Raw genomic sequence first — 229509 nt, forward strand, 5'->3', positions numbered from 1 at the left:
CATGGAGACCGCGCGAGGCGACGGGACAGAACACGACGCATCTCGCGGTTTCGTCTGTTCCCGGCAGAAAACTTGGGTGGACCTGAGGGGACTCGAACCCCTGACCCCCTGCATGCCATGCAGGTGCGCTACCAGCTGCGCCACAGGCCCAGGTGCTGTCTTCGGTTTCCCTCGACAACGGATTTACCTTACTACATCGCATCGGGGGCTCACCAAATCCACGGCGTAGAGCGTGCGTCCCGGGAGGGTCGCGCGCAGGCGTCGTGGGTGCCGGAACATCGGGCGTCGCTGGGGCGTTGCACCGTGCCATGGGCATCCTCCAGAGCGTGGTCATCGGGGCAGGACAGGCGGGGCTGTCCACGTCGTACCACCTGACGCGCCGGGGGATCGAGCACATCGTCCTGGACGCCGACGATGCGCCCGGTGGCGCGTGGCGGCACCGGTGGGACGCGTTGACGATGCGCGACGTGCACGGCGTGGCCGAGTTGCCCGGCGAGGAGCCGCCTCCGCGCGATGAAACACGCGCGAACATCGCGGTTCCCGCGTACTTCGCCGCCTACGAGCAGCGGCACGGGCTCCCCGTCGAGCGGCCCGTCGACGTGCGGTCGGTGACGGATGACGCGGGCGTGCTTGTCGTGCGTGCCCGCGATGGCCGGACCTGGCGCACGCGCACCCTCGTGAATGCGACAGGCACATGGACGCAGCCGTTCCTCCCGCACTATCCAGGAATGGAGACCTTCGTCGGCGAGCAGTTCCACACCGTCGACTATCCGGGGCCGGAGCACTTCCGTGGCAAGCGCACCCTGGTCGTGGGCGGCGGCGCCTCGGCGGTGCAGTTCCTCGGCGCTCTCGCTCCGATCACCGAGGCGCTGTGGGTGACGCGACGACCGCCCGTGTGGCGCGAGGATGACTTCGCGGCACCGGAGTCGCGTGCCGCAGCGGTCGCGCTCGTGGAGCGGCGCGTCGCGCAGGGCCTCCCGCCCCAGAGCGTGGTGAGCATCACCGGGCTCGTGCTGCGACCGCAGGAGCACGAGGCCGCTCAGCTCGGCGTCTACGACGCGCGGCGCGAGATGTTCGCCAGGATCGAGCCCGACGGCATTCGGTGGGCGAACGGCGACTTCGAACCAGTCGACGCGATCCTGTGGGCGACGGGATTCCGCCCCGCCATCGCGCACCTCGCTCCGCTGGGGTTGCGCAGTCCGGCCGGCGGCATCCAGCTGGATCGGCAGGGGCGCGGCACGACGGCGGTGAAGGACCCGCGCATCCAGCTCGTGGGATACGGCCCGTCGGCGAGTACGATCGGTGCCAACCGGGCGGGACGCATCGCGGCACGAGGCGTGCAGCGGTGGCTCGACGAGCAGGCGGAGAGCGCGGTGCAGGGCACCCGCTGAGTCCCCGCGAGCCTAGACTCGAGGGACGATCGCGATCCCGAGGAGCCCGTCGATGATCCGCCTCATGGCCGTTGCCGCGGCCCTCAGCGCGTCGATGCTGCTCGTCGGCAGCGCGGCCTCATCCGCGCCCGCTGCGCAGGCCGCGCACGGCACGGCGAGTGTCGACGTGGTCGCCGCTGCGGCTTCATCGGTCGCGGAGGCCGCGAGGGACCGGGTCGAGGCGATGACGGTGCGCGAGCAGGCCGCGGCCGTGGTCATCGGGCACATACCGAGCACCGACCCGGCAGCGTTGGCCGCGTACATGGACACCGGCTACGGCGGCTTCATCCTGATGGGATCGAATGTGCCCGATTCGGAAGACGAGCTTCGCGGCATCGCCGCGGCGATGACGCGTGATCCCTCGCTGCCCCCGCTCCTTGCGATCGATGAGGAGGGCGGCGATGTCACGCGGCTGCCGTGGGATGCCGCACCGGCTGCCGACACGCTGAAGAACGCCCACCCGCAGGCCGTAGAGGCCGCGTTCGCCGTTCGTGGTTCGCTCGTCGCGCGAGGCGGGATCTCGGTGAATTTCGGCGTGATCGCTGACGTCGCCTCCGGCCCGGGCTCGTTCATCTATTCGCGCTCGATGGGTACGGATGCGGCCTCGGCGGCCGAGCGCGTCGCAGCGGCGGTGCGCGGCGAGGCGCCGTTCGTCGTCTCGACGCTCAAGCACTTTCCCGGTCACGGGGCGGCGGAAGGGGACTCGCACCACATGATCCCCTCCACGTCGATGTCGCTGGACGACTGGCGCACGAGCACGGCGCCGCCGTTCGTTTCCGGCGTCGATGCCGGGGCACAGATGCTGATGTTCGGTCATCTCGCGTACACGGCGGTGGATCCGCTTCCCGCGTCGCTCTCGTCGGCCTGGCACGAGATCGCCCGCGACGAGCTCGGCTTCGACGGCGTGATCGTCACCGACGACCTCGGCATGCTCGCGGCCACGGGATCGCCCGAGTACGCGGATCCGGGCGCGGTCGCCGTGCAGGCCCTTGCCGCGGGCAACGACCTGCTGCTCATGGTGCAGGGTTCGGACGGTTCGACGGCAGCGGCGATGGTCGACGCACTGGTGGCCGCGGTGGATGGCGGGGCGCTTTCGGCTCAGCGTCTGCAGGATGCGGCGGTACGGGTCACGGCGATGCGCCTTCAGATCGGCGCAGCGGCACCGGCATGGGCGCCGTGCCTGTCGTGCGATCCGGTCGGCTGAGCGTCCGCAGCGAAGCCTCGCCACGCGTTGAGGATGCGGGCACGCAGCGTGTTGGCGCGCTCGGCGAACCCGCGCTGCTGGCGCACATACTCCGCCTTGCCCTCCGGCGTCTCGATCGGCACGGGCACGACACCCCAGGCGCTGAGGTCGTAGGGGGCTGCGCTCATGTCGAGCCGGCGGATGTCGGCGGCGAGCTCGAACGCGTCGAGCAGCAGTTCGCCCGGCACAAGAGGTCCGAGCTTCATCGCCCACTTGTACACGTCCATCCCCGCGTGCAGGCATCCGGGTTGCTCGAGCGACGGCTGCGACTCGCGGCGGAGCGCGGTGCGGTTCCTGGGCACGGCGTCGGGGGTGAAGAAGCGGAATGCGTCGAAGTGCGTGCAGCGCAGCTCGTGCGCTTCGACGACGGCATCGGTTGCCGCCTGGCCGAGCCGCAACGGCACGGAGTGCCGATGCTCCGGGGTGCGGTACACCATCGCCCACTCGTGCAGGCCGAAGCAGCCGAACTGGCCGGGGCGTGCGGCCGTGCGGCGCAGCATCCGTTCGACGAGGCGGGCGAGTTCGGGCTTGTCGACGTCGAACGCGCGAGCATCGACGACGGCCGAGTCCGGTGCCGCGCCGGCGGAGTACCAGCGCCATCCGCGGCGTTCCGGAGCATCGGCCAGCGTCACCCCGGCTCCGGGATGCCAGCGGCGCAGCTGCGAGGGCCGATACGAGTAGTAGGTGAAGAGGAAGTCCTCGACGGGATGCGTCTCGCGGCGGGAACGGCGCGCACGGTGCCCGGCCGTCAGCGCATTGGCACGCTCGGCGTGCGCCGCGGCGCGGGCGCGCCATTCGGCGGCGTCGAGCACGGGACGGTCGGGCATTCTTCGACGATACGTCAGCGGGTCGAGTCAGTGGTCTGGGTCGGAGCCCGGAACGACACCGACCTCGGTGAGCTTCTCCAGCAGGCCCGCGCCGTCTTCAGCGCTCACCCACGGCACGGCGTCGGCGGAGTGGTCGTCGCCGGCTACGCGACCGCCCGCGAGCACGGCTTCGGCGGGAAGCAGGCGGCGGATCGCGACGGCGGCCACGGCATCCGGATGCTCCGAGAGGAACTGCGTGTAGATCGCCTCGTCGTGCTGACCGTCATCGCCGATCAGCAGCCACCTGATGTCGGGGAACTCCTCGGCGAGCCGGCGGAGATTCGTGAGCTTGTGCTCGCGCCCGCTGCGGAACCAGCGATCGTGCGTGGGCCCCCAGTCGGTGAGCAGGATCGCACCGGCGGGGAAGAGGTGCCGCCCCAGGAAGCGGTTGAGCGTGGGAGCGACGTTCCAAGCGCCCGTCGACAGGTACACCATCGGTGCGCCCGGAGCCGAGCGCATGAGGTTCTCCAGCAGCACCGCCATACCGGGCACGGGGATGCGTGCGTGCTCGTCGACGACGAACGAGTTCCACGCGGCGATCAGCGGGCGAGGAAGAGCCGTGACCATCACGGTGTCGTCGACGTCGGAGACCACGCCGAAATGCACGTCCTCGGCGACGACGAAGACGCGGGCACGCACCGGCTCGCCGCCCTCGACCGACATCGTCACGGTCTGCCATCCCGGCGGAAGATCCACATCGACGCGGGTGTCGATCACGCCGCCGCGATCGGCCACGACGTCGTGATCCTGCCCGCCGACCGACACCGTCACCGTGGCGAAGCTCACGGGGATGCCGACGAAGCTGCGCCACCCGCGCACGCGGGCGTCGTCTCCGTCATCCATCCGCGGCTGCCGTGGCAGCACGAGCACCCGGCCCACCACGCGCACCCAGCCGGCGCCGCCGTAGCCGGGGAACGGCAGGACGGATGCGACGCGGCCGCGGCGCCGGGCACGGCGCTCGCGCCAGGCATGGAAACGGTGCTCCAGACGCGCGAACCAGTGGATCCGCGCCGGACCGTGGGGAGTGGCGGCCATCCGATCAGTCTTTCATGCTCGTCGGGGCATCTTCTGAGGGCGCCCGCATGTGCCGCTCCTCACGCGCGGCGATGACTTTCTTGCCCACGAAGACGACGAGGAGAAAAAGCGCGATCACACCGACGAAGAGGTAACCGGCGAAGTGGATGCGTTCGCTGAGCTCGCGGAAGCTGCCCGCGGCCAGCGACGCCACCGTGACGTACAGCCCCGCCCACAGGATGCACGCCGGCAGCGTCCACGCGAGGAACCGGCGGTAGGCGAATCGGCTCATCCCCACGGTCAGAGGCACGAGCGAGTGCAGCACGGGCAGGAATCGGGAGAGGAAGATCGCGATGCCACCGCGCCTGGCGAGATACCGCTCCGCGCGGATCCACTGCTTCTCGCCGATCTTGCGGCCGATCCACGAATGGCGGATGTGCGGACCGAGCCAGCGGCCGAGCCAAAAACCGATGCTCTCGCCGATCAGCGCGCCGAGCACGAGCACGGCGGCGAGCATGACGCCCTCCCCGATCGAGCCCACGGCGGTGGCGGCGACGATGGCGATGGTGTCGCCCGGGACGATGAGGCCGATGAGGATGCTGGTCTCCAGCATCATGGCGAGACCGGCGAGCGCGGTGCGCAGGGCGGGATCGACGGACTGCACGGTGTCCAGAAGCTGCAGCAGGAAGTCGTCCACCCCACGAGGATACGGGCGAGAACCCTCCGGTCGCCTGGGATAATCTGGAGGTTGCCCGGTTCCGGGCGCGCCCCCGTCTTTCGTCGATTGGCCCTTCCGTTGTCTGAGCACTCGTCTTCCGCCGCCGCAGAGTCCGCCGACGAGCAGTTGTCGGCGCCGGCGCTCCAGGTGAAGTGGCAGAAGTACTGGGCCGAACACGACACCTTCCGCGCCGGTGGGGCCGATGACATGCGTCCGCGCAAGTACGTGCTGGGCATGTTCCCGTACCCCTCGGGCGACATGCACATGGGCCATGCGGAGAACTACGCCTACGTCGACTCCGTCGCGCGCTACTGGCGCCACCGCGGCCACAACGTACTCAACCCGATCGGCTGGGACTCCTTCGGCCTGCCCGCCGAGAACGCCGCCATCAAGCGAGGCGCGGATCCGCGGGAGTGGACGTACCAGAATATCGACCAGCAGAAGGAGAGCCTGAAGCGCTTCGGCACCTCCTATGACTGGTCACGCGTGCTGCACACCTCCGACCCGGAGTACTACCGGTGGAACCAGTGGCTGTTCCTCAAGCTGTACGAGCGGGGCCTGGCCTACCGCAAGAAGAGCCCGGTCAACTGGTGCCCCAACGACCAGACCGTGCTGGCCAACGAGCAGGTCGTCGACGGCCGGTGCGAGCGCTGCGGCGCCGAGGTCGTGAAGAAGAAGCTGACGCAGTGGTACTTCAAGATCACCGACTACGCCGACCGGCTGCTCGACGACCTCAATCAGCTCGAGGGCCGCTGGCCGCACAAGGTGCTGCAGATGCAGCGCAACTGGATCGGCCGTTCCGTGGGCGCCGACGTCGACTTCGAGATCGAGGGTCGCGAGGGCGCCGTCACGGTGTTCTCCACCCGCCCCGACACCCTGCACGGTGCGACGTTCTTCGTCGTGGCGCCCGATGCCGAACTGGCGGCGGAGCTGGCCGAGGGCGCATCCGCCGAGGTGCGCGAGCGTTTCCAGGAGTACCTGTCGGCCGTGCAGAAGACCACCGACATCGACCGCCAGTCCACGGATCGTCCGAAGACCGGGGTGTTCCTGGAGCGCTACGCGATCAATCCGGTCAACGGGGAGCGGTTGCCGATCTGGGCCGCCGACTACGTGCTGGCCGACTACGGCCACGGCGCCGTGATGGCCGTGCCCGCGCATGACCAGCGCGACCTCGACTTCGCCCGTGCGTTCGACCTGCCGGTGAAGGTCGTCGTCGACACGACGGCTCCGATCACCGGCACGATCCCGGTGATCGAGGTCGACGGCGAGGGCGTGCCTGTGGAGCCGGCGGCGACTCTCGACGAGCAGAACCCCGCGGTCACGGGCGTCGCCCTGACCGGTGAGGGCCGCATGGTCAACTCCGGCGAGCTGAACGGCCTCTCCAAGCGCAACGCGATCGCCCGCGCCATCGAGACGCTCACCGCCTCCGGCAAGGGCCGCGCGGCCAAGAACTATCGCCTGCGCGACTGGCTGATCTCCCGTCAGCGCTTCTGGGGCACCCCGATCCCCATCGTGCACACCGAAGACGGCGGCATCACCCCGGTGCCGGAAGACCAGCTTCCCGTGCGCCTGCCGAGCGTGGACGGCCTGGATCTCGCCCCCAAGGGATCCTCGCCGCTGGGCGCGGCCGAGAAGTGGGTGCAGACCACCGACCCGGCCACCGGGGACCCGGCACTGCGCGACCCCGACACGATGGACACGTTCGTCGACAGCTCCTGGTACTTCCTTCGCTTCCTCTCGCCGACCAGCGATGAGGTGGCGTTCGACGTCGACGAGGCACGCCGCTGGGCGCCCGTGGACTCGTACATCGGCGGTGTCGAGCACGCCATCCTGCACCTGCTGTACGCCCGGTTCATCACCAAGGTGCTCTTCGACATGGGGATGATCGATTTCACCGAGCCGTTCTCCACCCTGGTGAACCAGGGGATGGTGCTGCTCGATGGATCGAAGATGTCCAAGAGCAAGGGCAACCTCGTCGAGTTCTCGGCGAGCATGGATGATCCGGGCGCCGACGCGGTGCGCGTGGCGATCGCCTTCGCGGGCCCCGTCGAAGACGACATCAACTGGGAAGACGTCTCCACGACGGGCGCGCAGAAGTTCCTGGCCCGCGCCCAGCGCATCGCCCGCGACGTCGACAGTCCGGTGGACGTCGTGTTCAACAGCGGCGACGCCGCCCTGCGTCGCATCACCCACCGCCTGCTGGCGGATGCTCCGAGCCTGGTCGAGCAGACGAAGTTCAACGTGCTCGTGGCGCGCCTCATGGAGCTGGTGAACACGATCCGCAAGACGATCGACTCGGGGGCGGGAGCCGCGGACCCCGCCGTGCGGGAGGCCGCCGAGACCCTGGCCGTGATGCTCGACATCATCGCTCCGCACACTGCGGAGGAGATGTGGGAGTCGCTGGGCCACGAGCCGTCGGTGGGTCTGGTCGCCTGGCGTCAGGCCGATCCCGCACTTCTCGTGGAGGCGACGGCGACCACGGCCGTGCAGGTCAACGGCAAGGTGCGCACCACGCTCGAAGTTCCGGCCCGGATCGCCGGCGCCGAACTCGAGGCGCTCGCCCGCGCCGATGAGAAGGTGCAGCGCGCGCTGGAAGGCAAGGAGATCGTGCGGGTGATCGTCCGCGCGCCGAAGATCGTCAACTTCGCCGTCAAGGGCTGATCGGCCGCCGTCGCTTGGCGAGGTCTTCCTGCACAGGTCGTCGATTTCGCGAGTTCTGCACCGATCGTGAGAATGGCGCCGCAGAGGCGCACCCGCGCGGCCTAGCGTCGTCGCATGCCCGCCGCTCCGGATGCCGCTGAGGACAGCTCCGCCCCTCGGCTCGCGCCTCCGCGTGTGCGGCTCGGGCTGGGTGCCGCGGTGGTGTTCGCGCTCGTCGTGCTGTCGGTGACGGTGGGCATCGGACTGCTGCAGGGGCAGGCGAACACCGCGGCGGCGCTTCCGACCCCTACGGGAAGTGCGGAGGACGTCGGAGAGCTGCCGGGGGCATCCGTGTACGTGCATGTGCTCGGCGAGGTGGCGAGCCCCGGACTGTACGTGCTGGACGACGGCGATCGTGTGGCCGATGCCCTGGCTGCGGCAGGAGGAACGCTGCCGTCGGCCGATCTGCGCAGCGTGAATCTCGCACGCGCGGTCTCCGACGGCGAACAGATCGTCGTCGCTGTGCAGGGGGCGGTGCCCACGGCCGGGGGATCGTCGGCGGCCACGGGCGGCGACGGCATGATCGACCTCAACACCGCCGACGCCGCCGCGCTCGAGGAGTTGCCGCGCATCGGCCCCGCACTGGCGGAACGGATCGTCGAATGGCGCGAGGCGAACGGCCGTTTCGCGTCGGTCGACGATCTTCTCGCGGTGTCGGGGATCGGCGAGAAGGTGCTCGCGGGATTCCGGGACAAGGTGCGGGTGTGAGCGAGGGGCGCCGGGCCGGGCGTCTCGCCCGAGACCTGAGGATGGTGCCCGTGTGCGCGGCGGCCTGGCCGGTCGCTCTGCTCGCCGTGTGTCTTCCTGCGACGTCGGGCTGGCTCATTCTCGCCGGCGCCGTGTTCGGAGTCGTTGCCGCGATGTGCGCCGTGCGTGCCCCGCGGGGAGTGGGTCGGAGCTTCCTGATGCGGTGGGCGGGTGTGGGCATCGTCATGGCCGCGGTGGTGAGCGGAATCGGCGGTGCGGTGCTGCTGGCCGACGGCGCGCGCAGCGAGGCGGCATCACTCGGCGGGGGTGTCGTGCACGCCGTGCTCACCGTGCAGTCGTCGGCGTCGGTCGGCGCCGACGGACGATTGTGGATGGACGCCCAGACCCAGGTGCTCGGCAGGGGCGATGCTCCGGATGCGCGGTCGGTGCCCGTCCGGGTCGGTGTTCCGCAGGGCGAGGACGGCGTCGACATCGCTCCGGGCACCGTGCTCGAGCTGAGCGCCGAGACTGCCGTGGCCGACGCCGGGGAGCGGGCCGTGCTCGTGCTGTTCGCACTCGGGGAGCCGTCGATCCTCACCCGCGGGCCGCTGATCGCGCGGATCGCGGCGGACGTGCGCTCCGCGTTCATCACCCGCTCGGCGACGCTGCCCGAGCCGGGTGCCCAGCTGCTGCCTGGCCTGGCCGTGGGCGATACGCGCGCCGTGACGCCCGAGCTCGATGCCGCGATGAAGGCGAGCGGTCTGTCTCATCTCACGGCGGTCAGCGGAAGCAATTGCGCGCTGGTCATCGCCGCGGGGTTCGGCCTCGTCGCCCTGCTGGGCGGTGGCAGGGTGCTGCGGGTCGTCGTCGCGGCGCTGGGTCTGGCGGCATTCGTCGTGCTCGTGACGGCCGAGCCGAGCGTCATCCGTGCCGCGGCGATGGCGGCGATCGCGATGCTCTGTCTGCTGCTGGGAAGGCCCCGCGCCGGGCTGCCGATGCTGGCCGCGGCGGTGGCGGTGCTCCTCGTGACCGATCCCTGGCTCAGCATGTCGGCCGGGTTCGCGTTGTCTGCGGCGGCGACCGGGGCGCTCATCCTGCTCGCGCCGCCTCTGGCACGCGGCATGCGGCGGTGGCTTCCGGCACCGCTCGCCCTCGCGCTGGCCGTGCCGCTGTCGGCTCAGCTCGTCTGCGGTCCGATCATCGCGCTGTTCACCGACCAGCAGTCGATCATCGGCGTCGCGGCGAACATCGTGGCCGCCCCTGCCGCCCCGCTGGCCACCGTCCTCGGCCTGCTCGCGTGTCTTGCGATGCCCGTGCCGCCCCTCGCCGATCTGTTCGCCGCGTGCGCGTGGCTGCCCTCGGCGTGGATCGCGCAGACCGCGCTGACCTCGGCCGAAGTCCCGGGCGGCCTCGTGACGGCGCCTGCGGGCGTGGTGAGCGCGCTGGTCATCGCGCTCCTGAGCGCAGCGTTCGCGTGGCTCCTCGCCACGGGCGGCACGAGGAGACACCGCACCGTCACGTGGCTCTCCGGGGTCGTGCTGGCGCTGGCATGCGGTCTCGGGACGGGCACGGCCCTGCTCGACGGCCCGGCGGCGCCACTCACGCGGCCCTCCGACTGGGGGATGGCCGCGTGCGACATCGGGCAGGGCGACGCCCTGCTGCTGCGCAGCGCAGGGCACGTCATGCTCGTCGACACCGGGCCGGATCCGGCGTTGCTTCAGTCCTGCCTCGACAGCGTGGGGATCGGCCGGATCGACGTGCTCGTGCTGACCCATTTCGATCAGGATCATGCCGGAGCGGCGCCCGCTCTGGCGGGCCGGGTCGGCACGGTGATGCACAGTCCTGCCGACGGTGCGAGGGCGCAGCGCACCCTCGACGTGTTGCGCGACGGGGGAGCGCGCCTGGTCGCGGCCGTGGCGGGCCAGCGAGGGCCTTTGGGCACAGCGCAGTGGCGCGTGCTGTGGCCGAGGCGCGACGAGCGGGTGTTCCCTCCCGGCAATGATCTCAGCGTCGTGATCGACATCGGCGGAGGAGGGGTTCCCCGCACCCTGCTGCTCGGCGATCTGTCCGCAGCGTCGCAACGGATGCTGCTCCGGCTCGCGCACCCGTCGGGGTACGACGTGGTCAAGGTGGCGCACCACGGCAGTGCGGATCAGGAGCCGGCGCTATACGCCGGCCTCGGCGCGCGGATCGCGGTGATCTCCGCAGGTCTCGGCAACGACTACGGGCATCCGCGTGCGCCCACACTCGAGGTCCTCGCCGACAACCGGCTGCTGATCGCCCGCACCGATCTTCAGGGCCAGATCCTCATCTCGGGCGAGGGGGATGACCTGCGGATCTGGTCGGAGCACGGCGCCACGCCCGAGCAGCTGCGCGCCCCCGCGGAGCCGGGCCGGTGAGACCCGAGAACGTCCGGGACCGCGGGTAGGCTGGGGGCATGCCGGCCGCACGTTCCTCCGCTCCCCGCGGGGCGTCCCGTGCGAAGAAGGCGACGGCGATCCCGCAGGTCTCGTGGCGTGAGCCGCGGCCCGCACCGATCGTGCTGGTGTCCGGTCCGCAAGAGGTCTGCGCCGAGCGGGCGATCGCCGGCATCCGCGACTACCTGCGGCTGGAAGATCCCTCGCTCGAGGTCAGCGACGTGCGCGCTGACGACTACGAGGCCGGAAGCCTGCTCTCGCTCACGTCTCCGTCGCTGTTCGGCGAGCCCCGTCTCGTCCGCGTCGCGGGCGTCGAAAAGGCGACCGACGCGTTCATCCAGGAGGCCCTCGCCTACCTGGAGCACCCGCAAGAGGGCGCCACGGTCATCCTGCGCCACACCGGCGCATCCGTGCGCGGCAAGAAGCTTCTCGATGCCGTACGGGCGGGCACGGGCGGAGGGATCGAGATTCCGTGCCCGGCGATCAAACGAGACTCCGACCGCTTCGACTTCGCGGCGGGGGAGTTCACAGCCGCAGAGCGACGGATCGCGCCGCAGGCGTTGCGCACGCTCGTCTCAGCCTTCGCCGACGACGTGACCGAGCTCGCCGCCGCCTGTCAGCAGCTCATCGGCGACGTCGAAGGAGACATCACTCCCGACGTCGTGGAGCGCTACTACGGCGGGCGTGTGGAGGTGTCGGCCTTCGTCGTGGCCGACACGGCCATCGCTGGGCGCTTCGGCGAGGCGCTTGTGACTCTGCGGCACGCGCTGGCCTCGGGCGCCGACCCGGTTCCCCTCGTCGCAGCATTCGCCATGAAGCTCCGGGGCATGGCGCGTGTGGCCGGCTCGAGAGAGCCGACGGCCGCCCTGGCATCGCGGCTGGGGATGAAGGACTGGCAGATCGATCGCGCGCGTCGCGACCTGTCGGGGTGGAACGAGCGGTCGCTGGGCTTGGCCATCCAGGCGACGGCGCGGGCGGATGCTGAGGTGAAGGGCGCCGCGCGTGACCCGATCTTCGCGCTGGAGCGCATGGTGACGGTCATCGCGACCCGTCGCCCGTTCGGCGAGTAGCCCCCGCGAGACGACGAAGGCCCGCCCCGGAGGGACGGGCCTGTCGAAGAGCGGGGCTCAGAGAGCGGCGACCTGCTTCGCGATCGCCGACTTGCGGTTCGCGGCCTGGTTCGCGTGGATGACGCCCTTGCTCACGGCCTTGTCGAGCTTCTTCGACGCCGTCTTCAGCGCGGTCTCGGCGGCGGCCTTGTCGCCGGCGGCGATGGCCGTGCGGGTCTGACGCACGACCGTCTTCAGCTCGGTCTTGACGGCCTTGTTGCGCTCGCGCGCCTTCTCGTTGGTCTTGTTGCGCTTGATCTGCGACTTGATGTTTGCCACGGGGGAAACCTTCGTTCGAGTGATGGATGGTCTGCCGCTGACGAGAGAGGGCCGTCGCACGGCGGTCGTGAGGGACGAACCCACACGCAAGCCAATCACCGATTCTATCAGGTCTGCCCTGGAGTGCCGAACCTCCGCCCGCGCGCCGCCGCGTGGCGAGGCCGCGCAGGGTGCATCCTGTGCGGAGGATCGAAGGAGTCGTCCATGCCCGACACAGCACCATCCGCATTTTCCCCGCGCCCGACCTCGGCGCGACCACGGGCGGGAGCGCTCTGGCTGACCCTGTTCACCCTCGCCTGGCTGGCGATCTGGACGGTTCAGCTCACGCCGCTGCAGTTGCTGCTGCCCCTGCAGCTCGACGCGCAGAACTCGTCGGGCGAGTGGGTCTCCGGCGTCGTGTGGGCCGGGATCGTGCTGTCGGTCGGCGGATTGGCGGGCATCGTCGCCGGTCCCGCCGCGGGCGCCCTGTCGGACCGCACCCGCTCGCGCTGGGGTCGTCGGCGACCGTGGGCGATCGGCGGCTCGCTCGTGGCTGCAGCGGGACTGCTGCTCACGGGCATCGCGACGGGCCCTTGGGCGATCGGCGGCGCGTGGATCGTCGTGTCGATCGGCGTGGCGGCCGCGTCGGCGGCGCTCACGGCGATGATCGCCGATCAGCTCACCACCCAGCGCGGGGCGGCATCCGCGGCGGCCAGCTCGGCGCAGGCGGTGGGGATCGTCGTAGGGGTCGGGGCCGTGGTGCTGCTCGGGCTCGGCATCGTCGCCTCGTACGTGATGCTCGCCGCCTTCATCGTCGTCATCGGCGTGGGCACGGCGCTGCTGCTGCCCGATCCGCCCGCCGATCACCTTCCGGCGCGCGTCGACGTCTCCACGCGTCGGAGGCTGTCGTCGTTGCGAGACCGCGACTTCCTGTGGCTACTGATCGGCCGGCTCATCGTCAACATCGGCAACGCGCTCGGCACGTCGCTGCTGCTGTTCTTCCTGCTCTACGGCATCCGTGTCGCGGCGGAGGAGGCCGAGGACGACCTGCTGCTGCTCATCGTCATCTACACGGTGTTCGTGGTGATCGCCTCGATCGTCGTGGGGATGATCTCGGACCGCTGGGGGCATCGGCGCGTGCTCACTGTGCTCGCCGCACTCGTGCAAGCCGTATCGGGCCTGGTGATCCTCGTCAGCCAAGACCTCGGCACGACGTGCATCGCGGCGGCCGTGATGGGGGTCGGGTACGGCGCTTACATGGCCGTGAGCCTCGCGTTCGCCACCGACCTGCTGCGGGATCCCGATGACCACGCCCGCGACCTTGGACTCGTGAACGTGTCGGCGAATCTCGGTCAGCTGCTCGGCCCGCTCATCGGCGCGGGACTCGTGGTGCTGGTCGGAGGCTTCTGGCTGCTGTTCGCGATGGCCGCCGCACTGTCGGTCGCAGGCGCGCTCACGACCCTTGCGGTGCGGAATCCCGCGGTGTCGACTCCAGCGTCGCCAGAGCCAGCTCCAGAACCGCGTTGAACACCCGCGGGCGCATCGCCGTGACCAGATGCGACGTGCGCGGGGCGACGATGAGCTCGGCGTGAGGCACGAGCTCCTGGAAGGTGCGCTCGTGCACGCGCAGCTGGTCGTACTGTCCGTTGACGAACCAGGTGGGCATGCTCAGACGGCGCAGATCCTGCAGCAGATCGAGCACCGACAGGCTGCGCAGTGCCGCATCCTGTGCGGCGAAGGCGAATCCACCGGCGCCGAAGTCGTCGCGGGTCTCGGCGGAAAGGGTTGCCGAGAGCACCCGGTCGGTGACCCACAGGCCGCGATCGGGCAACGAGTTGAACGCGCCGGCCAGCAGACGGTACGCCGCGAGCCCGGCACCGCGGGGGAGCGCCGTGCACGAGGCGCCGATGAAACCGGCCAGCGGCGGGGCATCGTGCGCGCCGGCGTAGGCGACCGAGAGCAGGCCGCCCATCGAGTGCCCCACGAGCAGCACGTCGTCGCCCAAGGCGGATGCGGTGCGCACGGCGTCGTCGGTGGTGCGCATCGCCTCATCGAGGGTGAAGACCTCGTCCATGCGGGAGCCGTGCCCCGGGAGTTCGACGGCGGAGACCGGCGTGCCCCGCTCTTCGAGATAGGCGATCTGTGAGCGCCACATCGTCGCAGAGGTGCGGATGCCGTGCACGAGAACGACCCTCACCGCCATGCTCAGGATCCTACCGAGCGCGTCGACGCGGGAGCGTCGACCGGACGCGAAGAAGCGGGGCCGGTGGCGAACCACCGACCCCGCTTCTGCTCAGCGAGAGCGGACGGGATTACTTCTCCCAGCCCACGTTCTCCACCGGGGTGATGGCGTAGCCGTCGAGGCCCACGTAGGGCTCCGGCGTCAGGTTGGCGAGACCCTTCTTGGCCGTGACGATCCAGGGACCGTTGTAGATCGGGATGATGCCCCAGGTCTCCTTGATGATCTCGGGCTCGAGCTTCATCGACGCCTTGGTCCAGTCCTCGGCCGTCGTCTGCGACTCGACCTGGTCCTTGATCTTCTCGTCGATCTCGGCAGTACCGGTCGCCGACAGGTTGAGACCGCTGTCAGAGCAGTACAGCTGGCAGAACCATAGCGGGCCGAACGGGTCGGAGTCGGTGAACTGCAGTGACACGGTGTCCCAGTTCTTCGAGGTGAAGTCGTTCGAGAAGTCGGACGAGGACCGCTTGTCGATCTTGACCTCGATCCCGATCTCCTTCTCCTGCTGCTGCAGCGACTTGGCGAGGGCCTCGATCGTCGGGTCGTCGCTGAAGACGGGATACGTGACGGACAGCTTCACACCGTCCTTCTCGCGGATGCCATCGGATCCTTCGGTCCACCCGGCGTCGTCGAGCAGCTTCTTGGCCGCATCCACGTCGTGCTTCAGACCGGCCTCGGCGAACGAGTCGTTGTAGCCGTCCTGGAAGCCGTACAGGTTGAGCGAGCCGGCGGGCTCCTCTTCGTATCCGAGGCCGTTCCACGCGATCTGCTGCTGCTGCTCGCGGTTCACGCCCATGAAGAACGCCTGACGAACCTTGATGTCCTCGAACTGCGGCTTGTCCGCGTCGACGAGAAGCACCGTCTTGGACGTGCGCTGGGCGCGGTACGTCACGACGTCTTCCATGTCAGCGACCTGTGCGAGGCGATCCTTGTTGTTGGTCGGAGCCTCGTCGATCTCCCCGTTCTTGAACGCGTTGATCGATGCCGATGCGTCGAGACCGGTGAAGGTCACCTTGTCGAGCAGCGGCTTGTCGCCCCACCAGTTCTCGTTCGGGACGAAGCTGACGGTCTGACCGTTGGCGTCGAAGTTCTCGATCTTGTACGGCCCCGCGCCCCACTCGGGGTGCGGGTTGCTGATGAAGCCTTCGTTGAAGATCTCCGCCGTGTTGACGGCCGGGTGCATGATGCCTCCGAGGAACGGCATCTGCGGCCAGGCGAACTCGCCGTCGAACGTCACGATGACGTCCTTGTCGGTGTCGCCCTTGGTCACCGAGGTGATGGCCTTGTAGCCGTCGGTGGAGTTCGGCGCGTACGCCTCATCGGTGCCGTTGTTGGCCTTCCACGTGGTCTCGAACGCGGTCCAGTCGATCGGTGTGCCGTCGTTCCACACGGCGTCCGGGTTGACCTTGATGGTCACAACCGAGTTTCCGTCGACGACGTCGAGGTTCCAATCGGTGATATACGCCGGGTTCGGAGTGATCTCGCCCGACGGATCCATCAGGAACGGCTGGGGCGTGTACCACGAGGCCAGACGGGTCGTGTCGGCGCTGCCGTCGCTGTTGAACGGGTTCAACTGCGGCGGGATCTCGTTGATCTCGAAGTGGACCTCGCCGCCCTCCTTCAGGTTCTCGCGAGGCTGCGGGTTGTAATCCGCGGTCTTCGTCTCGACGGAGGAGTTTCCGTCATCGTTGCCTCCGTTGTTGCTACCCGACGCACAACCGCTGATGGCGAGTGCGAGGGCGCCGCTGAGGGCGACGACGCCCAACAGCTTGTGGTGCCTTTTCATGGTGCTCCTTCTTTGCCTTTCGGCTCTTTCAGGGGATGTGGGCAGGATAACCCGGGCCTACGGCGCGACTCGGGAATCCCACAGAACCGTTACGGTTCCGAACTATTCGGGAACGCGATCTCGCCCGCCTCGGTACGCGATGTCATCGCCAGTGGCATGCGTTGCCGTGTGCGTCCGTGCCGGTGAGGACGGGCTCCTCCGACTGGCAGCGGCTCTGCTGCTCGGGAGGCAGCGTCTTGTACAGCGGGCAGCGCGAGGTGAACGAACAACCGGACGCGCTCTCGGTCGGGCTTGGCAGGTCGCCCTGCAGCACGATCCGCTCGCGGGTGCGCTCGATGTCGGGGTCGGGAATCGGGATCGCCGAGAGCAGCGCCTGGGTATACGGGTGCTGCGGATCGTCGAACACCGCATCGACGTCCCCTCGTTCCACGAACTCGCCGAGATACATCACCGCGACGCGGTCGGCGATATGCCGTACGACCGAGAGGTCGTGGGCGACGAACAGGTATGACAGACCGAGCTTGACCTTCAGCTCGTCGAGCAGGTTGATCACGCCCGCCTGGATCGACACATCCAGCGCCGAGACAGGCTCATCGAGCACGACCACCTTCGGATTGGTCGCCAGCGCCCTCGCGATGCCAATGCGCTGCCGCTGTCCGCCCGAGAATGCCCCGGGGAAGCGATTGGCGTGGGCGGGGTCGAGCCCGACGAGGTCCATCAGCTCATCGACTCGTGCATCCGTCTCCTGGCGGCCCATCCCGATGGCCCGCAGCGGCTCGGCGATCACGTCGGTGACGGTCATGCGCGGATCCAGGGCGCCCATCGGATCCTGGAAGACGATCTGGATGTCGCGACGGAGTGCGCGCTCGGCGCGTGCGCCGTGCAGCTCGGACACCTTGGTGTCCGCGATGGTGATCTCGCCCTCGTCCTGCCGGACAAAGTCCATGATCTGCAGCAGCGTGGTGGTCTTGCCGCAGCCGGACTCGCCCACGATCGCCATCGTCTCGCCCTCGCGGATGTCGAAGGTGAGGCCCTTGACGGCGTGCACCTCTCCGATCTTGCGCTTCATGATCGCGCCCTTGAGCAGTGGGAAGCTCTTCCGCATGTTGTCCACCGCGAGCGTGACCGGACGCTGTTCGCGGGGAACGGACTCGAACGTGGCGTCGGGCAGTTCCGGAATGGGGAACACAGGAACGCCGCCGATGCGCCCGTCATCGTCGATCTCATCGGCGCGGATGCAGGCCACGCGGTGTTCGCCAGCGCCGCCGGTGGCGATGTCCCGCAGTGGCGGCTCGGAGGTGCGGCATGCGGCGACCGCGATGGGGCAGCGATCGGCGAACGGGCAGGCATCGGGCAGATTGACCAGCAACGGAGGATTGCCCTTGATCGGGATCAGGGGCTCCTTCTCGGCCTTGTCGATGCGGGGGATCGCGCCCAGCAGTCCGATCGAGTAGGGCATCCGCGTCTGGTGGAACAGCTCCCGCACGGGCGCCTGCTCGACGGGGCGGCCGGCATACATCACCAGCACGTCATCGGCCGTCTTAGCGACCACGCCCATGTCGTGGGTGATCATGATCACCGCCGCACCGGTCTCGCGCTGTGCTGTGCCGATGAGGTCGAGGATCTGCGCCTGGATCGTGACGTCGAGCGCGGTCGTCGGCTCGTCGGCGATGATGAGTTTGGGATTGTTCGCCATGGCGATCGCGATCACCACGCGCTGACGCATGCCGCCGGAGAACTCGTGCGGGAAGGACTTCAGGCGTCGTTCGGGGCTGGGGATGCCGACCAGACGCAGCAGTTCGACCGCGCGGGCCTCTGCGTTGGAGCGGGACATGCTCCGATGCACCGTGAGGGCTTCGACGAGCTGGTCCCCGATGGTGTACACCGGGGTGAGCGAGGTCAGCGGATCCTGGAAGATCATCGCGATCCCGTTGCCGCGCAGCGCGGACAACTGCTTGTCTGTCTTGCCGAGCAGTTCTTGCCCGTCGAACGAGATCGATCCGGTGACCTTGGCGTTGTCGTCGAGCAGGCCCATGATCGCGAGCGAAGTGACGGACTTGCCCGAACCGGATTCTCCGACGATACCGAGCGTGCGTCCGGGCTCCAGGTCGAAGGAGACGCCGCGGACGGCATCCACCCGCCCGGCTTCGGAGGCGAAACTGACGTGGAGGTCGCGGACGGAAAGCAGAGAAGCGGTCATGCACGGCCTCCCGCCGCCGAGGTGGGATCGAGGGCGTCGCGCAGGCCGTCGGCGACGAGGGCCATCGAAACCGTCAGTAGCGTCAGCGCGCCGGCGGGGAAATAGAACAGCCAGGGCGCGCTGCTGATGGAGTTCGCGCCGGTACCGATGAGCGAACCCAGGGACACGTCGGGGATCTTCACGCCGAAACCGATGAACGACAGGCCGGTCTCGGCCATCACGGCGCTGACAATGCCGAGCGTGAAGTTGATCACCAGCAGCGAGCCGATATTCGGCAGCAGGTGGCGCAACACGATCTTCATGCCGGGCACACCCATGTACCGGGCGGCGTCGATGTACTCCCGCTCGCGCAATGACAGAGCCATGGTCCAGATGATCCTGGCCGGCAGGAACCACCCGATGAAGATCATCACGAGGGAGATGACCCGCCAGTCCCCGCCCGCGCTGTTGGAGACGAGCGCGAGGATCAGGAAGGTCGGCACGACCATGAGGAAGTGAATGATCAGCAGAGTGGTGCGCTCGAACAACCCCCCGAAGTAGGCGGCGGCGGTACCGACGACCGCCGAGATGATCGTCGTTCCCACGGAGACGGTGACGGCGATCATAAGAGAGCGCTGCGTGCCGATCGCGACCTGGGCGAACAGGTCGTTGCCCGACGCTGTGGTGCCGAGCCAGTGATCTGCCGACGGCGGAGTGCCGAGGTTGAGGAAATCGAGGTAGATGTGGTCGTACTTGGCCACGAGCGGGCCGATGATTGCGAACAGCACGAGCGCAAGGAAAATGAACACACCGACGACGGCGGGCCGGTTGCGCACGAAGCGGCGGTAGTACAGCTCGAACGTCGACATCCGCTTGCGAGGGATGCGGGTGGCCGTCGTGTCTGGCCCGACCGGGGGCTGAATCGTATCGAAGGACATCTCAGCTCACTCTCACGCGCGGGTCGAGCACGACGACGACGATGTCGGCCAGGATGGCCCCGATCGCGGTCAGGACGGCGCCGACCGCCGCGACGGCGACGACTCCGTTCACATCGTTCTTCGTGATCGTGTCGATGAAGTACTTGCCCATGCCGTTCCAGCCGAAGATCGTCTCGGTGAGGATCGCTCCGGTGAAGACCGTCGGGATGGTGAAGGCCAACTGGGTGGCCACCGGGATGAGCGAGGTACGCAGGGCATGCTTGCGGATGGCCTGCGGCTTCGTCAGGCCTTTGGCGCGTGCGGTGCGCACGTAGTCGGCCTTGATGTTGTCAAGCAACAAGGAGCGCTGCAGGAAGTGGTATTGCGCGTAGCTGATGATGACCAGTGCGATGGTCGGCAGGGTCAGATGCTGCAGCTTGTCGACGATGAACCCGAAGAAGCCGTCGACGTCTTTGCCGCCCGCACCGGTCACGTAGAACACCCGGGCGCCGACGAGGTCGTTGAAGGCGATCGCCAGCAGCACGATGCCGAGGGCGGCGACCACGATATTGATGTTCATCGTGATGATCGATGTGGCCTGGCCGATGCGGTCGCCGAGCTTGTACTGACGGGATGCGGTGTACACGCCGAGGGCGATGCCGAGAACCGCCGCGATGACCGTGGCCCCGAGCACCAGTTCGGCTGACACCCAGATGCGGTAGGCGATCTGGTCGTTGACGGACTGGCCGACCGGGCTCACGCCCCAGTTCCAGTGCAAGACGATGTCGGTGAACCAGTTCCACCAGCGCTGGATCAGCGGAACGGTCTCGCTGAGGTTGCGCGGCTCGAGAACTCGAGTGATCTCTTCCGGTGAGAGCGGAGGGCGACGTCCGACGTAGTTGTTGCGCGGGTCGAGGAATGCCCACGCCAGGAAGTACGTGATGTTGGTCGCCACCACGATCATGAGCAGCCAGCCGAGGAACCGGCGGATCAGGTACTTGATCAAGATGGTGTTCTTTCTCTTTCGCAGACGCGCGCGGGATCTCCGACGCAACGCTGGGTCGGATGCCATTCAAGCATCATCCGACCGGAGAGCGAAGCAGGACGCAGCCCCGTCGGATGAGACGGAGCGTTGCCGCAGGTGGAACCCGGTGCCGGGTCCGAGCGACCCGGGGAGACTATCACCGGGGGTATCGTGATGCGGATTAGGCTGGCCTTCCTTCCCTGCTCGGAAGGGCGATCGGACGGGGCGGGCAGGTCGTTGCCCGGGCACTCGCGTAGACTCGTCCGGACCCCTCCGGATCCTTACGTGACCGGTCCGCGATCCACATCCGACAGGCCCATCGACCCGCATGTCACCACGCGCCCACACCCCGCTCCAGCCGGCCGCGACGCCCCCGGCGCAGATCCGCAACTTCTGCATCATCGCGCACATCGACCACGGCAAGTCGACCCTGGCCGACCGCATGCTGCAGATCACCGGGGTCGTCGCCGAGCGCGACATGCGCGCGCAGTACCTCGACCGCATGGACATCGAGCGCGAGCGCGGCATCACCATCAAGAGCCAGGCCGTGCGGATGCCGTGGGAGCGGGACGGGCAGAGCTTCGCGCTCAACATGATCGACACGCCGGGGCACGTCGATTTCACCTACGAGGTCTCGCGTTCGCTCGCGGCCTGCGAGGGAGCGATCCTGCTCGTCGACGCGGCGCAGGGGATCGAGGCGCAGACCCTCGCCAACCTGTACCTGGCGCTGGAGAACGATCTGCACATCATCCCGGTGCTGAACAAGATCGACCTGCCCGCGGCAGATCCCGACCGCTTCGCGAAGGAGCTCGCCGACCTCATCGGCGGCGACCCGGATGACGTGCTGCGGGTGTCGGGGAAGACCGGTGCCGGCGTCGAGGACCTGCTCGACCGCCTCGTCACCGAGGTCCCCGCGCCGACCGGCGACGCCGACGCGCCCGCGCGAGCGATGATCTTCGATTCCGTCTACGACTCGTACCGCGGCGTGGTCACGTACGTGCGCATGGTCGACGGACGGCTGGCGCCGCGCGAACGCATCCAGATGATGTCGACGGGGGCGACGCACGAACTGCTCGAGATCGGCGTCTCCAGCCCCGAACCCACCCCCTCGAAGGGCCTCGGCGTCGGCGAGGTCGGCTACCTCATCACCGGCGTGAAGGATGTGCGTCAGTCGAAGGTGGGCGACACCGTCACCACGGCGCGTAAGCCCGCGACCCAGGCGCTGGCCGGCTACACCGACCCCAAGCCGATGGTGTTCTCCGGCATCTACCCGATCGACGGCAGCGATTACGCCGAGCTGCGCGAGGCGCTCGACAAGCTCAAGCTCTCCGACGCGTCGCTGCAGTACGAGCCCGAGACGTCGGTGGCGCTCGGCTTCGGCTTCCGCTGCGGTTTCCTCGGCCTGCTGCACCTGGAGATCATCACCGAGCGCCTCTCGCGCGAGTTCGGGCTCGACCTCATCACCACGGCACCCAGCGTGATCTACGAGGTGACCACCGACACCGGCGAGAAGGTGACGGTCACCAACCCGAGCGAGTACCCCGACGGGCGGGTCGCCTCGGTGGCCGAGCCCATGGTCAAGACCGCGATCCTGCTGCCCAAGGACTACGTCGGCACCGTGATGGAGCTGTGCCAGTCGCGCCGCGGGTCGCTTCTGGGAATGGAGTACTTCTCGGAGGAGCGCGTCGAGCTGCGCTACAACATGCCGCTCGGCGAGATCGTCTTCGACTTCTTCGATCAGCTGAAATCCAAGACCCAGGGCTACGCGTCGCTCGACTACGAGCCCTCCGGCGAGCAGGAAGCCGACCTCGTCAAGGTCGACATCCTGCTGCAGGGCGACAAGGTCGATGCGTTCAGCTCGATCGTCCACCGCGACAAGGCCTACGCCTACGGCACGATGATGGCCGAGCGGCTGCGCAAGCTCATCCCTCGCCAGCAGTTCGAGGTGCCCATCCAGGCGGCGATCGGCGCGCGGATCATCGCCCGCGAGACCATCCGCGCCATGCGCAAGGACGTGCTCGCCAAGTGCTACGGCGGCGACATCAGCCGCAAGCGCAAGCTGCTCGAGAAGCAGAAGGAGGGCAAGAAGCGCATGAAGATGGTCGGCCGGGTCGAGGTCCCCCAGGAGGCGTTCATCGCTGCGCTGTCGGGTGATGTCGAGGGCAAGGACAAGAAGTAGGGATCGCGCCGGTGGAGTGCCTCCACAGGTACGGCAAGTAGGGTGAAGATCATGCGCCGCGGAACATTCCGAGAAGGCACGGTGGACTATGCCGCCGTCGGAGCCACGCACGCCCCCGACCTCATGCAGTACCCGCCCGAGCGCAGCATTCCCGCTGAGGAGTCGTGGCGGATCGGCAGCGGCGAGGAGCGGTTCCGCACGGCGGGCGATGCCCTGCTGTCGTGGACCGCGCAGCGCGCGGCCGGACTCTCGCTCGAAGACCTCCGCCCGGCATCCGGCCCGAGCTACGCCGGCGTGAGCTTCGATGCCGAGGGTGCCCCGATCGCGCCGAGCAAGAACGAGGTAGAGCAGCGCTTCGATGCGAGCGGCACGCCGTTCGCCGGCCCCGGCATGACCCTGAAGCTGCGCGGTCGCGTCGACGGGATGAGCGCCGATGCCGAGCTGCGCGTGATCTCGGTGACCGAAGAACCCCGCTGCATCGGCTTCGTGCTGGGCACCATGGGCGGATCGGTCGTGAGCGGCGAGGAGTCGTTCCAGATCGACTGGCACGAGGACAGCGATGAGGTGTGGTTCACCGTGCGCGCGTTCGACGCGCCGGTCGCCTTCGTCTACCGCACGATCCCCGCCCTGGTGCGCCGTCGCCGCAAGACGCTGTTCGCCCGCTACCTGCGCGCGATCTCCCCGCTGTACGCGACGCCGGTCTGATGGCGATCCGCTGATGGGCGGGCCTCTGCCGGACGGGGATCCCGCGCCATCCGACGGTGCACTGCCCGCCGATCTTCCCATCGATCCGGAGGCGCCGTTCTCGGCGTATCTGCACGTGCCGTTCTGCCGGGTGCGCTGCGGATACTGCGACTTCAACACGTACACGGCCACCGAGTTGCGGGGGGCGCGGCAGGATGCGTATGCCGACACGCTGCTCGAGGAGGTGGCGCTGAGCCGCACGGTGCTGGCCGAGGCGGATGCGCTCCGACCGCTCGACACGGTGTTCTTCGGCGGAGGAACGCCCACGCTGCTGCCGGCGGGAGACCTCGGCCGGATGCTGCACGGCGTCGTCGACGCGTTCGGCATCCGCCCCGGAGCGGAGGTCACGGTCGAGGCGAACCCCGACACCGTGACACCGGCCGTCGTCACCGAGCTCGCCGCATCCGGGGTGACCCGCATGTCGATCGGCATGCAGTCGGCCGTGCCGCATGTGCTGGCAGCGCTGGACCGGACGCACCGTCCGGAGAACGTGCGCACGGCCGTCGCGGCGGCGCGCGAGGCGGGGCTCGACGTCAGCCTCGATCTCATCTACGGCGCCCCCGGCGAGTCGCTGGCGGACTGGGAGCGCTCGCTCGGTGCCGCGCTCGAGCTGGACCCCGACCACATCTCGGCCTATGCGCTCATCATCGAGGACGGCACCAAGCTCGCCCGTCAGATCCGCCGCGGCGAGGTGCCCGCACCCGACGACGACCTGCAGGCCGACATGTACGAGCTCGCCGATGCGCGGCTCGCCGCTGCCGGGTTCTCCTGGTACGAGGTGAGCAACTGGGCCCGCACTCCCGAGCAGCGCTCGGCGCACAACCGCGCGTACTGGCGCGGCGCGGACTGGTGGGGCTTCGGCCCCGGTGCGCACAGCCACATCGCGGGGCTGCGCTGGTGGAACGTGAAGCATCCCGCCGCCTACGCCCAGCGGCTTGACCGGCGTCTCTCACCGGCCGCAGCGCGAGAGCGCCCGGATGCGGATGCGCGTGATCTGGAACGCATCCTGCTGCGCTCACGCATGGCCGAGGGGCTTCCCGTCGACCTGCTGCGCCCCTCCGTGCGCCCGCGAGTGGCGGGGCTCATCGCCGACGGTCTCGTCGACGGGGCGGCCGCGGTGTCGGGTGCGCTCGTGCTGACGCTGCGCGGGCGACTGCTCGCCGACGCGGTCGTGCGCGCGCTGACCGACTGAGAGCGCGCCGGCCAGGCCGCGCGGCGCTCAGGAAGCACGCGCTAGAATTGGCACTCCCGCAGGACGAGTGCCAATGAGGAGGCGAGATGGTCAGCGAACGGGGCCTTCAGGTGCTCCGAGCGATCGTGGAGGACTACGTCTCCACGAACGAGCCGGTCGGCAGCAAGTCGATCGTCGATCGTCATGCCTTCGGTGTGTCGGCCGCGACGATCCGCAACGACATGGCCCAGCTCGAAGACGAAGAGCTGATCGCCGCACCGCATACGTCCTCCGGCCGCGTGCCCACCGACAAGGGCTACCGCGTCTTCGTGGATCACCTCGCGCGACTCCGCCCGCTCTCCACGGCGCAGCGCAGCGCGATCACGACCCTGTTGTCGGAACCGACAGACCTCGACGACGTCATGGCCCGCACAGTCCGCGTGCTCACCCGTCTCACCGGTCAGGTCGCGCTCGCGCAGTACCCCTCGTTCTCGCGCGCGAGCGTGACGCACGTCGAACTCGTGATGCTCGCGCCCAACCGGCTCCTCATCGTACTGGTGACCGACGGCGGAGGCGTGTCGCAGCGCATCGTCGGCCTGCCGTCAGACATCGATGAGCTCGACCTCTCGACCCTGCGCGCACGTCTGTCGGTACAACTGACCGGACGATCCGTGCGGCACGGACTCGAGGGCATCGGCGCGTTCGTCGATGCGCCCGAAGGATCGGCCATGTCGGGAGTGCAAGGGGCGATATCGCGGGCCATCGCCGAGGAACTGGAGGAGTTCCGTCAGGACAAGCTCGTGATGGCGGGGGCGGCCACGCTCGCGCGACGCGAGCAGGACTTTCGCGGCAGCATCCACCCGTTGCTGGAGGCCATCGAGGAGCAGGTCACGCTGTTGAGGCTCATGACGCAGATGCAGGCGGATGCGCAGGGCTTGGCGACCAGCATCGGCGCCGAGAACGAACCCTTCGGATTGACCGAGGCATCGATCGTGGCCAGTGACTACGTGGCCTCCGGGGGTACGGCGCGCCTGGGCGTGATGGGGCCGACCCGCATGGACTACCCGAGCAACCTCGCTGCCGCGCGGGCCGTGGCCCGCTATCTGTCGCAGTTGCTCGACGACGACGAATCGGCTCGCTGAGCGGGCCGGGAAGGTGAAAGTGGCTGATCACTACGAGGTGCTCGGGGTGTCGCGAGACGCCAGCGAGGACGAGATCAAGAAGGCCTATCGGCGCCTGGCGCGCCAGCTTCATCCGGATGTGAATCCCAGTGAAGACGCGGCCGAGCAGTTCAAGCTCGTGACCCACGCGTACGACGTGCTCAGTGACGCCGACTCGCGCCGTCGCTACGACATGGGCGGCGACGAGGGCGCCGGCGGATTCGGCGGATTCGGCGGGTTCGGCGACATCTTCGAGACATTCTTCGGCGCGGGCGGAGGCGGCCGGGCGGCTCGTCCGCGTTCACGCCGGGAGCGGGGTCAGGATGCGCTCGTGCGCGTGACCCTCGACCTCGGCGAGGTCGTGTTCGGCGTGCACCGCGAGATCGAGGTCGACACGGCGGTGCTGTGCGAGACGTGCCAGGGCTCGTGCTGTCAGGAGGGCACGGCCCCGGTCACCTGCGACATCTGTCAGGGCACCGGTCACGTGCGTCAGCAGGTGCGCAGCCTGCTCGGCAACGTCGTCACCTCGGCGCCGTGCGGATCGTGCGAGGGGTACGGCACGACCATCCCGTATCCGTGCGCCACGTGCAACGGGCAGGGCCGAGTGCGCTCGCGCCGAACCGTGGGGCTCGACATCCCGGCCGGCGTGGAGACCGGGCTGCGTCTGCAGCTGCCCGGCTCCGGCGAGGTGGGGCGCGCGGGGGGCCCGAACGGCGACCTGTACATCGAGGTCACCGTCGCCCCGCACGCCACGTTCAGTCGCGAGGGCGACGACCTGCTCGCCACGTTGGAAGTGGCCATGACCGACGCCATCCTCGGCACGACGACCACGATCGACGGCCTCGACGGGCCGGTCGACCTCGAGGTGCGCCCCGGCGTACAGGCCGGCGACGTGCTCACGATCAGAGGCCGCGGCATCACTCCGCTGCGCGGATCGCAGCGGGGCGACCTGCGCGTGGGAGTGCAGGTGCTCACGCCCACGCGTCTGGACGGCAAGGACCGCGCGCTCGTCGAGGATCTCGCCAAGCGGCTGAAGGCGCCGTCGCCGAAGCTGTCGGAGTTCCACCAGGGCATGTTCTCGAAGCTGCGCGACAAGTTCCGGAACGGCTGATCCGGCCATGGCCCTGCACTTCCTCACCCCGGATGCGGCGACCGCCGAGGTCGGCGGGCTCGTCGCGCTCACCGGTGCCGAGGCCAGGCATGCCGCCGTCGTGCGGCGCCTGCGCACGGGCGAGCGGATCACGCTCGGAGACGGTCGCGGCATCTGGCTGGAGGGCGCCGCCGAATCCGTGGCCCCCGATCTGGTCGAGGTGCGCGTCGATGAGCGTCGCGAGGTCTCGGAGCCTGCGCCGCGCATCCTGCTCGCCCAGGCGCTGGCCAAGGGGGATCGCGACGAGCTCGCGGTGCAGGCGGCGTGCGAGCTGGGCGTCGACGCTGTCGTGCCGTGGCAGGCCGCACGCAGCGTCGTGCGCTGGGAGGGCAAGAAGGCGGCCAAGGGCCGCGAACGCTGGGCGAGCATCGTCCGCGAGGCCGCCAAGCAGGCGCACCGGGCCTGGGTGCCCGAGGTCGCCGAGGCGGAGACGACCGGCCAGCTGGCCCGACGTGCGGCCGAGGCGAGGATGCTCATCCTCGATCCGACCGCCGAGACCCGACTCAGCGCCATCGACGCGGATGAGCGCGACATCGTGCTCGTCGTCGGCCCGGAGGGCGGCATCACGCCGGACGAGCTGGATCGGCTCTCTCAGGCCGGAGCGGAGCGCGTTCGACTGGGCGACACGGTGCTGCGCACCTCCACGGCCGGCCCCGCAGCCATCGCGGTCCTCTCCGCCGCGCTACGCCGTTGGTGAGCGCTGTCGGCGCGCTGCCTGCGGGGAAGATGCGCGGATAGACTGGGCGCATGGCCGAACCCTCGATCTTCACGCGCATCCTCCAGGGCGAGATCCCGGGTGAGATCCTGCTCGAGACCGACCGCGTCTTCGCGATCCGCGACATCGATCCGCAGGCGCCGCTGCACGCGCTCGTCATCCCCAAGACCGAGCGGTACCGCGACGTCACCGAACTCGCGGCGGGTGATCCGGGCCTGCTGGCAGAGGTCGTCGCGGCGGCCAAGACCCTCGCCGACGAGCACGCGAACGGGGAGTACCGGCTCATCTTCAACAACGGCGCGAGCGCCGCGCAGTCCGTCTTCCACGTGCACGCCCATGTGCTCGGCAACATCGAGGAGAACAAGCTCGTTGGCTTCTGACGAATCCGCCCCCGAGGCCACGACGGCTCGCATCGAGGTCGACGGCGTCGCGATGGTCCAGTTGCTGGGTCCGCAGGACCGGCTGCTGCGCATGCTCGAGAAGCAGCATCCAAGCGTGGATGTGCTCGTACGAGGCAACGAGATCACCCTCACCGGGGCTGCCGGCGATGTGCGCGCCGCGGCCGCCCTCGTCGACGAGCTCGTCGCGATGACCCGCGCCGGGCACGCTCTCGGCCCCGCGGACGTCGTGCAGTCGGCGCGCATCCTCGATCACGACGGCCCGCGGCCCAGCGAGGTGCTGGGCGAGGCGATCCTCTCCACCCGTGGCCGGGTCATCCGCCCCAAGACCCTCGGGCAGAAGGCGTACGTCGACGCGATCGAGGAGAACACGATCGTCTTCGGCATCGGACCCGCCGGCACCGGCAAGACCTACCTCGCGATGGCCAAGGCCGTGCAGGCCCTCCAGCGCAAAGAGGTCGAGCGGATCATCCTCACCAGGCCCGCCGTGGAGGCGGGGGAGCGCCTGGGTTTTCTTCCCGGAACCCTCACCGACAAGATCGATCCGTACCTTCGTCCGCTGTACGACGCGCTCAACGAGATGATGGACCCCGAGATCGTGCCCCGGCTGATGGCGTCGGGAACCATCGAGGTCGCGCCCCTGGCGTACATGCGCGGGCGTACGCTCAACGACTCGTTCGTCGTGCTCGATGAGGCGCAGAACACCACGCCCGAGCAGATGAAGATGTTCCTCACCCGGCTCGGCTTCGGCACGAAGATGGTCGTCACGGGCGACATCACTCAAATGGATCTGCCGCAGGGCGCATCCGGGCTGCGGGTCGTCACGCGCGTGCTCGACGACATCGACGACATCCACTTCGCCCGGCTCACGAGCGACGACGTCGTGCGGCACACCCTCGTGGGCCGCATCGTCGACGCGTACAGCGAGTACGACGAGAAGCGCACGGCGGCGCGGGCCGAGCGCGAGGAGGCGGCGGAGTTCGCCAATCGCGCCGAGCGGCGCGCGGGCATGCGGCCGGGGCCGCGCGATCGGATGCCGAGACGAGGACGCTCATGATCGAGATCAACAACGAATCGGCCATCGACGTCGACGAGCAGGTGCTGCTGAGGCTCACCGCGCACAACCTCGCACAGCTCAACGTGAGCCCCGACGCCGAGGTCGCGATCGTGCTCGTCGACGAGGGCGCGATGGAGTCTCTGCACGTGCAGTGGATGGATGAGCCTGGTCCGACCGATGTGCTGAGCTTCCCGATGGACGAGCTGCGGCCGGGAACGGTCGACCGCCCGACTCCGCCCGGACTCCTCGGCGACATCGTGCTGTGCCCGCAGGTGGCTGAGACGCAGGCCGCGGCCGCCGGGCACGCCCTCATCGACGAACTCGTGCTGCTCACCACGCACGGGCTGCTGCACCTGCTCGGGTTCGACCACGCCGAGCCCGACGAGGAGCGCGAGATGTTCGGGCTGCAGCGCGAGCTCATCCTGGCCTTCGCCGACTCCGAGCGCCGCAGAGCTCGATGACGCCGATCCTGCTCCTGGCCGCAGCCGTGCTGCTGGTCGCCTTCGCGGGGCTCGCCGCCGCGATCGACGCCGCGCTGTCGGTGACGTCGCGATCGGATCTCGCGGAGATGGGCTCGGAGGGGCGCAACGGCGAGGCGCTGACGAAGATCTCCGAGGATCCCGACCCGCACGCGAACGCGGTGGCGTTCATCCGCGTGTTCGCCGAGGTGGCCGCCGCGGTGCTCGTGACGGTCGCCTTCGTGCTGCTCATCGACCAGATCTGGTGGGCGATGCTCGCCGCTGCCCTGCTGATGACGGCGATCACCTTCGTGCTCGTGGGTTCGAGCCCGCGATCGTTCGGCCGCCAGCACGCCGGCGCCATGCTGCGGGTGTGCGCTCCGGTGGTGCGAGGGCTGCGGGTGATCATGGGGCCGCTGGCGCAGGGCCTGGTCGTGCTCGGCAGCCGCGTCACCCCCGGCACCGGACGCAGCGGCTTCGCGTCCGAGGAGCAGCTGCTCAGCATGCTCGACGAGGCGGCCTCGAACGACCTCATCGAGGAGGACGACCGCGATCTCATCCACTCGGTGTTCGACTTCACCGATCAGTTCGTGCGTGCCGTGATGGTGCCGCGCACCGACATGGTGTCGGTCGGCGCGGAGGCCACCAGCACCGAGGCGATGACGCTCTTCCTCGACAAAGGCGTCTCGCGCATCCCCGTCGTGGACGACGAGGCCGATGACGTCATCGGGGTGCTGTACCTCAAAGACCTCGTGCAGTTCGCCTTCGGCTCGGAGGAGGACTGGAAGGACGCCTCGGTCCGCACGATCGCGCGGCCCGCGGTGTTCGTGCCCGAATCGATGCGCGCCGAGACGCTGCTGCAGCAGATGAAGCGCGACGCCGTGCACGTGTGCCTCGTCGTCGACGAGCACGGCGGTATCTCGGGCCTGGTCACGATGGAGGATCTCATCGAAGAGCTGGTGGGCGAAATCGCCGACGAGTACGACCAGCAGACCGCCGAAGTGGTCGAGGTGTCGACGGGACGCTACCGCGTCAGCGCCCGGCTGGGGCTCGAAGACATCGGGGAGCTGTTCGGGCTCGACCTCGACGACGACGATGTCGACTCCATCGGCGGGTTGCTCGGTAAGGAACTCGGCAGCGTCCCCCGGCAAGGCTCCACCGTGACGACGCACGGTCTGGTGCTCACCGGCGGCGCCTCACGCGGCCGCGGACGAGGACTCGCGACGGTCTTCGTGGAGCGCGCGCAGCAGCCGGCCGACGACGACGAGCGAGGAGCAGACGATGAGCGTTGAGCAGGAAAAGGCTGCGGAACAGGCACAGGGTTCGGAACAGGCACAGGGTTCTGAACAGGCACAGGGCCGCAGCGGGTTCGTGACCTTCGTCGGCAGACCCAACGTGGGCAAGTCGACGCTGACGAACGCGCTCGTCGGCGAGAAGATCGCCATCACGAGCGCCAAGCCGCAGACGACGCGGCGCGCGATCCGCGGCATCGTCAACCGGCCGGACGGGCAGCTTGTGATCGTGGACACCCCCGGTATCCATCGCCCCAGGACGCTGCTGGGGGAGCGGCTCAACGACCTCGTCGAGCAGGTGCTCGGCGACGTCGACGTCATCGGCTTCTGCGTGCCGGCGACCGAGAAGGTGGGGCCGGGAGATCGCCGCATCGCCGCATCGCTAGATGGATATCCCCGCGCGAAGAAGGTGGCGATCGTGACGAAGGTCGACGCCGCCGAGCGCGACGAGATCACCGAACGGCTCATCGAGGTCGACGCGCTCCGCGAGGACTGGGCCGCGGTGATCCCGCTGTCGGCGCTCACTCGCCTGCAGCTCGACGTGCTCTCGGACGAGCTCATCGCCTTGATGCCCCAAGGCCCGGCGCTCTATCCCGACGACATCGTCACCGATGAGTCGGTCGATGACCGCATCGCCGAGATCATCCGGGAGGCGGCGCTGGAGGGCGTGCGCGACGAGCTGCCCCACTCGATCGCGGTGGTGGTCGACGACATCGCTCAGCGCGAGGACTCGGATCTCACCGACATCCATGCGAGCATCGTGGTGGAGCGCGACAGCCAGAAGGCGATCATCATCGGCCGGAAGGGCGCGCGCCTGCGCGACGTCGGCGCCGCCGCACGCGCGCAGATCGAACCGCTGGTGGGCACGCGCGTGTTCCTCGGCTTGCACGTACGCGTCGCCAAGGAGTGGCAGCGCGATCCGAAGCAGCTCGGAAGATTGGGGTTCTGATGACGGACATTCAGACGGAGTCGCACACGACCTCGCGCCGCTGGGTGGCGCCCGCGCCGGGCGCGCCGGACACATGGGTCCGGGAGGAGCACACGGCCCCCGAGCCGCAGGTGGGAGAGATCCGCGTCCTCGTGCGGGCGGCGGGTGTGAACCCCGCCGATGCCAAGCACGTGCTGCGGGAGCGGCCAGGCACCACGTTCCCCGTGCCGATCGGCTACGAGATCTCGGGCGAGGTGACCGCGGTCGGCCCCGAGACCTCGATCGGCTCAGGCCCCGTCTCCGTCGGAGACGACGTGCTGGCCTTCCGGATCCAGGGCGGCTACGCCGACGAGGTGACGATCCCCGCAGAGAAGGCCTTCCACAAGCCTGACAATCTCAGCCACCCCGAAGCCGCCAATCTGCTGCTGGCGGGCACGACCGCCGCCGAGATGCTGCATGTCGTGGCGGCGACGTCGGGCGAGACGATCCTGTTGCACGCGGCGTCCGGAGCCGTCGGGGTCATCGTGCTCCAGCTCGCGGCGCGCGCGGGCATCCGCGTGATCGGCACGACCGGATCGGCGGGCTCGGCACGCGTGCGTCAGTTCGGCGGGATCCCGGTCGCATACGGTCCGGGGCTCGCCGACCGGGTGCGCGAACTCGCGGATGGCGCACAGATCTCCGCGGCGCTCGACGCGGCCGGCACGGCGGAGGCGACGGAGGTCTCGCTCGAGCTCGTGCGCGACCGAGACCGGATCGTCACGATCGTCGATCCGTCGGCGGCGCAGGAGCACGGCTTCCGTGCGATCGCCGGCTCCAAGCCCGACAGCGCGGCATTCCGCGACGAGGCCCGCCCGATGCTCGTCGATCTCGCGGCGGCCGGCGATCTCATCGTTCCCGTGGCGCAGACGTTCCCCCTCGCCGAGGCCCCGGAGGCGCTCGCCCTCCTCGCGCAGGGCCATCCCGGCGGAAAGCTCGCGCTCATTCCCTGAGGACGGGTGCGCGCAACGATCTCACCGACCGCCGGAGAACCCGCCTCCGCCGCCTCCGCCGGAGAACCCGCCGCCGAACGATCCGCTCGACGACGATGACGAGGAGGTCGCCACCGGCGTCGCGTGCAGCGTGCCGCCCATGTCCGTCAGCGACGACCCGAACGACCCGAGGGCGTAGCCGGTGTACCAGCTCGGCGCGGTGTGCTGCTGTTCGTACTGCAGGTCGAGGACGTCGCCCCATTCCCGCTCCATGCCGAACAGCATGGCGTAGGGCAGAAGCTTCTCGTACAGCACCACGGTGTCGACGCCGCCGTCATGCTGGCGCTCGGCGCCGGAGTACGACTGCAGCATGCGGAGGCGGTCGGCCTCGGCGACGCGGATGAACTCCTTGACGCCCTCGAGATGCTCTGCGCGCTCGGCGCCCGCCGGGGTGAGCAGCGACTGGCGACGCGACAGCACGGCGGTGAGGATGAGGCTCAGGAGGAGGACGATGCACGAGATCACGAACGCGGCGATCGAGGACTCCCGACCGACGATCATCCCGGGGATGGCGAACCCGATGGCCGCCAGGGCGAGCGCGACGCCGACCATGCCCGCGCCGACGGCGAGGCGGGAACGCGCCTTGCGGATCAGACCGCGTTCGATGCCCGCCTGCTCCGCCGTTGTCGTGATGCCCTGCAGCCGGGTGACGACGTTGTTGTCGGCGATGCCGAGATCGAGCCGTTCACCCGGGTTCTGCACCGGGAACAGTGCCTTCAGGGCATAGGCATCGAGCGGCTCGACGGCGGCCGAGGGGTCGTCGAGCACGAGCACGGGCTTGCGCGTCCCATCCTGGATCTGCAGAGCGCCGTGCACGCCGAGATGCACGATCTCCGCGGGAACCGCCGCGCCACGCGCGCGCACAAGGTGCGCGGCGAGGGACGGGGGAAGGTCGGCGGGAACCTCGTACTGCGCCACGACGATTCCCCGGCCTTGTGCCGCAGCCTTGCGCCGCTGCATGCCGCGCGCCGTGAAGCCGAGGGCAGGCACGAGCGCGAGGGCGCCCGCGCCGAGACCGAAGGGGAGCAGGTCGGTCGACGGATCGGCCACCGCCGCTGGCGAGGGCGTGACGGTTCCCGGCGCGAACGCGAACGCCACGGAGACGCCTTCGCCGGCTGCCAGATCGTGGGCCTGCACTCGGTATCCGTGCTCTGCGGACTCCGTATCGGGCGTGAGCTCGCACGAATCGGTGGAGCCGTAGCGTCCCTGATAGCAGCTCATCGCCCCCGTCGCAGCGCGTACGAGCGCGTCGTCGAAGACGATCCGCGCCGAGAACTCGTCGATCGGCTGCGTGCTGTCCAGCGGCAGCAGGTCCCAGTAGAACTCGTCGACATCGGCATCGTCCGGCCGGTGCATGACATCGCGCATCGTGTACTCGATCACATACGTCGTCGGACCGTGCTTGTACGTGTCGTCGTCGATCGACAGGTACAGCACGTCGTCGTCCGAATCCTCCTCGTACGGCACGTCGGCGCCGTTCTCGTCACGGATCGAGAGCACATCCGTCCACAGCGGTGCGCCGAAGTAGCGTTCGGCGAGCCCGCGCACGATGCCGCGGTTCTGGTCGATCTCCGGAAAGTGCGCGACGACGGTCTCGGTCACGTGCAGGCTGGCGCGCCCCTCGTCGTTGAGACCGAGTTCGTACAGGGCATCCCAGGAGTCGTACGAGAAGTCGTCGACTCCGGCGTTCGCCGCAGGGGCGAGGATCAGCGGCGCGGCGATCAGCGTCGACGCGCCGAGGGCGGACAGGAGTGCGTTGCGCAGACGAGCCGACATGACAGCCAGGCTAGCCGAGGGGCGTCAGCGAGTCGTGGGCGCTCCCTGTGCGCCGCGTGCTCAGCGCAACGCGTGCTCGTCGATGAAGGTGCGAAGCGCCGCCTCGTCGTCCTCGAGCTCCGTGACGCGCTGCGGCGCGTCGAGCATGTCGCGAAGCGCGGGGGAGAGCTCGACCTCGAGACCGATCGCCTCCAGGATCGTCTCGGCGAACTTCTGCGGCTTGGCTGTCTCGAGCACGAGCATCGGCACGCCCGCCTCGACGTGGTCGCGCGCGACCCGCACGCCGTCGGCGGTGTGCGGGTCGATGATCTCTCCGGATGCCTCGTGCACCGCGCGGATGGTGGCGAGCCGATCGGCGTGGGTGCTCGTGCCGCTCACGATCCCGAACTCGTCCGCGAAGCGCGGCTGCTCGGCCGAAAGGTCGAAGGCACCCGTCGCGTCGAGCTCGGCCCACAGCGCGCGCAGGCGCTCGGGATCCTGACCGACGAGGTCGTAGATGAAGCGCTCGAGGTTGGAGGCCTTCGAGATGTCCATCGACGGGCTCGAGGTCGCATGGGTCTGTGCGGCGCTGCGGGGCCGGTACACGCCGGTGCGGAAGAACTCGTCGAGCACATTGTTCTCGTTCGTCGCCAGGACGAGCCGACGGATGGGCAGCCCCATGGCGCGGGCATAGTGGCCTGAGAGGATGTTGCCGAAATTGCCGGTGGGCACCGAGAACGAGACCTCGAAGCCGGCACGCTCGTCGGAAGCCACCGCGTCGCTCGCCCGCAGCCAGGCCCAGAAGTAGTACACGCTCTGCGCGGTGATGCGGGCGAGGTTGATCGAGTTGACGGCGCCCAGACTGTGCTCCGCCTTGAACGCGAGGTCGCCCGCGAGCTGTTTGACCAGGTTCTGGCAGTCGTCGAACACTCCGGCGACGGCGATGTTGTGCACGTTGTCGTCCTGCAGTGAGAACATCTGCGCGCGCTGGAACGGGCTCATCCTGCCCTGCGGCGACAGCATGAACACGGACACGCGATCTTTGCCGCGCAGCGCGTGCTCGGCGGCCGATCCGGTGTCGCCCGAGGTCGCTCCCAGCACGTTGAGCACGCCGCCGGTCTTCTCCAGCGCGTACTCCAGGGCCTGGCCGAGGAACTGCATCGCCATGTCCTTGAAGGCCAGCGTCGGCCCCTCGGACAGTCCCACGAGGGTGAGATCACCGTCGACCGGGCGCAGCGGCACCAGCGTGGGGAAAAGGTCGCTCGTGTACGCGGCGGTGCAGAGCCGCGCGAGATCGTCTGCGGGGATGTCTGTCGCGAACAGCCCGAGCACGGCGGCGGCCAGGGCGGGATAGTCCAGGGCGCGCCAGCTCTCGAGCGTCTCCGCCTCGACGCGGGGGAGCTCCTGCGGCACGGCGAGGCCGCCGTCGTCGGCGAGGCCCCGCAGCAGCGTCTCGCTGTACGTGCGCGACGTGCCGCCGCCGCGGGTCGAGATGTACTGCACGGATGCTCCTGAGGTGCTCGTCGGTGGGAGGATGCGACGCGCGTTGCCGGGCGTGCACTTCGATTCTGCCAGGAACCCGGCGGGATCGCGGACGCCCTCCGGTGTGCGCAGACTGCACAGAACACAGCCACCAGGTGCGTGCGGGACCGGGCAGGGTGCTAGCATGGCCGCATGCACGCAGGCGTTCTGCTTCTTCTTAGCCGCCGCGGCGAGTCCCAGATCTAGGGCCCACCTCGTCGCGGTGTTCGCGTTGGCCCGTCACATCCCGCGAGAAGCGACGAGAAGGAAAGCCCATCATGAAGAACGCTCAGACTCCGACGACCATGCCGGTTCACAAGTACCGGCCGTATCACGAGCAGCTCTCGGTCGATCTGCCCGACCGCACCTGGCCCGCCGCGCGCATCACGACAGCCCCGCGGTGGTGCGCGGTCGACCTGCGCGACGGCAATCAGGCCCTCATCGACCCGATGTCGCCCGAGCGCAAGCGCGTCATGTTCGAACTGCTCGTGAGCATGGGCTACAAGGAGATCGAGGTGGGCTTCCCGTCGGCCAGCCAGACCGACTTCGACTTCGTCCGCCAGCTCATCGAGGAGAACCTGATTCCCGACGACGTCACGATCCAGGTGCTGACGCAGTGCCGCGAGCACCTCATCGAGCGCACCTACGAGGCGATCGCCGGGGCGAAACAGGCCATCGTGCACTTCTACAACTCCACCAGCGTGCTGCAGCGCGAGGTCGTGTTCCGCTCCGACCGCGAGGGCGTGAAGCAGATCGCCCTGGAGGGCGCGCGCATGTGCCGCGAGTTCGAGAAGCGCATCCCCGACACCGAGGTGTACTACGAGTACTCGCCCGAGAGCTACACGGGCACCGAGCTGGAGTACGCGGTCGAGGTCTGCAACGCCGTGATCGAGGTGATCCAGCCCACCCCCGACCGCAAGGTGATCATCAACCTCCCCGCCACCGTCGAGATGGCCACGCCCAACGTGTACGCCGACTCGATCGAGTGGATGAGCCGGCACCTCGCGCAGCGCGAGAACGTGATCTTGTCGTTGCATCCGCACAACGACCGCGGCACCGCGGTCGCCGCCGCCGAACTCGGCTACATGGCCGGCGCCGACCGCATCGAGGGATGCCTGTTCGGTAACGGCGAGCGCACCGGCAACGTCGACCTCGTCACGCTGGGCGTCAACCTGTTCACGCAGGGCATCGATCCGCAGATCGACTTCAGCGACATCGACCAGGTCAAGCGCACCGTGGAGTACTGCAACCAGCTGCCCGTGCCCGAGCGCAGCCCGTGGGGCGGCGACCTCGTGTTCACGGCGTTCAGCGGTTCGCACCAGGACGCCATCAAGAAGGGCTTCGAGGCGATGGCGGCCGAGGCTTCGGAGAAGGGCGTGGGCGTCGACGAGATCGAATGGGCCGTGCCGTACCTTCCGATCGACCCGAAGGACCTGGGCCGGTCGTACGAGGCCGTCATCCGAGTCAACTCCCAGTCCGGCAAGGGCGGCGTCGCCTACTTGCTCAAGACCGACCACGCGCTGGATCTGCCCCGCAAGCTGCAGATCGAGTTCTCCGGTGTCGTGCAGGCGAAGACCGATGCTGAGGGGGGCGAGGTCACCAGCGACGAGATCTGGGGCATCTTCACCGACGAGTACCTGCCCGCTCAGGCCGAGCAGGCAAGGTGGGGCCGGTTCGAGCTGCTCGGGACCGAGACACGCAGCGACATGTCGGGCGAGGTCGAGCTCGACGTCGTGCTGCGCGACGACGAGGGCACGGTCAGGACCACCGGGCGCGGCAACGGCCCCGTCGCGGCGTTCGTCGAGGTGCTGCGCGCGCAGGGCTTCGACCTGACCGTCTACGACTACGTCGAGCACGCGCTCAGCTCGGGCGGAGACGCGCAGGCGGCGTCGTACGTGGAGCTCCAGGTCGGGGACCAGCGGCTGTGGGGCGTGGGCATCGACGGCGACATCTCGACGGCGAGCCTCAAGGCGATCGTGTCGGGCGTGAACCGCGCGATCCGCACGCGCGCGGGCGAGCTCGCCGCGGTCTGATTCTCCGGCTCACGGATTCGCTGCGTCGCCCGGGTCGGGAAGGGTGATGGCCGTGGTCTCGACGGCGACCTTGCGCCGGTACAGGCGCCGTTGCTCGGGCAGCGACAGGTCGAAGATCACGGCCAGAACCCGGATCACCGCGGTGACGACGATTCCGATGAGCCCGGCGACGACGAGGCCCACCCCGCACGCGTGCAGGATCACGATCGTCGCGCATCCCACCAGAGCGGCGACGGCGTAGAGCGATCCCACATGCATGATCGCGACGGGCAGCCCCATGATCACGTCGCGCAGGATGCTGCCGCCCACGGCGGCGCACACGCCGATGAAGACCGCGGGCACCTCCGGAACACCCAGACCGAGTGCCTTGCTGGTGCCAAAAGCACCGAACATGCCGATGACGACGGCGTCGAGCCCCACGATGAGCCCGTTCGCCCGATTCAGCAGTCCAGCCAGAAGCATGCCGACGATGGCAGCCCCCGTCGCCGTGAGCAGATACCCGTTGTTCTGCAACGTCGCCGGGGGCTGCCCCAGCAGCAGATCGCGGATGAGTCCGCCGCCCATGCCGATGAGGATGCCGATGATCGCGACCCCGAGCAGATCGAGGCGCCGCTGCCCCTGGAAGCCGGAGGCGAACATCGCCCCCTGCACGCCGCCGAGTCCGACGCCGAGCAGATCGGCCCATAGGGGGATGATGAAGAGCGGTTCGGTCACCCGTCCATTGTCGCCGGTGAGGGGGATAATCGAGGGATGCCGAGCTATCGAGACGAAGCGGTGATCCTGCGCACCCACAAGCTCGGCGAAGCGGACCGCATCCTCACGATGCTCTCGCGCGGACACGGCAAGATCCGGGCGGTGGCAAAGGGCGTCCGGCGCACCTCGTCGAAGTTCGGGGCGCGGCTCGAGCCGTTCATGGTGGCCGATGTGCAGCTGTATCAGGGCCGTTCGCTCGACATCGTGCAGCAGGCGGAGTCGCTCGGATCCTACGGCGCCGACATCGCCGTGCACTACGACCGCTTCACCTCGGCGAGCGCGATGGTCGAGACGGCCGACCGGCTGAGCGACGCCGAGGCGACGCCCGAGCAGTATCTGCTGCTCGTCGGAGGTTTGCGGGCGCTCTCGCGCGGTGATCATGCGCCGCGGAGCATCCTCGATTCGTACCTGCTGCGGGTCATGGCGCTTTCGGGATGGGCGCCGTCGTTCACGGACTGCGCGCGGTGCGGGCGCGCGGGCGCGCATACGACGTTCGTCGCGCAGATGGGCGGTCTCGTCTGCGCCGACTGCGCCCCCGCGGGCAGCGCTCAGGTGCGCGCCGGCACCCTCGACCTGCTGCGCGCCCTCATGGCGGGGGAGTGGACGGTGATCGACGGAGCCTCGGCGGCGGAGACGGCCGCGGCATCCGGTCTCATCGCCGCTTACGCGCAGTGGCATCTGGAGCGGGGGATCCGCTCCCTCGAACACGTGGAAGGATCCCGGTGAGCCCCAAGCCGTACACGCACAAAGACGCTGTGCCGTACCGTCCGGTCGACTGGACCGGTCTGCACCCGCCGGCGTTCCCCGCGGTGCCGCAGCACATCGCCGTCGTCATGGACGGCAACGGGCGATGGGCGAATCGGCGCGGTCTCAGCCGCATCGAGGGGCACAAGGCGGGCGAGGAAGTTCTGCTCGATGTCGTCGCCGGTGCGATTCAGGCCGGCGTCAAACACCTGTCGGTGTATGCGTTCTCGACGGAGAACTGGGCGCGCTCGCCCGAAGAGGTGCGCTTTCTCATGGGCTACAACCGCGACGTGCTGCACCGTCGTCGTGATCAACTCAACGAGTGGGGGGTGCGTGTGCGGTGGGCCGGCCGCAAGCCCCGGCTGTGGGGCTCGGTGGTCAGAGAGCTTCAGTACGCCGAGGAGCTCACTCGGGGCAACGACGTGCTGACCCTGACGATGTGCGTGAACTACGGCGGCCGGGTCGAGCTCGTCGACGCGATGCGCCGGATGGCCGAAGACGTCAAGGCGGGGCGGCTGCGGCCGTCGGCCATCACGGAGAAGCGCATCCGCAGGCACCTGTACGTGCCCGACATGCCCGACGTCGACCTGTTCCTGCGTTCTTCGGGCGAGCAGCGCACCTCGAACTTCCTGCTCTGGCAATCGGCGTACGCCGAGATGGTGTTCCTCGACACGCTCTGGCCCGACTTCTCGCGCATGGAGCTGTGGCGCGCGATCGAGATCTACCTGTCGCGCGATCGCCGCTTCGGCGGTGCGGTGGATGCGCCGGACTCCGCCGGCTGACGAGGGTCAGAGGCGCCGCAGCCAGCGCTCCGTCTCGCGGGGGTGGCGGAGGCGCACGATCGTGAGGTGCGGGTGCCGCTCGATCTTCTCGGGCATCCGCTCCGCCCAGAAGGACCGCATCTTCGTCTGCCAGGCCAGGATGTTCTCGTACGGGTCGCGCGTCGCGAGGAGGCGCCAGAGAGGCTTTTCGACGTTGCCGTTGTACATCTCCGTGCGAAGCACGCTGCGACCGAGCGTGCGACGCAGCAGCCGTCCGCGCACCACTCGCCACGGATAGTCGAGCCAGACCGCGAGCTGGGCGCGCGGAGTGAGGATGTCGTCGGTGCCCTTGCTCGTGTACTGCCATTCGGTCACCCAGCGATCGGTGGCGGCGAAGGCACGCACGTCGTCCAGAAACGAAGGCCGCGGGGTCCAGTTCGGACCGTGGTGCAGGGCATCGATCTCGTGATGCACGAGATTCCACTGCGCGGCGACGCGCCGGGCGAGCGTCGTCTTGCCCGATCCGGTGACCCCCGCGATCAGCACGCGCTCGGGTCGGAAGGGCAGCGGATCGTCGGCGGAGAGCACCCCACGATCCTAGCCGCGGAATGATCCGGGTGCCGTGAGCGTTGCACGCGGTGTGAGCGAACCCATCTCCATCGACATCTGGTCCGACATCGCCTGCCCGTGGTGCTACATCGGCAAGCGCAACCTCGAGGCGGGTCTGGCGGCCACGGCGTCCGACGACGACGCGCCGCAGGTCGAGATCACCTTCCACTCGTTCGAGCTCTCACCCGACACCCCCGTCGACTTCGACGGTGACGAGGTCGACTTCCTCGCCGGGCACAAGGGCATGCCGCGCGACCAGGTCGCCAAGATGCTCGCGAACGTCACGGGCGTGGCCAAGAACGCCGGGCTCGAGTACCGTTTCGACCTGCTCAAGCACACCAACACGGTCAAGGCGCACGAGCTGCTGCACATCGCGAAGGCCCACGGTCTGCAGCACGAGATGGAGGAGCGCCTCATGTCGGCGTACTTCACCGAGGGCAAGCATGTCGGGCGCATCGACGATCTCGTCGAGCTCGCCGTCGAGGTGGGGCTGGACGCCGAGGCCACGCGCACCGCATTGACCGAGGAGACGTACCTGCCTGCCGTGCGACAGGATCAGGCGCAGGCGCAGGCCTACGGCATCCAGGGCGTGCCGTTCTTCGTGATCGACGGCATGTACGGCATCAGCGGCGCGCAGCCGGCGGATGCGTTCGCCGGCGTGCTGCGCGACGTGTGGGCCCAGCGTGGCCAGGAATCAGCCGATGAGGCTGTCGAGTCCGATCAGGAGTCCGCGGCGGTCTGATCCGCCAGCGCCGCCTCGATCGCCGAGACGATCTCGGGGGAGTCGGGGCTCTGGCGCGGGCGGAAGCGCTGGACGGAGCCGTCGGGGCCGATGAGGAACTTCTCGAAATTCCATTCCACCCGTCCCGCCTGGCCGTGCGCGTCGGGCGTCTGCTTCAGCGCCTTATAGAGAGCGGCGGCCTTCTTGCCGTTGACCTTGACCTTGTCGAGCACGGGGAACGTCACGCCGTACGTGGTCGAGCAGAACTCGAGGATCTCATCCATCGTGCCCGGCTCCTGGCCCATGAACTGGTTGCAGGGAAAGCCGATCACCTGCAGTCCGCGATCCGCGTAGGTGCGCTGCAGCTCTTCGAGTCCGCCGTACTGCGGAGTCAGTCCGCAGCGCGAGGCGACGTTGACGACGAGCACGGCCGACGCGTCGTAGTCGTTCAGCGTGCGCTCCTCGCCCGTGGCATCGAGGAAGGGAATGGCACGCAGGTCGACGGCAGTGGTCTCTGTCATCCACCCAGGCTACGACCGGTGGCCGCGGCTGGCGCCGGATCTGGGAGAATGGAGGCGATGACACTCGCCCCCGCCCTCGCACGCCCCCTGCGCATCGGTCCGCTGAGGATCGACGCGCCCGTCGTGCTCGCGCCCATGGCGGGGATCACGAACACGGCCTTCCGTCGACTGTGCCGCGAGTACGGCGCGGGTCTCTATGTGAGCGAGATGATCACCTCTCGCGCGCTCGTGGAGCGCAACGACATCACGATGCGCCTCATCCGGCATCACGAGAGCGAGACGCCCCGCTCGATCCAGCTCTACGGCGTGGACCCGGCGACGATCGCCGAGGCCGTGCGCATCATCGTCGCCGAGGATCGCGCCGATCATGTCGACCTGAACTTCGGCTGCCCCGTGCCCAAGGTGACACGAAAGGGCGGCGGCGCCGCCCTGCCGTGGAAGACGAGCCTGTTCGCCGACATCGTCGGACGCGCCGTGAAGGCGGCGGGCGACGTGCCGCTCACTGTCAAGATGCGCAAGGGCATCGACCGCGACCACCTCACCTTCCTCGACGCGGGTCGTGCGGCGGAGGATGCGGGTGCCGCGGCCGTGGCGCTGCACGCCCGCACGGCGGGGCAATACTACTCGGGCACCGCCGACTGGAGCGCCATCGGCGAGCTGAAGCAGGCGGTCACCTCGATCCCCGTGCTCGGCAACGGCGATATCTGGTCGGCCGACGACGCCGTGCGCATGATGGCAGAGACCGGCTGCGACGGCGTCGTCGTGGGACGAGGGTGCCTGGGTCGCCCGTGGCTGTTCGGCGAGCTCGCCGGCGCTTTCGGCGCCGCGCACACCGAGCCTGTGGATGCGACCCTCGGCTTCGTCTCCGCCGCGTTCCGGCGGCACGCCGAGCTGCTCGTGGAGTTCTTCGAAGACGAAGACCGTGGATGCAAGGACATCCGCAAGCACGTGGCCTGGTACTTCAAGGGATATCCGGTGGGCGGCGACCTGCGCGCGGCGCTGGCGCGCGCGTCGACGCTGCAGGAGATCGACGACCTGCTGGCGACCCTCGGCGACGCACCGTATCCGGGCGCCCCGGCCGAAGGCCAGCGCGGCCGGGCGGGAACGCCCAAGCGCACCGCCCTGCCGGAGGGATGGCTCGACTCGCGCGAGGTGGCATCCGAGACGAGCGACATGATGCGCGGCGCGGAGATCGAGAACAGTGGAGGCTGAGTCGCGGCCGCCCCGGGCCGACGGCTATGACGCCCACGCCTCCGCCCGCTTCTTCGCCGAGACCCATCGCTCTGAGCGCGACGACTTCGCCCGTGACCGCGCCCGCGTGCTGCACTCCGCCGCGCTGCGCCGTCTCGCGGCCAAGACCCAGGTGCTGAGCCCTGCGAGCACCGCCGATTTCGCCCGCAACCGGCTCACCCATTCGCTGGAGGTGGCGCAGGTGGGTCGCGAGCTGGCCATCGAGCTCGGGGTGTCCGGCGACGTCGTCGACACGGCCTGTCTCAGCCATGACCTCGGGCATCCGCCCTTCGGGCACAATGGCGAGCGGGCGCTCAACGACTGGGCTGAGCCCATCGGCGGCTTCGAGGGCAACGCGCAGTCGCTGCGCATCCTCACGCGGCTCGAGGCGAAGGTTCTCGACGCGGACGAGCACTCGGTGGGCCTCAACCTCACGAGGGCGAGCCTGGATGCGACGTGCAAGTACCCGTGGACCGTGGACAATCCGCTGCCCGATCCTGGTGGACGGCTCAAGTTCGGCGTCTATCCGGAGGATGAGGCCGTGTTCGCGTGGATGCGCGAGGGCGCGCCGGGCCGGCTGCGCTGCATCGAGGCCGAGATCATGGATCTCTCCGACGACATCGCGTACTCGGTGCACGACTTCGAAGACGCGATCGTGAACGGCTATCTGGACGTGCAGCGGCTGGCCGATCCGGCTGAGCACGAGGCGCTGCTGGGGCGGATACAGCAGTGGGTGGGTTACGACTACACGCGCGACGACCTCGCCGATGCGCTGTACCGGCTCACCTGCCAGCCGATGTGGCTGACGAGTTTCGACCGCTCGCGTCGCGATCTGGCCCGGTTGAAGAACCTCACGAGCGACCTCATCGGCCGGTTCGCGCGCGCCGCCGTCGGCGCCACGCGCGAGGCGTATCCGGGCCCGTCGCTGGCGCGTTTCTCCGGTCATGTCGTCGTTCCGTCGGTCATCGACGCCGAGATCGCGGTGCTCAAGGGTGTGATGGGGCAGGCGATCGTCACGATCGATGCACGCCGCGGTGTGTACAGAGAACAGCGCCGGGTGCTCACCCGGCTCGCCGATGCGCTGTGGTCGACCGATGCACTGTGGACGGCGGGTGCGGACGTTCTCGAACCCGCCTTCGCCGCCGACTTCGGAGCCGCGGACTCGGACGCCGAGCGGGCGCGTGTGGTCGTGGATCAGATCGCGAGTCTCACGGATCAGACCGCGGTCGACTGGCACAATCGCCTCGTCGGTGACATCGACCCCGCCGAGGTCGGCATCTGGACGCCGCGCCAGTCCACGCCGCGGGCAGCGGTCGCCAAGCGCGCCGCGGCTGAGGTGCGCTGATGCCGCGGATCAGCCAGGCCGACATCGACGAGGTGAAGGCGCGCACGAACATCGCCGACATCGTCGGCGAGCGGGTGTCGCTGAAATCTGCCGGCGTGGGCTCGATGAAGGGCCTGTGCCCCTTCCATGACGAGAAGAGCCCGAGCTTCCACGTGCGTCCCGCGGTGGGCTTCTACCACTGCTTCGGGTGCGGCGCGTCGGGCGACGTGTACTCGTTCCTGCGCGAGATGGACCACCTCAGCTTCACAGAGTCCGTGGAGCGGCTGGCCGGGCGCATCGGATTCGCGCTGCACTATGAAGACGGCGGGGCGGCACCCGAGACCAGCGGACGCTCGCGACTGTATGCGGCCAACGCCGCCGCGGGGGAGTTCTTCCGCGCGCAGCTGCTGAGCGCCGAGGCCGAGTCGGCACGGCGTTTCCTCGGCGAGCGCGGCTTCGACGCGGGGGCGGCCGCGCACTTCGGCGTCGGCTACGCGCCGCGAGGATGGGAGGGGATGCTCAAGGCGCTCACCGCGCAGGGCTTCTCCCGCGACGAGTTGAGCGCGGCGGGGCTCGTCTCGACGGGCCAGCGCGGGGTGTACGACCGGTTCCGCGGGCGACTGGTGTGGCCCATCCGCGATGTGACCGGGCAGACGATCGGCTTCGGCGCCCGAAAGCTCTACGACGACGATCAGGGGCCCAAGTACCTCAACACGCCCGAGACGCCGATCTACAAGAAGGCCCAGGTCCTGTACGGGCTCGATCTCGCCAAGCGCGACATCGCACGGGGAGACCCCCGCCGCGTGATCGTGGTCGAGGGGTACACGGACGTCATGGCCTGTCATCTCGCGGGCCTGACGACCGCGGTGGCCACGTGCGGCACAGCGTTCGGCGCCGAGCACATCAAGGTGCTGCGGCGGATCATGGGCGACGACGACGCGCACGGCGAGGTCGTGTTCACCTTCGATGGCGACGAGGCCGGGCAGAAGGCTGCTCTTCGGGCGTTCGCCGAAGACGACCGGTTCACCGCGCAGACCTTCGTGGCCGTGGCTCCCGACGGGCTCGATCCGTGCGATCTGCGGCTGCAGCGGGGCGATGCCGCCGTGCGCGCGCTCATGGGCGCCAAGGTTCCGATGTTCGAGTTCGTCATCGACCGCAAGATCGAGGGTTACGATCTCGCGACCGTGGAGGGCCGGGTCGGCGCTCTGCGCGCCGCCGCGCCGATCGTCGCCGAGATCCGCGACCGGCTGCTGCGCCCGGAGTACGAGCGCGTGCTCGCCCGTCGCCTGGGCATCGACCCGACCGACGTGCACGCGGAGGTGCGCGCGGCTGCCGGCCGGCGCGACCGTGGCGCGCGTCGCGATGCAGGAGGACGGACCGAGCAGGGCATCCGACCGTCCGGCGCGAATGCTCCGACCGGCGGTCAAGGCAGGCCGGAAGTTCGTGGTCCGCGGCAGGATGCGTCGTATCCGCCCGGCGATGCGCATGAGGCCGCGGAGACCCACGCTTCCGCCCCGGTCACGCTGGCGGCCCTTCCGCGCACGGGAGACGCGCTACTGGAGCGCGACGCCCTCACGGGGATCCTGCAGTACGGGCACCAGCTGGATCAGGAGCTGCTGCACCGGGCGGTGGCGATGCCGTTCCAGACCTCTGCGCTGGATGCTGTGCGAGAGTCGGTCGCGGCGATGCCCGATCGCACGCGCGTGGGGTGGGCGACGCAGGCCGTCGACGCGGTGCGCGAGCCGTATCGCCCGCTCGCCGGCGAACTGCTCATGCGTCCCTTCCCCGCCCGCGACGAGGAGGGAGCGCTGGCCACAGCGGTCGACCTCGTGCGCCGGCTCGTCGTGCGAGGGCTCGGTCGTGAGAAGCAGGAGCTGCTCGGGGCGATCCAGCGGGTGCCGCCCGATTCCGATGGCGGGCGCGCCCTGCGGGTGCGGCTGCGCGATATCGACGCCGAGCGCCAGCGGTTCGCCGAGTCCTGACCGATCTCGGCGTGGCGCAGGGCAGGATGGGTCACATGTCACGACCACGCGCCGACACCTCGACCGCGATCGCCTGCAGCGACCTCGTCATCGACCGCACCGGCCACAGCGCGCCCACACGTGCGATCGATGGCGTGAGCTTCACCCTCGAGATCGGCCGGCTCATGTGCATCGCGGGACCGACGGGATCCGGCAAGTCGACGCTCGTGGGCGCTCTGGCAGGGCTGGTCGATCCGACGATCCGCATCGTGGGCGGCGAGGCGATCGTCTGCGGCATCGCCATCCGGCGACCAGGCCGGCATCATCGCGAACTCACCTATCGCACGGGCTACGTGCCCCAGGGTGCGGGTGCGGGGCTCCCGCCCCAACTGACCGTGCAGGAGATCATCGCCGAGCCGATCCTGCAGCGCGAGCGCCGCGTCAACACCAAGGCCCTCGCGATCCGGGTCGCCACACTGCTGGACGAAGTGCACCTGCCGTTGGGCACGGCGGCGAAGTTTCCCTACGAGCTGAGCGCGGGGATGCGCCAGCGTGTCGCGATCGCCCGCTCGTTCGTGCTCGAGCCGAAGGTGCTCATCGCCGACGAACCGCTGGCGAACCTCGATCTGGAGGTGCGCCACGTCGTCTTCGAGGCGATCGCGCGCCGTGGCAGGGAGAACGGGATGGCGGCGCTGCTCGTGAGCAACGACGCGGCGTTCGCCCGCGAACTCGGGGCCGAGACCCTCATGCTCCGCGACGGCCACGTCGTGGGCCGCGGGGTGGGTGCCGACATCGTCTGGACCCCCGGATCCGAGCCCTCGCGCCACTGAGGCGCAGCCGCTCGAGGATGCTCTGAACGGGCGCGTCGGACGGTCTGCGGTGTCGTTCGCCACGGCAAAGCTTTGCTACGATAGACGGGTTGCCCGCTCCGCGGAGCACGGTCCCCTGTAGCTCAATTGGCAGAGCAGCCGGCTGTTAACCGGCAGGTTGTTGGTTCGAGTCCAACCGGGGGAGCAGCACAGAGAAGCCCCGTTCCTCCGAACGGGGCTTCTCGCGTATCCGGCGGTGCCGGATCGGGTCGGTGCCTACTTGGCGCTGCCCTTCAGGGATCCGGTCGTGGGACCAGACGGGTCGCTGATGATGCACTGGATGACGCGATCGTTCATCTGCTCCCAGGTGTCTTGCGTCGGCGTGATCGGGTAGACCTCGAGCGTGGAGTCCTCGTACGCCACGCCGACGAAGTCGGTGTACGCCTGGCCGACGCACTCGTAGCTGGCTTCATCGATGGCGTCCTCGTCGTAGTCGCCGTCGTCCATGGTCAGCTCGTAGTAAACCTCTTCGTCGTGCGGCTCGTCGCACGGCACGACGTCGGCGTCTTCGATGAGACCGGAGTCGCCCTCCATCTTGCAGTCGCCCACCTTGAGGTTGAAGATGCCGATGTTCGACCCCTCGGTCACCTGCCCGCTCTCGTCATCGCGAGGGGCATCGTTGCCGCCGCCCGTGAGCATGCTGCAACCGCTGAGCCCCGCGGCGATCATGAGTGCGGCACCGCCGACGGCGAGGCGCTTCTGAATCGTGAACATCGGATTTCCCCCTTGCGAAACTATGAAACGGGAGCACACAGCTCCCGCATAAGATCGTACCCTCGCACGCCGGAAGCTCATGTCCGGCTGCGCCGGAGGTCACCCCTCGAGGTCGTCGACGCCGGGCATCCAGCTCGCTCCTGGGCGCCCCCATCCGCGCTTGCGGGTGATCTTCTGCACGGTCTTCGCATCGCCGTCGGAGAGGCGATCCACGTACAGCACGCCGTCGAGGTGATCGAACTCGTGCTGCATGATGCGCGCCCGCCAGCCGTCGACCTCGATGCGCACCTCAGCGCCGTCGAGATCGACGCCGGTCACCCGCACCCGATCGGATCGGCGCAGCGGGAACCGCTCGCCGGGGAACGAGAGACAGCCCTCGGACTCCAGGTCTGGATCGGGGGCGCCCGGTTCGGTCGGTGCCATCCAGAGCTCGGGATTGATGATGACGCCGCGCCAGGGTTCGTCGTCGTCATCGACGTACGCGTAGGTGTAGATGCGCACCCCTACGCCCACCTGGGGAGCGGCCAGACCCACACCCGGCGCGCGATCCATCGTCTCGAACATGTCGGCGACGAGGGTGCGGATCTCGTCGGTGATCTCGCCGACCGGGGAGGCGGGGGAATGCAGGACGGGATCGCCCATGATGCGAATCGGAAGCACAGCCACGCCATAACCCTAGTCGGCGCGTGATCGCCGGTAGGCTCGTCGCGTGAGCGCGCATCTGATGGTCATGCTCGTCGACGAGGTCGGCGACGAGCTCGTCGGTGCATTCAAGAATCCGGGCCTGCTCATGGGCATCCCACTGGCACTCGCGGGCGCGGTCTTCATGTCTCTCGGCGCGCAGTACCAGCATCGCGGCGTCACGAAGGTCGAGACGCTGAGCGGCGCCGACGCGGGCAAGGGCCTGTCGATGTCGCAGCTCAAGCGACTGCTGACCCGGCCGTCGTGGCTGGTCGGCACCCTGATGCTCGGGCTCGCCATCGTGTGCCAGCTCGCAGCGCTCTCCGTGGCACCGCTCATCGTGGTCCAGCCGCTGGGCGCCATCGCCCTGGTGCTCACCACGCTGCTGAATGCACGGGTCTCCGGGCATGCTCCCACCCGCCGCTCGATCGTGTCGATCTGCGCGTGCGTGGGCGGCATCTTCCTGTTCGTCATGGTCGCCGCGCTGTTCGCGACCGAGCCGGAGATCACCGAGCGCCAGCTGTTCACGATCCTCGCGATCCTGCTGGTCGTGATCATCCTGCTCCTCGCCTGCTGGCTGATCCTCCGCCACCGGATGCGCGCGCTCTTCTACGTCACCGGCGCCGGCATCCTCTACGGATTCGTCGCGACGCTGGCGAAGGTGGTCATCGAGAAGGTGCAGGCGGGCGATTTCACCTGGGTCACACTGGTGTGCGTCATCGCGCTCGTCGCCGCAGCGATCGCCGGCGCCTACTTCGTGCAGACCGCCTACGGCTCGGGCCCGCCCGACCTGGTGATCGCCGGGCTCACGGTCGTCGACCCGATGGTCGCCGTGCTCATCGGACTGCTCGTGCTGGGCGAGGCCACGGCGGCACCGGTGTGGGCGCTCATCGCGTTCGCGGTTCTGGGTCTCGTCGCCGCCTGGGGCGTCGTCACGCTCGCCCGCTACCATCCGCAGGTGCTCAGCGAGAGCCAGGAGTTGCCGATCGTGCGCGGCTCTTCGGTTCCGGCCGACGAGCAGTAGTCCGCGCCGGCCAGGAGGACGCGTCGTCAGTAGTCGGCGTCGATGAGGTCCGCAGCGACCTCGGAGGCCGCGGCCGCGTCGACGAAGAACACCGTGCGCTTTCGGCCCTTGGCCCCCGCCGCAGGAACGTTGGCGTAGTTCGCCCCCGCGAGGGCGAGCCCCAGCGCCGATGCCTTCTCGGCGCCCGTGAGCACGAGCCACACGCGCTTGGCCGAGTTGATCACCGGGCGTGTCAGCGAGATGCGCTCCGGCGGGGGCTTGGGGGAGTCGCGCACAGCCACGGCGGCGCGGTCAACGACGTCGATCTCACTGCGGTCGGGGAAGAGCGAGGCGATGTGCCCGTCGGGGCCGACTCCGAGGAAGCACACGGCGAACGACGGCCACGGATGCTCATCGGTGCCGTAGCGGGCAAGCTCCGCCGCATAGGCGACGGCTGCAGCATCGAGATCGATTCCGGCATCGCTCGGTGCCATCTCGTGCACGTTCTCGTCGGGAACGGGAATCGCATCCAGCAGGGCTCGCCTTGCCTGCCCGGCATTGCGGTCGGGATCGTCGGCGGGGACGAAGCGCTCATCGCCCCACCAGAAGTGCACGAGAGACCAGTCGATGCCGACGGAATCAGGGTGCGCGGCGACCTGTTCGAGCACGGAGGATCCCATCGATCCTCCGGTGAGCGCGACATGGGCGATGCGGCCGTCGCCGGTGCGCGCGCGAAGGCGCACGAGGAAGCGTTCCGCGACCACGCGCGCGAGGGCGCCGGGGTCGTCGGCGATGACGACGCGACGGGCGCCGGAGTCCTTGGGCATCTCAGTCTCCCGACTCGGGTGGCGGCAGCCGACGCCACCCGTCTGTGATCACCCGACCGTACAGCACGTCGGGATCCAGCCGGCGCAGCTCCTCCGCGAGGCATTCGCGGACGGTGCGGCGGGGGAGGTGCAGGTCGTGATCGGGTTGCCCGGGCTGGGTGAGCACCGCGGCACCGGGCACGCGGCGCTCCAGCAGGATGTCGCCGCCTGCGCGATGCAGGCGCACCGACTTGATGCCCTCCCGCCACGATTCCGGGTCTTCGTACGACCACCGCACCGGCACGTCGAGCGCGAGCTGAAGCCACGCGGCGAGCAGAGCGGTGGAGGGCGATGCGGCGGCACCGCGGACCTCGACGCCCGTGACCTCTTCGAACGGCGGCTGATCGAGCACGGCGGCCAGCTGTTCGCGCCAGTGGGTCAGCCGCGTCCAGGCGAGATCGGTGTCGCCCGGGGCGTGCGTCTTGCCGCGCAGGTCGAGCCGGGTGCGCACGTCGGGCGTGGCCGCGGCATCCGTGATGCGGCGCTGCGCGATCCGTCCCAGAGGCGAGTCCGCCGGGTCGTCCGGTTCGTCGTCGGGCCACCAGGCCACGACCGGTGCATCCGGAAGAAGCAGACCCGTGACCAGGCTCTCCTCGTTCTCGGCGGCCTCGCCGTAGGCGTTCAGCACCACCACCTCGCTGGCGCCGGCGTCGCCGCCGACCCGGATCTGCGCATTCAGGCGCGCGGCGCCGTCGCCGATCGCGAGCACGATCACGCGCATCGGATGCTCGCGCGAGGCATCGTTGGCGGCCTCGATGGCAGACTCGGCCACACCGTTGCGCGTGGCGATCACCAGAGTGAGTACGCGACCCAGGGCGTTGGCCCCGCCCTCTTCGCGCACCTTGACCAGCTGCTTGGCGATCTGGCTGACGGTGGTGTCGGGAAGGTCGATGATCACGGGCGTCTCCAGACTCGTCCGTCTCGGGACAGCAGTTCATCGGCCGCGGGCGGGCCCCACGATCCCGGCGCGTACTGTTCGAGCGGGCCGCCCTGCGCGGCCCAGTGCTCCTCGAAGGGGTCGAGGATCTTCCACGACAGCTCGACCTCCTCGTGCCGGGGGAACAGCGGCGGGTCGCCGAGGAGCACATCGAGGATCAGGCGCTCGTATGCTTCGGGACTGGCCTCGGTGAAGGCGTGGCCGTATCCGAAATCCATCGTCACGTCGCGCACATTGGCACCGCTTCCGGGAACCTTCGAACCGAACCGGATCGTGACGCCCTCGTCGGGCTGCACGCGGATCACGAGCGCGTTCTGTCCCAGCTCGGCGCTCTGCCCTCCGCCGAACAGATGCTCGGGGGCGCGCTTGAACACGACGGCGATCTCGGTGACCCGCCGCCCCAGCCTTTTTCCGCTGCGCAGGTAGAACGGCACACCCGCCCATCGTCGCGTGTTGATCTCGACCTTGATCGCCGCGTACGTCTCGGTCGTCGACTCGGGGTTCATGCCGTCCTCGTCGAGGAAACCGGTGACCCGTTCGCCACCCTGCCAGCCGCCGGCGTACTGCCCGCGTGCACTGGCCGCGCCCAGGTCGTCCGGCACGCCCACGGCGGCAAGAACCTTCTCCTTCTCGGCGCGCAGATCCGCCGCCGAGAGGCTGATGGGCTCTTCCATGGCGGTGAGCGCCAGCAGCTGCAGCAGGTGGTTCTGGATCACGTCGCGCGCCGCGCCGATGCCGTCGTAGTATCCGGCGCGACCGCCCACCCCGATGTCCTCGGCCATCGTGATCTGCACGTGGTCGACGTAGTTGCGGTTCCAGATCGGCTCGTACAGCTCGTTCGCGAAACGCAGCGCGAGGATGTTCTGCACCGTCTCTTTGCCGAGGTAGTGGTCGATCCGGAAGATCGAGTCGGCGGGGAATGTGCCCTCCAGGGCATCGTTCAGCGCCCGCGCCGATTCGAGGTCGTGCCCGAACGGCTTCTCGATCACCACCCGGCGCCAGCAGTCCTCATCCTGCGAGTCGTCGACGAGACCCGAGTCGCGCAACTGCTTGGCGACGAGCGGGAAGTCCTTGGGAGGGATCGACAGGTAATAGGCGTGATTGCCCATGGTCCCGCGATCGACGTCGAGCTTCTCGACCGTCTCCCGCAGTCGGCGGAAGGCCTCCGGGTCGCCGAACTCGCCGGAGACGAACCGGATGCCCTGCAGCAGCTGCTGCCAGGTCTCCTCGCGGAAGGGGGTGCGGGCGTGCTGCTTCACCGCCTCGTACACGACCTCCGCGAAGTCCTGATCCTCCCAGTCGCGGCGGGCGAAGCCGACCAGGGCGAAGCCGGGCGGGAGCAGGCCGCGATTGGCGAGGTCGTACACGGCGGGCATGAGCTTCTTGCGCGAGAGGTCGCCGGTCACTCCGAAGATCACGAGGGCGCTGGGCCCTGCGATCCGATTCAGGCGACGGTCGTCGGGATCGCGCAGCGGATTGTGCCCGCGACTGATGGGGACGGTCATCGAGAAGGGGTCTCCTACTGGGCGGCTTCGAAGAGATCGAGCACGTCGTCCTGTGCCTCGGTGAGGGTCAGCGTCACGACCGGGCGGCCGTGCTCGGCGAGCACCGCCGCGTCACCGGTCGCCTGTGCCTCGATGAGCTGGCCGTAGGTGAACGGCCGATCGGGGATCTCGAGGTCGACGTCGGTGCGCTCCAGGATCTGCAGATACACGCCCTGCGCCGGCCCTCCCTTGTGGTACTGGCCGGTCGAGTGCAGGAAGCGGGGGCCCCAGCCGAAGGTGGTCGGTCGGCCGGAGTCTGCGGCCACCATCTCGCGCAGGCCCTTGAGCTGCGACATCTCCAGACGGTTCACGTAGGCCTGGATGCTCACGTAGCCGTCATCGGGCAGCTGGGTCCAGAGCGCGTCGAGCACGCCGGCGATCGTGCCGGAGGCGGCGAGCGCCGGATCGGTGACGCGCACCTCGACGCCGTTCTCCTCGAACGCGGCGGCGACCGGCTCTGGGCGCTCGTCGAGCAGGCTGCGCGCAGCGACCTTGGCCGATTCGACGTCGGGCTGGTCGAAGGGGTTGATCCCCAGCAGATAGCCCGCGATCACGGTCGCGTACTCCCACACCATGAACTGGGCGCCGAGCGAACCGCTGAGCAGGATCTCACCGGGGTGGCGCTCGTGCAGATGGAACTCGTCGGCGTCGTCGACCAGGCGCACGATCTGGAGGTCGGCGGGTACGTTCTCGACCTCGGGGGAGACGGGAAGCAGCACGACGGGCAGGATGCCGGTGCCGTCCTTGCCTGTGGACTCGGCCACGAGCTGCTCGATCCAGTCCGGCAGGCCGTCGATGTGGGTGCCGTCGGTGATCAGGCCCAGCTTGTCCTTGCGGGGCTCGGCGCCTGCGATGGCCGCGGCCAGGCGCAGTGCCGGGTTCTCGGCGGAGTCGATCGCGACCTGCAGCAGCGTCGCCTCGGCTTCGTCGAGGAGCTCTGCGATGTCGACGCCCGCGAGGCCCGAGGGCACGAGGCCGAAGGCGGTGAGGGCCGAGTAGCGTCCGCCCACGTTCGGATCGGCGTTGAAGACACGGTGGCCGGCACCGCGGGCCCACTCGTCCATGGGCGATCCGGGGTCGGTGACGATCACGATGCGCTCGAGCGGGTCGATGCCGATGTCGCGGAAGGCCGCCTCGAAGGTGCGCCGCTGCGAGTCGGTCTCCACGGTCGAGCCGGACTTGGACGACACCACGAGCACCGTGCTCTCAAGGCCTGAGTCCAGCGCGGCGAGCACCTGGCCGGGGGCGGTGGAGTCGAGGATGGTGAGCTCGACGCCCGCCGTCTGAGCGATGACCTCGGGAGCCAGCGATGATCCGCCCATCCCGGCGAGGACGACCTTGGTGACGCCCTTGGCCCGCAGGTCGTCGCGGAGGGCGAGGATCTCGGGTACGAGCGGGCGCGAAACGCTCACCGCATCCACCCAGCCGAGGCGCTTTGCCGCCTCGGACTCCGCCGCCTCGCCCCAGATCGTGGAATCTCCCGCCGTGATGCGCGAGGCGACGAGCTCGCCCACCAGGCGCGGGACGACCGTGTCGATCGCCTCGGCGGGGGCGCCCGAGGCGTGGATCTCGAAGCTCATGCCTGGGCCTCCAGGCCCTTCGCGACCTGGGCGAGCAGATCGTGCCACGAGTCGATGAACTTGGCCACGCCCTCGTCTTCGAGCACCTGGGTGACGTCGGCGAAGTCGACCCCCGCCTCGGCGAGGCCGGTGAACACGGAGCGGGCGTCTTCGTACCCGGTCGTGATCGTGTCGCCGACGACGACGCCGTGGTCGAAGGTGGCCTCGAGCGTCTTCTCCGGCATCGTGTTGACGACGTCCTTCGCGACGAGCTCGGTGACGTACAGGGTGTCGGGGAGTGAGGGGTCCTTCACGCCGGTGGATGCCCACAGCGGTCGCTGCGTGTTCCCGCCTGCGGCGAGCAGCGCCGCCGCGCGGTCGCCCGCGAAGGTCTGCTCGTACAGCTCGTAGGCGAGCCGGGCGTTGGCCAGCCCGGCCTTGCCGCGCAGAGCGGCGGCCGCATCGGTGCCGATCGCGTCGAGGCGCTTGTCGGTCTCGGTGTCGACGCGGGAGACGAAGAACGACGCGACCGAGTGGATCGCGGAGATGTCGATCCCCGCATCCTTCGCCTTCTCCAGACCCGACAGATAGGCGTCGATGACCTCGGCGTAGCGCTCGATGCTGAAGATGAGGGTCACATTGACGCTGATGCCCGCGGCGATCGCCTGCTCGATGGCCGGAAGACCCGCTTTCGTGGCCGGGATCTTGACGAGCAGGTTCTCGCGTCCGACCTTCTCCCACAGCTGCTTTGCCTGTGCGACGGTGCCGTCGGTGTCGTGCGCGAGGTCGGGGGAGACCTCGATCGAGACGCGCCCGTCGACGTGGCCGGTGCGCTCCCAGACCGGGCGGAAGACGTCGAGCGCATCCCGCACATCCTGGGTGGTGGCCTCGAAGATCGCCTCTTCGGCGGTGACACCGCGCGAGGCGAGCTCGGCGACCTGCGCGTCGTACGAGGTGTCGTCGGGGTCGGTGATCGCGTTCGCGAAGATCGTCGGGTTCGTGGTCACTCCGACCACGTTGCGGTCCTCGATGAGCTGGGCGAGGTTGCCCGAGGCGATGCGGGTGCGCGAGAGGTCGTCGAGCCAGATGCTGACGCCGGCCGCGGAGAGCTGGGCGGTGGGGGTGGTCATGCGTTCTCCTTGAGAGTCTCGCGCGCCGCCTCGACGACGGCCTCGGCGGTGATGCCGAACTTCTGGAAGAGGGTCTTGTAGTCGGCAGAAGCGCCGAAGTGGTCTATGCCGATCGAACGGCCGCGGTCGCCCACGATGCCGCGCCAGGTGAGCACCGACCCCGCCTCGACCGAGACGCGAGCCGTGATCGCCGCGGGCAGGACAGACTCGCGGTACGCGTCGTCCTGCTCGGCGAACCACTCCAGCGAAGGGGCGGACACGACGCGTGCCTGCACGCCGTCCTCCGCCAGGGTCTCGCGGGCGGCGAGCGCCAGCTGCACCTCGGATCCGGTGGCGATCAGCAGCACCTCGGGGGTGCCGTTGGGCGCCTCGGCGAGCACGTACGCGCCCTTGGCCGCGTTCGATGCCGCCGCCAGTGCGGAGCCGGACGCCTTGCCCTCGCCGCGCTCGAAGACGGGGACGTTCTGCCGCGTCAGCGCAAGACCCGTGGGCCCGCCGTGGCGGCGCAGGGTCTCCAGCCAGGCCACAGCCGTCTCGGCCGCATCGGCTGGACGCACCACGGTGAAGTTCGGGATGGCACGCAGCGCCGCCAGCTGCTCGATCGGCTGGTGGGTCGGACCGTCCTCGCCGAGGGCGATCGAGTCATGGGTCCACACGAAGATGCTCGGGATGTCCATGAGCGCCGCCAGGCGCACGGCCGGGCGCATGTAATCGCTGAAGATGAGGAAGGTCCCGCCGAAGGAGCGGGTCTTGCCGTGCAGCGTGATGCCGTTGAGGATCGCGCCCATGGCGTGCTCGCGGATGCCGAAGTGCAGCACGCGGCCGTCGGGCCCGCCCTGCCAGTCGTGCGTGGACCACTCGGCGGGGATGAAGGACTTCGCCGAGGTGATGGTCGTGTTGTTCGAGCCGGCGAGATCGGCCGAACCGCCCCACAGCTCGGGGAGAGCATCGGCGAGGGCGTTGATGACCTTGCCCGACGCGGCACGGGTCGACAGCTCGGTGCCCGCCTCGAAGGACGGCAGCAGCGCTTCGATGCCGTCGGGCAGCTGTTCGGCCTCGAGGCGGTCCAGCAACTGCTTGCGCTCGGGGTTCGCCCCCGCCCAGGCGTCGAAGTCGGCCTGCCAGGCCGCGCGCGCCTCGGCCGAGCGGGCTTCCAACTCGCGGGTGTGCTCGATCACGGCGTCTTCGATGACGAAGCTCTCGGCGGGGTCGAAGCCGAGCACCTCCTTGGTCGCGGCCACCTCATCCGCACCCAGCGCGTTGCCGTGCACAGACTCGGTGCCCTTCTTGTTCGGAGCAGGCCAGCCGATGATCGTGGTCAGCACGATCAGGGTGGGCTTGCCGGTCTCGGCCTTGCCCGCCTCGATCGCGTCGTACAGCTCTTGCGCATCCTCGACGTACTCGCCGGTGCGGGTCCAGTCGACCTCGAGCACCTGCCAGCCGTATGCGCGGTAGCGGGCGGCGACGTCTTCGGTGAACGCGACGTCGGTGTCGCCCTCGATCGAGATGCGGTTGGAGTCGTAGATCGCGATGAGGTTGCCCAGCTGCTGGTGCCCGGCCAGCGACGAGGCCTCGCTCGTCACACCCTCCTGCAGGTCGCCGTCACCGGCGATCACGTACACGAAGTGATCGAACGGGCTCGTGCCCGGCGCGGCCTCGGGGTCGAAGAGGTCGCGCTCGTACCGCGCGGCGTACGCGAAGCCGACGGCCGAGGCCAGTCCCTGGCCCAGCGGCCCGGTGGTGATCTCCACGCCCCTGGTGTGCCCGTACTCCGGGTGCCCCGGCGTCTTCGAGCCCCAGGTGCGCAGCGACTCGAGGTCTTCGAGCTCGAGTCCGAAGCCGCCCAGGTACAACTGCACGTACTGGGTGAGAGAGGAATGGCCGACCGAGAGGATGAAACGGTCCCTGCCCAGCCAATCGGTGTCGGCGGGGTCGTGGCGCATCACCCGCTGATACAGCAGATAGGCCACGGGGGCGAGGCTCATCGCGGTTCCGGGGTGGCCGTTGCCCACGTTCTGCACGGCGTCCGCCGCGAGCAGTCGGGCAGTGTCCACCGCGCGTCGATCGATCTCTTCCCACTTCAGTTCCGACACGCAAAGGCCCTTTCTGGCGAGGTTGGTGGGCGCCCACGTCACCGAACGCGATCTCCGCGCATACACGGAGAACTGCGGCGACGACACTCGGGCGCGCAGGCGGTTTCAGCTTAGTCATGTCATGCGGGCGTTACGACGGCTGAAACCGCACGGTGGCGGCGAAGATTGCCGACACGCCGGTGCCGTAGACTGAAAGGCGACGCGCGCGGATATCGGAGGAGGCGATCAGCATCTCGACGGTCACTGATCCCGTGAAGGCAGATCGCTCATTGAGGCGGACCATCGGGGCGTACATCGCCCTGACGAAGCCGCGTGTGATGGAGCTTCTGCTCGTCTCCACGATTCCGGTCATGTTCCTCGCGCAGGGCGGGATGCCGAACCCCTGGCTCATCTTCGCCACCGTGTTCGGCGGCGCGATGTCCGCCGGATCGGCGGCCTCGTTCAACATGTACCTCGACCGCGACATCGATGCGCACATGCACCGCACCGAGAACCGTCCGCTCGTGACGGGCGAGATCACGCCCCGTGCGGCCCTCGTCTTCTCCTGGACGCTGGCGGTCGTCTCGACCGTCTGGCTGCTGGCGACGACCAACGTGCTGGCCGCGGGGCTGTCGGCGGGCGCCATCTTCTTCTACGTCGTGATCTACACGATGCTCCTCAAGCGCCGCACCGAGCAGAACATCGTGTGGGGCGGCATCGCCGGGTGCTTCCCCGTGCTCATCGGCTGGGCCGCCGTGACGGGATCGCTCGACTGGCCGCCGCTCATCCTCTTCGTGCTCATCTTCCTCTGGACCCCGCCGCACTACTGGCCGCTGTCGATGAAGTACAAGGACGACTACGAAGACGTCGACGTGCCGATGCTCGGCGTCACGCGCAACGCCGCCCAGGTCGGCCTGCAGGTGATCCTGTACGCCTGGGCGACCCTGGCCTGTTCGCTGCTGCTCATCCCCGTGGCGGGAATGGGGCTCATCTACACGGTCTCGGCGCTCGTGTTCGGCGGCTGGTTCGTGTACGAGTCGCACCGGCTGTACAGCCAGGCCGTGCGAGGCGCGTCCCCGAAGCCGATGCGCGTGTTCCACGCCTCGATCAGCTATCTGACGCTGATCTTCCTCGCCGTCGCGGTCGACCCGCTGCTGCGCATCCTGCCGTTCGGCGCCTGAGCGCCACGAATGCTTCCGCGGCGTGCGGGAGCGGGCTCAGCGCGCGTCGTCGGTTTCGCCGGTCGGGCTCTTCAGTCGCAGCACCACGACCGTGTACACCGCTGCCGAGAGCGCGGCGAGCACCATGTGGATTCCGACCAGCACCTCGGGCAGACCGTTGCGCGCCTGGAGCACGCCCACACCGACCTGCACGGCGATCGCGACGATGAGCACGAGGAGCCACTTCTTCGGGTTCAGCCGCAGCATCCAGGCGGTGATCGCCAAGAGCAGCACGAGCCCCGCGAGGATGTAGCCGGGCCACGAGTGCACGTGGGCCATCACCGTCGCGTCGAAGCCGTGCCGCTTGACATCGGCATCGCCCGAGTGCGGACCGGATCCGGTCGTGAGCACCCCGAACACGATCGTGGCGGCCAGCGCGAGTCCGGTCACGTGGGTGAGGACCGCGAACCACGGCGGTACGACGCGAGTGCGAGCGCCTGCGGGCTGATTCATGCGCACGAGGAACGCCGCCGTCGCGCAGACGAGCAGCAGGGACACCGTGTAATGGAAGCCGACGATGAAGGGATTGAGGCCCGTCAGCACGGTGATGCCGCCGATGATCGCCTGGGGGAGCACTCCGCCGACGAGCACGACGACGGCGAGCACGAACAGGTCGCGCCGCTCGCGCCGGATGCGCCAGACCAGGATGAGCACGGCCAGTGCGAGCAGGCCGACGACGCCGGTCATCGTGCGGTTCCCGAACTCGATGACGCCGTGATAGCCCTGGGCATCGGTGGGCACGAGCGAGTCGGGGGTGCACAGCGGCCACTGCGAGCAGCCCAGGCCCGACCCCGACAGGCGCACCGCGCCGCCGGTGCCGATGATCAGCACCTCGGCGATGAACGAGAGCCACGCGAAGACGCGGATGCGCGTGTCGATCGTCGTCGGCAGCCAGCCGTGGAACCGTGAGCCGAGCGAGCGTGGGCGAACAGGGGCGGTGGTCTCGGGCATGCGGCCTCCGGATCCCCACGGTTGTGGACGCGCACGGCCGGAATGTCGGGGGAACCTGTAGAATCGGGTGTGTTGCGAGACGCACCGCGCCTCGCCAACAGTCTAGGCGCGAAGCCCGCGTCGTGATGAGGGCCCCGTAGCGGCTCCCGAACTCCGCTCACTCGACGGAGATTCGGCACGCCGGGGCGGCTGATACCGCCAGAGCCCAAAAGGAGAGTGTGTATGTCGGATGTGCTGATCGACCGCCCGGAGCTCGATGGTCTGGGGGTGTACGAATTCGGATGGCACGACGCCGATGCCGCCGGAGCCAGCGCGAAGCGCGGCCTGAGCGAAGCCGTCGTCCGTGACATCTCCGCGCTGAAGAGCGAACCGGAATGGATGCTCAAGACCCGTCTCAAAGGTCTGCAGCTCTTCGGCCGCAAGCCGATGCCGACCTGGGGCGCCGACCTCAGCGAGATCGACTTCGACAACATCAAGTACTTCGTGCGATCCACGGAGAAGCAGGCCGGTTCCTGGGAGGAGCTGCCCGAGGACATCCGCGAGACCTATGAGCGCCTCGGCATCCCCGAGGCCGAGCGCCAGCGCCTCGTCGCCGGCGTCGCCGCGCAGTACGAGTCGGAGGTCGTGTACCACCAGATCCGCGAGGACCTCGAGGCTCAGGGCGTCATCTTCATGGACACCGACACGGCGCTGCGCGAGCACCCCGAGTTCTTCGAGGAGTACTTCGGCACCGTGATCCCCGCAGGCGACAACAAGTTCGCCGCGCTGAACACGGCCGTGTGGTCGGGCGGCTCGTTCGTGTACGTACCCAAGGGCGTGCACGTGGAGATCCCGCTGCAGGCGTACTTCCGCATCAACACCGAGAACATGGGCCAGTTCGAGCGGACCCTGATCATCGCCGACGAAGACAGCTATGTGCACTACATCGAAGGCTGCACGGCGCCGATCTACAAGTCGGACTCGCTGCACTCGGCCGTGGTCGAGATCATCGTGAAGAAGAACGCCCGCGTGCGCTACACGACGATCCAGAACTGGTCGAACAACGTCTACAACCTCGTCACCAAGCGCGCCGTCGCCCACGAGGGCGCGACGATGGAGTGGGTCGACGGCAACATCGGCTCCAAGGTGACGATGAAGTACCCGTCGATCTACCTGATGGGCGAGCACGCCAAGGGCGAGACGCTGTCCGTCGCCTTCGCCGGCCCCGGCCAGCATCAGGACGCCGGCGCGAAGATGATCCACATGGCGCCGTACACGCAGTCCTCGATCGTCTCCAAATCGATCGCCCGCGGCGGTGGCCGCGCCGGCTACCGCGGCGAGGTCCGCGTGGATCCTGCCGCGCATCACTCGGCCAACTCCGTGGTCTGCGATGCCCTGCTCGTCGACACCCAGTCGCGTTCCGACACGTATCCGGCGATCGACATCCGCGTGGACGATGTGCAGCTGGGCCACGAGGCCACGGTCTCGAAGGTCAGCGAGGAGCAGCTCTTCTACCTCATGTCGCGCGGTCTCGAGGAGACCGAGGCCATGGCGATGATCGTGCGCGGCTTCATCGAGCCGATCGCACGCGAGCTGCCCATGGAGTACGCGATGGAACTGAACAAGCTCATCGAGATGGGCATGGAAGGATCGGTCGGCTAGATGACCGCCGCGACGACGGCGCCGGAGACGGCGCAGAACACGCATGCCCACGTGGACCCCGCAGCGCAGGTGACCGACGCCTTCGTGCCGGTGCAGACCCGCTCCGAGCGTCCGCACTCGTTCGATCCGGCCGATTTCGGTGCGCCGACCGGCCTCGAGGTCAACTGGAAGCACACCCCGGTGGCCGCGCTCACGCCGCTGTTCGACGTGGCCGGCGCCTCGAAGGGCGTCACGGTCGAGATCAGCGACGAGTCGTTCGTGCGCGCCGGTCTCGGCAGCGCCGACGCGCCGCGCGGCGAGTTCTTCCGCCCGGAGGACGTGATCGCGGCCGTGGCCTGGCAGGGCACGTCCGAGGCGCTGCACCTCGCGATCCCCGCCGGTGAGGAGGTCGCGGAGCCCATCGTCCTCTCGATGACCGGACAGGGAGCCGACCAGCGCGCGGATGCGCACCTCGTGATCGAGGCGGGTTCGAACAGTTCCGCGACCGTGCTGCTGCGTCATCACGGCGCGGCGCAGTTCGCCGAGAACGTCGAGATCCTCGTCCGCGACGGCGCCAAGCTCACGGTCATCTCCGTGCAGCAATGGGACGACGAGGCCGTGCACGCCGCGTCGCACCAGGCGACGGTCGGCCGCGACGCCGCCCTCACTCACATCGTCGTCAGCTTCGGCGGCGGTGTCGTGCGGGTGAACCCCAGCGTCGAGCTCACCGGCGCCGGCGCCGAAGGGCGACTGTACGGCCTCACCTACGCCGATTCCGGCCAGCATCTGGAAAGCCAGGTCTTCCTGCACCACAAGGGCCCGCACACCACGGGCGACGTGCTCTACAAGGGAGCCCTCCAGGGCGAGAAGGCCCACAGCGTGTGGATCGGCGACGTGCTGATCGGCCAGGACGCCACCGGCACCGACTCCTACGAGGCCAACCGCAACCTGGTGCTCACCGAGGGCGCGCGCGCCGACTCGATCCCGAACCTCGAGATCGAGACCGGCGACATCCTCGGCGCAGGCCACGCCAGCGCGACGGGTCGTTTCGACGACGAGCAGCTGTTCTATCTGCAGGCGCGCGGTATCGACGAGGAGCAGGCGCGGCGCCTGGTCGTACTGGGCTTCCTCAGCGACATCGTGCAGCGCATCCGCATCCCCTCGCTGCAGGAGGAGCTGCTGGCCGCGATCGAGGTGGAGCTGGCTGCCACCGAGGCGGCGGCATGACCGCGCAACGGGCCTGCGCCGTCAGCGAGCTGGAGCAGGACACGCCGCTGCGGGTCGTGCTCGACGGCGTGCCGATCGCAGTCGTGCTCGACTCCGACGGCGAGATCCACGCCATCGGCGACACCTGCACGCACGGCGACATCTCGCTGTCCGAGGGCTTCGTCGAAGGCAAGACGCTGGAGTGCTGGGCCCACGGCTCGGCGTTCTCGCTCGACACCGGCAAGCCGCTGAACCTGCCCGCCTACGAACCGGTGCCGGTCTACGTCGTCCAGATCGACGGCGACGACCTCCTCATCGATCCCCAACTCACGAAGGACGTGCCGGTGGCCTGAGAGCCCGGCACCCGTGACGATCATCCGAACCCCCTGACGAAGGAACAATTCATGTCTGTCCTCGAGATCCGCGACCTCCACGTGACGGTCGAGACCGACGCCGGCACGACGCCCATCCTCAACGGCGTCAACCTGACCATGCGCACCGGCGAGACGCACGCCATCATGGGCCCCAACGGCTCGGGCAAGTCGACTCTGGCGTACACGATCGCCGGTCACCCCAAGTACACCGTCACGAGCGGCTCCATCACGCTCGATGGCGAGGACGTCCTGGAGATGAGCGTCGACGAGCGCGCCCGCGCGGGCCTGTTCCTCGCGATGCAGTACCCGGTGGAGATCCCCGGCGTCACGGTCACCAACTTCCTGCGCACGGCCAAGACGGCCCTCGACGGCGAGGCCCCCTCGATCCGTCAGTGGACCAAGGACGTCAAGCAGTCGATGACGAACCTGCGCATGGACCCGAAGTTCGCCCAGCGCAACGTCAACGAGGGCTTCTCGGGCGGCGAGAAGAAGCGTCACGAGATCCTCCAGCTCGAGGTGCTCAAGCCGAAGATCGCCGTGCTCGACGAGACCGACTCGGGTCTCGACGTCGACGCACTGAAGATCGTCTCGGAGGGCGTGAACCGCGCCAAGGCCGACACGAACCTCGGCGTGCTGCTCATCACGCACTACACGCGCATCCTCCGCTACATCCGCCCCGACTTCGTGCACGTGGTGGTCGCGGGCAAGATCGTCGAAGAGGGCGGCGCCGAGCTGGCCGATCGCCTCGAGGACGAGGGCTACGATCGCTTCCTCGACCCCGCGGCTCCCATCGAAGCGTAGGGTGAGGGCATGACCGCGACGCTCACCGAGGAGAAGTACGAGGAGGTCACCGAGGCTCTCAAGGACGTCATGGACCCGGAGCTCGGGATCAACGTCGTCGACCTCGGCCTCATCTACGACCTCGCCTGGGATGACGAGAACGATGCCCTCGTCATCCATATGACGCTCACCAGCGCGGGCTGCCCGCTCACCGACGTGCTCGAGGAGCAGACCGCGCAGGCACTGGACAGCGTCGTGGACCGCTTCCGCATCAACTGGGTGTGGATGCCGCCGTGGGGCCCGGAGCGGATCACGGACGACGGACGCGACATGATGCGCGCTCTCGGTTTCGCCATCTGAGCACGCCTTTCCGCGCGTAGCGTGTCCGCTGCACGGATGCCCTCTTCTGAGGCACCGGGGCCTCTGCGCATCGGTAGGCTCGGAGGGTGACAGCAACGCCCCTCCGCGCCCTCCCCGTCGATCAGCTCCGCCAGCGCTCCAGCACGAAGTGGCGCACCTACCCGGAGGACGTGCTTCCCCTCTTCGTCGCGGAGACGGACTTCCCTCTCGCCGATCCGATCACGGCCCGCCTGCGCACCGCGGTCGAGCTCGGCGACACCGGTTATACGCCGCCGGACCCTGGCATCAAAGCCGCGTTCGCGGCGTATGCCGGGCGGCGCTGGGGATGGAGCGTCGACCCGAAGCGGGTGCGTTCGACCTGCGACGTGATGATGGGGGTCGTGGAGATCCTCCGTGCTGCGCTGCGCCCGGGGGACCGGGTGATCGTCACCCCGCCGGTGTACCCGCCGTTCTACGACTGCGTCGAAGAGGCCGGGGCGGTCATCGAGCGAGTGCCGCTCCTGGGCGGTGTGGAGAGCGGCTGGGAGCTCGACCTCGCCGGGATCGAGGCGGCCTTGAGAGGCGGTGCTCGCGCCGTCCTACTGTGCAATCCGCATAATCCGACGGGCACGGTGCACACGCAGGACTCCCTGGCGCGCCTGGCCGAGCTCGCCGCCGAGCATGGCGCGATCGTCGTGAGTGACGAGATCCACGGGCCGCTCGTGCAGCCGGGCGTCGACTACACGCCGTTCCTCACCGCCTCGCCGGCGGCGGCCGAGGTCGGCTACGCGGTGACGAGTGCGAGCAAGGCGTACAACCTCGCCGGACTCAAGTGCGCGGTGATGGTCACGGCGGGCGACGGGCCCGCCGCCATCGTGCGCGGCCTGCCCGACGAGGTGGAGTGGCGCACGGGTCTCTTCGGTGCGATGGCCGGGGTCGCCGCATGGGACGAAGCCTCGGACGGCTGGCTCGAATCGCTTCTCGCCGCGCTGGATGAGAACCGCCGGCTGCTCGCCGACCTCCTGGCGGAGGCGATCCCCGCGGCCCGATACCGGATGCCGGAGGCGGGCTATCTCGCGTGGGTGGACCTGCGCGGACTGGGCTGGGGGGACGACCCGGCGGGTCGCGTGCTCAAGGAGGCGCGCGTCGCGGTGAACCGCGGCCCGACGTTCGGCACCGAGGGGGCGGGGCATATCCGCATCAACCTCGGCTGCGCGCCGGAGGTCCTCCGGGAGGCGGTGACGCGGATCGCGGCGCTGACCGCGGCGTGACGGCGCCGGAAGAGGCTCCCGACGCCCTGCGCGAGTCCATCTGGAGCCCGCGCTACCTCGCTGTGACGCTCGGGGCGGTCGCCCTGATCTTCCTCGGTGCGCTGGAGGCACTGGCGGTGACGACCGTGATGCCCGTCGTCAGCGCCGATCTGGACGGGCAGTCGCTGTACGCGGTGGCGTTCGCGGGAACGCTCGCGACCGGTGTGGTCGGAATGGTCGCCGTCGGCGCATGGACGGATCGTGCCGCTCCGCGCGCCCCGGTGTACACCGCGACCGCGCTGTTCATCCTGGGACTGCTGATCGCGGGATTGGCGCAGACGATGCCCGTGCTGCTGGCCGGCCGCCTCGTGCAGGGCCTGGGCGCCGGCGGGCAGACGGTGGCGCTGTACGTGGTCGTCGCACGGCTGTATCCGCCGCGGATGCACGGCCGCGTCTTCGCGGTCTTCTCGGCCGCCTGGGTGGTGCCCTCCATGGTCGGTCCGGCGCTGGCGGGAGCCGTCACCGAGCTGCTGGACTGGCGATGGACCTTCCTCGGCGTCGCCGCGCTCGCCATCATCGCCCTCGTGGCCATCATTATCCGGCTGCGAGCCGTCGAGCTCCGCGCCGGAGACGCCTCGGGCTCCCTCGCCCGCGTGGGGGTGCGGATGCTTCTGGCGGTGGTGGTCGCGGTCGCGGCGATCGTCGTCGGTCTCGCCGTGGAGGCGCCGGCGGCGTGGCGCTGGCCGGTGGCGGCCTCGGCCGTCGTCGTGCTGGGTCTCGCGGTGCTCCCGCTCCTGCCCCGGGGCACGCTGCGCTCTGTGCGGGGGTTGCCCAGCGTCATCCTCATGCGCGCACTCATCGCCGGAGCCTTCTTCGCGGCCGAGGCATACATCCCGTACCTGCTGATGGACGAGTTCTCCTTCTCGCCCACGTATGCCGGACTCGTGCTGACGGGGTCCGCGCTCTCCTGGTCGTTCGGATCCTGGGTGCAGGGCCAGTGGGGCGAGCGCCTCGGCAGCGTGCGCTCCTCGGCGATCGGGCTCTCCCTGCTGCTCTCGGCGCTGGCCGTGGTCACGATCGTCGCTCTCGCCGGCGCCTCTCCGCTGCTGGCGATGGCGGGCTGGGCGCTCGCGGGCGGCGGGATGGGCCTGCTGTATCCGATGCTCAACGTGCTCATGCTCGCGTACTCCACTCCGGCCGATGAGGGCTTCAACTCCTCTGCGCTCTCGATCGCGGATGCGACGGGCTCGGCTGTGATCATGGCGGTCGCGGGTCTGGTCTTCGGCGCCGCGGCGGCGGGTGCGGGGGCCTTCGCCGCGGTATACGTCCTCTCGGGCGTGCTCATCCTCGCCGCGGCTGTGCCCGGCCTCCGACTGGGGCGTCCCGCCGTCGGCTGATCCGCACCGCCCGGGCATCTTCCGACCGGCGGGCAGACCTGCGCAACCGCAGGGCGGCAGCGAAGAGGAGCAGTGCCGCTGCGGCGGTCAACGGGGTCGTCCCCGCCGCCAGCAGCAGCACGACGCCCAGGATGCCGAGCACGGTCGCGATCGCGGCGCGCGACGCCTCGGTCGTGCCGAGCGGGAGAGCCGTGTGCTCGATGCGCGTCAGCGGGACGGCGAGCAGTGCGGTGAGCGCGAGGGCGAGGATCAGCCAGGCGGGACGCTCCAGCCACCACGACCCGCTTCCCGGCACGGGAACCGTGATGACGCCCGCCATGCCGAGCAGAGCGCTGGTGCCCGCCAAGGTCAGCAGCACGGGCATGTGCCAGAGGTAGATGGTCATGGTGCGACGAGTCACGAAGGCGGTGAGAGCCGCCGGCAGCGGACGCTCTGCGAGCGCTGCGAGCGGAGGGCGGAGCAGCGACAGGAGGCAGGTGTGCGCCGCGCCGACGAGGAGGAGTGCCGTTGTCGGCGGGTTCAGGTGCGAGACGAGATCGGCGCTCCAGACGCCCGTGAGGCACAGAACGACAAGCAGCGCCGCCGCCAGCGCTCCCGCGCCGATGCGCACACGGCGAGGCAACGCGTCGATCCGGCCGTCGGCGAGGAAGAAGCCGAGCTGCTGCAGTGCGAGCCAGACGAAGGCGAGGTTCAGCATGCCCACGGCGCCGAGACCCGTCACGGCGCGTGCGGCATCCACCGCGACCGCCGCACCGACGAGCACTCCCACGGTGCGCAGGGGCGCTCGCTCGTGCCACCGCACCGCCAGGGGCAGTAGCGCCTGACAGAGCAGGAAGACCCCGAGGAACCATAGCGGCTGCCCGTATCGGAACCCCGCGACGGCGACGAGTTCTGCGGGAACGCCCGCGAGCAGGAGGCCGCACAGGGCGATGCCCACGACCGCGACGACCGCCACGGCCGGCCGCAGCAAACGGTGCAGACGCGAGGTGACGAACCAGACGCCGTCCCGTCCGCGTGAGCGTGCAGCGTCGAAAGCGCGACGGCCCGCGAAGCCCGCGACGACGAAGAAGAGCGGCATCACCTGGAGGGCCCAGCTCAGCGGGACGGCCCACCAGGCGCCCTCGGCGGCGTTCTCGAACACGGGGCCGTCGGGGGTCAGCGCCACCCCGACCATCAGCGCGTGCAGGGAGACGACGCAGAGCACGCAGAACGCACGGACGAGGTCGATCCCGCGATCCCGCGCGGGGTGACCGCTCGTTGTCCGCTCCTCCTCACGTCGCGAGGTCACGGTTGCGGAGCGGGGCGTCGCGGCGATCTGCCGTGGTGTCGGTGCGATGACGGTCATGGGCCCTCCTCGGTGGGTTCACCGGAGGTTATGGAGGGGATGGCGGCGCGCGCATCACACCGGGGTCTCGATGCGCCCCGTACCCGGGCGGGATATCCGCCGGTTCTCAGCCCGCCCCGCGGGATCGAGCGCACCCGCGGGATGGGGAGGATGCCGGACGCTCAGGCGGTTTCGACGAGCCCGCTGTCGTACGCGAGGATCACCGCGTGGATGCGATCGCGCGCGCCGACCTTGGCGAGCACCTTGCCGACATGGGTCTTGACGGTCTGCTCGGCGATGAACAGCGTCGCCGCGATCTCCGCGTTCGACAGGCCGCGGCCGATGAGCACGAGCACCTCCCGCTCGCGCTCGGTGAGGTCGCGGAGCCTTCCGGCGGCTCGCGAGGCACGGGGCTTCTGCGCGGCGAACTGCGTGATCATCCGGCGCGTCACGCTCGGCGACAGCAGGGCGTCGCCCGCTGCGATCACCCGCACCGCCTGCACGAGCTCTTCGGGCAGGGCGTCCTTGAGGAGAAATCCGCTGGCACCGGCCTGCAGCGCGTCGTAAACGTAGTCGTCGAGGTCGAAGGTGGTCAGCATCAGGATGCGGGGCACGCGGGCCGCGGGAAATCCGCTGCCCAGGATGCGTCGGGTCGCCTCGATGCCGTCGACCTCGGGCATCCGCACGTCCATGAGCACGACGTCGGGCTCCAGGCGGGCGGCGAGGCTCACCGCCTGCGCGCCGTCGGAGGCCTGACCGACGACGCGGATGCCCTCCTGCGCGTCCAGGAGTGCGGCGAAGCCGGCCCGCACCATCGCCTGATCATCGGCGATGAGGACTGTCACGCTCATCCGTCCTCCTCGGAGCCGTCCGGACCGCGGTCATAGGGAAGCACCGCGTTCACCGTCCAGCCGCCGCTGTCGTCCGGACCGGTCTCCAGGCTACCGCCGAGCAGGGCCACGCGTTCCCGCATGCCGCGAAGGCCGTGCCCCGCGCCCGTCGAGGACGGGGCCGTGCCCGCTCCGTTGCGGACCTCGATCCGCACCGCATCCGGATCCCTGACGAGCGATACGCGGACCGGCGCGCCCGGAGCGTGCCGCACCGCATTGCTCAGCGCCTCCTGCACGATGCGGAAGGCGCTGATCTGCACGGTCTGGGAGATGTCGGAGGCCTTCGCGTCACCGCGCTGCGCCAGCTCGACGTCGGCGCCGGCCCTGCGCACGGTCTCGACGAGGGCGGGGATGTCGTCGAGCCCCTGCTGCGGGGCGAGCTCGGCGGCCTGGTCCTCCGTGCGGAGCACGCCGAGCAGGCGCCTCATCTCGACCAGCGCGGTGCGCGCCGTGCCCGCGATGTCGTCGAACTCGGCGATCGCCGCGGGGGAGAGGCCCTCGACCCGATAGCGGGCGGTGGATGCCTGCACCTGGATGAGCGACATGCTGTGCGCGACGATGTCGTGCAGGTCGCGGGCGATGCGCGAGCGCTCCTCGACCAGCACGCGGCGGGACTGCTCCTGCGCGGTGTGCGCACGTTCCCGGGTGAGTTCGTCGCCCAGGCGCAGGCGGCCGGCCAGCAGCACGGCGACGAGGTAGACGCCGCCGATGACCGAGGTCGTGACGATGAGCGAATTGCCGCTGGGGATCGACGGCAGCATGATCGCCGCCGTCACGCCTGCGGCGCTGCCGAGACCGAACTGGACGAGCCCGGGACGCCATCCGTGCCGGAAAGTGATGGCCGCCACCACCACCGCGAAGGCGAGCAGCATCGGCACCGACCACGGCCAGGGGGCGCTCGGAGCCGCGGCGCGAGAGATCATCAGCGGGATGAGCACCGCGGATGCCGTGAACAGGATGATCGCGAGGTTCGGATGGCGCACCGAGACGAGAGGGGCGACGACGGCGGCCAGCGCGAGCGCCATCGTCACCGCGACGGGGGAGCCGTAGGCGGTCGTGTGGATCGGCACCAGGACCGAGTACAGCACGACGGCGACGAGGGAGAGGATGAGGATCAGCGCATTCGTGCGGCCTCGAGGCAGGATCCGCCGGATCCGGGAGAGTGTGTGCTGGAGTGCCTTCGTCGGCCGTTCCTTCTCCGGCCCCTCCTTTCGGCTCCGAACCTTCTTCGCCCTCATGCCTGTCATCCTGCCATCGACCTCGCGTGCGGCTGCCTCTCGGCGATGCTCTGCCTCTCGGCGATGCTCTGCCTCTCGGCGATGCCGGAAGCGTCAGCCCGCTGCGGCGCGCTGCGGTGGCGGGAGGCGGCCACTCGGTCGATGACCACGCCGATGACGAGCGCGAAGGCGATGCCGACGACGGCGCTGAGCAGCGGCTGGTCCTCGAGCCAGTGGCCGGCCAGGATGCCGAGGCCGGCGCTGTACGTCGCCCAGGTGACGCCCGCGACCGCGCTGAGGGGGAGGAAGCGTCGCCAGGGGTATCCGAGCGCTCCGGCGGACATGTTGACGGCGACGCGTCCGACCGGGATGTAGCGCGCACCGAGGATGAGGGGCGCGCCGCGCCGGAGGAGCGTGCTCTGGACGCGCTGGAACGACGCGGCCACGCGCGGACGACGCATCCAGCGGAAGCGCGTCGTACCGACGCCGCGCCCGATCGCATAGGCGATGTTGTCGCCGATCGCCGCTCCGATCGCGGCGACGAGGCACAGCAGGACGAGGTTCGTGCCTCCGCCGGAGACGGAGACAGCCGCCGCGGCGACCAGCACGGTCTCGCTCGGGATCGGCGGGAAGAAGCCGTCGATCACTGCGGTGAGGAACATCACGAGAAGCAGCCACGGCGACGCGGCGGCGGCGAGGATGAGGTCGTTGATCGCTTCCACGCTCCGACGCTACGAACCCGGTGCGCAGGGAGGCATCACTCCGCGGTATCGGATGCCTCATCCTGCGGAGTGATTCTGATCACCCCCGTGGGGTGAGACCTCAGCGAGCGGGAAGCGCCACGAGTGCGCGCACGCCGTGATCGAAGATCGCCGCGTCGGAGCGCGCCGATTCGATCCAGCCTCCGTCGACCCCCGCGGCGCCGTGGCTCTCCGCGTGCATCCGCTGCTGCACGACGAGCGTGTGACCGAGGACGAACTGCAGCAGCACGGCGGCCGAGGCATCGACATCGGGAATGCCTGCGCGGCGGAGGGCTCCCGCGAGCACGTCGTACGCGTGGCGGGCGCCCAGGCCGAGCGCATAGGAGCTCATGACGACCTCTGCCCCGTCGCGGTAGGCGAGGAGGGCGTCGCGGATGCTGCGCGCCGCCGCCGGGACTCCGTCGTCCGGGGAGGGAGGCGTCCTGTCGAGGATGCGATCGGCCACGGCGGCGAGTAGCTCCTGCTTGCTCGCCACATGCCAGTACAGGGCGCTGGGCTGCACATCGAGCTCGGCCGCGAGACGCCGCATCGTGAGATCCGGCAAGCCGACGCGGTCGAGCAGTTCGAGCGCCACGTCGACGACGTGACCGCGGTCGTGCCGGGCGGTGCGCGGAGGAGTCATGCTCGCAGTATAGTGAACAGCGTTCAGGTGAACACTGTTCAGGTACGGTGTTCGAGTCTTCAAGGAGAACCATGGCAACGCCCGCCCCCACGACGTCCGACCCGATCTCGCCGTCCGCGGTGGCCACGTCCACCGCGGCGCGACCGCTTGCCGGCGACCTCGCGCGCATTGCGGTCTTCGCTGCTCTGATCATCGCGCTCGGCCTGGTGACGATCCCGCTCGCCGGGGGAGTGCCGCTGACCGGCCAGACCCTGGGCGTGATGCTGGCGGGCCTCGTGCTCGGCTCACGGCGCGCGCCCATGGCCATCCTCACCGTGCTCGCCCTGGCCGCGGCAGGGCTTCCCGTGCTCGCGGGCGGTCGCGGCGGTCTCGGAGTCTTCGTCGGCCCGACGGCGGGCTATCTGCTGGGCTGGATCGTCGGCGTCGTCGTGATCGGCCTCATCGCCCGCTCCGGACGCTTCTCCTGGTGGCGGACGGCTCTGGCCGCGACGATCGGCGGCATCGTGGTCGTCTACGCTTTCGGCGTGCCTGTTCAGGCGCTTGTGACCCAGGTCCCCCTCGGCCCCACGGCGCTGTCGAGTCTGGTATTCCTGCCCGGTGACGCCATCAAGGTCGCCGTGGCGACTCTGCTCGTCGTCGGGCTGCACCGCGCATATCCCCGCGCTTTCGCCGGGGCGGCACGTGCCCGCTGACATCCGCTTCGACGGTGTCTCGCTGCGCTACGGCGACACCGCGGTGCTGGAGGAGATCGATGTGCGCATCGCCGCGCAGCGGACGGCGGTGATCGGTGCGAACGGTTCGGGGAAGTCGAGTTTCGTCCGCATGCTCAACGGACTCGCGGTGCCCTCGACGGGCACAGTGCAGGTGCTTGGCATGGATCCGGCGCGCGAAGCCAAAGCACTGCGCTCTCGCGTCGGCTTCATCTTCGCCAACGCGGATGCGCAGATCCTCATGCCGACGCCGGTCGAAGACGTGGCCCTGTCGCTGCGCGGTCTGCCGCGCGCTGAGGCCAGGGGCCGGGCGCTCGAGGTGCTCGATCGCTTCGGCCTCGGCGCGTTCGCCGAGGCGCCGGCGGCCGAGCTCTCGGGAGGCCAGAAGCAGCTGCTCGCCATCGCATCCATCCTCGCGACCGAACCGGAGCTCGTGGTCGCGGATGAACCGACCACGATGCTGGATCGCCGCAATGCCCGGATGATCGGCGATCTGCTCCTGGAAGGCATCGAGACCCCGGTCGTGTTCGTCACGCACGACCTGGAACTCGCCGCGCGCTGCGACGAGGCCGTCCTCTTCGACGAGGGTCGCGTCGTCTCGCGGGGAAGGCCGGATGCCGTGATCGCCGCATACTGTGGGGCCGTCGGATGAGGCAGTTGTACGTTCCGGGCGACAGCGCCATTCATCGTGCCCCGGCCGGCGGCAAGCTCGCCCTGCTCGCCGCGGCGGCCCTGCTGCTCTCGCTGCTCCCGTGGGGCGTGGTGGGAATGGCCGTCGCGGTGCTCATCGCGAGCGCGGGATACGTGCTCGCCGGCCTTCCGGCGCGGGTTCTCGGCCGGGCCTGGTTGCGGGTGCTGCCGCTGGTCGTCATCCTGGGCGCTGCGCTGTTCTTCTTCGCCGACCCCGCCACCGCGTTCATCGCGGTCGGACGGATCGTCGCCCTCATCCTGCTCGCCGACCTGCTCACCTGCACCACGCGCTTCGGTGCACTGATGGAGGCGCTGCAACGCGCGCTGGGGCCGCTGCGCCGCGTCGGGGTGGATCCGGAGGTCGTGGCGCTGACGCTCTCGCTCGCCATCGCGACGATCCCCGTCATGGCAGGTCTGATCGGGCAGGTGCGCGACGCGCAGCGAGCGCGCGGCCTGCGTACGGGCCCTCGTGCGGGCGTGGCGCTGCTCGTGCTCGTGCTGCGTCATGCCGACGACGTGGGCGAGGCCCTCGCGGCACGCGGGATCGCCGGCTGACGCGGCGCCGTCGCGACGGGCTCGGACGCACCCGTGTGCGCGGAGTTCGTGCTCAGGGGCGCCTCCTATACTGGGAGGCTGGCCACCCGGCCGCATATCCCCCTGTGAAGAACGGACGTCCGCTGTGCTCGCCGTGCACGACCTCGAGATCCGCGTGGGAGCGCGCATGCTCATGTCGAACGTCTCGTTCCGTGTCGCGGACGGCGACAAGATCGGCCTCGTGGGCCGCAACGGCGCGGGCAAGACGACCCTGACGAAGGTTCTCGCCGGTGATGTGCTGCCCTCCGACGGCACGGTCAGCCGTTCGGGTGAGCTGGGGTATCTGCCGCAGGACCCGCGCACGGGCGACCCCGAGATGCTCGCGCGCACCCGCATTCTCGATGCGCGCGGGCTCGGCTCGATCCAGCTCGGCATGGCGAAGGCCGCCGAAGAGATGGCCTCCGACGATGCGGCCGTCGCCGACAAGGCGATGAAGAGGTTCGCGAACGCCACCGAGCGCTTCGAGTCTCTCGGCGGCTATGCGGCCGAGGCGGAGGCCGCATCCATCGCGCACAACCTCTCCCTGCCCGACCGCATTCTCGACCAGCCGCTGAAGACGCTCTCGGGCGGTCAGCGTCGACGCATCGAGCTCGCGCGCATCCTGTTCTCGGATGCGCAGACGATGATCCTCGACGAGCCGACCAACCACCTCGACGCCGACAGCGTCGTGTGGCTGCGCGAGTTCCTCAAGGGCTACAAGGGTGGGCTCATCGTGATCAGTCACGACGTGGAGCTCGTGGGCGAGACGGTGAACCGGGTGTTCTACCTCGACGCGAACCGTCAGGTCATCGACGTCTACAACATGAACTGGAAGAACTACCTGCGCCAGCGCGTCGCCGACGAGGAGCGCCGCAAGAAGGAACGCGCCAACGCGGAGAAGAAGGCCACGCAGCTGCAGCTGCAGGCGGCCCGGTTCGGGGCGAAGGCGAGCAAGGCCGCGGCGGCGCACCAGATGGTGGCGCGCGCGGAGAAGCTGCTATCGGGTCTGGACGAGGTGCGCCAGGTCGATCGGGTTGCCAAGCTGCGCTTCCCCAAGCCCGCCGCCTGCGGCAAGACGCCGATGAAGGCGACGGGGCTGTCGAAGTCGTACGGCTCGCTGGAGATCTTCACGGATGTGGATCTCGCGATCGACCGCGGCTCGAAGGTCGTCGTCCTCGGACTCAACGGTGCGGGAAAGACAACGTTGCTGCGCCTGCTGGCCGGCGTCGACGATCCCGATACCGGACAGCTGGAGCCCGGCCACGGCCTCAAGGTCGGCTACTACGCGCAGGAGCACGAGAACCTCGACGTGCGCCGCTCTGTGCTCGAGAACATGGTGTCGGCGGCGCCGGACCTCACCGAGACCGAGGCACGCAAGGTGCTCGGCTCCTTCCTGTTCACCGGCGACGATGTGCACAAGCCCGCCGGAGTCCTCTCGGGCGGGGAGAAGACGCGGCTCTCGCTGGCGACGCTCGTTGTCTCTTCGGCGAACATGCTCCTGCTCGACGAGCCGACGAACAACCTCGATCCGGCGTCGCGCGAAGAGATCCTCGGCGCGCTTTCGCACTACGAAGGCGCCGTCGTGCTCGTCTCGCACGACCCCGGAGCCGTGGAGTCGCTCAACCCGGAGCGGGTGCTGATCCTGCCCGACGGCGTCGAGGACATCTGGTCGAAGGAGTACCAGGAGCTCATCGAGCTCGCCTGAGCCGTCCGACGGCGCGGCGCTCAGCCGGCTGCGTCGAGCAGCTCGTCCTCGGTGTCGGCGTCGCTGTCCCGACGGCGCGGGCGCTTCGGGACAGCGGGGCGCCCTTCCACTTCTTCGCGGTGCTTCACGACCTCCGTGCGGATGATGTATCCGATGAAGATGAAGCCCATGATGGCGAACAGGATCCATTGGATCGCGTAAGACAGGTGCGGGCCGGGATCCTCCGAAGGCACGTCGAAGGCGTGCGGGCGGGTGGCAGGAGCAGGATTCTCGCTCACCAGCTCGCCGTAGGCGCCGGTGTCGACGCCGGTTGTGCCGATCGCCTCGGCCACGGCGGGCAGATTGATCGTGGGCACCTGACCCTCCGGCGCGCCGCGGCCGGACGGGGGGAGCGGCTCGCCGACGCGCAGGCGCACGACCACGTCGACGATTCCCTCCGGAGGAGCGGGAACCAGATCGGGCAACGCGCCTTCCCCCGGGGGCACCCACCCGCGGTTGACGATGAATACCCGTCCGTCGTCGATGCGGAACGGGACGAGCACCTCGAACGCGCTCGTCCCGCCGTGCGGGCGGTTGCGGGCAAGCAGCGTGTCGTCCACGAGGTACTCGCCGTGCAGCGCGACCGGATGCCATTCGTCGTCTTCGGCGAGCGCCGCACCCGGGGCGAGCAGCTCGTCCAGCGGCACAGGGCCGGCATCGTAATTCTGCTCGACGAGGCGGATCTCGGTCTCGCGGCCCTCGTTGCGCGAGAACTGCCAGTTCGACAGCATGACGCAGACGACGGCGAAGACGATCGCCACCGCCACATAGGCGCTCCAGCGCAGCAGTCGCTGCCTCATGCGACGCCCTCGCGAACCTCGACGGGGAACTCGCGCGCACGCAGGTAGTCGCTGAGGAAATCGACGTGCTCATCGCACGCGAGCCAGATCTTCTCGCGATCGGCGGTATGGATGCGCGGGTTGCGCCAGACGACGCGGTGCGTGGCGGGGGAGAGGCATCCCGCGCGCGAGCACTTGATCACGATGCGGTCTCGGCGCCCGGATGCTCGACGCGCGATGGTGCCGGGGTCTCCTGGATCGTGATCACCGCATCGGAAGCCTTCGCCGCCGATGGCTCCGCGGGACGCGCACCGGTGAGCTCCTGCACGGGGGATTCGACGGGGACCTCGACGGAGTCGTCGCCCGCGTTGGCGAACACCACCGCGATGTACGGGAGGACGGCCGCGGCGATGCCGAACACCCACGTGTACCAGCCGTATGGCTGGATCGTGACCATGAGGATGAAGCAGACGACGCGGATCCCCATCGTGACGATGTAGTGACGCACGCGCGACTGCGCCTCGTCCTGCGGAGCGCGAGGGAGCGAGGTGACGGCGGCGGCGTCGGGAGTCCTTTTCACGATGCGTCCAGCCTACGCCGCTGCACGGTGCACCATCCGATCCGCCGATGCAGGGGGGCGGATCAGGCGTCGTCAGCGCATCGTCGCGGCAAAGGCACCGAGGAACAGCACGCTCACGAGCCAGCCGATCACGATGAACGCGAGCCCGGCCACGCCGACGTAGCCGAGGATCAGGCCGGTGATGGCCATGCCGCGGCCTCCGATGTGCGGGGTCGTCTTCAGGCGGCTGAGTGCCATGTGACCGGTGATGACGGCGGCGATCGAGGCGAGCAGCGGGACGACGATCCAGATGAGGGCGAGGCCGCCGATGCCGCACACGAGCGAGGTGACGGCCAGCCCGCTCGTCGACTGCAATGCGGCGTACGGCGCCGAGGCGTACGGGTAGTGCGGCGCGTACGGCTGCACCGGGGTGGCCGGCGGTGCAGCCGCATACGGCTGCGGTGGGGCATACGGTTGCGCAGCGGGCTGCGGCGGGGCGCCGGGGTACGACGGGGCGCTCGGAGAGGGCTGGGCAGGTGATGACGCGGCGCCGGGGTAGGGCTGCGCAGGCGGATACGGCTGTGCTGCAGGGGGCGCTGGCCGCGGGGCGGGCGCCCCCGGGTAGCCGCCGTACGGCGACGGGTACGGCTGAGTCTCATCCGGCCGCGCGGCCGCGTTGTCGTCGCTCATGGGTTCCTTCCGCTCGTCTTCCAGGCTTCCGGCCCGTCTCGGACTTGTCAATCCTCTCGGTAGGCTTGCACGTCGACACCTCGAGCCTTGGGAGAACCGGATGACTGATCGCGTCGTACTCGTGACCGGTGGCAATCGCGGCATCGGCCGCGCGATCGCGGAGCGCTTCGTCGACGACGGATACCGGGTCGCCGTCACCGCGCGCAGCGGCGAGGGTCCGGAGGGCACGCTCACCGTGCGTGCAGACGTCACCGACTCCGCCGGGTTGGACGCGGCGTTCACCGAGGTGGAGCAGAAGCTCGGGCCCGTCGAGGTCGTCGTCGCGAACGCCGGGATCACGAAGGACACTCTGCTGCTGCGGATGACCGAGGACGACTTCGACAGCGTCGTCGCCACCAACCTGGGCGGCACGTTCCGCGTCGTCAAGCGCGCCTCGAAGGGGATGCTCCGCGCCCGGTTCGGCCGCGTCATCCTCATCTCCAGCGTCGTGGGCCTGCTGGGTTCGGCCGGGCAGATCAACTACTCCGCGTCCAAGAGCGCCCTGGTCGGCTTCGCCCGCTCGCTCACCCGCGAACTCGGATCGCGCGGCATCACCGCGAACGTCGTCGCTCCCGGCTTCATCGAGACCGACATGACCGCCGAGCTTCCCGAAGACACGCAGAAGCAGTACAAGGCGAGCATCCCTGCCGGCCGATTCGCCACGGCCGATGAGGTCGCCGGGGTCGTGACATGGCTGGCATCCGATGACGCCGCCTACATCTCCGGTGCCGTCATCCCGGTCGACGGCGGTCTCGGCATGGGGCACTGAGCCTGAGGGTCAGCGGATCGCGTCGACGATCAGCTCGGCGAGGCGGTCGGGCACGGAGAACTGGGGCCAGTGTCCGGAGCCGATGGTGATGATCTCCGCATCCTTGATGGAACGGTACTCGTCTTCCGCAGAGCCCCACCCCGCGACTTCTTCCTCGAACTCCTGTTCCGACATCCCGCCCATGAGCATCGTCACGGGGATCGCGTAGCGGCGCTCGTCACGGAGAGAGACCGGGTCGGTCGGCACTCGTGCGGGCACGCTGCTCACCAGAGTCTCGGTGCGCCGGCGGATCTCGGCGGTGAGGTCGCTGACGTCCCCGTCGTCGAAGAAGTCCCAGCCGGGAAAGGGGACGACCCCGTCGACGATCTCGAACTCGGAGATCCCGAAACCATCGGCGGGCGGTGCCGTGTCGACGAAGATCACGCGCGCAACGCGGTCCGGGCGCGCGTCGGCGGCGGCCCAGACGACGTTGCCGCCGCCCGAGTGACCCACGAGCACGACCGGCCCCTCGGCGGCGTCGATCCCGGCGACCGTCGCCGCGACCCAGTCGCCGAGGCCGATCCCCGCGGACTCGGCTCCCGACGCGCCGACTCCCGGCATCGTCAAGGCGTGCGGGCGGTGCCCCGCGGACTCGAGGGCGGGGATGATCGGGTTCCACGAGGCGGCGTCGAGCCAGAGTCCCGGTACGAGAATGATGTCCATGCGGCCACGGTAGCCTCGACCGCCGACATGCGGCGGCGAGCTGCCATCCGCCTGCGACAGGGTCAGGGCAGCAGCGGGATCACCTGGGCGAGGTCGACCGCGCCGATGACGAGGTCGGCCCGCTGCCGCACGGCGGGCTTCGCGTTGAAGGCGAGCCCGAGGCCCGCGACCGCCATCATCCGCAGATCGTTCGCCCCGTCGCCGATCGCGATCGTGCGCGTGGCGGGCACCCCGAGCTCATCGGCCCAGGCGAGCAGCGTCGACGCCTTCGCCTCGGCGTCGACGATGTCGCCGTCGACCTCGCCCGCAAGCGCCCCGCCTGCGGTCACGGCGAGCCGGTTGGCGCGCCAGCGGTCGACGCCGAGCGCCGGGGCGATCTCGTCGAGCACCTCGTGGAAGCCGCCGGAGACGACACCGACGACACCGCCCCGCTCGTGCACGGCGGCCGTGAGCTCTCCGACTCCCGCCGTCGCGCGCACCCGCGAGCGCACGTGGTCGAGCGCGCCCAGCGGCACTCCTGTCAGGGCTCTCACCCGTGAGCGCAGGCTCATGGCGAAGTCCACCTCGCCGCGCATGGCGGCCTCGGTCGCCGCCTGCACCTCGGCGCGACGCCCCGCCTCATCGGCGATCAGCTCGATCACCTCGTCCTGCAGCAGGGTGGAGTCGGCATCGAGGACGACGAGGAAGCGCGCGGTGGTCACGCGTCCGAGAGTACCGGTCGGCGGGACGGCGGATTCACCGCTCGATCTGCACGCCCTTGCCCACGACGGTGATGCCGGAGTCGGTCACGGTGAACCCGCGCTCCACGTCGCGCTCGCGATCCACCCCGACGGTCGCGCCGTCGGCGAGCACGACGTTCTTGTCGAGGATCGCATGATGGACGCGGGCGCCCTGACCCACGCGCACACCGTCGAACAGCACGGAATCGGTGATCGTCGACCCGCCCCCCGCCAGCGTCCACGGCCCCACCACGCTGCGCTCCAGGTGCGTGCCGGAGAGCACCGAGCCTAGCGAGACGATCGAGTCGATCGCGTTGCCGATGCGCCCCACGGAGTCACGGACGAACTTCGCGGGCGGCGAGTTGACGGCCTGCGAGTGGATCGGCCACTCCATGTTGTAGAGGTTGAACACGGGCAGCGTCGAGATGAGATCGCGATGCGCGTCGAAGAACGAGTCGATGGTGCCCACATCGCGCCAGTAGGAGCGATCGCGGGGGGAGGAACCGGGCACCTCGTTCTGCTTCATGTCGTAGAAGCCCGCCTCGCCGCGCTCGACGAAGTACGGCACGATGTCGCCGCCCATGTCGTGATTCGAGGTGGGATCCTCTCCGTCGGCCTCGACGGCGGCGATGAGCGCATCCGCGTCGAAGATGTAGTTGCCCATCGAGGCGAGCACCTCGTGTGGCGCATCGGGCAGGCCCGACGGATCGGTGGGCTTCTCGAGGAACTCGTTGATGCGACCCGATCCATCAGCGGCGACGTCGATCACCCCGAACTGCGAGGCCATGGCCAGCGGCTGCCGGATGCCGGCCACCGTCGCCCTGGCGCCCGAGGCGACGTGCGCGTCGAGCATCTGCCGGAAGTCCATCCGGTAGACGTGGTCGGCGCCGATGACGACCACGATGTCGGGCTTCTCGTCGTTGACGAGGTTCAGGCTCTGCAGAATGGCATCCGCCGAGCCCGAGAACCATCGCTTGCCGAGCCGCTGCTGCGCGGGCACCGAGGTGACGTACGAGTCGAGCAGCGCCGACATCCGCCAGGTCTGCGAGATGTGCCGGTCGAGGCTGTGGGACTTGTACTGCGTGAGCACGACGATCTGCTGCAGACCGGAGTTGATGAGGTTCGAGATCGCGAAATCGATCAGTCGGTACTGCCCGCCGAAGGGCACCGCGGGTTTCGCTCGGTCGGCCGTCAGGGGCATCAGACGCTTGCCTTCGCCTCCGGCGAGGATGATCCCGAAGACCTTCTTAGGTGCCGACATGCGTCCACCATAGATCCCCGTCACAGCGTTGCACTACCGTGCAGGTATGCGCGTCGACATCGTTACGAAGGAATACCCGCCGGAGATCTACGGCGGTGCCGGAGTGCATGTCGCGGAGCTCGTCGGAGCCCTGCGACGGAGCATCGATGTGCGGGTGCACGCCTTCGGCGCGGCGCGCGACGAGGCGGGCACCCGGTCGTACCTCGCGCCCGTCGAACTGGCCTCCGCGAACGCCGCTCTGCAGACCCTCGGCACCGACCTGCTCATCGCTCCGGACATCGCCGGAGCCGATGTCGTGCACAGCCACACCTGGTACGCGAACTTCGCCGGTCATCTCGCCTCGCAGCTGCACGGCATCCCGCACGTCGTGACGGCGCACAGCCTCGAGCCGCTGCGGCCGTGGAAGGCCGAGCAGCTGGGCGGCGGATACGCGGTCTCGAGCGGGATCGAGAGGCTCGCTTACGAGAACGCGGCCGCCGTGATCGCCGTCAGCGCGGGCATGCGCGCCGACATCCTGCGCAGCTACCCGGCCGTGGATCCGAGCCGCGTGCACGTGATCCACAACGGAATCGACGTCGATGCATGGCATCCCGTCGACGACGAGGCCTTCGTGCGTGCGCAGGGCATCGACCCTGACCGCCCGTGCGTGATCTTCGTCGGGCGCATCACCAGGCAGAAGGGGCTGCCGTACCTGCTGCGCGCCGCCGCACTGCTGCCGCCCGAGGTGCAGCTCGTGCTGTGCGCGGGCGCCCCCGACACGGCCGAGATCATGGCCGAGGTGCAGGAGCTGGTGCGCGGGCTGCAGAGCACGCGCGAGGGCGTCGTGTGGATCGAGCGGATGCTGCCGCGCGACGAACTGAGCGCTCTGCTCACCGCGGCGACCGCGTTCGTATGCCCGTCGGTGTACGAGCCGCTCGGCATCGTGAACCTCGAGGCGATGGCCTGCGGGGCCGCGGTCGTCGGCACCGCGACCGGCGGCATCCCGGAGGTCGTCGACGACGGCGTGACGGGCCGGCTCGTCCCCATCGAGCAGATGCAGGACGGCACGGGCACCCCGCTCGATCCCGAGCGCTTCGTGGCCGACCTCGCCCAGACCCTCGCGGAGGTCGCGACGGACCCGGCGCGCGCGGCCGAGTACGGCAGAGCGGGGCGCGAGCGGGCGGCGCGGGAGTTCAGCTGGGGGACGATCGCCCAGGCGACGCGCGACCTGTACGCTCGCCTGCTGCCCGGATCGGCGGCGGGGAGCCGATAGGCTGGCGGCATGCCTGGCGTCCTCGAGTTCTCGGATGTCGTCGTGCGTCGCGACGGCCGCAACATCGTCGATCACGTGACCTGGTCGGTCGCCGCGGATGAGCGCTGGGTGGTGCTCGGCCCCAATGGCGCAGGCAAGACGACGGTGCTCCAGCTCGCCGACACGCTCATGCACCCGACCACGGGCTCGGTCGAGATCCTCGGCGAGCGGCTCGGTCGCACCGACGTCTTCGAGCTGCGCCCGCGCATCGGTTTCGCCTCGTCGTCGATGGCGCGCCGCATCCCCGCGGAGGAGACGGTGCTCGACACCGTGATGACGGCGGCGTACTCGGTCATGGGTCGCTGGAACGAGTCCTACGAGAGCATAGACGAGCGCCGCGCGAAGCGCGTGCTCGACCAGTGGAAGCTCGGGCACCTGGCTGACCGCTTGTTCGGCACGCTCAGCGACGGCGAGCAGAAGCGGGTGCAGATCGCCCGCGCCGTGATGACCGATCCGGAGCTTCTGCTGCTCGACGAGCCGTCGGCGAGCCTCGATCTGGGTTCGCGCGAAGAGCTTCTTGCCCTTCTGGGCGGCTACGCGCAGTCGCCGACCACACCGGCGATGATCATGGTCACGCACCACGTCGAGGAGATCCCGCGGGGCTTCACGCACGTGCTGCTGCTGCGCGAGGGAGCCATCGTCGCCGCGGGCCCGATCGCCGAGGCGCTGACCGCCGAGAATCTCGGTCAGACGTTCGGGATGCCCATCACGCTGGATCACGTCGACGGCCGCTACGCCGCGCGTGCCGCGAGCTGATCGCACGTCATCTGATAGACTTGGTCGCTGGCGCCCGGCGTGCCCACGAGACTTCCTCCCACACCATCTCCGCAAGGATTCCGCATGAAGACTGACATTCACCCCGACTACCAGGCCGTCGTTTTCCGTGACCTCGGCTCGGGCGAGACGTTCCTCACCCGTTCGACCGTCACCAGCGACAAGACGATCGAGCTGGACGGCGTGGAGTACCCCGTCATCGACGTCGAGATCTCCTCGGCCTCGCACCCGTTCTACACGGGCAAGCAGCGCATCATGGACTCGGCCGGTCGCGTCGAGAAGTTCAACCAGCGCTTCAAGAACTTCGGCAAGTAAGCGCCGTCACGAAGGCCTCGTCATCCTCGGATGGCGGGGCCTTTCGTCGTGTCCGCTCGCGGCGTGACACGGGTCACTCCCGATCGTCGATCTCGATGACGATGCGGTGCTCGTCCACGATCCTTCCCGGTCCCTTGTCGGGGCTCGGGGCGGGTACGGAGGCGCGGCGCTGGCGATCCCGCTCGCTCCCCGCCTCATGCGCCGACGGCGACCACACCGCGTCGAAGGCGCCGCCGACGCCGCCGCCGCGCCCGCGATACTTCTCTTCGACAGGACGCCGGGAGAACGCCTGCTGCAGTCCGATGAAGAGCAGAACCGGGCCGAGGAGCAGCACAGACACGATCAGGGTCCACCCGATGGCCTCGTTCATGCTCTTAGGCTAGAGCGACGCCCCGGCACGCGGCATCCATCCAGAGGCTGACATATGCCGCGGTCAGCCGACGGCGCCGCGCAGCGGCCAGGCACCGTCGAGGGCGTCTTCGGGATCCAGCCGCCCGATGCCGATGAAGTACTCGGTGAGGCTCTCGGCCTGATCCCTCGCCCATCCGATCTGGCGCGTGTGCAGTTCGGCGGCCGACGGCGGTAGGGCGTATCGCGCGGCGATGGCCTGCGCCACGCGCCCGGCTGCCACGGCGTCGGCCGAGGCGTCGTGCGCGCCGTCGAGCACCACGCCGTAGTGCTCGCACACCACCTCGAGCGTGCGCTTGCCGCGTCGGTACCGGTCGACGGCCTTGTCGATCACGAGCGGATCGATGACGGGACGGGGATCGTCGAGCGGGGCGATCCCGTGCCGCAGGCACTCGTGCCGGAGGAGGGAGAGGTCGTAGGACGCGTTGTACGCGACGAGGGGCACGCCCTGGACGAGTAGCGACTGCAGTGCTGTCGCAATCTGGGAGACCACCTGCGCGGCGGGGTCTCCCTCGCGTCGCGCGCGCTCGGTGGTGATGCCGTGGATGGCGGCGGCTCCCGCCGGGATGGGAACTCCCGGGTCGGCGATCCAGCTGCGAGAGGCGATCTCGTGGCCGTGCGAATCGAGCACGCCCACATGGGCGGAGACGATGCGATCGGTGCTCACATCGATCCCGGTCGTCTCGAGGTCGAAGACCCCGATGCGCGAGAGCCAGGCCGGGGGATCGCTGCGGTCGTCCATGTGCTCACCGTACGAGCGGGTGCCGACATCGGCGCGAGGGCGCGCGGCGCGGTGCCATGCTCACGGGCGGAGAGGCGGTCGGCCGTAGACTTCGGGGGTGACCGTTCCCTCTCCGTACGACTCCCGGCTCCGTACGATCCCGGTCACCCGCGGAGAGGTGCCGGTGCTCGGCGGCTCGACCGCCTACTGGACGTACGGGCCGGAGGATGCGTCGCACACCATCGTCGCCGTGCACGGCTTCCGCGGCGAGCATCACGGTCTCGAGCCGGTCGTCGCCTACCTGCCCGGCATCCGGGTGATCATGCCCGACCTCCCTGGATTCGGCGAGACGGCGCCGCTGCCCGGCCACACGCACGACCTCGCCGCGTACGCCGCGTGGCTCACGGAGTTCGTCACGGCCGTCGCGCCCGGCGCCGTGATCCTCGGGCACTCCTTCGGCTCTATCGTGACAGCCGCGGCCGTCGCCGATGGACTTCCGACGCCACGACTGATCCTCATCAACCCCATCGGCGCGCCCGCGCTGGAGGGCCCTAAGGGAGTGATGACCCGGCTCGCGGTCCTCTACTACGCTCTGGGGGCGCGCCTGCCCGAGACGTGGGGAACGGCGCTGCTGCGACATCCCGCCATCGTGCGCGTCATGAGCGAGACGATGGCCAAGACGCGCGACCGGGATCTGCGCCGTTTCGTGCACGCGCAGCACGACGAGTACTTCTCGCGCTTCACCGATCGCTCCACGTTGCGCGACGCGTTCCTCACCAGCGTGTCGCACGACGTTCGCGACTCCGCTCCGCGGATCGCGGTGCCGACCCTGATCGTGGCGGCCCAGCGCGATGACATCACCCCCATCGAGGAGGTCCGGAAACTGGCCGACATGTTCGCCGACGCCGAACTCGTGGAGATCGCGCAGGTGGGGCATCTGATCCACTACGAGACCCCCGCGGAGGCGGCCGGCGCCATCCGACGCTTCCTCAGCCCTCCCGGCGGGCAAGTCCCATGAGTCCCGCGACCCGGAACGGGATCACCTCGCCCATCGCGAGGGAGGTCTCGGTGCGCTCGACCCCCTCGATGGAGAGGATGCGAGCGTCCGTGTCGAACAGGTGGCGCGCATCACGGCAGGCGACCCGCGCGAGGATATCGACCGATCCGCTCAGGCCGTGCGCCTGCACGACCTCGGGCACGCGGGCGAGCTCGGAGATGATGCGGGGCAACTCGGTCTGGCGGAGGCCGATGTTCACGAACGCCTGCAATGGGAATCCGAGCACCGCGGGGGAGAAGGCCCGCTCATAGGGCAGGAACACGCCGGTCTGCTCCAGACGCGTCATGCGCGCCTGGACTGTGTTGCGGGAGAGTCCGAGCTTCTCCGCCAGGGCGACGACGGTCGCGCGGGGCTCCGAGGCGAGAGCGTCAAGGAGGTCCAGATCGGTGCGATCGAGTGCTGACATAGTGCCAAACCGTACCAGGCAACCCGAGTGCTCTGTTTGGCAACATGCTCAAGGCGTCCTGAAATGCTTGAGCCAGATGCTCGCCAGACGTAGCCTCTGAGCAACGGCAACGACGCCCGGTCTCCTCACGAGGGAGGCCGCTCAGAAGGAGGACGATGATGTCACCGAGCATCACCCCGATCGCCGACACCGAGGCGGATCTCGCACTCGTCGAACAGGTTCTCGCGCCCGACGGCACCCGTCGGGCGAACACGATTCTGGACCCGTTCCTCCGCGACGTCGACAGCGCGCAGATGCTGGCGCTGTACCGGGACATGGCCGTCGTCCGCCGCATCGACGCCGAGGGCGTGGCATTGCAGCGCCAGGGCCAGCTGGGCCTCTGGGCGCCGTGCCAGGGCCAGGAGGCCGCGCAGATCGGCACGGCGCGCGCCCTGCGCCCGAATGACATGATCTTCCCGAGCTACCGCGAGACGGGCGTGATGTACACCCGCAACGCCGCTCCCGGCGACTTCGTGCGCATGTGGCGCGGTGAGGAAGGGGCCGCCTACGACCCGTCGGTCACGCACATGGCGCCGTTGCAGATCATCATCGGCGCGCAGACGCTGCACGCCGTCGGCTACGCGCTCGGCATCCTGCACGAGCACGCCGACGAGACGGCCGTGACCTATTTCGGCGACGGCGCGACGAGCCAGGGCGACGTCAACGAGGCGATGATCTTCGCCTCGTCGTACCGCGCCCCCGTCGTCTTCGTGTGCCAGAACAATCACTGGGCGATCTCGGAGCCCGTGACCGTGCAGTCGCAGTACCCGATCGCCGGACGCGCACCCGGGTTCGGCATCCCGAGTCTGCGCGTGGACGGCAACGACGTGCTCGCGTGCTTCGCCGCGATGCGGTGGGCGCTCGAGCACACCCGCTCGGGCAACGGTCCGGTGTTCATCGAAGCCGTCACCTACCGGATGGGCCCGCACACCACGGCCGACGATCCCACCCGCTACCGCGATGCAGACGAGCTCGAGGCGTGGCGGGCACGGGATCCGCTCACCCGCATGGAGGCGCTGCTGCGCCGCGACGGCGTGCTCGACGACGCCGTGGCGGAGGAGATCCACGGAGCCGCTGACGTCGCTGCACGCGATCTGCGGGCGGCGTGCCTGGGTATGACGACGCGCGAGCCACTGGCCGTGTTCGACGGCGTGTATGCCGCGCCGCACTCGGGGCTCGACGAGCAGAAGGCGGCGTATGCGCAGTACCTCGCCTCATTCGAGGGGGCCTGAGATGACGGAGCTGACCCTGGGCAAGGCGCTCGGCGCGGGACTACGCCGCGCGATGGAGGACGACGAGAAGATCGTGCTGCTGGGCGAGGACATCGGCCGACTCGGCGGAGTCTTCCGCATCACCGACGGGTTGCTCGACACGTTCGGCGCCGCCCGCGTCATCGACACACCTCTGGCGGAGTCGGGCATCGTGGGAACCGCCGTAGGGCTGGCGATGCGCGGATACCGGCCGGTCGTCGAGATCCAGTTCGATGGATTCGTCTACCCCGCGTTCGACCAGATCGTCTCGCAGGTCGCGAAACTCCACTACCGCACGCAGGGCGCGGTGAAGATGCCGATCACCATCCGCATCCCCTGGGCCGGCGGCATCGGCGCCGCCGAGCACCACTCGGAGTCGCCCGAGGCGTACTTCGTGCACACGGCGGGGCTGCGCGTCGTGGCCGTGTCGAACCCGCAGGACGCGTACGTGTGCCTGCGCCAGGCGATCGCCAGTGACGATCCGGTGATCTTCTTCGAGCCGAAGCGCCTCTATCACTCCAAGGGCGAGGTCGACCTCGACGCCTCGCTCGCCGACGCCCCACCGATGGGGCTCGCTCGCGTGGCCAGGCAGGGCACCGACGCCACGATCGTCACCTACGGCGCGATGGTGGGCACCGCGATGGATGCCGCCGAGGCCGCCGAGGACGAGGGCCGTTCCCTGGAGGTCATCGATCTGCGCTCGCTCTCGCCCATCGACTACGACACGGTGTGCGCCTCGGTGCGGCGCACGGGCCGGGTGGTCGTGGCGCACGAGGCCTCGCGCGAGGCGGGAGTCGCGGCCGAAGTGATCGCGAGCATCACGGAGAAGTGCTTCACGTGGCTGGAAGCGGCGCCGCTGCGCGTTACCGGGCACGACATCCCCTACCCGCCCGCCAAGCTCGAGAGGCATCATCTGCCCGACCTGGATCGCATCCTCGATGCGGTCGACCGCGTCATGGACGAGCCTCGCAGCATGACAGGAGCAGAGCGATGAAGCAGGAGTTCCGCCTTCCCGATCTGGGCGAGGGGCTGGCCGAGGCCGACATCGTGCAGTGGCTCGTCGCCGAGGGCGACGAGGTCGAGCTCAACCAGACCCTCGCCGAGGTCGAGACGGCCAAGGCCGTGGTGGAACTGCCTTCGCCGTTCGACGGCACGGTAGCCGTGCTGCACGCCGCCGCGGGCGACACGGTCGAGGTGGGCGCGCCGCTGATCGACTTCGACGTGGCAGGAGACGAGCCCGAGCCCCGGGCCGTGGCGGCGCAGGCGACGATGGTCGATGCGGAGGAGGCGGGGGAGGACGATGCGGCCCAGCCGAACCTCGTCGGCTACGGCGCCGCTCCGCGCGGAAGGAACCGGCCGGCGCGTCGCGCCCGCCGCGTGAACAGTGCGCCGCACACCTCGGACACGAGCGTGTTGGAGGCCGCGCCGCACGATGCGGTCGTCACCGCCGAACCCGTGCTCACGGGGCAGGAGCGACCCCGCTCGACCCCGCCCGTGCGTGCGTACGCCAAGTCGCTCGGCGTCGACCTCGCCCTCGTGGCGGCGGAACTCGGCGACAGGGTGATCACGCGCACCGACGTCGACGACTACCGCGAGCGCGTCGGCGTGCGCGAATCCGATACGATCTCGCGCGAGTCGCGGCCCGATCCGTCGTTGCGGTCGCACACCGGTTCCGACGCGCGCCCGACGGTGCGTATCCCCGTGCGGGGAGTGCGCAAGCACACCGCCGAGGCCATGGTGCGAAGCGCCTTCTCGGCGCCTCACGTCACCACCTTCCACACCGTCGACGTCACGGCGACGATGGAGCTCGTCGCGTCGCTGCGCGCGGACAAGCGGATCGTCGACGCACGCGACGGCTCGCCGCTGCGGATCGGGGTGCTCGCGATCGTGGCCAAGGCCGTGTGCCTGGCGCTTCCCGCCTACCCGGGCCTGAACTCCACGTGGGACGAGGAGTCGGGCGAGATCGTGCAGAACGGCTTCGTCGACCTGGGCATCGCGGCCGCCACCGACCGCGGGCTGATCGTGCCCGTGCTCCGTGACGCGCAGCGTCTCTCGCTCACCGGTCTCGCCGAGCAGCTGGGCGATTTGACCGCGACGGCGCGATCGGGCAAGACGGCCCCGGCGGATCTCCTGGGCGGGAACTTCTCGCTGACCAACATCGGCGTCTTCGGCGTCGAGGCGGGAACTCCGATCCTTCCCCCTGGTCAGACCGGCATCCTCGCCACGGGTGCCGTGCGGAAGACGCCGTGGGAGCATGAGGGGCAGATCGCGTTGCGCGACGTCATGACACTGAGTCTGTCGTTCGACCACCGCATCGTGGACGGCGCCGAGGGTGCGCAGTTCCTCAGAGCCGTGGCCGACGTGCTGCAGGAGCCGGGCAGGGCGATGCTCCTCGGCTGAGCTGACGACGCCGTCGTACCGGCCAGGATGGCTCAGCGACGCAGGCCCATGCGGCGGCGGGTGAGTCCGCGCTCGCGCAGGATGAACGCGGTGCCCAGCACCCACAGCGGGATCTGCGTGGCGAACGCCCCGCGGAACGCATCCAGGCTGTAGTGCTCGGGGGAGCCGGCGCCCTGCACGTCGAGCGCGAGGCCGATGAGGAGGATTGCGAGCAGCGCCGCGAAGAAGCCGCCCCCGTTGACGATCCCCGTCGCCGTGCTCAGGCGGTGCTGCGGGTTGTGCACCCGGGCGTGGTCGAAGGCCACCATCGAGGCGGGGCCGCCTGTGGCGAGTGCGACGGCGAGGATCACGAGCATCCAGAACGGCGCCGGGCCAGGCCACAGCAGCACGATCATCCAGGCGGCAGCCTGCACGGCGATGGTCGGCAGCACGAGGAGGAACGAGCGACGCAAGGGGTGCCGGGACGACAGCACCCCGATCACGGGGCCGAAGATCATGCCGCAGATGACGAAGATCGTCGTGATGAGCGAGGCCTGAGCCGTGGTCAGCCCTTGGCCGACGGTGAGGAACGGGATGCCCCAGAGCATGACGAACGCCGTTCCTGCGAACGGCGTCGTGAAGTGCGACCAGAAGCCGAGTCGTGTTCCGGGATGCGCGAGAGCCTCGCGCAGTGAGACGCGCAGATCGGCGCGAGAGACGACCACCCGGATCGCGCCGGTATCGGTGTCGACCGAGACATCGCGCCCGGTCTCGGGCGGATGGTTGCGGATCACGCCGAAGACGAGCACGGCGAACAGGGCGCCCAGGCCCGCGAGACTCGAGAACGCCACGCTCCAGGACGTCGCGTGCAGCAACGCCGCCATCGGCATGAGGGAGAGCAGCTGGCCGGTCTGACCGACGATCCCGGTCAGCTGCGCCATGAGCGGTGCGCGTTGCGCGGGGAACCACGTCGCGACGACGCGGAGCACGCCGGGGAAGATCGCCGCATCGCCCGCGCCCAGCACCATGCGTGCGATGATCGCCACGCCGACGCTGGGAGCGAAGGCCATGATGAGCTGTCCGGCGGTCATCAGCAGCATGCCCGCGACCATGATCGGGCGCGAGCCGAAACGGTCGAGCAGGATGCCGACGGGGATCTGCACGAGGCCGTAGACGGCGAGCTGCAACACCGCGAAGAGCGAGAGCGTGGAGGCGTCGGCGTGGAAGACATGCGCGGCGTCGACGCCGACGGCGGCGAGCGAGGTGCGATTGGCGACCGAGACGACGTACGCGGCGACGCCGACCGACCAGATGGTCCAGATCCGCCAGGCGGAGGCTGCGGTCACGGACGATCTCCTCAGGGCTCAGCGGCCAGTCTACGGCCGCGACCGAGCCGTACGCACGAGGGCGGGGCGATGTCAGGGCGCGAGGAGCGCGGCCCGCGACATCGACTCCAGTGTCCGGATGGTGCCCGCCGACGAGCGTTCCGAGGCGCGCGTGCTGTGCGGGGTGGAGTTGAGCAGGCCGAAGCAGGCCTGTACGCGCAGGCGCAATGACGACGCATCGGCGTCGACGATGTCGCCGAGGGTGCGGATCCACAGGTCGATGTAGGTGCGCTGAAGTGCGCGCACGCGGGCTCGATCCTCATCGCGCAGGTGCGCGACATCGCGATCCTGCACGCGGATGACGTCGGGGTCTCGCACGGCGAAAGACACGTGGAAGCGGATGAGCGCATCCATCTTCGCGTCGGCGTCCGGCGGCGACTCGCTCACCTCCAGGCCCCCGGCGACGAGGTCTTCGCTCACGCCGATGAGCAGTGCGCCGAGGATGCCCTGCTTGCCGTCGAAATGGCGGTAGACGGCGGGCCCGCTCACGCCGGCGGCCGCGCCGATCTCTTCGATGCTCGCCGCGGCGAACCCTTTGGCGGCGAAGAGTCGGGAGGCCGCGCGCAGCAGTGCGTCGTGGCGGTCGAGCTTGGCCTGTTCGCGGGCGGTGTTTGCCATCTCAGTTAATCCTCGCTAACCTGATTGCATCAGTTAATGAAGACTAACCGGTTACGGCGCCTCGTGTCAGTGCGTCGGCGTGCGTCGAGGAGGATGGCCCATGGCCGAAGCGTCCACCCAGCGCGAGCTGGCAGAGGCTCTGCGCACGAGGCTCGCCGACGTGGCCAAGGGCGGCACGGACGCCGCGCGCGAACGTCACCTCTCCCGGGGAAAGCTGCTGCCGAGGGATCGAGTGCGCCGCGTGCTCGACGAGGGCAGCCCGTTCCTCGAGATCGCCCCGCTCGCGGCGGAGGGGATGTACGGGGGAGAGGCGCCCGCGGCAGGGGTCATCGCCGGGATCGGGCTCGTGCACGGCCGCGCCGTGATGGTCGTCTGCAACGACGCCACGGTCAAGGGCGGCACCTACTTCCCGATGACGGTCAAGAAGCACCTGCGCGCGCAGGAGATCGCCTGGGAGAACCGGCTGCCGTGCCTGTACCTCGTCGATTCCGGCGGTGCGTACCTTCCGATGCAGGACGAGGTCTTCCCCGACCGCGACCATTTCGGGCGCATCTTCTTCAACCAGGCGCGGATGTCGGCCGCCCGCATCCCGCAGATCGCCGCCGTGCTGGGCTCCTGCACGGCGGGCGGCGCCTACGTGCCGGCGATGAGCGACGAGACGGTGATCGTGCGCGGCCAGGGCACCATCTTCCTCGGCGGTCCTCCGCTGGTGAAGGCGGCGATCGGCGAGGTCGTCACGGCGGAGGAGCTGGGCGGGGGAGAGTTGCACGCGAAGACCTCGGGTGTCGTCGATCATCTCGCCGAAGACGACGAGCACGCGCTGGAGATCGTCCGCGACATCGTGGCGACACTGCCACCTCCCGCCGAACCCGCCTGGCGGGTGATCGACACGGTCGCGCCGGCGGAGACGTCGAGCCTGTACGACGTCGTGCCCGTCGACGTCAACGCACCCTACGACGTGCACGCGGTACTCGATCGGCTCGTCGATGCCGACACCTTCGCGCCCTTCAAACCCGAGTACGGCGACACGCTCGTCACCGGCTTCGCGCGCCTGCACGGGCACCCGATCGGGATCGTCGCGAACAACGGGGTGCTGTTCTCGGAGTCGGCGCAGAAGGGCGCGCACTTCATCGAGCTGTGCGATCAGCGCGGCATCCCGCTGCTGTTCCTGCAGAACATCACGGGCTTCATGGTCGGACGCGATGCCGAGGCGGGCGGCATCGCCAAGGACGGCGCGAAGATGGTCACCGCTGTGGCCACCACGCGCGTGCCCAAGCTCACCGTCATCATCGGCGGATCCTTCGGCGCAGGCAACTACTCGATGTGCGGCCGCGCGTACTCACCGCGGTTCCTGTGGAGCTGGCCGGCCAGCCGGATCTCGGTGATGGGCGGCGCACAGGCGGCTTCGGTGCTCGCCACGGTGAAGGACGACCAGCTCGCCGCCCGCGGTGAGGGCTGGGATGCCGAAGAGCGCCGCGCCTTCGAAGAGCCGATCCGTGCCCAGTACGACGAGCGTGGAGAGCCCTATTACGCGACCGCACGCCTGTGGGACGACGGCATCGTCGATCCCGACCAGACCCGCGACCTGCTCGGCCTCGCCCTCGACGTCGTCTCCCGCGTGCCCCTGCCCGATTCGCGCTTCGGCCTCTTCCGGATGTGATCGCATGACCGACACCGCTACGCCCACGCCAGGGACGGCCCTGTTCCGCACGGTGCTCATCGCCAACCGCGGTGAGATCGCCCGCCGTGTGATCCGCACGCTGCGCGCACTGGGCATCCGCAGCGTCGCCGTCTACTCCGACGCCGATGCGGATGCGCCGCACGTGCGTGAGGCCGACGAGGCCGTCCGGATCGGCCCGGCGGCAGCCACGCAGTCGTACCTCGACATCGACGCGGTGATCAGGGCCGCGCGCTCTCGCGGCGCCGAGGCGATTCATCCCGGCTACGGCTTCCTCTCGGAGAACCCTGCACTGGGCCGGGCCTGCGCCGAGGCGGGCCTCGTGTTCATCGGTCCGGGAGAGCGTGCGCTCGAGGTCATGGCCGACAAGATCAGGGCGCGCGAGCACGTGGCGGCCCATGGCGTTCCCGTCGTGCCCGGCTTCTCCGCGGCAGGGCTGGACGACGACGAGATCGCGGTGAAAGCCGCCGAGGCGGGATTCCCCCTGCTCGTCAAGCCGTCGGCGGGCGGCGGCGGCAAGGGCATGCAGGTGGTGCGCGATGCCGCAGAACTGGTGGATGCGCTGGCGACAGCCCGCCGCGTGGCGGCCGCGAGCTTCGGCGACGACACCCTGCTTCTGGAGCGCCTCATCGAGCGTCCACGGCACATCGAGGTGCAGGTGCTCGGTGATGCGCACGGCACCGTCGTGCATCTGGGCGAGCGCGAGTGCACCCTTCAACGCCGGCACCAGAAGGTGATCGAGGAGGCGCCGTCGCCGATCGTCGACGCCGTGCTCCGCGATCGGCTGGGGGCCGCCGCGGTCGCGGCCGCGGAATCCGTGGACTACCAGGGCGCCGGCACGATCGAGTTCCTGGTCTCCGCCGAGCGGCCCGACGAGTTCTTCTTCATCGAGATGAACACACGTCTGCAGGTGGAGCATCCGGTCACGGAGCTGGTCACGGGCGTCGACCTCGTCGAACAGCAGGTGCGGATCGCCGCCGGTCTGCCCCTCGAGCTCGGCGAGGTGCGGATGCACGGGCACGCGATCGAGGCGCGCGTGTACGCCGAGACGCCGGCGCAGGGCTTCCTCCCCGCGACAGGCGACGTGCTGCTCTGGGCGCCCTCGGCGGCCGTGCGCGTGGACTCGGCCATCGAGACCGGCAGCGTCGTCGGGGCGGACTACGACCCGATGATCGCCAAGATCATCGCCTTCGCCGACGACCGCGACGCCGCACTCGAGCGATTGGATGCCGCGCTGGCCGAGACGACGCTGTTCGGTGTGGAGTCGAACATCGCCTATCTGCGCGACCTGCTCGCCGATCCGGATGTCGTGGCAGGACGCCTGGACACCGGACTCATCGACCGGCGGGGGAGTTTCGTCGAACCCGATCCGTCGGACGCCGCACTCGGGGCCGCAGCCGCCGCCGCGCACGCCGCCCAAGGTGATTCTCGCGCCGCCGATCACGGTGCGTCGCCCGTGTGGCGGGCGCTTGAAGGGTGGCGCCTGGGCCTCGATCCGGAACCGGCAGAGGTGCTGTTCTCGGTGGCCGACGGCGTCGAGCACGTCCGCGTGGCCGAGCCCGATCGGAGCACCCACGCATGCGCGGGTCCCGACGGACGCGTGTGGGTGCATGCCGAGGGGAGGACCTCGGTACTCCAGCCGCTCACCCGGCGGGCGGCGGCGGAACGGCTTCGCGCGGGCCGTGAGCGCGCCGCCGGACACCTCGATCCCGCGCTGCGGGCACCCATGCCCGGCGCGGTCATCGCGGTGCACGTCGCCGACGGCGACGAGGTGCACGCGGGCGACCGGATCCTCTCGGTGGAGGCGATGAAGATGGAGCACCCCGTGCTGGCCACGCACGACGGTGTCGTGCGACTGCGGGTGGTCGTGGGCGACCAGGTGCGGCGCGACCAGATCGTCGCGCGCATCGACGACGAATCTCAGAAGGAGACGTGACATGACGGATTCGCACAGCGTCGATCTGACCGACGACGAGCGCGAGCTCGCGGGGATGGTGCGGGAGTTCGCCGACACCGTCGTCGCACCACAGGCCTACGAGGCCGACCGCACCCACACCTTCCCCCTCGACGTCATGGCGCAGATGGGTGAGCTCGGACTGTTCGGGCTGCCGTTCCCCGAGGAGTACGGCGGCCAGGGCGGCGACTACTTCGCCCTCTGCCTCGCGATCGAGGCCCTCGGCCGCGTCGATCAGTCGATGGCGATCACGCTGGAGGCCGGCGTGAGCCTGGGCGCTATGCCCATCTTCCGCTTCGGCACCGAGGAGCAGAAGCAGGAGCTGCTGCCCGACCTGCTGGCCGGGCGCGCCCTCGCCGGGTTCGGGCTGACCGAGCCGGAGGCCGGCAGCGACGCCGGTGCCACGCGCACCACCGCGCGGCTCGAGGGCGACGAGTGGGTGATCGACGGCGCCAAGCAGTTCATCACCAACTCCGGCACCGAGATCAGCCGGTTCGTCACCGTCACCGCCGTGACCGGGCAGTCCGAGCGCGACGGTCACATGCGCAAGGAGATCTCGACGATCATCGTCCCGCACGGCACGCCCGGCTTCACCGTGCAGCCCGCCTACGACAAGGTCGGCTGGCATGCCTCCGACACGCATCCTCTCACCTTCGACGGCGTGCGGGTTCCCCGCTCGAACCTCGTAGGCGAGAGGGGGAGCGGCTTCAAGAACTTCCTCAGCATCCTCGACGAGGGGCGCATCGCGATCGCGGCCCTCGCCACGGGCGCCGCGGAAGGATGCCTCGAAGCGGCGGTCGACTACGCCAAGAGCCGCACGGTGTTCGGCACCGCCCTCAGCACCCGCCAGAACGCGCAGTTCACCCTGGCGCGGATGAGCGCGCGGGTGCACACGGCGCGCCTGGCCTGGCATCATGCGGCGCGTCTGCGCGACGCCGGACAGTCCTTCGCGGAGGCGGCGGCGATCGCCAAGCTCGTCTCGGGTGAGGCGGCGATGGACAACGCCCGCGATGCGACGCAGATCTTCGGGGGTAACGGCTTCATGAACGAGTACCCGGTCGCACGCCATTACCGCGACTCGAAGATCCTCGAGATCGGCGAGGGCACGACAGAGGTGCAGCTGCTCGTGATCGCCCGAGCCCTCGGCGTGGTCGGATAGCGTGACCCCATGACCGACATCGTCCAGCGCGGGCTGTATTACGAAGAGTTCGAGATCGGTGCCCGCTATCTGCATCGCCCCGGGCGCACGGCCACCGAGGCCGACAACGTGCTGTTCACGACGCTGACCATGAACACCCAGGCACTGCATCTGGATGCCGCTTTCGCCGCGACGCAGGAGCCGTTCGGGCAGCGCCTGATGAACTCGATGTGGACGCTGTCGACCATGGTCGGCGCGTCGGTCGCGCAGCTCACGCAGGGCACGCTCGTGGCGCAGCTGGGGCTCGGCGACATCGCCTTCCCGCATCCGCTCTTCGCGGGCGACACCCTGTACACCGAGAGCGTGATCACCGACAAGCGCCTCTCTTCCTCCCGCCCCGGGCAGGGCATCTGCTCGATCGCGCACACCGGGCGCAACCAGGACGACGTCGTCGTGGCGCGCGCCACCCGCACGGTACTCGTGCATCGGCTTACGGAGGATGACGGATCATGAGTGAGACCGGCGTGCAGTTCACGATGGGCCCGGCGCTGCTGTTCTGCCCCGCGGACCGGCCGGAGCGGTACGAGAAGGCGCTCGCGCGGGCCGACGCCGTGATCCTCGATCTCGAGGACGCTGTCGCCCCCGCCGACAAGGACGCCGCTCGCCGGGCCCTGGTCGATTCCGCCGCGACCCTGGATCCGACGCGGGTGATCGTACGGGTGAACGCCGCCGATACCGAGCACTTCACCGCCGACCTCGCCGCCGTTCGCGCCACGCCGTTTCGCACGGCCATGCTCGCGAAAGCGGAGGACCCTGACCCGTTCGACATGCTGCCCGACGGCGTGGCGGGAATCGCCCTCTGCGAGACGGCCCGCGGCATCGTCGCCGCCGAGCGGATCGCCGCCCACCCCCGGGTCCGGGCGCTGTTCTGGGGCGCGGAAGACCTCGTCGCCTCACTAGGGGGAACATCCAGCCGCCGCCTGGACGGCAGCTACCGCGATGTCGCGCGACAGGCCAGGGCACGCGTGCTGCTCGCCGCAGGCGCGCACGGCAAGGCAGCCATCGACTCCGTGCACCTCGACATCGCCGATCTCGATGGATTGGCCGAAGAGGCGGCAGACGCGGTCGCGAGCGGATTCGCCGCGACCGCCTGCATCCATCCAGGGCAGGTCGAGACGATCCGTGCCGCCTATCTACCGGATGCCGATGCCGTGCGCGAGGCGCGGGCGCTGCTGGATGCAGCATCTGGCGAACGCGGGGTGTTCCGATTCGAGGGGCGCATGATCGACGAGCCGGTGCTCCGCCATGCGCGCTCCGTGCTCGCCCGAGCGGAGGCCTGACGCCACCTGAGTCGACCGCACGCGTCAGGCCGGGACGGTCTCGAGCAGCCGCAGGTCGCCGCGCTCGGCGACGAACCGGTGCACCGATCCGTTGTGCAGAACATCGCCCTCGCGCGGCAGCGCACCGCTGGACGCGTGCATGAGCAGCGCGCGGATCACACCGCCATGAGTCACGACGACGATCGATTCCGCCGCGGGGCTGGATCGGCGCCGGGAGGCGTGCGCGATGCGATCGAGAGAGTTCAGGGCCCGGTCTCGCACCTGATCGAGCGTCTCGGCACCGGGGACTTCGGACTGCCATCCGCCGTACTGCGTGAGGTAGTCGTCGACGAGCATGCCCTCGGCCTCGCCGAACTCGCGCTCGCGCAGGCCCCGGGTGAGGGACGGGGCGGCGAGCCGGAGGTGCGCGGCGATGATGCTGCCGGTCTCCGTCGCCCGCACGAGCGGACTTGCGTACACATGGTGATGACGCCGGCTCTCGAGGGCCCGCGCAGCGGCGAGCGCATCGGCGCGGCCGGTCTCGTTGAGAGGGATGTCGGTGGCGCCCTGGATCCGGCGTGCGAGGTTCCAGTCGGTCTGGCCGTGGCGGACGAGGGTGATGTGGGTCACGAGAGGAACTCCTGAAGTGCGGGAAGGACGTCGCCGGTGCGACCGGCGACGGTGGCGGTGGCCCACGCATCTGCGCGGGTGGGTTCGAGGTTGACGACGACGAGGGGCAGGCCGCGTCGACGGGCGCGTTCGATGATGCGGATGCCGGAGTTCACGACGAGAGACGACCCGGCGACGAGCAGAGCGTCGCATGAGGCGAGGAGCGATTCGGCGAGGCGGAACCGTCCGGCGGGGACGAACTCGCCGAAAAAGACGACGTCCGGCTTCAGCATGCCGTCGCACACCGTGCACACGGGCAGCACGAAGCCCGCCGTCGTCTCGGGGGAGACGTCGCCGTCGGGATTGAGCACGATGTTCTCGGGCCTGGTGAGCCACGGGTTGTGCTCATCGATCTGCGCGGCAACGGCGCCCCGGGAGAACACCTGCCCGCAGCGCAGGCACAGCACGGTGCGCATGGTGCCGTGCAGCTCCACCACGCGGGAGGATCCGGCGCGGAGGTGCAGTCCGTCGACGTTCTGGGTGATCACGCCGCCGGAGACGCCCGTGCGCTCCATCTCGAAGAGGGCACGGTGCCCTTCGTTCGGCTGGGCGGCCGTGAAGGTGCGCCAGCCCAGGTGTCCGCCCGCCCAGTAGCGCCGCCGCGCCTCGTCGGAGGCGAGGAATGTCTGCACCGTCATGGGCGTGCGGGTCGCGGGCGCGCCGACACCGCGATACGCGGGGATGCCGGAGTCGGTCGAGATGCCCGCGCCGGTGAGCACCGCGATCCGTCGACCGCGGAGCACGTCGGCCGCGCGCGACACGTCGGCGGCGGGGAGGACATCGCCATCGTGGGGCGCGGCGGGCGCCTGCGCTGATGGTGTGCTCACTCGATTCCCCCTGCCCTCGATTCTACGGTCGCGGGCTGACAGCGACGTCGATGACCGCCGCCGCGCGACGGATGCTGGAAGACTGATCCCGTGCTCCTGGAACACATCGACGATGCCGACGACCCGCGCCTGTCCGACTACCGCGACCTCACCGACACCCAGCTGCGGCGTCGGCGCGAACCTGCCGAGGGCCTGTACATCGCCGAATCGGAGAAGGTCATCGCCCGGGCACTGGCCGCCGGTCATCGGCCGCGGTCGATCATGACGCAGCGCCGCTGGCTCGACGGCGTCGCCCAGCTCGTGGGCGACGTTCCGGTGCCCATCTATCTCGTCCCCGATGCTGTCGCCGAGGGCGTGACCGGATACGCCGTGCACCGTGGCGCGCTGGCCGCGATGCAGCGCCCGAGCGATGTGCGCGTACCGGATCTCCTCGACGCGATCGACGCACGGGTTTCCGCGGATTCGATGCCCCGACGCATCCGGATCGCCGTGCTCGAAGACGTCATGGACCACACGAATGTCGGCGGCGTGTTCCGCAACGCCGCCGCCCTCGGGGTGGACGCCGTGCTCGTCACGCCGCGCTGCGCGGACCCGCTGTACCGGCGGGCGGTGCGGGTGTCGATGGGCACGGTCTTCCAGTTGCCCTGGACCCGCATCGACGCCTGGCCCGAGGCGCTGGGGCTCTTGGGCACCGCGGGCTTCGTCACCGCCGGACTGACGCTGGTCCCCGGCGCGATCACGCTCGACGACCTCGTGGCCGAGGACCATCGACGTCTGGCGCTCGTGTTCGGCAACGAGGGCGAGGGGATGCGCGCACAGACCGAGCAACGGGTCGATCGGCGGGTGATGATTCCGATGAGGAACGGCGTCGACTCGCTCAACATCGCGGCCTCCGCCGCGGTGACGTTCTACGCGACGCGATGACCGCACGGGCGGCGGTCAGTCGGGAACGTTGACCGGCGACGGGTCGGGCCGCTTGGCCTCGACGTGATCTCCCGAGGACTGATGCCGCAGCCTCCGCAGCACCCACGGCACGAGGTGCGTGCGCGCCCAGACGAGGTCGCCCGCCCGGGCCTCGCGCCAGCTGGTGGGGGCGGGGTCGTCAGGCTGCATCTCCTGCAGATCATTGGGCACGTTGAGCGCGCGCAGCACCATCCGGGCGACTTCGTGGTGGCCGAGTGCGTTCAGGTGCAGCCGGTCGTCGGCGAAGAAGCGCGCATCCTGGATGATCTTCAGACCCCACTGATCGGCGACGATGCAGTCGTGCCGTTCGGCGATGGCGCGGACATTCTCGTTGTAGATCGCGACCTTGCCGCGAAACGGGCGGAACACCGGGGTGAACCCCGTGTCGATCCCGGTGAACAGCACGACGGCGGCACCGGTGCGCGAGAGCCGGGTCACAGCGTCGTCCAGCTGCGCCGCGATGTCGTCGGGATCCGTACCCGGTCGGATGACGTCGTTGCCTCCGGCGCAGATCGAGAGGAGATCGGGCTGCAGGGCGATGGCCGGCTCGATCTGCTCATCGGCGATCTGCGCGATGAGCTTCCCGCGCACGGCGAGGTTCGCATACGCGAAGTCGTCGACCTGCGCAGCAAGGACCTCGGCGACACGATCGGCCCACCCGCGGTTGCCGCCGGGAGCCGACGGCTCGGGATCGCCGATGCCCTCTGTGAACGAATCGCCGACGGCGACGAAGCGCCGCCAGGGGTGCACGTTCTCGTTGGGCACGTACGGCGTCCGCGACGCTTCCGGATCGGTCATCTCGACGCCTCCTGACGCTCGCGGACCGGGGTCTCCGGTCCGCCGCTCCGAGCCTACTCGCGTCACCGGTGGGCGCGTCCGCCGATGTCGAAGGACTCGTCTATCGTGGATGCCGATGCTCTCCCCGTCCTTCCCGCAGCGCGCCCCCTGGGGGACGGCCGACAAGCTCCGCGCCTGGCAGCGCGAAGCGCTGGACGACTACTTCCGCGCCGACAAGCGCGACTACCTCGTCGCCGCCACCCCCGGCGCCGGCAAGACGACGTTCGCTCTCACGCTCGCCGTCGAGTTGATGCGGATGAACGAGGTCGACCGCGTCATCGTCGTCGCGCCCACCGAGCACCTCAAGACGCAGTGGGCCGATGCGGCCGCGCGCGTGCACATCCGCCTCGACCCGCGGTTCCGCAACTCGCACTGGGCGCCGTCGCGCCAGTACCACGGCGTGGTCGTCACCTATGCGCAGGTCGCGGCACGCCCCTCCGTGCACCGGCACCTCACCGAAGACGCGCGCACCTTGGTGATCCTCGACGAAGTGCATCACGGAGGTGACGCGCTCAGCTGGGGGGATGGGATCCGCGACGCCTACGGGCCCGCCCGCAGACGATTGCTGCTGTCGGGCACGCCGTTTCGCAGCGACACGGCGCCGATCCCGTTCGTCGAGTACGTGCCCGACGCCGAAGGGTCGCGCGTATCGCGCACCGATTACGACTACGGCTACGGTCGCGCCCTCGCCGACGGCGTCGTGCGCCCGGTGCTGTTCCACATGTACGCCGGAAAGATGCGCTGGCGCACCAGCGCGGGCGACGAACTGGAGGCTCATCTCGGGCAGGACAACACCAAGGACGTCACAGCACAGGCCTGGCGCACGGCGCTGGATCCGGAAGGCGAGTGGATGCCCGCCGTGCTGTCGGCGGCCGACAGGCGGCTCACCGAGATCCGCCATCACGTGCCCGACGCCGGAGGGCTGGTGATCGCCACCGACCAGACCGTCGCCCGCGCGTACGCGACGATTTTGCGCGAGCTGACGGGGGAGCGGCCGACGGTGGTGCTCTCGGACGAGGCGGCCGCCTCCGGCCGAATCGAGCAGTTCAACGCGGGCACGAGCCGCTGGATGGTCGCGGTGCGCATGGTGTCGGAGGGCGTCGATGTGCCCCGCCTCGCCGTGGGCGTGTACGCGACGTCGTCGTCGACTCCGCTGTTCTTCGCACAGGCGATCGGTCGTTTCGTGCGAGCCAGGCGCCGTGGCGAAGCGGCGAGCGTGTTCCTGCCCAACGTGCCCGTGCTCATGGCCCTCGCCGGTGAGCTGGAGAAGCAGCGCGATCATGCTCTCGGTCGCAGGACGAAGGACGACGAGGGACTCGACGATTCGCTGCTGGACGCGGCCAATCGCGAAGAGGAGGCGTCTGACGCGCTGACGCAGGAGTTCAGCTATCAGGCGATCTCGTCGCTCGCGCACTTCGACCGAGTCGTCTTCGAGGGCAAGGAGTTCGGCCAGCTCGCCGAGCCCGGTACGCCCGAAGAGGAGGAGTTCATCGGCATCCCCGGCCTGCTCGAGCCGGAGCACGTGCACGAGCTGCTCATGCAGCGCCAGTCGCGGCAGACGCGACTGCGCGAGGCGCGGGAGGCCTCGGCGGGGCCCGAGACCACCACGACGCTTCCCGCGCCCCTGCATCGCACCATGAAGGAGCAGCGGCAGCTGCTCAATAGCCTGGTCGGCGTGTACGCGCGACAGACGGGCGAGCCGCACGGCGCGATCCACGCCGAGCTGCGGCGCCTGTGCGGCGGGCCCGCCGTCGCCCAGGCCACGGTCACCCAGCTGCAGTCGCGGATCGATCTGCTCCGCCGCCGCGTCCGCTCCTGACACGGAGTGCGCAGCCCGTGAGGCCGCCACGTGATGCGGGGACCCGAAATGCTGTCAATCCGGGCCAGGAGAGCCTTGCCGGAGCGCCGTCTCAGTAGCGTGGAGGGGTTGCCGACGACCCGGAGGATCCATGTCGACCACGCTCGAGCCCACTGCCGCCGATCGCCGCCGCTGGGCCCGCTACCTCGTCGAGGAGCGCGCCGAGGGACGCGTCTATCGACGCCTCGCCGACCGCAAGCAGGGAGAGGAGCGCGAGATCCTGCTCGAGCTCGCCGAGGCCGAGCATCGTCATGAGCAGCACTGGCTGGGGCTGCTCGGGGGAGAGCCGGCCCGTCTGCCCCGCGCGGGATTGCGCTCTCGGATGCTGGTCGGGATGGCCAAGCGCTTCGGCACGGTGTTCGTGTTCGCCTTGGCGCAGAGCGCTGAGGCGCGCTCACCCTATGACACCGAGGCGTTCGCCACTGCGGCCATGCGCGCCGACGAGAAGATCCACCACGAGGTGGTGCGCGGGCTCGCCGCCCGGGGGCGCCGCAAGCTCTCGGGTTCGTTCCGGGCCGCGGTATTCGGCGCCAACGACGGGCTGGTCAGCAACCTCGCTCTCGTGATGGGGATCGGCGCCACCGGGGTCAGCGCGAGCTTCGTGCTCTTCAGCGGGATCGCGGGTCTGCTCGCCGGTGCGCTGTCGATGGGCGCGGGGGAGTTCGTCTCGGTGCGGTCGCAGCGCGAGCTGCTGGCGGCGACCGAGTCCAATGACGACGTCGCCGCGGCGGCGGGCGACCTCGACATCGACGAGAACGAGCTCGCGCTGGTCTACCGTGCCCGCGGCGTGGAGGCCGATGAGGCGCTGGTGAAGGCGCGCCGCGTCGTCGAGGCCGCCAAGATCGGTGCGCGCAAGCCCTCGACGGGGCCTGTGGCCGCGGGGCGCCACGCCGACCACGACCTCATCGGCAGCGACTGGGGTGCGGCGCTGTCGAGCTTCCTGCTGTTCTCTTCGGGAGCGATCATCCCGGTGCTGCCGTGGATCTTCGGACTGCAGGGTCTCGCGGCCGTGGTGACCGCGCTGGCCATGGTGGGTCTGGCACTGCTCGGCACCGGCGCGATGGTCGGCATCCTCTCCGGAGGACCGCCGCTGTGCCGAGCGCTGCGCCAGCTCGCGATCGGCTTCGGCGCCGCCGCGATCACCTACGCCCTGGGGCTGCTCTTCGGCGTCGGCGTTGTCTGAGCCGCCGCGCCGATCCGGTGCGAGTGCGGTTCGCGTTTCCCGATCAGCGGGTGGGCTCGTCAGGCCACGTGCTTGCGCATCCAGCCCATGGGCTCGATCGGCTGATCGTTGAGGTGAACCTCGAAGTGCAGGCACGACCCGAAGACGTAACCGGTGGAGCCGACATCGCCCAGGTACTGGCCGGCGGTGACGCAGTCGCCTGGCTGCACGGCACGGGTGCCGTAGTTCATGTGCGCATAGAGCGTGCTGATGGCTTCGCCGTCGACGATGCTCTCGAGCTGGATGCTGACGCCATACCCGCTGTAGCTCTCGGACGAAATCGAGACGCATCCGTCCATGGCGGCATAGATCGGCGTGCCGACCGGTGCCGCGAAGTCCTGTCCCAGGTGCGAGCGACCGGGGCGATCCGCACCGAATCCATCGGTGAGGGAGTACGAGCCGGCGCTCAGGGGCATGACCACCTCGTGCGCGACAGGAATGTTGACCGCGGCGGAAAGCGGAAGGCCCGAGGCCAGGGCGACGGAGATCGCCCGTGCACGCTGCTCTTTGAGCTCGTCCTCGGATGTCGCGGAGAAGTCGACGCGAGGTCCGATCTGGGCCCGGATATCATCGCCGGTGTCGTACGACTGTGCGCCGACGACCTCGGAGGCTCCGACAACGGTCGCCTGCGACGCGGAGGTCGCGATGGGCAGTGTCACCCCGGTGATGAGGGCGCCGACGGCGAGCGAGGCGCCGACGGCCTTCACCATGCGTGCCCGGGGAATGCGCGGCCGGGGCTTGGCGAAGGCCGAGGGTGCCGGAGAAGCGGCGGGAAGCGACTGCGTGAGCGGAACGGAGGGGGCGGGGATGCGGGGGGCATCCTGCGAGGTCGTGGCGTTCCGACGTCGGAGATCGCGGCGGAGCTGCGGGCGCTCCGAAGAACCGTGATCGTTCGACGTGGTCGATGCCTGCGCGCGCTCGGGTAGCGCTGAAATGATGGTGATCCTTCCGGGAGAGCACGTCTTCTCCGCGGGAGTAGACACTCGTTCGTTACCGTTCCGTAACCCTAACAATTGCGGCCCATCAAGGTCAAATGGCCCCCGACCTTGAGAGTCAATTCTCAGGTCGGAGGCCATTTTCTCCGTGTGCGCGAGGGGGTGTCTGGTTTCAGGACATCGTTGACAGATGATCGCGCGGATCGTGCTCGTGATCGTTGACACCTGAGTCGGGTCATCGTCGACGCTCTGCCGGTGATGATCGTTGACCGGTGAGTCGGGTCATCGTTGACGGGTGAAACCAAAGAATCTCGTCATCGTCCGCGCCGTCACCGATCAAGGCCTGACCCATGCTGAAGCCGCTGCGCGCTTCGGGGTGACCCGCCAATGGGTACACACCCTCGTGCACCGTTACGAAGCCGAAGGCCCGGACGGACTCGCGCCACGCTCTCGGGCCCCGAAGAACCGGCCCGGCACCACCCCGCCCGCAATCCGCGACCGGATCGTCCAACTACGCAGCGACCTGACCCACTCCGGAGCCGACGCCGGGCCGGTCACGATCGCCTGGTACCTCGAGCAGGAAGGCCACCGATCACCATCCACGTCCACGATCCGCAGGATCCTGCACGACGCCGGCCTCATCGTCCCCGCACCCCACAAACGCCCCCGCAGCTCTTACATCCGATTCCAAGCCGATCTGCCCAACGAATGCTGGCAAGCCGACATCACACACTGGTTCCTCGCCAACGGCACCCGCGTCGAGATCCTCGACTTCCTCGACGACCACGCCCGCTACCTGCTCGACATCCGGCCCGCGGCGGCGTTCACAGGCCCGATGGTCGTCACCGCGATGACCGAGCTGATCGCCCGCTACGGGCCGCCGTATTCGACTCTCACCGACAACGGCCTCGTGTTCACCACCCGCCTGGCCCGCTTCAAAGGCGCCCGTGGCGGATTCGAGAAACTCCTCACCGCGCACCGCATCACTCAGAAAAACGGCCGCCCCGGTCACCCGCAAACCCAGGGGAAGATCGAACGCTTCCACCGGACACTCAAACGCTGGCTCACCGCACGCCCACTGCCCGACACGATCGAAGACCTCGCCGCCCGGCTCGCACAGTTCCAGACCTGGTACAACACCGCCCGCCCCCACAGAGCGCTCGCAGGCCGCACCCCCGAGCAGGCCTACACCGCGCTCCCGAAAGCCACCCCGACCACGACCACCGACACGACCGAATGGCGCTCCCGCACCGACACCGTCGACCAGCACGGGAAAGTCACCCTCCGCTACGCCGGCCAGATCCGCCACCTCGGCATCGGCCGCGCTCACTCAGGCACCCCGGTGCTCCTACTCACCCACAACCGCGACGTCACCGTCAGCAGCATGAACACCGGAGAAATCATCGCCGAGTTCACCATCGACCCCGACAAGAACTACCAGGCCAAGAACCCGTGACCCCCACCGTCAACGATGACCCGACTCACCAACCCCGCGTCACACGTCAACACCCCACACAACAAAAAAGCCCTGAGCCGCGACCAGTTCGTAAACTATGTCGCGACTCAGGACAAGTGTGCGCGAGGGGGGACTTGAACCCCCACGCCCTATTCGGGCACTAGCACCTCAAGCTAGCGCGTCTACCTATTCCGCCACCCGCGCAGGTGATGAAGAAGTCGTTGCCGACCGAGGAACGAGACTAGCACGTTCCCGGACGTCGATCGAACCGCCGCAGAGATCGGGTGCGTCTTCCGTTGGGTACGCTGGGCCCATGGCCGCCTCCGACGATGAACTGCCCGAGGTCGCACGAATCGCAGCGGATCTCATCCGCATCGACACCTCCAATTTCGGCGGCGGAGACGCGCGCGGCGAGCGCGAGGCCGCCGAATACGTGGGCGCCTATCTCGCGGGCCTCGGACTGGACTGCGTCTACTACGAGCCCATCGAACGCCGCACGAACGTCATGGCACGCGTACCGGGTCGCGATGCGTCCAAGCCGGCGCTCGTCGTGCACGGGCATCTCGACGTCGTGCCGGCCATGGCCGAGGAGTGGAGCGTCGATCCCTTCGCCGGGGTAATTAAAGACGGCATGCTGTGGGGCCGCGGCGCCGTGGACATGAAGAACATGGACGCGATGATCCTCACCTCTGTGGCCGACCTGCTGCGGGCGGGGGAGCAGCCCGAGCGTGATCTCGTGCTCGCGTTCTTCGCCGACGAGGAGAATGGGGGCGTCGAGGGCTCTGCCCTCGTCGTGCGCGAGCATCCCGAGTGGTTCGACGGGGCGACCGAGGCGATCAGCGAGGTCGGCGGATACTCGATCCCGATCGCGGGGAAGCGCGCGTACCTGCTGCAGGTGGGTGAGAAGGCGCTGCTGTGGATCCGTCTCGTGGCGCACGGGCGCGCCGGGCACGGCAGCCGTCTGCATCCCGAGAATGCCGTCACCCGGCTCGCCGAGGCCGTTGCCGCGCTGGGGCGCACGCAGTGGCCGGTGCGCCTCACCGACACCACGCGCGCACTGCTGAGCGGACTTGCCGATCTCAGCGGGATCGACGCCGACGATCCGGATGCGCTGGCCTCGGCGGCGGGCCCCGCCGAGGCGTTCCTGCGCTCCACGTTCCGCACCACGACGAACCCCACGCTGCTGTCAGCCGGCTATAAGCACAACGTGATCCCGGCCCGGGCGGAGGCGCTCATCGATGTGCGGGTGCTCCCGGGCGCCGAGGACGACGTGCTCGCGCAGATCCAGCAGATCGTCGGTGACGACATCGAGATCGAGATGGTGGTGCGCGACATCGGCATGGAGACGCCGTTCACGGGCGACCTCGTCGAGGCGATGGTCGGCTCTCTCGCACGGCACGACCCGGGCGTTCCCGTCATCCCGTACCTGCTCGGGGCCGGCACCGACAACAAGGCGCTGTCCACGCTCGGCATCACGGGTTACGGCTTCGCCCCGCTGCGGCTGCCCGACGACCTCGACTTCACCGGGATGTTCCACGGTGTCGATGAGCGTGTTCCCGTAGACTCGCTGGTCTTCGGGCAGCGGGTGCTGACCGACCTTCTCCGGACGTACTGACCCTTCCGGGCCCGTCCCGCCGTCATCGAAAGCGCACGCATGCATCTGCTCGAAGCCCTCTTCCTCGGCATCGTCCAGGGACTCACCGAGTTCCTGCCCATCTCGTCCAGCGCGCACCTGCGGATCGTCGGCATCTTCCTGCCCTCGGCGCAGGATCCGGGCGCGGCGTTCACCGCGATCACGCAACTGGGCACCGAGGCTGCGGTCGTCGTGTTCTTCTGGCGGGACATCGTGCGGATCATCCGTCAGTGGTTCCGGTCGCTGTCGGGCAAGACGCGCCGCACCGACCCGGATGTGCGCATGGGCTGGCTGATCATCATCGGCACGATCCCCATCGTCGTGCTGGGCCTGTTCTTCCAGGACGCGATCGAGACGGTGCTCCGCTCGATGTGGATCGTCGCGATCATGCTCATCGTCTTCGGCATCCTGCTCGGCATCGCCGACATCTACGGGGCCAAGAAACGGCGACTGGAAGACATCACGGTCGGGCACGGCGTGATCTACGGCTTCGCACAGGCACTCGCCCTCATCCCGGGCGTCTCGCGCTCGGGCGGCACGATCACGGCGGGGCTCTTCATGGGTTATGAGCGCGCGGCCGCTGCCCGTTACGCCTTCCTGCTCGCCATCCCCGCGGTGTTCGGTTCGGGGCTGTTCCAGCTTGTCAAGAGCATGGGCGAGCCCACCGTGTTCTCGGCGGGGGAGACGCTCGCGGCGACGGGGATCGCCTTCGTCGTCGCGCTGGGCGTGATCGCGTTCTTCATGACCTGGATCTCCACGCGAAGCTTCCTGCCCTTCGTGGTCTACCGGGTGCTGCTGGGCGGCCTGCTTATCGTGCTGCTGGCGACGGGGGTCATCGCCGCCTGAGCCGCCGGGCCGTCAGCGTTTGCGGTGCTCGCCCGGGCCGTCGCCGCCCCGGCGCAGATAACGCTCGAACGCCTGCGCGATCGCATCGCCGGACGCCTCGGGGGAGTCCCAGGTGTCGCGGGTCTGCTCGAGCTGGCGGATGTACTCGGCCATGTCCTCGTCCTCGGCCGCGGCGGCATCGATCGACGCCTCCCACGTGGCGGCCTCCGTGCGCAGCTGACCCCGGGGGATGTCGACCCCGGTGAGTTCGTGGAGGCGGTCGAGAAGGGCGAGGGTCGCCTTGGGCGACGGGGTGGCGGTCGCGACGTAGTGCGGCACGCTCGCCCACAGCGTCGCGCTCGGGATGCCTGCGCCCTCCGCGGCATGTTCGAGCACGCTGAGGATGCCGACGGGTCCCTCGTATCCGGAGCGGTCGAGCGCGAGCGAGGAGCGCACCTGTTCGTTCTCGCTCGACGCGAAGATCGATATCGGGCGCGTGTGCGGCACATCCGAGAGCATGGCGCCGAGGGTGATGAAGCCGGTGACATCGTCGCGCAGCGCCAGGTCGATGAACTCGGCGGCGAACGCCTGCCACGCGCGGGCGGGCTCGGCGCCGGTGAGCAGCCAGAAGCGCGTGCCCTCCCGCTTGCCAGTGGGCCGCCACAGCTTCGCCTCGGGCCAGCGCAGCCGGCGCTGCCCGTCGCCGTCCATGCCCACCGAGGGGCGCGTGTACTGGTAGTCGAAGTACAGCTCGGGATCGATGGAGTGCACGAGCTCGTAGTCACCGTCGGCCCGGATCATCTCGATCGCCGAGCTCGCGGCTTCACCGGCGTCGTTCCATCCGTCGAAGGCGGTCACGACGATACGCGGTCCGAGCGGCTCCACATCACTCCTCTCCGCGGGGCCGGATGCCCCGTCGGGATCGTTCCAGGCTAGTCGCCGAACACCGGGCGCGGGGGCGGCCGCGGATACGATGGTGCGGTGAGTTCGAACCCCGCGCGCCCGCAGCGACCGTCCGCCGTCCTGTGGGACATGGACGGCACGCTCGTCGACACCGAGTCGTACTGGATGACGGCCGAGACGGCCCTGGTGCGCGAGCACGGCGGTGAATGGACGCACGAGCAGGCGATGCAGCTCGTGGGCAACGGGCTGATCGACAGCGGCCGCATCCTGCGCGACGCGGGCGTCGATCTCGAGCCCGCCGAGATCGTCGACGTGCTCACGGATCGCGTCCGCGGGCTCCTCGCCCGCGACGGCGTGCCCTTCCGCCCCGGCGCGCGCGAACTGCTGTTGGCACTCCGGGGCGCCGGCATCCCCACAGCACTCGTCACGATGTCGCTGCGGCGGATGGCCGAAGACATCGTCGCGCTGATCGATTTCCCCGCCTTCGAGCTCATCGTCGCCGGCGACGACGTCGCGCGCCCCAAGCCGTTCCCCGACGCCTACCTGCATGCGGCGTCGCAGCTGGAGATCGAGCCGAGCCGCGCGCTCGCGCTGGAGGACTCGCCCACCGGCCTGCGCTCGGCGCTCTCGGCCGGGACCGTCGCCGTCGGCATCCCGCACATCGTGCCGCTGGACGGATGCGGCGCGCACGAGCTGTGGGCGACGCTGAAGGGGCGTGGCGTCGACGACGTCGTCGCGGCTTTCGATCGCCACCGCACGACCGGCACCGACGGGAGCGACCGATGAGCGCGCCACGGCCGAGCGGCCCTTTCCGCGAGGGAGACCGCATCCAGCTCACAGGCCCCAAGGGGCGGATGCACACCATCACGCTGCGTGCCGACGGCGAGCTGCACACGCACCATGGCGTGCTGCGTCATCGCGATCTCGTGGGACTGCCGGACGGATCGGTGGTGGAGAACAGCTCGGGGCACGAATACCTCGCGCTGCGCCCGCTGCTGCGCGACTTCGTGATGTCGATGCCGCGCGGTGCGGCGATCGTGTATCCGAAGGACTCCGCGCAGATCATCGCCCAGGCCGACATCTTCCCCGGTGCCGTGGTCGTCGAAGCCGGAGTCGGCTCGGGCGCGTTGTCGCTGTCGCTGCTGCGCGCCATCGGCCCCGAGGGGCGCCTCCACTCGTTCGAGCGGCGCGACGACTTCGCCGAGGTGGCCACGGCGAACGTGGAGACCTTCCTCGGCGAGACGCCGGAGACGTGGAGCGTCGTCGTCGGCGACCTCGTCGAGGCGCTGCCGAACACTCTGGACGCCGGGTCGGTGGATCGCGTCGTGCTCGACATGCTCGCCCCGTGGGAGTGCATCGATGCGGTCGCCGACGCGCTAACGCCCGGCGGCGTCGTGCTCTGCTACGTCGCCACCGCGACGCAGCTCTCGCGCACGGCCGAGTACATCCGCGCGACGGGGCTGTACACCGAACCCGAGTCATCAGAGACGATGGTGCGCGGATGGCACGTGGAGGGGCTCGCAGTGCGACCGGATCACCGCATGGTCGCCCACACCGGATTCCTGATCACCGCGCGGCGACTGGCGCCCGGCGCCGTTCCGCCCGACGTGAAGCGCCGCGCCGCCAAGAAGACGTCGTACGGCGACGAAGACGTCGAGCTGTGGACGCCCGGGGCCGTCGGCGACCGCGAGATCACCGACAAGAACCTGCGCAAGCGGGTGCGGGAGGCCCAGCGTGCGGCCCAGGGCGCGCGCATCGCCGCCGAGGTGCGCACGGCGGAGCCTGAGGCAGGCGCGAGCGGTGGGGACGATCCGTCCGCCTGAACCGGTGCACGTAGACTGGAGCGCGTGCGTAGATCCACCGCTGCCGTGACCTCCCTTGCCCTTGCCGCCGTCGTACTGACCGGATGCGCGGGAGGGCCGTCATTCGACGGCGAGGACTGCGCGGGCGCCTTCACGGGCGACCTCACGAAGCTCGCGACGGTCACCGGCGATCTCGGCAGCGAGCCGGACGTGACCCTGCGCACGCCCATCCACCAGTCGACCGAGACGGTCGAGGAGCGCATCGTCGGTCACGGGCAGCGGCTGACCACCGGAGATCAGATCGCCGCCGTCGACGTCGTGCTCTACAACGGTACGAGCGGTGACAAGGTCGTGGCCACTGAGTTCGACGGCGACCTCAGCCGTCTGTCGAACATCGACTCGTGGAACAGCCAGGTGCCGGCCGTCGCATCCGCGCTGCACTGCGCGAGCGAGGGCTCCCGGTTGGTCGCCGCCTTCCCGGGCACCGATCTCGGTGAGCAGGGCATGACGGGCCTGGGTGTGGCGAAGGACGACTCGGTCGTGGCGGTCATCGACGTGCTCAAGGTGTACCTGCCGCACGCCGAGGGCACCGAACAGTACAACGACGCGCTGGGCCTGCCCACCGTCGTGCGCGCTCCCGATGGGCAGCCGGGCATCATCGTGCCCGATGCCAAGGCTCCGACCGACCTCGTCGTGCAGACGCTCATCAAGGGCGACGGCGAGAAGGTCACCGGCGAGGAGCCGATCCGGGTGCACTACACCGGCGTCACCTGGGACGAGCGCACGGTCTTCGACACCACGTGGGGCAGCAACCCCGCGAAGTTCGACCTCACGCAGGTCATCGAAGGATTCGCGAAAGGGCTGACCGGGCAGACCGTCGGCTCCCAGGTGCTGCTCGTGATCCCGCCCGAGCTCGGCTACGGCGACCAGGCACAGGGATCGATCCCGGCGAACTCGACGCTCGTGTTCGTCGTCGACATCCTGGGCGTCGACCCCGCGGGCACGGCGTCGTCGACGGGGCAGTAGTGGCCGAACGCATCCCACCGGAGGAGCGCCTCACCAATCTGGTGGTGGCGCTCATGGCCACCGAGATCGGTCTGACCAAGCAGCAGATCCTGGAGAGCGTGTCGGGCTACCGGCAGAAGCAGTCGGCCGGGGCGCGGGCGGATGCGCTGGAGAAGATGTTCGAGCGCGACAAGGACGATCTGCGCGCGCTGGGCATCCCGATCGAGACCATCGGCGATCAGGCTGATCCCCACGACCTGCGGGAAGCGCGGTACCGCATCCCCAAGGCCGAGTACGATCTGCCGGTCGACATCGAGTTCACCGCGGCGGAGCTGGCGGTGCTGCGTCTGGCCGGGAGCGTCTGGAGCGAAGGATCGCTGTCCGACGAGGCGCAGGCGGGGGTCCGCAAGATCCGCGCGCTGGGCATCGACGTCGACGAGCCGATCATCGGGTTCGCGCCCCGCATCGCCGCGCGCGAGGCGGGCTTCGCCCCGTTGCAGGATGCCATCGAGCGCAGCCTCGTCGTGACCTTCGACTACCTCAAACCGGGGGAGGAGCGCGCCCGCCGTCGTCGGGTGAGCCCGCTTGCACTGGTCGAGTACGAGGCGCGGTGGCACGTGTTCGGGGTGGACCTGGATGCGCAGGGCGAGCGGATGTTCCTGCTGACGCGCATCATCGGCGATGTCACCGTCACGACGGAGTCCTTTCCGGCGGCGCTGCGTGAGGGAGCAGGAGAGCGCGCCCTGGCCGGTCTCGAAGAGGTCGCGGCGCGCAACACCGCCCTGCTCGAGGTGACTCCGGGCACCGAGGCCGCGCTGCGGCTCGGGCGGCGCGCAGAGCCCGCGACCCAGGGCATTCGCCTGCACTACGTCGACCTGCACATCCTTGCCGACGAGCTCGCCTCGTACGGCCCGGAGGTGCGCGTGGTCGAGCCCGCAGCGCTTCGCGACGAGGTGATATCGCGCCTGCGCGCGGTTCTCGCCGCCCACGACGACAGGGGCGCCGCATGAACGCTCGCAAGCCGCGACTCACCTCCGACCGCGTGCGCGCCTTCCTGACCCTCGTGCCGTACCTGCTCGAACGCGGTGAGGTGTCGGTGGCCGATGCCGCCGCCGACTTCGACGTGACCGAGACCGAGATGCGCGCGATGGTGCAGAAGCTGACGGTCATCGGACTGCCGGGCGACGAGGGCTACTGGCAGGCGCCCCAGGAGCTGTTCGACATCAACTGGGATCTGCTCGACGATCAGGGCATCATCGAGATCACCAACGACGTCGGGCTGCGCCGCGCGCCACGACTGACCGCGCGCGAAGCGGCGGCATTGCTGGCCGGCCTCCAACTCGCGGCGTCGCTTCCGACCGTCGCCGACTCCGGCGTGGTGGCCGGACTCATCGCCAAGCTCTCCCGCGGCGCCGCGGGTCTTCCCGCCGATGTCATCGTCGCGCCGGGCGCCGTCGACGAGGTGCGCACGCTCGTGTCGCAGGGCATCCGCGACGGGGTCGCGATCTCGTTCGCGTATCGCGCGCCCGATGCCGAGCCCACGACCCGCACGGTCGACCCCGTGAAGGTGCTCATCACCAACGGGCAGTGGTACTTGCAGGGCTGGTGCCATCTGCGACGGGCCATGCGCACCTTCCACCTCGACCGCGTGAGCGACCCGCGACTGACCGAGATACCCATCGAGCACGGCGAAGAACCCGTGCCTGAGCTGTTCGCCGTGGGGTCCACGGAGGGGGAGGCCACCGTCGTGCTGCCCGAGGCGCTGGCGCCGCTGGTCCGAGAGTATCTCGAGCACGGTACGGCCGATGTCGTGGACGGTGTGCTCACCGCGCGACTGCGCGTCGCCGACCCCGTGAGCCTCAAGCGCCTGGCCGCCCGCTTCGGCGGCCGGTTGTCGGTGACGGCTCCCGCGCACGCCCGCACCGCAACCCGGGAGTGGGCTGCGGCCGGACTCGCTCTGTACAACGAACAATCCGCGTCTGCCGCGGGTTAGACTGGGCGAAACTTCGATCTGAGGAGACGACCATGTTCGCTGGACTGAACGGATGGCATCTGATCATCCTGCTCGCCGTCATCCTCCTCTTGTTCGGTGCGGCGAAGCTGCCGGCGCTGGCCAAGAGCATGGGCCAGTCGGCTCGTGTCTTCAAGGGCGAGATGAGCGCCATGAAGGAAGAGGACGCCGCGCGCACGGAGCAGCGCGAAGCCGACAAGGGTGACAAGAGCGACGGCTCCACCGCCCCCGGCTCGAGCAGCACCCCCGATACAGACCGACCCAGCTGACGCCCGTGGCAGCGGTCGATTCCGCGACCACCGGAGGCAAGCCCCGGCGCGATCGCACCATGTCGCTCGCGGGGCACCTGATCGAGCTCCGCAAACGCCTGGTGATCTCCGCCGCGGCGCTCGTGGTCGGCATGATCATCGCGTTCATCGTCGCGGACCCGGTCATCCACTTCATCACGGAGCCCATCCGGATCGTGATCGACAAGCGCGGTGACGACTTCGCGGCACTGAACTTCGGCTCCGTCACGAGCGCGTTCGATCTGCGCATGCGAATCGCGTTCTCGATCGGCATCTTCCTCGCGGCGCCGATCTGGCTCTGGCAGATCTGGGCGTTCATCATGCCCGGTCTGACGAAGAAGGAGATCAAGTACACGATCGCCTTCGTCGCCGCGGCGATCCCGCTGTTCTTCGGCGGATGCTACGTCGGGCTCGTCGTCACACCGCACGTGATCGAGCTGATGTGGGGCTTCACGCCCGAAGGCGGTGTGAACTTTTACTCGGCGAAGGAGTACTACGACTTCGTCTTCAAGCTCATGATCGTGATCGGGGTCTCGTTCGTGCTCCCGGTCTTCCTGGTGGCGCTCAACGTCGCCGGCGTCATGTCCGGGCGCACGATCATCCGGGGCTGGCGCGTGGCCGTGCTCATCGCGACCGTGTTCGCCGCTCTGGCGACCCCCGCGGCCGATGTGGTGAGCATGCTCATGCTCGCCGGGATCCTCATCGTGTTGTTCTTCGCCGCGGCGGGGCTGTCGATGCTGTTCGATCGGCGCAAGAGCAAGCGGCAGAACGACGTTCTCGGAGAGCTGTGAGTTCTCCCGCCGAGCGCTACGCGGCGGCGCGCGAGGCGCAGAGCACCCCTGAGACGACCGCTTTCGCGAACCGCCAGCGCTTCGAGCTCGATCCGTTCCAGATCGAGGCGTGCCATGCACTGGAGCGCGGCCGCAGCGTGCTCGTCGCCGCGCCCACAGGGGCCGGGAAGACCATCGTCGGTGAGTTCGCCATTCATCTCGCGATGAGCCGCCCCGGGGCGAAGGCGTTCTACACGACGCCGATGAAGGCGCTGTCCAACCAGAAGTTCCGGGAGCTCGTCGACGTCTACGGCGCCGCAGAGGTGGGTCTGCTCACCGGCGATGTCAACGTCAACGGCTCGGCGCGCATCGTCGTGATGACCACGGAAGTGCTGCGCAACATGCTCTACGCGGGCTCGCCCGCGCTGCGCGGCCTCGAGTACGTGATCATGGACGAGGTGCACTATCTTGCCGATCGTTTCCGCGGTGCGGTCTGGGAAGAGGTCATCATCCATCTGCCGCAAGAGGTGCGGCTCGTCTCGCTCAGCGCCACGGTGTCGAACGCCGAGGAGTTCGGCGACTGGCTCGACACGGTGCGCGGCGGCACCGAGGTGATCGTCTCGGAGACTCGCCCCGTGCCCTTGGAGCAGCATGTGCTCGTGCGTGATGACCTGCTGCCGCTGTTCGACGACCGCGCCGGCATCGCCACCGCACAGGTGAACCAGGAGCTCATGCGCATCCGCTCGTTCACGGGTTCTCGGTACGACCAGAATCGTCGCGCGCAAGAGTACGTCAGTGAGAGGCACCGCGGCGGATACGGGCCGCGTCCGAAGCGCGGTGGACGCCGTCCCGTGCGTTCGGGCAACGTGCGCCGCGTCGAACGGATGGATCGGCCCAAGGTCGTCGACCTGCTGGAGAGGGCGAATCTGCTGCCCGCGATCTTCTTCATCTTCAGTCGCGCCGGATGCGACGGCGCCGTGCAGCAGGTGCGTCGCTCCGGACTGCGCCTGACCACGGTGGAGGAGCGACGCGAGATCCGCGCGATCGTCGAGGAGCGCACGCAGTCGCTGCGCGACGAGGATCTCGGCGTGCTCGGCTACTTCGACTGGTTGGACAACCTGGAGCGCGGAGTCGCCGCCCATCATGCCGGCCTTCTGCCCGCGTTCAAGGAGATCGTCGAGCAGCTGTTCCAGCGACGGCTCGTCAAGGTCGTCTTCGCCACCGAGACGCTGGCGCTGGGCATCAACATGCCGGCGCGCACGGTCGTGCTGGAGAAGATGGAGAAGTTCAACGGCGAGGCGCGCGTCGCCATCACGTCGGGGGAGTACACGCAGCTCACCGGGCGGGCGGGGCGGCGCGGCATCGACGTCGAAGGCCACGCCATCGTGCAGTGGACCGAAGGGATGGATCCGCAGGCCGTCGCCGCTCTCGCCTCCCGGCGCACCTATCCGCTCAACTCGAGCTTCCGCCCCACCTACAACATGGCGGTCAACCTGCTCGACAGGTTCGGCCGGCAGCGGTCGAGGGAGATCCTGGAGTCGTCGTTCGCGCAATTCCAGGCCGACCGCGCGGTGGTCGGCCTGGCGCGCAACGTCAAGGAGGCCGAGGTCTCTCTCGAGGGGTACCGCGGGTCGATGACGTGCGATCGCGGCGACTTCGCGGAGTACTCGGGCATGCGTCGCGAGCTCAGCGATCTCGAGAAGAAGAACCGCTCCGATGCGCAGGCACCCCGCAGCGTCCGCGACAAGCGGTTGCGCAAGATCGAATCGCTGCGTCGGGGCCTGCAGCGTCACGCCTGCCATCGCTGCCCCGACCGTGAGGCGCACGCCCGCTGGGCGGAGCGGTACTGGAAGCTCAAGCGCGAGACGGATCGCACCCGGCGGCAGATTGAGAACCGCACTGGTACGGTCGCCCGTGTGTTCGACCGCGTGCTCGATGTGCTCCAGGCCGTGGGTTACGTGACGGGGGAGCGCGACGATCTCCGGCTGACCGACGCCGGGCTCACGATGCAGCGCATCTACGGCGAGCGCGACCTGCTGGTCGCCGAAGCGCTGCGGCGGGGCCTGTGGGACGGCCTGGATGCGCCCTCGTTGGCGGCTATGGCATGCGGGCTCGTCTACGAGCCCCGCCGCGACGACGGCTTCGCCGATCCGCGGAGTCTGCCGCGCGGACGCTTCCGCGTCGCCTGGGACGAGACACAGCGACTGTGGTCGGAACTCGACGACCTCGAGAAGGAGAACAAGCTGCAGGGCTCGGAGCCGCCGTCGGCGAGTCTCGCCGCAGCCATGCATGCCTGGGCTCGCGGATCGACGCTCGACCGCGTGCTGGAGGAGGCCGACCTTCCCGCCGGCGACTTCGTGCGCTGGACGAAGCAGACCATCGACCTGCTCGACCAGCTCACGCACGTCGCGCCCTCTGACGCATTGTCCCGCACGGCGCGCGACGCCCTCGACGGCGTGCGTCGCGGCATCGTCGCGTACTCGGCGATGTGAGCGGGCTCATGTCGAACGCCTCATCGTCGCGCCCCGGATCCGGTGATCCGGGTGCCGTCGCACCGCTCCTGCCGCTCTGGATCGCCCTGCCGGTGGCGGCCCTCGCGGGCGGTGTGCTCAACCTCGCCTTCCCGGCACCATCGGTGTGGGGATGCTCGTTCCTCGCCGTCGCGCTGCTGCTGGTCGCGCTCATCGGCCGGCGCACGTGGGCGGCGCTCCTGGTCGGAGCCGTCTACGGCATCGTCTTCTCCGTCGTGCTCGTGAGCTGGACGGGCACCTACCTCGGGCCGATCCCGTGGCTGGCGCTGGGCATCCTCGAGGGGGCACTCACCGCGGTGGGGTGCATCCCCATCGCTCTCGCCTACCGCTGGCTGCCCGCGCTTGTGCCAGCTTCCATCCTTCGGGCATTCGTCACGGCCGTCGTCGTGGCCGCGCTGTGGATCGCCCGCGAACTCCTGCTGGGCACGTGGCCCTACGGCGGGTTCCCCTGGGCGCGCATCGCACTCACGATGTCGCCGACCGCCGCGGCCGATGCCACCTCGTGGATCGGGATCAGTGGACTCGGTTTCGCGATGGTGCTCATCGTCGCCCTGGCTGTCGAAGCATTCCGCGGCGTGCTCGGCCGGCGCAGGGTTCTGCCGATCGCGGCACTGAGTGGCGCCGCACTGCTCGCCGCTCTTCTCGTGGTCGCTCCCGCCTTTCCCACGGCGACAGCGGGCACGATGCGGATCGGTGCGGTGCAGGGAAACGGTCCCACCGGATACTTCGACCATCGCGAGCCGGGCGCCGTCCTCTCGGCGCAGTGGGATGCGTCGCAACCATTGCTCGATGAGAACGTGGATCTGATCGTGTGGCCCGAGGGCGGCATCGACGGCGATCCGTTCCAGAACGCGGCGCTCTCGCGAACGCTCGATCGGCTGACCTCGGCCGTGGGTGCGCCGTTGCTGGGGAACGCGGCGACCGAGACGGACGGGCGGTACTTCAACACGTCGTTCCTGTGGCCCCTCGACGGTCCTGCTCTGCCTGCGCGCGATGAGGCGCAGACGCACGCGAAGCGGCATCCGGTGCCCTTCGGCGAGTACGTGCCCGATCGCGACTTCTACGCGGCGATCGTGCCTGATCTCATCGGGCTCATCCAGCGCGAGTACACGCCGGGGGCGGATGCGCCGACCGTGGACGTCTCCGGCACGGTGGTCGGTCTGGCGATCTGCTTCGACGTGATCTACGACGAGGTGATCCAGGAGGGAATCGACGCGGGCGCTCAGGTGCTCGTCTTCCAGACGAACAACGCCGATTTCCGCGGTACCGCGGAGAACCTGCAGCAGCTCGCCATCGCCCGTATGCGCGCGGTGGAGACGGGGCGCTCAGTCGTGAACATCTCCACCGTCGGGACGAGTCAGATCATCCGTCCCGACGGCACGACGCAGGCCTCCGTGGACGCAGATCGCCCCGGGGCACTGCTCGACGATGTCGAACTGCGCACCGGGGCGACGGCGGGCGTGGTCTTCGGGCCGATCCTCGAGCAGATCCTCCTCTGGGGAGGCCTGCTCTCGGTGGTCGTGGCCGGCCTGTGTCAGGCGCTCAGGCGCCGATCTTCGCGCGGGTAGGGTCTTCACCGGCGCCGCGACGCGCCCGGATGAAGGCGAGGCGCTCTTCGAGCAGTTCTTCGAGCTCGGCGCGCGAACGACGCTCGAGCAGCATGTCCCAGTGAGTGCGCGCGGCCTTGTCGTCACCGGCGTCGAGCTCGACGGACTTGCCGTCGACCTGGAGGCGGGCTTCGGCGGCGCAGGAGCGGCATTCCCATGTGGCCGGCGGCTCCGCGTCGGCCGCGAACATCAGGGTGGTCTCGTATCCGCACGTGTCGCACACGTACGAGGTCTGGCGGCGTTCCATGAACACGACGCCCTCTTCGCTCTGTAGGCTCTGGGCGCCGAGTCGGATTCCTCGGAGGCTGCGATCTGCCATTGTGTGGTCCTCTCGTCAGCCCTCAGGTATAGCGGGTCAAACTGTGCGCTTCATGCGAGCGGGCTGACTATCCGAGCGATTCTCGGCCGATGCTCAGCGGCCGTCGAGAGGCGCCTTCTTCTTCCTGCTGATCAGCGTGCCGCGAAGGTGCGCAGCGCCAGGTCGGCGACGTCGGTCACGATGCCGTCGGCACCGGCATCGACGAGCCGGATCATGTCGCCGGGATCGTTCACCGTCCAGACGTGCACCTCGACCCCGACATCGTGCGCAGCCCGCAGAACTGCAGGGGTGAAGACGCGTACCGGTCCGTACCGTTCCGGGATCTGCAACGCATCGACCTCGGCGAGGATCGAGGCGATCAGCCGATGTACGCGCAGGGGAGCGGCGGCGAGAAGACGTACCAGGGTCGAGCGCCCGGCTGATGCGGCAGGGGCGATCTCTGCCCGGGCGACCAGGGCTGCGGCCACCGCCGCACGCCGCGTCGCATCGGCGAAGCTCGTGAGCAGCACGCGGTGGGCGTGCGGTGCGACGATCCGCCCCGCCTGCTCAGCGGCCGCGGCATCCTTCACGTCGATGTTGAAACGCACGTCGGGGAAGCTCTCCAGCGCGGCGCGCAGCGACAGCATCCCGCCGTGGTCGGCCAGCAGCGCTTCCAGCTCGGCGGTGCGGGTCTCGCGCAAGGAGCGGGAATCGGCGAACAGCCGGCGGAGCGAGTCGTCGTGGAACAGCACCACGTCACCATCGGCCGTCAGTCGGCAGTCGGTCTCGATGTACTCGGCGCCCGCGGCATGCGCTGCGGCGAATGCGAGCGCCGTATTGTCGTGCACGACCGGGTCGGCGTCGCGGTGTTCGCCTCCGCTCGGTTCCGTCAAGCCGCGATGGGCGAGCACGCGCGGCGTCGTGGTGCCCTCGAAATACGGATGCGTCACGCGTCGGGCGCCGACGGCGGCGTCTGCCCGGGGGCTCCGCGGAAGGCTCCGCCGAAGTTCTTCAGCGCCTCGGTGAACTCGCTCGGAATGATCCAGAGCTTGTTCGACTGGCTCTCGCTGATCTTCGGCAGCATCTGCAGGTACTGGTAGGCGAGCAGCTTGTCGTCGGGCTGCCCTTGATGGATTGCCCCGAACACGTTCTGGATCGCCTCGGCCTCGCCCTGTGCGCGCAGCACCGCGGCCTGCTTGTCGCCCTCGGCGCGAAGGATCTCGGCCTGGCGACGTCCTTCCGCCTCGAGGATCTGCGACTGCTTGGATCCCTCAGCGGTGAGGATCGCGGCGCGACGATCCCGCTCGGCGCGCATCTGCTTCTCCATCGAGTCCTGGATCGAGACGGGCGGGTCGATGGCCTTGAGCTCGACGCGGGAGACGCGGATGCCCCACTTGCCGGTGGCCTCGTCGAGGACGACGCGCAGCTGGCCGTTGATCTCGTCGCGGCTGGTGAGTGCCTCTTCGAGATTCAGACCGCCGACGACGTTGCGCAGTGTAGTCGTGGTGAGCTGCTCGACGGCGCCGAGGTAGTTCGCGATCTCGTACGTCGCCGCGCGCGCATCCGTGACCTGGAAGTACACGACCGTGTCGATCGACACGACGAGGTTGTCCTCGGTGATCACCGGCTGCGGCGGGAAGGAGACGACCTGCTCGCGCATATCGATGAGCGGCCGCAGCCGGTCGATGAACGGCACGAGAAGGTTCAAGCCGGGGGTGAGGGTCTTGTGGTAGCGGCCGAGGCGTTCCACGATGCCCGCCGTGGCCTGCGGAATGATGCGGATCGATCGGGCGACGGTCACCAGGACGAAGATGATGACGGCGATCGCGAGGATCCATCCGATCACAGCGGGGATGAAGGATGCGTTGTCCATCTCGGGCGGCTCCTAGTCGTGGACGGAACGGACGTATGCGGTGGCGCCCTCGATCCGGGTTACGGAGACCGGTGCACCGGGAGCCAGGGAAGTGACGACGGGAGCGGCGGAGTCGACCCGTGCCGTCCAGGTGTCGCCGTTGCTGAGTTTGACCTGGCCGGTGAGTGTCGTGACCTCGAGGAGCACGACACCGTTGAGCCCGATGAGAGCGTCGACATTGCTCTTGGTCGGATCCTCACCGCGGTGCAGGCGCTTCAGCAACGGCGGTCGCAGCACGAGGATGAACGCGACGGCGGCGATCGCCGCGATGATCACCTGTGCCCACAGCGGGAGCCCGGTGAGATCGGCGACGAGGCCGATCGTGCTGCCGAGGGCCAGCATGAGGAACGTGAAGTCGAGGGTGAGCATCTCGATCACGAGGAACAGCGCGATCAGCACCAGCCAGCCGATCCAGGCCCACTGCTCGACACCCTGCAGAATCGCTTCCATCCGACCTCCGCTTCTGCTCGTCAACCTACCACGCGCCCCATCCGCCTCCCGGTCACGGCTTCGTCCGATTGGTAGGGTGTGGGAGTCCCCGCGCGGTCCGTCCTGGCCCGCCTTCCGAGCGTCGAGGAGCCCCCCCTTGTCCCAGCCTCTGCCCGCCGATTCCCTCAGTGGAAAAGTCGCCCTCGTCACCGGGTCATCGCGCGGGATCGGTGCGGACACCATCCGCTACCTCGCGCAGGCCGGCGCCGACGTCGTCATCAACTACCGCAACAAGGCGCCGCGCGCGGAGAAGCTCGCCGCCGAGGTGCGCGAGCTCGGCCGACGGGCCCTCGTTGTCGGCGCGGATCTCACCGATCCGGCTTCAGTGCAGAGCATGTTCGATGCCGTCGTTGCCGAGTTCGGCGGGCTCGACGTTCTCGTGCTCAACGCCTCCGGCGGCATGGAGAGCGGCATGGGCGAGGACTACGCGCTGCGTCTTAACCGCGACGCGCAGGTGAACGTGCTCGAGACCGCCCTGCCGGTAATGCGCGTAGGCGGCCGCATCGTGTTCGTCACGAGCCACCAGGCGCATTTCATCCGCACCACGCCCACGATGCCCGAATACGAGCCCGTGGCGCTCTCCAAGCGCGCCGGGGAGGACGCGCTGCGCGAGCGCATCCCGGCGATCGGAGAGCGGGGCATCGGCTTCGTCGTCGTCTCCGGAGACATGATCGAGGGCACGATCACGGCCACGCTGCTCGAGCGTGCCAACCCCGGTGCGATCAGCCAGCGCCGCGAGCAGGCGGGACGCCTCTACAACGTCTCGGAGTTCGCCGCCGAGGTCTCCGCCGCGGTCGTCGAGCCGGTTCCGGTCGACAACACGCGTCTCATCGGCGACGTCAGCGGGTTCGCCGCGGAGTGATGGTCTCCGCGGCGAACATCGCTCAGACCTGCGCGTCGGCGGCCAGGGCGCTCTCCACGTCCGCAGAATCCTTGCGGATGGTGATCGCACGGATGATCTGCACGACGCCCAGGGCGACCAGCGAGATGCCGAGCACCCACCACAGGACCACAGCCGCGTACAGCGGCGAGAACAGCACGATGACGCCGGCCGCAATGCCGAGCAGCGCGTAGAGCAATGTCCACACCTTCGAGCCGTCCTGCCCGAGCAGAGTGAGCGCGACGACCCCGTCGATGATCCAGCTGATCCCGATGAAGATCGCCACGACGAGGGCGAGTGCCACGGTGGCCGCGCCCAGGTTGGCGAAGGCGATCACGCCGGCGACGATGTAGAGCAGACCGAGCACGATGTGGCCGGCCCGCGCCCATCCGCCCTTGCCGGCGCTGAAGATGCCGAGGCCGATGTACACGATGCCGCCGATGATGAGGTAGGCCGCGACGATCCCCGTGACGATCACCGCGGACTTCTCCGGCCAGACGAGCAGCACGATGCCGGCGATGAGGGCGATCACGCCGGAGATGGCGAGGAAGATGCGGAGCGAACGGACGAGTCCCGTGGCGGTGCTGGCTGTCGCTGACATGGTGGAACCTTTCCTGTGAAGATCCTGAGTAGTGATGTGCTCAGCGTAGCGTCGCGCACGGTCGCGGGGAACGGCAGCTCTCAGACGCCGGTCCGAGGGTCGGAGGTGCGTGGCAGGATCGATACGTGACTGAGGCGCCCATCGACGATCATCGCCTGGGAGAACTGGTGCTGATGAGGCAGGTTCGCGACCGGATCGATCGGGAGTACGCGAAACCGCTCGACGTCGAGGCGCTTGCACGGGGCGTGCACATGTCAGCGGGCCATCTCAGCCGTCGGTTCCGCCAGGCCTACGGCGAGTCGCCGTACTCGTACCTCATGACGCGGCGGATCGAGCGGGCGATGGCCTTTCTCCGACTCGGCGATCTCAGCGTCACGGAGGTGTGCTTCACGGTGGGCTTCTCCTCTCTCGGCACCTTCAGCACGAGATTCGCCGAGCTCGTGGGGGTTCCGCCGAGTGTCTATCGGGACCAGAACGTCGATGTCTCAGGAATTCCGCCCTTCCAGGCCAGGCACGTCACCAGACCGGTCAGGAATCGAGAAGCGCCCACTCGGAAAGGTGCATAACGTGAACGGCATGGACATCACAATCAACGCGACTTTCCTTCCTCACACCGACGCCGACGCCTCACTGGCGTTTTACCGGGATGCGCTCGGATTCGAGTTGCGCAAAGACGTCGGATACGACGGGCTGCGCTGGCTGACGGTGGGGCCCGTCGATCATCCGGAGATGAACATCGTGCTCACTCCGCCGGCGGCGGATCCCGGGATCACCGACGACGAGCGCCGCGTCATCGCGGAGATGATGGCGAAGGGAACCTACGGCGCCCTCATGCTCGCCAGTGACGACGTCGATGCCCTGTTCGATCACCTGCAGGGAACGGGTGCCGAGGTCATGCAGGAGCCGATGGATCAGCCCTGGGGCGCTCGGGACTGCGCATTCCGCGACCCCGCGGGCAACACCATCCGCATCCAGCAGCTGCCTTGAGCCGCGCATCATCCGAACGACCACATCCGCCGAACGAAAGAGAGCCGATGGCTGAATCGTCGCACCTCGCCGACTCCCACGACGTCATCCGTGTTCGAGGAGCACGGGAGAACAATCTCAAGGACGTCAGCGTCGAGATCCCGAAGCGCCGTCTGACGGTGTTCACCGGGGTTTCCGGTTCGGGCAAGAGTTCGCTCGTCTTCGACACGATCGCCGCAGAGTCGCGGCGCATGATCGACGAGACCTACAGCGCGTTCATCCAGGGCTTCATGCCGTCGGTGCCGCGCCCCGACGTCGACGTGCTCGAGGGGCTGACCACGGCGATCATCGTCGACCAGGAGCGTCTCGGTGCGAATCCGCGCTCGACGGTCGGCACCGTCACCGACGCCAACGCGATGCTGCGCATCCTGTTCAGCAAGCTCGGCGAGCCTTACATCGGCGGACCGACAGCGTTCTCGTTCAACATCCCGACCCAGAAGGCCGGCGGGGTGATGACGTCATCGACGGGCAAGAAGACCGTTGTGAAGGAGGCGATCTATCTCGGCGGAATGTGTCCACGCTGCGAGGGCCGCGGCTCGGTCTCCGACGTCGACCTGTCGAAGGTCGTGGACGAGTCGAAGTCCTTGACGGAGGGGGCGATCCTCGTTCCGGGCTACACCGCCGATGGATGGATGGTGCGGCAGTTCGCGGGATCGGGCTTTTATCCGGACGACAAGCCGATCGCGACGTTCACCGAGAAGCAGCGCAGACAGTTCCTCTACGGCGACGTCGCGAAGGTGAAGATCGCCGGGGTCAATGTGACGTACGAGGGACTGATCCCGAAGATCACGAAGTCGATGCTCTCCAAAGACCTTGACGCTCTGCAGCCCCACATCCGCCGGTTCGTGGAAGAGGTTGCGACCTTCCAGACCTGCCCGGAATGCGAGGGAACGCGGCTCACGGAGGGTGCACGCTCGTCCAAGATCTCGGGAATCAGCATCGCCGATGCCTGTGCCATGCAGGTCACCGATCTCGCCGCGTGGGTGCGCGAGCTCGACCGACCCGAAGCCGGGCCGCTGCGGGAGGCGCTGAGCGCCAACCTCGACGCGTTCGTCACTCTCGGGCTCGGCTATCTCAGCCTTAACCGGCCATCCGGAACGCTGTCCGGGGGAGAGGCGCAGCGCATCAAGATGCTCCGCCACCTCGGATCCTCGCTCACCGACGTCACCTATGTGTTCGACGAGCCGACGATCGGGTTGCACCCGCACGACATCCAACGGATGAACGACCTGTTGCGACAGTTGCGCGACAAGGGCAACACGGTGCTCGTCGTGGAGCACAAGCCCGAGACGATCGCGATCGCGGACCACATCGTCGACCTCGGTCCGGGCGCCGGCAGCGGGGGAGGGGAGATCACCTTCGAAGGCACCGTGGACGGTCTGCGTAAGAGCGGCACGCTCACGGGAACCCATCTCGATGATCGCGCGGCATTGAAGGATGCGGTGCGCGAGCCTGCCGGCGTCATCGAGATCCGAGATGCTTCCGAGAACAACCTGCAGGATGTCTCAGTCGACATCCCGTTGGGCGTGCTGACCGTCGTCACCGGTGTGGCGGGGTCGGGCAAGAGCTCCCTCATCCACGGGGAGGTCTCGCCGCGCGAGGGCGTCGTCGCGATCGATCAGGGCGCGATCAAGGGATCGCGACGCAGCAACCCCGCGACGTACACGGGCATGCTCGAGCCGATCCGCAAGGCGTTCGCCAAGGCCAACGGTGTGAAGCCCGCGCTGTTCAGCGCCAATTCGGAGGGGGCGTGCCCGTCGTGCAAGGGTGCGGGCGTGATCGTGACGGAGCTGGGCTTCATGGACACGATCGAGACGCCGTGCGAGGACTGCGGCGGCAAGAGGTTCCAGGCCGCGGTGCTGGAGTACACGCTAGGCGGCAAGGACATCACGCAAGTGCTGGACATGCCCGTCGCCGAAGCGCATGCGTTCTTCTCCAAGGGGGAGACCAAGATCGCGCTCGTCGCCGCCATGCTGTCGCGGATGGAAGACGTCGGGCTCGGATATCTCACCCTCGGCCAGCCCCTTTCGACGCTATCGGGAGGCGAGCGCCAGCGCCTCAAGCTCGCGATCCAGATGGGGGAGAAGGGCGACATCTACGTACTCGACGAGCCCACAACGGGACTGCACCTGGCCGACGTCGGCACGATCCTCGCTGTGCTCGATCGGCTGGTCGACGCGGGCAAGACGGTGATCGTCATCGAGCATCATCAGGCCGTGATGGCCCACGGCGATTGGATCATCGACATCGGTCCCGGCGCCGGTCACGACGGCGGGAAGGTCGTGTTCGAGGGCACGCCGGCCGACCTCGTCGCCGCGAGGTCGACCCTGACGGGGGAGCACCTCGCCGACTACGTCGGTGCGTGAGAGCCGGTCCCCGCACGATCAAAGGGCTCGTGGCGGAAGGTCTCGTCACCGCTCCTGCAAACGCCCGCCTGTCGCGTCGTCCCGTTCCGGTGACGCCCGTGCTGGGAGCCGTCGCCAATCAACGGCGATGGTCACCTATTTCGACACCTCTGCACTCGTACCGCTGCTGATCGACAAGCCCGGATCGGCAGTCTGCGGCCGACTATGGAATGCATCGAGTCGTCGCGTGACGCTTCGGGTGTCCTATGTCGAAGCGAGAGCGGCGATCGCCAGCGCCGTCCGTCACAACCGGATCACGAGTCGGGGTGCACAAGAGGCCATTGGGAGCCTCGAGATCGTGTGGGGAGCCATGTGGATCATCGAGCTGACCGATCCGCTCGTGCGCCGGGCGGCCGAGTTCGCCGACGCTCATGCGCTGCGCGGGTACGACGTAACGCATTGCGCGGCAGCTGAGCTTGTCCATGGCCGGTCCGTGGTCGCCGCGGCGGGTGACGCGGCTCTGCTCGAGTCATGGTGCGCGGTGGGATTCGCCGTCGCCGACACCGCACCATGAACGCGGTTGTCCACAGGAAGGCGACCCTCGAGCACCGGTGCGCGTCGGCTCCCTATCGTGGAGCCGTCGAAAGGTTGCGGATGCACGATCGTGGGCGGGTCTGGGCCGGGTCAGTACTGGCCGGAGTATGCGGTGTCATATGCGCGGTGTTCGTCGTGCAAACGCTGGTTTCTGCTGCGGATGAGCTGCTCGCCAGCGCGGTTCCGTGGATGGCTTCTTTCGAGCCAATTCTGAGTCCGCGGCTGTCCCGCGACGACGCCGTGCGCGGTGCCATCATGACTGCCGTGTTCGGCGCCGCCTTCGTGTGGCTGGCGACGGCAGGCGTGTCCGGGCGAGGGAACGACCGGGTTCCACGACAGGTCTGTGCTGCCGCGGTGTCAATCGGCCTGGTGGTGGGAGCTCTGCTCGGAACCCTGTATGCGACGACCTGGGCTGGCGCCGGACTGGCCATCGCCGTCTCGCTCGGCCTCGGCCTGGTCGCGATCAGGCTCATCCGCCAGACTCGAGCCGGCTTGGTGACGCTCAAAGCCACCGCACGTCGCGATGCCGAGGTGAAGGCGCGTGGACGGTTCGTCCGCGGCGAGATCATCACGCTGCGGTTTCTTCGACGTTGGCGTTCGGGATCACCGGAGTTTCAGGCGAAGGTGCGCTTTCTCACGAGTCACGGTTGGCGCGTCGTCGAAAGTCGGTTGGTCACAGAGCCGCACGAGGCGCCGGTCATCGGCGGCACGGCGCTCGTGTGGCACCTGGATACCAACGGTATGGAACACGTCGTCGTGGAGCCCGATCCGCACAGTCGTCGCGACCCGGAAGCCATCCTGCGCTACGCGCCCTGATGCCTCGTTCCACCTTCGCCGATAATGCACATTATGTCAGCTCACGGTCATTGCCCGTCTGCGAGATTCGTAATCCGCCTCTCCTGCGGGTGCACGGACGTGCCGTTAGCCTGGGGTCGTGAAGTCTCGTAGCGACGTCGTGATGCGCGCGTGGTACTTGGTTGTGATCGCCGTAGTGCTTGCGGGGTTCGTGTTGCAGTTCTATCTGCTGTTCACGGGCGGTGCGGATGCGAACTCCGGTGAATCCGGGTCGGATATCCCGCTCGGTGTACGGTTCGTTCGCCTGTTCAGCTTCTTCACCGTGGCGAGCAACCTCCTGGTAATGATCGCGTCTGCGTCTTTGGTCGTGCGTCGTCCCCCGCAGGGACTTCTGTGGCGAGCACTTCGCCTGAGTACCCTACTCAGCATCGCCGTCACCGGCACGATCTTCAGTCTCATCCTCGCTCCCGACATCGAGCTTCGCGGCGAGGCAGTCATCGCGACGACCCTGTTTCACAACATCAGCCCCGCCCTCTTCGTCATCGGCTGGTTGCTGTGGGGACCTCGACGTCAGTGGATGGTCAGGGCTGCGCTGCTCGCATTCATCTGGCCGCTCGCCTGGCTCGCCTACACATTCACCCGCGGTGCGATCACCGGCTGGTATCCGTATCCCTTCCTCGACGTCGGACAACACGGCATCGGGGCCGTGCTGCTCAGCAGCCTTGCCGTCCTCGCATATGCGGTCCTGCTCACTGCTGCGGTGCTCGTCGTGGATCGATTTGTCCCGGCCATCGGCACATCGGATGCCCTCTTGCCAGGACCCAGCGGCGACGCATGAGTGATCTCCTTGCGCCAGAGTGGGGCGCCTCTCCCCCGAGGCTCCGACGTTCGGAGGTGATCGCCGCTGTCGGGCACGGCGACGACCTCTGGAACCGCGCTGCGGCCGATCTCCTCCGCTGGAAGGTCAAGAGACGTAGCGGCTTCAGCGTCGACGACGCGGGACCGGTGCGGTCCGGCGCAAGACCGACAATGACCGCACGTGTACTCGGTGTTCGGATTCCGGAGCCCATCGAAGTCCTCGACGTCACCCAGTCCCCTGATCGTGTCGGCTTCGTCTACCGCACCCTGCCGGGCCATCCGGTCGACGGATGCGAAGCATTCCTCATGCATCGAGCCGCTTCGGAAGACACGATCTTCCTCACGATTCGGTCGCTGACGCGTGCGAGCGATTCTCGGCCCTGGCGTGCGTTGTTCCCGCTCCTGGCGCTCGCACAGCGGGCCGTGCGTCGCCGCTACCTCAAATCCCTGCGCTGACCGGCGTCCGACAGTTATATGCTTTGAACCGCATGTATTCCGTCACCGTGTCCTCTCCCCTATCATCGCGACTATGAAGCTCAACCCGATGACGGTAGATCCGCAACACCGCCTTCTCGATCGCGTCTTCGAGGTCAGCATCATCCTCAAGGGCATCAACGGCGTGCTCGAATTGATCGGCGGTGTCGCGCTGCTGTTCGTCGATCCGGTGCAGGTGCGAGCATGGCTGTCGGGCATCACGGCGAACATGGTGGGGGCGCACCACCACTCCCCCATCTGGCAATGGTTCCAGCATCTCGCCGATGCGCTCGACACCAAGGCCACCGTGTTCGCGGCCGTCTATCTGCTGCTGCACGGCGTGATCAAGATCGTGCTGGTGTGGGCCCTGCTCCGCGAGAAGATGTGGGCATACCCCTGGATGATCGCGGCACTGGTGGCCTTCATCGCCTATCAGTGCTACGAGCTCCTGGTGCACTTCAGCTGGTGGATGCTGGCCCTCACCATCTTCGACATCTTCATCGTGGGCCTCACCTTGCGGGAATGGCAACTGCACAAGGCGCGCAGGGCCGAGCGCCTCGCCGCGGCCGAGGGCTGAGCCCCTCAGCCGCGCTGCCGAATCGCGAAGATCCGCAGGAAGTACTGGCAGAGCGGCCCCACGAGCAGGGCGAAGGCGAGTGTGCCGATCCCGACGGTGCCGCCGAGACCCCAGCCAACGAGCACGACGACCAGTTCGATCGCCGTCCGGACGATCCAGATCGGGCGATTCAGGCGTCTGTGCAGCCCCGTCATCAGCCCGTCCCTGGGACCGGGCCCGAAGTCCGCCCCGATATACAGCCCGGTCGCCGCCGACAGAACCACGAGTCCGACCGCGAACAGCACGATCTGTTGCCATAGGTGCACGCCGTGCGGGATCACGAGGAAACCGACATCGGCGGATGGGCCGATGAGCAGCGCGTTGAGCACCGTCCCGATCCCGAGGCGCTGCCGGATCGGAATCCACAGCAGCAGCACGAGACCGCTCACGATCACTGTGATGAGACCGAAGCTGAGCGGGACGTGCAGGGAGATGCCCTGGCTCAGCACGTCCCACGGCGCGGCGCCGATCCCCGCGCGAACCATGAAGGCGATGCCGATCCCGTAGAGGAAAAGGCCGACGAGGAGTTGGATGATCCGGCGTGGAAGCAGCCTCTTTCCTGTCCCCGGCGTCGCACTCACCCGGAGACCGGGCTCTGCGGTGCGACCTCTGTCCATGTCGCGTACTTCGCCGGTCGTCCGTCGCCCGACGAACGGCGGGTCAGACGGCGGTTGATCCACGGCGCCAGGTGCGTGCGGTAGTACTGCCAGGCGTTCAACTGATCCTGTTCCAGGTCGTGCCTGGGTCGCCACCACTCGACGGGAGCCTCCAGGCCCAGCGCATCGAGCACGCGCGCGGCCACGCGATGATGACCGAGCGCATTCATGTGCAGGCGATCCTCCGCCCAGTACCGGGGATGACTGAGCTCGCGATCGGGCCAGTTCAGCGCCCGGATGACGTCGGGACGATCCGCGATGCGCCCGACGACAGCTCGCGACAACTCGTCACCGCGTCGCTGGATGAGCTCGCCCAGCGGAAGCTGCGCCGACGGATTGGCACCGGAGAGCACGATGAGCCTCACCCCCTCCTCGTCGCAGCGCCGCAGCACCCGGGTGAACGCGTCGGCGATGTGCTCGATATCGGCTTTCGGTCGGAGCATGTCGTTGCCGCCGGCGTTGAAGCTCAGATGCGTGGGGCCAAGGGCGAGTGCCGGTTCCAGCTGCGTCTGCACGACGGGCCAGGCGAGTTTGCCGCGGATCCCGAGATTGGCGTAGGAGATCGGCTCTCCGAGGGCATCGGCCCAGCCCTGGGCGGCGAGATCCGCCCATCCGCGCACACGGCCGTCGGGCAGCTCGTCGCCCACGCCCTCGGAGAACGAATCGCCGATGGCGACGTAGCGAACAGAGGTCATGTCTTCAGCCTAGAACTCGGTGCCCCGCCCGCTCACTTCTCGGCGAGCAGCGCACGCACCCGCGGGACGACTTCGGCGCCGTAGAGCTCGATGCTCGACATGAGCGACTCATGGGCGAGGGTTCCCGTCGCGTACTTGAGGTCGAACCGGCCCAGGCCCAGCGTCGTGACGGTGTCGGCGATCTTCTCGGCGACCCGCTGCGGCGACCCGATGTACAGTGCTCCCGCCGGACCCACCTCGTTCTGGAACTGGGCGCGCGTGAACGCCGGCCAGCCGCGCTCGCGGCCGATTCGGTTGTGCATCGCCTCGAACCCCGTGAAGGCCTCGTCCCATGCCTGCTCGTCGGTCACCGCGATATGCCCCGGGGAATGCACCGACACGGGATGCGAGGTCGTGCCGAAGCTCGCCACCGAACGGTGGTAAAGATCGACGAACGGCCGGAACCGCGCCGCCGGCCCGCCGATGATCGCGAGCATGAGGCCCAGGCCGTGCCGAGCGACGCGCACGACGGACTCGGGGCTCCCGCCCACGCCCACCCACGTGCGCATTCCGTGCGCGGTCTTGGGGAAGACGTCGGTGTTCTCCAGGGAGGCGCGCATGGTGCCCGACCAGGTGACGGGCTTCTCCTCCAGCAACTGCACGAACAGATCGAGCTTCTCTTCGAAGAGCCGGTCGTAGTCGCGCAGATCGTATCCGAACAGCGGGAACGACTCCGTGAACGATCCGCGCCCGAGCACGACTTCGGCACGGCCGTCGGAGAGGGCATCCAGTGTCGCGAAGCGCTCGTACACGCGCACCGGGTCATCCGACGACAGCACCGTCACCGCCGTGCCGAGACGGATGCGGGATGTGCGCGCCGCGATCGCCGCGAGCACCATCTCGGGGCTGGATACGGCGAAGTCCGAACGGTGGTGCTCCCCCACGCCGAAGAAGTCGATGCCGACCTCGTCAGCGTGCTGCCCCTGCGCGACGACATTGCGGATGGTCTCGGCCTGCGTCAGCAGCTCTCCATCGGCACCGCGGGTGACGTCGCCGAAGGTGTCCAGCCCGAACTCGATATCCATCGTGCTCCTTTTCATTCACACGCATGAACCACGATTGCTGCCCGTGCATTCCCGCGCCGGCGCAGTACCGCTCAGCCGGACGGCAGCAGCACCGTGCGCAAGGTATCGAGCCCGACGCCGCCGAGATCGAGAGCCCGCTTGTGGAAGTCCTTGAACGAGAAGTCCTCCCCCGCCGCTTCGCGCGCCACCGATGCCACCTGCTCCCACATGCGCTGACCCACCTTGTACGACGGCGCCTGCCCGGGCCAGCCGAGATAACGGTTGACCTCGAACTGCACGAACTCGTCGGACATGTTGACGTTGCCGCGCATGAAGTCGAGCGCGTAGTCGGCGTCCCAGACGCCCTCGCTGTCGAGGCGGGGCTTGCCCAGGTGCACGCCGATGTCGAGCACCACGCGCGCGGCGCGCATCCGCTGCCCGTCGAGCATGCCCAGCCGGTCGGCCGGATCGTCGAGGTAGCCGAGCTGCTCCATCAGCCGCTCGGCGTATAGTGCCCATCCCTCGGCATGCCCGGAGGTGCCCGCCAGCAGGCGGCGCCACGAGTTCAGCTCTGACCGGTTGAATGTCGCCTGCGCGATCTGCAGGTGATGACCGGGCACGCCCTCGTGGTAGACCGTGGTCAGCTCCCGCCAGGTGTCGAACTCGTTGACGCCCTCGGGCACCGACCACCACATCCGACCCGGACGGGAGAAATCATCCGTCGGACCGGTGTAGTAGATGCCGCCTTCCTTCGTCGGCGCGATCATGCACTCCAGACGACGGATCTCCTCGGGGATGTCGAAGTGGGTCGCACCCAGCTCGGCCACGGCACGATCGCTGGTCTCCTGCATCCACTGCTGCAGCGCCTCGGTGCCGATGAGTTTGCGAGACGCATCCTGCTCGAGGTGGGCGACAGCCTCTTCCACGGTCGCCCCCGGCACGATCTCCTGAGCGATGGCGGTCTGCTCGGCGATCATGCGGGCGAGCTCTTCCCTCCCCCATTCGTACGTCTCGTCGAGGTCGATGGAGGCGCCGAGGAAGCGCCGCGAGTTGAGCGCGTACAGCTCGCGGCCCACGGCATCCTCCTCGGATGCCGCAGGGGCAAGTTCCTGGCTCAGGAACGAACGCAATTCGTCGTACGCGACACGTGCCGCTGCAGAGCGGTCGGTGAGCTCGCGGGCGAGGGATGCCGGCAGCTGCCCCTCCTCCGGCACGGCGTTGGCGACGAACTCGGCGAAGAAGCCGTCGTCGGCCGTGTAGCGCGTGATCTGGCCGGCGACCTCGAGCACCTGACGGCGTGCAGGCACCACGTCCCGGGTGATGCCCTCGCGGAGCGTCGCCACATACCCCTTCAATGCGGCAGGCACCGCGCCGAGGCGTTCGGAGACGACCGACCAGTCATCGACCGACCCCGTCGGCATGAGGTCGAACGCCTGGCGCACATCCTGCGCGGCCGAGGCGATCACGTTGAGATCGCGGAGGTGCCAGCGGGCTTCGTCGAGTTCGAGCGCGAGCCGCAGCTCGGCTCCCAGATCCGCCTGGGTGACCTCGTCGACGGCGTCGGCCGCGGTTGCGCTCTCGAGTGCCGAGAGCGTGCGCCGGGTGGCCTCGATCGACGCGGCATGCCCTTCGGGGCTCAGATCGTCGAGGCGCGTGTTCACCTCATCGCGTCCGATGTAGGTTCCGAGGATCGGCGAGATGTCGACGAGGGTGTCGACCCACTCCTCGGCGATCTGGTCGATCGCGGTCGGCGTGCGCGGAGCTGAGGACGGTTCGGTCATCACTCGAGCGTAGCGCGGCCGATGCCCCCGCCATCGGACGGCACTCTTCCGGCGCTTCGCTCCCCCCAGGTCAGTGCGCGGCGTCGTTCCAGTTGTCGCCGCGCCCCACCTGCACGTCCAGGGGCACGGAGAGCTCGGCGGCGCCCCCCATCCGGGTGCGCACGATCTCCTCCGTGGCGTCCCACTCGCCTTCGGCGACCTCCACGACGAGCTCGTCGTGGATCTGCAGAAGCACCCGAGAACGCAGTTCGCGCTGGCGCAGATCGGCGTGGATGCGGAAGAGCGCGATCTTCATGATGTCGGCCGCACTGCCCTGGATCGGAGCATTCAGGGCCGCGCGCTCGGCGTTCTCCCGCAGCACCCGGTTGGGGCTGGTCAGGTCGGGGAAGGGGCGTCTGCGGCCGAAGATCGTCTCGGTGTAGCCGACCTCCTTCGCGGCGAGCACAGAGGCGCGCAGGTAATCGCGCACGGCGCCGAAGCGTGCGAAGTACTCCAGCATGAGCTGCTTGGCCTCGGACTGTTCGATGCGCAGCTGCTTGGACAGACCGAACGCGCTCAGCCCGTAGACGAGCCCGTACGACATCGCCTTGACCTTGGTGCGCATCGCGGGAGTGACCTCGGCGGGGTCGACTCCGAACACGCGCGCACCGATGAAGCGGTGCAGGTCTTCTCCGGAGTTGAACGCCTCGATCAGTCCGGCGTCGCCGGAGAGGTGTGCCATGATCCGCATCTCGATCTGCGAGTAGTCGGCGGTGAGCAGCGTCTCGTAGCCGTCACCGACCTCGAATGCAGAGCGGATGCGCCGAGACTCCTCCGTGCGCACGGGGATGTTCTGCAGGTTCGGATCGGTGCTGGAGAGCCGCCCGGTCTGGCTGCCCGTCTGCACGTACGTGGTGTGGATGCGCCGGTCGTCGCGGATGGCCGCATCCAGGGACTCGATGATCTGCCGCAGCTTGGTGGCCTCGCGGTGCTGCAGCAGCAGATCGAGGAACGGGTGCGGGTTGCTCTCCTGCAGATCCGCGAGCACGGCGGCATCGGTCGAATAGCCGGTCTTCGTCTTGCGCGTCTTCGGCAGTGCGAGGTCTTCGAACAGCACCTCCTGCAGCTGTTTGGGGGATCCGAGATTCACCTCGCGACCGATGATGGCGAACGCCTCCTGCGCGATCCGCTCCGCGCGCTGCCCCAGCTCGGCGGAGAAGCTCGCGAGCTTCTCGTGCGACACGGCGACTCCCGCGAGCTCCATGTCGGCGAGCGTCAGCAGCGAGGGCAGCTCGATATCGTTCAGCACGGCGGCCACGCCATCGGGCAGGTCGTCGCGCAGCGCGTCGGCCGTTCGACGGATGAACCACGCCAGCTGCGCCGGGGTCGCCCCCTCGGTCTCGGGCACGAGCTGCGACGGGTCGGCCTCGGGAAGCTTCTCCCCGAGGTAGCGGTCGACGAGGTCTGCCAGCGACTTGTCGGGGAAGCTCGGTCGCAGCAGCCAGCCCGCGAGGCTCGTGTCGTAGGCGAGTCCGCCTAGACGGATGCCCGCACTCGCGAGCGCCTTCACCTGCGGCTTGGCGTCGTGCATGACGACGGGGGTTTCCGACTCGAGCCAGTCGCGCACCGCATCGCGCACGCTGTCGTTCCAGTCGGCTTCGACGAGATCGTCGCCGGAGGCGATGCCGATGCGCTGGAGCTCGCTGCCCACCAGGCTGAGCACGAGCGCACTCTCGCCATCGTGTGTCGCGATCCACTCCTCCAGCGCGTGCGCATCGAGCTGGTCGGCGCCGGGCACGACGACCTGCATCGCCGGGTCTTCGTGCGGTTCCTCGGCGTTGGTCGCCTCGAACACCCGCGGAAGCAGTGTGCGGAACTCCAGCCGCGCGAAGATGTCGCGTACGGCCTGGGCGTCGATGGGCGCGACGGCGAGCTCCGAGGGGCCGACGGGCAGCTCCACGTCGCGCAGCAGACGGTTGAGTCTCCGGTTGCGGCGCACATCGTCGATGTGCTCGCGCAGATTGCCGCCGACGACACCTTTGATCTCGTCAGCGCGCTCGAGCAGCTCATCAAGCGTGCCGAACTGCGTCAGCCACTTCACCGCCGTCTTCTCGCCCACCTTGGGCACGCCGGGCAGATTGTCGCTGGTCTCGCCGACCAGGGCCGCGATGTCGGGATACTGCTCGGGGCGAACGCCGTAGCGCTCCTGCACGGCGGCGGGATCGTAGCGCTTGAGCTGGGAGACGCCTTGGACCGACGGGTAGAGCAGGGTGACGTCGTCGGTGACGAGCTGGATCGTGTCACGATCACCCGAGACGACGAGCACGTCATAGCCCTGATCGGCGCCCTGGGCGGCAAGGGTCGCGAGGATGTCGTCGGCCTCGACGGTCTCCTTCGTGAGCACCGGGATCGACATGGCCGCAAGGCAGTCCTGCAGCAGCGGGATCTGCCCTCGGAACTCCTGCGGCGTTTCGGAGCGGGTGGCCTTGTACTCGGCGTACTCGTCGGTGCGGAACGAATGACGCGACGTGTCGAACGCGATCGCCAAGTGGGTCGGCTTCTCCGCCTTGAGCAGGTTCACGAGCATCGACAGGAAGCCGTAGATGGCGTTCGTGTGCTGGTTGTCCTTGGTCGTGAAGTTCTCGACGGGAAGCGCGAAGAATGCGCGGTAGGCGAGCGAATGGCCGTCGATGACCATGAGGGTAGGCTTTGCGGAGTCCGTCACACTGCCAGCCTAATCAGGGGCGCGGACACCCGAGGAGGAACGATGACCGACGCGCCTGCATCCGAGGGACTGGAGTGGACCGCGCAGCGCGGGATGGGCGCCTTGGCGCAGAAGATGGGGATGCGGTTCACCGAGTTCACCGTGGAGCGCTGCGTCGCCACGATGCCGGTCGAGGGCAACACCCAGCCCGTCGGACTCCTCCACGGCGGTGCCTACGTCGTGCTCGGCGAATCGCTCGGATCGATGGCCGCGAACCTCCACGCGGGCCCGGGGCGCCTCGCCGTCGGTGTCGACATCAATGCCACGCACACGCGCTCGGCCACGAGCGGGATCGTGACGGGCGTGTGCACCCCGATCCACCTGGGCCGCAGCATGACGGTGCACGAGATCGTCGTGTCCGACGATCAGGGGCGACGCTGCTCGACGGTGCGCATCACGAACATGATCAAGGCGATGCCGTAGCGCGGCGACGTTTCGACGCGCCGCGCAGGCTCACTTCTTCGGTGCGAGCTGCTCGATGATCGCCTTGGCGACGTCCTGCATGGTCAGGCGGCGATCCATCGAGGCCTTCTGGATCCAGCGGAACGCCTCGGGCTCGCTGAGACCCATCTTCTCGTTGAGCAGGCCCTTGGCGCGGTCCACGAGCTTGCGGGTCTCGAAGCGCTCGACCATGTCGGCGACCTCGGCCTCGAGTGTGATGATCTGCTCGTGGCGGGCCAGGGCGATCTCGATCGCAGGGAGCAGGTCGTTGGGCGTGAAGGGCTTCACGACGTAGGCGAGCGCGCCCGCCTCGCTGGCGCGCTCGACGAGTTCCTTCTGGCTGAAGGCGGTCAGCAGCACGACGGGCGCGATGTTGGCCTTGTGCAGCTTCTCCGCGGCGCTGATGCCGTCGAGCTGAGGCATCTTGACGTCCATGATGACGAGGTCGGGACGCAGCTCGGTGGCCAACTGCACGGCCGTCTCGCCGTCGCCGGCCTCGCCGACCACGTCGAAGCCGTTGTCGCGGAGGATCTCGACGATGTCGAGACGGATCAACGACTCGTCCTCGGCGACGACGACCCGTCGCGGCGCGGAGGGCGTGGGCTGCTCAGGCTGCTCTTGCTCGGTCACCCGTCCATCCTAGAGGACGACGCCTCGTCGCCCGGCGCATTGGCGCGTGCGAGAACTCTGAAAGTGCCGGCGGTGGGACTCGAACCCACACGCCCGTGAGGACAGAGCATTTTGAGTGCTCCGCGTCTGCCATTCCGCCACGCCGGCCCGCAGACGACTTTATCGCACGGCGAACAGCGCAGACGCCAGGAGGGGGCGGGGTCCGAAGAACCCGCCCCCTCCTCATGCGCGCTGATCGATCAGACGCCCGACTTGTACACCGGTGCCGCACCGCCGACGGCATCCCCGACCTTGTGCACGCGGATGTCGTTCGTCGATCCGATGATTCCGGGAGGCGACCCCGAGATCACCACGACGCGGTCGCCTTCCTCGGCCAGTCCCTCTCCGAGCAGATACTCATCGACCTGGTGATACATGAGGTCGGTGTGCTGCACGGCGTCGACCAGGGTTGAACGGATGCCCCAGGTCAGCGCCATGCGACGACGAATCGCGGGCTCGGGCGTGAAGGCCAGCATCGGGATGCGCGAGCGGAGCCGCGAGAGCCGGCGCGCGGAGTCGCCGGACTGCGTGAACACGCACAGGAACTTCGCCTCGACGAACTCGGCGACCTCGAGGGCGGCGAGCGTGATCGCCCCGCCCTGGGTCCGCGGTTTGGCGGCGAGCGGGTGGATGCGCTCCAGGCCGTGCTCCTCCGTGGACTCGACGATGCGGGCCATGGTCTCGACGACGACGACGGGGTACTCCCCCACGCTCGTCTCGCCCGAGAGCATCACCGCGTCGGCGCCGTCGAGCACGGCGTTGGCGACGTCGGAGGTCTCGGCACGGGTGGGCACGGGACTGGAGATCATGGACTCCAGCATCTGCGTGGCCACGATGACCGGCTTGGCGTTGCGACGGGCGAGCTCCACCGCGCGCTTCTGCACGATGGGCACGGCCTCCAGCGGAAGCTCCACGCCGAGGTCGCCGCGAGCGACCATGATCCCGTCGAACGCGTCGACGATCTCCTCGAGCGCATCGACCGCCTGCGGCTTCTCGATCTTGGCGATGACGGGGATGCGCACCCCCTCCTCGTCCATGATCTCGTGCACGCGGGTGACGTCGCTGGCGTTGCGCACGAACGACAGCGCGATGAGATCGGCACCGGTGCGAAGACCCCAGCGCAGATCGTCTTCGTCCTTCTCGCTCAGCGCGGGCACGTTCACGGCCACGCCGGGCAGGTTGATGCCCTTGTTGTTCGACACGGCGCCGGCGACGACGACGCGGGTGGTCACGACGGTGCCGTCGGTCTCGACGACCTCAACGCGCACCTTGCCGTCGTCGATCAGGAGGAAATCGCCGGGCTTGACGTCTTGCGGCAGCCCCTTGAACGTCGTTCCGCAGATCTCCCGGTTGCCGATGATGTCCTCGGTGGTGATCTTGAAGATGTCACCGACCTCGAGCTCGTACGGTCCGTTTTCGAACCGGCCGAGACGGATCTTCGGGCCCTGCAGGTCGACGAGCACGGCGACCGCGCGACCGGAGTCGTCGGCGGCGCGGCGCACGTTGGCGTAGTTCGCCTCGTGCACGGAGTAGTCGCCGTGGCTGAGGTTCAGACGGGCGACATCCACCCCCGCGTCGATCAGCTGTCGAACCGTGTCATAGGTCGAGGTGGCAGGTCCGAGTGTGGCGACGATCTTGGCGCGTCTCAAATCAAAGTCTCCGAGTCGAAAGAGGAAGGAAAGGGATGGCCACGTTGCCGCAGCCAGCCTACGCGGGCTGGAGCCCGATGGCGACATCCGTCGGCCGTACCGGCGACGGCAGTTCACTCTCTCCCATAAGATAGCGGTCCACTCCCGCCGCCGCGGCGCGCCCCTCGGCGATGGCCCACACGATGAGCGACTGGCCGCGACCGGCGTCACCCGCGACGAAGACGCCCTGCTGCGTGGATGCGTACTCGTCGTCGCGCACGAAGGCTCCGCGATCGGTGAGCTGGAGGCGAGACGCGTCGGTGAACGTGTCGTGCTCGGGTCCGGTGAAGCCCATCGCGATGAGCACGAGATCGGCGGGGATCTCGCGCTCCGTGCCGCTCTTGGGTATGCGACGGCCGTCGACGTACTCGGTCTCGGCCACCCGCAGCGCCCTGACCTCGCCGGCATCGTTCGCGAGGAACTCGACGGTCGAGGCGAGATACATCCGCTCGCCGCCCTCCTCGTGCGCCGACTGCACCTCGAACACCGTCGGCATCATCGGCCAGGGCTGGTCGTCCGGGCGGGTGTCGGACGGCTGGCGGCCGATCGCGAGGTTCGTCACGCTCAACGCCCCCTGGCGGTGGGCGGTGCCGATGCAGTCGGCGCCAGTGTCGCCGCCGCCGATCACGATGACGTGCTTGCCCTCGGCCGTGATCTGGTTCGGCACAGGGGCCCCCGCGACCGCCTTGTTCGACTCGACGAGGTACTCCATCGCGAAGTGCACGCCGTCGAGATCGCGCCCCGGGATGGGCAGGTCGCGCGGCATCGTCGCGCCAGTGGCGACGACCACGGCGTCGTAACGCGTGCGCAGCTCGTCCCAGGAGATGTCGACGCCGATCTCGACACCGGCACGGAAGCGCGTGCCCTCCTCCTGCATCTGACGCAGGCGTGCGTCGATGACTGTCTTCTCCATCTTGAAGTCGGGGATGCCGTAGCGCAGCAGTCCGCCGATGCGATCGTCGCGTTCGAACACGGCCACGGTGTGCCCGGCGCGGGTGAGCTGCTGGGCCGCGGCGAGGCCGGCGGGCCCGGAGCCGACGACGGCGACGGTCTTTCCGGTGAGTCGCTCGGGCGGCTGCGGCGTGACCCACCCCTTGGAGGTGGCTTCGTCGATGATCGCGACCTCGATCTGCTTGATCGTGACCGCGGGCTGGTTGATGCCGAGCACGCACGCGCTCTCGCACGGAGCAGGACACAGGCGCCCGGTGAACTCCGGGAAGTTGTTCGTCGCGTGCAGGCGTTCGATCGCCGAGCGGCCCTCGCCGCGCCAGGTCAGATCGTTCCACTCGGGGATGAGGTTGCCCAGCGGGCAGCCCTGGTGGCAGAACGGCACGCCGCAGTCCATGCAGCGCCCGGCCTGGCGTCGCAAGACGCCGGAGTCACGCGCCTCGTACACCTCTTTCCAGTCCATGATGCGCACGGGAACGGGACGGCGCGCAGGCAGCTCCCGCTCCGTGACCTTCAGAAAACCCTTGGGATCAGCCACCGGTCACCTCCAGGATCCGGGTCCAGACAACGTCGCCGTCGGGATCGAGCCCCGCATCCTGCGCCTCTTCCCGCGTGCGCAGCACGGCCGCGTAATCACGCGGGACGATCTTCACGAACTCACGCGACACGGTGTCGAAGTCGGCGAGGATCTCTTGGGCCAGCGGCGAGCCGGTGCGCTCGAGATGCTCGGTCACCAGGCTCCGCAGCACCTCGAGATCGGCGCGGTCGAGCGGTTCGAGGATGAGCTCCCCGCTGCTCAGCGACTGAGCGTTGATCTTCTCCTCGGCCAGGCCCCGCGCGTAGGCGACGCCACCGGACATCCCGGCGCCGACGTTGCGGCCGGTGTCGCCGAGGATCACCGCCACTCCCCCGGTCATGTACTCCAGCGCGTGGTCGCCCACGCCTTCGACGACCGCGGTCGCCCCGGAGTTGCGCACGAGGAACCGTTCGCCCACGACACCCGAGATGTACATCGATCCGGCGGTGGCGCCGTAGCCGATCACGTTGCCGGCGATGACGTTGCGGTGCGGGGCGAAGGTCGCCGAGCGGGGCGGACGGATCGTGATGTCGCCGCCGGAAAGGCCCTTGCCGACGTAGTCGTTCGCATCGCCCTCCAAGCGCAGCGCGATCCCCGCGGGCAGGAATGCGCCCAGCGACTGACCGGCCGTGCCGTGCAGCGTGATGTCGATCGTCTCGGGAGCCAGTCCCGCCGCGCCGTACCGGCGGGTGACTTCGTGACCCAGCATCGTGCCCACGGCGCGCTCCGTGTTGCGGATCGGCAGCTCGATGACCACGGGTGCCTTGGCCTCCAGCGCTTCGCGGGCCATCTGGATGACCGGCGCGTCGAAGTGGGCCTCGAGCTCGTGATCCTGTTCCCGCGCGCTGCGGCGCGGCTCGTCGGCCGGGAACACCGGGCCCTCGAGGATCGGGGCGAGGTCGAGGCCGTCGGCCTTCCAGTGCTCGATCGCGGCGTCGGTGCGCAGCAGATCCGCCCGGCCGACGATCTCGTCGATGCTGCGGAAACCGAGCCCGGCGAGGATCTCGCGCACCTCTTCGGCGATGAACTCCATGAAGTTCACGACGAACTCCGGCTTGCCTGTGAAGCGCTCGCGCAGGACCGGGTTCTGGGTGGCCACGCCCACCGGGCAGGTGTCGAGGTGGCACACGCGCATCATGATGCACCCGCTCACCACCAGCGGCGCCGTGGCGAATCCGAACTCCTCGGCACCGAGGAGCGCGCCGATGACGACATCGCGACCGGTCTTGAGCTGGCCGTCGACCTGCACCACCACGCGATCGCGCATGTTGTTGAGCATGAGCGTCTGCTGAGTCTCCGCGAGCCCCAGCTCCCACGGGGTTCCCGCGTGCTTGAGCGAGTTCAGCGGACTGGCGCCCGTGCCGCCGTCGTGACCGGAGACGAGCACGACGTCGCTGAGCGCCTTCGCCACGCCCGCCGCCACCGCGCCGATGCCGGACTGGCTCACGAGCTTGGTGTGGATGCGCGCGCGGGGGTTCGCGCGCTTGAGGTCGAAGATCAGCTGCTTGAGGTCTTCGATCGAGTAGATGTCGTGGTGCGGAGGCGGCGAGATGAGCCCGACGCCCGGTGTCGCGTGCCTGGTTCTGGCCACCCACGGATACACCTTCTGCGGAGGCAGCTGACCTCCCTCGCCCGGCTTCGCACCCTGGGCGAGCTTGATCTGGATGTCATCCGCCTCGGTGAGGTAGTGGCTCGTGACGCCGAATCGCCCAGAGGCAACCTGCTTGATCGCGCTGCGCCGCTCCGGATCGATGAGGCGTTCGGGATCCTCGCCTCCCTCGCCGGTGTTCGATTTGGCCCCGAGGCGGTTCATCGCGATCGCGAGGGTCTCGTGCGCCTCCTGGGAGATCGAGCCGTAGCTCATCGCGCCGGTGGAGAAGCGCTTCACGATCGACGAGACGGGCTCGACCTCGTCGAGAGGCACGGGCGGGCGCTCCCCGGTGCGCAGCTCGAACAGCCCGCGCACGGTCTTCAGTTCCCGGGACTGCTCGTCCACGAGCTTCGTGTACTCGCGGAAGATGTCGTAGCGGCGCGTGCGGGTGGAGTGCTGCAGCCGGAACACCGTCTCCGGGTTGAACAGGTGCGGCGAGCCGTCGCGGCGCCACTGGTACTCTCCGCCCGTCCAGAGCCGTTCATGCGCACGGGCTGCCGCATCCTCCGGGTAGGCGTAGTCGTGCCTGGCCTGGTTCTCGGCGAAGACCTCTTCGATGCCGATGCCGCCGAGCTTGGTCTCGGTGCCGGTGAAGTAGGCGTCCACGAACTCCTGGCTGAGGCCCACAGCCTCGAACACCTGGGCTCCTGCGTACGACGAGACGGTGGAGATGCCCATCTTCGACATGATCTTGAGCACGCCCTTGCCGAGCGCGTAGATGAGGTTGCGCACCGCCGTCTCGGGCTCGATCCCCGTGATGAACCCCGTGCGCACGAGGTGCTCGACGGTCTCCATCGCCAGGTACGGATTGACGGCCGAGGCGCCGTAGCCGATGAGAGTCGCGACATGGTGCACTTCGCGTACGTCCCCGGCCTCGACGATCAGGCCCACCTTCATCCGGTTCTCCTTGCGGATGAGATGGTGGTGCACCGCCGAGAGCATGAGCAGCGACGGGATCGGGACGAGATCCTTGTTGGAGTCGCGGTCCGAGAGGATGATGAACTCCGCGCCGTCCGCGATGGCGGCGTCGACTTCGTCGCACATCTCGGCCAGACGCTCCTGCATCGTGTGCTCGCCGGCGTCGAAGTGGTAAAGACCCTGGATCGTCGCGCTCAGACGGCCGGGCAGTGCCCGGTCGATGTGGCGGATCTTGGCCAGCTCGTCGTTGTCGATCACCGGGAAGTCGAGTGTGACGGAGCGGGCGTGCTCGGGCCCGGCGTCGAGCAGGTTGCGCTCCGGGCCGAGGCCCAGCGCAAGGCTCGTGACGACCTCTTCGCGGATCGCGTCCAGCGGCGGATTGGTCACCTGGGCGAACTGCTGCACGAAGTAGTCGAAGAGCAGGCGCGGGCGCTTGCTCAGCACGGCGATCGGCGTGTCGCTGCCCATCGCGCCCAGCGGCTCCGCACCGGTCTGTCCCATCGGCGTGAGCAGGATCTTGACCTCTTCCTCGGTGTAGCCGAAGGTGCGCTGGCGGCGGGTGATCGATGCCGGCGGATGAACGATGTGCTCGCGCTCGGGCAGGTCGGCGAGGCGCACAGTGCCCTCGTCGAGCCACTTCTGCCAGGGTTGCATGCTCGCCAGCTCGCTCTTGATCTCCTCGTCCTCGACGATGCGCCCCTGCGCGGTGTCGACGAGGAACATGGTTCCCGGCTGCAGGCGACCACGGCGCTTGATGCGCTCCGGCTCGAACTCCAGCACCCCGGTCTCGCTGCCGATGACGACCAGACCGTCGGTGGTCTCGGTCCAACGGCCGGGTCGCAGCCCGTTGCGGTCGAGGGTGGCGCCGACGAGGGTGCCGTCGGTGAAGATCAGCGCGGCGGGGCCGTCCCACGGCTCCATCTGGTTCGCGTGGTACTGGTAGAAGGCGCGCAGGTCGGGATCGAGCCCGGTCTGCTTCTCCCAGGCGGCCGGGACCATCATCATGATGGCGTGCGGCAGGCTGCGGCCGGTGAGCGTCAGCAGCTCGAGCACCTCGTCGAACGAGGCCGAGTCGCTCGCGCCGTCGGGGCAGATCGGAAGCAGCGGGCGGATGTCGCCGAGCAGGTCGGATTCGAGCTGCGACTGGCGGGCGCGCATCCAGTTGCGGTTGCCGCCGACGGTGTTGATCTCGCCGTTGTGGGCGAGCATCCGCAGCGGCTGCGCGAGCGGCCACGACGGGAAGGTGTTGGTGGAGTAGCGCGAGTGCACCACGGCGAGCTCCGAGGTGAAGCGCTCGTCCTGCAGATCGGGGTAGAACGGCTCGAGCTGCAAAGTGGTGACCATACCCTTGTACCCGAGCGTGCGGGAGGACAGCGAGACGAAGTATGCATCGAGCTCGTGCCCGGCGCGCTTGCGCAGCCGGTAGGCGAGGCGATCCAGCGCGATGCCCGAGACGGCGTCGTCACCCGTGCCGTACGACACGAACAGCTGCTCGAAGGCGGGGCGGGCCTCATCGGCGAGCTTGCCGAGGTGGGAGTTCTCGGTGGGAACGGTGCGCCAGCCGAGGACGGTGAGCCCTTCAGACCGGGCGATCTTCTCGATGCCGGCCTTCTGCGTGCGGCGGGCGCCCGCGTCGCGCGGGAGGAAGGCGAGTCCCGCGGCGTACTCGCCTGCGGGGGGAAGTTCGAAGGAGACGACCTGCCGGAGGAAGTCGTCGGGCATCTGCGTCAGGATTCCGGCTCCGTCGCCGGTGCCCGCGTCGGAGCCGATCGCTCCGCGGTGCTCGAGGTTGCGCAGGGCCTCGAGCGCGAGCTGGATGATGTCGTGTCCGGGAGTGCCCCGGAGGGTTGCGACCATGGCCAGGCCGCAGGCGTCTTTCTCGAACGCCGGGTTGTACATGCCCTGCTTCGGGGGGTAGGCGCCGGAGGCGCCGTAGGGAGGCTGGAAGTACACGGAATACCGTCCTCAGAACTCGAATGACCTCGGGGACGACATCGGCCCGCTCGAACAGAAGGTGAGCCCCGCCGGAGCGCGGGATCTCATCGGGCGGGAAGCTCTCTCAGGAGCCTTCCCCACCGGAGGGAGCGGTGCTTGTGGCGGGGGCTCCCGTGACGACCGGGTCGGCCGGAGGTGCGCTCAGGTCGACGTAATCGCTCGAATCGTCAGCCGATTCTACCTCAGCGGCACCCGGTCCTCGGCCGGGCATGTAGGGCGAGGGCTCGCGCCCCGGGTGACGGCGGGTCTGCACGATGAGGATGACGATTCCGACCACGATCCCGGCGATCGCCGCCCAGACGTTCGTGCGCAGGCCGAAGTAGATCTCGCTGGGGTCGATGCGGATCGACTCCCACACGGTGCGTCCGGCGCCGTACCAGATGAGGTAGATCGCGAAGAGCTTGCCCCACTGCAGGTGGAACGCGCGACCGGCCCAGAGCAGCACCAGCACGCCCAGCACGTTCCAGACGACCTCGTACAGGAAGGTGGGGTGGAACAGCGTGCCCTCCGGCAGCCCCGCGGGGAAGGCCGGATTGGAGGACTCGATCTCCAGCCCCCACGGCAGATCCGTGGGCAGGCCGAACAGCTCGTGGTTGAACCAGTTGCCGAAGCGCCCCAAGGCCTGAGCCAGAAGGATCCCGGGCGCGAGCGCGTCGGCGAATGTCCAGAACCGGATCCCGGTCCACTTGCATCCGAGCCACGCACCCACGGCACCGCCGATGAGGGCGCCGAAGATCGCGATCCCACCCTCCCAGATGTAGAACACCGCCCAGATGTTCTTGCCCTCGCCGAAGTAGAACCCCGGATGGGTGAGCACGTGGAAGATGCGCGCGGCGATGATGCCCAGCGGCACGGCGAGGATGGCGATGTCGATCACGACCCACGGCTCGGCGCCCCGCCTGGTGAGCCGGTGGTTCGTCAGCAGCACGGCGACGATGATCCCGGTGATGATGCACAGCGCGTAGATGTGGATGCGCAGCGGTCCGAGATCGAAGTAGCTGACCGGGGGGCTCGGGATGCTGGTGGTCACGCCGACGAGGGCGTGCTGGAGCGCGGTGGGCATGGATTCGAGTCTACGGGGTCACCGATCCAGACGCGTGCCGGTCGCCAGCTCGCGCGTCACCTCGGCGAGCCGCTCCACGCCGCCATCGCGCAGTGCCCGCACGAGCGCGGTTCCCACGATTGCACCGTCGGCGTATTCGAGCACGCCGGAGATCTGCTCGGCGGTGGAGATGCCGATCCCCACACAGGCCCGTTCGGCGCCGTGAGCGCGCAGCCTGCCGACCAGGGTGCGCGCGGCCTTGTCGAGCTCGGCTCGTTCTCCCGTGATGCCCATCGTCGACACGGTGTAGACGAATCCGGTGGAGGCTCCGGCGATCAGGGCGAGGCGTTCATCGGTGGAGGTCGGAGCGGCGAGGAACACGCGGTCCAGTCCGGTCCTCCTGCTCGCCTCGATCCACTCCGGCGCCGCCTCGGGCGTGATATCGGGTGTGATGAGCCCCGCCCCGCCTGCGGCGAGAAGATCATCGGCGTAGCGACCGACGCCGTACTGCAGCACGGGGTTCCAGTAGGTCATCACAACGACCGGCACGTCGACGGCCGCCGTGATCGCGCGGACCGCGGTGAACAGATCGGACATGCGAAAGCCTGCGGCCAACGCCGTCTGCGTGGCCTCCTGAATGATCGCGCCGTCCATGACCGGGTCGCTGTACGGCGGGCCGAGCTCGATGATGTCGACCCCGTTGCGCGCGAGGGCGATCGCGGCGTCGATGCTCGTCTGCAGATCGGGGAAGCCGACGGGCAGGTAGCCCACGAAGGCGCCGCGACCCGCGTCGTGCGCGGCGCGGATGGCGTCGTCGAGACGGCTCATCCTTCGGCTCCCTCGTCGTACAGGCCGAAGTACCGGGCAGCGGTGTCCATGTCCTTGTCCCCCCGCCCGGACAAGCACACGGCGATCACGGCGCCCGGCCCGAGGTCGCGGCCGATGCGCAGGGCTCCGGCGAGGGCGTGGGCGGACTCGATCGCGGGAATGATGCCCTCGGTCCTGCTGAGAAGACGCAGCGCCTGCATCGCATCGTCATCGGTGGCGGGGATGTACTCGGCGCGCCCGATGTCGGCGAGCCACGCGTGCTCGGGGCCGACGCCCGGGTAGTCGAGACCGGCCGAGATCGAATGCGACTCGATCGTCTGGCCGTCGTCATCCTGCAGCACGAAGGTCTTCGCGCCGTGCAGCACGCCGGTGCGGCCTCGTTCGATCGAGGCGGCATGCCGGTCGGTGTCCACTCCGTCGCCGGCGGCCTCGACGCCGTACAGCTTCACGGTGTCGTCATCGAGGAACGCGTCGAACATGCCGATCGCATTCGAGCCCCCTCCCACGCACGCGACGACCGCATTCGGCAGGCGCCCTGTCTCGACGAGCAGCTGCGCGCGCGCCTCTTCGCCGATGATCTTCTGGAAGTCGCGCACCATCGCGGGGAACGGGTGGGGACCCGCCGCCGTGCCGAAGATGTAGTTGGTCGTCTCGACGGTCGCCACCCAGTCGCGGTAGGCGTCGTTGATCGCGTCTTTGAGCGTGCGCGATCCGGTGGTCACCGGAATCACCTCGGCGCCAAGCAGGCGCATGCGGGCCACGTTGAGCGCCTGGCGCTCGGTGTCGACCTCGCCCATGTAGATCGTGCAGTCCAGCCCGAACAGGGCGGCCGCCGTGGCGGTGGCCACGCCGTGCTGGCCGGCACCGGTCTCGGCGATCACGCGCGTCTTTCCGATGCGCTTGGTCAGCAGCGCCTGGCCGAGCACGTTGTTGATCTTGTGCGAGCCGGTGTGGTTGAGATCCTCGCGTTTGAGAAACACCCGGGCTCCCCCGGCGTGCTCTGCGAAGCGGGCCACCTCGGTGATCGGCGACGGACGACCGGCGTACGAGCCGAGCAGCGCCGCGAGCTCCTCACGGAAAGCGGGATCGACCATCGCCGACTCGTATGCTGCGGTGAGCTCGTCGATGGCGGCGATGAGGGATTCAGGCATGTAGCGACCGCCGAAATCGCCGAACAGGGGCCCCGGCTGATCGCGCAGGCTCATCGCGCCGCTCCCGTCGAGACGGGGAAATCGCCGGCGTCGAGGAAAGACTGCAGCGTCGTGACCGGATCGCCCGTGACGAGCGCCTCGCCGATGAGGACGACATCCGCACCCGCGCGCCGGTAGTGCTCGACATCAGCGGGCTGCAGCACAGCGGACTCGGCGATCTTCACGGCTGTCGACGGGATGCGGTCGGAAAGCCGCCCGAAAAGGTCGCGGTCGAGCTCGAGAGTGCGCAGATCGCGCGCGTTGACGCCGATGACCTCCGCACCCAGGTCGAGAGCGATCTCGAGCTCCTCCGCCGAGTGCGTCTCCACGAGTGGGGTCATGCCCAGCTCGCGAATGAGGAGGTACAGCTCGCCGAGCACCTGCCGATCAAGACCGGCCACGATGAGGAGGGCCAGCGAGGCTCCGGCGGCGCGGGCTTCGAGCACCTGGTACGGCGTCGCGATGAAGTCCTTGCGCAGCACGGGAAGAGAGACGGCTCCCACGACCGCATCGAGGTCGGCCAGGCTTCCGTCGAAGCGGCGCTCCTCGGTGAGCACGCTGATCGCCGACGCCCCGCCGCGCTGGTAGAGGGAGGCCTGGAGCGCGGGGTCGGGGATCTCGGCCAGTCGCCCCCGTGAAGGACTGGAGCGCTTCACCTCGGCGATGATCTTCACCCGGTCGGCGGGAGCGAGCGCCTTGCGCGCGTCGGTCGCGGGCGCTTGGGCGAGTGCGTCGCGCTCGACGTCGCGCAACGGTCGCTGCAGCTCACGACGGGCGGCGTCTTCGACAGCGCCGGCCGTGAGGTCGGCGAGGACCATCAGTGGGCCTTGGGGGTGTACTTCGGTCCCTTGACGCCGTATCCCGCCTTCGCCATGACCACCCCGACGATCATCCCGACGACGACGATGCCGACCGACACCCACACCACGACGGGAACGTCGAGGAAGAACGCGGTGGTGCCGATGGCGATGCCCACGAGCATGATCACCACGGCCGTCCAGGCGGCAGGCGAGTGTCCGTGACCGGGATCGGCGATGGGGTTGCTCATGTTTCCTCCGAGGATGCTGTGGGGGTCGAGGCAAGTCTACCGGTGTCGTGCGCGCCGCTCGGCGCCGCGGGAGGCGGGTCGCATCCGGTCAGCGCGTGGGATCGGTTCCACCGCTGAGCTCGTCCCACGACTCGACGGCATCGACGGGTCCGTCGCTGGGCCGGGCCGTGGACTCGAAGCGGCGCCCGCCGCGTCGCCACCGTCGAGCGCTGATGAGCACGATCACGGCGGCGAGCAGCACCACAGCCCATCCGACGAGGGCGAGCCACGGCCACGCGGTCGGGGTGATCCCGTCCACGACACGCGACAATGCCTGCTGCCCGGCGAGTCCCGTCGCCTCGGTCAGCGCGGGTGACACGGCGCTCAACGGCGGGTCGACGACGATCGGGATCGTCTGCGCGATGAGCACGACGGCGACGCCGACGCCGACCACCGCAAAGACATAGCGGAGCACGACGCCGACCAGTGCGACGGCGGCACCGAGGGCGAGGGCGGTCAGACTCAGCGGGGCCAGCATGGGTAGCGCGGTGGCGCCGGCCACCTCGATCCGCTCCCCACCGTCGGCGCGTGCGACCAGCAGCCAGGTCTGGGTCGAGGAGATGATCCCGATCCCTCCGCCCAGCACGAACAGCAACGCGCTGAGCGACCGTCCGCGCCGCTGCAACCCGCTCACCTCGCGCCTCCGTCGCCCTCCGCCTGGCCGGCGACGACCGGCTCCAGATCCACGGCGTCGAAGCAGGTGCGGGTGCCCGTGTGGCAGGCCGCCCCGATCTGATCGACGAGCAGCAGCACGGTGTCGCCGTCGCAGTCCAGACGCGCGCCGCGCACGTGCTGAACGTGCCCCGACGTGTCTCCCTTGCGCCAGTACTCCGCACGGGAGCGCGACCAGAACACGGCGCGCCCTGTCGTGAGGGTGCGTCGCAGCGCCTCCTCGTCGGCCCAGGCGAGCATGAGGACCTCTTTGGTGTCCCACTGCTGGACGACGACCGGCACGAGGCCCTGTTCGTTGAACCGGACTCCGGAGAGGGAGGACAGGGTCATCGCACCGTCACCCCCGCGGTGCGCAGGGCGTCCTTCACGTCGGAGATGCCCAGAGCGCCGGAGTGAAACACGCTCGCGGCGAGCACCGCATCCGCACCGGCCTCGATGGCGGGCGCGAAGTCCTCGACCCGCCCCGCCCCGCCCGAGGCGATGACCGGCACGCTGGAGACCTCGCGCATGAGGCCGATCAGCTCGAGATCGAACCCGGCCCTGGTGCCGTCGGCATCGATGGAGTTGACCAGCAGTTCGCCGGCCCCGCGTTCGATCGCCTCACGCGCCCAGACGAGAGCGTCCAGCAGCGTCTCGGTGCGACCGCCGTGCGTCGTCACGACGAATCCGGACTCGGTGTTCGTGCTGCGCTTGACGTCGAGGGAGAGCACGAGCACCTGCGCGCCGAACCGGTCGGCGATCTCGCCGATCAGATCGGGCCGGGCGATCGCCGCCGAGTTGACACCCGCCTTGTCGGCCCCCACCGAGAGAAGTCGGGCGACGTCTTCGGCTGAACGCACACCGCCGCCCACGGTGAGCGGAACGAAGACCTGCTCGGCCGTGCGCCGCACGACGTCGTATGTCGTCGCCCGGTCATCGACGGTCGCGGTCACGTCGAGGAAGGTGATCTCATCGGCACCCTGGGCGGCGTACAGACGCGCGAGCTCGACAGGATCGCCCATGTCCCGCAGGTTCTCGAAGTTCACGCCCTTGACGACCCGGCCGTCGTCGACGTCCAGGCACGGGATGACACGGGCCGCGAGCGACATCACAGCCTCGCAGCGTCGATCGCCGTGACCAGCAGCGCCCGCGCGCCGAGGGCGTACAGGTCGTCCATGACCTTGTTGACACCGCGGCGCGAGATCATGACGCGAACGGCCACCCACTCGGGATCGCGCAGCGGCGACACCGTCGGGGACTCGCGGCCGGACGCGATCGCGGTCGCCTGGTCGACGAGGTGCGCGGGCAGGTCGTAGTCCAGGAGCACGTAGCGCCGGGCGACCATCACGCCGCGCAGCCGACGCAGCAGCGTGTCGGTGCCCTCGGCCCCATCCTCGCGGCCGATGAGCACAGCCTCGGACTCCAGGATCACCGGACCGAAGATCTCCAGCCCCGCCTGGCGCAGGGTCGTGCCCGTCTCGACGACATCGGCGATCGCATCCGCAACCCCCAGCCGCACGGCCGACTCCACGGCGCCGTCGAGCTTGACCAGCTCGGCCTCGATGCCCTGGTCTTCGAGGAACGTCGAGACGAGTCCCGGATACGCGCTCGCGATGCGCACGCCGCGGAGGTCTTCGACCGACGCGTACCGCCCCGCGGGCGCGGCGAAGCGGAAGGTGGATGCACCGAAGCCGAGCGACTGGATCTCGGTCGCGGGCAGGCGCACATCCAGCAGCAGATCACGGCCCGTGATCCCCACATCCAGGGCGCCGGAGGCGACGTAGGTCGCGATGTCGCGCGGGCGCAGATAGAAGAACTCGACGTCGTTCTCGGCGTCGACCACGTGCAGGGTCTTGGCGTCGCGGCGGCCGGTGTACCCGGCCTCCTGCAGCATCTCGGAGGCGGTGTCGGACAGCGATCCCTTGTTCGGGACGGCGATGCGGAGCATGAGGGTCTTTCGTGTCGAAACGACCGCGTCGCGGCGATCGTCAAAGAAATCGGGACGGAGACGGCTCAGAGATGTCGGTAGACGTCCTCGGTCGTCAGACCCTTGGCGATCATCATCACCTGCACGTGGTACAGCAGCTGAGAGATCTCCTCGGCGGCCGCCTCGTCGCTCTCGTACTCCGAGGCCATCCACACCTCGGCGGCCTCTTCCACGATCTTCTTGCCGATCGTGTGCACACCGCCATCGAGCTCCCGAACCGTACCGGAGCCCTCCGGACGCTCGAGGGCCTTGCGGCTGAGCTCGGCGAAAAGGGAGTCGAAGGTCTTCACCCGTCCAGGCTAGCGGCTCGCGCGAGATCCCGGAGCCGCATGATCGCCGCCTCCACATCGTCGGCTCCGTACACCGCGGACCCCGCGACGAACGTGTCGGCGCCCGCCGACGCCGCCATCTCGATGGTGGCGTCGGAGATGCCGCCGTCGACCTGGAACCAGGGCGTTGCCCCGCGGCGCGCCGCCTCGTCGACGAGCGCGCGCAGCTTGGGCATCGTCTCGGGCATGAAGCCCTGGCCACCGAAGCCCGGCTCGACGGTCATCACGAGGATCTGGTCGAACTCACCGAGCACGTCGTACAGGGCCTCCCCCGCCGTGCCCGGCTTGATCGCGACGCCGGCCCGCGCACCGATGTCGCGCAGCCGCCGCGCCAGGCCCACGGGATCGGCGGCGGCCTCCAGATGGAAGGTGACGCTCGCCGCACCCAGCTCGGCGTACCCCGGCGCCCAGCGATCCGGACCGGTGATCATCAAGTGCACATCCAACGGCACTGGGCATGTCGCCTGGATGCGCTCGACCATCTGCGGTCCGAACGTGAGGTTGGGCACGAAATGGTTGTCCATCACGTCGACGTGCGCGAAATCGGCCGTCGCGATGCGGGCGAGCTCTGCCTGCATGTTCACGAAATCGGCGGCGAGGATGCTCGGATTGATGCGCGGGCTCGTGGGCTGCCCGGTAGACGGGTCGGACGCGTTCGGCATCCTCCCATTATGGTCAGCGCGCACGCACGCTCAGTCGCGCCGGCGCAAGAGGGCGAGGAACATCGCATCGGTACCGTGCCGGTGCGGCCAGAGCTGGGCCTGCCCTCCCCCGCTGCGCGGTGCGGGAATGTCCAGCGGCGCGAGCGAGACGCTCTGCAGCACGGCACGGGCGTCGAGCTCGTCGATGTCGTCGCGCGTGCGCAGCACGCTCTGGACGACGACGGCCGTCTCTGCCAGATGCGGAGAGCAGGTCACGTAGGCCGCGATGCCGCCGGGCGCGAGGGCGTCGAGCGCCGCGGTCAGCAGCTCTTCCTGCACGGGGGCGAGCACGGCGACGTCCTGCGGGGTCTTGCGCCAGCGCGCCTCCGGCCGTCGACGCAACGCGCCCAGGCCCGTGCACGGGGCATCCACGAGGATGCGGTCGTAGCGCCCCCCACGTTCGGCACCGATCGTGCGGCCGTCATCCTCCGTCACGGTCACCGCGAGTGGCACGGCGCGCACCGCGCGGCGGACGAGTCCCGCCCGAGCCGGCACGATCTCGTTCGCGTCGAGCTGCGCCCCGTGCTGCAGCGCTTCGGCGGCCAGCAGCGCGGTCTTGCCGCCCGGACCCGCGCACAGGTCGAGCCATCGTTCCCCCGATCGCACGGGCGCGGCTCCGACGAGCGCGAGGGCGACGAGCTGGGAGCCCTCGTCCTGCACGCGGACGCGCCCTCTGGCGGCCTGCACCACGGTCGACGGGTCACCGCCCGCCGAGGCGAACGCCGTCGGCGCGTACGGGCGTCGCGGCTCGGCGGGCTCGGCCAGACCGGGAAGCGCCACGAGGGTGACCTCGGGGGCGTCGTTGTCGGCCGCGAGCAGCTGCTCGAGCTCGTCTTCCCGCCCCTCGGCGGCCAGCGCCCGGCGCAGGGCGCGGATGATCCACACCGGATGCGCGGAGCGGAGTCCGAGCCTTTCGTCGTCGGAGCGCGCGGCCTGCTCGATGTCGTGCTGCCATGCGTCGGCGTCCCTGGCGGCGACGCGCCGCATCACCGCGTTGACGAAGCCCGCCGCCGAGCGCCCTCCCTCGCTGGCGGCAAGGTTCACCGACTCGTTCACCGCCGCATGCCTGGCCACGCGCATGCCGAGGAGCTGGTGGGTGCCCAGGCGCAGCGCATCGAGCAACGCGGGGTCGATCTCGTCGACGCTGCGGTCGGCCGCCAGGGCGATGACGGCGTCGTAGGTGCCGCGGCGTCGCAGTGTGCCGTAGGCGAGTTCGGTGGCGAGCGCCGCGTCCTGCGTGGACAGCCCCGCCTCGCGGATGGCGCCGGGGAGCAGGAGGTTCGCGTACGCATCCGACTCCGCCACGGCGCGCAGCACGTCGAAGGCGACCCGACGCGCGGGCTGCACGGGGCGCGTCCGCCCGACCGATCCCCTGCCTCGCTCCGCGCCGCGTCCTCCGCGTTCTGCACCGCTTCTCGCCTGTGCGGACGACCGGCGTCCGTCGGCGCGGTCCCCGGGTCGGCGCGCCTTGCGTGCGTCGTCGCTCACGCGTCTGCCCCCGTATCGAATGCGGCGCCGTCGCGGAGCCCGCGGAACCAGTCGGAGGCCGCCATCGCGGCCTTGCCCGCAGGTTGCACGCGTGTGATCAGCAACGCGTCGGTGGCGGTGCCGACGAGGACGCCGCCGCGAACACCGTGCAGCTGCCCCGGGCGCAGGTGAGCATCCGCATCCACAGCCCGCGCCATCGCCAGGACCTTGACACGCGTCTGTGCCAGCGTCGTGAACGCCCCCGGCTCTGATGTCACGCCGCGGTACCGTGCGAACACCTCGTCTGCCGGGCGCATCCAGTCCACGAGCCCGTCCTCTGCCTCGAGCTTCGCGGCGTACGTGCTGTCGCCGCTCTGCGGTATCGCCCGCGCGGTGCCGTTCGCGAGGGAGGCCACGACGTCCGACACGAGCCTCGCCCCGTCATCGGCGAGCGACGCGAGCGCCTCATCCGCCGTCGCGTCCGGCGCGATATCGTACGTGCGCGTGGCGAACACGTCGCCGGCGTCGAGCGCCGGGACGAGTCGGAACACGCTCGCCCCCAGCTGCTCCTGGCCCGCCATCAGCGCGCGCTGCACGGGCGCGGCTCCGCGCCAGGCAGGCAGCAGCGAGAAGTGCAGGTTGATCCATCCGTGCACCGGTGTGCTCAGGAGCGGTTCGCGGACAAGCCCGCCGTATGCGACGATCACGCCGAGATCGGGCGCGAGCGCAGCGATCTGCTTCGTGACCTCATCGCCGAGTCGGCGCTCTTTGAGGATGGCCAGACCGAGTTCGGCGGCGGCCAGTGCCACCGCAGACGGCGTCATGACACGCTTGCGCCCCACCGCGGCATCCGGACGCGTCACGACTGCCACGACCTCGTGCTCGGCGGCCAGCCGGCGCAGAGTGGGAACAGCGGCAGCCGGCGTGCCGGCGAAGACGAGGCGCATCCAGGTTCCTTCGCATGATCCGCCCGGGCGGAAGGGTCAGAGTGTCGAGTCAGCAGACGACGTGGTCAGAGGTCGGGCTCGATCACATCGAGCCTCACCGAGAGCGTAGTCCGGGCGGACGCTCCGCGCCTGCGTCGCCGGCCCATCGCCTCTGCCACGACGGCGGCCCGCAACGCTGCGGACACGCGCGTACCCTCGGCGTACGGAAAGCGCACGAGTGCGCGGAAACGTCCGGGCTCCTCCTCATCTCGAGAGACGGGGCCGAGGACGGCGTCGTCGGGCAGTGCCAGATCTCGCAGCGCGTCAAGCGCGCGCCGCACGCCCTTGTCGGTGCCGTCGATCTGCGCGACGCGCACGGTCGGCGGCATGCGCAGGGGTGCCCGCTCGCCGAGCTCCGCACGGGCGTACGCGGCCTGGCTCCACGTCGCCAGCGCCCGGGCGACCGGTCCGTCCACGCCCACCAGGTGTACGGGCGCGCGCGGTGCGGCGAGGGCGGCGGCATTCGACCACCACCGCAGGCACGACTCTGCGATGCGCAGCTCGGGCGCCTGCAGCATCCTCGAGCCGTCGAGCAGCACCACAGCCCGATACCCGCCCTCGGCGCGGGGCTCGGCGCCCCGCGTGGCGACGACCAACGCCGGACGCGCGTCGATCTTGTTCACCGGGTGGGCGCCGTCGGCGACGATGACCCGCACACCCGGGAACGCCCGGCCGAGCTCATCGGCCGTGCGCTCGCTTCCGGAACCGGCGAGGCGCAGCTTGTCGGCTCCGCAGGATCCGCAGGTCCAGGCCCGTGCGGAGCGACCGCACCAGGCGCAGACCGGAACCGCTCCGCGGTGCGCAGCGCCCAGCGGGCCCGCGCACGTCGCGCATCGGGCGGGCGCGCGACACGAGTCGCACACCAGCGATGGGGCGAAGCCCGGGCGCGCGACCTGCACGAGCACCGGCCCCTCCTTCGCAGCCTGCCGTGCCGCGAGGAACGCCCGCGAGGGCAGGCGCTGGCCGCGCCGCTCGAGGTCGTCGACCGAGTCCAGCATGACCCGAGGCAGCAGACGGCGCCGGGCTGTGATGCTCTGCAACCAGCCCGATTCCACGAGGCGTTCGACGTCGGTCGTGCGCGTGTGCCCGACGAACAGCAGCGCCGACTCCTCGCCCTCTTGGCGCAGCAGGGCGACATCCCGTGCGTGCGCATACGGGGCGAGCGGTTCGGCCAGCAGCCCGTCACCGTCGTCCCAGATCGCGATCAGCCCCGCGCGCACCGGCGCATAGGCTGCGGAGCGATTGCCGACGACGATGCACGGCTCGTCGTCGAGGGTGCGCAGAAAGGCCCTGTAGCGCTCCGGATTGGGTTGACGCGAATCGAGCCGGACGACCCGGTCCTCTCCCACGAGTCCGACGAGGGCATCGACGACCTGATCGAGATCCCGGTGGTCGGGAACGACGACGATGGCGGAGGCTCCCGTACCGAGCGTCGCGGTCGCCGCCGCGGCGAGCAGTCGCGCCCACTCCGGGTGCCCGTCCTCATGCAGACGCGGAATCGCCTCCGCCGCCGCCCGACGGCGCTCGGCGATCACGTCGGCGAGCCCCTCGTACGTGTCCAGGATCGCGTGCGCTTTCTCGACGCGATCCTCCGCGATCATCGCCGGGGCCGCCGACTCCTCCGCCCGCGCCGCGAGCCAGGCCTTCTCGACACGCACCTGACGCTTGGGAATCACCAGTCTCAGGACGTCGGAGACACCGCCCGCCGCGCGATCGGCGACCCGGCGCGCCAGCGTGTACAAGCGCTCGGGAAGCACCGCGGCCGCCGACACGACGGCATCGATCTCCGAGAGCGCCCTCGCGTCGTCGGGTTCATCCGCCGTGTCGATCACGAAGGCGTCGACGACGCGCCCCGCCGAGCGCAACGGCACTCGCACCCGGATGCCGGAAGCGACGGATCCTGCATGCTCGTCGCCGATCGCGTAGTCGAAAAGCCGGTCCAGCTGCGGCAACGGCGAGTCGAGGACGACGCGCGCGATCCGCCGAGTCACGGGATCACATCCCTACGGCGCGGCGCAGCTCCTCGGCGCGGGTGGTCTGCTCCCACGTGAAGTCGGGCAGCTCGCGGCCGAAGTGGCCGTACGCGGCCGTCTGCGCGTAGATCGGGCGGAGCAGATCCAGCTCTTCGATGATCGCCTGCGGACGCAGGTCGAACACCTCGGAGATCGCCGCAGTGATGACGTCGTCGGCGACGGCGCCCGTGCCGAAGGTCTCGACGTACAGACCCACGGGTTGCGCGACGCCGATCGCGTACGCGACCTGCACCTCCAGCCGCTCCGCGAGCCCCGCCGCCACCGCGTTCTTGGCGACCCAGCGCATCGCATAGGCCGCCGAGCGGTCGACCTTCGACGGATCCTTGCCGCTGAACGCGCCTCCGCCGTGGCGGGCGGCGCCCCCGTACGTGTCGATGATGATCTTCCGCCCGGTGAGCCCGGCGTCGCCCTTGGGGCCGCCGATGACGAACGGACCGGCCGGGTTGATGTAGTAGGTCACATCCTCGAGGTCCAGGCCGGTGTCGGCGAGCACAGGATCGATCACGTGCTGCTGCACGGCGTACCGGAGGTCGTCCTGCGAGATGTCGGGGTGATGCTGGGTGGACAGCACCACCGCATCGACGGTCTTGGGCGTGAACCCGTCGTAGCCGAGCGTCACCTGGGTCTTGCCGTCGGGACGCAGGAAGGGCAGCACGCCGGATCGACGCACGGCCGTGAGCCGCTCGGCGATGCGATGCGCCGTCCATGCGGCCATCGGCATGAGCTGAGGCGTCTCCGTCGTCGCGAAGCCGAACATGATGCCCTGATCGCCCGCGCCGAGGCGGTCACGCGCGTCGTCGGACCCGCCACGATGCTCGAGCGCCTGGTCGACGCCGGCGGCGATGTCGGAGGACTGCTCGCCCACCGAGACGCTCACCCCGCACGACGAGCCGTCGAAACCGGTGTCGCTGGAGGTGTAGCCGATGCCGTTGACGACATCGCGGACGATCGTGGGGATGTCGACGTACGCCTCCGTGCGGATCTCGCCGGCCACGTGCACCAGGCCCGTCGTCACGAGCGTCTCGACGGCGACACGGGAACCGGTGTCGCGCGAGAGCAGGCCGTCGAGGATGCTGTCCGAGATCTGGTCGCAGATCTTGTCGGGATGCCCTTCGGTGACGGATTCGGACGTGAACAGGCGCAACGCGCTCATCGATGGCTCCAGGAGGTCGCGGTCGATCCCGTCGACGGGCGGGATCGTTCCAGTATGGCCGGAGCCGCCGACACCCCGCGAAGGATGACGACGGCTCCGAAATGTCGAGTACTACTCGGCGTGGCGGATCCGGAGCTTGTCCTCGTTGATCTCGTGCAGCGCGATGGTGAGCGGCTTGTCCTCGACGGAGGAATCGACGAGCGGGCCGACGTTGTCGAAGAGGTTGCCCTCGTGCAGGTCGGAGTAGTAGTCGTTGATCTGGCGCGCGCGCTTGGACGCGTAGATGACGAGCTCGTACTTCGACTCGACGCGGTCGAGCAGGTTGTCGATGGGGGGATCGATGATTCCCTGGTTGCTGCCGGCCATGGTGGACCTCCTGGTTGGGGGCGACGGTGTGCCGCACGATGTGCGAGAGCGCGCGAGCAAGGGCTCAGCGCGCGGAGTCTGAGACCAATTCTACGACCTCGCGGGCCGCAGTCGGTACGTTCTCGTTCACGACGCGGTAATCGAACTCCCGCTGGGAGGCGAGTTCGACCTTCGCGGTGCGCAGACGGCGGGCGCGCTCCTCCTCGCCCTCGGTGCCGCGGCCGACCAGTCGATGCACGAGTTCGTCCCACGACGGCGGCAGAAGGAACACGAGCGTGGCCGCTGGGTCGGCGGCGCGCACCTGGCGCGCCCCCTGCAGGTCGATCTCGAGCAGAACCGTCTTGCCTTCGCGCAGGGCGCGCTCGATCGGCGCGCGGGGCGTGCCGTAGCGATGCGTGTTGTGCACGGTGGCGTACTCGAGCAGCTCGCCGTCAGCGATCATCCGGTCGAACTCGTCGTCGTCGACGAAGTAGTAGTGCAGCCCGTTGCTCTCCCCCGGCCGCGGTGCACGGGTGGTCGCCGACACGGAGAGATGGATCTCGGGGTGGTGGTCGCGGATGTGGGCGGCGACCGTGCCCTTGCCCACGGCCGTGGGCCCGGCCAGCACCAGCAGCCTGCTGCGCCCTCGTCGCGGGATCAGTGGCGGGAAGCGCCCGTCGAGCCAGGCCAGCAGCGCCGAGCGCTGGCGCACGCCGAGCCCGCCCAGGCGTTTGGCCGCGGAGATCTGCAGGTCGGCGAGGATGCGATCGCGCTTGCCCTCACCGATCGCGGGCAGCGCGGTGAGAAAGTCGGGCACGCGCAACGACCCCGCTGTCGACGCCGGATCAGCGAAGGCATCGCGGGCGACGTCCTGCGGAGTGACGACCCGCATCGAGAGGTCGCGCTTGAGTGCGGCGCGCGCCCTTCGGCGCTCCACGGCGCGTCGAGCGGCGGCGACCCGATCCACCTCGGGCACTTTGTGCGCATCGCGATCAGCCATGCAGCACCTCCCGGTACTGCGCTGCACGCGACTCGATCGCCTCGACGAGCCCGTCGGGGCCCGCGGAGAGGATGCTCCGGCTCTCGCTGGCGAGCACGTTGCCGGCGACCGCGCCGAATCGGGTCACGAGGTGCTCGGGACCCGCGCCCTGCACACCGAAACCCGGAGCGAGGATCGGCGCGGACCTCAGCGCGTCGCCGACCAGGCCGAACGACTCCAGGTCGACGGTCGCGCCGATGACCAGTCCGATGGACCCGAGCATCGGATCGTCGGACATCGACGGGTTCAGCCAGGTCACATCTCTCGCCACGCGCTGCGCCACCGACTCCTGCGGGGTGGCCGGTGTGTCGCACGTTCGAGCGCGCTGGACCACTTCACCCTCTGGATTGCTCGTCGCTGCCAGCACGAACGCGCCTTTGCCCTGACGCAGCGCACCGGTGAGCACGTCGCGCAGCGAGTCTGCGCCGAGATAAGGGCTCAGCGTCACCGCATCGGATTCGAGCGGAGCACCGGGCGCCAGCCACGCATCCGCGTAGCCGTCCATCGTCGTGCCGATGTCGCCGCGCTTCGCATCGGAGAGCACGAGCAGGCCCGCGGCGCGCGCGGCCGCCAGCACCTCCTCGAGCGCGGCGAACCCGCGCGATCCGAAGCGCTCGAAGAACGACACCTGGGGTTTGACGACGGCCACCCGGCCCGCCGCGGCCTGCACCGTGCGCAGCCCGAACTCGCGGACGCCGTCGGCATCCTGCCCGAGACCCCAGGCATCCAGCAGCGCCGCGTGCGGGTCGATGCCCACGCACAGCGGACCGTGCTGATCGAGTGCTGCGCGCAGCCGCGCTCCGAATGCGGTCACACCGCGACCTTTCCGTCGCGGGCGGCACGATCCGCGGCATACTCCTGAAGGCTCCGCACCTCGAAGCCGGCCTCGATGGCATCCATGCCGCTCACCGCCGCCCCCAGCGTGGCGATGGTCGTGAACAGCGCCTTGTCGGCGGCTACCGCGGCCGCACGGATCTCGTAGCCGTCGGCGCGCGCCGCGCCGCCGCTGGGAGTGTTCACGATGATGTCGATCTCTCCATCGTTGATGAGATCCACGATGTTGCGCTCACCCGACTCCTGCGTGTCGCTGAACTTCTCCACCACGGTCACCGCGATGCCGTTGCGGGAGAGGATCTCGGCGGTGCCCTCGGTCGCGACGAGCGCGAAGCCGAGCTGCTGCAGCCGGTGCGCGGGCAGGATCACGGCGCGCTTGTCGGCGTCGGCGACCGAGATGAACACGGTTCCCGACGTCGGCGTACCGCCGTAGGCCGCCGCCTGGCTCTTGGCGAACGCGGTCGGGAAGTCGCGGTCGATGCCCATGACCTCGCCGGTCGAGCGCATCTCGGGGCCGAGCACAGAGTCGACGACCTTGCCCTCGTGCGTCCGGAAGCGCTTGAAGGGGAGCACCGCCTCCTTCACCGACACCGGCGAGTCCAGCGGTACCCGCGAGCCGTCGACCTCGGGCAGCAGGCCCTCCTCGCGCAGCTCGGCGATCGTGGCTCCGGCCATGATGCGGCTGGCCGCCTTGGCCATCGGGATGCCCAGCGCCTTCGAGACGAACGGGACCGTGCGACTCGCGCGCGGATTCGCTTCGATGACGTAGAGCACGCCGGCGCTGATCGCGAACTGCACGTTCAGCAGGCCGCGCACGCCCACGCCCTCGGCGATCGCGAGCGTTGCCTCGCGGACGCGGTCGACATCGCTGCGGCCGAGCGAGACCGGCGGCAGCGTGCAGCTGGAATCGCCGGAATGGATGCCGGCCTCTTCGAGGTGCTCCATGACGCCGCCGATGTACAACTCACGGCCGTCGTAGAGCGCGTCGACGTCGAGCTCGATGGCGTCGTCGAGGAAGCGGTCGACGAGCAGTGGCGTACCGGGGCCGACGATGACCTCGCCCGCGGTGCGCACGAAGTAGTCGCGCAGGCTCGGGGTGTCGTACACGATCTCCATGCCGCGACCGCCGAGCACGAAGCTCGGGCGCACGAGCACCGGGTAGCCGATGTCCTCCGCGATGGCGACGGCGCCGTCAGCATCCGTGGCGGTGCCGTGGCGCGGGGCGACGAGATCGGCCGAGGCCAGCAGCTGCGAGAACAGCTCTCGCTCCTCGGCGATGTCGATCGCCGCAGGGCTCGTCCCGAGCACCGAGTAGCCGGCCGCCTCGATGCCTTTGGCGAGCCCGAGCGGAGTCTGACCGCCGAGCTGGCACACGACGCCCAGGATCGTTCCGCTGGCGGCTTCCGCATCGAGCACCTCGAGCACGTCTTCGAGCGTGAGCGGCTCGAAGTACAGCCGGTCGGAGGTGTCGTAGTCGGTGGAGACCGTCTCGGGGTTGCAGTTGACCATGACGGTCTCGTACCCGGCGTCCGACAGCGCGAACGACGCGTGCACGCACGAGTAGTCGAACTCGACGCCCTGGCCGATGCGGTTGGGGCCCGAGCCGATGATGACGACCTTGGTCCGATCGGAGGGCGCGACCTCGGTCTCGGCGTCGTAGCTCGAGTAGTGGTACGGCGTCAGTGCCGGGAACTCCCCTGCGCACGTGTCGACCGTCTTGTACACCGGGCGGATGCCGAACCGGTGACGGATGCCGCGGACCTCGGCCTCGGTGATGCCGCGCAGCTGGGCCAGCTGCGCATCCGAGAAGCCGTGCTCCTTCGCGTACCGGATGACGTCGGCATCCAGCTCGCCGGCAGCGCGGACGGTCTCGGCGACCTCGTTGATGAGGACGATCTGATCGAGGAACCACGGGTCCATCGCGGTCGCGTCAAACGCCTGCTCGATCGTCGCGCCCTTGCGCAGCGCCTGCTGCAGGGTGACGATGCGGCCGTCGGTCGGGGTCTTGGAGATCTCCAGGAGCTCGTCGACCGAGCGCTCCTCGTCGCCCCAGTGGAAGCTCGACCCGCGCTTCTCCAGCGACCGCAGTGCCTTCTGCAGTGCCGTGGTGTAGTTGCGGCCGATGGCCATGGCCTCACCCACCGACTTCATGGTGGTCGTCAGCGTCGCATCCGCGGCGGGGAACTTCTCGAAGGCGAACCGGGGCACCTTGACGACGACATAGTCGAGCGTCGGCTCGAAGCTCGCGGGCGTCACGCCCGTGATGTCGTTGGGGATCTCGTCGAGGCGGTAGCCGAGCGCGAGCTTGGCGGCGAGCTTGGCGATCGGGAAGCCTGTCGCCTTGGAGGCCAGGGCCGAGGAACGCGACACCCGCGGGTTCATCTCGATGACGATGATGCGACCGCTGGCAGGATCCACGGCGAACTGGATGTTGCATCCGCCGGTGTCCACGCCCACGGCGCGGATGATGTCGATGCCGATGTCGCGCAGCTTCTGGTACTCGCGGTCCGTCAGCGTCAACGCGGGCGCGACCGTGATCGAGTCGCCTGTGTGCACGCCGACAGGGTCGACGTTCTCGATCGAGCACACCACGACCGTGTTGTCGGCCGTATCGCGCATGAGCTCGAGCTCGTACTCCTTCCATCCGAGGATCGACTCCTCGAGCAGCACCTCGTTCGTCGGCGAGTCGTGGAGCCCGGCGCCGCCGATGCGGCGGAGATCCTCCTCGTCGTACGCGAAACCGGAGCCGAGGCCTCCCATCGTGAAAGAGGGGCGGACCACCAGCGGGTAGCCGAGCTTCTCGGCGCCGGCGAGGAGCTCGTCCATCGTGTGGCAGATGACGGACGCCGCGACATCCGCGCCCGCTTCGATCACGAGCTCCTTGAAGATCTGGCGATCCTCGCCCTTCTCGATCGCCTCGACCTTCGCACCGATGAGCTCGACGTCGTACGTGGCGAGGATGCCCTGCCGGTCGAGCGCCATGGCCGCATTGAGCGCGGTCTGACCCCCAAGGGTCGGCAGGATGGCGTCGGGCCGCTCCTTCGCGATGATCGTCTCGATCACCTCAGGGGTGATCGGTTCGATGTAGGTGGCGTCGGCGAAGTCGGGATCGGTCATGATCGTCGCCGGGTTGGAGTTGACGAGGATGACGCGTACGCCCTCCTCGCGCAGCACGCGGCACGCCTGTGTTCCGGAGTAGTCGAACTCGCAGGCCTGGCCGATGACGATGGGGCCGGAGCCGATGACGAGGACGGAGGAGATGTCTTCCCGCTTGGGCATTACTGGGCGTCCTTCTTGGTGGTTCCGGCCTGCTGCGTGGTGCGGACGAGCTCGGCGAAGCGGTCGAAGAGGTAGTTGGCGTCGTGCGGGCCCGCGGCGGCCTCGGGGTGGTACTGCACCGAGAACGCCGGGATGTCGAGGGCGCGCAGCCCCTCGACCACGCGGTCGTTGAGCCCGATGTGGCTCACCTCGACCTTGCCGTAGCCGTTCGGGCTGTCGAAGGGCTCGTCCAGCGGCGCCTCGACGGCGAAGCCGTGGTTGTGCGCCGTGATCTCGACCTTACCGGTGGCCTTGTCGAGCACCGGCTGGTTGATGCCGCGGTGGCCGAACGGCAGTTTGTAGGTGCCGAGGCCCAGCGCGCGACCGAGCAGCTGGTTGCCGAAGCAGATGCCGAAGAACGGCAGGCGCGCATCGAGCACCTCGCGCAGCAGGGCGACGTGCCCCGCCGAGGCCGCCGGGTCGCCCGGGCCGTTGGAGTAGAAGACCGCGACCGGATCGATCGCGCACAGCTGCTCGAAAGAGACGTCCTGCGGAAGCACGTGAACGTCGAACCCGCGCGCTGCGAGGTTGTCGATCGTCGCCTGCTTGACGCCGAGATCCAGCACCGCGAGAGCACCGATGCGCTCCCCCGTCGCCGGCGTGAGCGAGACCTCGGCGACCGAGACCTGGGCGGAGAGGTTCTGCCCGGCCATCTCGGGCGCGGCCGTGACCCGGCGCAGCTGCTCGTCGGCATCCAGCGCGGCATCGTCGCCGGAGAAGATCCCCCCGCGCATGGAACCCGCCGAGCGGATGTGCCGAGTCACGGCACGGGTGTCGATGCCGCTGATGCCCACCACCCCGTCGCGGATCAGGGCGTCATCGAGCGACTCGGTGGCGCGCCAGTTCGACACGATGCGGGAGGGGTCGCGCACGATGTAGCCCTCGACCCAGATGCGACGCGACTCGGGATCTTCGTCGTTCATGCCGGTGTTGCCGATGTGCGGGGCCGTCTGCAAGACGATCTGCCCCGCGTACGAGGGGTCGGTGATCGTCTCCTGATATCCGGACATGCCGGTGGAGAAGACGACCTCGCCGAGGGTCGTCCCGCGGGCGCCGTAGGCGCGCCCGACGTGGCGCGTGCCGTCCTCGAGGACGAGCACGGCGGGCTCTGGTGCATTCATGGTGTTGCTCCCGTCTCGGGTGCAGCGCAGAGGCGCTGGAGTTCTGTGATCACGGCGACCGGGTCGCCGGTGACGCGGAGGTAGCTGTCGACGGTCGTCGCCTCGTCGAGACGCCAGACGATGCGGACGAGTCCGCCGGGCTCGACCACCCGGTCGATGGCCACAGTGGCCCGATCGACCGCGACGATGCGCTCGGAGGCGAGGTACACGGTCGGCGTGCCGTCGAGGCTGAGGGCGAGGCCGCGATCGGTGATGACAGCCTCTCCCCTGGCCCGATAGACGAGCGGCTTCACCGCCAGGCGCTCCAGCGGCTCGTCGTGGCGGGTGGTGGCAACGTAGGCGATCTCGCGGCGATCGATGATGGCGGCGTGCTCGGGCACTCCCAGCGGCGCGGACAGCCTGGAGTCGCGGCGCAGCCGCGCACGCCAGGCGAAGAGCATGGCGGCGAGGACCCCCAGCGTCACCACGAGCATGACGACGAGCGCGGCCTCCCGGGTCACTTCGACTCCTCTGCCTCGCGGACGGCGAGATCCTCTACTACGACCCCGTCGGCGACGGTGGCGTATCCGCGGTGCACGGTCCAGCGCACCGTTCCGGGCAGCTCGCGGCCCAGGTACGGCGAGTTCACGCTGCGTCCGCGCAGGTCGGCCTCGGTGAAGGCGTCCCTCGCATCCGCGTCGTAGAGCATCAACTCGGCCGGCTGACCCGTCTCCAGCGGGGTGCCGTGGCCGTCGAGGCCGCCGATCCGCGCCGGCGTCGCGCTCATGACGCGCGCGACGTCCTCCCAGTTCAGCAGACCGGTCTCGACCATCGCCTGGTGCACCACGCGCAGGGCGCTCTCCAGGCCCACCATGCCGTTGGCCGCCGCCTGCCATTCGCACGCCTTGCTCTCGTGCGGATGCGGGGCGTGGTCGGTGGCGACGATGTCGATCGTGCCGTCGGCCAGGCCCTCGCGGACCGCGAGGACGTCGTCCTCGCGGCGCAGTGGCGGGTTGACCTTGAACCGCGCGTCGTAGTCGCGCACGAGCTCATCGGTCAGCAGCAGGTGGTGAGGAGTGACCTCCGCCGTCACCGCGATGCCGCGCTTCTTGGCCCAGCGGATGATGTCCACCGAGCCCGCCGTCGACAGATGGCACACGTGCAGGCGCGAGCCGACGTGCTCGGCGAGGAGCACGTCGCGAGCGATGATCGACTCCTCGGCGACGGCCGGCCAACCGGCAAGGCCCAGCTCCGCCGAGACGGCGCCCTCGTTCATCTGGGCGCCCTCGGTGAGCCGCGGATCCTGCGCGTGCTGCGCGATCACGCCGTCGAAGGACTTCACGTACTCCAGGGCGCGGCGCATGATGAGCGGGTCCCAGACGCAGAAGCCGTCGTCGCTGAACACGCGCACATCTGCGCGGGATGAGGCCATGGCGCCGAGTTCGGCGAGCCACTCGCCCTTCTGTCCGACCGTGACCGCTCCGATCGGCTGGACCGTCGCGTAGCCGGCGGCCTCGCCCAGGGCGAGCTCCTGCTCGACCACGCCCGCCGAGTCGGCGACCGGAGAGGTGTTGGGCATGGCGAACACGGCCGTGAACCCGCCGGCTGCGGCGGCGCGCGTACCGGTGCGGATGGTTTCGGACGCCTCGTACCCGGGCTCTCGCAGATGAGTGTGCAGATCGACGAGACCGGGCAGGGCCACGAGCCCGTCGGCATCGACGACGGTCGCTCCGGCGGCGGTGACATCGCGCCCGAGCTCCGCGATGCGCCCGTCGCGGACGAGGATGTCTGCGGCTTCCCTGCCGAGGATCCGTGCTCCGCGGAAGATCAGCGTCTGGCTCATCGGATCTGCTCCTGTCCGGAACCCATGGCGTCGTCCATCCGTTCTCCCGCCAGCAGCAGGTACATGACCGCCATCCGCACCGACACGCCGTTGGCGACCTGCTCCAGCACGGTCGATCGCGGTGAGTCGGCGGCGTCGGCGGAGATCTCGAGCCCCCGGTTCATCGGCCCCGGGTGCAGAACAATGCTATCGCCCGTCAGCCGCTCCAGCCGAGCGGGGTCCAGTCCCCACCGCCGGGAATACTCCCGCTCACTGGGGAAAAACGCCGCGTGCATGCGCTCCAGCTGTATGCGGAGCATCATCACCGCATCGAGCCTCTCGGCCAGCGCCTCATCGAGGTCGTAGAGAACGCGCACCGGCCACCCCGAGATGTTCTGCGGGATGAGCGTGGGCGGGGTCACCAGCACGACTTCGGCGCCGAGCGTCGTCAACAGCCAGACGTTCGAGCGGGCGACGCGCGAGTGCAGCACGTCGCCGACGATCACGACCCGCACACCGGCGAGATCCTTGCCACGGCTGTCGGCTCCGAAGCGCCGCTTGCGGATGGTGAACGCGTCGAGCAGCGCCTGAGTCGGATGCTCATGCGTGCCGTCACCCGCGTTGACGACCCCGGCGGAGATCCATCCGCTCGTGGCCAGGGTGCGCGGTGCGCCGGAGGCGGAGTGGCGGATCACCACGGCATCCGCGCCCATGGCCTGCAGGGTCTGCGCGGTGTCCTTCAGGCTCTCGCCCTTGGACACGCTGGAGCCCTTCGCGGCGAAGTTGATGACGTCTGCGGAGAGTCGCTTGGCAGCGGCCTCGAACGAGATGCGCGTGCGCGTGGAGTCCTCGAAGAAGAGGTTGACCACCGTCTTGCCGCGCAGCGTGGGCAGCTTCTTCACCTCGCGCGACTGGGTGTCGGCCATGTCCTCGGCGACGTCGAGGATGCGCAGGGCGAGGTCCTTCGACAGGGTCTGGGTGTCGAGCAGGTGCCTCATGCCTCGATCGTCACCTCATCCGTGCCGTCGTCTTCGCGCAGGCGCACGTTCACGCGCTCCTGGCGGGAGGACGGGATGTTCTTGCCGATGAAATCGGGCCGGATCGGCAGTTCGCGGTGACCGCGGTCTACGAGGATCGCGAGCCGCACGGTCGCGGGACGCCCGATCGACTGCAGTGCGTCGAGCGCGGCGCGGATGCTGCGGCCTGAGAAGAGCACATCGTCGACGAGCACGACGATCTTGCCGTCGATGCCGCCGGCGGGGATGCTCGTGCGCTTCGGCGATCGGGTCGGGTGCTTGGCGAGGTCGTCCCGGAACAGCGTGACATCGAGCGATCCGATGGGAACCGCGGTCTGGGCGATGCTGCTGATGAGCTGGCCGAGGCGGTCCGCGAGGGCGACGCCTCGGGTGGGGATCCCCAGCAGCACGAGGTTCTCGGCACCGCGGTTGGATTCGAGGATCTCGTGCGCGATCCGGGTCAGAGCCCGGCTGATATCGGCTTCCTGCAGCACGGTGCGCGTGCTCATCCGCCGCTCCCTTCTCCGCCTCACAGGACGGTGTTAAAGGTTGCTGATGGCTCCAGTGTATCCCGTCGACTTCGGCTCGCCGCCCGGTTCAGACGCCGACGACGGTGACTCCGTGGGCACGCGCGGTATCGGCCAGGCGCTTGTCGAAGGTCGCGAGAGTCGCTTCGTGCTCGATCGCCGCGGCAAGAACGAAGCAGTCGGGCAGTCCGAGCCTGGTCTGCGCTCGGAGCCTGGCCGCTCGCAAAGGTTCATCGCGCCTTGGCTCGTGGCGTTCGACACCGATTTGGGCGATGTCCTCGAGCGCCTCCTCCCCGGCTTCGGCGCGGATCGGCCACACGAGTGTTTCCGTCAACGTCACGGGGTGGAGCAACAGTTCTTCATCTGTGTCCAGGATGTCGAAGGCCGCATCGGCATGAGGGTCGTCCTCACCCCAATACGCGATCAAGACGCTCGCGTCGAGAACGATCACGCGGGCCAGTCTTTTCGAAGCTCCTCCAGATATCCCAGGGGGTAACGAAACTTCCCCCGAGTCTCCTTCAGAGCCTTGCGCCTCTGCGCCCTACGTGCCGCGCGTTTCGCAGCGAGAGCTTCAAGTCCGCTCTCCGCAAGTCGTGCGACGAGCTCTGAGCGAGACGCGCCCGGCCATTCCTCCGCGGCGAGCTCGAGCCCGGCGGCGAGCTCCGGTGTCTGCGTCACCTGGATGCGAGGAAGCGTGGTGGCCATACCGGAAGTGTACCACCTCGTCCAGAATGGTACACGTAGGGTTCCTCCTCGTCGGCTCTTCCTTCCGAGGCGGGTCACGCCCCGAGCTTGAGGGCCTCCTCGGTCACCGGGCAGCGCTCGGCGCGGATGTCGTGACCCGTCGTCGTGAGGCACCTGCCCGTCTTCAGATCCCACTTCCAGTCGTGCATGCTGCACGTGAGGATGCCCTCGTCGTCGACCTTCCCCGTCTTCGTCAGATCGGCGCGCAGGTGCGGACAGCGGCGCTGCACGACCCAGTCGCCGATCTCGGCATCCTCGGTCTGATCGGTCTGCTCCTGATACCAGTTCTCGACGTACTCGATGCGATCCACCGACAGGCATTTGAGGAACGTGGTGAGGAACTCGTTGAACTTGCCGCTGCGGCCCACGGAGAACTCCATCGACAGAAAGATCGAGTTCGACCAGTCGATCTCGTGGTCGCGGATGTTCGTGGAGACGAGATCGGCGGGGATCGTGTACCAGTAGATGCACTCCTCCCCCGCGTACTCGCGCACTTTGGCCCGCGGGAAGTCCACGACCATGTCGAGCTCGCCGATCTTGAAGCGGACGCAGCCGCCAACCCCGAGCCGGATCGTCCGCGACTTCTTCAGCAACGGCTCCCACCAGGTCTTGATCGCCGCGAGCATCTCCTCGGGCGCCAGCGGCTCGGCACGCTCGGCCTCCTCGTCGCGCAGCTCCTGCTGACGGCTCGCCCTCTGCTCTTCGAGGTAGTCCCACTTCTCATCGAAGATGCGGTCGATCTCGGCCTGCGTGTACAGCGACTGCTCGATCGAGGTGATCGTCTTGTCCTCGAGGGTGACGACCGTGCCCGGCACGAACAGGTGACCGTCATACTGCGGCGCGAGCTCCTTCATGTGGTCGAGGAACTGCTTCTGGTCCGTGAAGATCGAATCGTCCTGCTGGCCGGTGCCGTTGTAGCGGAACAGCTCGTCGCGCAGGAACATGGGCGGGCCCGCCATGGGGAACACGTGCGGGGCGTCGACCTTCTCGATGTAGAACATCGCTCGCTTGTTCTGCGCCTCGCGCTTGAGGCGCGCAAAGTTCTGCTTCGCGTCCTGCGGCAGGTCGTAGACCATGGGCCACCAGATCGCGCCCGAGACCTGGGTGAAGTAGGCATCGGGCTTGCCGAACGCGAGCAGCTTCTCCAGATCGAGCGGATGGGAGTCGTTCTGGTTGAGCATCGAGGCTGTGCCGTCGTCGACGCTGAGCGAGGAGTCTCCGATGGGTCCGTCGCTGGGTGCGCGCAGCGGGGTGATCATGATCTTCGCGCCCCCGCGCTCGATGACCTCGCCCGCAGGCGCGTAGGTGATGTTGTTGTAGCCGAGCGCTCGGAGATCCCGTTCGAGGTCATCGATGGGGTATTCGGGGAGCAGCACCTCGATCTCGGGGCGGATGTAACGCTGCAGCAGCTTCGGATCGAAGTGGTCGCGGTGCCGGTGCGAGATGTAGAGGAAGTCCGCCTCGCGTCCCACGCGCTCCCAGTCCAGACCGCGGTTGTCGGGGAACGGGAACCAGGATCCGAAGAAGGACGGTCCGAGCACAGGGTCGCAGATGATGTTTCCGCCCGTGGTCTCGATGAACATCCCGGCGTGCCCGAGTCCCGTGATCCGCATATCAACTCCTCCGAATGAACGCCCCGAGTCTACCTGCGGGCGCTCTGTGGAACGGCCCTGACGTGCCGTGCACGTGCCGGTTCAGACGCCCGCCGCCGCCACTCCCAGCCACTGCGCGAGCTCGTCGATCTCGGCGCGCACCATGTCGTGCTCCTCCTCGTCCCAGCGCATCAGCTCGTGGATCGCGTTCACGCGCAGCACGTCGTTCTCGCGGTCGAGCTCAGCGTCCAGCATGCCGGCGAACCGGTTGCCGATGAGGATCGGATGGGCGAAGTAGCCGTACCTTCGCTGCGATTTGGGCTTGAACTGCTCGAGCACGTAGGTGAAGCCGAAGACCTCCTCCAGCCGCCGTCGATCGAAGAGCAGGCTGTCGTACGGGTTGAGGAACGCCACCCTGCCCCCGGGGTCGTCGTCGAGGGCGGCGATGGCTTCGGGATCGACCCGGAAGCGCATCCTGCTCCCCTCCACCACGGCGCCGTCTCCCGTGTTCTTGCCGACACCGCTCCAGTGGTGATTCGGTCGCGCGAGCCCCGCGGTCTGGAGGCTGCGGCGCTCGAGCGCCTCCTCCGCATCGTCACGGGCGAGCTCCGGAAGGTCGCACGGATACACGCGTTCGGCCAGATCCCACCGCCGGTGTCGGCCTTCCCGCCCCACGATCGCGATCTCGCCCTTCCGGGCGAGCAGCTCGAGCATGATCGGAGTCTGGTTCGCGCCGTACCAGCCGTCGGGTGCCACGCGCACCTCTGCCGTGTCAGGGATCTTCGTGCCCAGGAGCGGACCCTCCGCGCGCAGACGCGCCAGCACCTCGCGGCGGAACCGGGTGTTGGCCGCCAACCATTCCTCGGCGCTCGCGCGCAGCGGATTCTCGCGCATTCCCGGGAGCATCGCCGGAAGCAGGCTCATGGGGCGGAATGCGCCGTCGAACTCGAAGAGCATCCGATCCGTCTCCACCGCCTTGGTCAGATGCCCCGGTTCGTATGCTTCGCCGATGCGCGACCACAGCACCGTGTGCTCGCACGGCACGATGACCGCCGTGGGGTCGATCTTCACGTAACCGAGCTGCTCGGCGACCTCCACGACGTCACCCGGCCGATATGCGTCCAGAAGCGCCGCGCGGACCACGATGCGACGAGCCTCGTCGACGGTGAGTCGATGCACGTCCATTCGTCGAGACTACGGTGCTCGATCATCCACTGTCAGGTCCTCAGGCGAGCAGACCTCGGATGTCATCGGCCGTGAGGTTCTGCGCGAACAGGTCTTCGCCATCCATCACGGCCGCCGAGAGTCTCGCCTTGCGCTGCTGCAGATCGAGCACCTTCTCCTCGATCGTGCCCGCGGCGATCATCCGGTAGACGAACACGCGCTCGGTCTGCCCGATCCGGTGCGTGCGGTCGGCGGCCTGCGCCTCGGCGGCCGGGTTCCACCACGGATCGAGGAGGAACACGTAGTCGGCCTCGGTGAGCGTGATCCCCGTGCCGCCCGCTTTGAGGCTCAGCAGGAACGCGGTCTGATCACCGCTGCGGAACTCGTCGATCACCTTCTCGCGGTTGCGAGTCGCCCCGTCGAGGTACACGGTGGACAACCCGGAGCTCTCCAGTCGTCGTCGCGCCTGTTTCAGGAATGACGTGAACTGGCTGAACACCAGCACGCGGTGCCCCTCGGCTCGCAGTTCCCGCACGCGGTCGACGAGCGCATCGAGCTTTCGAGAGCCCAGCTTCTCGTCGTCGGGCTCGATGAGGCCCGGAGCCAGACTCAGCATCCGCAGGAGCGTGAGCGAGCGGAACACGATGAACCGATTGCGGTCGAGATCCGTCAGCAGCCCCAGCACCTTCTGCCGTTCGCGCTGGAGCACCGCGTCGTAGCGCGCCCGGTGGGCCGGGCTGAGCTCGATCCGCAGGGTCTGCTCCTGCCGTTCGGGCAGCTCGGGGGCCACGACCTCCTTCGTACGGCGGAGCACGAACGGCCGGATGCGACTGCGAAGCCGCTCTATCCTCGCCTGGCGGTACGGCGAGCCGTCCTCGTTCTCGGGAACCTTGCCCTGCTCGATGGGCTGGATGTACTCCTCGCGGAAGCGTCGTGCGGAGGGGAACAGGCCCGGCGCGGTGAGCGTCAACAACGCCCAGAGCTCGGCAAGGCTGTTCTCCATCGGCGTGCCGGTCGCCGCATACACGGCACGGCTCTTCAGCCGTGCCGCGGCCTGGTGCACGCGCGTGGCCGGGTTCTTGACGTTCTGCGCCTCATCGAGAACGACCCCCGACCAGGGCTGCGCCACGAACTCGTGCTCGTCCAGGCGCAGGATCGCATACGAGGTGACCACGATGTCCGCACCGGCGATCTTCTCCTTCACGGGCGATCGGCGAGAGCCCCGGGTGCGATCGAGCATGACCACCTTCAGTGACGGGGCGAATCGCGCGGCCTCCTGTGCCCAGGTCGGCAGCACGGAGGTCGGCGCGACGACGAGGAACGGCGGTGCATCGGGCTCCTGCTCGCGGGCGTGGGCGATCAGCGCCAGCAGCTGCAGAGTCTTGCCGAGGCCCATGTCGTCGGCGAGGATGCCGCCCAGCCGGTGCCGCCACCACAGCGCCAGCCGATTCAGCCCCTCGCGCTGGTACGGCCGCAGTTCGGCGCGGATCGCGGCGGGAACGGGCACCTCGGCGACGGCGTCCAGCCCGCGCAGCCCCTCGACCGCCTCGCGCCAGGCGAGCGCGGGCAAGGACTCATGGGCGAGGTCTTCGAAGTCGGCCCACAGGGCAAGTTGGGTGCGGGCGATGCGCGGCCCGCTCTCCCACTCCCGAAGCTCGGCCGCCTCGTCGAGCAGCGCGCGCAGCCGGTCCAGCGCCGGATGCGTCAACGAGAACCAGCTGTCGTCGACGAGTTTCAGCTTCGTCCACCGGAGCGCGAGGGCTTTGAACAGAGGCTGAAACGGGATCGCCTTGCCTTCGATGTGCACGATGACGCCCAGGTCGAACCAGTCCGGATCCGACGACTCGACCGTGCTGATCGTGATCTCCGGTTCGCCCGTGAGCTCGTGATAGCCCCGTGGGGTGCCGGTGACGATCGTCGTCACGCCGTGCTCCTCCAGCGCGGGCACGACCCTGGTCACGAACTCCGCGGCATCGGCACCGTGCAGTGTCGCCGCGACGCGGAATGAAGCCTCGGTCGTCATGGCCCAGGCGGCCTCCAGCTGCGCTCGCGCCTCGGCTTCGGCATCGCGGTCGCGCCGTGCGTCGTCGGCCTCCTGCACCCCGAGCGGGAAGCGCCCGAGCCCCTCGTACTCCCACGCGAAACGGTAGTCGACGGTGTCGTCCGCTCCGTAGGCGATCGAGAGCGAGGGGCGCGGATGCGGAGGGGCCGGCAGCACGAGTCCGCCGGCCGCGCGGACGGCAGATCTGCGAGCCAGTGCCGGATACGCCTCGCGGAAGAAGTCGTCGCGCTCCGCGGCGGGGACGCGCAGCGAGCCGCCCGCAGCGATCAAGGCGCGCAACGGTCGGGTGAGCATCGCCTCGCCAACGCGAAGGAGGATCGTGCGCGCCTCCACGCGATGCGCATGCACACCCGTGGAACCGATGGCACGCACGCCCTCCGCCGGGAACGTCTCGCCGTCGATCTCGACCTCGGCCGCGAGCCGCAGCCCGCGTCGATCCTCTGCCAGTACGGCGCCGATGCGCACATCCGTCGACAGCGCCAGTCGCGTGTTCCGCTCGGTCGCCACGAGAGGGATGCCGGCCTGCGCGGCAGCCGCCAGGTGCGGCCACAGCACAGCCGACTCGATCGGGTCGAGCATCAGCCAGTCCCCGGCCGTGCCCGAGAGCAGCGAATCGCGTGCGATGCTCAGCAGATCGCCGAACCAGCGCGACTGCACCGGATCGAACCGGGCGCCGATGCGTCGCACGGCATCCCAGCCCGCATCCGCCTGCACCCACGCATCCGTTGCCGTGCTGCGCAGGAGCGGACGCACCCCGAGCATGACCTCGGCGTCGCCGCGGACGAGCTCCCGAGCCGTCGCCGTGCGGAACGGACGGGACGCTCACTGCCGGGCATCGGCCCGATCGCGGGCGCGCAACTCGACTCCGAGAGCCAGCGCCGATCGCTCCGGTGGGGCCTGAGGGATGAGCGCGCGCCAGGTCCCGGCGGCGCGACGGTCACCCGCGAAGGAATCGGACATGATCGCCCATTCTCGTGCGCACCGCCGACATCATCGGCGTCGTGCGAGCGGCGCTCAGGATGCGCGGGCGACCCGGGCGAGCACACCGTGCACGAAGGCGCCGGAGTCGTCGGTGGAGAACTCCTTGGCCAGTTCGACCGCCTCATCGATCGCCACGGCTGTCGGCACCTCCTCGTTGTGCAGGATCTCCCACACCGCGATGCGCAGCAGGGCCCGGTCGATCGTGGGCATCCGATCGAGCTTCCAGTCCCGGCTGTGAGTCGTGATCTGCTCGTCGATCGACTCGCGGTTGTCGATGATCCCGTCGACGATCTCGCGTGCGTACAGCCACGACGCCTCGCGCGCGGGCTCGGCGGCGGCGCGCTTCGCCTCGGCGGCGAGCGTGACAGCGATCTCGTCGCCGCGCACGTCCGAGGAGAACAGGATGTCGAGGGCGCGCTTTCGCGCCTTGGTCCGTGCGCTCACGCCTTACTTCTCGCGGCCGAGATAGTCGCCCGTGCGGGTGTCGACCTTCACGCGGGTGCCGCTCTCGAGGAACAGCGGAACCTGGATCTCGTACCCGGTCTCGAGCGTGGCGGGCTTGGTGCCGGCCGATGACCGGTCGCCCTGCAGGCCCGGCTCGGTGTAGGTCACCTCGAGGATCACGGAGGCGGGCAGCTCGACGTAGAGCGGGTTGCCGTTGTTCAGCGCGATCGTGACCTGCTGGTTCTCCAGCAGGAAGTTCGCGGCGTCGCCGACGGTGGGTGCCGGAACCGAGAGCTGGTCGTAGTCGGCCTGGTCCATGAAGACGAAGCTGTCGCCGTCTGCGTACAGGTAGGTGAAGTCGCGGCGGTCGACGTTCTCGATGTCGACCTTCGCGCCAGCATTGTATGTGCGGTCGACCGTTTTGCCCGAGACGACGTTCTTCAGCTTCGTCCGCACGAACGCGCCGCCCTTGCCCGGCTTGACGTGCTGGAACTCCACGACGCTCCAGAGCTGTCCGTCGATGTTGAGGACGACGCCGTTCTTGATGTCTGCGGTCGATGCCATGCGAAGAGAGTCCGTTCGTGTCGTGTGATCGTGTCGGTCGCCAGCGCCGTGCAATTCCGGGCCGCGCGGGGCCGACAGTCGATTCTACGGGATGAGCGCGATCAACCGTCCCACGGCCTCCGCATAGCCCTGCGCACCCTGACCGATCACCCGCACGGTCGCGACGTCTTCGAGGTATGAGAAGCGGCGGAACTCCTCGCGCGCGTGCACGTCGGAGATGTGCACCTCGGCGAACGGCAGCGCCACGCCCGTGAGCGCGTCGCGCAATGAGACCGAGGTATGCGTGAGTCCGCCTGGATTGATGACGACGCCCGCGCAGTCCTCGCGGGCGGCGTGGATCGCGTCGATGAGCACGCCCTCGTGGTTGCTCTGAATCGCCCGCACCACGTACCCGGCCTCGGCCGCGGCGTCGGCGGTGATCCGTTCAATGTCGGCGAGCGTGGCCGAGCCGTAGATGCCCGGCTCCCGCGTGCCGAGGAGGTTCAGATTCGGCCCGTTGACGAGCAGCAGACGACCACTCATTCGCCCACCTCCTGGTAGGCGGCGAACATGAGCGACTCGTCAGGCGCCTGGAGCACGGTGGGCTTGGCGATGTCGTCGAGCACGATGAAGCGCAGCATGCCGCCGCGCGCCTTCTTGTCGCGCTGCATGGTGGCCAGCAATTGCTGCCAGGCACCGGCGCGGTAGGTGGTGGGAAGACCCAGAGACTCCAGCACCGTGCGATGCCGTGCCGCCGCCTCGTCGGGCAGGCGCCCAGCAAGGCGAGACAGTTCGGCGGCGAACATCATGCCCACCGAGATCGCTGCCCCGTGGCGCCACTGGTAGCGCTCGGCGTGCTCGATCGCGTGGCCTAGCGTGTGCCCGTAGTTGAGGATCTCGCGCTGGCCCGCCTCGCGGAAGTCCTCCGAGACGACCTTCGCCTTCATGTCGACGGCCAGCTCCACCGCGCGGCGGAACTCGGGCGTGGTCGTGTCGACGGCACGCGCAGGGTCTGCCTCGATGATGTCGAGGATCTCGGGCGCCCAGATGAAGCCCGCCTTCACGACCTCGGCGAAGCCGGCGGTCGCCTCGTTCGCGCTGAGGCTGCCCAGCTCATCGAGGTCGCCGATCACCTGCCGGGGCGCCCAGAAGGCGCCCACGAGGTTCTTTCCCTCGGCGGTGTTCACACCGGTCTTGCCGCCGACAGCCGCGTCGACGAGGCCGAGCACCGTCGTCGGCACCTGCACGAGCTGCACGCCGCGCAGCCAGGTGGCTGCGACGAAGCCTGCCACATCGGTGACCGCTCCCCCTCCGTAGCCGATCACGGCATCCGTGCGGGTGAAGTCGGCCTGGCCCATCACCTGCCAGCAGAAGGCGGCGACCTCGATGCGCTTGCCCTGCTCCGCATCCGGGATCTCGGCGAGCAACACGTCGCGCAGCCCCTCGGAAACGTCGGCCAGCAACCGGTCGCGCAGCTCGGCCGCACGGGCCGCGAGGGTCGGCGGATGGACGACGAGCACCTTGCGCACCGAGGGCGCGAGGGCTGCCGACACCTCGTCGAGGATACCTCGGCCGATTCGGATCTCGTACGGGTCGCGGCCGGTCACCGGGATCGTGGTCGTCTGCTCGCTCACGCGCGTCCTCTCATCCATTCCGCGATGTCGCGCGCAATGTGCGACATCGGCATGCGCGAGGTATCGAAAGTCGCATCCGCGACCTCTTCATACCACGCGCGTCGTTCGTGCATGATCCGCTCCCAGCGCTGCACGGGGCTCTCCGCCCCGTCTCCGAGCAGCAGGGGTCGCTCGGAGTTCGTGATCCGCTCGGCGACCGCTTCGGCTGACACGGTGAGGAGCACGACGGGCACCTCGCGCAGCAGCGACCGGGTCTCCGCCGTGACCACGGCGCCGCCTCCTACCGACACGACGCCGCCCGCGGCGATCGCCTCGGCCACCGCCTCGCGCTCCCACTCGCGGAAGCGCTCCTCACCGTGTTCGGCGAAGATCTCGGAGATCGGACCGTGCGCCGCCGCGATGGCCTTGTCGGTGTCTGCGAAGGTCAGCTCGAGCTCGCGCGCGACCCTGCGGCCGACACTGGACTTGCCCGACCCCATCGGCCCCACGAGCACGAGCACCGGCTCGGACGCGGTGAGGTTCTCAGCCCAGCTCATCGTGCAGGATCAGCGCCGCCTCCGAGGCGGGCGCCGTGCGCAGTGTCTCGGGGATCGCGGCGAGATAGCTCTCCAGGTTGCGCCGGGTCTCGGCGACGTTGTCGCCGCCGAACTTCTCCAGCACGGCGCCGGCGAGCTCGATCGCGACCATGGCCTCGGCGACGACACCCGCGGCAGGCACCGCGCACACGTCGGACCGCTGGTGGTGCGCGGTCGCATCGTCGCCGGTGGCCACGTCGATCGTGCGCAGCGCGTGCGGCACGGTCGCGATGGGTTTCATCCCGGCGCGCACGCGCAGCACGGTGCCGGTGGACATGCCGCCCTCGGTGCCCCCCGCGCGATCGGATCCGCGGGTGATGCCGCCGTCGGCGGCGAATAGCTCGTCGTGGGCGGCCGAACCGCGTCGGCGGGTGGTCTCGAACCCGTCGCCGACCTCGACGCCCTTGATCGCCTGGATGCTCATCAGCGCCTGAGCGAGGCGCGCATCCAGCCGGCGGTCCCACTGCACGTGGGATCCGAGCCCAGGTGGCAGGCCGTAGGCGAGCACCTCGACGATGCCGCCGAGCGTGTCGCCGTCCTTACGAGCGGCGTCGACCTCGTCGACCATGCACCGCGAGGTCTCCGCATCGAAGCACCGCAGCGGATCGGCGTCCAGCGCTTCGACGTCGTCAGGTGTGGGCAGCGGGGCGTCTTCGGGAGCGCGCACCGGGCCGATCGAGAGAGTGTGGCTGACGAGGCGGATGCCCAGCTCGCCGAGGAAGGCGCGCGCGACGGCGCCGAGGGCGACGCGGGCGGCGGTCTCGCGGGCGCTGGCCCGCTCCAGGATCGGCCGCGCCTCGTCGAAGCCGTACTTCTGCATGCCCACGAGATCGGCGTGGCCGGGGCGCGGACGGGTGAGCGGCGCTCCGCGGCCGCGCGATTTCTCCGTGAGGTCCACGGGCTCGGGGCTCATCACCTCGGTCCACTTGGGCCATTCGGTGTTGCCGATGCGCAGCGCGATCGGGCTGCCGAGCGAGAATCCGTGCCGGATCCCGGTCGAGAGCGTCAGCTCGTCCTGCTCGAACTTCATGCGCGACCCGCGACCGTACCCGAGCTTGCGGCGGGCGAGATCGGCCTGGATCGCCGTCGAGGAGACGGGCACGCCTGCGGGCAAGCCCTCCATGACGGCGATGAGTTCGGGGCCGTGCGATTCGCCAGCCGTGAGCACGCGGAGCATGCCCCTAGTCTCCCATGAGCGCGGCACGCATCCGGGCCACCATGACGTCTTCGCCCGGCAGCACGGCGGTCACGTCCCCGGCGACGAAGATGCGCACCTGCAGCACTGCCTGGTGCAGCAGCATCTCCAGTCCCGATATCACCGGCTCTGCCGACCATGCGACAGCCAGGGTCGAGGGCCAGGGCGAATAGGCGACGTCCAGGAGCGCACCGCCTGCCTGCGAAAGCGCGGTGACGACGTCATCGTCCAGCGGCACGCCGCCGGGCAGCGTCGAGAGGGTGAGATCGGCGCCTGCCGGCAGGTCATCGAACCCGTGCGCCGACAGGGCGATCCCGATCTGTGCGGCGATGCGGTCGAGAGGCGCGACGCGTGCGGGCCGGCGGGCCACGACGTCCACCCGGGAGGCGCCGCATTCGGCCAAGGCCACGAGCGCGGATGCGGCCGTGGCCCCCGCTCCGAGGATGCGCACGCGGTCGAGCTGCCCCAGGCCGTGCTCATGGAGCACGCGCACGAGACCACCCACATCGGTGTTCCAGGCGTGCCCGCGCAACGGGCCCGACAGCACGAGCGTGTTGGCCGCGCCGGTGAGCCGCGCATGGCGATCCTGCACGCGCGACCAGGACAGTGCCGCGTCCTTCAACGGCATGGTCAGCGACAGGCCGCGCCAGCTCTCATCGAGGCCGTCGACCGCGGCGCGGAATCCGGCCGCATCCATCTGACGCCTGCCGTATTCCCAGTCCAGACCGAGATGGGCGTAGGCGGCCGCGTGCAGCTGTGGCGAACGGCTGTGCGCGATCGGATCGCCCCAGACCGCCAGTCGCTTCGGATCCGCGTCGTTCAGCATCCCGAATCAGGATTCTCGGTGCACCATTGCCGCATCTGCTCGACGTAGGTCTGGTGCTCCTCGTACGTGGAGGTGAAGACGGTCTCGCCGGTGTCCATGTTCACCGTGACGAAGTACAGCCACGGACCGTCCACAGGGTGCATCGCCGCGTCGATCGCGACGTCACCGGCTCCGGATATCGGCGTCGCCGGAAGCCCTTCGTGCACATAGGTGTTCCACGGATTGTCGTCGTGCTGCGCCTCGTCCGAGGTGCTCGCCGTGCCGTCGTGCAGCTCTCGATAGCCGTACTGAGCGGTCGAGTCCATCTGCAGCATCATGCCCTCGGCGAGCCGGTTCTGGATCACTCGGGAGACCTTGTAGAAGTCGTCTTCCGCCCGGGCCTCGCGCTGAATGATCGAAGCGATCGTGAGCACGCGTTCCTCGTCTCCGGCCGGCACACCGGCTGACGCCAGCGACTCGCGCGTGCGGTCGACGAGCGTCTGGACGATATCGGTGGCGGTCGCCTCCGGCGCGAACTCGTACAGCGCGGGAAACAGCCAGCCTTCCAGCGTCGACGCGGAAACGCCGTATGCGGAGGGGTCGGCGGCGGCCGCGGTGAGGTCCTCGATCGGAATCGACAGGCTCTCGGCGATGGTCTTCAGCGTGGAGTCCAGTGTGAGGCCCTCGCGGATGAGCGCGGAGTTCTCCATCTTGTTCGCAGGGTCGTTCAGCGCCTCGAGTGCGGACGTCGCCGTCATCTTCTGCTGCAGGCGATACACGCCCGGGTAGAACGTCGGCGACGTCCCCTCCTTCACGAGCATGTCGTAGAAGACATCCTGCGTCTTGGTGACGCCGGCGTTGTACAGCGCCGTCGACACCTGCTGGCCGGTATCGCCCTCATCGATCGTGACGAGCGCCTCGCCCGTCGCCATACCGGCTTCGTAGTCCTTAGGCTCGCCCCAGCCCATCGCCTCGCTGATCCTGTCGCCGTACGTGTTCATCACCCAAAGCCCGCCCAGGGCGGCGCCCGCGACGAGGACGAAGACGATGATGAGGGCGATCAGACACCCCCGCTTGCGCTTGCGCCGCGGGGCGCGCGCGCGGGTCTCGGGCTCGTGGCGGAAGAGATCGTCGAGGGTCGCGTGGTGCTCGGACTCCTGTTCGGCAGAAGCCGGGGCGTTCACTCGCGTCGTCATGTCGTCGGGTGCTCCCGCATCGGACACGGGTTCGGACGTCTGCGCGGCAGCCCGCGCGGCGCGGCGCGATCCCGGCGCGGGGGCGGATGCACTGGGCGTCTCCGGCACGGATCGCGACGGATCGGGAAGCGAGCGGAACAGATCGGACAAGGAGTCCGATCCGGACCCGGACGAAGAGTCGGGGAGATCAGGCATGTCAGGAGGTCTCCTCATTGAAGGTCAGCGGGTCTTCGAGTACGACGAGCGTTCCGGGCGGGTTACCGGTGCTCTTCTCGGTATCGAGGGCGTGCTGCAGGAACACGACCGCGGCGACCTGATCAACAATGCCACGCGATCCCCGCTGACGGCGACCCGAAGCGCGCAACGCCGAATGAGCGCTCACGGTGCTGAGCCGCTCATCCACCAGGCGCACCGGTACGGTGCAGGCGCGCGCGAGCGCGCCCGCGAACTCGCGGGAGTCGACGGTCGATGCCGTGTCCTCTCCGCGGAGGTTGATCGGCAGTCCGACCACCAGCTCGAGCGGTTCGTGCGCGGTGACGAGGTCAGCGATGCGACGCACGGAGTCATCATCGCGCGGCACCGTCTCGACGGGGACAGCGAGCATCCCGTCGGGATCGCTGCGGGAGACCCCGACCCGGGCCCGCCCGACGTCGATCCCGAGCCTCACTCCGGGGCGGAATCCGCTCACGCGCGCTGCAGCTCCTGCTCGATCGCGCCGAACGCCGCGGGAAGAGCCGACACATCGGTTCCGCCGCCCTGCGCGATGTCGTCGCGGCCTCCGCCTCCGCCGCCGAGAACTCCGGCGGCGAGTTTCGCGAGCACGCCGGCCTTCACACCCGCACCGCGCGCGGCCTCGGTCGTCGCGACGACGACGATCGCGCGGCCGTTGGCGAGGCCGGAAACCGCCACGACCGCCGGAGCGGCGCCGAGCACATCGCGCACGGCGGTGGCCACATCGCGCACCTCGTCGGCGGACTCGACCGAGCCCAGGTCGTGAGCCGCGAGCTGGAAGGCGCCGGCGGCGCGCGCCTCCTTCGCGATGCCGGGTGCGCGGTCGGCTCGCTGCGCCGACTCGAACTGGGCGATGCGCTTCTCGGCCGTCTTCAGCTGCGCGGCGAGGTCGGTGACCTTGTCGACGAGCTGCTCGCGCGGAGTCTTCAGCGATGCGGTCAGCTGCGAGACGAGCGCCCGCTCGGCCGCCAGCTCACGGAACGCATCGGCCCCCACGAGCGCTTCGACGCGACGGTTGGATGCGCCCACGGACGACTCCCCGACAAGGCTGATGATCCCGATCTCGGAACTCGTGCGCACGTGCGTGCCCGCGCACAGCTCGCGCGACCAGGGGCCGCCGATGTCGACCATGCGCACGACATCGCCGTACTTCTCGCCGAACAGCGCCATCGCGCCGGCCGCCTTCGCCTCGTCGAGCGAGACGACGCGCGTCGTGACCTCGAGGCCGTCCTGCACGGCGCGGTTGGCGATGTCCTCGATCTCCGTCCGGGTCTCCGGCGACAGAGCCTGCGACCAGTTGAAATCGAAACGCATATAGCCCGCACGGTTGAGGGAACCGGCCTGGGTCGCCGTGGGTCCGAGTGTGTCGCGCAGCGCGGCGTGCACGAGGTGGGTCGCCGAGTGCGCCTGGCGTGCGGCGCGGCGGTTGGCGGCATCGACGACGGTCGTCGCCACGGCATCAACCGATACGGTGCCCTGTCGCACGTCGACGGTGTGGCTGACGAGGCCGGGAACAGGGCGCTGCACGTCGATCACATCGAGAACGAAGCCGGGCCCGGTGATCGTGCCCTTGTCGGCGACCTGGCCGCCCGACTCGGCATACAGGGTCGTCTCGGCGAGCACGACCTCGGCGATCTGACCCTCCGTCGCACTCGAGACGGGCGCGCCGTCGACGAGCAGCCCGAGCACGCGCGACTCCGTCTCGAGCTCGTCGTAGCCCGAGAACACGGTCTCGCCCTCGGCGCGCAGATCGCGGTACACCGAGACGTCGGCGAGTTGGCGCTTGCGGCTGCGGGCGTCTTCCTTCGCGCGGATGCGCTGCTCCTGCATGAGCGCGTCGAAGGCAGCGCGGTCGACGCTGAGACCCTGCTCCTCGGCGACCTCGAGCGTGAGGTCGATCGGGAAGCCGTAGGTGTCGTGCAGCAGGAACGCCTCGGAACCGGCGAGCGTCGCCTGCCCCGACTTCTTCGTCTCATCCAGGGCCAGATCGAGAATCGTGGACCCCTGGGCCAGCGTTCGCAGGAACGTCTCCTCCTCCGCGAAGGCGGCGGTCGACAACGCGGTCCAGTCGGTCTCCAGCACCGGGTAGGCGATCTTCATCGCATCGCGCGAGGTGGAGAACAGCTCGGGGAACGTCGGGACATCCACGCCCAGCAGACGCATGGAACGCACGGTGCGGCGCATGAGCCGGCGCAGGATGTATCCGCGGCCCTCATTGGAGGGCCGCACGCCGTCAGAGAGCAGCATGAGCGAGGAGCGCACGTGGTCGGCCACGACGCGGAAGCGCACGTCGTCCTCATGCACCTCGCCGTAGGGGCGGCCCGAGATCTCGATGGCGCGATCGAGCACGGGACGCACCTGGTCGCTCTCGTACATGTTCTCGACGCCCTGCTTGAGGAAGGCGACGCGCTCGAGACCCATGCCGGTGTCGATGTTCTTCTGCGGCAGCTCGCCCACGATGTCGAACTCGGTCTTGCCGCGGATGTTCTCGATGAAGTCCTGCATGAACACGAGGTTCCAGATCTCCAAGAACCTGTTGTCGTCGACCGCTGGACCGCCGTCCTGCCCGTACGCGGGGCCGCGGTCGAAGAAGATCTCCGAGTCCGGGCCGCCGGGACCGGGCTGGCCGGTGTTCCAATAGTTGTCCGCGCGTCCGAGCCGCTGGATTCGCTCGGGCTTGAGCCCGATGATGTCGCGCCAGATCGCCTCGGCCTCGTCGTCCGTCTCGTAGACGGTGACCCAGAGATCCTTCTCGTCGAAGCCGAGCCCGCCGTCAGCCTCTGAGCTCGTCAGCAGCTCCCAGGCGTAACGGATCGCACCTTCCTTGAAGTAGTCACCGAAGGACCAGTTGCCGAGCATCTGGAAGAACGTGCCGTGGCGGGCCGTGCGACCGACCTCTTCGATGTCGTTGGTACGGATGCACTTCTGCACGTCGGCGATGCGGGGATGCGGGGCGGGAACCACTCCGGTGAGGTACGGGATCATCGGCACCATGCCGGCGACGGTGAACAGCAGCGTCGGGTCGTCGCTCACCAGTGACGCCGAAGGCACGATGAGGTGATCGTTCTTCTCGAAGAAGGTCAGGTAGCGCTGCGCGATCTCCGCGGTCTTCATAGCTGTGCGTGAGTCCTTGGGTCAGTGACGAACAGGGTGTGGCTCAGTCGCGGCGCTCGACGGGAGCGGCGCCCAGCCGCGCCTCCTGCTCACGGAAGGCATCGCTGATGAGACCGGTGAACGAGCCGATCCGCGCGTCGACCTCGGCGAGCAGGTCGTGCCCTCGCGGATCCTTGTTCAAGAAGTGCGCCGCGACGAAACCGCCGATGATGCCGATCAGAAACCACAGCAGGGTCTTCATGTCGCTCGTCTCCCTCTCACGCCGCTCGCCGCGGCGAATCCCATCGTATGCGCAAACGCCAGGAGGCGCCGGGCTGGCCCGACGCCTCCTGGCGCTGCGATTGCTGAAGCGAATGCCTCAACGCGCGGCGTAGTACTCCACAACCAGCTGGACTTCGCAGGTCACGGGGACCTCGGAGCGCTTCGGGCGGCGGACCAGACGCGACTGGAGCTTGTCGAGCTCAACCTCGAGGTAGCCCGGAACCGGGGGCAGCACCTCGGCGTGGCCGCCGGCCGCGGCCACCTGGAAGGGCTCGGTGCCCTCGCTCTTGGGCTTGACGTGGATGAGCTGACCCGGCTTCACGCGGAACGACGGGCGGTCGACGAGCTGGCCGTCGACGAGGATGTGACGGTGCACGACCATCTGACGGGCCTGCGCCGTGGTACGGGCGAAGCCGGAGCGCAGCACGAGCGCGTCCAGACGCATCTCGAGCAGCTCGACCAGGTTCTCACCGGTCAGGCCGTCGCGACGGCGGGCCTCGTTGAAGGCGATGCGCAGCTGCTTCTCGCGAATGCCGTACTGCTCGCGCAGACGCTGCTTCTCGCGCAGGCGGACGGCGTAGTCGCTGTCGGTCTTGCGCTTGGTGCGGCCGTGCTCGCCCGGAGCGTAAGGACGCTTCTCGAGGTAGCGGGCGGCCTTGGGGGTCAGCGGGATGCCAAGGGCACGGCTGAGACGGACCTTGCGGCGGTCCTGGGACTTCGTGACCACGAAGTGTTCCTTCCGTTGACGCGGCCGTGACGGTCACGGCCTGCGGACGTATCTCCTCGTCCTCTCCCCTGCCGAGCGCACGCCGGGGCGCAAGGAAGGGTGGTGCGGAGGTGAGGGATGCCCGAAAACACGGTTTCGAGCCGATTCATCCTAGCAGATCGCCCTGATACGGGGCCCCGACGTCGCCCCTCGCGCAGGGGTGCCGTCACTCGCCGTCGAGGATGCGCCGGATCCGCTCGAGCCGTGCGTGCACCTCGCGCTCGGCACCCAGCTGCTTGGGCCGGTAGTAGCGGCGTCCGCGCAGCTCGTCGGGCAGGTAGTCCTGCGCGACGACGCCCGCTTCGGAGTCGTGCGGGTACTGATATCCCTTGCCGTGCCCCAGCCGCTTCGCGCCCGGGTAGTGCGCGTCGCGCAGATGCACCGGCACGCGCCCGAACCCGCCGGAGCGCACATCGGCGATCGCGGCGTCGATCCCCAGGTAGGCGGCGTTCGACTTGGCCGTGGTCGCCAGGTACACGGTCGCCTCCGCCAGGGGGATGCGTCCCTCCGGCATTCCGATGAAGGCGACGGCGTCGGCCGCTGCCACGGCGATCACGAGCGCCTGCGGATCGGCGAGGCCGATGTCTTCCGAGGCGGAGATCACCAGCCGCCGGGCGATGAAGCGCGGGTCCTCCCCCGCCTCGATCATGCGGGCGAGGTAGTGCAGGGCCGCGTCGGCGTCTGACCCGCGGATCGATTTGATGAACGCGCTGATGACGTCGTAGTGCTCATCGCCCTGCCGGTCGTAGCGCAGCAGCGCTCGATCGACGGCCTGGGCGACGTCGTCGGCGGTGACGTGCGGCGTCTCCTCGCCGTCGGCCTCGTCCGAGGTCGCCGCCACGGTGGCTGCGGCTTCCAGCCCGGTCAGAGCCCGACGCGCATCGCCCGAGGCGAGGCGGATCAGCGCCGCCCGCGCCTCCGGTTCGACGACGACCCTGCCGCTCAGTCCCCGAGCGTCAGCGACGGCACGGTCCAGGAGCACGCCGATGTCGTCGTCGGTCAGCGTCTGGAGGGTCAGCAGCAGCGACCGGGACAGCAACGGGGAGATCACCGAGAACGACGGGTTCTCCGTGGTGGCGGCGATGAGGATGACCCAGCCGTTCTCGACGCCGGGCAGCAGCGCATCCTGCTGCGCCTTGGTGAAGCGGTGGATCTCGTCGAGGAAGAGGATCGTGCTCTGTCCGTACAGATCTCGCTGGTTCATCGCCTCCTGCATGACCTCGCGCACGTCCTTGACCCCGGCGGTGACGGCCGAGAGCTCGACGAAGCGGCGCTGCGAGGAGCGCGCGATGGCCTGGGCGAGCGTGGTCTTGCCTGTGCCGGGCGGTCCCCACAGGATCATCGATACACTGCCGCCTGCCGGTGCCGCGGGATCCGCCAGGGTGACGATGGGCGAGCCGGGACGCAACAGGTGCTGCTGTCCCGCGACCTCGTCGAGCGACACCGGGCGCATGCGCACGGCGAGCGGCGTCTGCGTCGACAGCAGCGGGGACGGGGTCACGCGTCCAGGCTAATGCGGGATACCGACAAGGGCCCGTGCGGTGCCCGCGATAGGCTCGGATGTCGAACGCACAGGAGGATCCATGGCCGGACGCCGTCCGAACGCCCGCGACCGTCGCGCCCGCACCGAGCAGGAGCGCGCGCGTGTGCACGAGGCCCGTCGTCGGGTGCACGACCGCTCTGTCACGCGACGCGTGCGCGACAACGTCATCGGGATCGTGGCCGGGTCGGTCATCGTCGTGGGCGCCGTGGTGAGTCAGGTCGTCCACGCCGAGGTCGCCGGGCCCGCACCCTCGCCGAGCCCGACGAGCACGCCGACTCAGACCGCACCGGCGACGCCGGGCCCGGAATCGACGGACGCTCCCGCAGGCTGACCAGACAGGGCCCGACGTGATGAGGGCCTGAGCCGATGCGGCCTATCACGGAGGGTTGGGCCGTATTAGGCTGAGCGATGTCCTTTCCGCCTCCCGCGGCCTGTCCGCGCAAGGAGTTCATCGTGTCTGCCGAAGAGTCCGCGAACACCCCCGACCCGACCTCGCACCCCGCCGCACCGGTTCCCGCACCTCCTCGGGTACCGCGCCCGCCATCGTCCCCGCTGAAGCCCGCGGCCGCCGCCGCGGCTCCCGCCGGCGGCCACAGCGATGCCGCCAAGTGGGGTCGCGTCGCCGAGAACGGCGCTGTCGAAGTGCGCGAGGGCGATGCGTGGCGCGTCGTCGGCGAGTATCCTGACGGCACTCCCGATGAGGCGCTGGCGTACTTCGCGCGCAAGTTCGACGACCTCGCCTTCAAGGTGCGCACGCTCGAGCAGCGCGCCGCGGCCGGTGGTGCTGCCGCGGGCGAGCTCGCCGCCCAGGCGCGCCACCTCACCGGCGAGGTGACCGACGCCGCAGCAGTGGGCGACCTGGCGGCTCTGCGCGGTCGGCTGGACGCCCTCACCGCCTCTCTCGCCGAGGCCTCCGCCGCCGAGGCGGAGCAGAACAGGGCCGCCGTGGATCAGGCGATCGCCGAGCGGACCGCCATCGTCGAACGCGCCGAGGCCATCGCCGCGCAGGACCTCTCGAAGGTCCAGTGGAAGCAGGTCACCGGCGAGCTGACCGAGCTGTTCGATTCGTGGCAGAGCCAGCAGCAGAACGGTCCGCGCATCCCCAAGGGTCCCGCCAACCAGCTCTGGAAGCGCTTCCGGGACGCCCGCGCCACCGTCGACCGTCAGCGCCGCGCGTTCTACGCCGACCTCGACGAGCACCACAAGGCTGCGCGCGACGCGAAGTCCCGCCTCGTCGAGCGCGCCGAGGCGCTGGCGCCGCGCGGTGTGGACGGAATCCCCGCCTACCGGGCGCTGCTCGACGAATGGAAGGCGGCGGGCCGCGCCGGCCGCAAGGCCGACGATGCCCTCTGGGCCAAGTTCAAGGCCGCCGGAGACGCACTGTACGCCGCACGCGCGGAGCAGTCCGCAGCCGAAGAGGCGGAGTCCGCGCCGCGCATCGAGATCAGAGAGGCGCTGCTCGTCGAGGCGAAGGCCGTCGGTGACGAGGCGGATCTCGGCAAGGCGCGTGCACTCCTCACCCGCATCCAGCGCAAGTGGGATGACACCGGGCGCATCTTCCCCCGCGACAAGGAGCGCGCGCTCGATGACCGTCTGCGCGTGATCGAGCAGGCGCTCAAGTCTCGCGAAGAGGTGGACTGGAAGCGCAACAACCCCGAGACCAAGGCCCGCGCCGATGGCATGAGCCGCCAGCTTCTGGACGCCATCGAGAAGCTCGAAGCCGAGCACGCCGCCGCCGAGAAGGCGGGCGATGCCGCCGCCGTCAAGGCCGCCGCCGAAGCGCTCGAGGCCCGTCGGTCCTGGCTGCGCGCCCTCGACGGCTGAGCGGGCTCGAGAGCGCTCAGCTCGGAAGCGATCTCAAGAGCCGAGTTCTCCACAGTCGAACGTCCCGCGCCCCGGAGCACGCGGGCGTTCGGCATGCTGGCAGACGTGCATCCCACGTTCGTCTACCGGCCCGGTGAGCGCCTGTCGCTCCCGGAGCTGTGCGCCGCCCGTCTCGACGGCGACGTCGTGGAGCTCGGCGAGTGCTTCATCCCCGCCGACCGGGTCGAGACGGCTCACCTGCGGGCCGCCTCGATCGCGTCGGTTCGTGCGGGGCGAGAGGACCTCGCCTTCGCAGGGGCGAGCGCGGCGTGGGTCCACGGCGCGGGGGCGATGCCGCCCGAGGAGCACGAGCTGCAGCTCACGCAGGGCCGGCGCATGCGCCGCCCCCCGTCCCCGCGCACACGCGTCCATGAGTCGCTGGTCGCCGAAGACGACGTGGTGCGTCTCGATGACATCCTCGTCGTGACTGCGGGGCGCACCATGCTCGATCTGCTGCGCTGGGCGCACAAACGGCCCGACATCCGGAACTGGGCGCGCGCGTTCGCGCAGTTCGATCCGACCCTCCTCGACGACGCGGATCGGCGTCTGCGCACCGCTCCGTCCGCCGACCCCCGCGGCGCCCGCGCTCGCGCACTGCTCGAGCGCCTCCGCGGCGAGCTGGCGGATGAGCCCCGGCGAGCCGAGCTCAGGACGAGGTGACGCGGTACACGTCGTAGACCGCGTCGATGCGGCGGACGGCATTGAGCACCCGGTCCAGGTGCACCGTGTCACCCATCTCGAACACGAACCGGCTGATCGCCAGCCGCTCGTTCGTGGTCGACACCGATGCCGAGAGAATGTTCACGTGGTACTCGGTGAGCACCCGCGTGACATCCGACAGCAGGCCCGCCCGGTCCAGCGCCTCCACCTGGATCTGCACGAGGAACACGCTGTGCGTCGTCGGCGCCCATTCGACGTCGACGAGACGGTCCGGTTCGCCGGACAGCGCCTGCACGTTGACGCAGTCCGCCCTGTGCACCGACACCCCGCTGCCGCGGGTGACGAAGCCGACGATCGGATCGCCCGGCACCGGGGTGCAGCACTTGGCGAGCTTGACGAGGATGTCGGCGGCGCCGCGCACGAGCACACCGGAGTCGCTATCGCGGGGCGCCCTGGTGCGGCCGGTCACCGGAATGTCGATCGTCCCGGTGCTGGTGTCCTCCTGCGTGGCGACGAGCGCGGTCACCTTCTCGAGCACGGACTGGGTGGAGACGTGACCCTCGCCGACGGCGGCGTACAGTGCCGAGACGTCTTCGTAGCGCAGCTGCTGGGCGACCTCGGCGAACGAGTCCTGGCCCATCAGTCGTTGCAACGGCAGGTTCTGCCGGCGCATGGCTCTCGCTATGGCCTCCTTGCCCTGCTCGATCGCCTCTTCTCGGCGCTCCTTCGTGAACCAGCCGCGGATCTTGTTGCGCGCCCTGGTGCTCTTGACGAACGTCAGCCAGTCCTGACTGGGCCCCGCGTCGGGGTTCTTCGACGTGAAGACCTCGACGACATCACCGCTCTTCAACGCCGTCTCCAGCGGCACGAGCCGACTGTTGACCTTCGCTCCCATCGTGCGGTGACCGATCTCGGTGTGCACGGCGTAAGCGAAATCGACGGGTGTGGCACCCGACGGAAGTCCGATCACGCGCCCCTTCGGCGTGAAGACGTACACCTCTTTGGCGCCGATCTCGAAGCGCAGCGAGTCGAGGAACTCCCCCGGATCGGCGGTTTCGGCCTGCCAATCCGAGATGTGGGCGAGCCAGGCCATGTCGGTGTCCGACTCCTTGGCCTCGGCCTTGCCGCCGCTGTTGACCCGTTCCTTGTACATCCAATGCGCCGCGACGCCGAACTCCGCCTGGCGGTGCATCTCGTGCGTGCGGATCTGGATCTCGACCGTGCGCCCGCCGGGGCCGATCACCGTCGTGTGCAGCGACTGGTACAGGTTGAACTTGGGGGTCGCGATGTAGTCCTTGAAACGACCGGGCAGCGGCGTCCAGCGGGCGTGGATCGCACCGAGCACGGCATAGCAGTCGCGCACCGTGCCCACGAGCACCCGGATGCCGATGAGGTCGTAGATGTCGTCGAACTCACGGCCGCGCAGCACCATCTTCTGGTACACGGAGTAGAGCTGCTTGGGTCGTCCGGCGACCTTGCCACGCACGCGCAGATCGCGCAGATCGCTCTCGACGGCATCCACCACTTCGCGGATGTACTTCTCCCGCTGCGGGGTTCGCTGAGCGATGAGGCTGTCGATCTCGGCGTAGATCTTCGGATGCATCACCGCGAACGAGAGGTCCTCCAGCTCGTTCTTGATGGCCTGGATTCCGAGCCGATGCGCGAGCGGCGCATAGATCTCCAACGTCTCCGTGGCCTTGCGCTCGGCCTTCTCCGGCGAGACGAAGCCCCAGGTACGGGCGTTGTGCAGCCGATCGGCGAGTTTGATGAGCAGCACCCTGATGTCTTTCGACATCGCCACGATCATCTTGCGCACCGTCTCGGCCTGCGCGCTCTCGCCGTACTTGACCTTGTCGAGCTTGGTCACGCCGTCCACGAGCATCGCGACCTCGTCGCCGAACGCCTCGGTCAGCTCGGTGAGCGCATAGCCGGTGTCCTCGACGGTGTCGTGCAGCAGCGCGGCAGCGATCGCACGGGGGCCGAGGCCGAGCTCGGCGAGGATCTGCGCAACTGCGAGCGGGTGCGTGATGTACGGCTCGCCGCTCTGCCGCTTCTGCCCCTCGTGCTTCTCGGCGGCCACCCGGTAGGCGCGCTCGATGATGGCGAGGTCGCCCTTGGGGTGGTTCTGGCGCACGGTGCGCACGAGGTTGTCGAGGTCGTTGTTCCGGGGCGCACGCGAGAAGATGCGCGGCACGAGGCGTCGCAGGCTCGAGCCCTGTGCGGTGGTCGACTCGCTCATGATGCGCCCTCCCCTCTGAGAGAGATCATCCTATCCGCGAGGCGTCCCGTCCGGACCGCTCCCACGGGTCAGACCTGCGCCGTCGTCACGGCGCGCTGCCGAGCCTCCCGCACCCGCGCGTCGCGCTCTGCGATCGGCTTCTCCTTCTCGCGGAACAGCGAGTAGAGCGGCGCTGCCACGAAGAGCGTCGAGTACGTCGCGACCAGGATGCCGACGAAGATCGACAGCGAGATGTCGGTGAGCGTCTCGGCGCCGAGCCAGAACGCGCCGATGAAGAGGATCGCGCCCACCGGCAGCGCCGCGACGATCGAGGTGTTGATCGACCGGATCAGCGTCTGGTTCACCGCGAGGTTCACCGACTCGCCGAACGTGCGGCCCGATCTGATGCCCTCTTCCGACGTGTTCTCCCTGATCTTGTCGAACACGACGGTGGTGTCGTACAGGGAGTACGCGAGGATCGTGAGGAATCCGATCACGGCGGCCGGTGAGATCTCGAACCCGGCCAGCGCATAGACGCCGACGGTGATCACGAGCACGTCGAGCAGACCGATGATCGCTGCGGCCGACATCTTCCACGTACGGAAGTAGATAGCGAGGATCAGGAAGGTGAGGGCGAGGAAGATCGCCAGGCCCCAGAGCGACTGCTTGGTCACGTTCTCACCCCAGCTCGGACCGATGAACGACGGGCTGATCGCGTCTTCCGACACCCCGTAGGTCTCGGCGAGGGCCGCGGCGACCTGGTGGGTCTGCTTGTCGGTCATCTGGTCGGTCTGCACACGGATGTCGCGGCCGCCGACCGTCGTGACCTTGGTCGTCGCGTTCGGCACGACCGAGCGCACCGCATCCCCGGCCAGGCTCTGGTCGGTGCTCTCGGGCGCCTCGATCGTGAACTGCGACCCGCCCGTGAACTCGATGGAGAACTGGATGGGCCGGAACAGCGGCACGAGGGCCGATGCGATGACGAGGGCGATCGCGATGATGAACCACAGTCGCCGCCGGCCGACGAACGGGAAGGAGGTCTTGCCCGTGTAGAGGTCGTTTCCGAACTGGTTCATGGAGCGCATCAGCGGGCCTCCCCCTGGTCCGTCGATCCGGACCGATCGTTCGAGAGCGCCTCGGCGCGCTTGCGCTCGGCGATGGTCTGGCGTCGCTCGGCCTCACCGCGCGAGCGAGCCGAACGCGCAGCCTTGCCCATCGACGCGGGTGCGACGGCGCGGTACTCGGTGCGCGTGCGATATACGGCGCCGAGCGATTCGGGGTCCATGCCCGACAGTGGATGGCCGTTGCCGAAGAAGCGCGTGCGGGCGAGCAGCTGCATCACCGGGTGCGTGAAGATCACGAAGATGAACACGTCGATGAGGGTCGTGAGACCCAGCGTGAACGCGAAGCCCTTCACCGTGGCGTCGGCGAGGATGTACAGCACCACCGCGGCGAGGATGTTGATCGACTTGGAGATGTAGATCGTGCGCTTGGCGCGGCTCCAGCCGTCTTCCACGGCCCCCGTGATCGACTTGCCGTCGCGCAGCTCGTCTCGTATTCGTTCGAAGTACACGATGAACGAGTCGGCGGTGAACCCGATAGACACGATGAGACCGGACACTCCCGCCAGCGACAGGCGGAATCCGAGACGCCAGGCGAGAATGCAGACGATCACGTACGTGAGGATCGCCATCACGGCGATCGAGGCGATGATCACGAACCCGAGCGCCCGATAGCTGAACAGCGAGTAGAGCGCGACCAGCCCCAGCCCGATGAGGCCGGCGATGAGACCGATCTGCAGCTGCTGCGATCCGAGCGTGGCCGAGATGGTGTCCGAGCTCTGCACGCTGAAGCTCAGCGGCAGCGCACCGTAACGCAGCTGGTCGGCGAGGGTCTTCGACGACTCCTGGTCGAACGATCCGCTGATGCTCGGCTTGCCGTTGAGGATGATGCCGTTCATGCGCGGCGCGGAGATCACCGAGCCGTCGAGCACGAAGGCGAACTGGTCGCGCGGGCTGAGGCCCTGGCCCTGATAGGCGTACAGACGCTGGCTGACCTTGCCGAAGGCATCCGTGCCCTTGCCGTCGAACGTGAGGTTGACCACCCACTGTCCCGAGTCCTGCTCGCGGCCGTTGGTCGCATCCGTGATCGAGCCGCCGTCGAGCTCGACGGGTCCGAGCAGATACTTCACCGCACCGGTGGGGTCGCACGCGATCAGCGGCTGCTCCGCCGGGGCCTTGGCGGCGTCGTCGCGCGGCGCGGTGCAGTCGTAGGTGAGGAACTCGGCCTGCAGCTTCTCGGTGATCCATGCGAGGTCGCTGCTGTCGGTCGGCGCAGGCGACGGAGTGGAGGCCATCGCGTCATCGGGAGTCGGGTATGGCGTCTCGTTGCCGTCGTCGCCCACGAATGAGGTGGCGGGACCCGTCGCGGCGAGGACGGGGCGCAGTTCGAGCTTGGCGCTCGCCTCGATGCGGTTGCGCGTCTCCTCATCGGCCTTCCCGGGGATCTGCACGACGATGTTGCGGCCGCCCTCGGTCGTGATGTCGGCTTCTCCGACGCCCGAGGCGTCGACGCGCTGACGGATGATGGCCGCCGCCTGGTCGAGCTGATCCTGCGTCGGTGCCGAACCGTCTTCCGTCTCGGCGCCGAGGATGATCTGGGTGCCGCCCTGCAGATCGAGGGCGAGCTCAGGCGCCCACGAGCTCTTCTGCACGACGTGAACGCCGATCGCGTTGATTCCGAAGAGCACGCCGGCCACGACGAGCAGACCGATGAGGACCCGCCACGCGTGCTTGACGGGAGAAGAAGAGGCCACGAAGGATCAGAGCTTTCTGTGCCGCGCGGAAGTGCGCGTCACTTGCTGTTGTCGTCGGAGTCGCGCTCGAGACGGGCGCGCGTCTCCTCCTCGGTCTCGGGAGCGGCGGAGTCGGTGCTCGGCCGGTCGTCGAGCGGCGTGTGGTCGTCGAGCGGCGCGGGGGTCTCGGTGGCAGCGGTCTGCTCGTCGTTCACGACGCGCAGGATGGCCTGCGAATGGACCTCGATCTCCACTCCCGGGGCCAGCTCGACGCGGGCGGGCTTGTCGAGGTTCTCGGCGTCGAACTCGGTGATCGTGCCGTACAGACCGCCCTGCAGCAGCACCTTGGCGCCTGGCACCGTCTCGCGCTGTTTCTGCTCCTGTTCCTGCTTCATCTTCTGCGTGCGGCGGCGGGTGCTGAAGATCATGAACACCAGCAGCAGGGCGATGACGATGAACAAGCCGTAATTGGCGAAGAACGTGGAGAAATCCATGTGGTGGCTGTGCCTTTCGACAGCATGCGCACGCCAGCGATGGCGGCGCAAGGGTGAGATGACAGGGAGAAGTCCTCAGCGATTATAGGTCATCGAGCAATGCGGAGCCCGCGGGATGCGCGACGCCGAGATGCGCGTACGCCTCGGGCATGGCGATGCGCCCGCGCGGGGTGCGCCCCATGAAGCCGATGCGCACGAGGTACGGTTCCACCACGCTCTCGACGGTCTCGGGCTCCTCGCCGACCGACACGGCGAGCGTGCTCAGCCCCACGGGACCGCCGCGGAACCGGCGCACGAGAGCATCCAGCACCGCGCGGTCGAGCCGGTCGAGTCCGATCGGATCGACGTCGTACAGCTCGAGAGCCGCGCGCACGTCCTCGATCGACGCTCCCGATCCTCCGCCGTGCACGAGCGCGTAGTCGCGCACGCGCCGCAGCAGCCGGTTGGCGATGCGAGGCGTGCCGCGCGAGCGACGGCCGATCTCGGCGCGGGCCGCGGCGGGCAAGTCCACGCCCAGCACCGTTGCCGAGCGCCCCACCACCTGCTCCAGCTCCTCGGCGTCGTAGTACTCCAGATGCGCAGTGAATCCGAAGCGGTCGCGCAGCGGATTGGGCAGCAGACCCGACCGGGTCGTCGCGCCGACGAGGGTGAACGGTGCCAACTCGAGCGGGATGCTCGTGGCCCCGGCCCCCTTGCCGACCATGATGTCGATGCGGAAGTCCTCCATCGCGAGGTACAGCATCTCCTCGGCCGACCGCGCCATCCGGTGGATCTCGTCGATGAAGAGCACCTCACCGGGGGTGAGGCTCGACAGCAGCGCGGCGAGGTCGCCCGCGTGTTGGATGGCCGGCCCGCTCGAGAGCCGCAGCGGATGCCCGCTCTCGTGCGCGACGATCATGGCCAGCGTCGTCTTGCCCAGCCCCGGAGGGCCCGAGAGCAGGATGTGATCGGCGGCGCGGTCCTGGATGCGGGCGGCGTCGAGCAGCAGCTTCATCTGCCCTCGTACCTTCTGCTGGCCGACGAACTCGTCGAGGCTCGTCGGTCGCAGGGCGCCTTCGAGCGCGAGCTCGGCCTCGTCGATCGCTTCTCCGGAGTCGCGGGGATCAGCCACGCGCGCCTCCCGCCTGCGCGGGTCCGAGCGTGGCGAGAGTGCGGCGCAGCAGCAGCGCGACGGATGCGCGCTCCGTCTCGCTCGCCTCGCCTGCGGTGCGCTCCGCCGCCTCGGCGGCCACGCGCTCGGTCCAGCCCAGGCCCACCAGCGCGGCGACGAGCTGCGACATCGTATCGGCGGGCAGATCCCCCGCTTGGCTCGCCGTCGGAGCGGCGGCCGGCGCGATCTTGCCCGCCAGCTGCACGACGATGAGCTTCGCCGTCTTCGGCCCGATCCCGGACACCCGCCGGAAGGGGGCGTCGTCGTCATCGGCCACGGCCGTCGCGATCTGGTCGACCGACATGTGCGACAGCACACCGAGCGCCGATTTGGGGCCGACACCGGTGACGCCCAGGAGCACCTCGAAGACCTCGAGCTCTTCGGACTGCGCGAAGCCGTACAGCAAGAGGGCGTCTTCTCGCACGATGAGCGAGGTGTGCAGCCGGATCTCGCCGCCGATGCGTGCCGTGTGCGCCACGTCGGCGGGCACAGCAACACGCAGGCCCACACCGCCGACCTCGACGACGAGCGAATCGGCGGACGTCGCGAGAACCGGACCGCGCAGGGAAGAGATCATGCCGACAGTCTAGGCACGTGCTCGTATGTATGTTCGAGCGACACGCTCCGCGTCCGACCACGCCCGCTGCGCAGGGGTGAGTTCGCCCTCGGGCGCCGTCGCCGCGTTGCGCCGCCACGCATGGCACAGCGCGATCGCCAGGGCGTCGGCGGCATCGGCGGGCTGGGGCGGGGCGTCGAGGCGCAGGATGCGCGCGATCATCGCCTGCACCTGCTTCTTGTCGGCCGACCCGTACCCGGTGACCGCGGCTTTGACCTCGCTCGGGGTGTGGGTGGCGGCAGGCAACCCCGCCTCCGCGGCCACGAGCAGGGCGACGCCGCTGGCCTGCGCGGTGCCCATCACGGTCTGCCTGTTCTGCTGCGCGAACACGCGCTCCACGGCCACCGCATCCGGTTCGTGCTCCTCGATGACCGCCCGGATACCGGCGGCGATCCCCGCGAGCCGCTCGCCGATGGGCGCATCCACGGGGGTGCGCACCACGCCCACGTGCACGAGCGTGCCGCGGCGGGCGCGGTCGACGTCGACGATGCCGACGCCGCAACGGGTGAGCCCCGGGTCGATGCCCAGTATCCGTCTGCTCGCTCGGGTCGGATCGGTCACGCACTCAGGCTATGCGCCGGGAGCGCCTAGGGGCTGATGGCGCGCCCGTGGGCGGCCATCGGCCGCTGCCGATTCGTTTCGCGCGAACATGACGAGCTCAGTCGTCGTCCTCTTCGAGCTCGGACTGCACTTCGGCGCTGAGATCGAAGTTGCTGAACACGTTCTGCACGTCTTCGCTGTCCTCCAGCGCGTCGATGAGACGGAACACCTTGCGCGCCGTATCGGCATCGATCTCGACCTTGAGGTTGGGGACGAACTCGACGTCGGCCGACTCGTACTCGATGCCCGCCTCCTGCAGCGCCGTGCGCACCTGCACGACGTCGGACGCCTCGGTGATGACCTCGAAGCCCTCGGCGTGCGGCTCGACCTCTTCGGCGCCGGCCTCGAGCACCGCCATCATGACGTCGTCTTCACTCGTGCCCTCGCCGCCGACGACGATCACGCCCTTGCGCTCGAAGTTGTACGCGACGCTGCCGGGATCGGCCAGCGTTCCGCCGTTGCGGCTGAGGATCGTGCGCACCTCGGCGGCGGCCCGGTTCTTGTTGTCGGTGAGGCACTCGATCATGAGCGCCACGCCGTTGGGGCCGTAGCCTTCGTACATGATCGAGGTGTACTCGACGGCCTCGCCGCCGATGCCCGCTCCGCGCTTGATCGCCCGGTCGATGTTGTCTTTGGGGACCGAGGTCTTCTTCGCCTTCAGCACCGCGTCGTAGAGGGTCGGGTTCCCCGACTGGTCGGGCCCGCCGAGCTTCGCGGCCACCTCGATGTTCTTGATGAGCTTGGCCCACGACTTGGCACGGCGCGCGTCGATGACCGCCTTCTTGTGCTTGGTCGTCGCCCACTTGGAATGCCCGGACATATGTCTCCGCTCGTGTGTCGCGCCCCGGAAGCGCCTCCAGGGCGTCGTCAAGTCTAACGCGCCGCTTCGACGACCCCGCGGCACCGGTGGAGAGCCCGTCATCCCTCCAGACCGGTGCGACCGCTCCGCCGTCGAGCGACAGCGAGACCGTCCGTGTCTGGCAGCGGCGGCGGATCGTCCATCCCGGCACCCGGCATCCAGCTCGCCCACCCCTCGTCCAGCGGCCAGGCGCCGGCCGCGACGAAGCTGTCGCAGGCATGGTCGGCGAGCACGCGCACCGCTTCGGCCTGGTGCGTCGTGAACCGCCCCTGCGCGACCGCGGCCTCGAGCTCGTCGGCATCCTTCAGCCACACGTCCTCGGATCCCGGATGCTCCGCGTCGATCCACAGATCCAGCACGAGGTCGCGCGTGAAGACTCCCGGCGCCTCCCCTGCCGTGCGCTGGTGCGGGAGCTCGAGGTTGACGTACGCGCCGTCCGGCGTTCCGTCGGCGCGGCGGAAGAACCACACCGACCACGGCATCCCCGTCGGGGCCGCCCGAACGATGCCCGGCCCTCGCCAGACGGCCTCGCGCATCACCCAGGGAGCGAGGAAACGCTCCTCGAGCGGCACTTCTCGCGGCGCTCTGCCGTCGGCGGGCGCCGATTCGAGTCGCGCCGATCCGGAAGGGATCCAGATGACGAGCCCGCGATCGTCATCGCGCACCACGCGCACGGCCTCGATGTGCCGCGCGTACCGCCATAGGATCGCATCCCCTGGCACGAACCGCGGCGCGTCCGGCGCGTCGGAGGGCACCGCCGCAGCGGCGGACGGATCCGCATGAACCGCGGCACTCCCCTGCTCCGCAAGCGCGTCGAGCGCCTCGCCGACCGACATGGATCCGTCGGAGAGACGATCCCACCCGTCGCCACGGCGACCGATGAGCGCCACGGTCCCGCCGCTCGCACTGACACTGGTGGATCCGATCGGCAGGCGCATCAGGCCACGCTACCGGGTGCGTCGGCCGACGCTGGCATGTCGGCTATCGGCGCACGCGGTCGAGCAGCCGCTCGTGGAAGCGCGTCTCGCCGGAGATCTCGGGATGGAAGCTCAGTCCGATCAGCGCGCCCTGCTCGACGGCCACGATGCGTCCGTCGTCGAGGGTCGCGAGAACATCGGCCTTCGCCCCCACCCGCTCCACGACGGGGCCCCGGATGAACGTCGCCGACACGGGGTGCCTGCCGAGCGCAGGGACGTCCAGGGTCGTCTCGAACGATTCGGTCTGACGTCCGAAGGCATTGCGCCGCACGGCGACGTCCATGCCGCCGAACGACTCCTGCCCGTCGATCGCATCGAGCACCTCGTCGGCGAGCATGATGAGCCCCGCACAGGTGCCGAGCACCGGCATCCCCTCGGCGATGGCCGCACGGATGGGCTGCTGCAGCGCGAACATCCGCGAGAGCTTGTCTATGACGCTCGACTCTCCGCCGGGGATCACCAGCGCGTCGACGGCGGCGAGCTCCTCAGGCCGACGGACGAGGACGGGGTCGGCGCCGAGCCCTGCAAGGATGCGCGTGTGCTCGCGTACATCGCCCTGCAGCGCCAGCACGCCGACACGCGCGACGCTCGTCACCATCCGCGCTCGGCGAGGCGGTGCGGCGCGGGCAGGTCGGAGACGTTGATGCCGACCATCGCCTCACCCAGGCCCCGGGAGACCTCCGCGATCACAGCCGGGTCGTCGTGGAAGGTCGTGGCCTTGACGATCGCCGCGGCGCGGGCCGCGGGGTCGCCCGACTTGAAGATACCGGAGCCGACGAACACGCCGTCGGCGCCCAACTGCATCATCATGGCCGCATCCGCGGGAGTGGCCACACCGCCGGCGACGAACATCACGACGGGGAGCGCGCCGCGCTCTGCCACCTCGGCGACGAGCTCGTACGGCGCCTGCAGCTCCTTGGCCGCGACGTACAGCTCGTCCTTCGACAGCGCGCCGAGCCTCGCGATCTCACCGCGGATGGTGCGGATGTGCTTCATCGCCTCCGAGACGTCGCCCGTGCCGGCCTCGCCTTTGGAGCGGATCATCGCGGCGCCTTCGGTGATGCGGCGCAGCGCCTCGCCGAGGTTGGTCGCGCCGCACACGAACGGCACCTCGAAGCCCCACTTGTCGATGTGGTTGACGTAGTCGGCGGGCGAGAGCACCTCGGACTCGTCGATGTAGTCGACACCGAGCTCCTGCAGCACCTGCGCCTCGACGAAGTGCCCGATGCGGGCCTTCGCCATGACGGGAATCGAGACGGTCTCGATGATGCCGTCGATCATGTCGGGGTCGCTCATGCGCGAGACGCCGCCCTGGGCGCGGATGTCGGCGGGCACTCGCTCCAGCGCCATGACGGCGACGGCGCCGGCATCCTCGGCGATCTTCGCCTGCTCGGGGGTGACGACGTCCATGATGACGCCGCCCTTGAGCATCTCTGCGAGGCCGCGCTTGACGCGTGCAGTGCCGGTGGTGTTCTCCGAAGCTTGTTCTGTCATAGGCCAAAGCATATCTTGTCTGCAGCGATGATCCGCGTGGCAGGATCGGAGGATGAAGATCCTCTCGATCCAGTCCGCCGTCGCATACGGCCACGTCGGCAACTCCGCCGCCGTCTTCCCCATGCAGCGCATCGGTGTGGAGGTGCTGCCGGTCTACACGGTGAACTTCTCCAATCACACCGGGTACGGCGCGTGGCGCGGTCCGATGATCGCGCCCGACGACGTGCGCGACGTGATCACCGGGATCGAGGAGCGCGGGGTGCTCGGCGAGATCGACGCCGTGCTGTCGGGGTATCAGGGCGGCGAGGGCATCGGCGACGTCATCATCGACGCCGTGTCCCGGGTGAAGACCGCCAACCCGAATGCCGTGTACGCGTGCGACCCCGTGATGGGCAACGCGAAGTCCGGGTGTTTCGTCGCCCCCGCCATTCCCGATCTGCTCCGCGACCGTGTCGTGCCCGTCGCCGACATCATCACCCCCAACCAGTTCGAGCTCGGCTATCTCACCGGCACCGAGCCCGACACGCTCGAGAGCACCCTGGCCTCGGCGGATGTTGCCCGTGCGATGGGCCCGCGCACGGTGCTCGTGACGAGCGTGGAGCGCCCCGACCGGCCCGAGGGCACGATCGAGATGCTCGCCGTCGACGATTCCGGCGCCTGGGTCGTGCAGACCCCGCACCTGCCGTTGAAGGCGAACGGCTCAGGAGATGTCACCGCGGCACTGTTCACCGCGCATCTCGGCCTCACCGGGGATGCCGGCGTCGCGTTGCGCAAAACGGTCTCGAGCGTGTTCGACCTGTTGCGCCTCACCCTCGATTCAGGGGAGCGCGAGCTGCAGCTCGTCGAGGCGCAGGAGTTCTACGCGCACCCGCAGGAGCAGTTCGCCGTGACACAGGTGCGCTGACGGCGGAGGTCAGGATGCCGGCCAGGCGTTCGCGAGCGTCTCGCGCACATCGCCCAGCAGCTGCGGGAGCGCCTTGGTCTTGGCGATGATCGGGAAGAAGTTCGCGTCCGACCGCCAGCGCGGCACGATGTGCTGGTGCAGGTGCGCATCGACTCCAGCTCCCGCAACGGCACCCTGGTTCATACCGAGGTTGAAGCCGTCGCAGTTCGATGTCTCACCCAGCACGCGCATGGCCGTCTGCGTGAGCGCACCGATCTCGGCGACCTCCTCGGGTGTGGCCCGGTCGTACGTGGCGATATGCCGGTACGGGCATACGAGCAGGTGTCCGGAGTTGTACGGGAACAGGTTCAGCAGGACGTAGGCGGTCTCGCCGCGCGCGACGATGAGGCGCTCGGCATCGGGATGCTTCGGCGCCTCGCAGAACGGGCACTGTTCGCGCAGCGGCTCGGGGCCCGCCTCGATGTACGCCATCCGATGCGGCGTCCACAGCCGCTGGAACTCGTCGGGCACACCCGCGAGGTGTGCGGCGTCGTCGAGGTTCCGCGGCTGATCCGTCACGCCAGATCCCCCGCGGCGTGCACGAGCGCATGCGAGGCGATCGCCGCCTTGATCCGCTCGACGGCCTGCCCCACGGGCACGCTGTTCTCCTGCGACCCGTCGCGGAAACGGAACGACACCGTGCCGGCATCGCGGTCCTGCTCCCCCGCGATGAGGATGATCGGCACCTTGCCGGTGGTGTGGTTGCGGATCTTCTTCTGCATCCGGTCGTCGGAGTGGTCGACCTCGGCACGCACCTCGACGTCGCGCAGCTGCGCGACGATGCCGTCGAGGTACTCGGCGTACTCCTCGGCGACCGGCACGCCGACCACCTGAGTCGGGGCGAGCCACACCGGGAAGTCGCCGGCGTAGTGCTCCAGCAGGATCGCGAAGAACCGCTCGACCGAGCCCAGCAGGGCGCGGTGGATCATGACGGGCCGGTGCTTCTGGCCATCGGCGCCGGTGTATTCCATCTCGAAGCGTTCGGGCTGATTGAAGTCGAGCTGGATGGTCGACATCTGCCAGGTGCGGCCGATCGCGTCGCGTGCCTGCACCGAGATCTTCGGACCGTAGAAGGCCGCCCCGCCCGGGTCGTCGACGAGCTCCAGGCCGGAGGCCATAGCCACCTCGCGGAGCGTCTCGATGGCCGTCTCCCACTGCTCCGGCTCGCCGAGGAACTTGTCGTTGCCCTCTTCGTTCGTGGACAGCTCGAGGTAGAAGTCGTCGAGGCCGTAGTCGCGCAGAAGGTTCAACACGAGGTTGAGGTTCGTGGTGAGCTCGTCCTTCACCTGATCCTGGGCGACGTAGATGTGTGCGTCGTCCTGGGTGAGGCCGCGCACGCGGGTGAGGCCCGAGAGCGTGCCGCTCTTCTCGTACCGGTACACCGTGCCGTATTCGGCCAGCCGCAGCGGCAGCTCGCGGTACGAGCGCCCGCGCGAGCGATAGATGAGGTTGTGGAAGGGGCAGTTCATGGGCTTCAGGTAGTAGTCCTGCCCCTTCCGGGTGACGTTGCCGTCGGCGTCACGCACCTCGTCGAGGTGCATCGGGGGGAACATGCCCTCGGCGTAGGTCTGCAGATGCCCCGAGGTCGCGAAGAGATCCTTCTTCGTGATGTGCGGGGTGTTGACGAGGTCGTAGCCGTTGCGCAGCAGGTGCCGGCGCAGGTTCTCCTCGATCTCGTAGCGGATGATGCCGCCCTTGGGGTGGAACACCGCCAGCCCCGAACCGATCTCGTCGGGGAAGGAGAAGAGATCCATCTCGATGCCGAGCTTGCGGTGATCGCGTCGCTCCGCCTCGGCGAGACGGTCCTTGTACGCACGAAGTTCGTCTTTGCTCGGCCATGCCGTGCCGTACACGCGTTGCAGCTGCGGGTTCTTCTCGCTGCCGCGCCAGTAGGCGGCGGCGATGCGCGTGAGGTCCCAGCCGTTGCCGATCATCCGGGTGCTCGGCAGGTGCGGCCCGCGGCAGAGGTCCTTCCAGGCGACCTCGCCGTCCTTGGTCACGTTGTCGTAGATCGTCAGCTCACCGGCACCGATCTCCACGGAGGCCCCCTCGGCGGCATTGCTCCCCGATCCCGGCCCCCCGGCGAGCTCGATGAGTTCGAGCTTGAACGGCTCGTCGGCAAGCTCCACGCGGGCCTGCTCCGCGGTGACGACGCGTCGCACGAAACGCTGCCCCTCGCGGATGATGCGCTGCATCTCCTTCGAGATGGCCTTGACGTCTTCGGGCGTGAACGGCGCGTCCACGCCGAAGTCGTAGTAGAAGCCATCGGTGACGGGCGGGCCGATGCCCAGGTTGGCCTGCGGATTGATGCGCTGCACCGCCTGCGCGAGCACGTGCGCGGCGGAGTGGCGCAGGATGTTCAAGCCATCGGCGCTGTCGATCGCAACGGCCTCGACCTCGTCGGTGTCCGTCAGCGTCGTCGCCAGGTCCTTCAGCTCACCGTTGACGCGCATCGCGACGACGGATCGGTCGGGGAACAGGGCGAAGCCGTCACGGCGGCTCTCCGAGGCGTTCTCAGGCACAGAATCTCTCCATCCGGGGTCGGTTCTAGGCTACTCGCATGAGCACCACGGCCCCGACCGGACGAGAGCCGACCGCGCCGGATGATCACCCGCGATCCGCACGAGCCCATCGTGCCGCGAGCCCGCTGGAACTGCTCGTCGCGCCGCTCGTCCTCATCGTCGGACATGAGATCCACGAGCGAGGCACGCCGGTGGCACGTGATCGGGTCTGAATCTGGACAGAAACAAGAAACCCCGGCTGAACCGGGGTTTTTCTTGTGCGCGATACTGGGATCGAACCAGTGACCTCTTCCGTGTCAGGGAAGCGCGCTACCGCTGCGCCAATCGCGCCCGTGAAGGCTGTTCAGTTGTGTCGGCGAGGTGGCGACGGGATTCGAACCCGTGTAAACGGCTTTGCAGGCCGGTGCCTAGCCTCTCGGCCACGCCACCGCGAGGTGGATTCGAACCCACATGCCTGAGCCCGGGGGCTCCTGCACTCGAGCGGATGACGAGACTCGAACTCGCGACCCTCACCTTGGCAAGGTGATGCGCTACCAACTGCGCTACATCCGCATTTTCGTTCCCAGATCGCCCTGGGGACTCGAATTACATTAGCCGAGGATCGGCGCTTCGCCAAACCGATCCGCGGCGTCGGGCGTGTCATCGGCGCAAGCATCGCGGCACGCCCGAACCCCCGGCCGGTGTCGGTCGGCACTCGCCCGATCGGGTATGCTCGTTTCCTGTGCCACACGGCACGAAAAAACTTCACAGGGGCGATTGGCGCAGCTGGTAGCGCGCTTCCTTCACACGGAAGAGGTCGTCGGTTCGAGCCCGGCATCGCCCACCACATCCCCATCCCGAGTCCCGCCACGATATCCCCGTCCGAATCAGGCGGACGCGCGGAATCAGGCGGATATCGCCGCGACAGATCGCCTGTTCTCGCGCGTATTCCTGATCCCGGACCGTCGCCCACCCCTCTGCGGGCGTCAGTCAGACCCCTCCTGGAACACGAGCTCGAAGCGCTCGCAGACCACGGGCATGTCCGGGGCGAACCCGCGGGAGCTCTCGGCGTGCGCACGCCAGTATCGCTCGTGGATCTCCCGCCACGAGCGCAGCGAGCGGTCGTCCTCGCCCTCCGCCCGCGCGTGCTCGGCGCTGACTTCGTCGAACGCGACGACCTGCACCTGCGTCGTGCGGATCACCGCTCGCGGCGCCCCCGCGCCGTCGAGGATGATGCTGTACTCCCCCGCCTGCGGAAGCGCCTCACCCGTCGCCTCGTAGTCCCACAGCGACGACGCGGTAGCCGTCTTGATCCCGTCCCGCACGAGCGCGAGGAGGCCGTCGGCGTGCGCGCGAGTGGCGCCGAAGGCCCACGCCTCGGGCGCCGCCTCCGGGAGCTCGGGATGCGCCGCACGTGCATCGCGCCAGAACCCGGCGACGGCCGCGGCATCCGCCGGCGGCACCTCGGCTCCCTGGCCATCGGCGAGTACCGCGAGCGTCTGCCTGCCGATCTCCAGTTCCTCGTCGGTGGGCACCACGAGCACGACGACGGCCGAGTCGTCTGCCGAGATCACACGGATGCCGCGGTCGGCGGACTGATTGCGCGACTCGTCGAGCCGCACTCCGGCGAAGCCGAGCGTCGCCAGCGCCCTGCTGCGCACCATCGGACTGTTCTCGCCGACGCCCGCTGTGAACGAGATGACGTCGGCTCCGCCGAGCTGCGCGAGGTAGGCGCCGGCGTACGCCCGCAGCCGGTGGATGTAGACGTCGAGCGCGAGCGACGCATCCGTATCGCCGTCGCCGGCCTGCCTCTGGAGGTCGCGCATGTCCGAGACGCCGGAGAGCCCGAGCAACCCGCTGCGCTTGTTGAGCAGTTCGTCGATCGCATCCACCGTCATCCCGGCGCGGCGGTGCAGGTGGAACAGCACCGCGGGGTCGATGTCGCCCGAGCGCGTGCCCATCACCAGGCCCTCCAGCGGAGTCATGCCCATCGACGTCTCCACCGAGCGACCGCCGTCGACGGCGGTCACCGACGCGCCGTTGCCGAGGTGGAACACGATCTGCTTCAGCTCTGCGGTCGGGCGCCCGAGGAAGCGGGCGGCGGCATCCGAGACGAACTTGTGCGACGTGCCGTGGAAGCCGTACCGGCGGATGCGGTGCGCGCCAGCGACCTCCCGATCGATGGCGTAGGTGTACGCCGCCGGGGCGAGCGTCTGATGGAAGGCGGTGTCGAACACGGCCACGTGCTCGAGGTCGCCGAAGGCGCGCTTGGCCGCGCGGATGCCCTCCAGCGCCCCGGGGTTGTGCAGCGGCGCGAGCACGGCGAGCTCGTCGATCCCGCGCTCGACCTCTGCGGTGATGGGCGTGGGCGAGATGTAGCGCGACCCGCCGTGGACGACGCGGTGGCCCACCGCGACGGGCGCGTGCTGCGTCAGCGACGGCCCGTGCGCGGCGAACGCGGCGAGCATGACCTGGAACCCGGTGGTGTGGTCGGGGATCGGCAGCTCCTGCACGTGTTCGCCCTCGGCGCCCGCGACCGAGTGGACCTCGTGCGTCGCCGTGCCCATGTGCTGGCCGATCCGCTCGACCAGACCCTCCGCGAGGGGTGCGGCGGCCTCGACGTCGAGCAGCTGGTACTTGAATGACGACGACCCGCTGTTCACGATGAGCACGACGCTCACGATCGCTGCTCCCCCGCCGCGTCCGCGGCGTCGTCGGAATCGGCGGACGCGGTTTGCGCCTGGATCGCGGTGATCGCGATGGTATTCACGATGTCCTCGACGAGAGCGCCACGAGACAGGTCGTTGATCGGCTTGTTCAGCCCCTGCAGCACGGGACCGACGGCGACGGCGCCCGCAGAGCGCTGGACCGCCTTGTACGTGTTATTGCCGGTGTTCAGATCCGGGAAGACGAACACGCTCGCACGCCCGGCCACGACGGAGTCGGGCATCTTCGCCCGTGCCACGGCGGCGTCGGCCGCGGCGTCGTACTGGATCGGCCCCTCGACGGGGAGCTGCGGGGCCCGATCGCGGACGAGCGCGGTCGCCTCCCGCACCTTCTCCACATCGGCGCCCGTGCCCGACTCGCCCGTGGAGTATGACAGCATCGCCACGCGCGGCTCGATGCCGAACTGCGCCGCCGTCGCCGCGGACGAGATCGCGATGTCGGCGAGCTGCTCGCTCGTGGGGTCGGGGATCACGGCGCAGTCGCCGTAGACGAGCACGCGGTCGGCGAGTGCCATGAAGAACACGGACGAGACGACAGAGACGCCGGGCGCCGTCTTGATGATCTCGAAGGCCGGCCGGATGGTGTGGGCCGTCGTGTGCGCGGCTCCCGAGACCATGCCGTCGGCCATGCCCAGGTGCACCATGAGCGTGCCGAAGTACGACACGTCGGTCACCGTGTCGGCGGCCTGATCCAGCGTCACGCCCTTGTGCGCCCGCAGCGCCGCGTACTCGGCCGCGAACCGCTCGACGAGCGCGGCATCCGTCGGCGAGAGGATCCTCGCCTGCGACACGTCGACGCCCAGTTCCTGCGCCCGGACACGGATCGCGGACTCGTCGCCGAGGATCACCAGCTCGGCGATGCGCCGCTGCAGCACGATCGCGGCCGCTTGCAGCACACGGTCGTCGCCGCCCTCCGGCAGGACGATCGTCCGCGGCTGCCGCCGCGCGCGCTCGACGAGCTCGTACTGGAACATCAGCGGGGTCACCACGCCCGCGCGCGCGACGCCGATCGCCTCGGTGAGGGCGGGAACGTCCACGCTGCGCTCGAACAGCGCCAGGGCCCTGTCACCGCGCCGCGGGGCGTCGACAGAGAGCCGGCCCGGAGTGTGCATGACCCTCAGCGCGGTGTCGTAGGTGCCCAGATCCGTCGCAATGATCGGCAACGGCGATCCGAGGCCGTCCAGCAGCCTGTCGACGGACTCGGGCAGGGCGAACGGGCCGTTCATGACGACGGCTGCGACCGAGGGGAATGTGCCCGATGACTGCGCGAGCAGCGTGGCCAGCAGCACATCGGCACGGTCGGCCGCGATGATCACGACAGCGCTCTCGGTCAGGCGCGGCAGCACGTTGACCATCGACATGCCGGCGATCACCGCACCCAGCACCTCACGATCCAGCAGCGCCTCATCGCCGCGCACGAGGTGTCCTTCGAGCGAGCGCAGGATGCCGTGCACCGACGGGGCGACGAGCGCTGCCTCCTCCGGCACGGCCCAGACCGGCACTGCCGTGCTCCCGCCGGTCGTGCCGCCGTGCACCGCGATCGCGCCGGCGACGGCATCCACGATCTGCGGCGATGCCGAGCCGTCGGCGCGGTTGACGATGACGGCCGCGAGCCCTGCGCGCTCCTGGGCGAGCTCGCCGAGCGCGAGCGTCATGATCTGCGCGAGCTGTTCTGGTGTGCGGGCGGTGCTGGTCCCCAGCTGTTCGCCGTGGCCATGGTTCTCGCGTCCGCCGAGCACGAGCAGCACGGGGGCGCCGAGGTTCACGGCGATCCGCGCGTTGACTCCCAGCTCCGCAGGGCTGGCCACGTCGGTGTAATCGCTGCCGAGGATCACCACGGCGTCGCAGAGCGCCTCGACCGCCCGGTAGCGCTCCACGATCCGCCCGAGGGCCGCGACCGGATCCTGACGCAGCTCCTCGTAAGTGACACCGATGCATTGCGCCGCGTCGAGATCGACGCCGTCGCGGGCCAACAGCATGTCGAGCACGTCGTCGGATCCGTCGGCCGAGCGCGTAATGGGCCGGAAAACCCCCACCCGCGAAGTTGCGCGGCCGAGGGCGTCGATCACGCCGAGGGCGATCAGCGACTTTCCGGAGTGCCCTTCGACCGAGGTGATGTAGATGCTCTGCGCCACGTGCTCAGCGTACGCGGGCGATCCTTCCGGGTCACGCCTCCTGAGGAGTCACCACGGTGCATCGCTCACGGAACCGCGCGCCACCCGTACCGACCGGTGAGGATCGACGCGACCCGGTCGAAGCGGGAGCGATCCAGCGACGCGGCCTCGCGGCGCATCCCCCGGTGGTGAACGCTGTAGAGCTGGTCGATGTCCACCCACGACTCGCGCCCCTCGCGATCCCACGACCCGGAGCCGATCGAGAGGTAGTCGCGATCGTGGTCGTGCGACTTGCTCGTGAGCTTCACCGCGTAGACGCGATCGTCGCTCTGCCGTCCGATCACCAGCACCGGCCGGTCCTTGCCGCGCCCGTCGCGCTCCGCATAGGGCACCCACGTCCAGATGATCTCGCCCGCGTCGGGGTCGCCGTCACGATCAGGGCTGTACGAGACGCGCAGGTCGCGGATGCTGCGCGGATCGATCTCGATCGTCTCCTCGCCGGCGCCCTGCCCCGGCGAGAGCTCGAGGGTGCCCGCAGAAGACCCGCTCCCCGTGCCCATGCGCGCACCGTGCCCGGCAGCGCCCTTGTCCTTCGACGTCAGCGCGTTCACCAGCGCCGCACCCACCTGCACGACTGCCGACAGGATGCCGTTGCCTGATCTGCTCACCCCGCCACCCTACCCAGACACGCGCCCGCCTCATCCCGTTCGCGAGGCGGGCGCGCGGTCAGCGGCACTCACGACGTGAGCGCGTATCCCTCCTCGCCGTGGACGACGAGGTCCACGCCGGCGATCTCGTCTTCGCTCTTCACCCGGAAGCCGATGGTCTTCTCGATCGCGAATCCGATCACGAGTGCCACGACGAAGGAGTACGCCAGCACGCCCAGTGAGGCGATGGCCTGCACGGCGAGCAGACGGAGGTCGCCGCCCGTGAACAGTCCCTGGTCGACGGCGAACAGACCGAGGTAGAGCGTGCCGAGCAGGCCGCCGACGAGGTGGATGCCCACCACGTCGAGCGAGTCGTCGAATCCGAGCCGGAACTTCAGCTCGACGGCCAGCGCGCATGCCACACCGGCGATCGCGCCCAGCAGCAGAGCCCAGCCGGGCGTGAGGTTGGCGCAGGCGGGCGTGATCGCCACGAGCCCCGCCACGGCTCCGGAGGCGGCGCCGACCGAGGTCGCCTTGCCGTCCTTGAGCTTCTCCACGAGGATCCAGCCGAGGATGGCGGCCGCCGTCGCCCCCAGCGTGTTGATCGAGATGAGCCCGACCTGACCCATGTCCTCCGACAGCCATTCGGCGCCGGCGTTGAATCCGAACCAGCCGAACCACAGCAGCCCTGCGCCCAGGAGGGTGAGCGGCACGTTGTGCGGCTTCTGGATGCCCTTCTGGAATCCGATGCGCTTGCCGAGCACGAGGGCGAGCGCCAGTGCCGCGGCTCCCGCGTTGATGTGCACGGCGGTGCCGCCCGCGTAGTCGATCACGGCGATCCCGCTGTCGGCGCCGAACAGTGTGGTGCCCAGCTGCATGATCCAGCCGCCGCCCCACACCCACGCCGCGATCGGGAAGTACCCGAGCGTTCCGAACAGCCCCACAAAGATCAGCCAGGGGCCGAACCGGGCGCGGTCGGCGATCGCTCCCGAGATCAGGGCGACGGTGATGATGGCGAACGTCGCGCCGTACGCCACCGAGAGCAGTGAGATATTGGCCTCCGGCGAGCCGGTGATCGCCGCAAGGCCGAAGTCCGCGAACGGATCGCCCGCGAAGTCGCCAGGACTGGACACCGCACTCATCGATGACCCGTAGAGGATCCAGAGCACGGCGATGAGCCCGATCGAGCCGAAGCTCATCATCATCATGCTCACGACGCTCTTGGCCTTCACCAAGCCGCCGTAGAAGAAGGCGACTCCGGGGGTCATCAGCAGCACGAGCGCCGTCGCTGTGACCCCCCAGGCGATGTTTCCAGGTGCATCCATGTGGTGATACCTCGCTTTCGGGGAGAGTGTCCCCAGTGTGGCGAGGCCGCGTTTCCGGCACGGACGCGTCGTGTTGCGGGCGCGTTACGGCAGAGGTCCCCGTGTGAACGTCGTGTTACAGCGCGGAGGTCGGCGGTCAGGAAGCATCGGCGTGCGTGAGCGCGTTGAGTCGCGACACGGCACGCAGGTACTTCTTGCGGTATCCGCCGCCGAGCATCTCCGCCGAGAAGACGTCGTCGAGGGGGTGCCCGGTCGCCAGCACGGGCAGCTGGGCGTCGTAGGCCCGGTCGACGAAGGCCACGAACCGCAGCGCCTCGGACTGATCGGTGAGCTGGCGCACATCGCGCAGTCCCAGCACATCCACGCCTTCGAGCAGCCGGATGTAGCGGGAGGGATGCACGCGTGCGAGATGCCCGATGACCTCGTCGAACGCGTCGTCCGAGGCCACGGCACGGCTCGCCGCCTCCGCGATAGACGCGGAGTACTCGGCGTCATCGAGCACCTTCGCGTGCCCGTCCAGGGCGCGCTGGCGGAAGTCGACGCCGTCGATGCGGATGGTCTGAAAGCTGTCCGACATGGCGTGGATCTCGCGCAGGAAGTCCTGCGCGGCGAAACGCCCCTCGCCCAGGGCGTTCGGCGGGGTGTTGGAGGTGGCCGCCAGCCGGGTGCCCGAGCTCACCAGCTCACCGAGCAGGCGGGTCATGACCATCGTGTCGCCCGGATCGTCAAGCTCGAACTCGTCGATGCAGAGCAGATCGGCGCCGCGGAGCAGCTCGACCGTGTTCTTGTACCCCAGCGCACCGACGAGCGCGGTGTACTCGATGAACGAGCCGAAGTACTTCCGCCGCGCGGTCATCGCGTGGTAGATCGCGGCGAGCAGATGCGTCTTGCCCACCCCGAACCCGCCGTCCAGATACACGCCCGGCTTGAGCTCGGGTTCCTTCGGCGCACGGCGGAACAGGCCGCCGCGGCGCGGTGCCGCGCTCGCGCCCGTCGCGAACCGCATCAGGGTCGCCTTCGCGTCCTCCTGCGACGGGTAGGCGGGATCGGCCCGGTAGGTGTCGAACGTCGCGCCGTCGAACTGCGGAGGGGGCACGAGGCCGGCCAGCATCTCAGCGCCGGTGACCCGCGGATCGCGGTCGACGAGATGCACGATTCGCGGATCGGACTGCTGCGTCATCTGATTCCTGTGTCGGGTTCCTGTGTCGAAGTCTTACGGAACGCGTGCGCACAACCGCGCGGCGATCTATCGTCGAGGGGACGGCTCAACACTACGCCGTCGCCCATCCATCATTCCGCGTACTCTTTCACCCGAGGAGACCCCCGTGAGCGTCGAGTTCGACACCTCGTCCCCCAAGTTCGCCGAGTATTCCGAGCCCGGCCGGCTCGTGAGCACCGAGTGGCTGGCCGCTCGCCTAGGCGAACCGGGCCTGGTCGTCGTCGAGTCCGATGAGGACGTGCTGCTCTACGAGACCGGGCACATCCCCGGCGCGGTCAAGGTCGACTGGCACACCGAGCTCAACGACCCTGTCGTGCGCGACTACGTCGACGGCCAGGGCTTCGCCGATCTGCTCAGCCGCAAGGGCATCAGCCGCGATGACACCGTCGTGATCTACGGCGACAAGAACAATTGGTGGGCCGCCTACGCGCTGTGGGTGTTCTCGCTGTTCGGCCACGAGGACGTGCGTCTGCTCGACGGCGGCCGCGATCGCTGGATCTCCGAGGGTCGCGAGCTCACCACCGAGATTCCCTCGCCGGCTCCGACCGACTACCCGGTCGTCGAGCGCGACGACTCCGTGCTGCGCGCCTACAAGGATGACGTGCTGGCGCACCTGGGCAAGGGGCCCCTCATCGACGTGCGCTCCCCCGAGGAGTACAGCGGTGAGCGCACCACGGCCCCCGCCTACCCCGAAGAGGGAGCGCTGCGGGCGGGCCACATCCCCACCGCGCAGAGCGTGCCGTGGGGCAAGGCCGTCGCCGAGGACGGCGGATTCAAGCCGCGTGCCGAGCTCGAGGCGATCTACCGTGAGCAGGCCGGCATCCAGGACGGCGACGACGTCGTCGCATACTGCCGCATCGGTGAGCGCTCCAGCCACACCTGGTTCGTGCTGAAGCACCTGCTCGGCTTCGAGAACGTGCGCAACTACGACGGATCGTGGACCGAATGGGGCAGCGCCGTGCGCGTGCCGATCGTCTCGGGCACCGCCCCCGGCGAGCTCTGAGCGTGTGAGAATGTCGGGGATGACCACGACGCACGTCCCCGACACCCTCGCCGAGATCCGCGACGAATTCCTCGAACTTCCGGAGGCCGAGCGACTCCAGCTCCTGCTGGAGTACGCCAACGAGCTTCCGGCGGTTCCCGACGAGCTCGCCGACCATCCGGAGATGTGCGAGCGTGTCGCGGAGTGCCAATCCCCCGTCTACATCTATGTGGGGGTGACCGACGGCGTCGTCGCGATGCACGCGACGGCTCCGCCCGAGGCGCCCACCACGCGCGGCTTCGCGAGCATCCTGGTGCAGGGCATCACGGGGCTCACCGCCGATGAGGTCCTGGAGATCCCCTCGGACTTCCCGCAGAGCATCGGCCTCACCCGGGCCGTCTCTCCCCTGCGGATCGCCGGTATGACGGGGATGCTGATGCGCGCCAAGAAGCAGGTGCGCCAGAAGCGTTGACGGCGCGACGCGACGGTCAGCCGATCGTGTCGGCGCCTTCGGGTGCCGGCACGATCCCCTGCGTGCGCAGCCATATCGTGATGTCGTCGTTCCAGCGGTGCTGGTCGTAGTTCCAGAGCTTGGTATGACGCGCCACCGTGTAGGTCGACATGGTCACGAGGTCGGGCCGTGCCTGTGCGAGCGCATGCGAGGCGTCCGACGGCACGAAGCCGTCGTCGTCGCTGTGCAGGATGAGGGTGGGGATCGTCAGCTCGTCGGCTCTGGCCACGAGGTCGAGGTCATCGAACGAGATCGCCTGGTCGGCACCGCTCATCCGCGCGCCCCAGTCGGTCGTGAGCGCATCCATCGCCAGCCTCGGCAGCGGATCGGGGAGCTTCATCTCCTCGGCCTGGAAGCGCAGCACGGTGCGCCAGTCGACGACGGGCGAATCGAGGATGATGCCGACGATCACGTCGCGGTACCTCGACGACAGGGCGGTCTGCAGGGCGATGGCCCCGCCCATCGACCACCCCATGAGAATGATGCGCTCGGCGCCGTGGCGCACGGCGTACCCGACGGCGGCATCCATGTCCTGCCATTCCGTGGCCCCGAGTGCATAAGCTCCCGCCCGCGTGCGCGGCCCTTCGCCGTCGTTGCGGTACGACGCGATCAGCACGGGCAGCCCGGCCGCGTGCAGCACCGGCACGGCGCGCAGGCATTCGCCCCTCGTCGCGCCCCGGCCGTGCACCTGCACGACCCACGTCGTCGATGCGGCAGGGAACAGCCATGCCGGTGCGGGGCCCGCAGCGGTCCCGACGAGCACGTCTTCATAGGGCAGATGCAGCTCGCCCGGGGCGGTGTAGTAGTACCCGCTGAAGGAGGCGTGACGATCCACGTGCGCGCCCGCGACGACCTGGGTGAGGAGCTTGCGCCGCACGCTCGTCTCGTCCTCGCTGAGCACAGCCCCGATCTTGAGGTATCCGGGGGCGGCGCCCAGGTCGAGTCCATACCGGCCGGGCAGCTGGGTGTCGGGCGTGCGGCCCAGGGCGACGACCTGCGCCGAGGTGTCGATCGAGAGCACCTCGGTGTCTGTCACCCGCTCCGATGGAGTGACCACGCGGCGGGCGACCGACATCACGAGCCCTGCGACAGCGGCGCCTGCGACGACGACCGCGCCGCCCGCCACGAGGAGGCCGAGGGTCGCGGCGTGCCTGAGACTCTTCATCGTCTGTTGACTCTAGTCTGTCCGCGTGAGCGCTCCTTCCGGCACCGAGGCCGACTTCGACCACGCCGCCGCGGAGCTGCGCGCGATCACCTTCCGCTCCGATCTCGTCGTGCGCGAGATCCCGGCGCCCGGCGGGGTCGCGCCGTCGTCGATCGCGTTCGCGGCGGATGTGCGCCCCGACGCCGACGGCGAGTCGATCTACGGCACCGGACGCCTCGTCCTGCTGCACGATCCGCTCGAACCGGATGCGTGGGGCGGCCCGTGGCGCATCGTCTCGTTCGCGCAGGCGCCGCTCGAACCTGAGATCGGTACCGATCCGCTGCTGACCGATGTCGCCTGGTCGTGGCTCATCGACGCCCTCGACTCCCGCGACGCGGGGTACCACTCGGCGTCGGGAACCTCGACGAAGACCCTGTCCAAGGGTTTCGGCGGACTCGCCTCCGAGGGCGACGGCGCCCAGATAGAGCTGCGCGCCTCCTGGTCTCCCGAAGGTCCGCTCGCCCCTCATGCAGAAGCGTGGGCGGAACTGGTCGGCATGCTCGCGGGGCTTCCGCCGGGCTCCGAGGACATCGCCGTGTTCGGCGCCAGGAGAACCATTCGTGAGTGACTACGTCGTCATCGACACCCTCTCCGCCTTCGACGATGCGTGCCGCGCTCTCACGGCCGGCACCGGCCCGGTCGGCGTCGACGTCGAGCGCGCATCCGGATTCCGATACTCGCAACGCGCCTATCTCATCCAGGTGTTCCGCCGCGATGCGGGCGTGTTCCTCATCGATCCCATCGCTTTCGACGATCTCGCTCCCCTGCAGCAGGCGATCGGCGACGCGGAATGGATTCTGCACGCGGCAAGCCAGGACCTCCCTTCGCTGCGCGAGCGCGACCTCGCGCCGCCGCGCATCTTCGACACCGAGCTCGCCTCGAGACTGCTGGGTCACGAGCGCGTCGGTCTCGCGGCGGTCGTGGAGGACAGCCTCGGCATCGTGCTGAAGAAGGAGCACTCCGCGGCGGACTGGTCCACCCGCCCCCTGCCGGAGGCATGGCTGGAGTACGCGGCTCTCGACGTCGTTCACCTGCCCGACGTGCAGGACGTCCTCGTCGCCGAGCTCGCCGAGCAGGGCAAGACCGAGTTCGCGCGGCAGGAGTTCGAGGCGACCCGCACGCGTGCCCCCAAACCGCCCCGTGAGGACCCATGGCGACGGCTGAGCGGGCTCCACCAGGTGCGCGGTGCGCGCAACCTCGCCGTGGCGCGCGAGCTGTGGCTTGCCCGCGAGGAGTTCGCCCAGCAGCAGGACGTCTCGCCCGGGCGCCTCGTGCCGGATCGCTCGCTCGTGGCGGCTGTACTGGCCGCACCCGAGTCGAAAGGGGCGCTCGCGGGGCTGTCCGCATTCAACGGGCGCGCGAGCCGATCGCAGCTGGATCGCTGGTGGGCGGCGATCGAGCGCGGGCGCACGAGCGACGATCTCCCGCGCCAGCGCGTCGCCCGCGACACCCTGCCGCCGCCGCGCGCGTGGGCCGATCGCAATCCCGAGGCGGATGCGCGCCTCAAGGCCGCGAAACCCCTCGTCGAGGCACGTGCCGAAGAGCTCGGGATGCCCACCGAGAATCTGCTGACACCGGACATGCTGCGCCGGACCGCCTGGCAGCCGCCCGCCGAGATCACACCGGAGAGCGTCGGAGACGCGCTCACGGCCCTCGGGGCACGGGCCTGGCAGATTGACGAGACCGCACAGCTGATCGCCGATGCTTTTGTGGATCTCCCTCAAACCGAGGAAGACCCCTCACCGACGGATTCGTAGATTCGATCCAACCGATTCATCCCCCGTACAGCGGTGCCTCCTAGGCTGGCAGCATCCTTGGAAAACTGGAGGCAGAGTGGCCGAGATCTCGGACGTCTTCTTCGTCGATGGAATGCGCACCCCCTTCGGGCGCGCCGGCGAGAAGGGCATGTACTGGAACACCCGTGCGGATGACCTGGCGGTCAAGGCGACCATCGGTCTGATGGAGCGCAATCCCGCCGTCCCCGCAGACCGCATCGATGACGTCGCCATCGCCGCGACCTCGCAGACCGGAGACCAGGGACTCACCCTCGGCCGCTCCGTGGCGATCCTCGCGGGTCTGCCGAACACCGTTCCCGGCCTCGCCGTCGAGCGGATGTGCGCGGGCGCCATGACCAGCGTGACCACGATGGGCGCCTCGATCGGCGTCGGCATGTACGACCTCGCCCTCGCGGGCGGCGTCGAGCACATGGGCCACCACCCGATCGGCTCCAACGCCGATCCGAACCCCCGCTTCGTCGCCGAGAAGATGGTGGATCCCGGCGCACTGAACATGGGCGTCACCGCGGAGCGGATCTTCGACCGCTTCCCGCATCTCACCAAGGAACGCTCCGACCGATTCGGCATGCTCAGCCAGCACAAGGTGCAGGCGGCCTACGACGCCGGCAAGATCCAGCCCGACCTCGTTCCCGTGGCGATCAAGAACGCCGACGGCGCCTGGGGTCTTGCGACCGAGGACGAGGGCCGCCGCCCGCAGACCACCATGGAGGACCTCGCGGGACTGAAGACCCCGTTCCGTCCCCACGGCCGCGTGACGGCAGGCACCTCCTCTCCCCTCACCGACGGTGCGACCATGTCGCTGCTGGCCGGCGGTGGTGCCGTGAAGGAGTTCGGCCTGCAGCCGAAGATGCGCATGGTTTCGTTCGCGTTCGCCGGCGTGCAGCCGGAGATCATGGGCATCGGCCCGATCCCCTCGACCCAGAAGGCGCTGAAGAAGGCCGGCCTGCAGATCTCCGACATCGGCCTGTTCGAGTTGAACGAGGCCTTCGCCATCCAGGTGATCTCGCTGCTGGATCACTTCGGCATCGCCGATGACGACCCGCGCGTGAACGCCTGGGGCGGTGCGATCGCCCTCGGCCACCCGTTGGCCGCCTCCGGCGTGCGCCTGATGATCCAGCTCGCGGCCCAGTTCGCCGAGCGCCCCGACGTGCGCTACGGCCTCACCGCCATGTGCGTGGGCCTCGGCCAGGGCGGGTCGGTCATCTGGGAGAACCCGTTCTACGACGGCAAGAAGAAGAAGTGAGCCCCGCTATGACCGACTACGAATCGATCGACTTCTCCCCCATCCTCGCCCTTACCGACGACGAGGTCGTCACGCACTCGCCGGTGAGCGACGTTCGCCTGCCCTCCGGCAAGACGCTCGCACTCATCACGCTCGACAACGGTCGCGACCACACCCGCCCGAACACACTGGGCCCCGCGACCCTGGCCGAGCTCGGCGAGACGCTCGCGACGGTGAAGAAGCGCGCGGCGAGCGGCGAGATCGACGCGGTGGGCATCACCGGCAAGCAGTACATCCTCGCCGCAGGCGCCGACCTCTCCGACATCTCCAGGGTCGGCTCGAAGGACAACGCGCGCCTCATCGCCCAGCTGGGTCACAAGGTGCTCGGCTCGCTCGGCGAGCTGGGCGTGCCGTCGTTCGCGTTCGTCAACGGCCTCGCGCTCGGCGGCGGCCTGGAGATCGCGCTGAACTCCACCTACCGCACGGTCGATGCCTCGGCGGCGGCGATCGCGCTGCCCGAGGTCTTTCTCGGCATCATCCCGGGCTGGGGCGGGGCATACCTTCTGCCGAACCTCATCGGGATCGAGAACGCCCTCGAGGTGGTGATCTCCAACCCGCTCAAGCAGAACCGCGTGCTCAAGCCGCAGCAGGCGTTCGACCTGGGCATCGTGGATGCGATCTTCCCCGCCGCGAACTACCTGGAGAACTCGCTGGTCTGGGCCGATGGCGTGCTCACGGGCAAGACCAAGGTGGAGCGCAGGAACGAGCCGGGCAAGATCGAGCGGCTCACCAAGTGGCCGATCGCGATCAAGATGGCCCGCGGCATGCTTGAGTCCAAGATCGGCACGGTGCCGAAGTCTCCGTATGTCGCTCTCGACCTGCTCGACAAGGCGCGCAGCGGCACGAAGGCCGAGGGCTTCACCCGCGAGGACGACGCGCTGTCCGAGCTCGTCACGGGCGATCAGTTCGCCGCATCCATGTACGCCTTCGATCTCGTGCAGAAGCGCGCCAAGCGCCCCGTCGGCGCGCCAGACAAGGCTCTGGCGAAGAAGGTGACCAAGGTCGGCATCATCGGCGCGGGCCTCATGGCCAGCCAGTTCGCGTTGCTGTTCGTGCGCCGCCTGGAGGTTCCGGTGCTCATCACCGACCTCGACCGGGCGCGCGTCGACAAGGGCGTCGCCTATATCCACGACGAGATCGGCAAGCTCGAGGAGAAGGGACGTCTGGATGCGGATGCCGCGAACCGGCTGCGTGGTCTCATCCACGGCACGGTGGACAAGAGCGAGTACGCAGACTGCGACTTCGTGATCGAGGCCGTGTTCGAAGAGGTCGGCGTCAAGCAGCAGGTCTTCGGCGAGATCGAGAAGATCGTCGCCGAGGATGCGATCCTCGCCACGAACACCTCCTCGCTCTCGGTCGAAGAGATCGGCGCGAAGCTCGCCCACCCCGAGCGTCTCGTCGGCTTCCACTTCTTCAATCCCGTCGCCGTCATGCCGCTCATCGAGATCGTGAAGACGCCCGCGACGAACGAGCAATCGCTCTCGACCGCGTTCGTCGTCGCGAAGGGCCTGAAGAAGAACGCTGTGCTCACCGCAGACGCCCCCGGCTTCGTCGTGAACCGCCTGCTGGCCAAGGTCATGGGCGAGGCCGCACGCGCCGTGTACGAGGGCACTCCGGTGGCCGATGTCGAGAAGGCCTTCGCGCCTCTGGGCCTGCCGATGGGACCGTTCCAGCTCATCGACCTCGTCGGCTGGAAGGTCGCCGCGCACGTGCAGGACACCATGACGGGCGCGTTCCCGGATCGCTTCTACGCGAACGAGAACTTCCACGAGCTCGCCGAGCTCGACGACGTGGTGGAGAAGGACAAGGGCGGGCGTGTCACCGGCTTCACCAAGGCTGCCGACAAGATCGTCAAGAAGGCGGCGGGCTCCACGCCCACCTCTGCCGACGAGATCCTCCGTCGCGTGCAGGACGGGCTGGCGCAAGAGATCAAGCTCATGCTCGATGAGAAGGTCGTCCCGGAGGTCGAAGACATCGATCTCTGCCTCATCCTCGGCGCGGGCTGGCCGTTCATCGACGGCGGCGCCTCGCCGTACCTCGACCGGGAGGGCGCGTCGGAGCGCGTGTTCGGCGACACGTTCCACCACCCGCCCATCCGCGGCATCGCACACGGCTGACCGTGACACGGGCTGAGGCGATCAGGAGCAGGCAACGTCCGTTGCTCCGCCTCAGCCCGCTGCGCGACTACTTCTGCGATCCCGACGGGATGAGGTCGGAGCGCAGGTAGTGACCGTCGCGCAGTTCGGCGACGACGGCGCTGGAGTCGACCGCTGAGGCGAGGCCGATGTCGCTCTCCGCGTCGGGGAAGCGCTCCGGATGCGCACGGAGCTCCCGCGCCGAACCGGACGCGCTGACCAGGTGATGCAACGCTGCGCGCAGTCCGCGGAAGGACTCGGCTGATGCCGCCGCCTCCGGGGACGTGTGATCGAGTCCCCGGTCGATGAGGGCATCGATCACCGCTCCCGCGCCGAGGAGGTCCTCGACGGCGAAACGGACCTCGTCGCCGTCCCGCGCGGTGGTGTTGCCCGCGGCGATCACCGCGACGCTCGTCCGGCGATCGCGCATCACCTGCTCGTGCCGGATGCGCTCGCCCACGGCACCGGCGTTGCGCAGGCACCCGGCGAGCACGAGCGCGCCCGAACGGCCGGCATCGGATGAGACGGAAGCGCCGTCGCTCGAGGGCGCCTCGGTCAATGAGGTCGCCGCCCCCGATTCGGCGGCGACGGTAACGCTCGTCGTGAAGCGCAGCACATCGACGATGACGACGACATCCGAGGGTGCGAGTCGTGCGAGCCCGGCACGCCCCCAGTCGAATCGGACCTGGTACGACGACTGGTCGAGCGGCGAGGGCATGGGTCGATTCTACGGAGGACTTGCCGGCGCATCCGCTTCGCGCTAATCTTTGAACGTCTTCAGTTCTCAGGAAGGCCAAGACGGGGACCAAGACTTCGCGATGTCGAAGGCGGAGCGCACTCGCGCCCGCATCCGCGATGCGGCGCTCGCCTCGTTCGTCGATCGCGGCTACGTCGACACGACCATGCGTCTCATCGCCGCCGAGGCCGAGGTCTCGGTGGGCAACGCCTACTACTACTTCCCCTCCAAGGAGCACCTCGTGCAGGAGCTCTACATCCGCGTGCAGCACGAGCACGCCGCGTTGGCACGGCCGCTGCTCGCGGCTGAGAAGCAGCTCGTCGACCGCCTTCGCGTCGTCTTCGAGACGGGGCTGCGCACCGTCGGCCCGTACCGCAGGGTCGCGCCGGGATTCCTCGGGGCGATGATGCCGCCCGACTCCCCCATCAACCCGCTGTCCGAGGCCTCCGCCGACGCGCGCGCCCTCACCGTGGCGCTGTTCCGCGAGGCCGTCGACGGGTCCGAGCACCGCCTTCCCCCCTCGATCGCAGGGATTCTGCCCGACGCGCTGTTCGGGGTGTTCCTCGCGCTCCTGCTGCGCTGGACCTACGACTCCGGTGAGGGACAGCGACAGACCGCGCGGCTGCTGGACACCGGATTGCGCCTGTTCGCCGTCGCCCAGCCCTTCCTGCGCGTCCCCGGCATCCGAGGTGTCGCCACCGACCTTCTCACCCAGATCGCAGAGGTACGAGCATGAGCGAACACAACGCGGCTGCTGCGGTCGAAGCGACACCGCTGCGCACGCCCGAGGAGCCCATGGCGTTCACCCGGCACGAGCTGTGGCGTGGCGGGCGGCGCACCTGGTTCGTCTTCCTCATCGAGCTCACGCTGCTGCTCAGCGTGCCGAGCATCGTCAGCGCGGTGCTGCTCCCCGCCGATCAGTACCAAAGCCGGGGCTCGTCTGTCGGAATGATCCCCGTGTTCCTGATGTACGGGCTCTTCATCGGCGCTCCGGTGTCGCTGCTCGCCATGTTCGCCGGAACACCGCTGGCTGGAGCCGTCGGTCGCGCCATGCGACGCATCCGGTCACTGCTCCCCCACGCGCTCGCCCAGGCCGCCGTCGGCGCGTTCATGGGCGCTCTCGTCGGGCTGATCTTCGCGGCGGTGATCAACGGCAACGCGATGCCCGAACAGTTCTGGAGCTCGGCGTCATGGCTGATGCTGTGGGGGGCTGGGCTCACGATCGTCGCGGCGGTCATCGGCTGGTGGTGGACCGTGCACCTCGCCCTGCGCGACGACTCACGCGGGCGCTGACGCCGCCTCTCAGCGGCGCTCGTGCACGGGGAGGTCGATCGCCCCCGTCTCGCCGGTCTGGCGTGCGACGGGAACCCGACGCCCCAGCACCTGCGCGACGACATCGTGGGCGATCTTGGTCGCCGTGAGCCCGGCGTCCTCGAGGATCTGCTCGCGAGACGCGTGGTCGATGTACGCATCGGGGACGCCGAGCTCGTCCACGGCGGTGTCGATCCCCGCCTCACGCAGAACCTGGCGCACGCGCGTGCCGATGCCACCCACGCGGATCCCGTCCTCCATCGTGATGACCAGCCGGTGTCGCCGGGCCAGGTCGACCACGGAGGGCTGCACGGGGATCGCCCAGCGCGGATCGATGACGGTCGCACCGATCCCCTGTGCCTTCAGCCGATCGGCGACATCGAGGGCGAGACCCGCGAAGGGCCCGATGCCCACGAGCAGCACGTCTTCGCTCTCGCCCCGGAAGAGCACGTCGACGCCGTCGTCCAGGCGCTCAAGGGCCGGGATCTCCTCGGCGACAGCGCCCTTGGGATAGCGGATGACCGTGGGAGCGTCGTCGACCGAGACGGCCTCGTCGAGCACTTCCGTAAGACGTGTCGCGTCGCGCGGTGCCGCGATGCGGATGCCGGGGACGATCTGCAGCATCGACAGGTCCCAGATGCCGTGATGGCTCGGGCCGTCGGGGCCGGTGACCCCGGCGCGATCGAGCACGAAGGTGACGCCCGCCCTGTGCAGCCCGACATCCATGAGCACCTGATCGAATGCGCGGCCCATGAAAGTCGCATAGACGGCGACGACCGGGTGCAGTCCTCCGAAGGCGAGGCCGGCGGCGGAGGCCACGGCATGCTGCTCGGCGATGCCGACGTCGTACACCCGGTCGGGGAACCGCTCGGCGAAGGGCGCGAGACCGGTGGGTCGGAGCATCGCCGCCGTCATCGCGATGACCTCGGGGCGGCGCGATCCGACATCGACCAGGGCATCGGCGAACACGTCGGTCCACGCACGGCTGCTCGCGCTCAGCGGTTCGCCGGTGACGGGGTCGATCTTGTTCACCGCGTGGAACTGGTCGGCCTCGTCATCGAGGGCCGGCTGGTAGCCGCGGCCCTTCTCCGTGATCGCGTGCACGATGACCGGGGCGCCGAATCCCTTCGCCAACTCGAGGGTCTCCAGCAGCGCCGGGATGTCGTGACCGTCGACCGGGCCGAGGTACTTGATGTCGAGGTTCGAATAGAGCGCGGCGTTGTTCGTGAAGCGCGAGAGGAATCCGTGGGTGCCGCCGCGCACGCCGCGGAAGACCGCTCGCCCGAAGGGCCCGAACGCGCGGAACAGCCGGTCGGAGCGCTTGTGGAGGTCACGGTACGCGGCCGCCGTGCGCACACGATTGAGATACCGCGACATCCCGCCGATGGTCGGCGCATAGGAGCGCCCGTTGTCGTTGACGACGATCACGAGGTTGCGGTCGTTGTCGTCGCTGATGTTGTTCAGCGCCTCCCACGTCATCCCGCCCGTCAGCGCGCCGTCACCGACCACGGCCACCACGTGCCGGTCGGCGCGACCGGTCGCCGTGAGCGCCCGCGAGATGCCGTCGGCCCAGCTCAGCGAGCTGGATGCGTGTGAGGACTCCACGACGTCGTGCGCGCTCTCGCCGCGCTGCGGGTAGCCCGCCATGCCGCCGCGCGAGCGCAGCCGGCTGAAGTCCTGGCGCCCCGTGAGGAGCTTGTGCACGTACGACTGGTGCCCGGTGTCGAAGATGAACGGATCGTCGGGAGAGGAGAACACGCGATGCAACGCGATGGTGAGTTCGACGACCCCGAGGTTCGGGCCGAGGTGCCCGCCGGTGCGCGCCACGTTCTCGACGAGGAATGCTCTGATCTCCGTGGCCAGTTCGCGCAGCTGCGCCTCGGAGAGGGCATCGAGATCGCGCGGTCCGGTGATGCTCGGAAGGATCGGCATCGACTCTCCTCTCCATCTCGAAGACGCCCCGCGCGGGCTCGCAGGAACCGGATCAGTCTACCGTCGTACCTGGACGAACTCCGAGTAGGCGCCCGCACACGCGAATGGTCCGGAGGCCGAAGCCCCGGACCATTCGCGATGGCGGACTGGCGTCAGACGAGCGAACGCAGAACGTATTGCAGGATGCCGCCGTTGCGGTAGTAGTCGGCCTCACCGGGGGTGTCGATGCGCACGACGGCATCGAAGCTGACCGGCTGCTTGCCCTCGGAGGAGAACTCGCTGGGCGCGGCGGTGACCTTGACCGTCTTCGGCGTGACGCCCTCGTTGAGCTGGGTCAGACCCTCGATCGAGACGATCTCGGTGCCGTCCAGCCCCAGCGACTCCCAGGACTCGCCCTCAGGGAACTGCAGCGGGACGACGCCCATGCCGATGAGGTTCGAGCGGTGGATGCGCTCGAAGCTCTCCGTGATGACCGCCTTCACACCCAGCAGGTTGGTGCCCTTGGCCGCCCAGTCGCGTGACGACCCCGAGCCGTACTCCTTGCCGCCGAAGATGACCAGCGGTGTCCCCTGCTCGGCGTAGTTGACGCACGCGTCGTAGATGAACGCCTGCGGACCGCCCTCCTGGGTGAAGTCGCGGGTGTACCCGCCCTCGACCTCGGCGCCGTCGTTGACGGCGCGCACGAGCTGGTTCTTCAGCCGGATGTTCGCGAACGTGCCGCGGATCATCACCTCGTGGTTGCCTCGGCGCGAACCGAAGGAGTTGAAGTCCTTCTGGCGCACGCCGTGCTCCTCGAGGTACTTCGCAGCCGGCGTGCCGATCTTGATGTTGCCGGCGGGGCTGATGTGGTCGGTCGTGACCGAGTCGCCCAGGGTCGCCATGACCCGCGCGCCCGAGATGTCCTCGACCGGGGTCAGCTCCATGGTCATCCCCTCGAAGTACGGCGCCTTGCGCACGTAGGTCGACGAGTCCTCCCACTTGAAGATCGGCTCGCTCGGCGTGGGCAGATTGCGCCAGCGCTCGTCGCCGTCGAACACGGTCTCGTACTGCTTGATGAACTGCTCGCGCGAGATCGACGAGTCGATGATCTCCTGGATCTCGGCCGGTGCCGGCCAGATGTCCTTGAGGAACACGTCGTTGCCGTCGGTGTCCTGACCGAGCGCATCCGACTCGAAGTCGAAGTGCATCGTGCCGGCGAGCGCGTAGGCGACGACGAGCGGCGGCGAGGCGAGGTAGTTCATCTTCACGTCGGGGCTGATGCGGCCCTCGAAGTTGCGGTTTCCGGAGAGCACCGCGGTGACCGCGAGATCCTGCCCGTTGACGGCTTCGGAGACCTCTTCGATCAGCGGGCCGGAGTTTCCGATGCAGATCGTGCAGCCGTAGCCGACCGTGTAGAAGCCGAGACCCTCGAGGTCCTTGTCGAGGCCGGACTTCTCGTAGTAGTCGGTCACGACCTTGGAACCAGGACCGAGCGTGGTCTTCACCCACGGCTTCTGCTTCAGACCCTTCTCGCGCGCCTTGCGGGCGAGAAGACCGGCGGCGACCATGACCGAGGGGTTCGACGTGTTGGTGCACGAGGTGATCGCGGCCAGCGTCACGGCGCCGTTGTCGATCACGTACGGGTCGCCCGAGGGCGGGGTCACCGTCGTCGGCTTGGATGTGCCGTTCTTCAGGCCGCTGCTGATGTGCACCTGCCGCGTGTCGCCGTCCTCGTCGCCGGGGCCGGCGCCGGGGTCGGAAGCGGGGAAGGAGTGCTTCGACTCCAGATCGACGATGTCGTTCGACGTGCTCGGCGTCGCGTATGCGACGATGTCCTTCTCGAACTGCGACTTGGCGTCCGACAGCAGGATGCGGTCCTGCGGGCGCTTGGGGCCGGCGATCGAGGGCACCACGGTGCCGAGGTCGAGCTCCATGTACTCGCTGTACGAGGGTTCGTTGTCGGCGTCGTGCCACAGCGTCTGCTGCTTGGCGTAGGCCTCCACGAGGGCGACGGTCTGCTCGTCGCGGCCGGTCAGGCGCAGGTAGTCCAGCGTCACGTCGTCGATCGGGAAGATCGCGGCCGTCGAGCCGAACTCGGGGCTCATGTTGCCGATCGTGGCGCGGTTGGCCAGCGGCACCGAAGCCACGCCCGCGCCGTAGAACTCGACGAACTTGCCGACGACGCCGTGTTTGCGCAGCATGTCGGTGATGGTGAGCACGACGTCGGTCGCGGTCACGCCGGCCGGGATCTCACCGGTGAGCTTGAAGCCGACCACACGAGGGATGAGCATCGAGACGGGCTGTCCGAGCATCGCGGCCTCGGCCTCGATGCCGCCGACGCCCCAGCCGAGCACACCGAGGCCGTTGACCATGGTGGTGTGCGAGTCGGTGCCGACGCAGGTGTCGGGGTAGGCCTGCAGCACGCCGTCGTTGGTGCGGTCGTAGATGACCTTGGCGAGGTGCTCGATGTTCACCTGGTGCACGATTCCGGTGCCAGGGGGGACGACCTTGAAGTCGTCGAACGCCGTCTGGCCCCAGCGCAGGAACTGGTAGCGTTCGCCGTTGCGCTCGTACTCGATCTCGACGTTGCGCTCCAGCGCGTTCTCCGTGCCGAAGAGATCGGCGATGACGGAGTGGTCGATGACCATCTCGGCGGGCGAGAGCGGGTTGATCTTGCTCGGGTCGCCGCCGAGGGCCGTCACGGCCTCGCGCATGGTGGCGAGGTCGACGATGCAGGGCACGCCGGTGAAGTCCTGCATGACGACGCGCGCGGGCGAGAACTGGATCTCGGTGTCGGGGTTCGCCGTGGGATCCCACGACCCGAGCGCCTCGATCTGCGCCTTCGTCACGTTCTTGCCGTCTTCGGTGCGCAGGAGGTTCTCCATCAGCACCTTCAGGCTGAACGGGAGCTTCTCGTACCCGGCGACGGTGTCGAGGCGGAAGATCTCGTAGTCGGTGCTGCCGACCGTCAGGGTGCTCTTGGCACCGAAGCTGTTCACCGTGGACACGAATCCGTCTCCTTCTGATCGGATGGAAGCGACAGGCGACTCCATCTTGCCCGCCGTCCGATCGCCCGGCCAGCAAGGGATGCCTTACCAGTGTGCGCCTGCGGACGCCTGAGCGAAAGGGCGTCGATTTATCTTGATGTCAAGATAAATCTATCACGCCTTCGGGATGGCGGACGTGTCCGAGCGCGGGTAGAGACGGCG

The 229509-nt window shown here is 69.0% G+C and carries 215 protein-coding genes, 8 tRNA genes and 1 pseudogene (1 of these 224 only partly in view); 93 read left to right on the top strand and 131 right to left on the bottom strand.

Going from position 1 to position 229509, the window contains the following annotated elements:
- Positions 1 to 77 precede the first annotated feature (77 nt).
- Positions 78 to 150: transfer RNA gene (locus BKA02_RS11900), tRNA-Ala, on the bottom strand.
- A gap of 158 nt (positions 151 to 308) precedes the next feature.
- Here BKA02_RS11900 and BKA02_RS11905 point away from each other — a divergent pair.
- Positions 309 to 1391 carry a flavin-containing monooxygenase gene (locus BKA02_RS11905; RefSeq protein ID WP_179434313.1) on the top strand — a complete coding sequence of 361 codons (1083 nt, stop codon included), beginning with the start codon at positions 309 to 311 and terminating at the stop codon, positions 1389 to 1391.
- 52 nt (positions 1392 to 1443) lie between these two features.
- The gene (locus BKA02_RS11910) at positions 1444 to 2634 is read left to right on the top strand and encodes a glycoside hydrolase family 3 N-terminal domain-containing protein (RefSeq protein WP_246286026.1); all 1191 of its coding nucleotides are present in this window, start codon (positions 1444 to 1446) and stop codon (positions 2632 to 2634) included.
- On the opposite strand, the gene BKA02_RS11915 is transcribed toward BKA02_RS11910, so the two are convergent.
- The 3 genes from BKA02_RS11915 to BKA02_RS11925 are packed head-to-tail and all read right to left on the bottom strand — an operon-like array spanning position 2574 to position 5250.
- A complete protein-coding gene (locus BKA02_RS11915; protein WP_179434315.1) occupies positions 2574 to 3500 on the bottom strand; it encodes a 3-methyladenine DNA glycosylase in 927 nt (308 codons plus the stop codon). The genes BKA02_RS11910 and BKA02_RS11915 overlap by 61 nt on opposite strands.
- Before the next feature lie 27 nt (positions 3501 to 3527).
- Positions 3528 to 4574 (bottom strand): App1 family protein phosphatidate phosphatase, encoded by a 1047-nt coding sequence (locus BKA02_RS11920; protein ID WP_179434317.1) that lies wholly within the window; start codon positions 4572 to 4574, stop codon positions 3528 to 3530.
- Positions 4575 to 4578: 4 nt separating this feature from the next.
- Entirely contained in the window at positions 4579 to 5250 is a 672-nt protein-coding gene (locus BKA02_RS11925; protein WP_179434319.1) for a VTT domain-containing protein, read from the bottom strand.
- Positions 5251 to 5349: 99 nt separating this feature from the next.
- Here BKA02_RS11925 and leuS point away from each other — a divergent pair, with 99 nt between their 5' ends.
- The 4 genes from leuS to holA all read left to right on the top strand — a co-directional run bounded on the left by leuS (position 5350) and on the right by holA (position 12145).
- Positions 5350 to 7932 carry a leucine--tRNA ligase gene (leuS, locus tag BKA02_RS11930; protein ID WP_179434321.1) on the top strand — a complete coding sequence of 861 codons (2583 nt, stop codon included), beginning with the start codon at positions 5350 to 5352 and terminating at the stop codon, positions 7930 to 7932.
- A 114-nt stretch (positions 7933 to 8046) separates the two neighbouring features.
- Entirely contained in the window at positions 8047 to 8679 is a 633-nt protein-coding gene (locus BKA02_RS11935) for a helix-hairpin-helix domain-containing protein (protein ID WP_179434323.1), read from the top strand.
- Positions 8680 to 8720: 41 nt separating this feature from the next.
- Positions 8721 to 11057 carry a ComEC/Rec2 family competence protein gene (locus BKA02_RS11940; protein ID WP_179435456.1) on the top strand — a complete coding sequence of 779 codons (2337 nt, stop codon included), beginning with the start codon at positions 8721 to 8723 and terminating at the stop codon, positions 11055 to 11057.
- A gap of 38 nt (positions 11058 to 11095) precedes the next feature.
- Positions 11096 to 12145: a DNA polymerase III subunit delta gene (gene holA / locus BKA02_RS11945; protein ID WP_179434325.1), complete on the top strand. Its 1050-nt coding sequence runs from the start codon at positions 11096 to 11098 to the stop codon at positions 12143 to 12145.
- Between the two features lie 57 nt (positions 12146 to 12202).
- Here the strand turns inward: holA and rpsT are convergent, their stop codons facing one another.
- Positions 12203 to 12463: a 30S ribosomal protein S20 gene (rpsT, locus tag BKA02_RS11950; RefSeq protein WP_179434327.1), complete on the bottom strand. Its 261-nt coding sequence runs from the start codon at positions 12461 to 12463 to the stop codon at positions 12203 to 12205.
- A 204-nt stretch (positions 12464 to 12667) separates the two neighbouring features.
- Here rpsT and BKA02_RS11955 point away from each other — a divergent pair, with 204 nt between their 5' ends.
- Complete coding sequence (locus BKA02_RS11955; RefSeq protein ID WP_179434329.1) at positions 12668 to 13969, top strand: MFS transporter; 1302 nt, start codon at positions 12668 to 12670, stop codon at positions 13967 to 13969.
- Here BKA02_RS11955 and BKA02_RS11960 read toward each other — a convergent pair.
- From BKA02_RS11960 to BKA02_RS11980, 5 genes are all read right to left on the bottom strand, one after another.
- Positions 13896 to 14645 (bottom strand): alpha/beta fold hydrolase, encoded by a 750-nt coding sequence (locus BKA02_RS11960; RefSeq protein ID WP_179434331.1) that lies wholly within the window; start codon positions 14643 to 14645, stop codon positions 13896 to 13898. The genes BKA02_RS11955 and BKA02_RS11960 overlap by 74 nt on opposite strands.
- 109 nt (positions 14646 to 14754) lie before the next feature.
- Positions 14755 to 16467 carry an ABC transporter family substrate-binding protein gene (locus BKA02_RS11965; RefSeq protein ID WP_179434333.1) on the bottom strand — a complete coding sequence of 571 codons (1713 nt, stop codon included), beginning with the start codon at positions 16465 to 16467 and terminating at the stop codon, positions 14755 to 14757.
- Between the two features lie 142 nt (positions 16468 to 16609).
- Entirely contained in the window at positions 16610 to 18667 is a 2058-nt protein-coding gene (locus tag BKA02_RS11970; RefSeq protein ID WP_179434335.1) for an ABC transporter ATP-binding protein, read from the bottom strand.
- On the bottom strand, positions 18664 to 19584 hold the full coding sequence (locus BKA02_RS11975; RefSeq protein ID WP_179434337.1) for an ABC transporter permease: 921 nt from the start codon (positions 19582 to 19584) through the stop codon (positions 18664 to 18666). The genes BKA02_RS11970 and BKA02_RS11975 overlap by 4 nt, the downstream gene beginning before the upstream one ends.
- Before the next feature lies 1 nt (position 19585).
- On the bottom strand, positions 19586 to 20569 hold the full coding sequence (locus BKA02_RS11980) for an ABC transporter permease (protein WP_179434339.1): 984 nt from the start codon (positions 20567 to 20569) through the stop codon (positions 19586 to 19588).
- A gap of 346 nt (positions 20570 to 20915) precedes the next feature.
- Between BKA02_RS11980 and lepA the strand changes: the two genes are divergently transcribed.
- From lepA to BKA02_RS12040, 12 genes are all read left to right on the top strand, one after another.
- Positions 20916 to 22766 carry a translation elongation factor 4 gene (gene lepA, locus BKA02_RS11985; protein ID WP_179434341.1) on the top strand — a complete coding sequence of 617 codons (1851 nt, stop codon included), beginning with the start codon at positions 20916 to 20918 and terminating at the stop codon, positions 22764 to 22766.
- 51 nt (positions 22767 to 22817) lie between these two features.
- On the top strand, positions 22818 to 23471 hold the full coding sequence (locus tag BKA02_RS11990) for a DUF1990 domain-containing protein (RefSeq protein WP_179434343.1): 654 nt from the start codon (positions 22818 to 22820) through the stop codon (positions 23469 to 23471).
- A 13-nt stretch (positions 23472 to 23484) separates the two neighbouring features.
- A complete protein-coding gene (gene hemW / locus BKA02_RS11995; RefSeq protein WP_179434345.1) occupies positions 23485 to 24702 on the top strand; it encodes a radical SAM family heme chaperone HemW in 1218 nt (405 codons plus the stop codon).
- Positions 24703 to 24788: 86 nt separating this feature from the next.
- A complete protein-coding gene (hrcA, locus tag BKA02_RS12000; RefSeq protein WP_179434347.1) occupies positions 24789 to 25823 on the top strand; it encodes a heat-inducible transcriptional repressor HrcA in 1035 nt (344 codons plus the stop codon).
- A 19-nt stretch (positions 25824 to 25842) separates the two neighbouring features.
- The gene (gene dnaJ, locus BKA02_RS12005) at positions 25843 to 26952 is read left to right on the top strand and encodes a molecular chaperone DnaJ (RefSeq protein ID WP_179434349.1); all 1110 of its coding nucleotides are present in this window, start codon (positions 25843 to 25845) and stop codon (positions 26950 to 26952) included.
- Between the two features lie 7 nt (positions 26953 to 26959).
- Positions 26960 to 27688: a 16S rRNA (uracil(1498)-N(3))-methyltransferase gene (locus tag BKA02_RS12010; RefSeq protein ID WP_179434351.1), complete on the top strand. Its 729-nt coding sequence runs from the start codon at positions 26960 to 26962 to the stop codon at positions 27686 to 27688.
- Between the two features lie 50 nt (positions 27689 to 27738).
- Positions 27739 to 28086, top strand: coding sequence for an HIT domain-containing protein (locus tag BKA02_RS12015; protein ID WP_179434353.1), 348 nt, complete (start codon positions 27739 to 27741; stop codon positions 28084 to 28086).
- Positions 28087 to 28138: 52 nt separating this feature from the next.
- Complete coding sequence (locus BKA02_RS12020) at positions 28139 to 29161, top strand: PhoH family protein (RefSeq protein ID WP_246286350.1); 1023 nt, start codon at positions 28139 to 28141, stop codon at positions 29159 to 29161.
- A complete protein-coding gene (gene ybeY, locus BKA02_RS12025; RefSeq protein WP_179434357.1) occupies positions 29158 to 29622 on the top strand; it encodes an rRNA maturation RNase YbeY in 465 nt (154 codons plus the stop codon). Before BKA02_RS12020 ends, ybeY begins: the two co-directional genes overlap by 4 nt.
- Positions 29619 to 30911, top strand: coding sequence for a hemolysin family protein (locus tag BKA02_RS12030; protein WP_179434359.1), 1293 nt, complete (start codon positions 29619 to 29621; stop codon positions 30909 to 30911). The genes ybeY and BKA02_RS12030 overlap by 4 nt, the downstream gene beginning before the upstream one ends.
- Positions 30901 to 31860, top strand: a complete 960-nt coding sequence (gene era / locus BKA02_RS12035; protein WP_179434361.1) for a GTPase Era — start codon at positions 30901 to 30903, stop codon at positions 31858 to 31860. The genes BKA02_RS12030 and era overlap by 11 nt, the downstream gene beginning before the upstream one ends.
- Positions 31860 to 32828 carry an NADP-dependent oxidoreductase gene (locus BKA02_RS12040; protein WP_179434363.1) on the top strand — a complete coding sequence of 323 codons (969 nt, stop codon included), beginning with the start codon at positions 31860 to 31862 and terminating at the stop codon, positions 32826 to 32828. The genes era and BKA02_RS12040 overlap by 1 nt, the downstream gene beginning before the upstream one ends.
- Before the next feature lie 21 nt (positions 32829 to 32849).
- Here the strand turns inward: BKA02_RS12040 and BKA02_RS12045 are convergent, their stop codons facing one another.
- Both BKA02_RS12045 and thrC read right to left on the bottom strand, forming a co-directional pair.
- Entirely contained in the window at positions 32850 to 34643 is a 1794-nt protein-coding gene (locus BKA02_RS12045; RefSeq protein WP_179434365.1) for a DUF2207 domain-containing protein, read from the bottom strand.
- Between the two features lie 60 nt (positions 34644 to 34703).
- Complete coding sequence (thrC, locus tag BKA02_RS12050) at positions 34704 to 36125, bottom strand: threonine synthase (protein ID WP_179434367.1); 1422 nt, start codon at positions 36123 to 36125, stop codon at positions 34704 to 34706.
- Positions 36126 to 36421: 296 nt separating this feature from the next.
- Between thrC and leuA the strand changes: the two genes are divergently transcribed.
- Entirely contained in the window at positions 36422 to 38176 is a 1755-nt protein-coding gene (gene leuA / locus BKA02_RS12055) for a 2-isopropylmalate synthase (protein WP_179434369.1), read from the top strand.
- A 9-nt stretch (positions 38177 to 38185) separates the two neighbouring features.
- On the opposite strand, the gene BKA02_RS12060 is transcribed toward leuA, so the two are convergent.
- A complete protein-coding gene (locus BKA02_RS12060) occupies positions 38186 to 38890 on the bottom strand; it encodes a TRIC cation channel family protein (RefSeq protein ID WP_179434371.1) in 705 nt (234 codons plus the stop codon).
- Between the two features lie 36 nt (positions 38891 to 38926).
- Between BKA02_RS12060 and recO the strand changes: the two genes are divergently transcribed.
- A complete protein-coding gene (gene recO, locus BKA02_RS12065; RefSeq protein ID WP_179434373.1) occupies positions 38927 to 39655 on the top strand; it encodes a DNA repair protein RecO in 729 nt (242 codons plus the stop codon).
- Complete coding sequence (locus BKA02_RS12070) at positions 39652 to 40455, top strand: isoprenyl transferase (RefSeq protein WP_179434375.1); 804 nt, start codon at positions 39652 to 39654, stop codon at positions 40453 to 40455. Before recO ends, BKA02_RS12070 begins: the two co-directional genes overlap by 4 nt.
- 6 nt (positions 40456 to 40461) lie before the next feature.
- Here the strand turns inward: BKA02_RS12070 and BKA02_RS12075 are convergent, their stop codons facing one another.
- Positions 40462 to 41022: a P-loop NTPase family protein gene (locus tag BKA02_RS12075; RefSeq protein WP_179434377.1), complete on the bottom strand. Its 561-nt coding sequence runs from the start codon at positions 41020 to 41022 to the stop codon at positions 40462 to 40464.
- Between the two features lie 52 nt (positions 41023 to 41074).
- On the opposite strand from BKA02_RS12075, the gene BKA02_RS12080 reads away from it, so the two are divergent.
- The gene (locus BKA02_RS12080) at positions 41075 to 41785 is read left to right on the top strand and encodes a DsbA family protein (RefSeq protein WP_179435458.1); all 711 of its coding nucleotides are present in this window, start codon (positions 41075 to 41077) and stop codon (positions 41783 to 41785) included.
- On the opposite strand, the gene BKA02_RS12085 is transcribed toward BKA02_RS12080, so the two are convergent.
- Positions 41764 to 42285 carry a glutathione peroxidase gene (locus BKA02_RS12085; protein ID WP_179434379.1) on the bottom strand — a complete coding sequence of 174 codons (522 nt, stop codon included), beginning with the start codon at positions 42283 to 42285 and terminating at the stop codon, positions 41764 to 41766. The two genes, BKA02_RS12080 and BKA02_RS12085, sit on opposite strands and share 22 nt — an antisense overlap.
- A 57-nt stretch (positions 42286 to 42342) precedes the next feature.
- Between BKA02_RS12085 and dusB the strand changes: the two genes are divergently transcribed.
- The 5 genes from dusB (at position 42343) to BKA02_RS12110 (ending at position 47814) form a co-directional block, all read left to right on the top strand.
- Positions 42343 to 43497, top strand: coding sequence for a tRNA dihydrouridine synthase DusB (gene dusB / locus BKA02_RS12090; RefSeq protein ID WP_179434381.1), 1155 nt, complete (start codon positions 42343 to 42345; stop codon positions 43495 to 43497).
- Complete coding sequence (locus tag BKA02_RS12095) at positions 43487 to 44860, top strand: deoxyguanosinetriphosphate triphosphohydrolase (protein ID WP_179434383.1); 1374 nt, start codon at positions 43487 to 43489, stop codon at positions 44858 to 44860. Before dusB ends, BKA02_RS12095 begins: the two co-directional genes overlap by 11 nt.
- Positions 44860 to 46821, top strand: coding sequence for a DNA primase (gene dnaG, locus BKA02_RS12100; RefSeq protein ID WP_179434385.1), 1962 nt, complete (start codon positions 44860 to 44862; stop codon positions 46819 to 46821). The genes BKA02_RS12095 and dnaG overlap by 1 nt, the downstream gene beginning before the upstream one ends.
- A gap of 35 nt (positions 46822 to 46856) precedes the next feature.
- Positions 46857 to 47630: an ATP-binding cassette domain-containing protein gene (locus BKA02_RS12105; protein WP_179434387.1), complete on the top strand. Its 774-nt coding sequence runs from the start codon at positions 46857 to 46859 to the stop codon at positions 47628 to 47630.
- A 111-nt stretch (positions 47631 to 47741) separates the two neighbouring features.
- Positions 47742 to 47814: transfer RNA gene (locus BKA02_RS12110), tRNA-Asn, on the top strand.
- Between the two features lie 71 nt (positions 47815 to 47885).
- On the opposite strand, the gene BKA02_RS12115 is transcribed toward BKA02_RS12110, so the two are convergent.
- Together BKA02_RS12115 and def are read right to left on the bottom strand one after the other, a co-directional pair.
- Positions 47886 to 48383 carry a septum formation family protein gene (locus BKA02_RS12115; protein ID WP_179434389.1) on the bottom strand — a complete coding sequence of 166 codons (498 nt, stop codon included), beginning with the start codon at positions 48381 to 48383 and terminating at the stop codon, positions 47886 to 47888.
- Positions 48384 to 48482: 99 nt separating this feature from the next.
- On the bottom strand, positions 48483 to 49049 hold the full coding sequence (def, locus tag BKA02_RS12120; RefSeq protein WP_179434391.1) for a peptide deformylase: 567 nt from the start codon (positions 49047 to 49049) through the stop codon (positions 48483 to 48485).
- A 58-nt stretch (positions 49050 to 49107) separates the two neighbouring features.
- Between def and BKA02_RS12125 the strand changes: the two genes are divergently transcribed.
- Positions 49108 to 50088, top strand: a complete 981-nt coding sequence (locus tag BKA02_RS12125) for a DMT family transporter (RefSeq protein ID WP_179435460.1) — start codon at positions 49108 to 49110, stop codon at positions 50086 to 50088.
- Between the two features lie 26 nt (positions 50089 to 50114).
- Here the strand turns inward: BKA02_RS12125 and pgl are convergent, their stop codons facing one another.
- From pgl to tkt, 6 genes are read right to left on the bottom strand one after another with little or no spacing between them, the layout of a single operon-like run.
- A complete protein-coding gene (gene pgl / locus BKA02_RS12130) occupies positions 50115 to 50894 on the bottom strand; it encodes a 6-phosphogluconolactonase (protein ID WP_179434393.1) in 780 nt (259 codons plus the stop codon).
- 1 nt (position 50895) lies between these two features.
- Positions 50896 to 51831, bottom strand: a complete 936-nt coding sequence (locus BKA02_RS12135; RefSeq protein ID WP_179434395.1) for a glucose-6-phosphate dehydrogenase assembly protein OpcA — start codon at positions 51829 to 51831, stop codon at positions 50896 to 50898.
- Positions 51828 to 53375, bottom strand: coding sequence for a glucose-6-phosphate dehydrogenase (zwf, locus tag BKA02_RS12140; protein WP_179434397.1), 1548 nt, complete (start codon positions 53373 to 53375; stop codon positions 51828 to 51830). The genes BKA02_RS12135 and zwf overlap by 4 nt, the downstream gene beginning before the upstream one ends.
- Positions 53376 to 53389: 14 nt before the next feature.
- Entirely contained in the window at positions 53390 to 54994 is a 1605-nt protein-coding gene (locus BKA02_RS12145; protein ID WP_179434399.1) for a glucose-6-phosphate isomerase, read from the bottom strand.
- Complete coding sequence (gene tal, locus BKA02_RS12150) at positions 54991 to 56103, bottom strand: transaldolase (RefSeq protein WP_179434401.1); 1113 nt, start codon at positions 56101 to 56103, stop codon at positions 54991 to 54993. The genes BKA02_RS12145 and tal overlap by 4 nt, the downstream gene beginning before the upstream one ends.
- Positions 56100 to 58196, bottom strand: coding sequence for a transketolase (gene tkt / locus BKA02_RS12155; RefSeq protein ID WP_179434403.1), 2097 nt, complete (start codon positions 58194 to 58196; stop codon positions 56100 to 56102). The genes tal and tkt overlap by 4 nt, the downstream gene beginning before the upstream one ends.
- A gap of 251 nt (positions 58197 to 58447) precedes the next feature.
- On the opposite strand from tkt, the gene BKA02_RS12160 reads away from it, so the two are divergent.
- Positions 58448 to 59356, top strand: a complete 909-nt coding sequence (locus BKA02_RS12160) for a heme o synthase (protein ID WP_370467893.1) — start codon at positions 58448 to 58450, stop codon at positions 59354 to 59356.
- A gap of 36 nt (positions 59357 to 59392) precedes the next feature.
- Here the strand turns inward: BKA02_RS12160 and BKA02_RS12165 are convergent, their stop codons facing one another.
- Complete coding sequence (locus BKA02_RS12165) at positions 59393 to 60346, bottom strand: COX15/CtaA family protein (RefSeq protein ID WP_179434405.1); 954 nt, start codon at positions 60344 to 60346, stop codon at positions 59393 to 59395.
- A 222-nt stretch (positions 60347 to 60568) separates the two neighbouring features.
- Here BKA02_RS12165 and sufB point away from each other — a divergent pair, with 222 nt between their 5' ends.
- The 7 genes from sufB (at position 60569) to BKA02_RS12200 (ending at position 67312) form a co-directional block, all read left to right on the top strand.
- Positions 60569 to 61987 carry a Fe-S cluster assembly protein SufB gene (sufB, locus tag BKA02_RS12170; protein ID WP_179434407.1) on the top strand — a complete coding sequence of 473 codons (1419 nt, stop codon included), beginning with the start codon at positions 60569 to 60571 and terminating at the stop codon, positions 61985 to 61987.
- A complete protein-coding gene (gene sufD / locus BKA02_RS12175) occupies positions 61988 to 63193 on the top strand; it encodes a Fe-S cluster assembly protein SufD (RefSeq protein ID WP_179434409.1) in 1206 nt (401 codons plus the stop codon). It abuts the gene before it with no gap.
- Entirely contained in the window at positions 63190 to 63525 is a 336-nt protein-coding gene (locus BKA02_RS12180; RefSeq protein ID WP_179434411.1) for a non-heme iron oxygenase ferredoxin subunit, read from the top strand. The genes sufD and BKA02_RS12180 overlap by 4 nt, the downstream gene beginning before the upstream one ends.
- A gap of 51 nt (positions 63526 to 63576) precedes the next feature.
- Entirely contained in the window at positions 63577 to 64347 is a 771-nt protein-coding gene (sufC, locus tag BKA02_RS12185) for a Fe-S cluster assembly ATPase SufC (RefSeq protein ID WP_179434413.1), read from the top strand.
- A 9-nt stretch (positions 64348 to 64356) separates the two neighbouring features.
- Positions 64357 to 64686 carry a metal-sulfur cluster assembly factor gene (locus BKA02_RS12190; RefSeq protein WP_179434414.1) on the top strand — a complete coding sequence of 110 codons (330 nt, stop codon included), beginning with the start codon at positions 64357 to 64359 and terminating at the stop codon, positions 64684 to 64686.
- An 86-nt stretch (positions 64687 to 64772) separates the two neighbouring features.
- On the top strand, positions 64773 to 65936 hold the full coding sequence (locus BKA02_RS12195; protein WP_179434415.1) for an aminotransferase class I/II-fold pyridoxal phosphate-dependent enzyme: 1164 nt from the start codon (positions 64773 to 64775) through the stop codon (positions 65934 to 65936).
- A complete protein-coding gene (locus tag BKA02_RS12200) occupies positions 65933 to 67312 on the top strand; it encodes an MFS transporter (RefSeq protein ID WP_343045405.1) in 1380 nt (459 codons plus the stop codon). The genes BKA02_RS12195 and BKA02_RS12200 overlap by 4 nt, the downstream gene beginning before the upstream one ends.
- Here the strand turns inward: BKA02_RS12200 and BKA02_RS12205 are convergent.
- The 5 genes from BKA02_RS12205 to BKA02_RS12225 form a co-directional block, all read right to left on the bottom strand.
- Complete coding sequence (locus BKA02_RS12205; RefSeq protein WP_179434416.1) at positions 67257 to 68657, bottom strand: acyltransferase family protein; 1401 nt, start codon at positions 68655 to 68657, stop codon at positions 67257 to 67259. The genes BKA02_RS12200 and BKA02_RS12205 overlap by 56 nt on opposite strands.
- 161 nt (positions 68658 to 68818) lie before the next feature.
- Positions 68819 to 69487 carry a response regulator gene (locus BKA02_RS12210; protein WP_179434417.1) on the bottom strand — a complete coding sequence of 223 codons (669 nt, stop codon included), beginning with the start codon at positions 69485 to 69487 and terminating at the stop codon, positions 68819 to 68821.
- A complete protein-coding gene (locus BKA02_RS12215) occupies positions 69484 to 70764 on the bottom strand; it encodes a sensor histidine kinase (protein ID WP_179434418.1) in 1281 nt (426 codons plus the stop codon). The genes BKA02_RS12210 and BKA02_RS12215 overlap by 4 nt, the downstream gene beginning before the upstream one ends.
- A 5-nt stretch (positions 70765 to 70769) precedes the next feature.
- Entirely contained in the window at positions 70770 to 71465 is a 696-nt protein-coding gene (locus tag BKA02_RS12220) for a VTT domain-containing protein (protein ID WP_179434419.1), read from the bottom strand.
- Between the two features lie 100 nt (positions 71466 to 71565).
- Positions 71566 to 72126 carry a TetR family transcriptional regulator gene (locus BKA02_RS12225; protein ID WP_179434420.1) on the bottom strand — a complete coding sequence of 187 codons (561 nt, stop codon included), beginning with the start codon at positions 72124 to 72126 and terminating at the stop codon, positions 71566 to 71568.
- Positions 72127 to 72197: 71 nt separating this feature from the next.
- On the opposite strand from BKA02_RS12225, the gene BKA02_RS12230 reads away from it, so the two are divergent.
- The 4 genes from BKA02_RS12230 to BKA02_RS12245 all read left to right on the top strand — a co-directional run bounded on the left by BKA02_RS12230 (position 72198) and on the right by BKA02_RS12245 (position 75804).
- Positions 72198 to 72818 (top strand): biotin transporter BioY, encoded by a 621-nt coding sequence (locus BKA02_RS12230; RefSeq protein WP_179434421.1) that lies wholly within the window; start codon positions 72198 to 72200, stop codon positions 72816 to 72818.
- Complete coding sequence (locus BKA02_RS12235) at positions 72808 to 73488, top strand: ATP-binding cassette domain-containing protein (RefSeq protein ID WP_179434422.1); 681 nt, start codon at positions 72808 to 72810, stop codon at positions 73486 to 73488. Before BKA02_RS12230 ends, BKA02_RS12235 begins: the two co-directional genes overlap by 11 nt.
- Positions 73485 to 74081: an energy-coupling factor transporter transmembrane component T family protein gene (locus BKA02_RS12240; protein ID WP_179434423.1), complete on the top strand. Its 597-nt coding sequence runs from the start codon at positions 73485 to 73487 to the stop codon at positions 74079 to 74081. The genes BKA02_RS12235 and BKA02_RS12240 overlap by 4 nt, the downstream gene beginning before the upstream one ends.
- Before the next feature lie 124 nt (positions 74082 to 74205).
- On the top strand, positions 74206 to 75804 hold the full coding sequence (locus tag BKA02_RS12245; RefSeq protein WP_179434424.1) for an ATP-binding cassette domain-containing protein: 1599 nt from the start codon (positions 74206 to 74208) through the stop codon (positions 75802 to 75804).
- Positions 75805 to 75824: 20 nt separating this feature from the next.
- Here BKA02_RS12245 and BKA02_RS12250 read toward each other — a convergent pair whose 3' ends face one another.
- The 4 genes from BKA02_RS12250 to BKA02_RS12265 form a co-directional block, all read right to left on the bottom strand.
- On the bottom strand, positions 75825 to 76643 hold the full coding sequence (locus BKA02_RS12250) for an SURF1 family cytochrome oxidase biogenesis protein (protein ID WP_179434425.1): 819 nt from the start codon (positions 76641 to 76643) through the stop codon (positions 75825 to 75827).
- Positions 76640 to 76825 carry a hypothetical protein gene (locus tag BKA02_RS12255; protein ID WP_343045406.1) on the bottom strand — a complete coding sequence of 62 codons (186 nt, stop codon included), beginning with the start codon at positions 76823 to 76825 and terminating at the stop codon, positions 76640 to 76642. Before BKA02_RS12255 ends, BKA02_RS12250 begins: the two co-directional genes overlap by 4 nt.
- Positions 76822 to 77202, bottom strand: coding sequence for a DUF3099 domain-containing protein (locus BKA02_RS12260; RefSeq protein ID WP_179434426.1), 381 nt, complete (start codon positions 77200 to 77202; stop codon positions 76822 to 76824). Before BKA02_RS12260 ends, BKA02_RS12255 begins: the two co-directional genes overlap by 4 nt.
- 72 nt (positions 77203 to 77274) lie before the next feature.
- Positions 77275 to 77871, bottom strand: a complete 597-nt coding sequence (locus tag BKA02_RS12265) for a DUF4190 domain-containing protein (protein ID WP_179434427.1) — start codon at positions 77869 to 77871, stop codon at positions 77275 to 77277.
- Between the two features lie 100 nt (positions 77872 to 77971).
- Between BKA02_RS12265 and BKA02_RS12270 the strand changes: the two genes are divergently transcribed.
- On the top strand, positions 77972 to 78679 hold the full coding sequence (locus BKA02_RS12270) for a beta-ketoacyl-ACP reductase (RefSeq protein WP_179434429.1): 708 nt from the start codon (positions 77972 to 77974) through the stop codon (positions 78677 to 78679).
- A 9-nt stretch (positions 78680 to 78688) separates the two neighbouring features.
- On the opposite strand, the gene BKA02_RS12275 is transcribed toward BKA02_RS12270, so the two are convergent.
- The 3 genes from BKA02_RS12275 to BKA02_RS12285 all read right to left on the bottom strand — a co-directional run bounded on the left by BKA02_RS12275 (position 78689) and on the right by BKA02_RS12285 (position 81361).
- A complete protein-coding gene (locus tag BKA02_RS12275) occupies positions 78689 to 79381 on the bottom strand; it encodes an alpha/beta fold hydrolase (protein WP_179434431.1) in 693 nt (230 codons plus the stop codon).
- A gap of 62 nt (positions 79382 to 79443) precedes the next feature.
- Positions 79444 to 80082 (bottom strand): phosphoserine phosphatase SerB, encoded by a 639-nt coding sequence (gene serB / locus BKA02_RS12280; protein WP_179434433.1) that lies wholly within the window; start codon positions 80080 to 80082, stop codon positions 79444 to 79446.
- 34 nt (positions 80083 to 80116) lie between these two features.
- Positions 80117 to 81361, bottom strand: a complete 1245-nt coding sequence (locus tag BKA02_RS12285; RefSeq protein WP_179434435.1) for a glucose-1-phosphate adenylyltransferase — start codon at positions 81359 to 81361, stop codon at positions 80117 to 80119.
- 46 nt (positions 81362 to 81407) lie between these two features.
- Between BKA02_RS12285 and glgA the strand changes: the two genes are divergently transcribed.
- From glgA to BKA02_RS12300, 3 genes are all read left to right on the top strand, one after another.
- Complete coding sequence (gene glgA / locus BKA02_RS12290; protein ID WP_179434437.1) at positions 81408 to 82613, top strand: glycogen synthase; 1206 nt, start codon at positions 81408 to 81410, stop codon at positions 82611 to 82613.
- 9 nt (positions 82614 to 82622) lie between these two features.
- Entirely contained in the window at positions 82623 to 83408 is a 786-nt protein-coding gene (locus tag BKA02_RS12295) for an ABC transporter ATP-binding protein (protein WP_179434439.1), read from the top strand.
- Positions 83409 to 83492: 84 nt separating this feature from the next.
- Positions 83493 to 83741 (top strand): type B 50S ribosomal protein L31, encoded by a 249-nt coding sequence (locus tag BKA02_RS12300; RefSeq protein WP_040164482.1) that lies wholly within the window; start codon positions 83493 to 83495, stop codon positions 83739 to 83741.
- Positions 83742 to 83814: 73 nt separating this feature from the next.
- Here the strand turns inward: BKA02_RS12300 and BKA02_RS12305 are convergent, their stop codons facing one another.
- Both BKA02_RS12305 and BKA02_RS12310 read right to left on the bottom strand, forming a co-directional pair.
- Positions 83815 to 84111 carry a hypothetical protein gene (locus BKA02_RS12305; RefSeq protein ID WP_179434441.1) on the bottom strand — a complete coding sequence of 99 codons (297 nt, stop codon included), beginning with the start codon at positions 84109 to 84111 and terminating at the stop codon, positions 83815 to 83817.
- Between the two features lie 63 nt (positions 84112 to 84174).
- Positions 84175 to 84891, bottom strand: a complete 717-nt coding sequence (locus BKA02_RS12310; RefSeq protein ID WP_179434442.1) for a 3'-5' exonuclease — start codon at positions 84889 to 84891, stop codon at positions 84175 to 84177.
- Between the two features lie 97 nt (positions 84892 to 84988).
- On the opposite strand from BKA02_RS12310, the gene BKA02_RS12315 reads away from it, so the two are divergent.
- Positions 84989 to 85888 carry an alpha/beta fold hydrolase gene (locus BKA02_RS12315; RefSeq protein WP_179434444.1) on the top strand — a complete coding sequence of 300 codons (900 nt, stop codon included), beginning with the start codon at positions 84989 to 84991 and terminating at the stop codon, positions 85886 to 85888.
- Here the strand turns inward: BKA02_RS12315 and BKA02_RS12320 are convergent.
- Positions 85860 to 86333: an Lrp/AsnC family transcriptional regulator gene (locus tag BKA02_RS12320; protein WP_179434446.1), complete on the bottom strand. Its 474-nt coding sequence runs from the start codon at positions 86331 to 86333 to the stop codon at positions 85860 to 85862. The genes BKA02_RS12315 and BKA02_RS12320 overlap by 29 nt on opposite strands.
- A gap of 158 nt (positions 86334 to 86491) precedes the next feature.
- Here BKA02_RS12320 and pdhA point away from each other — a divergent pair, with 158 nt between their 5' ends.
- From pdhA to BKA02_RS12335, 3 genes are read left to right on the top strand one after another with little or no spacing between them, the layout of a single operon-like run.
- Positions 86492 to 87604 (top strand): pyruvate dehydrogenase (acetyl-transferring) E1 component subunit alpha, encoded by a 1113-nt coding sequence (gene pdhA, locus BKA02_RS12325; protein ID WP_179435468.1) that lies wholly within the window; start codon positions 86492 to 86494, stop codon positions 87602 to 87604.
- Position 87605: 1 nt separating this feature from the next.
- Positions 87606 to 88616, top strand: coding sequence for an alpha-ketoacid dehydrogenase subunit beta (locus BKA02_RS12330; RefSeq protein WP_179434448.1), 1011 nt, complete (start codon positions 87606 to 87608; stop codon positions 88614 to 88616).
- Positions 88613 to 90022, top strand: coding sequence for a dihydrolipoamide acetyltransferase family protein (locus tag BKA02_RS12335; RefSeq protein WP_179434450.1), 1410 nt, complete (start codon positions 88613 to 88615; stop codon positions 90020 to 90022). The genes BKA02_RS12330 and BKA02_RS12335 overlap by 4 nt, the downstream gene beginning before the upstream one ends.
- A 32-nt stretch (positions 90023 to 90054) precedes the next feature.
- On the opposite strand, the gene BKA02_RS12340 is transcribed toward BKA02_RS12335, so the two are convergent.
- Entirely contained in the window at positions 90055 to 91347 is a 1293-nt protein-coding gene (locus tag BKA02_RS12340) for an MFS transporter (protein ID WP_343045407.1), read from the bottom strand.
- 72 nt (positions 91348 to 91419) lie between these two features.
- Positions 91420 to 92004, bottom strand: coding sequence for a TetR/AcrR family transcriptional regulator (locus BKA02_RS12345; protein ID WP_179434452.1), 585 nt, complete (start codon positions 92002 to 92004; stop codon positions 91420 to 91422).
- 100 nt (positions 92005 to 92104) lie between these two features.
- Here BKA02_RS12345 and BKA02_RS12350 point away from each other — a divergent pair, with 100 nt between their 5' ends.
- Genes BKA02_RS12350 through BKA02_RS12370 form a run of 5 tightly spaced genes read left to right on the top strand, consistent with a single transcriptional unit; the run spans position 92105 to position 98114 of the window.
- Positions 92105 to 93664 carry a carboxyl transferase domain-containing protein gene (locus BKA02_RS12350; protein WP_179434454.1) on the top strand — a complete coding sequence of 520 codons (1560 nt, stop codon included), beginning with the start codon at positions 92105 to 92107 and terminating at the stop codon, positions 93662 to 93664.
- 4 nt (positions 93665 to 93668) lie between these two features.
- Positions 93669 to 95618, top strand: coding sequence for an acetyl/propionyl/methylcrotonyl-CoA carboxylase subunit alpha (locus BKA02_RS12355; RefSeq protein ID WP_179434456.1), 1950 nt, complete (start codon positions 93669 to 93671; stop codon positions 95616 to 95618).
- A 1-nt stretch (position 95619) separates the two neighbouring features.
- Entirely contained in the window at positions 95620 to 96795 is a 1176-nt protein-coding gene (locus BKA02_RS12360) for an acyl-CoA dehydrogenase family protein (protein WP_179434457.1), read from the top strand.
- 9 nt (positions 96796 to 96804) lie between these two features.
- The gene (locus tag BKA02_RS12365; protein ID WP_179434458.1) at positions 96805 to 97287 is read left to right on the top strand and encodes a MaoC family dehydratase; all 483 of its coding nucleotides are present in this window, start codon (positions 96805 to 96807) and stop codon (positions 97285 to 97287) included.
- Entirely contained in the window at positions 97284 to 98114 is an 831-nt protein-coding gene (locus BKA02_RS12370) for an HpcH/HpaI aldolase/citrate lyase family protein (protein ID WP_179434459.1), read from the top strand. Before BKA02_RS12365 ends, BKA02_RS12370 begins: the two co-directional genes overlap by 4 nt.
- Before the next feature lie 24 nt (positions 98115 to 98138).
- On the opposite strand, the gene BKA02_RS12375 is transcribed toward BKA02_RS12370, so the two are convergent.
- Entirely contained in the window at positions 98139 to 98723 is a 585-nt protein-coding gene (locus tag BKA02_RS12375; RefSeq protein WP_179434460.1) for a histidine phosphatase family protein, read from the bottom strand.
- A complete protein-coding gene (locus tag BKA02_RS12380; protein WP_179434461.1) occupies positions 98720 to 99589 on the bottom strand; it encodes a Sir2 family NAD-dependent protein deacetylase in 870 nt (289 codons plus the stop codon). Before BKA02_RS12380 ends, BKA02_RS12375 begins: the two co-directional genes overlap by 4 nt.
- 90 nt (positions 99590 to 99679) lie before the next feature.
- Between BKA02_RS12380 and BKA02_RS12385 the strand changes: the two genes are divergently transcribed.
- Positions 99680 to 100513 (top strand): TrmH family RNA methyltransferase, encoded by an 834-nt coding sequence (locus tag BKA02_RS12385; RefSeq protein ID WP_179434462.1) that lies wholly within the window; start codon positions 99680 to 99682, stop codon positions 100511 to 100513.
- A gap of 15 nt (positions 100514 to 100528) precedes the next feature.
- Here the strand turns inward: BKA02_RS12385 and BKA02_RS12390 are convergent, their stop codons facing one another.
- Positions 100529 to 101350: an SGNH/GDSL hydrolase family protein gene (locus BKA02_RS12390; RefSeq protein WP_179434463.1), complete on the bottom strand. Its 822-nt coding sequence runs from the start codon at positions 101348 to 101350 to the stop codon at positions 100529 to 100531.
- A gap of 115 nt (positions 101351 to 101465) precedes the next feature.
- Here BKA02_RS12390 and BKA02_RS12395 point away from each other — a divergent pair, with 115 nt between their 5' ends.
- Entirely contained in the window at positions 101466 to 103208 is a 1743-nt protein-coding gene (locus tag BKA02_RS12395) for a DEAD/DEAH box helicase (protein ID WP_179435470.1), read from the top strand.
- Between the two features lie 130 nt (positions 103209 to 103338).
- Positions 103339 to 104430, top strand: coding sequence for a VIT1/CCC1 transporter family protein (locus tag BKA02_RS12400; protein WP_179434464.1), 1092 nt, complete (start codon positions 103339 to 103341; stop codon positions 104428 to 104430).
- A gap of 59 nt (positions 104431 to 104489) precedes the next feature.
- Here BKA02_RS12400 and BKA02_RS12405 read toward each other — a convergent pair whose 3' ends face one another.
- Complete coding sequence (locus BKA02_RS12405; protein ID WP_179434466.1) at positions 104490 to 105179, bottom strand: M23 family metallopeptidase; 690 nt, start codon at positions 105177 to 105179, stop codon at positions 104490 to 104492.
- Between the two features lie 520 nt (positions 105180 to 105699).
- Between BKA02_RS12405 and BKA02_RS12410 the strand changes: the two genes are divergently transcribed.
- Positions 105700 to 106860: an IS481 family transposase gene (locus BKA02_RS12410; RefSeq protein ID WP_370467900.1), complete on the top strand. Its 1161-nt coding sequence runs from the start codon at positions 105700 to 105702 to the stop codon at positions 106858 to 106860.
- Between the two features lie 119 nt (positions 106861 to 106979).
- Here BKA02_RS12410 and BKA02_RS12415 read toward each other — a convergent pair.
- A tRNA-Leu gene (locus tag BKA02_RS12415) sits at positions 106980 to 107064 on the bottom strand.
- A 109-nt stretch (positions 107065 to 107173) separates the two neighbouring features.
- On the opposite strand from BKA02_RS12415, the gene BKA02_RS12420 reads away from it, so the two are divergent.
- Both BKA02_RS12420 and BKA02_RS12425 read left to right on the top strand, forming a co-directional pair.
- The gene (locus BKA02_RS12420; RefSeq protein ID WP_179434468.1) at positions 107174 to 108475 is read left to right on the top strand and encodes a M20/M25/M40 family metallo-hydrolase; all 1302 of its coding nucleotides are present in this window, start codon (positions 107174 to 107176) and stop codon (positions 108473 to 108475) included.
- A 39-nt stretch (positions 108476 to 108514) separates the two neighbouring features.
- The gene (locus BKA02_RS12425) at positions 108515 to 109339 is read left to right on the top strand and encodes an undecaprenyl-diphosphate phosphatase (protein ID WP_179434470.1); all 825 of its coding nucleotides are present in this window, start codon (positions 108515 to 108517) and stop codon (positions 109337 to 109339) included.
- Positions 109340 to 109351: 12 nt separating this feature from the next.
- Here BKA02_RS12425 and BKA02_RS12430 read toward each other — a convergent pair whose 3' ends face one another.
- On the bottom strand, positions 109352 to 110203 hold the full coding sequence (locus BKA02_RS12430) for a PAC2 family protein (RefSeq protein ID WP_179434472.1): 852 nt from the start codon (positions 110201 to 110203) through the stop codon (positions 109352 to 109354).
- 96 nt (positions 110204 to 110299) lie between these two features.
- Between BKA02_RS12430 and BKA02_RS12435 the strand changes: the two genes are divergently transcribed.
- The 9 genes from BKA02_RS12435 to lnt are packed head-to-tail and all read left to right on the top strand — an operon-like array spanning position 110300 to position 120195.
- A complete protein-coding gene (locus tag BKA02_RS12435) occupies positions 110300 to 111007 on the top strand; it encodes an HAD family hydrolase (RefSeq protein WP_343045408.1) in 708 nt (235 codons plus the stop codon).
- Positions 111004 to 112044, top strand: coding sequence for a tRNA (adenine-N1)-methyltransferase (locus BKA02_RS12440; RefSeq protein WP_179434474.1), 1041 nt, complete (start codon positions 111004 to 111006; stop codon positions 112042 to 112044). Before BKA02_RS12435 ends, BKA02_RS12440 begins: the two co-directional genes overlap by 4 nt.
- Before the next feature lie 24 nt (positions 112045 to 112068).
- Positions 112069 to 113049 (top strand): FKBP-type peptidyl-prolyl cis-trans isomerase, encoded by a 981-nt coding sequence (locus tag BKA02_RS14585; RefSeq protein WP_179434477.1) that lies wholly within the window; start codon positions 112069 to 112071, stop codon positions 113047 to 113049.
- Positions 113049 to 114038, top strand: coding sequence for a helix-turn-helix transcriptional regulator (locus BKA02_RS12450; protein WP_343045409.1), 990 nt, complete (start codon positions 113049 to 113051; stop codon positions 114036 to 114038). Before BKA02_RS14585 ends, BKA02_RS12450 begins: the two co-directional genes overlap by 1 nt.
- Positions 114035 to 115021, top strand: coding sequence for a helix-turn-helix transcriptional regulator (locus BKA02_RS12455; RefSeq protein WP_179434479.1), 987 nt, complete (start codon positions 114035 to 114037; stop codon positions 115019 to 115021). The genes BKA02_RS12450 and BKA02_RS12455 overlap by 4 nt, the downstream gene beginning before the upstream one ends.
- Positions 115022 to 115053: 32 nt before the next feature.
- On the top strand, positions 115054 to 115308 hold the full coding sequence (tatA, locus tag BKA02_RS12460) for a twin-arginine translocase TatA/TatE family subunit (RefSeq protein ID WP_179434481.1): 255 nt from the start codon (positions 115054 to 115056) through the stop codon (positions 115306 to 115308).
- A gap of 59 nt (positions 115309 to 115367) precedes the next feature.
- A complete protein-coding gene (tatC, locus tag BKA02_RS12465) occupies positions 115368 to 116117 on the top strand; it encodes a twin-arginine translocase subunit TatC (protein ID WP_179435473.1) in 750 nt (249 codons plus the stop codon).
- Positions 116114 to 118588, top strand: a complete 2475-nt coding sequence (locus BKA02_RS12470) for a DEAD/DEAH box helicase (protein ID WP_179434483.1) — start codon at positions 116114 to 116116, stop codon at positions 118586 to 118588. Before tatC ends, BKA02_RS12470 begins: the two co-directional genes overlap by 4 nt.
- 8 nt (positions 118589 to 118596) lie before the next feature.
- A complete protein-coding gene (gene lnt, locus BKA02_RS12475) occupies positions 118597 to 120195 on the top strand; it encodes an apolipoprotein N-acyltransferase (protein ID WP_179434485.1) in 1599 nt (532 codons plus the stop codon).
- Here lnt and BKA02_RS12480 read toward each other — a convergent pair.
- The 4 genes from BKA02_RS12480 to BKA02_RS12495 all read right to left on the bottom strand — a co-directional run bounded on the left by BKA02_RS12480 (position 120170) and on the right by BKA02_RS12495 (position 122894).
- On the bottom strand, positions 120170 to 120553 hold the full coding sequence (locus BKA02_RS12480) for an RNA polymerase-binding protein RbpA (protein ID WP_179434487.1): 384 nt from the start codon (positions 120551 to 120553) through the stop codon (positions 120170 to 120172). The genes lnt and BKA02_RS12480 overlap by 26 nt on opposite strands.
- A gap of 131 nt (positions 120554 to 120684) precedes the next feature.
- Positions 120685 to 121482, bottom strand: coding sequence for a glycerophosphodiester phosphodiesterase family protein (locus BKA02_RS12485; RefSeq protein WP_179434489.1), 798 nt, complete (start codon positions 121480 to 121482; stop codon positions 120685 to 120687).
- A complete protein-coding gene (locus BKA02_RS12490; RefSeq protein WP_179434491.1) occupies positions 121479 to 122405 on the bottom strand; it encodes an SPFH domain-containing protein in 927 nt (308 codons plus the stop codon). Before BKA02_RS12490 ends, BKA02_RS12485 begins: the two co-directional genes overlap by 4 nt.
- A gap of 12 nt (positions 122406 to 122417) precedes the next feature.
- Positions 122418 to 122894, bottom strand: a complete 477-nt coding sequence (locus BKA02_RS12495; protein ID WP_179434493.1) for an NfeD family protein — start codon at positions 122892 to 122894, stop codon at positions 122418 to 122420.
- A 136-nt stretch (positions 122895 to 123030) separates the two neighbouring features.
- Here BKA02_RS12495 and BKA02_RS12500 point away from each other — a divergent pair, with 136 nt between their 5' ends.
- A complete protein-coding gene (locus BKA02_RS12500) occupies positions 123031 to 123795 on the top strand; it encodes an SDR family oxidoreductase (protein WP_179434495.1) in 765 nt (254 codons plus the stop codon).
- A 22-nt stretch (positions 123796 to 123817) separates the two neighbouring features.
- Here BKA02_RS12500 and BKA02_RS12505 read toward each other — a convergent pair whose 3' ends face one another.
- Entirely contained in the window at positions 123818 to 124414 is a 597-nt protein-coding gene (locus tag BKA02_RS12505; protein WP_179434497.1) for an HdeD family acid-resistance protein, read from the bottom strand.
- A gap of 173 nt (positions 124415 to 124587) precedes the next feature.
- Here BKA02_RS12505 and BKA02_RS12510 point away from each other — a divergent pair, with 173 nt between their 5' ends.
- From BKA02_RS12510 to BKA02_RS12545, 8 genes are all read left to right on the top strand, one after another.
- Positions 124588 to 124980: a helix-turn-helix transcriptional regulator gene (locus BKA02_RS12510; RefSeq protein ID WP_179435474.1), complete on the top strand. Its 393-nt coding sequence runs from the start codon at positions 124588 to 124590 to the stop codon at positions 124978 to 124980.
- A gap of 1 nt (position 124981) precedes the next feature.
- Positions 124982 to 125401 (top strand): VOC family protein, encoded by a 420-nt coding sequence (locus BKA02_RS12515; RefSeq protein ID WP_343045410.1) that lies wholly within the window; start codon positions 124982 to 124984, stop codon positions 125399 to 125401.
- Positions 125402 to 125448: 47 nt separating this feature from the next.
- Complete coding sequence (locus BKA02_RS12520; RefSeq protein ID WP_179434501.1) at positions 125449 to 127806, top strand: ATP-binding cassette domain-containing protein; 2358 nt, start codon at positions 125449 to 125451, stop codon at positions 127804 to 127806.
- 127 nt (positions 127807 to 127933) lie between these two features.
- Positions 127934 to 128359, top strand: coding sequence for a type II toxin-antitoxin system VapC family toxin (locus tag BKA02_RS12525; protein WP_179434503.1), 426 nt, complete (start codon positions 127934 to 127936; stop codon positions 128357 to 128359).
- 146 nt (positions 128360 to 128505) lie between these two features.
- Positions 128506 to 129195: a hypothetical protein gene (locus BKA02_RS12530; RefSeq protein ID WP_179434505.1), complete on the top strand. Its 690-nt coding sequence runs from the start codon at positions 128506 to 128508 to the stop codon at positions 129193 to 129195.
- A 118-nt stretch (positions 129196 to 129313) separates the two neighbouring features.
- On the top strand, positions 129314 to 130012 hold the full coding sequence (locus tag BKA02_RS12535) for a Pr6Pr family membrane protein (RefSeq protein ID WP_179434507.1): 699 nt from the start codon (positions 129314 to 129316) through the stop codon (positions 130010 to 130012).
- The gene (locus tag BKA02_RS12540) at positions 130009 to 130488 is read left to right on the top strand and encodes a DUF1990 domain-containing protein (RefSeq protein ID WP_179434508.1); all 480 of its coding nucleotides are present in this window, start codon (positions 130009 to 130011) and stop codon (positions 130486 to 130488) included. The genes BKA02_RS12535 and BKA02_RS12540 overlap by 4 nt, the downstream gene beginning before the upstream one ends.
- 73 nt (positions 130489 to 130561) lie before the next feature.
- Positions 130562 to 131083, top strand: coding sequence for a DUF2127 domain-containing protein (locus tag BKA02_RS12545; protein WP_179434509.1), 522 nt, complete (start codon positions 130562 to 130564; stop codon positions 131081 to 131083).
- Between the two features lie 5 nt (positions 131084 to 131088).
- Here BKA02_RS12545 and yczE read toward each other — a convergent pair whose 3' ends face one another.
- From yczE to polA, 5 genes are all read right to left on the bottom strand, one after another.
- Entirely contained in the window at positions 131089 to 131703 is a 615-nt protein-coding gene (gene yczE, locus BKA02_RS12550) for a membrane protein YczE (RefSeq protein ID WP_343045411.1), read from the bottom strand.
- On the bottom strand, positions 131700 to 132473 hold the full coding sequence (locus BKA02_RS12555; protein ID WP_179434511.1) for an SGNH/GDSL hydrolase family protein: 774 nt from the start codon (positions 132471 to 132473) through the stop codon (positions 131700 to 131702). The genes yczE and BKA02_RS12555 overlap by 4 nt, the downstream gene beginning before the upstream one ends.
- Positions 132474 to 132505: 32 nt before the next feature.
- Complete coding sequence (locus tag BKA02_RS12560; protein WP_179434512.1) at positions 132506 to 133537, bottom strand: LLM class flavin-dependent oxidoreductase; 1032 nt, start codon at positions 133535 to 133537, stop codon at positions 132506 to 132508.
- A 71-nt stretch (positions 133538 to 133608) separates the two neighbouring features.
- Entirely contained in the window at positions 133609 to 135297 is a 1689-nt protein-coding gene (locus BKA02_RS12565; protein ID WP_179434514.1) for a DUF885 domain-containing protein, read from the bottom strand.
- Positions 135298 to 135367: 70 nt separating this feature from the next.
- Complete coding sequence (gene polA / locus BKA02_RS12570; RefSeq protein WP_179434516.1) at positions 135368 to 138001, bottom strand: DNA polymerase I; 2634 nt, start codon at positions 137999 to 138001, stop codon at positions 135368 to 135370.
- Between the two features lie 42 nt (positions 138002 to 138043).
- On the opposite strand from polA, the gene BKA02_RS12575 reads away from it, so the two are divergent.
- On the top strand, positions 138044 to 138463 hold the full coding sequence (locus BKA02_RS12575) for a hotdog fold thioesterase (protein WP_179434518.1): 420 nt from the start codon (positions 138044 to 138046) through the stop codon (positions 138461 to 138463).
- A 30-nt stretch (positions 138464 to 138493) separates the two neighbouring features.
- Here the strand turns inward: BKA02_RS12575 and BKA02_RS12580 are convergent, their stop codons facing one another.
- The 47 genes from BKA02_RS12580 to BKA02_RS12805 form a co-directional block, all read right to left on the bottom strand.
- Entirely contained in the window at positions 138494 to 139111 is a 618-nt protein-coding gene (locus BKA02_RS12580; protein ID WP_179434520.1) for a response regulator, read from the bottom strand.
- A 64-nt stretch (positions 139112 to 139175) separates the two neighbouring features.
- Positions 139176 to 139258 (bottom strand) — tRNA-Leu (locus BKA02_RS12585).
- A 92-nt stretch (positions 139259 to 139350) separates the two neighbouring features.
- Positions 139351 to 140799, bottom strand: a complete 1449-nt coding sequence (pyk, locus tag BKA02_RS12590; RefSeq protein ID WP_179434521.1) for a pyruvate kinase — start codon at positions 140797 to 140799, stop codon at positions 139351 to 139353.
- 58 nt (positions 140800 to 140857) lie between these two features.
- Complete coding sequence (locus BKA02_RS12595) at positions 140858 to 142324, bottom strand: glutamate synthase small subunit (protein ID WP_179434522.1); 1467 nt, start codon at positions 142322 to 142324, stop codon at positions 140858 to 140860.
- Positions 142317 to 146831 carry a glutamate synthase large subunit gene (gene gltB, locus BKA02_RS12600; RefSeq protein WP_179435478.1) on the bottom strand — a complete coding sequence of 1505 codons (4515 nt, stop codon included), beginning with the start codon at positions 146829 to 146831 and terminating at the stop codon, positions 142317 to 142319. Before gltB ends, BKA02_RS12595 begins: the two co-directional genes overlap by 8 nt.
- A gap of 160 nt (positions 146832 to 146991) precedes the next feature.
- Entirely contained in the window at positions 146992 to 147990 is a 999-nt protein-coding gene (gene lgt / locus BKA02_RS12605; protein ID WP_179434523.1) for a prolipoprotein diacylglyceryl transferase, read from the bottom strand.
- Positions 147991 to 148008: 18 nt separating this feature from the next.
- On the bottom strand, positions 148009 to 148797 hold the full coding sequence (trpA, locus tag BKA02_RS12610; protein ID WP_179434524.1) for a tryptophan synthase subunit alpha: 789 nt from the start codon (positions 148795 to 148797) through the stop codon (positions 148009 to 148011).
- Positions 148794 to 150002, bottom strand: coding sequence for a tryptophan synthase subunit beta (gene trpB / locus BKA02_RS12615; protein ID WP_179434525.1), 1209 nt, complete (start codon positions 150000 to 150002; stop codon positions 148794 to 148796). Before trpB ends, trpA begins: the two co-directional genes overlap by 4 nt.
- Positions 149999 to 150805: an indole-3-glycerol phosphate synthase TrpC gene (gene trpC / locus BKA02_RS12620; protein ID WP_179434526.1), complete on the bottom strand. Its 807-nt coding sequence runs from the start codon at positions 150803 to 150805 to the stop codon at positions 149999 to 150001. Before trpC ends, trpB begins: the two co-directional genes overlap by 4 nt.
- The gene (locus BKA02_RS12625) at positions 150805 to 151035 is read right to left on the bottom strand and encodes a DUF6704 family protein (protein WP_179434527.1); all 231 of its coding nucleotides are present in this window, start codon (positions 151033 to 151035) and stop codon (positions 150805 to 150807) included. Before BKA02_RS12625 ends, trpC begins: the two co-directional genes overlap by 1 nt.
- Before the next feature lie 88 nt (positions 151036 to 151123).
- Positions 151124 to 151708, bottom strand: a complete 585-nt coding sequence (locus tag BKA02_RS12630) for a Trp biosynthesis-associated membrane protein (RefSeq protein ID WP_343045412.1) — start codon at positions 151706 to 151708, stop codon at positions 151124 to 151126.
- A complete protein-coding gene (gene hisI / locus BKA02_RS12635; RefSeq protein ID WP_179434529.1) occupies positions 151705 to 152076 on the bottom strand; it encodes a phosphoribosyl-AMP cyclohydrolase in 372 nt (123 codons plus the stop codon). Before hisI ends, BKA02_RS12630 begins: the two co-directional genes overlap by 4 nt.
- Positions 152073 to 152834 carry an imidazole glycerol phosphate synthase subunit HisF gene (hisF, locus tag BKA02_RS12640; protein ID WP_179434531.1) on the bottom strand — a complete coding sequence of 254 codons (762 nt, stop codon included), beginning with the start codon at positions 152832 to 152834 and terminating at the stop codon, positions 152073 to 152075. The genes hisI and hisF overlap by 4 nt, the downstream gene beginning before the upstream one ends.
- Positions 152834 to 153673: an ATP phosphoribosyltransferase gene (hisG, locus tag BKA02_RS12645; RefSeq protein WP_179434533.1), complete on the bottom strand. Its 840-nt coding sequence runs from the start codon at positions 153671 to 153673 to the stop codon at positions 152834 to 152836. The genes hisF and hisG overlap by 1 nt, the downstream gene beginning before the upstream one ends.
- A 65-nt stretch (positions 153674 to 153738) precedes the next feature.
- Positions 153739 to 154002, bottom strand: coding sequence for a phosphoribosyl-ATP diphosphatase (locus tag BKA02_RS12650; protein WP_179434535.1), 264 nt, complete (start codon positions 154000 to 154002; stop codon positions 153739 to 153741).
- Entirely contained in the window at positions 153999 to 154703 is a 705-nt protein-coding gene (gene rpe / locus BKA02_RS12655) for a ribulose-phosphate 3-epimerase (protein WP_179434537.1), read from the bottom strand. Before rpe ends, BKA02_RS12650 begins: the two co-directional genes overlap by 4 nt.
- 30 nt (positions 154704 to 154733) lie before the next feature.
- Positions 154734 to 156089: an RsmB/NOP family class I SAM-dependent RNA methyltransferase gene (locus BKA02_RS12660; protein ID WP_343045413.1), complete on the bottom strand. Its 1356-nt coding sequence runs from the start codon at positions 156087 to 156089 to the stop codon at positions 154734 to 154736.
- A 137-nt stretch (positions 156090 to 156226) separates the two neighbouring features.
- Positions 156227 to 157156, bottom strand: a complete 930-nt coding sequence (gene fmt, locus BKA02_RS12665) for a methionyl-tRNA formyltransferase (protein ID WP_179434541.1) — start codon at positions 157154 to 157156, stop codon at positions 156227 to 156229.
- A 65-nt stretch (positions 157157 to 157221) separates the two neighbouring features.
- Positions 157222 to 159186, bottom strand: a complete 1965-nt coding sequence (locus tag BKA02_RS12670) for a primosomal protein N' family DNA-binding protein (RefSeq protein ID WP_179434543.1) — start codon at positions 159184 to 159186, stop codon at positions 157222 to 157224.
- A gap of 4 nt (positions 159187 to 159190) precedes the next feature.
- Positions 159191 to 160381: a methionine adenosyltransferase gene (gene metK / locus BKA02_RS12675; RefSeq protein ID WP_179434545.1), complete on the bottom strand. Its 1191-nt coding sequence runs from the start codon at positions 160379 to 160381 to the stop codon at positions 159191 to 159193.
- Positions 160382 to 160492: 111 nt separating this feature from the next.
- Positions 160493 to 160747, bottom strand: coding sequence for a DNA-directed RNA polymerase subunit omega (gene rpoZ, locus BKA02_RS12680; protein WP_179434547.1), 255 nt, complete (start codon positions 160745 to 160747; stop codon positions 160493 to 160495).
- A 64-nt stretch (positions 160748 to 160811) separates the two neighbouring features.
- Entirely contained in the window at positions 160812 to 161726 is a 915-nt protein-coding gene (gene gmk / locus BKA02_RS12685; protein ID WP_179434549.1) for a guanylate kinase, read from the bottom strand.
- Positions 161719 to 162579, bottom strand: a complete 861-nt coding sequence (gene pyrF, locus BKA02_RS12690; RefSeq protein ID WP_179434551.1) for an orotidine-5'-phosphate decarboxylase — start codon at positions 162577 to 162579, stop codon at positions 161719 to 161721. Before pyrF ends, gmk begins: the two co-directional genes overlap by 8 nt.
- Entirely contained in the window at positions 162576 to 165878 is a 3303-nt protein-coding gene (gene carB / locus BKA02_RS12695; RefSeq protein WP_179434553.1) for a carbamoyl-phosphate synthase large subunit, read from the bottom strand. Before carB ends, pyrF begins: the two co-directional genes overlap by 4 nt.
- Positions 165878 to 167038 carry a glutamine-hydrolyzing carbamoyl-phosphate synthase small subunit gene (carA, locus tag BKA02_RS12700; protein ID WP_179434555.1) on the bottom strand — a complete coding sequence of 387 codons (1161 nt, stop codon included), beginning with the start codon at positions 167036 to 167038 and terminating at the stop codon, positions 165878 to 165880. Before carA ends, carB begins: the two co-directional genes overlap by 1 nt.
- Positions 167035 to 167538: a PH-like domain-containing protein gene (locus BKA02_RS12705; RefSeq protein ID WP_343045414.1), complete on the bottom strand. Its 504-nt coding sequence runs from the start codon at positions 167536 to 167538 to the stop codon at positions 167035 to 167037. The genes carA and BKA02_RS12705 overlap by 4 nt, the downstream gene beginning before the upstream one ends.
- Positions 167535 to 168860 (bottom strand): dihydroorotase, encoded by a 1326-nt coding sequence (locus tag BKA02_RS12710; RefSeq protein WP_179434557.1) that lies wholly within the window; start codon positions 168858 to 168860, stop codon positions 167535 to 167537. Before BKA02_RS12710 ends, BKA02_RS12705 begins: the two co-directional genes overlap by 4 nt.
- The gene (locus tag BKA02_RS12715; protein ID WP_179434559.1) at positions 168857 to 169837 is read right to left on the bottom strand and encodes an aspartate carbamoyltransferase catalytic subunit; all 981 of its coding nucleotides are present in this window, start codon (positions 169835 to 169837) and stop codon (positions 168857 to 168859) included. The genes BKA02_RS12710 and BKA02_RS12715 overlap by 4 nt, the downstream gene beginning before the upstream one ends.
- On the bottom strand, positions 169834 to 170364 hold the full coding sequence (pyrR, locus tag BKA02_RS12720) for a bifunctional pyr operon transcriptional regulator/uracil phosphoribosyltransferase PyrR (protein ID WP_179434561.1): 531 nt from the start codon (positions 170362 to 170364) through the stop codon (positions 169834 to 169836). The genes BKA02_RS12715 and pyrR overlap by 4 nt, the downstream gene beginning before the upstream one ends.
- Before the next feature lie 88 nt (positions 170365 to 170452).
- Entirely contained in the window at positions 170453 to 170833 is a 381-nt protein-coding gene (locus tag BKA02_RS12725; protein WP_179434563.1) for a PIN domain-containing protein, read from the bottom strand.
- 328 nt (positions 170834 to 171161) lie between these two features.
- Entirely contained in the window at positions 171162 to 172739 is a 1578-nt protein-coding gene (locus BKA02_RS12730; RefSeq protein ID WP_179434565.1) for a Rieske 2Fe-2S domain-containing protein, read from the bottom strand.
- 81 nt (positions 172740 to 172820) lie between these two features.
- The gene (locus BKA02_RS12735; RefSeq protein WP_179434567.1) at positions 172821 to 173903 is read right to left on the bottom strand and encodes a DNA glycosylase AlkZ-like family protein; all 1083 of its coding nucleotides are present in this window, start codon (positions 173901 to 173903) and stop codon (positions 172821 to 172823) included.
- Positions 173904 to 173943: 40 nt separating this feature from the next.
- Positions 173944 to 176706: a DEAD/DEAH box helicase gene (locus BKA02_RS12740; protein ID WP_246286027.1), complete on the bottom strand. Its 2763-nt coding sequence runs from the start codon at positions 176704 to 176706 to the stop codon at positions 173944 to 173946.
- A gap of 60 nt (positions 176707 to 176766) precedes the next feature.
- Entirely contained in the window at positions 176767 to 176904 is a 138-nt protein-coding gene (locus tag BKA02_RS14435) for a hypothetical protein (protein ID WP_246286028.1), read from the bottom strand.
- Between the two features lie 54 nt (positions 176905 to 176958).
- Positions 176959 to 177369: a transcription antitermination factor NusB gene (gene nusB, locus BKA02_RS12745; protein WP_179434569.1), complete on the bottom strand. Its 411-nt coding sequence runs from the start codon at positions 177367 to 177369 to the stop codon at positions 176959 to 176961.
- A gap of 3 nt (positions 177370 to 177372) precedes the next feature.
- Entirely contained in the window at positions 177373 to 177933 is a 561-nt protein-coding gene (gene efp / locus BKA02_RS12750; protein WP_179434571.1) for an elongation factor P, read from the bottom strand.
- A gap of 84 nt (positions 177934 to 178017) precedes the next feature.
- Entirely contained in the window at positions 178018 to 178455 is a 438-nt protein-coding gene (locus tag BKA02_RS12755) for a type II 3-dehydroquinate dehydratase (protein WP_179434573.1), read from the bottom strand.
- On the bottom strand, positions 178452 to 179546 hold the full coding sequence (gene aroB, locus BKA02_RS12760; protein WP_370467881.1) for a 3-dehydroquinate synthase: 1095 nt from the start codon (positions 179544 to 179546) through the stop codon (positions 178452 to 178454). Before aroB ends, BKA02_RS12755 begins: the two co-directional genes overlap by 4 nt.
- Positions 179543 to 180082: a shikimate kinase gene (locus tag BKA02_RS12765; protein ID WP_179434577.1), complete on the bottom strand. Its 540-nt coding sequence runs from the start codon at positions 180080 to 180082 to the stop codon at positions 179543 to 179545. The genes aroB and BKA02_RS12765 overlap by 4 nt, the downstream gene beginning before the upstream one ends.
- Positions 180069 to 181298: a chorismate synthase gene (gene aroC / locus BKA02_RS12770; RefSeq protein ID WP_179434579.1), complete on the bottom strand. Its 1230-nt coding sequence runs from the start codon at positions 181296 to 181298 to the stop codon at positions 180069 to 180071. Before aroC ends, BKA02_RS12765 begins: the two co-directional genes overlap by 14 nt.
- 4 nt (positions 181299 to 181302) lie before the next feature.
- Positions 181303 to 182142 carry a shikimate dehydrogenase family protein gene (locus BKA02_RS12775; protein ID WP_179434581.1) on the bottom strand — a complete coding sequence of 280 codons (840 nt, stop codon included), beginning with the start codon at positions 182140 to 182142 and terminating at the stop codon, positions 181303 to 181305.
- Complete coding sequence (gene mltG, locus BKA02_RS12780; RefSeq protein WP_246286029.1) at positions 182136 to 183512, bottom strand: endolytic transglycosylase MltG; 1377 nt, start codon at positions 183510 to 183512, stop codon at positions 182136 to 182138. The genes BKA02_RS12775 and mltG overlap by 7 nt, the downstream gene beginning before the upstream one ends.
- Position 183513: 1 nt before the next feature.
- Positions 183514 to 184005 carry a Holliday junction resolvase RuvX gene (gene ruvX, locus BKA02_RS12785; RefSeq protein ID WP_179434583.1) on the bottom strand — a complete coding sequence of 164 codons (492 nt, stop codon included), beginning with the start codon at positions 184003 to 184005 and terminating at the stop codon, positions 183514 to 183516.
- Positions 184002 to 186662, bottom strand: coding sequence for an alanine--tRNA ligase (gene alaS, locus BKA02_RS12790; RefSeq protein ID WP_179434584.1), 2661 nt, complete (start codon positions 186660 to 186662; stop codon positions 184002 to 184004). The genes ruvX and alaS overlap by 4 nt, the downstream gene beginning before the upstream one ends.
- 43 nt (positions 186663 to 186705) lie before the next feature.
- Positions 186706 to 186903, bottom strand: a complete 198-nt coding sequence (locus BKA02_RS12795) for a hypothetical protein (RefSeq protein ID WP_179434585.1) — start codon at positions 186901 to 186903, stop codon at positions 186706 to 186708.
- Between the two features lie 117 nt (positions 186904 to 187020).
- Positions 187021 to 187650: a 30S ribosomal protein S4 gene (gene rpsD / locus BKA02_RS12800; RefSeq protein ID WP_179434586.1), complete on the bottom strand. Its 630-nt coding sequence runs from the start codon at positions 187648 to 187650 to the stop codon at positions 187021 to 187023.
- Positions 187651 to 187855: 205 nt separating this feature from the next.
- The gene (locus tag BKA02_RS12805) at positions 187856 to 189142 is read right to left on the bottom strand and encodes a replication-associated recombination protein A (protein WP_179435484.1); all 1287 of its coding nucleotides are present in this window, start codon (positions 189140 to 189142) and stop codon (positions 187856 to 187858) included.
- A gap of 130 nt (positions 189143 to 189272) precedes the next feature.
- Here BKA02_RS12805 and BKA02_RS12810 point away from each other — a divergent pair, with 130 nt between their 5' ends.
- From BKA02_RS12810 to BKA02_RS12820, 3 genes are all read left to right on the top strand, one after another.
- Complete coding sequence (locus BKA02_RS12810) at positions 189273 to 189563, top strand: hypothetical protein (RefSeq protein WP_179434587.1); 291 nt, start codon at positions 189273 to 189275, stop codon at positions 189561 to 189563.
- Positions 189564 to 189640: 77 nt separating this feature from the next.
- Positions 189641 to 191056, top strand: coding sequence for a DUF349 domain-containing protein (locus tag BKA02_RS12815; protein ID WP_179434588.1), 1416 nt, complete (start codon positions 189641 to 189643; stop codon positions 191054 to 191056).
- 93 nt (positions 191057 to 191149) lie between these two features.
- Positions 191150 to 191755, top strand: a complete 606-nt coding sequence (locus tag BKA02_RS12820; protein ID WP_179434590.1) for an SAM-dependent methyltransferase — start codon at positions 191150 to 191152, stop codon at positions 191753 to 191755.
- Here BKA02_RS12820 and BKA02_RS12825 read toward each other — a convergent pair.
- The 11 genes from BKA02_RS12825 to pdxS all read right to left on the bottom strand — a co-directional run bounded on the left by BKA02_RS12825 (position 191742) and on the right by pdxS (position 202957).
- Positions 191742 to 193994: a RelA/SpoT family protein gene (locus tag BKA02_RS12825; protein WP_179434592.1), complete on the bottom strand. Its 2253-nt coding sequence runs from the start codon at positions 193992 to 193994 to the stop codon at positions 191742 to 191744. The genes BKA02_RS12820 and BKA02_RS12825 overlap by 14 nt on opposite strands.
- A gap of 68 nt (positions 193995 to 194062) precedes the next feature.
- Positions 194063 to 195058, bottom strand: coding sequence for a protein translocase subunit SecF (gene secF, locus BKA02_RS12830; RefSeq protein ID WP_179434594.1), 996 nt, complete (start codon positions 195056 to 195058; stop codon positions 194063 to 194065).
- A complete protein-coding gene (gene secD / locus BKA02_RS12835; protein WP_179434595.1) occupies positions 195058 to 196788 on the bottom strand; it encodes a protein translocase subunit SecD in 1731 nt (576 codons plus the stop codon). The genes secF and secD overlap by 1 nt, the downstream gene beginning before the upstream one ends.
- A 38-nt stretch (positions 196789 to 196826) precedes the next feature.
- Positions 196827 to 197261, bottom strand: coding sequence for a preprotein translocase subunit YajC (locus tag BKA02_RS12840; RefSeq protein WP_179434596.1), 435 nt, complete (start codon positions 197259 to 197261; stop codon positions 196827 to 196829).
- 82 nt (positions 197262 to 197343) lie between these two features.
- On the bottom strand, positions 197344 to 198372 hold the full coding sequence (gene ruvB / locus BKA02_RS12845; RefSeq protein ID WP_179434597.1) for a Holliday junction branch migration DNA helicase RuvB: 1029 nt from the start codon (positions 198370 to 198372) through the stop codon (positions 197344 to 197346).
- A complete protein-coding gene (ruvA, locus tag BKA02_RS12850) occupies positions 198365 to 198988 on the bottom strand; it encodes a Holliday junction branch migration protein RuvA (RefSeq protein ID WP_179434598.1) in 624 nt (207 codons plus the stop codon). Before ruvA ends, ruvB begins: the two co-directional genes overlap by 8 nt.
- Positions 198989 to 198997: 9 nt before the next feature.
- Entirely contained in the window at positions 198998 to 199588 is a 591-nt protein-coding gene (gene ruvC, locus BKA02_RS12855) for a crossover junction endodeoxyribonuclease RuvC (RefSeq protein WP_343045415.1), read from the bottom strand.
- A gap of 97 nt (positions 199589 to 199685) precedes the next feature.
- Positions 199686 to 200447 (bottom strand): YebC/PmpR family DNA-binding transcriptional regulator, encoded by a 762-nt coding sequence (locus BKA02_RS12860; RefSeq protein ID WP_179434599.1) that lies wholly within the window; start codon positions 200445 to 200447, stop codon positions 199686 to 199688.
- A 98-nt stretch (positions 200448 to 200545) separates the two neighbouring features.
- A complete protein-coding gene (locus BKA02_RS12865; protein ID WP_179434600.1) occupies positions 200546 to 201424 on the bottom strand; it encodes a ribonuclease FAU-1 family protein in 879 nt (292 codons plus the stop codon).
- Positions 201425 to 201467: 43 nt separating this feature from the next.
- A complete protein-coding gene (gene pdxT / locus BKA02_RS12870; RefSeq protein WP_179434602.1) occupies positions 201468 to 202061 on the bottom strand; it encodes a pyridoxal 5'-phosphate synthase glutaminase subunit PdxT in 594 nt (197 codons plus the stop codon).
- Positions 202055 to 202957 (bottom strand): pyridoxal 5'-phosphate synthase lyase subunit PdxS, encoded by a 903-nt coding sequence (pdxS, locus tag BKA02_RS12875; protein WP_179434604.1) that lies wholly within the window; start codon positions 202955 to 202957, stop codon positions 202055 to 202057. The genes pdxT and pdxS overlap by 7 nt, the downstream gene beginning before the upstream one ends.
- A 52-nt stretch (positions 202958 to 203009) precedes the next feature.
- Here pdxS and pdxY point away from each other — a divergent pair, with 52 nt between their 5' ends.
- On the top strand, positions 203010 to 203861 hold the full coding sequence (gene pdxY, locus BKA02_RS12880) for a pyridoxal kinase PdxY (RefSeq protein WP_179434606.1): 852 nt from the start codon (positions 203010 to 203012) through the stop codon (positions 203859 to 203861).
- Positions 203862 to 203870: 9 nt separating this feature from the next.
- On the opposite strand, the gene BKA02_RS12885 is transcribed toward pdxY, so the two are convergent.
- Both BKA02_RS12885 and thrS read right to left on the bottom strand, forming a co-directional pair.
- A complete protein-coding gene (locus tag BKA02_RS12885; protein ID WP_179434608.1) occupies positions 203871 to 204419 on the bottom strand; it encodes an HIT domain-containing protein in 549 nt (182 codons plus the stop codon).
- The gene (thrS, locus tag BKA02_RS12890; protein WP_179435488.1) at positions 204416 to 206353 is read right to left on the bottom strand and encodes a threonine--tRNA ligase; all 1938 of its coding nucleotides are present in this window, start codon (positions 206351 to 206353) and stop codon (positions 204416 to 204418) included. Before thrS ends, BKA02_RS12885 begins: the two co-directional genes overlap by 4 nt.
- Positions 206354 to 206460: 107 nt before the next feature.
- On the opposite strand from thrS, the gene BKA02_RS12895 reads away from it, so the two are divergent.
- The gene (locus BKA02_RS12895; RefSeq protein ID WP_179434610.1) at positions 206461 to 206634 is read left to right on the top strand and encodes a hypothetical protein; all 174 of its coding nucleotides are present in this window, start codon (positions 206461 to 206463) and stop codon (positions 206632 to 206634) included.
- Between the two features lie 46 nt (positions 206635 to 206680).
- On the opposite strand, the gene BKA02_RS12900 is transcribed toward BKA02_RS12895, so the two are convergent.
- From BKA02_RS12900 to BKA02_RS12910, 3 genes are all read right to left on the bottom strand, one after another.
- Positions 206681 to 206752 (bottom strand) — tRNA-Val (locus BKA02_RS12900).
- A gap of 28 nt (positions 206753 to 206780) precedes the next feature.
- Positions 206781 to 206851: transfer RNA gene (locus BKA02_RS12905), tRNA-Cys, on the bottom strand.
- Between the two features lie 50 nt (positions 206852 to 206901).
- Positions 206902 to 206974 (bottom strand) — tRNA-Gly (locus tag BKA02_RS12910).
- A gap of 198 nt (positions 206975 to 207172) precedes the next feature.
- Between BKA02_RS12910 and BKA02_RS12915 the strand changes: the two genes are divergently transcribed.
- A tRNA-Val gene (locus tag BKA02_RS12915) sits at positions 207173 to 207248 on the top strand.
- 139 nt (positions 207249 to 207387) lie between these two features.
- Here the strand turns inward: BKA02_RS12915 and BKA02_RS14440 are convergent.
- The 6 genes and pseudogenes from BKA02_RS14440 to zapE all read right to left on the bottom strand — a co-directional run bounded on the left by BKA02_RS14440 (position 207388) and on the right by zapE (position 214393).
- Positions 207388 to 207864, bottom strand: a complete 477-nt coding sequence (locus BKA02_RS14440) for an ASCH domain-containing protein (protein WP_343045441.1) — start codon at positions 207862 to 207864, stop codon at positions 207388 to 207390.
- A gap of 18 nt (positions 207865 to 207882) precedes the next feature.
- Positions 207883 to 209082, bottom strand: a pseudogene (locus BKA02_RS12920) (acetate/propionate family kinase); the annotation flags it as partial.
- Complete coding sequence (gene pta, locus BKA02_RS12925; RefSeq protein ID WP_179434615.1) at positions 209079 to 211262, bottom strand: phosphate acetyltransferase; 2184 nt, start codon at positions 211260 to 211262, stop codon at positions 209079 to 209081. The pseudogene BKA02_RS12920 and the gene pta, both read right to left, overlap by 4 nt.
- A gap of 65 nt (positions 211263 to 211327) precedes the next feature.
- A complete protein-coding gene (locus BKA02_RS12930) occupies positions 211328 to 211909 on the bottom strand; it encodes a type II toxin-antitoxin system PemK/MazF family toxin (RefSeq protein WP_343045416.1) in 582 nt (193 codons plus the stop codon).
- A gap of 68 nt (positions 211910 to 211977) precedes the next feature.
- Entirely contained in the window at positions 211978 to 213213 is a 1236-nt protein-coding gene (locus tag BKA02_RS12935) for an ammonium transporter (RefSeq protein WP_179434617.1), read from the bottom strand.
- 136 nt (positions 213214 to 213349) lie between these two features.
- Complete coding sequence (zapE, locus tag BKA02_RS12940; RefSeq protein WP_246286030.1) at positions 213350 to 214393, bottom strand: cell division protein ZapE; 1044 nt, start codon at positions 214391 to 214393, stop codon at positions 213350 to 213352.
- A gap of 145 nt (positions 214394 to 214538) precedes the next feature.
- Between zapE and BKA02_RS12945 the strand changes: the two genes are divergently transcribed.
- Both BKA02_RS12945 and BKA02_RS12950 read left to right on the top strand, forming a co-directional pair.
- Positions 214539 to 215435, top strand: coding sequence for a rhodanese-like domain-containing protein (locus BKA02_RS12945; protein WP_179434619.1), 897 nt, complete (start codon positions 214539 to 214541; stop codon positions 215433 to 215435).
- Between the two features lie 19 nt (positions 215436 to 215454).
- Entirely contained in the window at positions 215455 to 215886 is a 432-nt protein-coding gene (locus BKA02_RS12950) for a SufE family protein (RefSeq protein WP_179434621.1), read from the top strand.
- A gap of 16 nt (positions 215887 to 215902) precedes the next feature.
- Here BKA02_RS12950 and BKA02_RS12955 read toward each other — a convergent pair whose 3' ends face one another.
- Positions 215903 to 217090, bottom strand: coding sequence for an alpha/beta hydrolase family protein (locus BKA02_RS12955; protein WP_179434623.1), 1188 nt, complete (start codon positions 217088 to 217090; stop codon positions 215903 to 215905).
- A gap of 25 nt (positions 217091 to 217115) precedes the next feature.
- Between BKA02_RS12955 and BKA02_RS12960 the strand changes: the two genes are divergently transcribed.
- The 4 genes from BKA02_RS12960 to BKA02_RS12975 all read left to right on the top strand — a co-directional run bounded on the left by BKA02_RS12960 (position 217116) and on the right by BKA02_RS12975 (position 222324).
- Positions 217116 to 217697, top strand: a complete 582-nt coding sequence (locus BKA02_RS12960) for a DUF3000 family protein (protein ID WP_179434625.1) — start codon at positions 217116 to 217118, stop codon at positions 217695 to 217697.
- A complete protein-coding gene (locus tag BKA02_RS12965) occupies positions 217690 to 218886 on the top strand; it encodes a ribonuclease D (RefSeq protein WP_343045417.1) in 1197 nt (398 codons plus the stop codon). Before BKA02_RS12960 ends, BKA02_RS12965 begins: the two co-directional genes overlap by 8 nt.
- Positions 218887 to 218962: 76 nt before the next feature.
- Positions 218963 to 220168, top strand: a complete 1206-nt coding sequence (locus tag BKA02_RS12970; protein WP_179434629.1) for an acetyl-CoA C-acyltransferase — start codon at positions 218963 to 218965, stop codon at positions 220166 to 220168.
- Positions 220169 to 220176: 8 nt separating this feature from the next.
- Positions 220177 to 222324, top strand: coding sequence for a 3-hydroxyacyl-CoA dehydrogenase NAD-binding domain-containing protein (locus BKA02_RS12975; protein ID WP_179434631.1), 2148 nt, complete (start codon positions 220177 to 220179; stop codon positions 222322 to 222324).
- A gap of 67 nt (positions 222325 to 222391) precedes the next feature.
- Here the strand turns inward: BKA02_RS12975 and BKA02_RS12980 are convergent, their stop codons facing one another.
- On the bottom strand, positions 222392 to 223060 hold the full coding sequence (locus tag BKA02_RS12980; RefSeq protein ID WP_179434633.1) for a 2-phosphosulfolactate phosphatase: 669 nt from the start codon (positions 223058 to 223060) through the stop codon (positions 222392 to 222394).
- A gap of 100 nt (positions 223061 to 223160) precedes the next feature.
- Between BKA02_RS12980 and BKA02_RS12985 the strand changes: the two genes are divergently transcribed.
- Both BKA02_RS12985 and BKA02_RS12990 read left to right on the top strand, forming a co-directional pair.
- A complete protein-coding gene (locus tag BKA02_RS12985; RefSeq protein ID WP_179434635.1) occupies positions 223161 to 223814 on the top strand; it encodes a TetR/AcrR family transcriptional regulator in 654 nt (217 codons plus the stop codon).
- Positions 223811 to 224371 carry a hypothetical protein gene (locus BKA02_RS12990; RefSeq protein WP_179434637.1) on the top strand — a complete coding sequence of 187 codons (561 nt, stop codon included), beginning with the start codon at positions 223811 to 223813 and terminating at the stop codon, positions 224369 to 224371. The genes BKA02_RS12985 and BKA02_RS12990 overlap by 4 nt, the downstream gene beginning before the upstream one ends.
- Positions 224372 to 224380: 9 nt before the next feature.
- On the opposite strand, the gene dxs is transcribed toward BKA02_RS12990, so the two are convergent.
- From dxs to BKA02_RS13005, 3 genes are all read right to left on the bottom strand, one after another.
- Positions 224381 to 226321 carry a 1-deoxy-D-xylulose-5-phosphate synthase gene (gene dxs / locus BKA02_RS12995; RefSeq protein ID WP_179434639.1) on the bottom strand — a complete coding sequence of 647 codons (1941 nt, stop codon included), beginning with the start codon at positions 226319 to 226321 and terminating at the stop codon, positions 224381 to 224383.
- Between the two features lie 152 nt (positions 226322 to 226473).
- On the bottom strand, positions 226474 to 229308 hold the full coding sequence (locus BKA02_RS13000; protein WP_343045418.1) for an aconitate hydratase: 2835 nt from the start codon (positions 229306 to 229308) through the stop codon (positions 226474 to 226476).
- Between the two features lie 153 nt (positions 229309 to 229461).
- On the bottom strand, positions 229462 to 229509 hold the final stretch of the coding sequence (locus BKA02_RS13005; protein WP_370467882.1) for a DUF3159 domain-containing protein. The gene runs 708 nt beyond the window's last position; only the last 48 of its 756 coding nucleotides appear in the window; its start codon lies off the right edge, out of view; it ends in the stop codon at positions 229462 to 229464.

Source organism: Microbacterium pseudoresistens, from assembly GCF_013409745.1.
In the GTDB taxonomy this organism is placed as follows: Bacteria; Actinomycetota; Actinomycetes; order Actinomycetales; family Microbacteriaceae; genus Microbacterium; species Microbacterium pseudoresistens.

Coding starts and splice junctions, on each gene's coding strand:
- BKA02_RS11905 (WP_179434313.1), top strand. CDS start 309: ATGGGCATCCTCCAGAGCGTGGTCATCGGGGCAGGACAGGCGGGGCTG.
- BKA02_RS11910 (WP_246286026.1), top strand. CDS start 1,444: ATGATCCGCCTCATGGCCGTTGCCGCGGCCCTCAGCGCGTCGATGCTG.
- BKA02_RS11915 (WP_179434315.1), bottom strand. CDS start 3,500: ATGCCCGACCGTCCCGTGCTCGACGCCGCCGAATGGCGCGCCCGCGCC.
- BKA02_RS11920 (WP_179434317.1), bottom strand. CDS start 4,574: ATGGCCGCCACTCCCCACGGTCCGGCGCGGATCCACTGGTTCGCGCGT.
- BKA02_RS11935 (WP_179434323.1), top strand. CDS start 8,047: ATGCCCGCCGCTCCGGATGCCGCTGAGGACAGCTCCGCCCCTCGGCTC.
- BKA02_RS11940 (WP_179435456.1), top strand. CDS start 8,721: ATGGTGCCCGTGTGCGCGGCGGCCTGGCCGGTCGCTCTGCTCGCCGTG.
- holA (WP_179434325.1), top strand. CDS start 11,096: ATGCCGGCCGCACGTTCCTCCGCTCCCCGCGGGGCGTCCCGTGCGAAG.
- BKA02_RS11955 (WP_179434329.1), top strand. CDS start 12,668: ATGCCCGACACAGCACCATCCGCATTTTCCCCGCGCCCGACCTCGGCG.
- BKA02_RS11960 (WP_179434331.1), bottom strand. CDS start 14,645: ATGGCGGTGAGGGTCGTTCTCGTGCACGGCATCCGCACCTCTGCGACG.
- BKA02_RS11965 (WP_179434333.1), bottom strand. CDS start 16,467: ATGAAAAGGCACCACAAGCTGTTGGGCGTCGTCGCCCTCAGCGGCGCC.
- BKA02_RS11970 (WP_179434335.1), bottom strand. CDS start 18,667: ATGACCGCTTCTCTGCTTTCCGTCCGCGACCTCCACGTCAGTTTCGCC.
- BKA02_RS11975 (WP_179434337.1), bottom strand. CDS start 19,584: ATGTCCTTCGATACGATTCAGCCCCCGGTCGGGCCAGACACGACGGCC.
- lepA (WP_179434341.1), top strand. CDS start 20,916: ATGTCACCACGCGCCCACACCCCGCTCCAGCCGGCCGCGACGCCCCCG.
- BKA02_RS11990 (WP_179434343.1), top strand. CDS start 22,818: ATGCGCCGCGGAACATTCCGAGAAGGCACGGTGGACTATGCCGCCGTC.
- hemW (WP_179434345.1), top strand. CDS start 23,485: ATGGGCGGGCCTCTGCCGGACGGGGATCCCGCGCCATCCGACGGTGCA.
- hrcA (WP_179434347.1), top strand. CDS start 24,789: ATGGTCAGCGAACGGGGCCTTCAGGTGCTCCGAGCGATCGTGGAGGAC.
- BKA02_RS12010 (WP_179434351.1), top strand. CDS start 26,960: ATGGCCCTGCACTTCCTCACCCCGGATGCGGCGACCGCCGAGGTCGGC.
- BKA02_RS12015 (WP_179434353.1), top strand. CDS start 27,739: ATGGCCGAACCCTCGATCTTCACGCGCATCCTCCAGGGCGAGATCCCG.
- BKA02_RS12020 (WP_246286350.1), top strand. CDS start 28,139: ATGGTCCAGTTGCTGGGTCCGCAGGACCGGCTGCTGCGCATGCTCGAG.
- ybeY (WP_179434357.1), top strand. CDS start 29,158: ATGATCGAGATCAACAACGAATCGGCCATCGACGTCGACGAGCAGGTG.
- BKA02_RS12030 (WP_179434359.1), top strand. CDS start 29,619: ATGACGCCGATCCTGCTCCTGGCCGCAGCCGTGCTGCTGGTCGCCTTC.
- era (WP_179434361.1), top strand. CDS start 30,901: ATGAGCGTTGAGCAGGAAAAGGCTGCGGAACAGGCACAGGGTTCGGAA.
- BKA02_RS12040 (WP_179434363.1), top strand. CDS start 31,860: ATGACGGACATTCAGACGGAGTCGCACACGACCTCGCGCCGCTGGGTG.
- BKA02_RS12045 (WP_179434365.1), bottom strand. CDS start 34,643: ATGTCGGCTCGTCTGCGCAACGCACTCCTGTCCGCCCTCGGCGCGTCG.
- leuA (WP_179434369.1), top strand. CDS start 36,422: ATGAAGAACGCTCAGACTCCGACGACCATGCCGGTTCACAAGTACCGG.
- recO (WP_179434373.1), top strand. CDS start 38,927: ATGCCGAGCTATCGAGACGAAGCGGTGATCCTGCGCACCCACAAGCTC.
- BKA02_RS12085 (WP_179434379.1), bottom strand. CDS start 42,285: ATGACAGAGACCACTGCCGTCGACCTGCGTGCCATTCCCTTCCTCGAT.
- dusB (WP_179434381.1), top strand. CDS start 42,343: ATGACACTCGCCCCCGCCCTCGCACGCCCCCTGCGCATCGGTCCGCTG.
- dnaG (WP_179434385.1), top strand. CDS start 44,860: ATGCCGCGGATCAGCCAGGCCGACATCGACGAGGTGAAGGCGCGCACG.
- BKA02_RS12105 (WP_179434387.1), top strand. CDS start 46,857: ATGTCACGACCACGCGCCGACACCTCGACCGCGATCGCCTGCAGCGAC.
- BKA02_RS12115 (WP_179434389.1), bottom strand. CDS start 48,383: ATGTTCACGATTCAGAAGCGCCTCGCCGTCGGCGGTGCCGCACTCATG.
- BKA02_RS12125 (WP_179435460.1), top strand. CDS start 49,108: ATGGTCATGCTCGTCGACGAGGTCGGCGACGAGCTCGTCGGTGCATTC.
- pgl (WP_179434393.1), bottom strand. CDS start 50,894: ATGCCCAAGGACTCCGGCGCCCGTCGCGTCGTCATCGCCGACGACCCC.
- zwf (WP_179434397.1), bottom strand. CDS start 53,375: ATGACCGTCCCCATCAGTCGCGGGCACAATCCGCTGCGCGATCCCGAC.
- BKA02_RS12145 (WP_179434399.1), bottom strand. CDS start 54,994: ATGAGCTTCGAGATCCACGCCTCGGGCGCCCCCGCCGAGGCGATCGAC.
- tal (WP_179434401.1), bottom strand. CDS start 56,103: ATGACCACCCCCACCGCCCAGCTCTCCGCGGCCGGCGTCAGCATCTGG.
- BKA02_RS12165 (WP_179434405.1), bottom strand. CDS start 60,346: ATGCCCGAGACCACCGCCCCTGTTCGCCCACGCTCGCTCGGCTCACGG.
- sufB (WP_179434407.1), top strand. CDS start 60,569: ATGTCGGATGTGCTGATCGACCGCCCGGAGCTCGATGGTCTGGGGGTG.
- sufD (WP_179434409.1), top strand. CDS start 61,988: ATGACCGCCGCGACGACGGCGCCGGAGACGGCGCAGAACACGCATGCC.
- BKA02_RS12180 (WP_179434411.1), top strand. CDS start 63,190: ATGACCGCGCAACGGGCCTGCGCCGTCAGCGAGCTGGAGCAGGACACG.
- sufC (WP_179434413.1), top strand. CDS start 63,577: ATGTCTGTCCTCGAGATCCGCGACCTCCACGTGACGGTCGAGACCGAC.
- BKA02_RS12190 (WP_179434414.1), top strand. CDS start 64,357: ATGACCGCGACGCTCACCGAGGAGAAGTACGAGGAGGTCACCGAGGCT.
- BKA02_RS12205 (WP_179434416.1), bottom strand. CDS start 68,657: ATGACCGTCATCGCACCGACACCACGGCAGATCGCCGCGACGCCCCGC.
- BKA02_RS12210 (WP_179434417.1), bottom strand. CDS start 69,487: ATGAGCGTGACAGTCCTCATCGCCGATGATCAGGCGATGGTGCGGGCC.
- BKA02_RS12215 (WP_179434418.1), bottom strand. CDS start 70,764: ATGAGGGCGAAGAAGGTTCGGAGCCGAAAGGAGGGGCCGGAGAAGGAA.
- BKA02_RS12225 (WP_179434420.1), bottom strand. CDS start 72,126: ATGACTCCTCCGCGCACCGCCCGGCACGACCGCGGTCACGTCGTCGAC.
- BKA02_RS12230 (WP_179434421.1), top strand. CDS start 72,198: ATGGCAACGCCCGCCCCCACGACGTCCGACCCGATCTCGCCGTCCGCG.
- BKA02_RS12240 (WP_179434423.1), top strand. CDS start 73,485: ATGAGGCAGTTGTACGTTCCGGGCGACAGCGCCATTCATCGTGCCCCG.
- BKA02_RS12250 (WP_179434425.1), bottom strand. CDS start 76,643: ATGAGGCAGCGACTGCTGCGCTGGAGCGCCTATGTGGCGGTGGCGATC.
- BKA02_RS12265 (WP_179434427.1), bottom strand. CDS start 77,871: ATGAGCGACGACAACGCGGCCGCGCGGCCGGATGAGACTCAGCCGTAC.
- BKA02_RS12270 (WP_179434429.1), top strand. CDS start 77,972: ATGACTGATCGCGTCGTACTCGTGACCGGTGGCAATCGCGGCATCGGC.
- BKA02_RS12275 (WP_179434431.1), bottom strand. CDS start 79,381: ATGGACATCATTCTCGTACCGGGACTCTGGCTCGACGCCGCCTCGTGG.
- BKA02_RS12285 (WP_179434435.1), bottom strand. CDS start 81,361: ATGTCGGCACCTAAGAAGGTCTTCGGGATCATCCTCGCCGGAGGCGAA.
- glgA (WP_179434437.1), top strand. CDS start 81,408: ATGCGCGTCGACATCGTTACGAAGGAATACCCGCCGGAGATCTACGGC.
- BKA02_RS12295 (WP_179434439.1), top strand. CDS start 82,623: ATGCCTGGCGTCCTCGAGTTCTCGGATGTCGTCGTGCGTCGCGACGGC.
- BKA02_RS12300 (WP_040164482.1), top strand. CDS start 83,493: ATGAAGACTGACATTCACCCCGACTACCAGGCCGTCGTTTTCCGTGAC.
- BKA02_RS12305 (WP_179434441.1), bottom strand. CDS start 84,111: ATGAACGAGGCCATCGGGTGGACCCTGATCGTGTCTGTGCTGCTCCTC.
- BKA02_RS12310 (WP_179434442.1), bottom strand. CDS start 84,891: ATGGACGACCGCAGCGATCCCCCGGCCTGGCTCTCGCGCATCGGGGTC.
- BKA02_RS12320 (WP_179434446.1), bottom strand. CDS start 86,333: ATGTCAGCACTCGATCGCACCGATCTGGACCTCCTTGACGCTCTCGCC.
- pdhA (WP_179435468.1), top strand. CDS start 86,492: ATGTCACCGAGCATCACCCCGATCGCCGACACCGAGGCGGATCTCGCA.
- BKA02_RS12330 (WP_179434448.1), top strand. CDS start 87,606: ATGACGGAGCTGACCCTGGGCAAGGCGCTCGGCGCGGGACTACGCCGC.
- BKA02_RS12335 (WP_179434450.1), top strand. CDS start 88,613: ATGAAGCAGGAGTTCCGCCTTCCCGATCTGGGCGAGGGGCTGGCCGAG.
- BKA02_RS12345 (WP_179434452.1), bottom strand. CDS start 92,004: ATGGCAAACACCGCCCGCGAACAGGCCAAGCTCGACCGCCACGACGCA.
- BKA02_RS12350 (WP_179434454.1), top strand. CDS start 92,105: ATGGCCGAAGCGTCCACCCAGCGCGAGCTGGCAGAGGCTCTGCGCACG.
- BKA02_RS12355 (WP_179434456.1), top strand. CDS start 93,669: ATGACCGACACCGCTACGCCCACGCCAGGGACGGCCCTGTTCCGCACG.
- BKA02_RS12360 (WP_179434457.1), top strand. CDS start 95,620: ATGACGGATTCGCACAGCGTCGATCTGACCGACGACGAGCGCGAGCTC.
- BKA02_RS12365 (WP_179434458.1), top strand. CDS start 96,805: ATGACCGACATCGTCCAGCGCGGGCTGTATTACGAAGAGTTCGAGATC.
- BKA02_RS12370 (WP_179434459.1), top strand. CDS start 97,284: ATGAGTGAGACCGGCGTGCAGTTCACGATGGGCCCGGCGCTGCTGTTC.
- BKA02_RS12390 (WP_179434463.1), bottom strand. CDS start 101,350: ATGACCGATCCGGAAGCGTCGCGGACGCCGTACGTGCCCAACGAGAAC.
- BKA02_RS12395 (WP_179435470.1), top strand. CDS start 101,466: ATGCTCTCCCCGTCCTTCCCGCAGCGCGCCCCCTGGGGGACGGCCGAC.
- BKA02_RS12400 (WP_179434464.1), top strand. CDS start 103,339: ATGTCGACCACGCTCGAGCCCACTGCCGCCGATCGCCGCCGCTGGGCC.
- BKA02_RS12405 (WP_179434466.1), bottom strand. CDS start 105,179: ATGGTGAAGGCCGTCGGCGCCTCGCTCGCCGTCGGCGCCCTCATCACC.
- BKA02_RS12420 (WP_179434468.1), top strand. CDS start 107,174: ATGGCCGCCTCCGACGATGAACTGCCCGAGGTCGCACGAATCGCAGCG.
- BKA02_RS12425 (WP_179434470.1), top strand. CDS start 108,515: ATGCATCTGCTCGAAGCCCTCTTCCTCGGCATCGTCCAGGGACTCACC.
- BKA02_RS12440 (WP_179434474.1), top strand. CDS start 111,004: ATGAGCGCGCCACGGCCGAGCGGCCCTTTCCGCGAGGGAGACCGCATC.
- BKA02_RS12455 (WP_179434479.1), top strand. CDS start 114,035: ATGAACGCTCGCAAGCCGCGACTCACCTCCGACCGCGTGCGCGCCTTC.
- tatA (WP_179434481.1), top strand. CDS start 115,054: ATGTTCGCTGGACTGAACGGATGGCATCTGATCATCCTGCTCGCCGTC.
- tatC (WP_179435473.1), top strand. CDS start 115,368: ATGTCGCTCGCGGGGCACCTGATCGAGCTCCGCAAACGCCTGGTGATC.
- lnt (WP_179434485.1), top strand. CDS start 118,597: ATGTCGAACGCCTCATCGTCGCGCCCCGGATCCGGTGATCCGGGTGCC.
- BKA02_RS12480 (WP_179434487.1), bottom strand. CDS start 120,553: ATGGCAGATCGCAGCCTCCGAGGAATCCGACTCGGCGCCCAGAGCCTA.
- BKA02_RS12490 (WP_179434491.1), bottom strand. CDS start 122,405: ATGGACAACGCATCCTTCATCCCCGCTGTGATCGGATGGATCCTCGCG.
- BKA02_RS12495 (WP_179434493.1), bottom strand. CDS start 122,894: ATGGAAGCGATTCTGCAGGGTGTCGAGCAGTGGGCCTGGATCGGCTGG.
- BKA02_RS12505 (WP_179434497.1), bottom strand. CDS start 124,414: ATGTCAGCGACAGCCAGCACCGCCACGGGACTCGTCCGTTCGCTCCGC.
- BKA02_RS12510 (WP_179435474.1), top strand. CDS start 124,588: ATGAGGCAGGTTCGCGACCGGATCGATCGGGAGTACGCGAAACCGCTC.
- BKA02_RS12520 (WP_179434501.1), top strand. CDS start 125,449: ATGGCTGAATCGTCGCACCTCGCCGACTCCCACGACGTCATCCGTGTT.
- BKA02_RS12525 (WP_179434503.1), top strand. CDS start 127,934: ATGGTCACCTATTTCGACACCTCTGCACTCGTACCGCTGCTGATCGAC.
- BKA02_RS12540 (WP_179434508.1), top strand. CDS start 130,009: ATGAGTGATCTCCTTGCGCCAGAGTGGGGCGCCTCTCCCCCGAGGCTC.
- BKA02_RS12545 (WP_179434509.1), top strand. CDS start 130,562: ATGAAGCTCAACCCGATGACGGTAGATCCGCAACACCGCCTTCTCGAT.
- BKA02_RS12555 (WP_179434511.1), bottom strand. CDS start 132,473: ATGACCTCTGTTCGCTACGTCGCCATCGGCGATTCGTTCTCCGAGGGC.
- BKA02_RS12560 (WP_179434512.1), bottom strand. CDS start 133,537: ATGGATATCGAGTTCGGGCTGGACACCTTCGGCGACGTCACCCGCGGT.
- BKA02_RS12565 (WP_179434514.1), bottom strand. CDS start 135,297: ATGACCGAACCGTCCTCAGCTCCGCGCACGCCGACCGCGATCGACCAG.
- BKA02_RS12575 (WP_179434518.1), top strand. CDS start 138,044: ATGACCGACGCGCCTGCATCCGAGGGACTGGAGTGGACCGCGCAGCGC.
- gltB (WP_179435478.1), bottom strand. CDS start 146,831: ATGTACAACCCGGCGTTCGAGAAAGACGCCTGCGGCCTGGCCATGGTC.
- lgt (WP_179434523.1), bottom strand. CDS start 147,990: ATGCCCACCGCGCTCCAGCACGCCCTCGTCGGCGTGACCACCAGCATC.
- trpA (WP_179434524.1), bottom strand. CDS start 148,797: ATGAGCCGTCTCGACGACGCCATCCGCGCCGCGCACGACGCGGGTCGC.
- trpB (WP_179434525.1), bottom strand. CDS start 150,002: ATGAGCCTGCGCGATCAGCCGGGGCCCCTGTTCGGCGATTTCGGCGGT.
- trpC (WP_179434526.1), bottom strand. CDS start 150,805: ATGGTCCTCGCCGACCTCACGGCCGGCGCTGTCGAAGACGCCGCCCGT.
- BKA02_RS12625 (WP_179434527.1), bottom strand. CDS start 151,035: ATGAGCAACCCCATCGCCGATCCCGGTCACGGACACTCGCCTGCCGCC.
- hisI (WP_179434529.1), bottom strand. CDS start 152,076: ATGACCCTGTCCTCCCTCTCCGGAGTCCGGTTCAACGAACAGGGCCTC.
- hisF (WP_179434531.1), bottom strand. CDS start 152,834: ATGTCGCTCGCGGCCCGTGTCATCCCGTGCCTGGACGTCGACGACGGC.
- hisG (WP_179434533.1), bottom strand. CDS start 153,673: ATGCTCCGCATCGCCGTCCCGAACAAGGGATCGCTGTCCGACACCGCC.
- rpe (WP_179434537.1), bottom strand. CDS start 154,703: ATGCCGAACGCGTCCGACCCGTCTACCGGGCAGCCCACGAGCCCGCGC.
- fmt (WP_179434541.1), bottom strand. CDS start 157,156: ATGCGCCTCGTCTTCGCCGGCACGCCGGCTGCCGCTGTTCCCACTCTG.
- metK (WP_179434545.1), bottom strand. CDS start 160,381: ATGAGCGCGTTGCGCCTGTTCACGTCCGAATCCGTCACCGAAGGGCAT.
- rpoZ (WP_179434547.1), bottom strand. CDS start 160,747: ATGGCCGGCAGCAACCAGGGAATCATCGATCCCCCCATCGACAACCTG.
- gmk (WP_179434549.1), bottom strand. CDS start 161,726: ATGGCTGATCGCGATGCGCACAAAGTGCCCGAGGTGGATCGGGTCGCC.
- carB (WP_179434553.1), bottom strand. CDS start 165,878: ATGCCCAAGCGGGAAGACATCTCCTCCGTCCTCGTCATCGGCTCCGGC.
- carA (WP_179434555.1), bottom strand. CDS start 167,038: ATGAATGCACCAGAGCCCGCCGTGCTCGTCCTCGAGGACGGCACGCGC.
- BKA02_RS12710 (WP_179434557.1), bottom strand. CDS start 168,860: ATGAGCCAGACGCTGATCTTCCGCGGAGCACGGATCCTCGGCAGGGAA.
- BKA02_RS12715 (WP_179434559.1), bottom strand. CDS start 169,837: ATGAGGCACCTGCTCGACACCCAGACCCTGTCGAAGGACCTCGCCCTG.
- pyrR (WP_179434561.1), bottom strand. CDS start 170,364: ATGAGCACGCGCACCGTGCTGCAGGAAGCCGATATCAGCCGGGCTCTG.
- BKA02_RS12730 (WP_179434565.1), bottom strand. CDS start 172,739: ATGCGGATCACGGGACTCGGGCACGCCGGGATGTTCATCGAGACCACG.
- BKA02_RS12735 (WP_179434567.1), bottom strand. CDS start 173,903: ATGGACGTGCATCGACTCACCGTCGACGAGGCTCGTCGCATCGTGGTC.
- BKA02_RS12740 (WP_246286027.1), bottom strand. CDS start 176,706: ATGCTCGGGGTGCGTCCGCTCCTGCGCAGCACGGCAACGGATGCGTGG.
- BKA02_RS14435 (WP_246286028.1), bottom strand. CDS start 176,904: ATGTCCGATTCCTTCGCGGGTGACCGTCGCGCCGCCGGGACCTGGCGC.
- efp (WP_179434571.1), bottom strand. CDS start 177,933: ATGGCATCGACCGCAGACATCAAGAACGGCGTCGTCCTCAACATCGAC.
- BKA02_RS12755 (WP_179434573.1), bottom strand. CDS start 178,455: ATGAGTGGTCGTCTGCTGCTCGTCAACGGGCCGAATCTGAACCTCCTC.
- BKA02_RS12765 (WP_179434577.1), bottom strand. CDS start 180,082: ATGAGCTGGGCTGAGAACCTCACCGCGTCCGAGCCGGTGCTCGTGCTC.
- aroC (WP_179434579.1), bottom strand. CDS start 181,298: ATGCTCCGCGTGCTCACGGCTGGCGAATCGCACGGCCCCGAACTCATC.
- BKA02_RS12775 (WP_179434581.1), bottom strand. CDS start 182,142: ATGCTGAACGACGCGGATCCGAAGCGACTGGCGGTCTGGGGCGATCCG.
- mltG (WP_246286029.1), bottom strand. CDS start 183,512: ATGCCTGATCTCCCCGACTCTTCGTCCGGGTCCGGATCGGACTCCTTG.
- alaS (WP_179434584.1), bottom strand. CDS start 186,662: ATGAAGACCGCGGAGATCGCGCAGCGCTACCTGACCTTCTTCGAGAAG.
- BKA02_RS12795 (WP_179434585.1), bottom strand. CDS start 186,903: ATGAAGACCCTGCTGTGGTTTCTGATCGGCATCATCGGCGGTTTCGTC.
- BKA02_RS12805 (WP_179435484.1), bottom strand. CDS start 189,142: ATGCGCCCGGTGTCGCTCGACGAGGTCGCGGGACAGCAGCACCTGTTG.
- BKA02_RS12810 (WP_179434587.1), top strand. CDS start 189,273: ATGGCCGGACGCCGTCCGAACGCCCGCGACCGTCGCGCCCGCACCGAG.
- BKA02_RS12815 (WP_179434588.1), top strand. CDS start 189,641: ATGTCCTTTCCGCCTCCCGCGGCCTGTCCGCGCAAGGAGTTCATCGTG.
- BKA02_RS12820 (WP_179434590.1), top strand. CDS start 191,150: ATGCTGGCAGACGTGCATCCCACGTTCGTCTACCGGCCCGGTGAGCGC.
- BKA02_RS12825 (WP_179434592.1), bottom strand. CDS start 193,994: ATGAGCGAGTCGACCACCGCACAGGGCTCGAGCCTGCGACGCCTCGTG.
- secF (WP_179434594.1), bottom strand. CDS start 195,058: ATGCGCTCCATGAACCAGTTCGGAAACGACCTCTACACGGGCAAGACC.
- BKA02_RS12840 (WP_179434596.1), bottom strand. CDS start 197,261: ATGGATTTCTCCACGTTCTTCGCCAATTACGGCTTGTTCATCGTCATC.
- ruvA (WP_179434598.1), bottom strand. CDS start 198,988: ATGATCTCTTCCCTGCGCGGTCCGGTTCTCGCGACGTCCGCCGATTCG.
- BKA02_RS12860 (WP_179434599.1), bottom strand. CDS start 200,447: ATGTCCGGGCATTCCAAGTGGGCGACGACCAAGCACAAGAAGGCGGTC.
- BKA02_RS12865 (WP_179434600.1), bottom strand. CDS start 201,424: ATGCGCCTGCCGATCGGATCCACCAGTGTCAGTGCGAGCGGCGGGACC.
- pdxT (WP_179434602.1), bottom strand. CDS start 202,061: ATGGTGACGAGCGTCGCGCGTGTCGGCGTGCTGGCGCTGCAGGGCGAT.
- pdxS (WP_179434604.1), bottom strand. CDS start 202,957: ATGACAGAACAAGCTTCGGAGAACACCACCGGCACTGCACGCGTCAAG.
- pdxY (WP_179434606.1), top strand. CDS start 203,010: ATGAAGATCCTCTCGATCCAGTCCGCCGTCGCATACGGCCACGTCGGC.
- thrS (WP_179435488.1), bottom strand. CDS start 206,353: ATGCGCGTCAACGGTGAGCTGAAGGACCTGGCGACGACGCTGACGGAC.
- BKA02_RS12895 (WP_179434610.1), top strand. CDS start 206,461: ATGAGCACCACGGCCCCGACCGGACGAGAGCCGACCGCGCCGGATGAT.
- BKA02_RS12935 (WP_179434617.1), bottom strand. CDS start 213,213: ATGGATGCACCTGGAAACATCGCCTGGGGGGTCACAGCGACGGCGCTC.
- zapE (WP_246286030.1), bottom strand. CDS start 214,393: ATGACGCAGCAGTCCGATCCGCGAATCGTGCATCTCGTCGACCGCGAT.
- BKA02_RS12950 (WP_179434621.1), top strand. CDS start 215,455: ATGACCACGACGCACGTCCCCGACACCCTCGCCGAGATCCGCGACGAA.
- BKA02_RS12955 (WP_179434623.1), bottom strand. CDS start 217,090: ATGAAGAGTCTCAGGCACGCCGCGACCCTCGGCCTCCTCGTGGCGGGC.
- BKA02_RS12975 (WP_179434631.1), top strand. CDS start 220,177: ATGACCGACTACGAATCGATCGACTTCTCCCCCATCCTCGCCCTTACC.
- BKA02_RS12980 (WP_179434633.1), bottom strand. CDS start 223,060: ATGCCCTCGCCGCTCGACCAGTCGTCGTACCAGGTCCGATTCGACTGG.
- BKA02_RS12985 (WP_179434635.1), top strand. CDS start 223,161: ATGTCGAAGGCGGAGCGCACTCGCGCCCGCATCCGCGATGCGGCGCTC.
- BKA02_RS12990 (WP_179434637.1), top strand. CDS start 223,811: ATGAGCGAACACAACGCGGCTGCTGCGGTCGAAGCGACACCGCTGCGC.
- dxs (WP_179434639.1), bottom strand. CDS start 226,321: ATGCCGATCCTTCCGAGCATCACCGGACCGCGCGATCTCGATGCCCTC.